185 protein-coding genes, 5 tRNA genes, 3 pseudogenes and 1 riboswitch (1 of these 194 only partly in view) are annotated in these 213406 nt (G+C 71.0%); of the genes and pseudogenes, 120 read left to right on the top strand and 73 right to left on the bottom strand.

Features of this window, described 5'->3' with window-relative positions; translation table 11 throughout:
* The 18 genes from pdhA to ACFYW9_RS13920 form a co-directional block, all read right to left on the bottom strand.
* Nucleotides 1–1086 (bottom strand): pyruvate dehydrogenase (acetyl-transferring) E1 component subunit alpha (gene pdhA / locus ACFYW9_RS14005; RefSeq protein WP_389148941.1); only part of this gene is annotated, 1086 nt, incomplete at its 3' end.
* The gene (locus ACFYW9_RS14000) at nt 1083–2264 is read right to left on the bottom strand and encodes an LLM class flavin-dependent oxidoreductase (RefSeq protein WP_389148938.1); all 1182 of its coding nucleotides are present in this window, start codon (nt 2262–2264) and stop codon (nt 1083–1085) included. The genes pdhA and ACFYW9_RS14000, both read right to left, overlap by 4 nt.
* 82 nt (nt 2265–2346) lie before the next feature.
* On the bottom strand, nt 2347–3258 hold the full coding sequence (locus ACFYW9_RS13995) for an arylamine N-acetyltransferase (RefSeq protein ID WP_389148935.1): 912 nt from the start codon (nt 3256–3258) through the stop codon (nt 2347–2349).
* 5 nt (nt 3259–3263) lie between these two features.
* On the bottom strand, nt 3264–4511 hold the full coding sequence (locus ACFYW9_RS13990; RefSeq protein ID WP_389148932.1) for an FAD-dependent oxidoreductase: 1248 nt from the start codon (nt 4509–4511) through the stop codon (nt 3264–3266).
* A gap of 5 nt (nt 4512–4516) precedes the next feature.
* The gene (locus ACFYW9_RS13985) at nt 4517–5032 is read right to left on the bottom strand and encodes a PaaI family thioesterase (RefSeq protein ID WP_389148929.1); all 516 of its coding nucleotides are present in this window, start codon (nt 5030–5032) and stop codon (nt 4517–4519) included.
* The gene (locus ACFYW9_RS13980) at nt 5029–5790 is read right to left on the bottom strand and encodes a ketosynthase (protein WP_389148926.1); all 762 of its coding nucleotides are present in this window, start codon (nt 5788–5790) and stop codon (nt 5029–5031) included. Before ACFYW9_RS13980 ends, ACFYW9_RS13985 begins: the two co-directional genes overlap by 4 nt.
* Entirely contained in the window at nt 5787–6995 is a 1209-nt protein-coding gene (locus tag ACFYW9_RS13975) for a beta-ketoacyl-[acyl-carrier-protein] synthase family protein (protein ID WP_389148923.1), read from the bottom strand. The genes ACFYW9_RS13980 and ACFYW9_RS13975 overlap by 4 nt, the downstream gene beginning before the upstream one ends.
* Nucleotides 6985–7248, bottom strand: a complete 264-nt coding sequence (locus ACFYW9_RS13970; protein WP_389148920.1) for an acyl carrier protein — start codon at nt 7246–7248, stop codon at nt 6985–6987. Before ACFYW9_RS13970 ends, ACFYW9_RS13975 begins: the two co-directional genes overlap by 11 nt.
* On the bottom strand, nt 7245–7517 hold the full coding sequence (locus tag ACFYW9_RS13965) for an acyl carrier protein (protein ID WP_389148917.1): 273 nt from the start codon (nt 7515–7517) through the stop codon (nt 7245–7247). Before ACFYW9_RS13965 ends, ACFYW9_RS13970 begins: the two co-directional genes overlap by 4 nt.
* 47 nt (nt 7518–7564) lie before the next feature.
* Nucleotides 7565–8407: a 2-amino-3,7-dideoxy-D-threo-hept-6-ulosonate synthase gene (locus ACFYW9_RS13960; RefSeq protein ID WP_389148914.1), complete on the bottom strand. Its 843-nt coding sequence runs from the start codon at nt 8405–8407 to the stop codon at nt 7565–7567.
* Nucleotides 8408–8704: 297 nt separating this feature from the next.
* Nucleotides 8705–9907, bottom strand: coding sequence for an MFS transporter (locus ACFYW9_RS13955; RefSeq protein WP_389148911.1), 1203 nt, complete (start codon nt 9905–9907; stop codon nt 8705–8707).
* A gap of 140 nt (nt 9908–10047) precedes the next feature.
* Nucleotides 10048–10509: a pyridoxamine 5'-phosphate oxidase family protein gene (locus tag ACFYW9_RS13950; RefSeq protein ID WP_389148908.1), complete on the bottom strand. Its 462-nt coding sequence runs from the start codon at nt 10507–10509 to the stop codon at nt 10048–10050.
* Nucleotides 10510–10649: 140 nt separating this feature from the next.
* Nucleotides 10650–11324, bottom strand: coding sequence for a 4'-phosphopantetheinyl transferase family protein (locus ACFYW9_RS13945; protein ID WP_389148905.1), 675 nt, complete (start codon nt 11322–11324; stop codon nt 10650–10652).
* Nucleotides 11317–11943: a response regulator transcription factor gene (locus tag ACFYW9_RS13940; protein WP_389148902.1), complete on the bottom strand. Its 627-nt coding sequence runs from the start codon at nt 11941–11943 to the stop codon at nt 11317–11319. The genes ACFYW9_RS13945 and ACFYW9_RS13940 overlap by 8 nt, the downstream gene beginning before the upstream one ends.
* A gap of 367 nt (nt 11944–12310) precedes the next feature.
* Entirely contained in the window at nt 12311–13150 is an 840-nt protein-coding gene (locus ACFYW9_RS13935; RefSeq protein ID WP_389148899.1) for a hypothetical protein, read from the bottom strand.
* 129 nt (nt 13151–13279) lie between these two features.
* Nucleotides 13280–14686, bottom strand: coding sequence for a class I adenylate-forming enzyme family protein (locus ACFYW9_RS13930; protein ID WP_389148896.1), 1407 nt, complete (start codon nt 14684–14686; stop codon nt 13280–13282).
* 13 nt (nt 14687–14699) lie between these two features.
* Nucleotides 14700–15488 (bottom strand): SDR family NAD(P)-dependent oxidoreductase, encoded by a 789-nt coding sequence (locus ACFYW9_RS13925; protein WP_389148893.1) that lies wholly within the window; start codon nt 15486–15488, stop codon nt 14700–14702.
* On the bottom strand, nt 15489–16535 hold the full coding sequence (locus ACFYW9_RS13920; protein ID WP_389148890.1) for a 3-oxoacyl-ACP synthase III family protein: 1047 nt from the start codon (nt 16533–16535) through the stop codon (nt 15489–15491).
* A 396-nt stretch (nt 16536–16931) separates the two neighbouring features.
* Here ACFYW9_RS13920 and ACFYW9_RS13915 point away from each other — a divergent pair, with 396 nt between their 5' ends.
* Complete coding sequence (locus ACFYW9_RS13915; protein ID WP_389148887.1) at nt 16932–17897, top strand: zinc-binding dehydrogenase; 966 nt, start codon at nt 16932–16934, stop codon at nt 17895–17897.
* A 183-nt stretch (nt 17898–18080) separates the two neighbouring features.
* Here the strand turns inward: ACFYW9_RS13915 and fabG are convergent, their stop codons facing one another.
* The 7 genes from fabG to ACFYW9_RS13880 all read right to left on the bottom strand — a co-directional run bounded on the left by fabG (nt 18081) and on the right by ACFYW9_RS13880 (nt 23220).
* Nucleotides 18081–18785 (bottom strand): 3-oxoacyl-ACP reductase FabG, encoded by a 705-nt coding sequence (fabG, locus tag ACFYW9_RS13910; RefSeq protein WP_389148884.1) that lies wholly within the window; start codon nt 18783–18785, stop codon nt 18081–18083.
* 26 nt (nt 18786–18811) lie between these two features.
* On the bottom strand, nt 18812–19246 hold the full coding sequence (locus tag ACFYW9_RS13905; protein WP_389148881.1) for a MaoC/PaaZ C-terminal domain-containing protein: 435 nt from the start codon (nt 19244–19246) through the stop codon (nt 18812–18814).
* Nucleotides 19243–19728 (bottom strand): MaoC family dehydratase N-terminal domain-containing protein, encoded by a 486-nt coding sequence (locus ACFYW9_RS13900; protein ID WP_389148878.1) that lies wholly within the window; start codon nt 19726–19728, stop codon nt 19243–19245. The genes ACFYW9_RS13905 and ACFYW9_RS13900 overlap by 4 nt, the downstream gene beginning before the upstream one ends.
* A gap of 105 nt (nt 19729–19833) precedes the next feature.
* Nucleotides 19834–20949, bottom strand: a complete 1116-nt coding sequence (locus tag ACFYW9_RS13895) for a 3-dehydroquinate synthase II family protein (protein ID WP_389148876.1) — start codon at nt 20947–20949, stop codon at nt 19834–19836.
* 109 nt (nt 20950–21058) lie between these two features.
* Nucleotides 21059–21442, bottom strand: a complete 384-nt coding sequence (locus tag ACFYW9_RS13890; RefSeq protein WP_389148873.1) for an SRPBCC family protein — start codon at nt 21440–21442, stop codon at nt 21059–21061.
* A gap of 133 nt (nt 21443–21575) precedes the next feature.
* The gene (locus tag ACFYW9_RS13885; protein WP_389148869.1) at nt 21576–22616 is read right to left on the bottom strand and encodes a 3-oxoacyl-ACP synthase III family protein; all 1041 of its coding nucleotides are present in this window, start codon (nt 22614–22616) and stop codon (nt 21576–21578) included.
* A 67-nt stretch (nt 22617–22683) separates the two neighbouring features.
* Nucleotides 22684–23220, bottom strand: a complete 537-nt coding sequence (locus ACFYW9_RS13880; protein WP_389148866.1) for a flavin reductase family protein — start codon at nt 23218–23220, stop codon at nt 22684–22686.
* Nucleotides 23221–23611: 391 nt separating this feature from the next.
* Between ACFYW9_RS13880 and ACFYW9_RS13875 the strand changes: the two genes are divergently transcribed.
* A complete protein-coding gene (locus ACFYW9_RS13875; protein WP_389148863.1) occupies nt 23612–25828 on the top strand; it encodes an MMPL family transporter in 2217 nt (738 codons plus the stop codon).
* A gap of 75 nt (nt 25829–25903) precedes the next feature.
* Here the strand turns inward: ACFYW9_RS13875 and ACFYW9_RS13870 are convergent, their stop codons facing one another.
* From ACFYW9_RS13870 to gcvT, 4 genes are all read right to left on the bottom strand, one after another.
* Nucleotides 25904–27271 (bottom strand): L-serine ammonia-lyase, encoded by a 1368-nt coding sequence (locus tag ACFYW9_RS13870; protein ID WP_389148859.1) that lies wholly within the window; start codon nt 27269–27271, stop codon nt 25904–25906.
* Nucleotides 27272–27433: 162 nt separating this feature from the next.
* On the bottom strand, nt 27434–28693 hold the full coding sequence (gene glyA / locus ACFYW9_RS13865; RefSeq protein ID WP_389148856.1) for a serine hydroxymethyltransferase: 1260 nt from the start codon (nt 28691–28693) through the stop codon (nt 27434–27436).
* Nucleotides 28694–28705: 12 nt separating this feature from the next.
* On the bottom strand, nt 28706–29083 hold the full coding sequence (gcvH, locus tag ACFYW9_RS13860; protein WP_351872218.1) for a glycine cleavage system protein GcvH: 378 nt from the start codon (nt 29081–29083) through the stop codon (nt 28706–28708).
* Between the two features lie 158 nt (nt 29084–29241).
* On the bottom strand, nt 29242–30360 hold the full coding sequence (gene gcvT / locus ACFYW9_RS13855; protein WP_389148853.1) for a glycine cleavage system aminomethyltransferase GcvT: 1119 nt from the start codon (nt 30358–30360) through the stop codon (nt 29242–29244).
* Between the two features lie 145 nt (nt 30361–30505).
* A riboswitch (glycine riboswitch) is annotated at nt 30506–30602 on the bottom strand.
* Nucleotides 30603–30777: 175 nt separating this feature from the next.
* Between gcvT and ACFYW9_RS13850 the strand changes: the two genes are divergently transcribed.
* From ACFYW9_RS13850 to ACFYW9_RS13805, 10 genes are all read left to right on the top strand, one after another.
* The gene (locus tag ACFYW9_RS13850) at nt 30778–31446 is read left to right on the top strand and encodes an AAA family ATPase (protein ID WP_389148850.1); all 669 of its coding nucleotides are present in this window, start codon (nt 30778–30780) and stop codon (nt 31444–31446) included.
* Nucleotides 31447–31509: 63 nt separating this feature from the next.
* Entirely contained in the window at nt 31510–32283 is a 774-nt protein-coding gene (locus ACFYW9_RS13845; RefSeq protein ID WP_351872211.1) for an enhanced serine sensitivity protein SseB, read from the top strand.
* Nucleotides 32284–32510: 227 nt separating this feature from the next.
* Nucleotides 32511–33311 (top strand): enhanced serine sensitivity protein SseB C-terminal domain-containing protein, encoded by an 801-nt coding sequence (locus tag ACFYW9_RS13840; RefSeq protein ID WP_328671538.1) that lies wholly within the window; start codon nt 32511–32513, stop codon nt 33309–33311.
* 475 nt (nt 33312–33786) lie between these two features.
* Nucleotides 33787–34785 carry an ABC transporter permease gene (locus ACFYW9_RS13835; protein WP_351872205.1) on the top strand — a complete coding sequence of 333 codons (999 nt, stop codon included), beginning with the start codon at nt 33787–33789 and terminating at the stop codon, nt 34783–34785.
* Nucleotides 34786–34844: 59 nt separating this feature from the next.
* The gene (locus ACFYW9_RS13830) at nt 34845–36596 is read left to right on the top strand and encodes an ABC transporter substrate-binding protein (RefSeq protein WP_389148845.1); all 1752 of its coding nucleotides are present in this window, start codon (nt 34845–34847) and stop codon (nt 36594–36596) included.
* A 72-nt stretch (nt 36597–36668) separates the two neighbouring features.
* Nucleotides 36669–37676, top strand: a complete 1008-nt coding sequence (locus tag ACFYW9_RS13825) for an ABC transporter permease (protein ID WP_326785395.1) — start codon at nt 36669–36671, stop codon at nt 37674–37676.
* Nucleotides 37673–38770 carry an ABC transporter ATP-binding protein gene (locus ACFYW9_RS13820; RefSeq protein WP_389148841.1) on the top strand — a complete coding sequence of 366 codons (1098 nt, stop codon included), beginning with the start codon at nt 37673–37675 and terminating at the stop codon, nt 38768–38770. The genes ACFYW9_RS13825 and ACFYW9_RS13820 overlap by 4 nt, the downstream gene beginning before the upstream one ends.
* Complete coding sequence (locus tag ACFYW9_RS13815; protein ID WP_389148837.1) at nt 38767–40080, top strand: ABC transporter ATP-binding protein; 1314 nt, start codon at nt 38767–38769, stop codon at nt 40078–40080. Before ACFYW9_RS13820 ends, ACFYW9_RS13815 begins: the two co-directional genes overlap by 4 nt.
* Nucleotides 40081–40186: 106 nt before the next feature.
* Complete coding sequence (locus tag ACFYW9_RS13810; RefSeq protein WP_389148834.1) at nt 40187–41578, top strand: M1 family metallopeptidase; 1392 nt, start codon at nt 40187–40189, stop codon at nt 41576–41578.
* A gap of 80 nt (nt 41579–41658) precedes the next feature.
* Nucleotides 41659–42324: a trimeric intracellular cation channel family protein gene (locus ACFYW9_RS13805; protein WP_351872195.1), complete on the top strand. Its 666-nt coding sequence runs from the start codon at nt 41659–41661 to the stop codon at nt 42322–42324.
* On the opposite strand, the pseudogene ACFYW9_RS13800 reads toward ACFYW9_RS13805, so the two are convergent.
* Nucleotides 42227–43558, bottom strand: a pseudogene (locus tag ACFYW9_RS13800) (alpha/beta hydrolase); the annotation flags it as partial. The gene ACFYW9_RS13805 and the pseudogene ACFYW9_RS13800 sit on opposite strands and share 98 nt — an antisense overlap.
* Before the next feature lie 173 nt (nt 43559–43731).
* Between ACFYW9_RS13800 and ACFYW9_RS13795 the strand changes: the two are divergent.
* A complete protein-coding gene (locus tag ACFYW9_RS13795) occupies nt 43732–44592 on the top strand; it encodes a thioesterase family protein (protein WP_351872192.1) in 861 nt (286 codons plus the stop codon).
* Nucleotides 44593–44829: 237 nt separating this feature from the next.
* On the opposite strand, the gene ACFYW9_RS13790 is transcribed toward ACFYW9_RS13795, so the two are convergent.
* Nucleotides 44830–44973, bottom strand: coding sequence for a hypothetical protein (locus ACFYW9_RS13790; protein ID WP_389148829.1), 144 nt, complete (start codon nt 44971–44973; stop codon nt 44830–44832).
* Between the two features lie 160 nt (nt 44974–45133).
* Here ACFYW9_RS13790 and ACFYW9_RS13785 point away from each other — a divergent pair, with 160 nt between their 5' ends.
* Nucleotides 45134–45499, top strand: coding sequence for a hypothetical protein (locus ACFYW9_RS13785; protein WP_389148826.1), 366 nt, complete (start codon nt 45134–45136; stop codon nt 45497–45499).
* Nucleotides 45500–45654: 155 nt separating this feature from the next.
* Here the strand turns inward: ACFYW9_RS13785 and ACFYW9_RS13780 are convergent, their stop codons facing one another.
* Nucleotides 45655–46281: a TetR family transcriptional regulator gene (locus tag ACFYW9_RS13780; RefSeq protein WP_328447865.1), complete on the bottom strand. Its 627-nt coding sequence runs from the start codon at nt 46279–46281 to the stop codon at nt 45655–45657.
* A 185-nt stretch (nt 46282–46466) separates the two neighbouring features.
* On the opposite strand from ACFYW9_RS13780, the gene ACFYW9_RS13775 reads away from it, so the two are divergent.
* The 3 genes from ACFYW9_RS13775 (at nt 46467) to ACFYW9_RS13765 (ending at nt 48419) form a co-directional block, all read left to right on the top strand.
* Complete coding sequence (locus tag ACFYW9_RS13775) at nt 46467–46634, top strand: hypothetical protein (RefSeq protein WP_326785385.1); 168 nt, start codon at nt 46467–46469, stop codon at nt 46632–46634.
* A gap of 222 nt (nt 46635–46856) precedes the next feature.
* Nucleotides 46857–47069: a DUF4190 domain-containing protein gene (locus ACFYW9_RS13770; protein ID WP_351872280.1), complete on the top strand. Its 213-nt coding sequence runs from the start codon at nt 46857–46859 to the stop codon at nt 47067–47069.
* Between the two features lie 180 nt (nt 47070–47249).
* The gene (locus ACFYW9_RS13765; RefSeq protein WP_389148822.1) at nt 47250–48419 is read left to right on the top strand and encodes a cysteine desulfurase family protein; all 1170 of its coding nucleotides are present in this window, start codon (nt 47250–47252) and stop codon (nt 48417–48419) included.
* 81 nt (nt 48420–48500) lie between these two features.
* Here ACFYW9_RS13765 and ACFYW9_RS13760 read toward each other — a convergent pair whose 3' ends face one another.
* Nucleotides 48501–49205, bottom strand: coding sequence for an N-acetylmuramoyl-L-alanine amidase (locus tag ACFYW9_RS13760; RefSeq protein WP_389148819.1), 705 nt, complete (start codon nt 49203–49205; stop codon nt 48501–48503).
* 60 nt (nt 49206–49265) lie between these two features.
* On the opposite strand from ACFYW9_RS13760, the gene mnmA reads away from it, so the two are divergent.
* Nucleotides 49266–50387, top strand: a complete 1122-nt coding sequence (mnmA, locus tag ACFYW9_RS13755) for a tRNA 2-thiouridine(34) synthase MnmA (RefSeq protein WP_389148816.1) — start codon at nt 49266–49268, stop codon at nt 50385–50387.
* Nucleotides 50388–50504: 117 nt separating this feature from the next.
* Here mnmA and ACFYW9_RS13750 read toward each other — a convergent pair whose 3' ends face one another.
* Together ACFYW9_RS13750 and ACFYW9_RS13745 are read right to left on the bottom strand one after the other, a co-directional pair.
* Nucleotides 50505–51290, bottom strand: coding sequence for an alpha/beta fold hydrolase (locus ACFYW9_RS13750; RefSeq protein WP_389148813.1), 786 nt, complete (start codon nt 51288–51290; stop codon nt 50505–50507).
* A 64-nt stretch (nt 51291–51354) separates the two neighbouring features.
* Nucleotides 51355–51678 (bottom strand): DUF427 domain-containing protein, encoded by a 324-nt coding sequence (locus ACFYW9_RS13745; protein ID WP_389148810.1) that lies wholly within the window; start codon nt 51676–51678, stop codon nt 51355–51357.
* Between the two features lie 50 nt (nt 51679–51728).
* On the opposite strand from ACFYW9_RS13745, the gene ACFYW9_RS13740 reads away from it, so the two are divergent.
* From ACFYW9_RS13740 to ACFYW9_RS13670, 15 genes are all read left to right on the top strand, one after another.
* Nucleotides 51729–52268 (top strand): TIGR00730 family Rossman fold protein, encoded by a 540-nt coding sequence (locus tag ACFYW9_RS13740; RefSeq protein WP_351872168.1) that lies wholly within the window; start codon nt 51729–51731, stop codon nt 52266–52268.
* Nucleotides 52269–52342: 74 nt separating this feature from the next.
* Entirely contained in the window at nt 52343–53032 is a 690-nt protein-coding gene (locus ACFYW9_RS13735) for an SDR family oxidoreductase (RefSeq protein WP_389148806.1), read from the top strand.
* A gap of 30 nt (nt 53033–53062) precedes the next feature.
* Nucleotides 53063–54070: a methionine synthase gene (locus ACFYW9_RS13730; RefSeq protein WP_389148803.1), complete on the top strand. Its 1008-nt coding sequence runs from the start codon at nt 53063–53065 to the stop codon at nt 54068–54070.
* Between the two features lie 15 nt (nt 54071–54085).
* Nucleotides 54086–56281 carry an NAD-dependent DNA ligase LigA gene (ligA, locus tag ACFYW9_RS13725; protein ID WP_389148800.1) on the top strand — a complete coding sequence of 732 codons (2196 nt, stop codon included), beginning with the start codon at nt 54086–54088 and terminating at the stop codon, nt 56279–56281.
* Nucleotides 56282–56541: 260 nt separating this feature from the next.
* Nucleotides 56542–58773 carry a putative bifunctional diguanylate cyclase/phosphodiesterase gene (locus tag ACFYW9_RS13720; protein ID WP_389148796.1) on the top strand — a complete coding sequence of 744 codons (2232 nt, stop codon included), beginning with the start codon at nt 56542–56544 and terminating at the stop codon, nt 58771–58773.
* 294 nt (nt 58774–59067) lie between these two features.
* Nucleotides 59068–59364: an Asp-tRNA(Asn)/Glu-tRNA(Gln) amidotransferase subunit GatC gene (gene gatC / locus ACFYW9_RS13715; protein WP_015036350.1), complete on the top strand. Its 297-nt coding sequence runs from the start codon at nt 59068–59070 to the stop codon at nt 59362–59364.
* A gap of 5 nt (nt 59365–59369) precedes the next feature.
* Nucleotides 59370–60875 carry an Asp-tRNA(Asn)/Glu-tRNA(Gln) amidotransferase subunit GatA gene (gatA, locus tag ACFYW9_RS13710; protein WP_351872153.1) on the top strand — a complete coding sequence of 502 codons (1506 nt, stop codon included), beginning with the start codon at nt 59370–59372 and terminating at the stop codon, nt 60873–60875.
* Between the two features lie 8 nt (nt 60876–60883).
* Nucleotides 60884–61114, top strand: a complete 231-nt coding sequence (locus ACFYW9_RS13705) for a hypothetical protein (RefSeq protein ID WP_389148964.1) — start codon at nt 60884–60886, stop codon at nt 61112–61114.
* Nucleotides 61115–61130: 16 nt separating this feature from the next.
* The gene (gene gatB / locus ACFYW9_RS13700) at nt 61131–62645 is read left to right on the top strand and encodes an Asp-tRNA(Asn)/Glu-tRNA(Gln) amidotransferase subunit GatB (RefSeq protein ID WP_389148792.1); all 1515 of its coding nucleotides are present in this window, start codon (nt 61131–61133) and stop codon (nt 62643–62645) included.
* A 99-nt stretch (nt 62646–62744) separates the two neighbouring features.
* The gene (locus ACFYW9_RS13695) at nt 62745–63413 is read left to right on the top strand and encodes a hypothetical protein (RefSeq protein ID WP_389148789.1); all 669 of its coding nucleotides are present in this window, start codon (nt 62745–62747) and stop codon (nt 63411–63413) included.
* Between the two features lie 183 nt (nt 63414–63596).
* A complete protein-coding gene (locus ACFYW9_RS13690) occupies nt 63597–65912 on the top strand; it encodes an MMPL family transporter (RefSeq protein ID WP_389148786.1) in 2316 nt (771 codons plus the stop codon).
* 4 nt (nt 65913–65916) lie between these two features.
* Nucleotides 65917–66492: a GNAT family protein gene (locus ACFYW9_RS13685; RefSeq protein WP_351872142.1), complete on the top strand. Its 576-nt coding sequence runs from the start codon at nt 65917–65919 to the stop codon at nt 66490–66492.
* 34 nt (nt 66493–66526) lie between these two features.
* Nucleotides 66527–67141, top strand: coding sequence for a hypothetical protein (locus tag ACFYW9_RS13680; protein WP_389148781.1), 615 nt, complete (start codon nt 66527–66529; stop codon nt 67139–67141).
* A 199-nt stretch (nt 67142–67340) separates the two neighbouring features.
* The gene (locus ACFYW9_RS13675; protein WP_328447831.1) at nt 67341–67538 is read left to right on the top strand and encodes a hypothetical protein; all 198 of its coding nucleotides are present in this window, start codon (nt 67341–67343) and stop codon (nt 67536–67538) included.
* A gap of 167 nt (nt 67539–67705) precedes the next feature.
* On the top strand, nt 67706–70792 hold the full coding sequence (locus ACFYW9_RS13670; RefSeq protein WP_389148777.1) for an AAA family ATPase: 3087 nt from the start codon (nt 67706–67708) through the stop codon (nt 70790–70792).
* Between the two features lie 94 nt (nt 70793–70886).
* On the opposite strand, the gene ACFYW9_RS13665 is transcribed toward ACFYW9_RS13670, so the two are convergent.
* The gene (locus ACFYW9_RS13665; RefSeq protein WP_389148774.1) at nt 70887–72059 is read right to left on the bottom strand and encodes a PQQ-dependent sugar dehydrogenase; all 1173 of its coding nucleotides are present in this window, start codon (nt 72057–72059) and stop codon (nt 70887–70889) included.
* Nucleotides 72060–72162: 103 nt separating this feature from the next.
* Nucleotides 72163–73170 (bottom strand): aldo/keto reductase, encoded by a 1008-nt coding sequence (locus ACFYW9_RS13660; protein ID WP_389148771.1) that lies wholly within the window; start codon nt 73168–73170, stop codon nt 72163–72165.
* 73 nt (nt 73171–73243) lie between these two features.
* Between ACFYW9_RS13660 and ACFYW9_RS13655 the strand changes: the two genes are divergently transcribed.
* From ACFYW9_RS13655 to serA, 6 genes are all read left to right on the top strand, one after another.
* Nucleotides 73244–74185, top strand: a complete 942-nt coding sequence (locus tag ACFYW9_RS13655; protein ID WP_389148768.1) for a 2-hydroxyacid dehydrogenase — start codon at nt 73244–73246, stop codon at nt 74183–74185.
* 220 nt (nt 74186–74405) lie between these two features.
* Entirely contained in the window at nt 74406–77795 is a 3390-nt protein-coding gene (locus ACFYW9_RS13650) for an EAL domain-containing protein (protein WP_389148765.1), read from the top strand.
* 227 nt (nt 77796–78022) lie between these two features.
* A complete protein-coding gene (locus tag ACFYW9_RS13645; protein WP_389148762.1) occupies nt 78023–79879 on the top strand; it encodes an acetolactate synthase large subunit in 1857 nt (618 codons plus the stop codon).
* Nucleotides 79880–79899: 20 nt separating this feature from the next.
* Nucleotides 79900–80427, top strand: coding sequence for an acetolactate synthase small subunit (gene ilvN / locus ACFYW9_RS13640; RefSeq protein WP_037622651.1), 528 nt, complete (start codon nt 79900–79902; stop codon nt 80425–80427).
* Between the two features lie 135 nt (nt 80428–80562).
* A complete protein-coding gene (gene ilvC / locus ACFYW9_RS13635) occupies nt 80563–81564 on the top strand; it encodes a ketol-acid reductoisomerase (protein WP_389148758.1) in 1002 nt (333 codons plus the stop codon).
* A gap of 309 nt (nt 81565–81873) precedes the next feature.
* The gene (gene serA, locus ACFYW9_RS13630) at nt 81874–83463 is read left to right on the top strand and encodes a phosphoglycerate dehydrogenase (protein ID WP_389148753.1); all 1590 of its coding nucleotides are present in this window, start codon (nt 81874–81876) and stop codon (nt 83461–83463) included.
* 102 nt (nt 83464–83565) lie between these two features.
* Here serA and ACFYW9_RS13625 read toward each other — a convergent pair whose 3' ends face one another.
* Together ACFYW9_RS13625 and ACFYW9_RS13620 are read right to left on the bottom strand one after the other, a co-directional pair.
* On the bottom strand, nt 83566–86538 hold the full coding sequence (locus ACFYW9_RS13625; RefSeq protein ID WP_389148750.1) for an ATP-binding protein: 2973 nt from the start codon (nt 86536–86538) through the stop codon (nt 83566–83568).
* A 178-nt stretch (nt 86539–86716) separates the two neighbouring features.
* Entirely contained in the window at nt 86717–88321 is a 1605-nt protein-coding gene (locus ACFYW9_RS13620) for an MFS transporter (RefSeq protein WP_389148747.1), read from the bottom strand.
* A 123-nt stretch (nt 88322–88444) separates the two neighbouring features.
* Between ACFYW9_RS13620 and ACFYW9_RS13615 the strand changes: the two genes are divergently transcribed.
* Nucleotides 88445–89020 (top strand): TetR/AcrR family transcriptional regulator, encoded by a 576-nt coding sequence (locus ACFYW9_RS13615; RefSeq protein WP_382790998.1) that lies wholly within the window; start codon nt 88445–88447, stop codon nt 89018–89020.
* A gap of 19 nt (nt 89021–89039) precedes the next feature.
* On the opposite strand, the gene ACFYW9_RS13610 is transcribed toward ACFYW9_RS13615, so the two are convergent.
* Nucleotides 89040–90125 carry an MFS transporter gene (locus tag ACFYW9_RS13610; protein ID WP_389148961.1) on the bottom strand — a complete coding sequence of 362 codons (1086 nt, stop codon included), beginning with the start codon at nt 90123–90125 and terminating at the stop codon, nt 89040–89042.
* A gap of 293 nt (nt 90126–90418) precedes the next feature.
* Here ACFYW9_RS13610 and ACFYW9_RS13605 point away from each other — a divergent pair, with 293 nt between their 5' ends.
* Nucleotides 90419–91840, top strand: coding sequence for a PLP-dependent aminotransferase family protein (locus ACFYW9_RS13605; protein ID WP_389148743.1), 1422 nt, complete (start codon nt 90419–90421; stop codon nt 91838–91840).
* Between the two features lie 9 nt (nt 91841–91849).
* Here the strand turns inward: ACFYW9_RS13605 and ACFYW9_RS13600 are convergent, their stop codons facing one another.
* Nucleotides 91850–93196 carry a PucR family transcriptional regulator gene (locus ACFYW9_RS13600; RefSeq protein ID WP_389148740.1) on the bottom strand — a complete coding sequence of 449 codons (1347 nt, stop codon included), beginning with the start codon at nt 93194–93196 and terminating at the stop codon, nt 91850–91852.
* A gap of 164 nt (nt 93197–93360) precedes the next feature.
* Between ACFYW9_RS13600 and ACFYW9_RS13595 the strand changes: the two genes are divergently transcribed.
* Entirely contained in the window at nt 93361–94287 is a 927-nt protein-coding gene (locus tag ACFYW9_RS13595) for a proline dehydrogenase family protein (RefSeq protein ID WP_351868705.1), read from the top strand.
* A gap of 38 nt (nt 94288–94325) precedes the next feature.
* A complete protein-coding gene (gene pruA, locus ACFYW9_RS13590; protein WP_351868709.1) occupies nt 94326–95957 on the top strand; it encodes an L-glutamate gamma-semialdehyde dehydrogenase in 1632 nt (543 codons plus the stop codon).
* A 115-nt stretch (nt 95958–96072) separates the two neighbouring features.
* Here the strand turns inward: pruA and ACFYW9_RS13585 are convergent, their stop codons facing one another.
* Nucleotides 96073–96279 (bottom strand): DUF5988 family protein, encoded by a 207-nt coding sequence (locus tag ACFYW9_RS13585; protein WP_351868712.1) that lies wholly within the window; start codon nt 96277–96279, stop codon nt 96073–96075.
* Nucleotides 96280–96331: 52 nt separating this feature from the next.
* The gene (locus ACFYW9_RS13580) at nt 96332–97249 is read right to left on the bottom strand and encodes an alpha/beta fold hydrolase (protein ID WP_389148735.1); all 918 of its coding nucleotides are present in this window, start codon (nt 97247–97249) and stop codon (nt 96332–96334) included.
* Between the two features lie 198 nt (nt 97250–97447).
* Here ACFYW9_RS13580 and ACFYW9_RS13575 point away from each other — a divergent pair, with 198 nt between their 5' ends.
* Together ACFYW9_RS13575 and ACFYW9_RS13570 are read left to right on the top strand one after the other, a co-directional pair.
* The gene (locus ACFYW9_RS13575; protein WP_389148732.1) at nt 97448–97990 is read left to right on the top strand and encodes a GNAT family N-acetyltransferase; all 543 of its coding nucleotides are present in this window, start codon (nt 97448–97450) and stop codon (nt 97988–97990) included.
* A 271-nt stretch (nt 97991–98261) separates the two neighbouring features.
* The gene (locus ACFYW9_RS13570) at nt 98262–98393 is read left to right on the top strand and encodes a hypothetical protein (RefSeq protein ID WP_103550476.1); all 132 of its coding nucleotides are present in this window, start codon (nt 98262–98264) and stop codon (nt 98391–98393) included.
* A 112-nt stretch (nt 98394–98505) separates the two neighbouring features.
* Here ACFYW9_RS13570 and ACFYW9_RS13565 read toward each other — a convergent pair whose 3' ends face one another.
* A complete protein-coding gene (locus tag ACFYW9_RS13565) occupies nt 98506–100107 on the bottom strand; it encodes a purple acid phosphatase family protein (protein ID WP_389148729.1) in 1602 nt (533 codons plus the stop codon).
* Between the two features lie 142 nt (nt 100108–100249).
* Here ACFYW9_RS13565 and ACFYW9_RS13560 point away from each other — a divergent pair, with 142 nt between their 5' ends.
* A complete protein-coding gene (locus tag ACFYW9_RS13560) occupies nt 100250–101293 on the top strand; it encodes a 3-isopropylmalate dehydrogenase (RefSeq protein ID WP_351868723.1) in 1044 nt (347 codons plus the stop codon).
* 278 nt (nt 101294–101571) lie between these two features.
* Nucleotides 101572–102660 carry a branched-chain amino acid aminotransferase gene (locus ACFYW9_RS13555; protein WP_389148725.1) on the top strand — a complete coding sequence of 363 codons (1089 nt, stop codon included), beginning with the start codon at nt 101572–101574 and terminating at the stop codon, nt 102658–102660.
* Between the two features lie 142 nt (nt 102661–102802).
* Here the strand turns inward: ACFYW9_RS13555 and ACFYW9_RS13550 are convergent, their stop codons facing one another.
* Complete coding sequence (locus tag ACFYW9_RS13550; protein ID WP_389148722.1) at nt 102803–104233, bottom strand: cytosine permease; 1431 nt, start codon at nt 104231–104233, stop codon at nt 102803–102805.
* Between the two features lie 164 nt (nt 104234–104397).
* Here ACFYW9_RS13550 and ureA point away from each other — a divergent pair, with 164 nt between their 5' ends.
* The 5 genes from ureA to cimA all read left to right on the top strand — a co-directional run bounded on the left by ureA (nt 104398) and on the right by cimA (nt 110409).
* Nucleotides 104398–105102: an urease subunit gamma gene (gene ureA / locus ACFYW9_RS13545; protein ID WP_328671634.1), complete on the top strand. Its 705-nt coding sequence runs from the start codon at nt 104398–104400 to the stop codon at nt 105100–105102.
* On the top strand, nt 105099–106808 hold the full coding sequence (locus ACFYW9_RS13540; protein WP_389148719.1) for an urease subunit alpha: 1710 nt from the start codon (nt 105099–105101) through the stop codon (nt 106806–106808). The genes ureA and ACFYW9_RS13540 overlap by 4 nt, the downstream gene beginning before the upstream one ends.
* 23 nt (nt 106809–106831) lie before the next feature.
* The gene (locus tag ACFYW9_RS13535) at nt 106832–107869 is read left to right on the top strand and encodes an agmatine/peptidylarginine deiminase (protein ID WP_389148716.1); all 1038 of its coding nucleotides are present in this window, start codon (nt 106832–106834) and stop codon (nt 107867–107869) included.
* 15 nt (nt 107870–107884) lie between these two features.
* Nucleotides 107885–108475, top strand: a complete 591-nt coding sequence (locus tag ACFYW9_RS13530; protein ID WP_389148713.1) for a TetR/AcrR family transcriptional regulator — start codon at nt 107885–107887, stop codon at nt 108473–108475.
* A 329-nt stretch (nt 108476–108804) separates the two neighbouring features.
* On the top strand, nt 108805–110409 hold the full coding sequence (gene cimA / locus ACFYW9_RS13525; protein ID WP_389148710.1) for a citramalate synthase: 1605 nt from the start codon (nt 108805–108807) through the stop codon (nt 110407–110409).
* A gap of 97 nt (nt 110410–110506) precedes the next feature.
* Here the strand turns inward: cimA and ACFYW9_RS13520 are convergent, their stop codons facing one another.
* Nucleotides 110507–112369, bottom strand: coding sequence for a ricin-type beta-trefoil lectin domain protein (locus ACFYW9_RS13520; protein ID WP_389148707.1), 1863 nt, complete (start codon nt 112367–112369; stop codon nt 110507–110509).
* 287 nt (nt 112370–112656) lie between these two features.
* Between ACFYW9_RS13520 and ACFYW9_RS13515 the strand changes: the two genes are divergently transcribed.
* Both ACFYW9_RS13515 and ACFYW9_RS13510 read left to right on the top strand, forming a co-directional pair.
* The gene (locus ACFYW9_RS13515; protein WP_389148704.1) at nt 112657–115698 is read left to right on the top strand and encodes a carbohydrate binding domain-containing protein; all 3042 of its coding nucleotides are present in this window, start codon (nt 112657–112659) and stop codon (nt 115696–115698) included.
* Nucleotides 115699–115821: 123 nt separating this feature from the next.
* A complete protein-coding gene (locus tag ACFYW9_RS13510; protein WP_351868751.1) occupies nt 115822–117180 on the top strand; it encodes a hypothetical protein in 1359 nt (452 codons plus the stop codon).
* Nucleotides 117181–117329: 149 nt separating this feature from the next.
* On the opposite strand, the gene ACFYW9_RS13505 is transcribed toward ACFYW9_RS13510, so the two are convergent.
* Nucleotides 117330–117953 carry a YceI family protein gene (locus ACFYW9_RS13505; RefSeq protein WP_351868943.1) on the bottom strand — a complete coding sequence of 208 codons (624 nt, stop codon included), beginning with the start codon at nt 117951–117953 and terminating at the stop codon, nt 117330–117332.
* 291 nt (nt 117954–118244) lie between these two features.
* On the opposite strand from ACFYW9_RS13505, the gene ACFYW9_RS13500 reads away from it, so the two are divergent.
* The 3 genes from ACFYW9_RS13500 to ACFYW9_RS13490 all read left to right on the top strand — a co-directional run bounded on the left by ACFYW9_RS13500 (nt 118245) and on the right by ACFYW9_RS13490 (nt 120853).
* The gene (locus ACFYW9_RS13500) at nt 118245–118742 is read left to right on the top strand and encodes a hypothetical protein (protein ID WP_389148700.1); all 498 of its coding nucleotides are present in this window, start codon (nt 118245–118247) and stop codon (nt 118740–118742) included.
* A gap of 251 nt (nt 118743–118993) precedes the next feature.
* The gene (locus ACFYW9_RS13495; protein ID WP_351868757.1) at nt 118994–120601 is read left to right on the top strand and encodes an acyl-CoA carboxylase subunit beta; all 1608 of its coding nucleotides are present in this window, start codon (nt 118994–118996) and stop codon (nt 120599–120601) included.
* A gap of 57 nt (nt 120602–120658) precedes the next feature.
* Nucleotides 120659–120853, top strand: coding sequence for an acyl-CoA carboxylase subunit epsilon (locus ACFYW9_RS13490; RefSeq protein WP_351868759.1), 195 nt, complete (start codon nt 120659–120661; stop codon nt 120851–120853).
* 315 nt (nt 120854–121168) lie between these two features.
* Here the strand turns inward: ACFYW9_RS13490 and ACFYW9_RS13485 are convergent, their stop codons facing one another.
* From ACFYW9_RS13485 to ACFYW9_RS13450, 8 genes are all read right to left on the bottom strand, one after another.
* Nucleotides 121169–121750: an ATP/GTP-binding protein gene (locus ACFYW9_RS13485; protein ID WP_151472110.1), complete on the bottom strand. Its 582-nt coding sequence runs from the start codon at nt 121748–121750 to the stop codon at nt 121169–121171.
* Nucleotides 121731–122321 (bottom strand): DUF742 domain-containing protein, encoded by a 591-nt coding sequence (locus ACFYW9_RS13480; RefSeq protein ID WP_389148695.1) that lies wholly within the window; start codon nt 122319–122321, stop codon nt 121731–121733. The genes ACFYW9_RS13485 and ACFYW9_RS13480 overlap by 20 nt, the downstream gene beginning before the upstream one ends.
* A 94-nt stretch (nt 122322–122415) precedes the next feature.
* Nucleotides 122416–122829, bottom strand: a complete 414-nt coding sequence (locus ACFYW9_RS13475; RefSeq protein WP_037625176.1) for a roadblock/LC7 domain-containing protein — start codon at nt 122827–122829, stop codon at nt 122416–122418.
* 11 nt (nt 122830–122840) lie between these two features.
* Nucleotides 122841–126083, bottom strand: a complete 3243-nt coding sequence (locus ACFYW9_RS13470; protein ID WP_389148692.1) for a nitrate- and nitrite sensing domain-containing protein — start codon at nt 126081–126083, stop codon at nt 122841–122843.
* Between the two features lie 352 nt (nt 126084–126435).
* Nucleotides 126436–127011, bottom strand: coding sequence for an ATP/GTP-binding protein (locus ACFYW9_RS13465; RefSeq protein ID WP_028802395.1), 576 nt, complete (start codon nt 127009–127011; stop codon nt 126436–126438).
* Complete coding sequence (locus tag ACFYW9_RS13460; RefSeq protein ID WP_037624993.1) at nt 126992–127390, bottom strand: DUF742 domain-containing protein; 399 nt, start codon at nt 127388–127390, stop codon at nt 126992–126994. The genes ACFYW9_RS13465 and ACFYW9_RS13460 overlap by 20 nt, the downstream gene beginning before the upstream one ends.
* Before the next feature lie 111 nt (nt 127391–127501).
* Nucleotides 127502–127915, bottom strand: a complete 414-nt coding sequence (locus ACFYW9_RS13455) for a roadblock/LC7 domain-containing protein (protein ID WP_266765867.1) — start codon at nt 127913–127915, stop codon at nt 127502–127504.
* A 9-nt stretch (nt 127916–127924) separates the two neighbouring features.
* Nucleotides 127925–131590, bottom strand: a complete 3666-nt coding sequence (locus tag ACFYW9_RS13450; RefSeq protein WP_389148688.1) for a nitrate- and nitrite sensing domain-containing protein — start codon at nt 131588–131590, stop codon at nt 127925–127927.
* Between the two features lie 601 nt (nt 131591–132191).
* Here ACFYW9_RS13450 and ACFYW9_RS13445 point away from each other — a divergent pair.
* The 9 genes from ACFYW9_RS13445 to ACFYW9_RS13405 all read left to right on the top strand — a co-directional run bounded on the left by ACFYW9_RS13445 (nt 132192) and on the right by ACFYW9_RS13405 (nt 136410).
* Complete coding sequence (locus ACFYW9_RS13445; protein ID WP_389148685.1) at nt 132192–132383, top strand: hypothetical protein; 192 nt, start codon at nt 132192–132194, stop codon at nt 132381–132383.
* A 233-nt stretch (nt 132384–132616) separates the two neighbouring features.
* On the top strand, nt 132617–133393 hold the full coding sequence (locus tag ACFYW9_RS13440) for a fumarylacetoacetate hydrolase family protein (protein ID WP_329301821.1): 777 nt from the start codon (nt 132617–132619) through the stop codon (nt 133391–133393).
* A complete protein-coding gene (gene gltX / locus ACFYW9_RS13435) occupies nt 133386–134855 on the top strand; it encodes a glutamate--tRNA ligase (RefSeq protein ID WP_389148680.1) in 1470 nt (489 codons plus the stop codon). Before ACFYW9_RS13440 ends, gltX begins: the two co-directional genes overlap by 8 nt.
* Before the next feature lie 207 nt (nt 134856–135062).
* Nucleotides 135063–135800, top strand: coding sequence for an HAD family hydrolase (locus ACFYW9_RS13430; protein ID WP_389148677.1), 738 nt, complete (start codon nt 135063–135065; stop codon nt 135798–135800).
* A gap of 90 nt (nt 135801–135890) precedes the next feature.
* Nucleotides 135891–135962: transfer RNA gene (locus ACFYW9_RS13425), tRNA-Gln, on the top strand.
* A gap of 42 nt (nt 135963–136004) precedes the next feature.
* A tRNA-Glu gene (locus tag ACFYW9_RS13420) sits at nt 136005–136077 on the top strand.
* Between the two features lie 62 nt (nt 136078–136139).
* Nucleotides 136140–136212, top strand: a tRNA-Glu gene (locus ACFYW9_RS13415).
* 24 nt (nt 136213–136236) lie between these two features.
* Nucleotides 136237–136308, top strand: a tRNA-Gln gene (locus ACFYW9_RS13410).
* Nucleotides 136309–136337: 29 nt separating this feature from the next.
* Nucleotides 136338–136410 (top strand) — tRNA-Glu (locus tag ACFYW9_RS13405).
* Nucleotides 136411–136626: 216 nt separating this feature from the next.
* On the opposite strand, the gene ndgR is transcribed toward ACFYW9_RS13405, so the two are convergent.
* Nucleotides 136627–137343: an IclR family transcriptional regulator NdgR gene (gene ndgR, locus ACFYW9_RS13400; RefSeq protein WP_028806673.1), complete on the bottom strand. Its 717-nt coding sequence runs from the start codon at nt 137341–137343 to the stop codon at nt 136627–136629.
* Between the two features lie 191 nt (nt 137344–137534).
* On the opposite strand from ndgR, the gene leuC reads away from it, so the two are divergent.
* The 4 genes from leuC (at nt 137535) to ACFYW9_RS13380 (ending at nt 140838) form a co-directional block, all read left to right on the top strand.
* Nucleotides 137535–138959: a 3-isopropylmalate dehydratase large subunit gene (gene leuC / locus ACFYW9_RS13395; protein ID WP_351868775.1), complete on the top strand. Its 1425-nt coding sequence runs from the start codon at nt 137535–137537 to the stop codon at nt 138957–138959.
* A 5-nt stretch (nt 138960–138964) separates the two neighbouring features.
* Nucleotides 138965–139558 carry a 3-isopropylmalate dehydratase small subunit gene (leuD, locus tag ACFYW9_RS13390; RefSeq protein ID WP_389148672.1) on the top strand — a complete coding sequence of 198 codons (594 nt, stop codon included), beginning with the start codon at nt 138965–138967 and terminating at the stop codon, nt 139556–139558.
* Nucleotides 139559–139833: 275 nt separating this feature from the next.
* Complete coding sequence (locus tag ACFYW9_RS13385) at nt 139834–140064, top strand: hypothetical protein (RefSeq protein ID WP_326785324.1); 231 nt, start codon at nt 139834–139836, stop codon at nt 140062–140064.
* A 138-nt stretch (nt 140065–140202) separates the two neighbouring features.
* On the top strand, nt 140203–140838 hold the full coding sequence (locus ACFYW9_RS13380) for an HU family DNA-binding protein (RefSeq protein WP_351868780.1): 636 nt from the start codon (nt 140203–140205) through the stop codon (nt 140836–140838).
* A gap of 109 nt (nt 140839–140947) precedes the next feature.
* Here the strand turns inward: ACFYW9_RS13380 and ACFYW9_RS13375 are convergent, their stop codons facing one another.
* On the bottom strand, nt 140948–141151 hold the full coding sequence (locus ACFYW9_RS13375; RefSeq protein ID WP_326785322.1) for a hypothetical protein: 204 nt from the start codon (nt 141149–141151) through the stop codon (nt 140948–140950).
* 77 nt (nt 141152–141228) lie between these two features.
* A complete protein-coding gene (gene cofC / locus ACFYW9_RS13370) occupies nt 141229–141867 on the bottom strand; it encodes a 2-phospho-L-lactate guanylyltransferase (protein ID WP_389148667.1) in 639 nt (212 codons plus the stop codon).
* Between the two features lie 143 nt (nt 141868–142010).
* Between cofC and ACFYW9_RS13365 the strand changes: the two genes are divergently transcribed.
* The 3 genes from ACFYW9_RS13365 (at nt 142011) to ACFYW9_RS13355 (ending at nt 145063) form a co-directional block, all read left to right on the top strand.
* The gene (locus ACFYW9_RS13365; protein ID WP_351868786.1) at nt 142011–142781 is read left to right on the top strand and encodes a lysophospholipid acyltransferase family protein; all 771 of its coding nucleotides are present in this window, start codon (nt 142011–142013) and stop codon (nt 142779–142781) included.
* On the top strand, nt 142778–143788 hold the full coding sequence (locus tag ACFYW9_RS13360; protein ID WP_351868788.1) for an NAD(P)H-dependent glycerol-3-phosphate dehydrogenase: 1011 nt from the start codon (nt 142778–142780) through the stop codon (nt 143786–143788). The genes ACFYW9_RS13365 and ACFYW9_RS13360 overlap by 4 nt, the downstream gene beginning before the upstream one ends.
* Nucleotides 143789–143905: 117 nt before the next feature.
* Complete coding sequence (locus tag ACFYW9_RS13355; protein ID WP_328447718.1) at nt 143906–145063, top strand: D-alanine--D-alanine ligase family protein; 1158 nt, start codon at nt 143906–143908, stop codon at nt 145061–145063.
* A 21-nt stretch (nt 145064–145084) separates the two neighbouring features.
* Here ACFYW9_RS13355 and ACFYW9_RS13350 read toward each other — a convergent pair whose 3' ends face one another.
* Nucleotides 145085–145594 carry a DUF3515 domain-containing protein gene (locus ACFYW9_RS13350; RefSeq protein ID WP_351868793.1) on the bottom strand — a complete coding sequence of 170 codons (510 nt, stop codon included), beginning with the start codon at nt 145592–145594 and terminating at the stop codon, nt 145085–145087.
* Nucleotides 145595–145614: 20 nt separating this feature from the next.
* Entirely contained in the window at nt 145615–145848 is a 234-nt protein-coding gene (locus tag ACFYW9_RS13345; protein WP_326785316.1) for an Lrp/AsnC ligand binding domain-containing protein, read from the bottom strand.
* 206 nt (nt 145849–146054) lie between these two features.
* Here ACFYW9_RS13345 and ACFYW9_RS13340 point away from each other — a divergent pair, with 206 nt between their 5' ends.
* Nucleotides 146055–147020 carry a thiamine-phosphate kinase gene (locus tag ACFYW9_RS13340; RefSeq protein WP_326785315.1) on the top strand — a complete coding sequence of 322 codons (966 nt, stop codon included), beginning with the start codon at nt 146055–146057 and terminating at the stop codon, nt 147018–147020.
* A gap of 130 nt (nt 147021–147150) precedes the next feature.
* Here ACFYW9_RS13340 and rpmB read toward each other — a convergent pair whose 3' ends face one another.
* Nucleotides 147151–147336: a 50S ribosomal protein L28 gene (gene rpmB, locus ACFYW9_RS13335; RefSeq protein ID WP_037625034.1), complete on the bottom strand. Its 186-nt coding sequence runs from the start codon at nt 147334–147336 to the stop codon at nt 147151–147153.
* Between the two features lie 264 nt (nt 147337–147600).
* Between rpmB and ACFYW9_RS13330 the strand changes: the two genes are divergently transcribed.
* Nucleotides 147601–149403: a DAK2 domain-containing protein gene (locus ACFYW9_RS13330; RefSeq protein ID WP_389148659.1), complete on the top strand. Its 1803-nt coding sequence runs from the start codon at nt 147601–147603 to the stop codon at nt 149401–149403.
* 19 nt (nt 149404–149422) lie between these two features.
* On the opposite strand, the gene ACFYW9_RS13325 is transcribed toward ACFYW9_RS13330, so the two are convergent.
* Entirely contained in the window at nt 149423–150349 is a 927-nt protein-coding gene (locus ACFYW9_RS13325; protein WP_389148656.1) for a DMT family transporter, read from the bottom strand.
* A gap of 81 nt (nt 150350–150430) precedes the next feature.
* Between ACFYW9_RS13325 and ACFYW9_RS13320 the strand changes: the two genes are divergently transcribed.
* On the top strand, nt 150431–151441 hold the full coding sequence (locus tag ACFYW9_RS13320; protein WP_389148653.1) for a LysR family transcriptional regulator: 1011 nt from the start codon (nt 150431–150433) through the stop codon (nt 151439–151441).
* Here the strand turns inward: ACFYW9_RS13320 and ACFYW9_RS13315 are convergent.
* A complete protein-coding gene (locus ACFYW9_RS13315; RefSeq protein ID WP_389148650.1) occupies nt 151422–154586 on the bottom strand; it encodes a tetratricopeptide repeat protein in 3165 nt (1054 codons plus the stop codon). The genes ACFYW9_RS13320 and ACFYW9_RS13315 overlap by 20 nt on opposite strands.
* Nucleotides 154583–156421 carry an HSP90 family protein gene (locus ACFYW9_RS13310; protein ID WP_389148647.1) on the bottom strand — a complete coding sequence of 613 codons (1839 nt, stop codon included), beginning with the start codon at nt 156419–156421 and terminating at the stop codon, nt 154583–154585. The genes ACFYW9_RS13315 and ACFYW9_RS13310 overlap by 4 nt, the downstream gene beginning before the upstream one ends.
* A 165-nt stretch (nt 156422–156586) precedes the next feature.
* Here ACFYW9_RS13310 and ACFYW9_RS13305 point away from each other — a divergent pair, with 165 nt between their 5' ends.
* From ACFYW9_RS13305 to mutM, 8 genes are all read left to right on the top strand, one after another.
* Nucleotides 156587–159817: a helicase-related protein gene (locus tag ACFYW9_RS13305; RefSeq protein ID WP_389148644.1), complete on the top strand. Its 3231-nt coding sequence runs from the start codon at nt 156587–156589 to the stop codon at nt 159815–159817.
* A 67-nt stretch (nt 159818–159884) separates the two neighbouring features.
* The gene (rsmD, locus tag ACFYW9_RS13300; RefSeq protein WP_351868816.1) at nt 159885–160472 is read left to right on the top strand and encodes a 16S rRNA (guanine(966)-N(2))-methyltransferase RsmD; all 588 of its coding nucleotides are present in this window, start codon (nt 159885–159887) and stop codon (nt 160470–160472) included.
* 26 nt (nt 160473–160498) lie between these two features.
* Nucleotides 160499–160978, top strand: a complete 480-nt coding sequence (coaD, locus tag ACFYW9_RS13295; RefSeq protein ID WP_326790782.1) for a pantetheine-phosphate adenylyltransferase — start codon at nt 160499–160501, stop codon at nt 160976–160978.
* Between the two features lie 99 nt (nt 160979–161077).
* Nucleotides 161078–162172 (top strand): cell division initiation protein, encoded by a 1095-nt coding sequence (locus ACFYW9_RS13290; RefSeq protein ID WP_389148640.1) that lies wholly within the window; start codon nt 161078–161080, stop codon nt 162170–162172.
* 176 nt (nt 162173–162348) lie between these two features.
* Nucleotides 162349–162993, top strand: a complete 645-nt coding sequence (locus tag ACFYW9_RS13285) for a YceD family protein (RefSeq protein ID WP_389148637.1) — start codon at nt 162349–162351, stop codon at nt 162991–162993.
* A gap of 2 nt (nt 162994–162995) precedes the next feature.
* On the top strand, nt 162996–163169 hold the full coding sequence (gene rpmF, locus ACFYW9_RS13280; protein WP_006139588.1) for a 50S ribosomal protein L32: 174 nt from the start codon (nt 162996–162998) through the stop codon (nt 163167–163169).
* Between the two features lie 19 nt (nt 163170–163188).
* Nucleotides 163189–164046, top strand: coding sequence for a ribonuclease III (rnc, locus tag ACFYW9_RS13275; RefSeq protein ID WP_351868824.1), 858 nt, complete (start codon nt 163189–163191; stop codon nt 164044–164046).
* A gap of 295 nt (nt 164047–164341) precedes the next feature.
* Nucleotides 164342–165202 carry a bifunctional DNA-formamidopyrimidine glycosylase/DNA-(apurinic or apyrimidinic site) lyase gene (gene mutM / locus ACFYW9_RS13270; protein WP_351868830.1) on the top strand — a complete coding sequence of 287 codons (861 nt, stop codon included), beginning with the start codon at nt 164342–164344 and terminating at the stop codon, nt 165200–165202.
* 69 nt (nt 165203–165271) lie between these two features.
* Here mutM and ACFYW9_RS13265 read toward each other — a convergent pair whose 3' ends face one another.
* Nucleotides 165272–165730: a winged helix-turn-helix transcriptional regulator gene (locus ACFYW9_RS13265; RefSeq protein WP_389148631.1), complete on the bottom strand. Its 459-nt coding sequence runs from the start codon at nt 165728–165730 to the stop codon at nt 165272–165274.
* A gap of 692 nt (nt 165731–166422) precedes the next feature.
* Between ACFYW9_RS13265 and ACFYW9_RS13260 the strand changes: the two genes are divergently transcribed.
* A complete protein-coding gene (locus tag ACFYW9_RS13260; protein WP_389148628.1) occupies nt 166423–166887 on the top strand; it encodes a calmodulin-binding protein in 465 nt (154 codons plus the stop codon).
* A 368-nt stretch (nt 166888–167255) separates the two neighbouring features.
* Here ACFYW9_RS13260 and ACFYW9_RS13255 read toward each other — a convergent pair whose 3' ends face one another.
* Together ACFYW9_RS13255 and ACFYW9_RS13250 are read right to left on the bottom strand one after the other, a co-directional pair.
* On the bottom strand, nt 167256–167423 hold the full coding sequence (locus tag ACFYW9_RS13255; RefSeq protein ID WP_389148625.1) for a hypothetical protein: 168 nt from the start codon (nt 167421–167423) through the stop codon (nt 167256–167258).
* 39 nt (nt 167424–167462) lie between these two features.
* The gene (locus tag ACFYW9_RS13250) at nt 167463–167855 is read right to left on the bottom strand and encodes a hypothetical protein (RefSeq protein WP_389148622.1); all 393 of its coding nucleotides are present in this window, start codon (nt 167853–167855) and stop codon (nt 167463–167465) included.
* A 563-nt stretch (nt 167856–168418) separates the two neighbouring features.
* On the opposite strand from ACFYW9_RS13250, the gene ACFYW9_RS13245 reads away from it, so the two are divergent.
* Together ACFYW9_RS13245 and ACFYW9_RS13240 are read left to right on the top strand one after the other, a co-directional pair.
* Nucleotides 168419–169678 (top strand): hypothetical protein, encoded by a 1260-nt coding sequence (locus ACFYW9_RS13245; protein ID WP_389148619.1) that lies wholly within the window; start codon nt 168419–168421, stop codon nt 169676–169678.
* A gap of 384 nt (nt 169679–170062) precedes the next feature.
* Nucleotides 170063–170462: pseudogene (locus tag ACFYW9_RS13240) on the top strand (site-specific integrase); the annotation flags it as partial.
* 59 nt (nt 170463–170521) lie between these two features.
* Here the strand turns inward: ACFYW9_RS13240 and ACFYW9_RS13235 are convergent.
* A complete protein-coding gene (locus ACFYW9_RS13235; RefSeq protein ID WP_389148616.1) occupies nt 170522–171514 on the bottom strand; it encodes a CAP domain-containing protein in 993 nt (330 codons plus the stop codon).
* Between the two features lie 153 nt (nt 171515–171667).
* On the opposite strand from ACFYW9_RS13235, the gene ACFYW9_RS13230 reads away from it, so the two are divergent.
* The 3 genes from ACFYW9_RS13230 (at nt 171668) to smc (ending at nt 176346) form a co-directional block, all read left to right on the top strand.
* On the top strand, nt 171668–171949 hold the full coding sequence (locus ACFYW9_RS13230) for an acylphosphatase (RefSeq protein ID WP_389148613.1): 282 nt from the start codon (nt 171668–171670) through the stop codon (nt 171947–171949).
* A gap of 382 nt (nt 171950–172331) precedes the next feature.
* Nucleotides 172332–172535 carry a hypothetical protein gene (locus ACFYW9_RS13225; protein WP_028802434.1) on the top strand — a complete coding sequence of 68 codons (204 nt, stop codon included), beginning with the start codon at nt 172332–172334 and terminating at the stop codon, nt 172533–172535.
* A 208-nt stretch (nt 172536–172743) separates the two neighbouring features.
* On the top strand, nt 172744–176346 hold the full coding sequence (smc, locus tag ACFYW9_RS13220) for a chromosome segregation protein SMC (protein ID WP_389148610.1): 3603 nt from the start codon (nt 172744–172746) through the stop codon (nt 176344–176346).
* A 62-nt stretch (nt 176347–176408) separates the two neighbouring features.
* Here the strand turns inward: smc and ACFYW9_RS13215 are convergent, their stop codons facing one another.
* Nucleotides 176409–176759, bottom strand: coding sequence for a DUF4326 domain-containing protein (locus ACFYW9_RS13215; RefSeq protein WP_389148607.1), 351 nt, complete (start codon nt 176757–176759; stop codon nt 176409–176411).
* 611 nt (nt 176760–177370) lie between these two features.
* Here ACFYW9_RS13215 and ACFYW9_RS13210 point away from each other — a divergent pair.
* Nucleotides 177371–178789 (top strand): sugar porter family MFS transporter, encoded by a 1419-nt coding sequence (locus tag ACFYW9_RS13210; RefSeq protein WP_389148604.1) that lies wholly within the window; start codon nt 177371–177373, stop codon nt 178787–178789.
* A gap of 132 nt (nt 178790–178921) precedes the next feature.
* On the opposite strand, the gene ACFYW9_RS13205 is transcribed toward ACFYW9_RS13210, so the two are convergent.
* A complete protein-coding gene (locus ACFYW9_RS13205) occupies nt 178922–179890 on the bottom strand; it encodes an LLM class flavin-dependent oxidoreductase (RefSeq protein ID WP_389148601.1) in 969 nt (322 codons plus the stop codon).
* A gap of 354 nt (nt 179891–180244) precedes the next feature.
* Between ACFYW9_RS13205 and ftsY the strand changes: the two genes are divergently transcribed.
* Complete coding sequence (gene ftsY / locus ACFYW9_RS13200) at nt 180245–181447, top strand: signal recognition particle-docking protein FtsY (protein ID WP_351868858.1); 1203 nt, start codon at nt 180245–180247, stop codon at nt 181445–181447.
* A 96-nt stretch (nt 181448–181543) separates the two neighbouring features.
* Here the strand turns inward: ftsY and ACFYW9_RS13195 are convergent, their stop codons facing one another.
* Nucleotides 181544–182206, bottom strand: a complete 663-nt coding sequence (locus ACFYW9_RS13195; protein WP_389148597.1) for a bifunctional DNA primase/polymerase — start codon at nt 182204–182206, stop codon at nt 181544–181546.
* A 447-nt stretch (nt 182207–182653) separates the two neighbouring features.
* Between ACFYW9_RS13195 and ACFYW9_RS13190 the strand changes: the two genes are divergently transcribed.
* The 6 genes from ACFYW9_RS13190 to ftsH all read left to right on the top strand — a co-directional run bounded on the left by ACFYW9_RS13190 (nt 182654) and on the right by ftsH (nt 192872).
* Nucleotides 182654–184129 (top strand): hypothetical protein, encoded by a 1476-nt coding sequence (locus ACFYW9_RS13190; protein ID WP_329301858.1) that lies wholly within the window; start codon nt 182654–182656, stop codon nt 184127–184129.
* Between the two features lie 437 nt (nt 184130–184566).
* On the top strand, nt 184567–185904 hold the full coding sequence (locus ACFYW9_RS13185; RefSeq protein ID WP_389148593.1) for an ammonium transporter: 1338 nt from the start codon (nt 184567–184569) through the stop codon (nt 185902–185904).
* Nucleotides 185901–186239, top strand: a complete 339-nt coding sequence (locus ACFYW9_RS13180; protein ID WP_142192909.1) for a P-II family nitrogen regulator — start codon at nt 185901–185903, stop codon at nt 186237–186239. The genes ACFYW9_RS13185 and ACFYW9_RS13180 overlap by 4 nt, the downstream gene beginning before the upstream one ends.
* Before the next feature lie 41 nt (nt 186240–186280).
* Complete coding sequence (locus ACFYW9_RS13175; protein ID WP_389148589.1) at nt 186281–188740, top strand: [protein-PII] uridylyltransferase; 2460 nt, start codon at nt 186281–186283, stop codon at nt 188738–188740.
* 511 nt (nt 188741–189251) lie between these two features.
* Nucleotides 189252–190802 (top strand): signal recognition particle protein, encoded by a 1551-nt coding sequence (ffh, locus tag ACFYW9_RS13170; protein WP_351868873.1) that lies wholly within the window; start codon nt 189252–189254, stop codon nt 190800–190802.
* Nucleotides 190803–190937: 135 nt separating this feature from the next.
* Entirely contained in the window at nt 190938–192872 is a 1935-nt protein-coding gene (ftsH, locus tag ACFYW9_RS13165; RefSeq protein ID WP_389148585.1) for an ATP-dependent zinc metalloprotease FtsH, read from the top strand.
* A 174-nt stretch (nt 192873–193046) separates the two neighbouring features.
* Here ftsH and ACFYW9_RS13160 read toward each other — a convergent pair whose 3' ends face one another.
* Nucleotides 193047–193904, bottom strand: coding sequence for an SAM-dependent methyltransferase (locus ACFYW9_RS13160; protein WP_389148582.1), 858 nt, complete (start codon nt 193902–193904; stop codon nt 193047–193049).
* Between the two features lie 200 nt (nt 193905–194104).
* On the opposite strand from ACFYW9_RS13160, the gene proS reads away from it, so the two are divergent.
* From proS to ACFYW9_RS13070, 18 genes and pseudogenes are all read left to right on the top strand, one after another.
* Entirely contained in the window at nt 194105–195520 is a 1416-nt protein-coding gene (gene proS / locus ACFYW9_RS13155; protein WP_351868879.1) for a proline--tRNA ligase, read from the top strand.
* A 251-nt stretch (nt 195521–195771) separates the two neighbouring features.
* Complete coding sequence (locus ACFYW9_RS13150; RefSeq protein WP_037625093.1) at nt 195772–196368, top strand: hypothetical protein; 597 nt, start codon at nt 195772–195774, stop codon at nt 196366–196368.
* A 516-nt stretch (nt 196369–196884) separates the two neighbouring features.
* Nucleotides 196885–197304 carry a 30S ribosomal protein S16 gene (rpsP, locus tag ACFYW9_RS13145; protein ID WP_326785285.1) on the top strand — a complete coding sequence of 140 codons (420 nt, stop codon included), beginning with the start codon at nt 196885–196887 and terminating at the stop codon, nt 197302–197304.
* Between the two features lie 2 nt (nt 197305–197306).
* On the top strand, nt 197307–197546 hold the full coding sequence (locus ACFYW9_RS13140) for an RNA-binding protein (RefSeq protein ID WP_003973401.1): 240 nt from the start codon (nt 197307–197309) through the stop codon (nt 197544–197546).
* 118 nt (nt 197547–197664) lie between these two features.
* A complete protein-coding gene (gene rimM, locus ACFYW9_RS13135) occupies nt 197665–198252 on the top strand; it encodes a ribosome maturation factor RimM (RefSeq protein ID WP_389148577.1) in 588 nt (195 codons plus the stop codon).
* The gene (gene trmD, locus ACFYW9_RS13130; protein WP_389148573.1) at nt 198252–199073 is read left to right on the top strand and encodes a tRNA (guanosine(37)-N1)-methyltransferase TrmD; all 822 of its coding nucleotides are present in this window, start codon (nt 198252–198254) and stop codon (nt 199071–199073) included. Before rimM ends, trmD begins: the two co-directional genes overlap by 1 nt.
* Nucleotides 199074–199204: 131 nt before the next feature.
* Complete coding sequence (rplS, locus tag ACFYW9_RS13125; RefSeq protein ID WP_326785282.1) at nt 199205–199555, top strand: 50S ribosomal protein L19; 351 nt, start codon at nt 199205–199207, stop codon at nt 199553–199555.
* A gap of 80 nt (nt 199556–199635) precedes the next feature.
* On the top strand, nt 199636–200352 hold the full coding sequence (lepB, locus tag ACFYW9_RS13120; protein ID WP_351868889.1) for a signal peptidase I: 717 nt from the start codon (nt 199636–199638) through the stop codon (nt 200350–200352).
* Nucleotides 200345–201433, top strand: a pseudogene (lepB, locus tag ACFYW9_RS13115) (signal peptidase I); the annotation flags it as partial. The gene lepB (ACFYW9_RS13120) and the pseudogene lepB (ACFYW9_RS13115), both read left to right, overlap by 8 nt.
* Nucleotides 201321–202262, top strand: a complete 942-nt coding sequence (lepB, locus tag ACFYW9_RS13110) for a signal peptidase I (RefSeq protein WP_389148569.1) — start codon at nt 201321–201323, stop codon at nt 202260–202262. The pseudogene lepB (ACFYW9_RS13115) and the gene lepB (ACFYW9_RS13110), both read left to right, overlap by 113 nt.
* A 149-nt stretch (nt 202263–202411) precedes the next feature.
* A complete protein-coding gene (lepB, locus tag ACFYW9_RS13105) occupies nt 202412–203185 on the top strand; it encodes a signal peptidase I (protein WP_389148565.1) in 774 nt (257 codons plus the stop codon).
* Nucleotides 203175–203699: an NUDIX hydrolase gene (locus tag ACFYW9_RS13100; RefSeq protein WP_351868897.1), complete on the top strand. Its 525-nt coding sequence runs from the start codon at nt 203175–203177 to the stop codon at nt 203697–203699. The genes lepB (ACFYW9_RS13105) and ACFYW9_RS13100 overlap by 11 nt, the downstream gene beginning before the upstream one ends.
* 55 nt (nt 203700–203754) lie before the next feature.
* Nucleotides 203755–204063 (top strand): DUF2469 domain-containing protein, encoded by a 309-nt coding sequence (locus ACFYW9_RS13095; protein ID WP_069765426.1) that lies wholly within the window; start codon nt 203755–203757, stop codon nt 204061–204063.
* 204 nt (nt 204064–204267) lie between these two features.
* Nucleotides 204268–204639, top strand: coding sequence for a YraN family protein (locus ACFYW9_RS13090; RefSeq protein ID WP_328447639.1), 372 nt, complete (start codon nt 204268–204270; stop codon nt 204637–204639).
* Nucleotides 204639–206264, top strand: coding sequence for a YifB family Mg chelatase-like AAA ATPase (locus ACFYW9_RS13085; RefSeq protein ID WP_389148559.1), 1626 nt, complete (start codon nt 204639–204641; stop codon nt 206262–206264). The genes ACFYW9_RS13090 and ACFYW9_RS13085 overlap by 1 nt, the downstream gene beginning before the upstream one ends.
* Nucleotides 206261–207406, top strand: coding sequence for a DNA-processing protein DprA (gene dprA, locus ACFYW9_RS13080; protein WP_389148556.1), 1146 nt, complete (start codon nt 206261–206263; stop codon nt 207404–207406). Before ACFYW9_RS13085 ends, dprA begins: the two co-directional genes overlap by 4 nt.
* Before the next feature lie 271 nt (nt 207407–207677).
* Entirely contained in the window at nt 207678–208520 is an 843-nt protein-coding gene (whiG, locus tag ACFYW9_RS13075; protein ID WP_326785273.1) for an RNA polymerase sigma factor WhiG, read from the top strand.
* 156 nt (nt 208521–208676) lie between these two features.
* Nucleotides 208677–209234, top strand: a complete 558-nt coding sequence (locus ACFYW9_RS13070) for a TetR/AcrR family transcriptional regulator (RefSeq protein ID WP_389148956.1) — start codon at nt 208677–208679, stop codon at nt 209232–209234.
* A gap of 317 nt (nt 209235–209551) precedes the next feature.
* Here ACFYW9_RS13070 and ACFYW9_RS13065 read toward each other — a convergent pair whose 3' ends face one another.
* On the bottom strand, nt 209552–210151 hold the full coding sequence (locus tag ACFYW9_RS13065) for a murein hydrolase activator EnvC family protein (RefSeq protein WP_389148552.1): 600 nt from the start codon (nt 210149–210151) through the stop codon (nt 209552–209554).
* A gap of 270 nt (nt 210152–210421) precedes the next feature.
* On the opposite strand from ACFYW9_RS13065, the gene rpsB reads away from it, so the two are divergent.
* From rpsB to frr, 4 genes are all read left to right on the top strand, one after another.
* Nucleotides 210422–211345, top strand: coding sequence for a 30S ribosomal protein S2 (gene rpsB / locus ACFYW9_RS13060; RefSeq protein ID WP_389148549.1), 924 nt, complete (start codon nt 210422–210424; stop codon nt 211343–211345).
* 96 nt (nt 211346–211441) lie between these two features.
* Nucleotides 211442–212278 (top strand): translation elongation factor Ts, encoded by an 837-nt coding sequence (gene tsf, locus ACFYW9_RS13055; RefSeq protein ID WP_351868916.1) that lies wholly within the window; start codon nt 211442–211444, stop codon nt 212276–212278.
* A gap of 182 nt (nt 212279–212460) precedes the next feature.
* Entirely contained in the window at nt 212461–213231 is a 771-nt protein-coding gene (gene pyrH, locus ACFYW9_RS13050) for a UMP kinase (protein WP_351868918.1), read from the top strand.
* A gap of 172 nt (nt 213232–213403) precedes the next feature.
* Nucleotides 213404–213406, top strand: the beginning of a protein-coding gene (gene frr, locus ACFYW9_RS13045; protein WP_037625129.1) for a ribosome recycling factor. The gene runs 555 nt beyond the window's last position; 3 of the gene's 558 nt are visible here — the first part of the coding sequence; it begins with the start codon at nt 213404–213406; its stop codon lies off the right edge, out of view.

Raw genomic sequence — 213406 nt, 5'->3', positions numbered from 1 at the left:
CTCCCCGGCGTCCGTGAACGACGCCTGGTAGGCGGCGAACTGGGCGCGCTCCTCGTCGACGAGCGCGTGCCCGTCCGCGTACACGTTCTCGAAGAGCAGGGCGGGGTCGGGAGAGGGCATGAGACGTACGGCCTCTCGGACGCGGCGTGCGAGGAGTTCGCCCTCCGCCGCCACCGAGTCCAGATATGCCTGGTCGGCCCAGCCCTCGGCGGTGAGGTGCGTGGTGACGCGCAGGATCGGGTCCTTCGCCTCCCACGCCTCGCGCTCCTCGTCGGCCCGGTACTTGGTCGGGTCGTCGGAGGTGGTGTGCGCGCCCATGCGGTAGGTGTACGCCTCGACCAGGGTGGGGCCCTCGCCGTTGCGGGCCCGCTCCAGGGCCCAGCGGGTCACCGCGAGGCTGGCGAGCACGTCGTTGCCGTCCACGCGGACACCCGGGAAGCCGAAGCCCTGTGCGCGCTGGTACGGCGGCACGCGCATCTGGCGCTCGGTCGGCATCGAGATCGCCCACTGGTTGTTCTGGCAGAAGAACACCACCGGAGCGTTGTAGACCGCCCCGAAGTTGAAGGCTTCCAGGACGTCGCCCTGGCTGGAGGCACCGTCACCGAAGTACGCGATCACGGCCGAGTCGGCGCCGTCCTTGGCGACACCCATCGCGTACCCCGTGGCGTGCAGGGCCTGCGAGCCGATGACGAGGGTGTACAGGTGGAAGTTGTTGCTGTTCGGGTCCCAGCCGCCGTTGTTCACACCCCGGAACATGCCGAGCAGGTTGGTCGGGTCGACCCCGCGGCACCAGGCGACGCCGTGCTCGCGGTAACTGGGGAAGACGTGGTCGCCCTCTTGGACGGCCCGGCCCGAACCGATCTGGGCGGCCTCCTGGCCGAGCGAGGAGGGCCACAGGCCCAGCTCGCCCTGGCGCTGCAGGGAGGTGGCCTCCGCGTCGAAGCGGCGGCTCAGGACCATGTCCCGGTACAGGCCGCGCAACTCCTCCGGCGCGAGATCGAGCCGGAAGCGCGGGTGCTCGATCCGCTCGCCCCGAGGGGTGAGCAACTGGACGAACTCCGACTCGTCCGCGACGGTCACCGTCACCCGCCCGTCCGCACGGTTCCGCTGTCCTGGACGGCCTTCTGCTGTGCGGCGAAGGCCGCGCCGAGGAATGCCCGACTGCGCTCGGCCGTCCACCGCTGGGACGCTTCGAGACCGCGCAGCGCACCGGTGAACCGGGGAATCACATAGCGGGCGAGGAGCTCGAAACTGCGCTTCGTCTCTTCGGGGGACGCCCAGTCCTGCACGTTGACCAGGAGCCGGCCGAATCCTCCGGTGACGTCTTGGACCCGCCGGATCGTGGCGATGGCGTCGTCGACCGACCCGATGATCGCGCCCATGTTGTCGACGGTCGACTCCAGCGCCTTGCGGGCGTCGGCGGGGGAGAGCGCGACCGGCAGTCCGAGGGTTTCGGCCCAGTATTCGTTGCGGTGGCGGAGCCACCCGTCGAGGACCTGGCTGAAGGCCTCCTCACGGGTCTCAGCGATGTGCAGCGGCAGGGTGACCCGCCATTCGTGCCGGTCCGGGGTGCGACCGTGCACCTCGGCGGACTCCTCCAGGTGGAGCCACTGCTCCTTCAGGTCGCTCGGTCCGCTGCCGGGCCGGGGCGCGCCGAAGGAGAGCGGAGCGACGCCGTGCTGCCCGGCCAGCCTCATGCTGAACGGGGAGGTCGCGCTGGACAGCGCGACCTGCACGCCGTCCCGCGACCAGGGCCGTAGCTGCAACAGCGCGTCGTTGAGCCGGTACCAGCCGCGGTCCACGGTGAGCGGCTCCTCGGAGCGCAGCAGGTGCAGCACCGTGTCGAGGGCCTCGGCCGTGCGTTGCCGGGTGTCGGCCGGCGCGATGCCGAGCTGGTGCATGTCGGAGGGGAGCGAACCGGCCCCCACGCCCAGGATGAAGCGGCCACGGGTCTGGTGGTCGAGTTGCACGGCACGCGCGGCCACCATGTACGGGTGGTGGTAGGGCAGGCTGATCACGCCGGTGCCCAGCCTGATGTGCCGGGTGCGCTCGGCCGCGGCGGCGATGAACAGCTCCGGGGAGGGGATGACACCCCAGCCGGCCGAGTGGTGCTCACCGATCCAGAATTCCTCGAAGCCGATCTGGTCGAGCCATTCGACCAGATCGAGGTCCCGCCGCATGGTGAGGGTGGGATCCTCTCCGAGCGGGTGCAGCGGGGAGAGGAAAGCCCCGAACCGGAGGGGCTGTGCGGGTTCGGCTGTCATGTCGTTCCTTCCGGGCGTGCTTCGGTACGCGGACGCTTCTGCTGTTCCGCCGCTCGGCAACGGGGCGGTGGCAGGCGGGGGTTCACCAGTCGGAGGCCGCTACGGCCGGTGCGGCCGGTGTCCCGGGGGCCGCGGCCGGTCGGGGTGTGCCGTCGCCGTCCCGGGCGAAGCGCTCGCGCCAGATCCGCCGGGCGCGCGCGGACAGCGGGGCGTGGCCCTCGAAGATCAGGTCGAGGAAGGCCGACGCCTCCTCGGCGTCGCGCAGCCTGCGCACCGACTCCTGGCCCGGCCGGGCGGTGATCAGCAGGTCGTTGATGACGGTGAGCTTGCCCTCGGGCAGCGTCCGCGCGCAGATCAGGGTGTTCATGATCTGCGAGCGGGAGTCCGGTCCCGACAGATGGTCCAGGCACTCCTGGAACTCCGCCACCCGGCGCGGCTCACCGCCGAACTTGTACAGCGGCACCCATCGGCCGTCCGCCCCACGCCGCTCGACCACGTCGCAGTCGCCCTCCACACCCTCGCCGCCCTCGACGCCGGGTGCGGCCGCGATCCGGAAGTCCCAGCCGCGCTGCCCGAACTCGCCGTAGGCGTACGGGACCGGCTCGATGAACGTGTCGTGCGAGAAGCTGACGTCCACCAGCCAGTCCGCCTCCTCCAGGCGGACCTTGAGCAGCATGTGCGCGAAGATCCTGGAGTACTCGTTGTGGTGCGGGCGCCACATGTACGCGCCGAGGAAGGAGACGTCGAAGCCGATCTCGCGCAACACCCGGTGGAAGAGTGTGTGGTTCTCGAAGCAGGCGCCGCCGCGCCGGTCGGTGACGACCTTGGCGTAGAGCAGGTCGTCCTCCAGGACCAGCCTGCTCTCCAGGGCGTCCAGTGATTCGAACGGCACGCTGAGCGCGTGCGCGCGGCAGATGTCGCGCAGAACGTCCAGCGTTGGTGCGAACGGGCCCGCGTAGCCGATGCGCTGGGCATAGGAATCCAGCAGGAACATGGTGACTACCTCCTGTGCTGGCCGTTGTCCTCGGCCAGAAAGGCCGCGGCGTCGGCGATCAGGGGACGGATCGCGGGCTGGCCGAGGGCGAGCACCTCGAACTCGGGGGCCCGCTCCTCCTCCGCGGTCGCGGCGGCGGGTGGCTTCTGTGTGTTGCTCACCTGGAGCGACTGGAAGGCCTCGATGAACGGGCGGCGCAGGGCCTCGTACCGTTCGATACCCGCGGCGGTGTCGCCGCGCAGCGCGCTGTCGACCATCTCGGCCAGGCAGGCGGCATCCTGGAGCGAGGTGTTGAGGCCCTGCCCACCGAAGGCGTGCATGCCGTGCGCGCTGTCGCCGACCAGCACGACGTTGTCCAGGTTCCAGGTCCTGGTGCGTACGAAGTGGTGCTGTACTCGGCGGACCTGGTCCCAGTCCTTGACGTGTTCGGCGATCCAGCCGGCGAGCCGGGGCACGACGCCCGACAGCGTTTCGACGAGGAGTTCGACCGGCCCCTCGGTCACCCGCGCCGCGGTCGCCGAGTCGGTGATCCACACCAGGACGAGGCCTTCCTCGGCGCGGCGGGTCTCCAGCAGATAGCCGTGTGCTCCGAAGTGCGCGCGGGCCACGCCGTCCCAGTCGGGCGGGCTCGGTACGACGACGTCCAGGTACGAGCCGGTGGAGGGCACCACCTCGGCCTGGATTCCGGCCAGTTCACGGATCGTGGAGGAGCGTCCGTCGGCGGCGAGCACGAACCGCGCGTCGATGACCAGCCGTTGCCCGGGGGCGGCGACGGTGAGCGTGCTGCGGGCCCCGTTCCGGCCGCGGGTCAGCGCTTGCGTGTCGGCCTCCCACACCACCGTCACGTTCGGCAGCTCGGCGAGCTCGGCGAGCAGTAGCCGCACCAGGTCGAAGGAGCGGATGGACAGCGCGTGGGGTACGGGGCTGCCGTCGAGCTCGGCGTAGCGGTGGCGCGCGGCGAGGTGACCGCCGAAATAGATCTCGGCGCCCGGGATGATGCCGGCGCCCTCGGTGAGCTGGTCGAGCAGACCGAGTTGGCCGAGCAGATGCAGGGTGACGGGCTGGACGATGTTCACCACGGCCGGGGCGCCCGGTGGGGGACCGCCGGGTGCCGGCTCGGACCGGCGCTCCAGCAGGGTGACCTGCCAGCCCTGCCGGCCCAGGGCCAGGGCGGCGAGCAGGCCCACCGGTCCGGCCCCCACCACGCAGACGTCTGCCGCCGTACGGACGGCGGTGGTCGACTCTTCGGCCATGGGCTCTACACCTTCTTCTCGGGTTCGGGACCGCGGACGCCACGGCGCCGCAGCTGACAGGTGATGCGTCCGGTGGCGATGCGCCGCTCGCGCTTGTCGCGCACGACGACCTCGTAGGTCGCCACCGACGTGCCCACGAACAGGGGGGTGCAGATGCCGGTGACCGAACCGGAGCCGCGTGCGGCCCGGTGGTGTGTCACGGACAGTTCCTGGCCCAGGACCATGCCGCCGGTACCGGCCTCCAGAACGGCGGCCAGCGAGCCGAGCGTCTCGACGAGGGCGGCGCTGGCCCCTCCGTGCAGGAAGCCGTAGTACTGGCGGTTGCGGTCCAGCGGGAGGCTCCCCACGAGCCGCCGCGGGTTCCAGTCCTCGACGACGATGCCGAGACTGGTGGTCAGCAGATCGGGCCGGGTCAGCGTCTCCATGTCGAAGGGCGCCTCGAAGACGGCCTCGCGCTCGGGATGCCCGGCGGGCTGCTCGCCGGGCCGTTCCACGGGAGCGGATTCCACGGGCGCGCTCATGCGGCGACACCCGTCCCCAGGCGGCCGGCGGCGACCAGGCCGCTGAGCCAGCCGTACTCGGGGGCGGCGGCGCCCTCGGGTTCCGTGTCGGCCGAGGCGAGCAGCGGCAGCCGTTCGCCGGCCCTACCGGCTCTGCGCAGCAGTACGACGGCGGCGGCGTCCGAGACGGGCAGCGCGCCCACCGGCTCCTGACTCTCCAGCAGGCGCCGCTGCACCGACGCGGCCCGGTCGTTGGCGGCCGTCTCGACGCCCACGACCAGGACCTGGTCAGCGGCGTCCGATTCGAGCAGTGAGTCGGCGAGCAGCAGGGCTTGGCCGCCCGGGTCGGTCAGGTGGGACAGCGACGTCAACGGCCCGGTGATGCCGTACCTCTTGGTGAGATGGCCGAGGATCGATGTGGTCACCGACTGGAAGAACAGCAGCGGGCTGTGCACCTTCCCGTCGACCATCCGCGCGGTCGCCGTGTCACCTGTGACGGTGTCCCCGTACAGGGTGGCGAGCACCATCGCGGTGCGCGATCCGGCCCGCCCGACCAGGTTGTCCTCGGAGGCCGGGTCGCCGAGGCACTCGACGACGGCCGCGCTCACGATCGGGCTGAACCGGGACAGTACGAAGCCGACGACCTTGGGGAGTTCCTCGGCGGCGCCTCCCGGTACGCCTTCGGCCCGCTCGCCCCACGGCGCCAGACACGCGGCACCGGCGACCGCGCGGGGGCGGACGAAGTCCGCCGAGGCGGGGGTGTGCGTACGTGCGGTCATGCTGCGTCCTCTCCTGCGCGCTCCAGCACCAGCGCGGCGTTCACTCCTCCGAAGGCCGCATTGAGCGACAGGGCGTGGGTGATGTCGGCGGTTCGGGCCACGTTCGGTACGTAGTCCAGGTCGCAGTCCGGATCGGGTTCCTGATAGCCGAGCGTGGGCGGCAGCAGCCCCTCGCGCAGGGCGAGCAGGGTGATGACGGCCTCGACCGCTCCGGTGGCCTCGAGCATGTGGCCGGTACCGCTCTTGGTGGAGCTGACCGGGACGCGGGGGGCGTGCTCGCCGAAGATGCGGTGCAGCGCGGCGGTCTCGGCCACGTCGTTGAGCGGTGTACCGGTGCCGTGGGCGTTGACGTAGCCGATCCGCTCGGGGGTGATGCCGGCCTTGCGGATGGCCGCGTCCGCCGCGGCGGCCATGCCCTCGCCGCGCGGGTGCGGCTGGATGACGTGGTGGGCGTCGGCGGCCATGCCCCAGCCGGCCACCTTCCCGAGGATGTCGGCGCCCCGCTCCCGGGCGTGCCGCACCGACTCCAGGACCAGCACGGCCACGCCGTCGCCCTGCAGCAGCCCCATGCGCCCCTTGGCGAAGGGGCGTACGACCCCTTCCCTGCTCAGTGCCTTGCCGGAGTCGAACTTGGCGAAGACGTCCTCGGTGACGAGGTACGAGCCGCCGGCCACGACCACGTCCGCGCCGCCCCGGTCGATGAGTTCGGCGCCGTGCGCGATGGCGTTGGTCGACGCGACACAGGCGTTCACGAACGCCAGCCGCCGGCTGCCCAGGCCCAGTTCCTCGCCGAGCCGCTCGGCGAGCCGGGAGGGCAGGCTGTCCAGTACCCGCGGGTCGGCCGGGGTCCGGCCGGCGGCGATGTCCTCCCAGAAGCCCCGGTTGCCGGAGTGGTCGCCCGCGGTGCCCAGCAGCACCGGCGCGTCCGCGCCGTTGTGCCGTGCCATCGCGAGCGCCGCCAGCGCGCATGCCCGCAGGACCTCTCCCTGTCCGGGCGTGACGCCCGGCTTCAACGGGAGGCCCGGGATCTCGGGTCCGTCTCCCTCGTACGTCGCCGCGCGGTCCGCGTGGTACGGCGTCGAGTCGAACCGGGTGACCGGGGTGAAGCCGGTGTGGCCCGCGAAGAGACCGTCGCGCAGGGCCTGCGCGCCGAATCCGTACGAGGTGAAGACTCCGTAGCCGGTGATGGCCACTTCAACTGCCATGGGTTACCTCTCCCTGTTCCACCCGGCCGGGAAAGCGCCGGGCCAGCACTGCCTGGGCGCCGGTCAACGAGGTGAATCCGACGAGTTCCTCCTCCTCGGGCTCCCACGGGATGCCGTGCCGTTCCTCCAGCAGGTGCAGCATCCAGACGAGAGTGAGTGAGTCGACGACGAACTCGTCGGGGCCCTCGGGGCCGGGTTCGGGCGTGATCCCGCTGTCGACGAGAAGGCGTTCTATGTCACCGCGCGTGATCAATGCCCGGCTCCCGCCACCGCCGTACGCCGGTCGACCACCACCTGGACCAGCTGACCGAGGGTGCGGACCGTCTCGGGATCCACGTCCTCCTCCGGCAGTTCGACGTCGTACTCGCCCTCCAGCTGCAGCAGCAGCTCGATCATGGCGAGGGATTCGAGTTCGAGGCCCTCGGGGCCGAGCGGGGTGTCCGCGTCGGTGCCTTCGGGGACGGGGAGGTTGATGACGTCGCGGATGACGGCGAGGACGAAGTCCCGGGTCTCTTCCTGCATGGTTCGGCTCCCTTGCGGGTCGTGGGGTCGGCGATTGACGGGGGTGCTCAGATCCGTGCCGGGGCGCTCGCCCGGTGCTGCGCGGGGGCGGGCGAGGGCAGTACGGACGTGGTGGCGAGGCCCGGCCGGTGGCCGTGCACGACGGCGGCGACCTCGCGGACGGCGGCGCCCGGGTCGGCGCTCGCGAAGACGCGGCGGCCCACGGCGAGGCCGCGGCAGCCGGCGTCCAGGGCGGCGGCCGCGTAGTCGCCGAGGCTGCCGCTGTCGGCCGGGCCGCCGGCGACGAGGACCGGGATGGGGCAGCTCTCGGTGACCTCCGCCATGCCTTCGGCTGGTACCGCCCATGTCGTCTTCACCATGGTCGCGCCGAGGTCGGCGGCGATGTTGACGACGTGCGAGAGCAGGGCGGGGACGTGCGGGTCGGTGATGCGGGGGCCGCGCGGGTAGACCATGGCCAGCAGGGGCAGGTTCCACTCCTGGCAGGCACGGGCGACGGTGCCCAGGTCGGCCAGTTGCGCGGCTTCCGTGTCGGCGCCGATGTTCACGTGCACGCTCACCGCGTCGGCGCCCGCCCTGACGGCGTCCGCGACGTCGCCGACGAGGATCTTGGCGTCGCCGTCGGGTGCGTGCGGGGTGCTCGCGCTGAGGTGGACGATCAGCCCGCAGTCGCGCAGCAGCAGGGGATCGACCGCACGGGCACGGCCCTTGTGCACCACGAGCGCGTCGGCGCCGTTCTCCACGACCGTGCTCACGAGCTGGTTGAACCGGGCGGCGGTGGTGATGGGGCCGTCGGCCACGGAGTGGTCCATGGGCACGAACAGGAAGTGGCCGGCGCGATGCCGGGAGAGCCGCGAGAGCCTGACGTCCAGCCCTGTGGTCAACGCAACCATCTTCGATCTACCCCCAAGTGGCGGAAACACTGAGGGAATTCTTTCGGCGCCGCGGCCTGCGCAGAATCCTCGAAAGGACAGCCCCTGCGGGGCGCCGGAACAGGCCATTGGAGGTAGCCGTACAGGCAGTCCACCGCCGTCTTCGCATGCGCACGCCCCCGTCGTCCGCCTTCGGACGCGCACATGCGTCCGGGCCCGCCGCGTGGTCGACGCGACGGGCCCGGGGAGCACCGGGGGATTGTGCTCCGTATGAGTACGGCCGTGAGAGGCCGGTGGTGACGCGTGAAGGGGGGTGGGTCAGGAGGCGGCGCCCTGCGGCTGAGCGTCTTGCGCGGGTGCCGCGCCCGGCGCGGCCTGCGGGGCCTCGCCCTGCTTGATGGCGAGGCTGATGAGCAGAGCGACGGCCACCACGGCGGCGCCGGTCCACGTCAGCGCCGTCGTCGAGGTGCCCGCGAGGACGGCGCCGCCGATCGCGGCACCGACGGCGGTACCCAGGTACAGGGCGGAGTTGAGCAGCGAGACCACGATGCTGGTGTGCTGCGGCACGATGCGCATCAGCTGGTACTGCAGCGGCAGTTGGACGTGGGCCACGGCGAACCCGTAGAAGAGGATGACGACTCCGGCGGCTACGGCGTCGAACGCGCCGTAGGGGAACACGGCGATGATGACCGCCACCGCCGCGAGTGCCGCGCCCAGCATGGACTTGGGCGAGGTGCCCTTGTCGAGGCGGGCACCGGCCAGGGCATTGCCGACGAACGAGGTCACACCGGCGATCAGGAGGTAGACCGGCAGGCTCTTCGTGGGGACACCGGCGCTGTCCTTGAGGATCGAGGGCAGGAAGGTGTAGACGAGGCCCATCTGCGCGACGCCGTACAGGAACATGACGAACATCCGTCCCAGCACGCGGCCGTCGGTCAGGACGGCGAAGCGGTCCTTGAGGCCGGGCGTGGGCGCGGCGCCGACGGACGGGACGAGCGCGGCGATGGTGATGATCGCGACGACGATGACGCCGACCACGACCCACAGGGCCGCGCGCCAGCCGACCTGCGTGCCGACGAGCACGCCCACCGGCACTCCGAGGATCGTCGAGACGGAGAGTCCGCTCATGATGGTGCCGAGCGCGCGGCCCTGCTGAGCCGGCGGCACGAGCTGAACGGCCGTGCCCACGGCGGCCGGTGAGTAGACGCCGCCGACGGCGCCGGCCAGGACGCGGACGAGCACCATCACCCACAGCGAGGGTGCGAGGGCGCTGGCGGCGTTCGCGACCGCGAAGATGGCGAGTGCGTAGAGCGCGAGCTTCTTGCGTCCGACCTTCGCCGTGGCCACGGCGAGCAGGGGCGCGCTGATCGCGAAGGCGAAGGTGAAGCCCGTGACGACTTGAGCGACCGCGGCGAGGGACACGTCGAAGGAGTCGGCCATGCCCGGCAGCAGCCCGGACAGGATGAAGGCGTCGAGTCCGATGGCGAACATGCCGAGGGCGAGTGGTGCGATGCGTTTCATCTCTTCTCCCAAGGGGCGGGCGGGATTCGGGGATTCCGGGATTGACCTGAAAGAGACCGGAATATTGCGAACGAATGTTCGATGGCGAGGGCAGGGTGGGACGCCGGGGAAGGGCGCCGCAGGCGCAACGGCCGACGCGACTAGCGGATCTGCCGCGAGGCGAGGGCCAGGGCGAGCTCGTCGATCGAGGGCGCGCGGACGACGCGCTCGGCGTGCACCGCGATGAGCACCTTGGCCTCGGCCTCCCAGGTCGCGAGGAGTCTCCTGTCGAAGTCCGGTCCCGCGCCCAGCGGACCGCCGTCCCGCACGCGGTGGAACTCCTTGAGGTCGTCGAACGCGTCGGGAAGGCTCCGGATCTCCGCGCTTCCCTCGATCGTCCGCCAGGGGCCGTACCAGCTCTCGGACACCACGCAGACCGCCACCCGCGGATCGCGCTCGATATTCCGCGTCTTGGCGGTCACCTGGCTGGAAGTGACCAGAAAGCAGTCGTCGCCTATCGTCAGGCCCGAGACGGGAGACGCCTGAATTCCGTCGTCACGGCGGCGTGTTATCAGTACGGCGCGTACGGGTCGTACGACCCGTCCTTTCACGTCTCTCGCCATCGGAGAATTCCTTTCGGTCACGCGGGGACATTGAGCGGGACTTGCCTGTTCCGCCGGCCTGGCTGTGATCGGGCATGCCGAAACAGCGCTCCGGGCGTTCGGGGAGAATCACATCTCGGCGTGCGGAGAGCACGCCGTCGTCATCGGTGCGGGGTGTGGCCCCGCCGGTCGCGGGCGACCGCGGCGACGTGCCGCGGGCCCGCCGGGACCTCGTCCAGCCACCAGCACTCCGGCCGGTGCCGGGCGCCGTCGACCCGCAGCCCGGCTGCCGTCCGCCGTACCCCGAAGGAGCGCGGGCCGCCCGCGAGCCCGATTCCCTCGGCCTTGAGCAGTGCCTCCTTCCAGGTCCAGCGGCGCAGCAGCCACCGGGTACGGTCCGGCGCGGCGACCCGGTCCCACTCCTCCAGCTCGGCGGACCCGAGGATGCGCCGGGCCAGTCCGTCGGGCAGGCTCACCGGTCTGACCCACTCGACGTCCACGCCCACCGGGCCCGCCGTACTGACCGCCACCGCGCAGCAGTCGGTGGTGTGCGCCAGGCTGATGTGCAGATGCGGCGCGTCCGGCAGGAACGGCCTGCCGAGCGGGTCGCGGGCGAGCCGCACCTCGCGGGCCGAGCAACCCAGATGGTGTGCCACCGTCGTCCGCAGCAGCGCGCGGGAGCGGATCCACACGCGCCGTGAAGACGGCGGCATCCGGCCGGCCCGGGCCCGCTCGTCCGGGCTGAGGAGTGCCCAGTCGGGTTCCGGGCCGGTGGCACGCCCCGGTGTGTCCAGCCTGCTCAGGTGGACGACCGGGGCGTCGGACGCGTCATCCACCGGCGAGCAGGCCCTGCTTGAGCGCGATCGACACGGCCTGCGTGCGGTTGGGGCAGTTGAGCTTCGCCAGCACGTTGGTGACATGCCGCTTCACGCCGTGCACTGATATGCCGAACCGCCTGGCTATCTGCTTGTTGCTCAGCCCCTCGCCCATCAGGTGCAGGACGTCGTGCTCCCGCGGGGTGAGCCGCACCTGCGCCTGGAAGGCCCGGGCGCCGCCGGTGCGGGCCCGCGCCATCAGCTGGCGCACCATGGTCGCCGGGATGGGCAGGTCACCCCGGTCCAGCCGCTCCAGCGTCTCGCTCATGCATTCCAGCGTGAGATCGGACTGCACGAGGAATCCGTCGGCCGGCAGGGCCGCGATCCGCTCCACCGCGTCCGCGTCGACGCGGTCGAGGAGGACGAGCACCTTCACTCCGAGCCGTTCCGCGTCCTCCGTCAGCCGGAGCAGGACGTCCTCGCCGTCGGCCGCGTCGACGATCACCAGTGAGTACAGGCCGTCGCGCAGGATGTCCGAGGCGGACGTCACGTCGTCGTGCGGCTCGATACGGCGCGGCGGATCGAGCCGCTGGAGCATGTTGCAGATTCCCCAGCGTATGAGCTCGCTGGACAGGGCCACGAGTACACCTTTACCGGCCGAATGCGTACCGACGGCAGTGGATTCCTTGAGCATCACCAAGTCCGACATGCCAACCCCCTGTAGCACTTCATCGAATCGGAGCGAAACGGTGGAGCGCTACACGCGAGAATCCGCGGCTCTTATTCCACGGAGCCACGGATTCTCGTGGTAGGACACCTGGACTTCATCGGCCGGGACCGGGACGCTCCGAAGTCCATACTGGTCGAACGGCGCGGCTGGATCCACTTTTGAGAACGTCAGGATCCTGACTGACAACAACCTGATGCGTCTGGCGCGAAGACGATGTACGCGTCCGGCTCAATTTGTATAAGCGGCAACTGTTCCGCGGTCCGCGAGCACCGGGCGATCAGGCCGATGCGCCGAAGCGGTCCTCCAGAGGCTGTTCCGCGTCGCAGATGGCTTCGTCGCCCAGCGACCGGCCGACCTCGAAACCGGCCTGGAAACGGCTCGCGGCCCCCAGCCCGTCCAGCATGTGGGCGATACGGCGGCGCAGGGTGCGTACGGACATGCCGAGACGCTTGGCGACGAGCTCGTCCTTCGCGCCCGTGCACAGCATCCGGATGATGACGGCGTTGACCTCCTGCGACACGTCCTCCAGGCGTGCTCCGCGCCAGCCGCCCTGCGAGAACGGGCGGGCCCTGAGCCAGTAGTCGGTGAAGACGGACTGCAGGACGCCGACCGTGGCCGGATCGGTCACCACCGAGACACCCTCCCGTCCGGCCGCGGGCACCAGGGCGAGCGAGTCGCTCATGACGAGGAACCAGCCCGGCAGTGTCTCCATGGTCCTGACCAGGCCGCCCTGCTCCTCCACGAGTCCCAGTTCCTCCCGTAGTTCGGGGTCGAAGCGCGTCACGTGCTGACAGAGCATGTGTAACTCCACTCCGCGTTCGAACAGTTCGGCGGCCACGGCGGGCAGGTCCCTGATCACTTCGGGCCGCAGGCCCGCCCCCGACCGCATCTCCAGCCACGGCCCGGAGGCGGTGCCGGCCACCTGGGCGACGAGACCCCGTACCTCCTCGTCGGGCAGGGTCTGTCCGTCGCCGGCCGCCGAACTCGGCCGGGACAGTGCCGTGAGGGACTGCCGCAGCCGGACGATCGCCGCCTCGGCCTGCTGGGCCAGCTCTTCCAGCGCCCCTCTGTCGCCTCCTCCGTGTACCTGGTCGTGGTCTCCCTCTCCCGATCGCATGACGGGTCCCCCCTTGTGTGACGTCCGTCTGAGCGGCGGATCGTTACCAGCAAACTCGACTTGGAGCGTTCAGGGGGATATTTGAAGATCTTTTGCGTGGAAGTAACGATTCCTTCGGCGCTCGCGGCCTCACTGAGCTGTGGATTTCGCCCGCCGGCCCTGCGCCGTGTGGAGTAGCTCACGGTTGCGGACGACCTTGCCGTTCGAGGTGCGCGGCAGCCGGGCGACGTAGTGAAAGGCGCGCGGCAACTTGTACGAGGCGAGCCGCTCACGGCACCAGCCGAGCAGTTCACCGCGCGACAGCGCGCCCTGCGTGACCACATGGGCCTCGATGGAATCGCCGAACACCACCACGGTCTCCTCGATCAGCGGGTGTTCGCTGAGGACCTGCTCCACCTCCGTCAGATCGACCTTGAGGCCGCCCACCGAGACGAGTGAGTCCGCGCGTCCGGTGATCTCCAGCGTCCGGCTCCCGGCGCGGACCGAGCACCGGTCCTTGGTGTCGAGCCAGCCGTCCTCGTAGCGGTCCGCCCGGTCCGCGTACAGATAGGGGCACTCGGGCAACCGGATGCGCAGGGTGCCCTCGCGGACCTCCGTCCGCAGGCCGGGCACCACCTCGCCCACGGCCGGCGGTCCGTAGCGGCCGCCCAGGTCAGTGGCGATGATTCCGGTCTCCGTCATGCCGTACGCCTGGCCGACGGTGATGCCGTAGCCGGTCTTGAACTCGTCGTACACCTTCGCGTCGAGCAGCTCGCCTCCGCTGACCGCCAGCCGCAGCGCGGGGAGTTCGGGGACCTCGGGCACCCGGCTGAGCAGGCTGAAATGAAGCGGTACACCGAAGACCGCCGCGATCTCCCGCTCGGCCAGCATGCGCACCAGCTCCCGGGCCTGCGGCCGGCTGCTGAAGTGCAGCGGCGCGCCGACCCCGAGACCGTGCAGGACACCGCCGACCAGACCGAAGGAGTGCATGATCGAGCTGAGCAGCAGCACCCGTTCACCGGCGCGCGGCATCTCGGGCAGTCGCGCGAAGCGCCCGATCTCCTCGTAGAGCGACGCGTCCGTGCGACCGATCACCTTCGGCAGGCCCGTCGACCCGGAGCTGAACTGCACCAGCGGATGCGCCGACCTGGCGGGCCGCCCCGACCTCAGCCGGAGCGCCTCGACGGGCGTCTCGTCGCGGAACGAGCTGAAGACACCGCCGAGTTCGCCGGACGTGACATGGAACTGCGGCTCGCACAGTTCGACGAGCCGGTGGGTCTCCGTCCTGGTCAGCCGGGGATCGAGCAGCTGCACCTGGGCACCGAGCGACCAGAGGGCGAACACGGTCGACAGCATGGAGAAACTGGGCATCATCTGCACCGCCACCGCGGTGCCCTCGGTGATGCGGCGCGCCTGGAGCGCCGCCCGCTCGTACTCCACGCGTTCCCTCAGCTGCCGCCGGGTGACCACCGTCTCCCCGACGGCCCAGACATCGTCGTCGTCCGACCCGGTGACACGGGATTCGAGCCAGGACCTGAACTGTGTGCTCTCGGCCATTTCCGTCCGTTCCTCAGCTAGTCGCGAGGCGTGAGGCCCCGTCGAGCCGGACCACCTCGCCGTTGATCATGGGGTTCTCCACGATGTGCCGGACCAGGGCCGCGAACTCCCCGGGGCGGCCCAGCCGTCGCGGGTAGGGCGTGCCTCCCACCAACGCGTCACGCACCCGGTCGGGCAGCCCCGCGAACATCGGGGTGTCGAACAGGCCGGGCGCCACCGTCACCACGCGCACCGCGTGCTCGGCCAGGTCGCGGGCGAGCGGCAGGGTCATGCCGGCGACACCCGCCTTGGACGCCGCGTAGGCCGCCTGGCCCCGCTGCCCGTCGTACGCGGCGATGGAGGCGGTGCAGACGACGACACCGCGCTCCTCGGGCTCGCCCACGCCCTCGGCGTCGTCGGTGCCCCGCGGGCGGCGGAGCATCGCCGCCGCGGAGGTGCGGACCAGGTCGAAGGTGCCGATCAGATTCACCTGGACGAGACGCCGGAACTCCGCGAGGGGCAGCGGGCCCTCGCCGCCCACGACACGTCCGGCCCCGGTCGCCCCGGCGCAGTTGACGACGATGTGCGGGCCGCCCCGGCGCTCCGCCGCGGCCACCGCGGCGGCCACGGCGTCCGGATCCGTGATGTCGCCGGCCACGAAGGACGCCCCCTCGCCGAGCTCGGCCAGGGCCTTGCGCCCGCGCTCCGCGTCGCGCCCGGCGACCACCACGTCCGCACCGGCCGCCAGCAGTTCCTCCGCCACGGCCAGACCGAGGCCGGAGGTGCCCCCGGCGACGAGCGCGATCTTTCCCTCGATGTTCATCTACGGCGCCGGTATCAGGAAGTCGTCGTCGCCGGTCCACTTGATGACCGTGCCGCCATGACTCATCCCGGCTCCGAAGGAGGCCAGTACGACGGTGTCTCCCGCCTGTACGCGGCCGGTGTCGACGGCCTCGCGGAGCACCAGCGGCACCCCCGCGCCGGAGGTGTTGCCGAGGCGCTCGACGTTGGTGAGGGTGCGTTCCGACGGCAGCCCGATCTTCTCCATGAGCAGGTGGATCAGGTGGTAGTTGGCCTGATGGAAGATGATCAGGTCGATGTCCTCGACCGTCATCGCGTGGTGTTCGAGCAGTTCGAGAACGAAGTTCGGCATGGTGTCCAGCGCGAAGTTGCGCACCGAACGGCCGTGCATGTGCATGAAGTTGCTGCCGAAGCCGGACAGCTTGTCACCGCCGTCCTTGGACCAGGTGCGCCGCTCCCGCTTGATGAACGCGGTCTCGTACGCGCTCGGGTCGCTGCGCAGCAGGGCGGGCGTCATGCCGGTGCCCGGAGCGCAGGGTTCGAGCAGGTAGCAGGCGGCGGCGTCACCGAAGATCACGCCGACCGTGCGGTCCTCCGGGTCGAGGGTCTTGGTCGTGGTGTCGGCGAGGACCACCGCGATCCTGCGGTACTGGCCCGACAGCAGGTACTTGGCGCCCACGTCGAGGGCGAACGTGCCGCCGGGGCAGCCCCCACTGTTCACGTCGAACCCGGGAACGCCGGTCAGTCCGAGCTTGCGCGCGATGGCTACGGCGGCCGCCGGCAGCATGTGGTCGGGTGTGAACGTGCCGCAGATGACCAGGTCGATCGAGTCGGGCGAGACCCCGGCGCGCTCGCAGGCGTCGAGCAGCGCGGCGGCGCCCAGGTCGGACGTGCGCTCCTCGGGCGCGGACCAGCGCCGGGTACGGACACCGATGTGCTCGCTGATCCAGGCGTCGGTGGTGTCCAGGCGCTCCTCGAGGTCCGCGTTGGTCACCACCTGACTCGGCACGTAACCTCCGATGGCCCGGATGCCCACGCCGTACGGGATCGTGCTGGCAGCCTTCGTCATAGGTCGGGACTCTCCTCCTGGCAGGTGCCGCCGACGCGGCAGCCGGATGGGTGACTTCGCGGCTGGTGGTGACGGCCGCCGAGGGCCGTCGTCGTGGATGACCTCCGTGGACGGCCCTCGTGGACCGCCACCACCAGCAACCAGTGCGGGGCGGACGAGTGGTTCGGTGGTGGGCCCGGATTCGTCCGGCCCGCCGTCGGACGGGTCTCGCCCCGCGGGCCGGATCCCACTCGTCCGATTCCGGCACGGGGTGTGTGCCCTGCCCCGTACTGCCGTGCCAGCCTCGCGTCCGCACCGGCCTGCGGTAAGGCCCGTTGGCGGTGCCCTTTCGTCGCGGCCGAAGGGGGACTCCCGCCGAGCAGTCGGGCGGTCGCCCAGAACGATTAGCCTCGGGCCATGATCGCTGCCTACGCCGCCCGTATCGATCCTCAACATCCCCTGAGTGGGCTGGAGTTGGGAGAGGTTCCGGAACCCTCGGTGCCGCACGGGTGGACGACCGTCCAGTTGCGGGCCGCCACGCTCAACCACCACGATCTGTGGTCGCTGCGGGGCGTGGGCCTCGGCGAGCAGGACCTTCCGCTGATCCTCGGCTGCGACGGCGCCGGGGTGGACGCGGAGGGTGACGACGTCGTCATCCACTCCGTCATCGGCGAGAGCGGCCACGGGGTCGGACCCGACGAGCCGCGCTCGATGCTGTCGGAGAGATACCCCGGCACGTTCGCGGAGCGCATCGCCGTGCCTCGATGGAACCTGCTGCCCAAGCCCGCCGAGCTCAGCTTCGCCGAGGCGGCCTGCCTGCCGGGCGCGTGGCTGACCGCGTACCGGATGCTGTTCACCAACGCGGATCTCAGCCCCGGCGACACCGTCCTCGTGCAGGGCGCCGGCGGCGGAGTGGCCACCGCGGCGGTGGTTCTCGGCTCCGCGGCCGGCTTCCGGGTCTTCGTCACCAGCCGCGACGATGTCAAGCGCAAGCGAGCCGTGGCGCTGGGCGCCGAGGCCGCGTTCGAAGCGGGGGCCCGGCTGCCGCAGCGGGTGGACGCGGTCCTGGAGACCGTGGGCGAGGCCACCTGGTCGCACTCGGTCCGCGCGCTCAAGGACGGTGGCCGGCTCGTCGTCTCCGGCGCCACCAGCGGCCCCAATCCGCCGCTGGGGGAGCTCCAGCACATCTTCTACCGGGAGCTCAGGGTCATCGGCTCGACGCTGGGCAGCAAGAAGGAGCTCGCCGCACTCCTCGACTTCTGCGTGGCCAAGGGCGTGCGGCCCGTGGTCGACTCGGTGTTCCCGATGCACGACATCCGCCGGGCCTTCGAGCGCATGGAGCGGGGCGACCTCTTCGGCAAGATCGTCCTGACGATTCCGTAACCGCGTACAACCGTGCCTGACCGTACGGTGGACGGTGCCGCGTGGCCCGACGGCTCTGCACGGACGACGCAGCCGAACGGACCGGGGCGCGCCGCTCGTTCGCGGCGCGCCCCGGCCCGTTCGGCTGCGTCCATGAGCCGGAAGGTCCGTGAACCGGTACGTCCGTCATGTATCGCCCGTGGATCAGTGGCCCATGCCGAGGCCGCCGTCGACCGGCAGCACCGCCCCGGTGACGTAGCTCGCTCCGTCGGAGGCCAGCCAGGTCACCGCGGACGCCACCTCGTCGACGGCGCCGTGCCGGCCCAGCGGAATCTGGCCGCGGATCTGCTCACGGCGCTCCTCGGGCAGTCGCTCGGCCATGTCGGTGAGCACCAGGCCGGGCGCCACCACGTTCACGGTGATGCCCCGCGAGCCGAGCTCACGCGCCATGGAGCGTGCCATGCCGATCATCCCGGACTTGCTGGCCGCGTAGTTGGCCTGACCGACCGTGCCGGTCATGCCGGCCACCGAGGACATCAGGATCACCCGGCCCCAGCGTCCCTTGAGCATGCTGCGCGCGGCTCGCCGGGAAACCCGGTAGGCGCCGGTCAGGTTGGTGTCCAGCACCGAGGTGAAGCGTTCCTCGGTCATCCGCAGCAGCAACGTGTCCTGGGTGATCCCGGCGTTGGACACCAGGACCTCGACGGGCCCGTGTGCGTCCTCGACCTCCTTGAACGCGGCCTCCACCTGTTGGGTGTCGGTCACATCGCACCGCACACCGAAGACGCCCTCGGGCGGTGCGCTGCCGCGGTGGGTCACCGCCACCTTGTCGCCGTTCTCCAGGAAGGCACGGGCGACCGCCAGCCCGATGCCCCGGTTTCCTCCGGTGACCAGCACGGAACGTGCCATGGTTGAAGTCCTCTCGTACGTGTGATTCAGGTCGTCGGCAGGGCGTCCGCCGCCACCACGGCCTCGCCGCGCACCGTGAGCGTGCCGTCCGCGAGCCGGACGGCCAGTGCGATCCGTGCCAGGAGCTCGCCGTCGGCGCCCCGCTCGACCGCGGTGACGCGTCCGGTGCAGTGCGGCCGCGCGTGCACCGGAGTCGGCGCCGAGAAACGCGCCTTGAGGGAGCGGACGGCACCGAGCGGGACCCAGGAGGTCACCAACCTGCCGAGGAAGGCCATCGAGAGCATGCCGTGGGCCAGCACGTCGTCGAAGCCGGCGGCTCGGGCCGCTTCGGTGTCGATGTGGATCGGGTTGTGGTCGCCGGACGCGCCGGCGAACAGGGCGAGCGTCGCCCGGGTCACCTCGTCCGGGTGCAGACCGGGAAGTTCCCGGCCCACCAGGGACGTCGACGTCGGTGCGGTCATTGCTCACCCGCCGGGTGACGCACCAGGATCACCTGATGCAGATCGGCGACGGCGGTCCCGTCGGGGCGGGTGACCGCCGTGTCGCGGACCACGAACTCCATGGTCCCGGCGCGCCGCCGGTACACGTCGGTGATCACGGGGGAGAAGACCAGCTCGTCGCCGGCGTGTGCCGTCTCGTGGTACCTGAAGGACTGCTCGGTGTGCAGGACCCGGCTCGGGTCCACCTGCGGTCCGTCCGGTCCCCAGGCGTCCGCCTGATGCTCCAGTTCGAGACCGAAGAGAAAGGTGGGCGGCACGGGCAGGTCGTGGTGGCCGGCCTCCCGGGCGCGTTCCGGACTGGTGAACTCGGTGTCCTTCAGCCCGATGACGCTCCCGAAGAACTTCAGCCTGCCCCGCTCCACGGTGACCGTGAAGGGTGTGAGCCGGGCTCCGGGCGACAGCCCCGGGCCGGTTGCGTTCGTCCATGGTGCGGTGTCGGCCATGCGGCACTCCCACTCGGTGAGCGGCCCGCCTCGGAGAGCCGCGTGGGGGAGGCTCTCCGGGGCGGGCCTGGTTCGGGCACGCCGAGGTGCGGCTGTGCCGGCTGCCTACTTCTCGATGCAGAACTCGGCGACAGGCCAGCCCACGTGCCGCTTGTCGGTGGCGATGTAGCCGAGGAGCTGGTCCCCGGCCTTGAGCTCGGTGACGTTGAGCACCGCGGCACCCGGGCCCAGCACGCGGACGTGCCAGTCGTCCTGGACGGTCAGGCTGACCTCGACGCCCTCCGGCGAGAGCGCGCGGATGGTCAGCAGCGGACGCGACTCCAGCTTCACCCGCCCGACCACGATCCGGCGGGTCCTGCCGTCCGCGGTGACACCGAGAATCGTGCTGCCGGCCTTCAGCTCGCTGAGGTAGTTGGTGCGGTTGTCCTCGCCGAGGACGTACGAGTGCAGGGCGCCGGCGTTGACCCGGAAGGGGCGCGTCGGCATGTACGGCAGCGGGTGGGTCTCGCTCACGCCGAGAATGAAGCCCGAGGCGTACGAGCCGATGAGGATGCCCTCGTCCTTGCCGAAGTGGGTGCAGGTGTCGACGCACACCCGGTCGCCGAGGCCGTTGTGCTCGATGGACTGGACGGTGAGCGTGGTCAGATCCAGGTCCGGGGTCTTGGCGCCGAGCAGCTCGACCAGACCGAACACCTCGTTGGAGTCCTTCGCCCCGTACAGCAGGCCGTCGGATCCCTTCTCCAGCACGTCGACGATGATCCCGGCCTCTTCGAGATCGCCGGCCTCGCAGATCAGGCGGCCCGGGGACTTGTCGGCCGCGGCGATGACGATCTCCAGCGGGATCTTGGTGGGGTCGCGGAACCTGACGAGCGTGTTCGGCAGCGCGATGGCCGCGGCGCAGGCCAGCCGCAGGGTCGGGTCGTCGACGACGTCGATGTAGGCGCCCACGGACGTACCGCCGTCCACGGTCAGCTTGAGCTTGTCCAGCTCCTCGACCTTGGAGACGGGGGTCAGGATGATGTCGGCGATGTCCGCGGCCTCGGGCGGAAGCGGCGCGTCGGCGGCCGGCAGCAGGACTTTGAGGACGGTCGGCGGCAGCGCCGCGAGCACCTCCAGTTTGTCGTCGAGGACACCTTCGAGGCGCGCGTGGACGGCGGCGTCGACGACGGCCTCCTGGTGCTCGGCATCCACCGAACGAAGATCTATCCAGGCAAACTTCACGGACTGTCCCTTCCAGGAATGCGGGAATACAGAAATGCAGGAATGCAGGGCCGCAGGGCCGCGGGCATGCGGCAGGGCGGCTGGGCGGGGGGTGCGGAGACGCCGGCGTTCAGAAGAGGGAGGACAGCGCCTTGAGACGGCCCTCGATGACGGCGAGCAGCTGGAGCGCCTCGGCCTCGCCCTCCCCGGCGCCGAACAGCCGGGTGAAGACGAACTCGCTCTCGTCGTCGGACACGGCGATGAGCCGGGTGAAGGCGCGGTGATCACCGTGCTCGGAGCTCACGCGGAAGTCGACGACTCCCGTCGCGCGGTCCGCCGACGAACGCACCTCGACCGGGCCGAACGGCGTGTCCACGCTCCAGTGGTCGCTCTCCTTGCGTGACGCGCGTGCGAAGTCGGTGCACCAGGCGGGCAGTCGCTCCGGATCGGAGACCACCGCGAACACGTCGGCGAACGGCGCCGAGATACTGATGCTTCCTGTCACGCTTCCCATGCAGACTCCCTCGCTGGGTACTTGTGCGGAGTGGTGGAGAAAGGCGGACCGTGAGCCCGCCGGCCGGTGAGGCCAGTGCGCGCGTGGTGCCCGGTCGGTGTGTGCTGTCCGGCCGGCGCGCGGTGGAGCCGGGTCAGGCGAAGTCCTCGGGACCGCACCAACGCGTCACCAGCGCCCCGTAGTTGAGGCCGGCGCCGAAGGCGGCCAGCACCACGCGGTCGTCGGGTGTGACCTTTCCCGCGTCGACGGCGTCGCGCAGGACCAGCGGGACCGAGGCCCCGGAGGTGTTTCCGATGTGCTGGATGTTGGTCAGCGTCTTGTCCCGCGGCTGGCCGAGCGTGTCCATGATCGTGTGCACCATGTGCCGGTTGGCCTGGTGCAGGGCGAAGAAGTCGATGTCGTCGAGGCCGAGGCCCGCGTCGGCGACCGTCTTCTCGATGAGGCCCGGGACGCTGCCGAGCACGAAGTCGCGGATCCCGCGGCCCACCATGACGGTGAAGTTGTCCCCGAATCCGGACTGCCGCCGCTCGCCGGTCTCGGTGAACCGGGGCTCACGCGTCACATAGCCGGTGGACTGGCCGGACGGCTCGCTGCCCAGGCGCGCCGGGCCCAGCCCGCCGGCACCCGAGACCACCGGCTCCAGCAGATAGCAGGCGGCCGCGTCGCCGAAGATGACGGCGACGGTGCGGTCCTGGGGGTCGAAGATCTTCGTACTGACGTCGGCGAGGACCACGGCCACCCGGCGGTAGGCTCCCGAGGCGATGAAGTTGGCGCCGACCTCCAGCGCGTAGACCGAGCCGGGGCAGCCACCGCTGTTCACGTCGAAGCCGGGGGTCCCGCTGATTCCCGCCTTGCCCATGACGGTGACGGCGGTGCTCGGCAGCATCCGGTCGGGGGTGTACGTCCCGCAGATCACCAGGTCCACGGAGGCCGGGGAGACGCCGGCCCGCTCGCACGCGTCCAGCAGCGCGCGGGCTCCGAGGTCCGAGGTCCAGTCGTCGGGGTCCGAGTAGTGCCGGGTTTCCACGCCGATGTTGGCGCGGATCCACTCGTCGGTGGTGTCGAGCGTCCGTTCCAGTTCCTGGTTCGTCACCAAGCGCTCGGGGATGCTGATGCCGATCTCCCTGATCCCGGCGGTGACGCCGGCTCGGGGGCCGGCGACGGCATGTGCCATGTCCTGCACCTTTCCGGCCGCCCTGGGCGGCCTGGAGTCGTTGCCCGGTCGGGGCGGCCTGGTCCGCTCAGCTCTGCGCGTCGGCGTACGTGGCGAGCCGGGTGTAGTCGCCGCGGTGGAACACCAGCGGCTCCCGGTCCGCGTCTCCCAGGTGCAGTGCCTCGACCCGGCCGAGGACGATCACGTGGTCCCCGGCCTCGCCGAACGTCTCCACCGAGCACTCCATCGACACCAGGGCACCCTCGACCAGTACCGAGCCGCGCGGCCCCACGAGATCGCCGAGTCGGTGCTGCGCCTGTACGCCGACCGGACGGTCGCGGGAGGCGAAGAGCGCCGACACCTGGCGCTGATCCGCGGCGAGGAAGCTCAGGGTGAACTCCCGCCGCTGGGCGATCCGCCGGGCCACCCGCCCTTCGGGCCGCAGGCAGACCGACATCAGCAGCGGGGCGAGCGATACGGACGTCACCGAGTTGACGGTCAGGGCCTCGGTGCTTCCGCCCGACCCGGACGCCACCACCGCGACGCCCGTGGGGAAGCGGCCCATGGCGTTCCTGAATTCCCCGCTGTCGACGACGGGCCGCGCCACCGCCCCCTTGTCGAGCATCGAATCCCTCCTTCGGAGCTTGACCGTGTCCACCTGCTGTGGCCTGCCCTGAACACTGCGGTGCGGGCGACGGAACCGGAACGCTCATCGGGAGAGCACCTTTGGGCTCGACCAAAGAGCAGGAGACAGGTGCAGGCGGGGGCGGCAGGATTTCCCCCGAAGGCCCGCCTGCCGGGGCCCGTCACCGTCGCGCGGGCGGTCGCGACCCGGGGTGCGAAGGCTCCGTGGCCGCGGCCGGCGGGCAGCAGAGTACGAAACCGTTTCGTTTCTGGCGAGCGGGCTCCGCTCTCCGGCAGCCCGATTCCCCCTGTCTCCCGGAGCCCTGTTCCTCCACGCCTTGTTCTCGCCCCACCCGCCCGCAGATCCGACCACCCGACCGGGAGTACGCCTCGTGGCCACGTTTCTCTACAGACTCGGCAAGTTCGCCTTACGGAGGCGGCACTTCGTCGCGCTGATCTGGGTGGCGCTCCTCGCGCTCGCCGGGTTCGGCGCCGCGTCCGCGCCGACGGCCGCCTCCAGCTCCTTCTCGGTCCCCGGGACCGAGGCGCAGAAGGCGTTCGACCTCCTCGACCAGCGCTTCCCGGGATCCAGCGCCGACGGCGCCACCGCCCGGATCGTCTTCAAGGCGCCCGACGGCGAGAAGATCACCGACGCCCCGGACAAAGCGGCGGTCACCAGGACCGTCGCCGCTCTCAAGTCCGGCACGGACCAACTGGCCTCGGCCACCGATCCGTTCACGGCCGGGGGCGTGAGCAAGGACGGCACGACCGCGTACTCCTCACTCAAGTACAAGGTCTCGTCGATGGAGCTGACCGACGCGACCCGTGACTCGCTGAAGGGCGTACAGGCCGAACCGGCGCACGGGGGACTCGTCGTGGAGATCGGCGGTGACGCGCTCCAGGCCCCGCCCGAGACCGGTCCGTCCGAGATCATCGGCGTCCTCGTCGCCGCGATCGTTCTCGTCATCACCTTCGGCTCGCTGCTCGCGGCCGGGTTGCCGCTGCTGACCGCGATCATCGGTGTCGGCATCGGTGTCTCGTCCATCACGGCGCTCGCCGACGCACTGGACCTCGGCACCACGACGTCCACCCTCGCGATGATGATCGGCCTCGCCGTCGGCATCGACTACGCGCTGTTCATCGTCTCCCGCTACCGCGCCGAACTGGCCGAGGGACACGAGCGCGAGGAAGCCGCCGGACGGGCCGTGGGCACGGCCGGCTCCGCGGTCGTCTTCGCCGGACTCACCGTGGTCATCGCCCTGGTCGGTCTCTCCGTCGTCAACATCCCGATGCTGACCAAGATGGGCGTCGCCGCCGCCTGCACAGTCGCCGTCGCGGTCCTCATCGCGCTCACCCTCGTCCCCGCGCTGCTCGGCTACGCGGGCAAGCGCGTCCACGGGCGCAAGGCCCGCAAGGCCCTCGAAAGCCATGGGGTGACTGCGGAGAAGCCCAATCGGGGTACGCGCTGGGCGCGGTTCGTCCTGGGCCGCCCGGTGTGGCTGCTGCTCGCCGGCGTGGTGGGCCTCGGTGCGGCCGCGGTGCCGGTGGCCTCGCTGAAGATGGGCATGCCGGACGGTGGCTGGCAGCCGCCCCACACCACGCAGCGCAAGGCGTACGACACGCTCTCCGACGCCTTCGGCCCCGGCTTCAACGGCCCGCTGGTGACCGTCGTGGACGCCAGGAACTCCCGGAACGCCAAGCAGGCCGTCGCCCGGGTCGAGAAGGACATGCGCGCGCTGCACGGTGTCGCGGTGGTGAACCGGGCCGCCTTCAACAAGGCGGGCGACACCGCGACCATCACCGTCATCCCGAAGTCCAAGCCCAGCTCGGCCGAGACCGAGGACCTGGTCCACGCCATCCGCGACGAGAGCGCGGCCATCGAGGCGGACACCGGCGCCGAGGTCCTGGTGACCGGCGCCACGGCGATGAACATCGACGTCTCGCAGAAGCTGAACGACGCGCTGGTCCCCTATCTGGCGCTGGTGGTGGGCCTTGCCTTCCTGCTCCTGATGCTGGTCTTCCGCTCGGTCCTCGTTCCGCTGAAGGCCGCGCTCGGCTTCCTGCTCTCGGTGGTCGCCGCCCTCGGCGCGGTCGTCGCCGTCTACCAGTGGGGCTGGCTCGGCTCGCTCTTCGGGGTGGAACAGACCGGACCGATCATGTCCATGATGCCGATCTTCATGGTGGGTGTGGTGTTCGGCCTGGCGATGGACTACGAGGTCTTCCTCGTGACCCGGATGCGGGAGGCGTACGTCCACGGCGAGCAGCCGTCGGACGCCATCGTCACGGGGTTCCGGCACGGGGCCAGAGTGGTCGTCGCGGCGGCCGTCATCATGATCGCGGTGTTCTCCGGCTTCATCGGCTCCAGCGAGCAGATGGTGAAGATGATCGGCTTCGGTCTCGCCGTCGCCGTCTTCTTCGACGCGTTCGTGGTCCGGATGACGCTCGTCCCGGCGGTACTGACCCTGCTCGGCGACCGGGCGTGGTGGCTCCCGAAGTGGCTCGACCGCGTGCTGCCGAACGTGGATGTCGAGGGTGAGCGTCTGCGCAGGCAGCTCGCCGCCCGGCGGGATCCCGACTACGAGGAGGACCGGGAGCCGGCCCGCGCCTGAGACATCGGCCGACGCCTGAGACGCGGGCCCGCGCCTGAGACGCGGGCCGGCGCCGGGGGGTACCTTCCCGGCCGTCTAGCACTCGATGATGTTGACCGCCAGCCCGCCCCGGGCCGTCTCCTTGTACTTGACGCTCATGTCGGCGCCGGTCTCCTTCATGGTCTTGATGACCTTGTCGAGGGAGACCATGTGGGAGCCGTCGCCGCGCATGGCCATCCTGGCGGCCGTGACGGCCTTCACCGCGGCCATGCCGTTGCGCTCGATGCAGGGGATCTGGACCAGGCCGCCGACCGGGTCGCAGGTCAGGCCGAGGTTGTGCTCCATGCCGATCTCGGCGGCGTTCTCGACCTGCTCGGGGCTGCCGCCCAGCACCTCGGCGAGCGCGCCGGCCGCCATGGAGCAGGCCGAGCCGACCTCGCCCTGGCAGCCGACCTCGGCGCCCGAGATGGAGGCGTTCTCCTTGAAGAGCATGCCGATCGCCCCGGCCGCGAGCAGGAACCGTACGACTCCGTCCTCGTCGGCGCCCGGCACGAAGTTGATGTAGTAGTGCAGCACCGCCGGGATGATGCCCGCCGCGCCGTTGGTGGGGGCGGTGACGACCCGGCCGCCCGCCGCGTTCTCCTCGTTGACCGCCATCGCGTAGAGGGTGATCCACTCCATCGCGTGGGCCAGCGGATCGCCCTCGGCGCGCAGCTGGCGGGCCGAGAGGGCGGCACGGCGGCGGACCCGCAGACCGCCGGGCAGGATGCCCTCGCGGGTGATGCCGCGCGAGACGCAGGCCTGCATGACGCGCCAGATCCCGAGGAGCCCCTCGCGGATCTCCTCCTCGGTGCGCCAGGCCCGCTCGTTCTCCAGCATCAGGGCGGAGATCGACAGACCGGTCTCCTTCGTGAGCCGCAGCAGCTCGTCACCCGTGCGGAACGGGTACTTCAGGACCGTGTCGTCGAGCTTGATGCGGTCCTCGCCGACCGCGTCCTCGTCGACGACGAAGCCGCCGCCCACCGAGTAGTACGTCTTCTCCAGGACGAGCTCGCCCGAGGCGTCGTACGCGAAGATCGTCATGCCGTTGGCGTGGTAGGGCAGGGCCTTGCGGCGGTGCAGGACCAGGTCGTCGTCGAAGGAGAAGTCGATCTCGTGCTCGCCGAGCAGGTTGATCCGGCCCGAGGACCTGATCCGCTCGACCCGCTCGTCGGCGCCCTCCACGTCCACCGTCCGGGGCGAGGCGCCCTCCAGGCCGAGCAGCACCGCCTTGGGGGTGCCGTGGCCGTGGCCGGTCGCGCCCAGGGAGCCGTACAGCTCGGCGCGTATCGAGGTGACCGGGGCCAGCAGGTCCTCGTTGCGCAGCCGCCGGGCGAACATGCGCGCGGCGCGCATCGGGCCCACGGTGTGGGAGCTGGACGGGCCTATGCCGATCGAGAACAGGTCGAAGACCGAGATGGCCACGGGAACTCCTTGCTGGTTTCGCCGGACGCCGTTGTCCGACGGAGGTGGTGCGGGACTGCATGGAACGGGGCACCGCGCTCTGCTTCCAGTGTGCGCGGTGCCCCGGATATCCGTACGAAGGGAAAACGTACGGGGGAAAACATGCGGCGAATAGCCTACGAACTACTTCAGGCCGGGGTACAACGGGTGCTTGTCGGCCAGAGCGGACACACGGGCCTTCAGGGACCCCGTGTCGTAGGACGGCTTCAGCGTCTCGGCGATGATGTCCGCGACCTCGGTGAAGTCCTCGGCCGTGAAGCCGCGGGTGGCGAGGGCGGGCGTGCCGATGCGCAGGCCGGAGGTGACCATCGGCGGGCGCGGGTCGTTCGGGATGGCGTTGCGGTTGACCGTGATGCCGACCTCGTGGAGGCGGTCCTCGGCCTGCTGCCCGTCCAGCTCGGAGTTGCGCAGGTCGACCAGGACCAGGTGCACGTCCGTGCCCCCGGACAGGACGTCCACGCCGACGGCCTTCACGTCGTCCTGGACCAGACGCTCGGCCAGGATGCGCGCGCCGTCCAGCGTGCGCTGCTGGCGCTCCTTGAAGTCGTCCGAGGCGGCGACCTTGAAGGAGACGGCCTTGGCGGCGATCACGTGCTCCAGGGGGCCGCCCTGGAAGCCCGGGAAGACCGAGGAGTTCAGCTTCTTCGCGAACTCCTTCTTCGCCAGGATGATGCCGCCGCGGGGGCCGCCGAGCGTCTTGTGCGTGGTGGAGGTGACCACGTCCGCGAACGGCACCGGGTTCGGGTGCAGACCCGCCGCGACCAGACCCGCGAAGTGGGCCATGTCGACCCACAGGAGGGCGCCGGCCTCGTCCGCGATCCGGCGGAACTCGGCGAAGTCGAGCTGACGCGGGTACGCCGACCAGCCCGCGATGATCACCTTCGGGCGGTGCTCCTTGGCGAGCCGCTCGACCTCGGCCATGTCGACCAGGCCGGCCTCGTCCACGTGGTACGCGACCACGTCGAACTGCTTGCCCGAGAAGTTCAGGCGCATGCCGTGGGTCAGGTGGCCGCCGTGGGCCAGGTCCAGTCCGAGGATGGTGTCGCCGGGCTGGGCCAGCGCGAACAGCGCGGCCTGGTTGGCGGAGGCACCCGAGTGGGGCTGGACGTTGGCGTACTCGGCGCCGAACAGGTCCTTGACCCGGTCGATGGCGATCTGCTCGGCCACGTCGACGTGCTCGCAGCCGCCGTAGTAGCGGCGGCCCGGGTAGCCCTCGGCGTACTTGTTGGTCAGGACCGAGCCCTGGGCCTCCATGACCGCGACCGGAGCGAAGTTCTCCGAGGCGATCATCTCCAGCGTGGACTGCTGGCGGTGCAGCTCGGCGTCGACGGCGGCGGCGACGTCCGGGTCGAGCTCGTGCAGGGGGGTGTTCATCAGCGACATGCGGGTGACTCCTCAGCCGGCCGTGAAGGCGGTGTACTCGTCGGCGGACATCAGGTCCTCGGGCTCGCCGGAGACGCGCACCTTGAACAGCCAGCCGCCCTCGAAGGGCGCGGAGTTCACCAGGGCCGGGTCGTCCACGACGTCCTGGTTGGCCTCGACGACCTCGCCGTCCACCGGGGAGTACAGGTCGCTGACGGACTTGGTCGACTCCAGTTCGCCGCAGGACTCGCCCGCGGTCACCGTGTCACCGACGGCCGGGAGCTGGGCGTAGACGACATCGCCGAGCGCGTTGGCCGCGAACTCGGTGATGCCGACCGTCGCGACGCCGTCCTCGGCGACGGACAGCCACTCGTGCTCCTTGCTGTAACGCAGCTGCTGGGGGTTGCTCATGACCTGAATTCTCCTGTACGCGGTGGAGTGATGATGGAGGGAAGCGCGGGTGACCGGGCGGATGTGCCCAGGGTCACGTCCGGGGCCCGGCGAGGGGCGCCCGTCGGTACCGGCGCCCGACGGGCGTCCGGTTCATGTCCGGCCGGTGCGGACCAGTGTCACTTCTGCCGCTTGTAGAACGGCAGCGCCACGACCTCGTACGGTTCGTGGCTGCCCCGGATGTCCACGCCCACACCGGTCGTGCCCGGCGCGGCGTGCGCGGCGTCGACGTACGCCATGGCGATCGGCTTGCCCAGGGTCGGGGACGGGGCGCCGGAGGTGACCTCGCCGATCACCTCGCCGCCTGCGACGACCGAGAACCCGGCGCGCGGCACGCGGCGGCCCTCGGCGATCAGCCCGACGAGCACGCGCGGCGGCTCGGAGGCGGCACGCTCGGCGGCTTCGGTCAGGGCCGCGCGCCCCACGAAGTCACCGTCCTTCTCGAACTTCACGACCCGGCCGAGGCCCGCGTCGAAGGGGGTCAGCGCGGTGGTCAGCTCGTGCCCGTACAGCGGCATGCCGGCCTCCAGGCGCAGCGTGTCGCGGCAGGACAGGCCGCAGGGCACGAGACCGGCCGGGGTGCCCGCGTCGGTGAGCGCCTGCCACACCTTCTCGGCGTCGGCGGGGGCGACGAACAGCTCGAAGCCGTCCTCGCCGGTGTAGCCGGTGCGGGCGATCAGGGCAGGGACGCCGGCCACCGTGCCCGGCAGGCCCGCGTAGTACTTCAGGCCGTCGAGGTCCGCGTCGGTGACCGCCTTGAGGATGCCGGGGGACTCGGGGCCCTGCACGGCGATCAGCGCGTACGCGTCACGGTCGTCGCGCACCACGGCGTCGAAACCGGCGGCACGCCCGGTCAGCGCGTCCAGCACCACCTGGGCGTTGGAGGCGTTGGCGACGACCATGTATTCGTGCTCGGCCAGCCGGTAGACGATCAGGTCGTCCAGGATGCCGCCGTCCTCCTGGCAGATCATGGTGTAGCGGGCGCGGCCGACGCCGACGGTGGCGATGTTGCCGACCAGCGCGTGGTTCAGGAGGGCCGCGGCCTCGGGGCCGGTGACGGTGATCTCGCCCATGTGGGAGAGGTCGAAGAGACCGGCCTTCGTGCGGACGGCGACGTGCTCGTCACGCTCCGAGCCGTAGCGCAGGGGCATGTCCCAGCCCGCGAAGTCGGTCATGGTCGCGCCGAGCGAACGATGCAGGGCATCGAGCGCGGTGTGACGGGGTGCGTTGCTGCTCATCGGTCTGGCTCCCAAGGCATGACGGCGAGGTCGTTCCTCCCCATCTGTCATCGGAACCTGAGAGGTTCATCACGACCACACGAATCGGTGGTCCTGACTTGCACCTTGGGTGGAGCCGCCGGAGCGGCCCGCTTTTCAGATGTGCCTCGCCCGCGCGGTAACGGTGCCTGAGAGATTCAAGGGAGGGACTTGCTCCTTCGGCGCCCGGGTACACGTACCCAGGACTCTCCCGCGCGGATTCAAGCGGCCGGTATGCAGTTGGCGCGGCCATCATCGCACGCGCTGTCGGATCACGGCAGCCCGCCATCTGTGACGGGGCTGTGGCAGTCCGCGTACGGAAATGGGAAGCGCCGGGCATTACCTTCTCTTTACACTCGACGGGGATGGGACTCCACATCCAAGGGGAGGACGGTCACGGTGAACAGGACCAGGGCGTACGCGACGACCTCGGGTCTCGCGCTGCCCGAGCAGCCCGGCGCACGGGCCCGGGAGGCTCGCGGAGCGCGTCCCGCGGTCGTCGTGCGGGATCTCCGCGACCGGGTCGGGCGCAGTCCGCACGGCCTCCGCTTCGGGGCGCAGGACCTCGTCGTCGTCGCCGGGCTGCCCGGCAGCGGCAAGTCGACGCTGATGCGGCGGGCCGTGCGGGGCGCCCGCGTCGACTCCCAGGACACCCGCGAGCGCTGGGACGGCCGGATGCCCGGCCTGCTGCCGTACGCGGTCTACCGTCCCCTCGTCCGCCTCGCGCACTACGCCGGCCTGCGCCGCGCCCTGCGCGAGGGCGGCGGACTCGTCGTGCACGACTGCGGTACGCAGACCTGGGTGCGCCGCTGGCTCGCCCGCGAGGCCCGGCGCCGTGGCGGCGCGCTGCACCTGCTGCTGCTCGACGTCACACCCGGCACCGCGCTGGACGGCCAGCGCGAGCGGGGCCGGGGCGTCTCGCGCTACGCCTTCGCCCGCCACCGCGGCGCGATCGCCCGGCTGCTGCGCTCCGCCGAGACGGGAGACCTGCCCGAGGGGTGCGGCTCGGCGGTACTGATCGACCGGGACGCGGCGGACGTGCTGCGCAGGATCGACTTCGGCCACTGACCGGTCACGGTGGCCCACTAACCTTTCCAGCCGGAACAGTGGTTCGAAGCGGGCGGTAGACAGATGGACTTTCCGGCACAGGCGCACCCCCATCCGCACGGCGGTTGGCCCGGCAACGAGCTGGAGGAGGTGTTGTCCTCCTCCCTGGGCGTACCCGGGCCCTCGGCGGGCGCTCGCATCGTCGAGGTGCTCGGCCGCAGCTTCGTATGGGTGCCGCTGCCCAATGGCGGCGGCCCGAACAGCGGTCCGCTCGATCTGCCCACGATGGACATCGGGGGCCAGGCCTTCGTCCCCGTCTTCAGCTCCGAGGAGCAGTTCCGCCAGGTCGTCGGCGGTCACATGTCGTACACGATCGCGCCCGCCGTGGAGTTCGCCCGCGGACTTCCCCCGCAGGTCGGCATCGTGGTGAACCCGGACGGCGTGGTCGGCGTGCCGCTGCCGCCCATGGCCGTGGCCGAACTGTGCCGGGCCGGGCGGACCGAACTGGACGGGGCGGCCAGCGGCGGCCGGGTGCGGCTCTTCGAGCCCGACTGGCAGGACGATCCGGTGGACTTCCTCGCCGCGGCCTCGGCGGAGTTCGCCGCGACGGGTGTCGTCCTGAGCGCCCGCCGCTGTCTGGCCAGCGTCGAGGGCGACGAACCGGTCATGTTCATCGGCGTCGAGCTCGCGGCGTGGGAGGGCGACGCCCGTGCCCTGCCGCTGGACGCCCTGGGCCGTGCTCTCGGCCGCGTGCCGGTCGGCATTCCGGTGAACCTGGTCCTTCTCGACGTGACGCAGGACCCGGTCGGCGACTGGATGCGTGCCCAGGTGCGCCCCTTCTACCTGCACGGTCACTGAACGGCACCCGCGCCGGGAGTGCCCGGCCGGACCGCACGCCCGCCGCGCGGGGCCCTCGGCCGCCCCGCGCGGCGGTTCCCGGCTCTCGACTGCTTCCCCCGGCGGAGCACGATCGCCGCATAAGCTGGTTTCATGGCCTGGTCGAGGTGTTGACGCATGTCGGTAACCGGTGCCTCGGGCGTAAGGGATGAGTTCGTCGTGAATTGTTCGCGAAGGGGCGGTTGAAGGTGAGCGCGTCGGGCACGGCCGCGGCCGGGCAGGTCGAGCACATGCTGCGCCAGGTGACTCCCGGGCGTTACGACGCCTACGAGGCGCTCCTTCGCGCGCTCGCGACCCCGTCGTCCGGCCAGGTGTGGATGCTGCTCTGGCACGGCCAGGCCGGCTCCCCGGACGCCCAGTACGGGAACATGCAGGTGGACGGCCTGGGGTACGCGCCCTGCGTCACCTCCGCACAGGAACTCTCGGCCAGTGGCTGGAACCGCAGTTACGAGGTCGTGGACGGGCTGGACGTCGCCCGCACCCTGTACCCCGACCACTTCGGTCTCTGGCTCAACCCGCATGCCCCGGGCGGCGGCCTCGGCATCCCGTGGCTGGATCTGCGCCGGATCGCCACGGGCCTGGAGCGGCAGCCGGCGGGCCCGCTGCGGCTGTCCGAACCGGCCATCGAGATTCCGCAGTTCTACGCCCTGCTCACACAGAACGCCCATCTCACCCCGGCCGTAAGGTCGTTGCGCCGCGCCTGGGTCCAACCCACGCTCGGGGCGCCGTATCTGGCCATCGGCCTCGACGTGTACGACACTTCACCGCCCGCCGTCGACTCGGTGCGGGCGATGATGCAGCAGTCCATCGGCGCCGTCCCGGACGGGCTGCCCGTCTCCACCGTCGCGATGTCGGACGAGTTCGACCCGGTGGCGATGTGGCTGCGTGCCAACGCACGTCCGTTCTACGACCGCGAGGCGCACGCCGCTCCGGCGCAGGCGCCGACAGCGGGCGGTTACGGCTATCCGCCGGCCCGTGGCGGCTACTGAGAGCGTCCCGAATTCCGGACCTGTCGCATGCCTGTGCGAGAACGACTGGCATCATGAGACTGCACACGGTCTTCACGAAGCGTGCGCTCCATGCTGCTGACCTGCGGGGAAGCGGACGCATGTGCCGATTGTCCCGTTTTGGTGGGACTCCCGACTCAAAAGACCCTTATGGGTTCTTTGTTGTCGATTGGCAGTCGTCCGACTCCTGTTACCCACTGTTCGGATAACGGAATCCCCCAACAAGCATCACGGTTGCGCATAGTTTCTCCATGAGGCCTGGCACCTGATCGTGGCGGCACTGAAGACTCGCCCATCAGACACGGGACATCGCTCCTGTGAGCGAGTGCTAGTCGAATCATCAGCCGGGTCATCGGACCGCACCATCTGCGGTCAACCTCCCGGCGAGCAAGTGAACCAAGCCGCAGACAGCGGCAGTCGTAGGCCGGTCACCACCGGCGAGAGGGGTCGGGTCACTGTGACCGCACCGATCGAGACCACCGCGGCGGCATCGGAAGCACAGCCAGAGGCTGCGCTTGCCGGAGCCGGCAAGGGGCAGATCGAGGGCCGTTCCCTGGGACAGATCGCCTGGACGCGCTTCAAGCGTGACAAGGTGGCGGTCGCCGGCGGTGTCATCGTCGTACTGCTCATCCTGCTGGCGATCCTCGCCCGGCCCCTCCAGTCGATGCTGGGGCTGGACCCGAACGCCTTCAACCAGGACCTGATCGACCCGAACACCTCGCTGCCCAAGGGCGGCATGGGTGGCATGAGCGGTGACCACCCGCTCGGTGTGGACCCGAAGTTCGGCCGCGACCTCGCCACCCGCCTCCTGGAGGGCTCCTGGGTGTCGCTGGTCGTCGCCTTCGGCGCCACCATCCTGTCGAACGTGATCGGCGCGATCCTGGGCGTCGTCGCGGGCTTCTACGGCGGACGGGTCGACTCGATCATCAGCCGCCTGATGGACACCTTCCTCGCCTTCCCCCTCCTGCTGTTCGCGATCGCCATCTCGGCGACGCTGCAGGGCGGCGCGTTCGGCCTCGAAGGGCTCCCGCTCCACCTGAGCGTGCTGATCTTCGTGATCGGCTTCTTCAACTGGCCCTACCTGGGCCGGATCGTCCGAGGCCAGACCCTCGCCCTGCGTGAGCGGGAATTCGTGGACGCCTCCCGGGGCATGGGGGCCAAGGGCCCGTACATCCTGTTCCGGGAGCTGCTGCCCAACCTGGTCGGCCCGATCATCGTCTACTCGACGCTGCTCATCCCGACCAACATTCTCTTCGAGGCGTCCCTCAGCTTCCTCGGGGTCGGCATCCAGCCCCCGCAGGCGTCCTGGGGCGGCATGCTCCGTGAAGCGGTGACCTACTACGAGGTCGACCCGCAGTTCATGATCGTGCCCGGCCTCGCCATCTTCGTGACCGTCCTCGCCTTCAACCTGCTGGGCGACGGTCTCCGCGATGCTCTCGACCCGCGCAGCCGCTGATGCCTGACGGACACCGAGAGACCACCAAGTTTCCTACAATGAAGGGGAACCCGCCCATCATGCGAAGGTCAGCGCTGGCCGCAATTGCGGCCATCGGCTCCGCGAGTCTGCTCGTTGCAGGCTGCAGCAAGGCCGATGACAACAAGAACACCGACAACACGAAGTCAGCTGGGGCCAACGCAGCGACCACGGACGTCGTCAACGCCTCCACCCAGAAGGGGGGCACGGTCACGTACGAGTACTCCGACGTGCCGGACTCCTTCGACCCGGGCAACACGTACTACGCGTACATGTACAACCTCTCGCGTCTGTACGCCCGCCCCCTGATGACGTTCCAGCCCGGCGCCGGCGAGAAGGGCAACACCCTTGTCCCGGACCTCGCGGCCAGCGCGGGTGTCCCGAGCGACGGCGGCAAGACCTGGACGTACAAGCTGCGTGCGGGTCTGAAGTACCAGGACGGCACCGCGATCACGTCCAAGGACGTCAAGTACGCGGTCGAGCGCTCCAACTTCGCGCGTGACGTGCTCTCCCTCGGCCCGAACTACTTCCAGCAGTTCCTCGTGGGCGGCGACAAGTACAAGGGTCCCTACAAGGACAAGAGCGCCAAGGGCCTCTCGTCCATCGAGACCCCGGACGACACCACCGTCGTCTTCCACCTGAAGACCGCGTTCCAGGAGTTCGACTACCTGGTCGCCTCGCCGCAGACGGCGCCGGTCCCGCAGGCCAAGGACAACGGCGTCGACTACGTCAAGAACATCGTGTCCTCGGGCTCGTACAAGTTCGAGAGCTACGCCGACGGCAAGCAGGCCGTCCTCGTGCGCAACGAGAACTGGGACCCGAAGACGGACCCGCTGCGCAAGCAGTACCCGAACAAGATCGTCGTGAACCTGAAGGTCGCCGCTGAGACGATCGACAAGGACGTCCTCGCGGGCGACGCGATCGACCTCGGCGGTGCCGGTGTCCAGGCCGCGACCCAGGCGCAGCTCCTGAGCTCGGCCGACAAGAAGGCCAACACGGACAACACCTACGGTGGCCGTCTCGTCTACATGGCGATCAACACCAAGGTGAAGCCGTTCGACAACGTCGCGTGCCGCAAGGCCGTGCAGTTCGCGATCGACAAGGTCTCCGTGCAGACCGCCGAGGGTGGTCCGGTCCGCGGCGACATCGCCTCCACCGTCCTCCCGCCGGACATCCCGGGCTACGCCAAGTCGGACGTCTACGCGTCCGCCGGCAACAAGGGTGACGAGGCCAAGGCCAAGGAGCAGCTCAAGGCCTGCGGCAAGGAGAGCATCAACACCAACATCTCCGCCCGCAGCGACCGCCCGCAGGAGATCGACGCGGCCACCGCGATCATCAACTCGCTGAAGAAGGTCGGCATCAACGCCAGCCTGAAGCAGTACCCGTCGGGCAAGTACTTCACCGACTACGCGGGTGTCCCGAAGTTCACCGAGAAGAACAACATCGGTCTGATCATGATGCAGTGGGGTGCCGACTGGCCCTCCGGCTACGGCTTCCTGCAGCAGATCCTGAACGGCTCCGCGATCGGCGCCTCGGGTAACACCAACCTGTCGCAGTACGACAACAAGGACGTCAACGCCCTCCTCGAGAAGGCGATCGGTACGCAGGACAACGCCGCGCGCAACGCCCTGTACACCGAGATCGACAAGAAGACCATGGACGACGCCGTCCTCGTGCCGCTGACCTACTTCAAGGTTCTGCTGGCCCGACCGCAGTACGCGACCAACCTGGTCTCCACGGCGGCCTTCAGCGGTCAGTACGACTACCTCAACATCGGCACCACGAAGAAGTAGCAGCCCCGGAAGGCAGGTGAAGGCATTGGTGCCCGCGGGCTTAGCGGCCCGCGGGCACCAGCGCCGATCCCCGTGATCTCGTACATCCTCCGTCGGACGGCAGCGGCAGTGATCCTGCTCCTGGTCGTCTCCGCGGTCACCTTCGCCATCTTCTTCCTGCTGCCAAGACTGGCCGGCCAGACCGCCGACCAGCTCGCGCAGCAGTACATCGGGAAGAGCCCGTCGAAGGCCGACATCCTCGCGGTCAAGCACAACCTCGGTCTGGACCAGCCCGTCTACGTCCAGTACTGGCACTTCATCAAGGGGATCGTCAGCGGCGCGACCTATGACCTGGGTCCCACCACGGCGCACTGCGACGCACCGTGCTTCGGGTACTCCTTCAAGACGCACCAGGCTGTCTGGCCGGAGCTCACCTCGCGCCTCCCGGTGACGCTCTCGCTCGCCGTCGGTGCCGCGGTGCTGTGGCTGGTGTCCGGTGTGACGGCCGGTGTGATCTCGGCGCTCAAGCCGCGTTCCATCCTGGACCGCACGTTCATGGGCATCGCGCTCGCCGGTGTCTCGCTGCCCATGTTCTTCACGGGCAACCTGGCGCTGCTGCTCTTCACCATCAACTGGCCGATCTTCGGCCGGACCTACGTCCCGTTCACCGAGAACCCCGCACAGTGGGCCAACACCCTCTTCCCCGCGTGGTGTTCTCTCGCTCTCCTGTACTCCGCCATCTACGCGCGGCTCACCCGCTCGGGCATGCTGGAGACGATGAACGAGGACTTCATCCGCACGGCCCGTGCCAAGGGCCTGCGCGAGGGCAAGGTCGTGGTCCGGCACGGACTGCGCGCCGCCCTCACCCCGATCATCACCGTCTTCGGCATGGACATCGGTCTGCTGCTCGGCGGTGCCGTGATCACCGAATACGTGTTCTCTCTGCACGGCATCGGCCAGTACGCGGTGCAGGGCATCACCGACAACGATCTGCCGAAGATCCTCGGTGTGACCCTTCTCGCCGCGTTCTTCGTCGTCGTGGCAAATCTTCTGGTGGACATGCTCTACGCGGCCGCCGACCCGCGGGTGAGGCTCTCATGACCGAACTGTCCAAGACCGGCGCAGCGCTGGGCGAGCCCGTCTCGTCGCCGTCGAACGCCCCCAAGGCGTTCCTCGATGTGCGTGACCTCAAGGTGCACTTCCCGACCGACGACGGTCTGGTCAAGTCCGTCGACGGGCTCAGCTTCTCGGTGGAGAAGGGCAAGACCCTCTGCGTCGTGGGCGAGTCGGGTTCCGGCAAGTCCGTGACCTCGCTGGCGATCATGGGCCTGCACCGCCTCGGCGCGCGCGGCAAGAACGTCCAGATGTCGGGCGAGATCTGGCTCGGCGGCAAGGAACTGGTCAACGCCGACCCGGACGAGGTGCGCAAGCTCCGCGGCCGCGAGATGGCGATGATCTTCCAGGACCCGCTGTCCGCGATGCACCCGTACTACACGATCGGCAACCAGATCGTGGAGGCGTACCGCAACCACCACAAGGTCGACAAGAAGACCGCCCGCAAGCGGGCGATCGAGATGCTCGACCGCGTGGGCATCCCCGAGCCGGGCAAGCGCGTCGACAGCTACCCGCACGAGTTCTCGGGCGGTATGCGTCAGCGCGCGATGATCGCGATGGCGCTCGTCAACAACCCCGAGCTGCTCATCGCGGACGAGCCGACGACCGCCCTCGACGTCACCGTCCAGGCGCAGATCCTCGACCTCATCCGCGACCTGCAGAAGGAGTTCGGCTCCGCGGTCGTCCTCATCACCCACGACCTGGGTGTGGTGGCCGAGATCGCCGACGACGTCCTCGTGATGTACGGCGGCCGGTGCGTGGAGCGCGGCTCCGTCGAGCGGGTCTTCGAGCAGCCGCAGCACCCCTACACCTGGGGTCTGCTCGGCTCGATGCCGCGTATCGACCGCGACACCTCCGACCGGCTCATCCCGGTCAAGGGCCAGCCGCCGAGCCTCATCAACGTCCCCTCGGGCTGCGCGTTCCACCCGCGCTGCCCGTACGCGGACCTGCCCAAGGGCAATGTCACCCGCACCGTGCGCCCCGAACTGCAGCTTGTTGGCAGCGATCACTACACCGCCTGCCACCTCTCGCAGGAGGACCGCACGCGGATCTGGACCGAAGAGATTGCGCCGAAGCTGTGAGTGAGAACAACAAGACGGACGGCGCCGGCGCGGTGATCCCGCAGCAGGCCGCGGGTCCCGCGCACCGCGCGAAGTCCTCGGACAGCAGTGAGGTCCTCCTCCGGGTCCAGGGGCTCCAGAAGCACTTCCCCATCCGGAAGGGCGTTCTCCAGCGTCAGGTCGGCGCGGTCAAGGCGGTCGACGGCATCGACTTCGAGGTCCGCAAGGGCGAGACGCTCGGCGTCGTCGGCGAGTCCGGCTGCGGCAAGTCGACCATGGGCCGGGTCATCACCCGTCTCCAGGACCCGACCGGCGGCACCATCGAGTTCGAGGGCCAGGACATCACCCGGCTCAGCGCCTCGAAGATGCGTCCGCTGCGCCGTGACATCCAGATGATCTTCCAGGACCCGTACGGGTCGCTGAACCCCCGTCACACCATCGGCTCGATCGTCTCGGCGCCGTTCCGGCTCCAGCACGTGGAGCCCGAGGGCGGTGTGAAGAAGGAGGTCCAGCGGCTCCTGGAGCTGGTGGGTCTGAGCCCCGAGCACTACAACCGCTACCCGCACGAGTTCTCCGGCGGTCAGCGCCAGCGCATCGGCATCGCCCGCGCGCTCGCCCTGAAGCCGAAGCTGGTCGTGGCGGACGAGCCGGTCTCGGCGCTCGACGTGTCGATCCAGGCGCAGGTCGTGAACCTGATGGACGACCTCCAGTCCGAGCTGGGCCTGACGTACGTGATCATCGCTCACGACCTCTCCGTCGTGCGCCATGTCTCGGACCGCATCGCGGTGATGTACCTCGGCAAGATCGTCGAGCTCGCCGACCGCTCCTCGCTGTACGAGGCGCCGATGCACCCGTACACCAAGGCCCTGATGTCGGCCGTGCCGGTGCCGGACCCCAAGCGTCGTGGCGTCAAGAGCGAGCGGATCCTGCTCAAGGGCGACGTGCCCTCGCCGATCGCGCCGCCGAGCGGCTGCCGGTTCCACACCCGGTGCTGGAAGGCCACGCAGGTCTGCAAGACGACCGAGCCCCCGCTCATCGAGCTGAAGCCCGGTCAGCAGGTCGCCTGCCACCACCCGGAGAACGCCGCGGACCAGGCTCCTCAGGACGTCGTCCTGCTCTCGGCCGCCCGCGAGGCCGTCGAGCTGGTGTCCGTCGTGGAATCCGCCGAGGTGTCGGGCGAGGCTCCGGCCGAGCTCGCCGCCACCGCTGAGGAGGCCGCCACCGCTGAGGAGGCCGCCACCGCTGAGGAGGCCGCCACCGCTGAGGAGGCCGGCTCCGCGTCGGACTCCGCGGTCGCGGAAGCCGATCGTCAGGAGTCAACCGGCAAGTAGGCCGTGACGACTTGGCAAAGTCATGAACATGCCTGAACGGGAGAGTGCAGAGTCCTGCGTGTCCGTCTGATCGGAAACGATCGGCACACGTACGAAAGGGACGCTGATGGCACTCTCCCGTTCGGCACGTTCAGGGGCACTCGCGACCGCGATCGCCTCCTTGCTTCTCGTCGCCGCCTCCTCCGCCCCCACCCCCGGCGCGGACGGCATCGGCGACACGTACTTCCCCCGGCTCGGCAACGGCGGCTTCGACGCCCGCCACTACGCCCTCGACGTGGCGTACGACCCCGGCACCGACCGCCTCGACGGCGTGACGACCCTCACCGCCCGCGCCACCCAGAACCTCTCCGCCTTCGACCTGGACCTCCAGAAGCTGGACGTCACGAGGGTCGAGGTGAACGGCAGAGCGGCCCGCTTCACGCGGGAGGGCGACGAGATCCGCGTCACCCCGCGCGGCACGCTGCCCAGGGGCAGGGACTTCACGGTGACCGTCACCTACGGCGGGGTCCCCGAGCCGCTCAACGGCCCGATCGTGTTCGGCTCCGACTACGGGTGGATGAAGACCACGGACGGCGTGTTCGTCGCCTGCGAGCCCAACGCCGCCTCCACCTGGTTCCCCTCCAGCGACCACCCCTCCGACAAGGCGACCTACGACATCCGCATCACGGCCCCCAAGGGCCTGACGGCGGTCTCCAACGGACGCCTGGTCTCGACCCGCGACAAGGGCGCCTCCACGGTCACGCACTGGCGCGAGAGCCGCCCCATGGCCACCTACCTCGCGACGGCGACCATCGGCACGTTCGACGTGAAGACCGGCACCACCCCGGGCGGTACACCGATCTACGTCGCGATCGACCCCGTGCTGGCCAACAGCAACAGCGTCGACGTGTACGCCGTCACCGCCGAGGCCACCGACTACTGGTCGCAGGTGTTCGGCCCGTACCCGTTCGAGGAGACCGGCGCCGTCGTCGACGACATGCCCGAGGCGGGCTTCTCGCTGGAGGTCCAGTCGAAGCCCGTGTACTCGGCGGTGCGCTCGGAGTCGACCATCGTGCACGAGCTGGCCCACCAGTGGTTCGGCGACTCCGTCTCGGTGGCGCACTGGAAGGACATCTGGCTCAACGAGGGCTTCGCGACCTACGCCCAGTGGCTGTGGGCCGAGCACAAGGGCGTCCGCTCGGCGCACGACTCGTTCGTCGCCGGGTACAACCAGCGGCCCGCGGACTCCGCCTTCTGGCAGACCACGGTCGGCGACCCGCAGCGGGACACGATGTTCGCCTCGGCGGTCTACCAGCGGGGCGCGATGACGCTCCAGACGCTGCGCGAACGCATCGGCGACACGGCCTTCTTCAAGCTGCTGCCGGCGTGGACGAAGCTGCACCGGTACGGCAACGCGGACACCGCCGACTTCATCGCCCTGGCCGAGAGGATCTCCGGGCAGCAGCTCGACGATCTCTTCGGGACCTGGCTGTTCACCACAGGCAAGCCGGCCGTCTAGACCTTCCTTCGTAGGGTCGAGCCTGCCCTCCAGCCCTTCCTTCGTAAGGCGCACCCCCCGCGACGGGTGAGAATGTGGGGGTGCTCCAGCAACTGTTCAATCCCTCCGTCCAGCACACGCTCGACCTGATCGGCATCTTCGTCTTCGCGATCTCCGGCGCCCTGCTGGCCGTCCGCAAGAACTTCGACGTCTTCGGGATCGCCGTCCTCGCGGAGATCACCGCGCTGGGCGGAGGGCTGCTGCGCGACGTGATCATCGGTGCCGTGCCCCCGGCGGCCTTCACCGACCTGGGGTACTTCACCACACCGCTCGTCGCCGCCCTGCTCGTGTTCTTCATGCACCCGCACGTGGAACGCATCCAGGTCGGCGTGAACGTGTTCGACGCGGCCGGGCTCGGACTGTTCTGTGTCACCGGCACGGTCAAGGCGTACGACTACGGGCTCGGCCTGACCGCCTCCGCCGCCCTCGGCCTCGCGACCGCCGTGGGCGGCGGTGTGCTGCGTGACGTCCTCGCCAACGAGGTGCCCTCCCTGCTGCGCTGGGACCGTGACCTCTACGCGGTGCCGGCGATGGTCGGCGCCACGATGGTGGTGCTCTGCATCCGCTTCGACGCGCTCACCCCGTTCACCAGTGGTCTCGCCGTTGCCACGGCCTTCGTGCTGCGCCTGTTCGCGATGCGGTTCCACTGGCGGGCTCCGCGCGCGTGGAACCGCCGCTCGACGGTTCGTGAGGAAGAGAGCTCCTGATCCGGTCGGCGCCGACCGCTCCGCCGGCGTCCCCGGGACCGCCCGTCCCGCCCTCCGTCTCCTCCGCCTCTTCCGTCCCCTCCGTCCCCGGAGTCCCTGCCGCGCCGACCCCGCCGGAGCCGAACCGCTCGGTCAGCCAGCGGAAGACCTCCGGGAGCTGCGGCCGCCACAGTCCCATGTCGTGGCCGCCCGCGCTGCGCGGCAGCAGCACCACGTCCACGCTCGTCGGCGGCTTCGCGATCGCCTGGATCGCGGTGCCCGCCTGGTATCCGTCACCCGACTCGCCGGAGAAGTAGAGGGCGGTCCGGGGAGGGGCGGGGGCGGTGCGCAGCAGCAGGAGGGGGTTGTTGCGCCGGCGCAGTTCGAGGGTCCGCCCGGCGAGTGAACTGCGTTCGCCCCGGGGGTCGTTGTAGCCGGACATGCTCACCGCGGCCCGGTAGCGGTCGGGGTGGGCGACGGCCAGCTTGGTGGCGCAGTGCGCCCCGGCCGAGTACCCGGCCGTGGCCCAGCCGTCCGGGGCGGGCTCGGCGCGGAAGTTGTCCATGACCATCCGCGGCACGTCGATGCTGAGCCAGCTCTCCGCGTTCACCGTTCCGGGGATGTTCGCGCAGCCGGTGTCCGCGCGGGCCAGCAGGTTGGTGCGGGGCGCGACCAGGATGAACGGCGCGACCCGGCCGTCGAGCATCATCGGCCGCAGTTGCTCGTGCACCCTCAGGGAGCCGAACCACGCCTTGGCGGAGCCCGGATATCCCGGCAGCAGCTCCACGACGGGGAACGCCCGGTGCCGGTAGGCGGGTTCGTCGTACTGCGGCGGCAGCCAGACGTAGACCTCGGCGTTCACCCCCGAGACCCGTCCCCTCAGGTCGGTGACGCGCACCCCGCCGGCCTGTCGCATGCGCGGGCCGCCGGCCTGCCGGAAGGTCTGCCGCACCGGGGGCAGGTTCTTCAGCGAGATCCCTCCGGTGCCGTCCGCGCCGAGGTCGGCGGCCTGCTGGACGTGGTTGCCGGTGCCGAGGAGGTCGGCCCAGTCGTCGTACAGGTTGTTGGCGTTGTTCACGAGGACGAACACGAGGCTGATCGCCGTCCCCTGGACGAACAGCAGCATCAGGAGCCGGGCCGCGGCGCGCACCGGCGCCGGTCCTGGCACCCGGGACCACAGGACCAGGGGCAGCAGAAGGGCGACGGCGCACAGCACGAAAGAGGTCAGGAGGAATGATGTCCCGGTGAGGCTCATGTCCCATCAGAGGAGAACCCGGACCGATTGGTTACGGATGATTACGGACACTTGACAGGAAATTGCCGAATCCTCACCTGAACGGTCGGATGATGGGGGGAGTGGCGGGGGTGCCCGTGCCTCCGAATGGGTGAAAGCTACCGCTTAGTAATTTCCTGTTGTACCGTTCATGTATGCCAGAAGCAGCTTCGGTACAGGCCGCACGGGCCACGATCGGCGACAGCGAGTTCGACCGGGACACCACCGTCACCCCGCGCGGGGCCGGCGTCTACGACGTCGACCTCTCCGCCGGGTGGACGATCATCAACGCCGTCAACGGCGGCTATCTGCTGGCCGTCCTCGGCCGGGCGCTCGCCGACGCCCTCCCGCACTCCGACCCGTTCACGGTCTCCGCGCACTATCTGACCGCGTCCCAGCCGGGTCCCGCCGTCATCCGCACGGACGTCGTACGCACCGGCCGGACGCTGTCGACCGGACAGGCCTCCCTCTTCCAGTACGACGACGAGGGCCGCGAGATCGAGCGCATCCGCGTGCTCGCCTCGTACGGCGATCTCGACTCCCTGCCCGACGACGTCCGCACGACCGCGCTGCCGCCCGCGATCCCGCCCATGGACCAGTGCTTCGGTCCCCAGGACGCGCCCGCCCCCATCCCCGGCAGCTCGGCGATCACCGACCGGCTGTTCCTCAAGCTCGACCCCGCGACCCTCGGCTGGGCGCTCGGCGCTCCGTCCGGGAAGGGCGAGATGCGGTCGTGGTTCGGACTCGCCGACGGCCGGGACGCGGACCCGCTCTCGCTGCTCCTCGCGGTCGACGCGCTGCCGCCGACGGCCTTCGAGATCGGCCTGTCCGGCTGGGTGCCGACCGTCGAGCTGACCGTGCACGTGCGGTGCCGTCCGGCGCCCGGTCCGCTGCGGGTGTCGATCACCACCCGCAACCTCGCCGGGGGCTTCCTGGAGGAGGACGCGGAGGTCTGGGACAGCGAGGACCGTCTGGTCGCCCAGTCCCGCCAGCTCGCCCGCGCCCGCCTCGCCTGACCCGCCACGGCCGCTTCCGGCCCGGCCCGGACGGCCGGGGCTCCGGACCCCGGACCCGAAGCCGTGAGAGCGCCGCAGGATCGCCTGCGGCGCTCTCACGGCTTCGAAGGCACCCCTGCCCGCCCGGCGCCCCCCCGTGGCCCGGTGCCCGCGCCGTCAGGCGGCCACCGTCAGGTCGCCATCGTCAGGCGGGCGGCAGCAGGGGCCGGCCACCTTCAGCCAGTCACCAGCGGGCGGTCACCGTCGGGCAGCCACCATCAGACGGTCACCAGCGGCCTCGGCTCCAAGGCCGGTGTCCGGTACCTGTTCGTACGCCTTCACGCGACCTCCCTCGCCGAGCTGCCCGAGGACGACGGCGCCGACGGAGACGGCGGCCGCCATCGGCGCGGTGTACGAGGGGGGTTGAGCACCGGCCCCGGGCCCGCGCCGCACAGCAAGGCACAGCTCCGGCACAGCGCGGCCCTACGTGGATCTGGTCCGCTGTCTCCCGCTCGTCCGGCCATCGTCGGCCGACTTACGTGACCTGACCGGGAGTTGCCCCATGAACCGTCGTGCACGACTCGTTCCCTTCGTCGCCTTCCTCGCGCTCTCGCCCCTGCTGGCGGCCTGCGGCTCCGGTGACTCGTCGTCCTCGGACGGCAAGACCTCCGGCGGACAGAACTGCACGCGCCCGTCCGGGATGCCGGGCGGAGCCTCCGGACGCCCCAGCGGTGCGCCCTCGGGCATGCCCTCGCGGTCCGGTGCCCCTTCGGGCGTGCCCACCGGGAACGCCCCCTCCGGGTTCCCCTCGGGCATGCCGAGCGGTGGCCCCGGCGGTGGCGCGGGCGGCGGCCAGGGCGGCTGCGGCGGCGGTCCCGGCGGCGGCCGGATGGGGCAGGGGCAGGGGCAGTCGGCCGCTCAGGGCTGAGACGGGGGAGGCCCCCGCTGCCGTACGGAGGCGGTGTCACGCCGGTACGGCGCGGCCCGCGGAGCCGGGGCCGAGGGCGGGTGACGGTGCGGCGCGTCCGGGGAACGGGCGCGCCGCCGGCCCGTGTCGCTGTCCTGGCCCTGCGCCGGGGCTGATCAGCCGAGCCAGTGGCGGCGGCCGATGCTGATCAGCCGCATCTGACGGCTCGCGGTCCTGGCCACCCGTTCGCGTTCCGCCGGGGAGCCGTCCAGCGCCTCCAGGAACGCCGAGGCCGCCATCAGCATGTGGTCGACGTACAGGCCCGCCAGCATCAGCAGATCGTCGTCGTTCCACCCCGCCGACTCGGGGTGCTCGGCCAGCGCGTCCCTGACCTCCTCGGCGAACCGGGCCAGTTGCTCGCTGATCGCGTCCCGCACCGGCTGGACACCACCGTGCCGTTCGCGCGCGATGAAGCGGACGTGCGCCGGATGCGTCGCGACGTGGTGGGCGATCAGTTCCACGGCGCGCGCGATGCGTTCGTCGCCGTCGCCGGCCGTCGACACGATGTCCTCGATCATCGGGTGCAGGCTGCCGAGCGCCTCCTCGACCAGCGCCGCACCGAGATCCGCCGTCGAGCGGAAATGCCGGTAGAAGGCGGTCGGGGCGACTCCGACGGCGCGGGTGACCTCCCGCAGTCCCAGGCTGCTCAGGCTCTGATCCTCCAGAAGCCCCAACGCGGCGTCCAGCAGCGCCTGTCGGGTTTTCTGCTTCTGCGCCTGGCGGATGCCGAGAGTGTGACTCATGCCATGCAGTTAACAACTGTTCTCCGGAATTTTAAAGCCGTGGAGCGCGCTAGACTCCAGAGTCAGTGAACAACTGTTACTACAACCGTTCACTGAGCTGTCAAGTCCCGGAAACATCGGGCCCTCACCGTTGAGGTCCCGGAGGTTCCAGGACCGGACTTCGAGACTTCTTCGAGAGGCATCTCATGCTGTTCCTCGTCGCCGCACTCCTGCTGCTCGGCGTCGTGATGGGCTCCGTGGCGCACGCGCCGCTGTCCTTCACCCTCGTCGCCGCGGCCGTCATCGGCGTCTGGCTGATCGTCTTCGCGCTGCGCGAGCGCGGGGCCCGCCGGCGTCACCCCTCCGCCAACTGACCGTCGGTCCCGCACCTTTGCCGACCGGCCGTTGGTCCCACACCTTCACCAACTGACCGTTGGGAGCTGACTCACGTCATGGAACTCACCGCGCGCACCACCGGCACGACCCGCTCGCCCCGCACCACCGCGACGCCCCGCACCACCGAAACCGTCCGCACCGAGGGCGCCGCCGAGACCGTCCGCGCCACGCGCCGGACCGGCGTCAAGGACGCCGACGGCATGGCCGTGGCCTCCTTCGTCCTCGGCCTGCTCGGCCTGCTCGTGCTGAACGTCTTCCTGGGCCCCGTCGCCATCGCCCTCGCCTCCGTCGCCCTCTGGCGCGGCACGGCCCGCCGGGGCCGCGCCTTCCTCGGCCTCGGCCTGGGCATCGCCGACCTGGTGGTCCTGGTCGCCTTCATGCAGGTCGACAACACGGTGTCCTGGAGCTTCTGAGGCCGCCGCGACGGCCGGGGCCGAGGTCAGGGCCCACGGCGAGCGGCGCCGGGCCGCCGGGCGAGGGCCCGGGCGCGGCGCCGTGGAGCGCGCCGCCGGGCCGCGCGCGAGCCGGGGCGGGCCGTCATGCCGCCGGGGGCAGGGGAGTAGGGGGAACGGGCCCGTAGAATCGAGCCCACCATGGCTTACCTCGACCACGCCGCGACCACCCCCATGCTTCCCGAGGCAGCAGAGGCTCTGACCGCCCGACTGAGCGTCACGGGCAACGCCTCCTCCCTCCACGCCGCCGGCCGCACCGCGCGGCGGGCCGTCGAGGAGGCCCGTGAAACCCTGGCGGACGCCCTCGGCGCCCGCCCCAGCGAGGTGGTCCTCACCTCCGGCGGCACCGAGGCCGACAACCTCGCGGTGAAGGGCCTGTACTGGTCCCGCAGAGACGCCGATCCGGTCCGTACCCGTGTTCTCGCGAGCCCCGTCGAGCACCATGCCGTCCTCGACGCGGTCCACTGGCTCGGTGAGCACGAGGGCGCCACGGTCGAGTACCTGCCCGTCGACGCCCACGGCCGCGTCCACCCCGACGCCCTGCGCGAGGCCATCGCCCGCGACCCCGCGGACGTCGCCCTCGCCACGGTCATGTGGGCCAACAACGAGATCGGCACCATCATGCCGGTCCGTGAACTCGCGGACGTCGCGGCCGAGTTCGATGTCCCGCTGCACGCCGACGCGGTCCAGGCCTTCGGTCAGGTCCCGGTCGACTTCGCGGCCTCCGGCCTCGCCGCGATGACGGTGTCCGGCCACAAGATCGGCGGTCCCTACGGGATCGGCGCGCTGCTTCTCGGCCGCGAGTACAGCCCCGTGCCCGTGCTGCACGGGGGCGGTCAGGAGCGCCACGTGCGCTCCGGCACCCTCGACGTCCCCGCCACCGTGTCCTTCGCGGTCGCCGGGCGGCTGGCCGTCGAACGGCAGGAGTGGTTCGCCCGCGAGATCGGCGCCCTGCGCGACGACCTGGCCGACGCCGTCGTCAAGGCCGTGCCCGACGCGATCCTCGGCGGTGACCCGGAACCCGGGGGCCGGCTGCCCGCCAACGCGCACTTCACCTTCCCCGGCTGCGAGGGCGACTCGCTGCTCCTCCTGCTCGACGCGCAGGGCATCGAGTGCTCCACCGGCTCGGCGTGCACGGCGGGCGTGGCCCAGCCGAGCCACGTCGTCCTCGCCACCGGCACCGACCCGGACCTCGCCCGGGGCACCCTGCGCTTCTCCCTCGGCCACACCTCCACACGGGCGGACGTCGCGGCGGTGGCGCGGGCCATCGGCCCGGCGGTGGAGCGGGCGCGCATGGCGGGTCTGACCTGACGTCCACCCGGTGAGGCGCCCGGGGATCCTCGACGGGCGGGTTCCTCGGCGGACGGGATTCCTTGTCGGGCTTCTGCCGAGTCAGGCCTCTGCCGACCGGGCCCGCCGTACGAGCCGTATGTACCGGTCCCAGTCCCAGTAGCGCCCGGGATCCGTGTGGTCCGTGCCCGGGACCTCGATGTGTCCGATGATGTGCTCGCGGTCCACGGGAATGCCGTACCGCCCGCATATCCTGGCCGTCAGCCGCGCCGAGGCCTCGTACATCGCGTCCGTGAACGACGAGGGGCGGTCGACGAAACCCTCGTGCTCGATGCCGACGCTGCGTTCGTTGTACGCGCGGTTGCCCGCGTGGAACGCCACGTCCAGCTCGCGGATCATCTGCGTGACACGACCGTCCCCGCGGACGATGTAGTGAGCGGCCGCCTCGTGCTTCGGGTCCTGGAAGGCCCGCACCGCGCTCGCGAAGCTGCCCTGGGTGACATGGATGACCACCCGGTCTATCCCGTAGTCGTCGGGACGGTCGGCCCGCCGCCAGTTCGCCGCCGAAGCCGCCACCCACTGCGCGCCCCGGAAGTCCACCGCCCCCGCGACGCGTGCCTTCTCCACACCCGGAAGCCGCCACCACAGGTGCGACAGCTCCTCGCGGGCGAGCCCGGCCGCGCTCACGGCCGCCGCCAGACCGCCGATGAGCAGCACGCGGCGTCCGACCGGCCGGTCGCCGTCCTTGGCTCCCGCCGCGGCCCCACCGCTCCGTGGCCTTCCCGGCTTCTCCTTTTTCGCCCCCATGCGATCTTCAACGGATACTCGCGGGTTCCGGTTCCCGCGGCCCCGTACTCTGGAGGGGTTATGACTGACACCTCGCAGCGCCCCCTCCGCGTCCTCGCCGCCATGTCGGGCGGAGTGGACTCCGCCGTAGCCGCCGCCCGTGCCGCCGAGGCCGGGCACGACGTGACGGGTGTGCACCTCGCCCTCTCGGCGAACCCGCAATCGTTCAGGACCGGCGCGCGCGGCTGCTGCACCATCGAGGACTCGCGCGACGCCCGCCGGGCCGCCGACGTCATCGGCATCCCGTTCTACGTCTGGGACCTCGCCGAGCGCTTCCGCGAGGACGTCGTCGAGGACTTCATCGCCGAGTACGAGGCCGGCCGCACCCCGAACCCGTGCCTGCGCTGCAACGAGAAGATCAAGTTCGCCGCCCTGCTGGACAAGGCGCTCGCGCTCGGCTTCGACGCGGTCTGCACCGGCCACTACGCGCAGGTGATCGTCCGCGAGGACGGCACGCGCGAGCTGCACCGGGCCTCCGACATGGCCAAGGACCAGTCGTACGTCCTCGGCGTCCTGGACGACCGCCAGCTCGCCCACGCGCTGTTCCCGCTCGGCGACACGGTCACGACCAAGGACGAGATCCGCGCCGAGGCCGAGCGCCGGGGCCTGGCCGTCGCCAAGAAGCCGGACTCGCACGACATCTGCTTCATCGCCGACGGCGACACCCAGGGCTTCCTCGCGGGCCGGCTCGGCAAGGCCGAGGGCGACATCGTCGACGAGACCGGCGCCAGGATCGGTACCCACGAGGGCGCGTACGGCTTCACGATCGGCCAGCGCAAGGGCCTGCGCATCGGTACCCCGGCCGCCGACGGCAAGCCGCGCTACGTCCTGGACATCTCGCCGGTGAACAACACGGTCACGGTCGGCCCGGCCGCCTCCCTGGACGTGTCCGCCCTGACCGCGATCAAGCCCCGCTGGTGCGGCGCCGCCCCGGTCGGTCCCGGCACCTACACCGCCCAGCTGCGCGCCCACGGCGGCGAGACCGAGGTGAGCGCCGGCCTGGTCGACGGCGAGCTGCGGGTCACCTTCACCGAGCCGGTCCGGGGCGTCGCCCCCGGCCAGGCGATCGTCCTGTACGACGGCACCCGCGTGGTGGGCTCGGCGACGATCGCGACGACCACGCGCGCGACGGCGGACGTCTAGACCGACCGGCCCGGCGGTACGTGAGAGCCCTCGTGGCCGACCGGGCCGGACCGGTGAGGGACCCTCGAGCCGACCGGGCCCGGCCGGGCAGGTGAGGGACCTCGACGGCGCCCTCGGCTAACCGGACGTGCCGAAGAACTCCGCCAGCACCGGGGCGAGCGCCTGGGGATCCACCATGTGGGTCTGGCCCTCCAGCGTGCGGTACGACCCGTTCGGCGCGGCCTTCGCGATGGTCCGCGCCGCCTCGCGCATCCACGCGGGGCTCGCGTCGCCCGCGACGGACAGCAGCGGCACGGACAGCGCCGCCAGCCGTTCGCGGGGCACCCTGCCCCCGCCCATCGCGGCGTCGTCGTACGCGAGGGTCGGAGCGAGGGCTTCCATGCCGGGCCAGGCGTGGGACATGCGCACTCCGGCGATCATCTCCGGGGGCGTGCCCACGAGGGCCAGGAACAGTTCGACCGCGTCACCGCGACGGCCCTGGCCGAGCAGTTCGGTCAGCCGCCCGGTGTACTCGGACCGCTGCTTGGCCGCCACCTCGTCCACGGCGAACGGCGTCTCGTAGACGGCGACTTCGCGGACGGGCAGCCCGCTCGCGGCCGCCTCCAGGGCCAGCGCGCCGCCCGACGAGATGCCGTAGAGCGCCGCGCTGTCCCCGAAGGCCTCGATCAGCACCGCGATGTCCTCGATCTCCCGGGCCACCGAGAAGGGCGCCGTGTCGCCGCTGCCGCCACGGCCCCGCCGGTCGTAGGTGACGGCGCCGAAGCGGTCCGAGAGGGCCTCGGCGAGGGGCGCGAGCGTGGCGCCCGTGCACATGGCGCCGCCCACCAGCACGACCGTCGGGCCGTCACCGTGGCGTTCGTACGCGATGGGCGTCCCGTCGCGCGAGATCGTCTTGTTGTCCATGCCTGTAGAGACTGCCGGGCCGGCGCGAACTCATCGCGTCACCACGCCCGCGTCCGCCCGGATCTCAGGACACGTCCGCCTCGTAGAAGCAGAGGTGGTCCTTGATCCCGGCGACGTCGGGCTTGGGATCGGGGTAGGCCCACACGAGATCGGCCGCTCCGGGACGCGACCAGTAGGACGCGGTGCCCTTGAAGGGGCAGTACGTGTGGGTGTCGGAGGGCGTCAGCAGCTCCAGACGGACGTCCTCGGGCGGGATGTAGTAGCGGACCGGACAGCCCGTCTCGCGCAGCACCAGGGGGCGGTCGCTCTCCGCCAGGACCTGGCCGCCGTGCACGACGCGGACATGGCGCGTGCCTTGCTCGATCGTGATCGTGTGTCCTTCAGCCATACCGGGAAAGCGCTCGCGGGCCCCGGATCCTTCCCGCGTACGGTGAAGTCATGAACATCTGTGTCTTCCTCTCCGCCGCCGACCTCGACGACCGCTACACGCGCCCCGCCCGGGAGTTCGCCGAACTCCTCGGCAAGGGCGGCCACACGCTCGTGTGGGGCGGCTCCGACGTCGGGCTGATGAAGGTGGTCGCCGACGGCGTGCAGGAGGCGGGCGGGCGCCTGGTGGGTGTCTCCGTGGACTTCCTGGCCGCCAAGGCCCGTCCGGGCGCCGACGAGATGGTCGTCGCCCGTGACCTGGCCGAGCGCAAGGCGCTGCTGCTGGCGAAGGCCGACGCGGTGGTCGTCATGGTCGGCGGCACCGGCACGCTCGACGAGGCGACCGAGATCCTGGAGCTGAAGAAGCACGGGAAGACCGAGAAGCCCGTGGTCCTGCTCAACACGGCCGGCTTCTACGACGGCCTCAAGGAGCAGTTCCGGCGGATGGACGCCGAGGGCTTCCTGCCGCGCCCCCTCACCGACCTGGTGTTCTTCGCCGAGGAGCCGGTGGGTGCGCTGGCCTACCTGGAGGAGAGCGTCGGCACCCGCTGAGGCGCGGCAGGCGCCCGCCGAGGTGCCGGGCGGGCGGTTCGAGACCGGCGCCCGGTGATGCGAGCATGGCGTCCATGCCTACACATGTGATCACCGGGGCCGGTTCCGGCATCGGCGCGGCCGTCGCCCGCCGTCTGCACGCGCGCGGGGACGAACTCGTGCTCCACGCGCGCGACGCCGGCCGCGCCAAGGAACTGGCCGCCGCGTTCCCCGGGGCGAAGACCCTGGTCGGCGACCTGGCGGACCCCGACAAGCTCTCCTGGGCGTTCTCCCACCAGTCGCTCCCCGGCCAGGTCGACTCGCTGCTGCACGTCGCGGGCGTGGTCGACCTCGGTCCGGTCGGCGAACTGACCCCGAAGTCCTGGCGCCATCAGCTCAACGTCAACCTGATCGCCCCCGCCGAGCTGACCCGCCACTTCCTGCCCCAGCTCCGCCTGGCCCAGGGCCACGTGCTCTTCGTGAACTCCGGCGCCGGTCTGAACGCCCACGCCGACTGGTCCGCCTACGCCGCCTCCAAGCACGGCCTGAAGGCCCTCGCCGACTCCCTGCGCCACGAGGAGCACGCGGCCGGGGTCCGGGTGACCTCCGTGTACCCCGGCCGCACCGCGAGCCCCATGCAGGCCAAGGTCCACCAGCAGGAGGGCAAGGAGTACGACGCCTCGAAGTGGATCGACCCCGAGTCGGTGGCGACGACGGTCCTGATGGCGCTCGACCTGCCCCGGGACGCCGAGGTCAACGATCTGACGGTGCGCCCGGGCGGCTGATCTCCGCGCGGGATTCCGTAGGCTTCCGGGGTGAGCGAAAACAGCGAGTTCAGGTTCGGTCCCGCCACCGGGGTCGGGTCCATGCCGGGCGGGGACGCGCGGGAGGCCGCCAAGACCGTCACCGGTTCCTTCGAGGACTTCCCCTTCCTCGCCGAACTGCCCGCGCGCGGGCCCGGGGCGGACATGATCGGCCGGACCGCGGGGATGCTCGTCGAGCTGTACGCGCGCGTGGAGCCCAGCGGCTGGCGTTTCGGGGACCGGCCGGGCCGGGACACCAAGCGGGCCAGGTCGTGGCTGGGGGAGGACCTCGACGCCCTGGAGGAGTTCACCCAGGGCTACGAGGGCCCCCTCAAGGTGCAGGCCGTCGGTCCCTGGACCCTGGCCGCCTCCCTGGAGCTGAGGAACGGCGAGTCCGCCCTCTCCGACCCCGGCGCCTGCCGCGACCTCGCCGGCTCGCTCACCGAGGGACTGCGCCTCCACCTCGACGACGTCCGCCGGCGGATCCCCGGGGCCGAGGTCGTCCTCCAGCTCGACGAACCCTCCCTCGTCGCCGTGCTCCGCGGTCAGGTGCCGACCGCCAGCGGCTACCGCACCCACCGCGCGGTCGACCGTCAGATCGCCGAGGCCACGCTCCGGGACGTCGTCGGCGCGAACGGGGACGGTCCCGTCGTCGTCCACAGCTGCGCGCCGGACGTCCCCTTCGCCCTGCTGCGCCGGGCGGGCGCGGCGGCGGTCTCGTTCGACTTCGCCCTTCTCACCGAGCGTGACGACGAAGCGATCGGGGAGGCGGTCGAAGGCGGCACCCGTCTGTTCGCCGGTGTCGTCCCCGGCGTGGACGTCCCATTGTCGGACCCTGCCGGTAGCGTCATGGGTGTCAGGACGCTGTGGCGCAGGCTGGGGCTGCGGCCGGGTCTTCTCGCGGAGGCGGTCACGCTCACTCCGTCGTGCGGACTCGCGGGGGCCTCCCCCGACTTCGCGCGCAGGGCGCTGGCCCACTGCGTCCGGGCGGCGAGATCTCTCGCGGACAACCCTGAGTAACGGGAGGACACAACGGTGGCCGGCGACATGCACGCAGAGCCCACATCGGTACCCGCCGAGGCGCGGGAGCGGCACGCCCGGCTCGCCGAGGAGATCGAGGAGCACCGCTTCCGGTACTACGTGAAGGACGCCCCGGTCGTCAGCGACGCGGAGTTCGACACGCTGCTGCGTTCCCTGGAGGCGCTGGAGGAGGAGTACTCCGAGCTGCGGACGCCGGACTCGCCGACCCAGAAGGTCGCGGGGGCGTACGCCACGGAATTCACCTCGGTCCAGCACCGGCAGCGGATGCTGTCGCTCGACAACGCCTTCACCGACCTGGAACTGGCCGCGTGGGCCGAGCGCGTGGCCAAGGACGTGGGCGCCTCCGACCACCACTTCCTGTGCGAGCTGAAGGTCGACGGCCTCGCCGTCAACCTCACGTACGAGCACGGCCGTCTCACGCGCGCGGCGACCCGCGGCGACGGCCGTACGGGCGAGGACATCACGCCCAACGTCCGTACGATCACGGAGATCCCGGACCGTCTGACCGGCGGTCACGTCCCCGACCTCGTCGAGATCCGCGGCGAGGTCTACTTCCCGATGGAGAAGTTCGAGGAGCTCAACGCCCGGCTGGTGGAGGCGGGCGACAAGCCCTTCGCCAACCCCCGCAACGCGGCGGCCGGTTCGCTGCGCCAGAAGGACCCGCGCGTCACCGCGACCCGCCCGCTCCACATGGTCGTCCACGGCATCGGCGCCCTGGAGGGGTTCGAGGGCCTCGGCCGGCTCTCCGAGGCCTACGGCCTGCTGCACTCCTGGGGACTGCCGACCACGCGGTACGCCAAGGTGGTCGACGGCCTCGACGGCGTACGGGAGTTCATCGCGTACTACGGGGAGAACCGACACTCCGTGGAGCACGAGATCGACGGGGTGGTCGTCAAGCTCGACGAGATCCCCCTCCAGGGCCGGCTCGGCTCCACCGCGCGCGCACCACGCTGGGCGATCGCCTGGAAGTACGCGCCCGAGGAGGTCAACACCAAGCTCGTCAACATCCGTGTCGGCGTGGGCCGTACGGGCCGGGTCACGCCGTACGCGCAGGTCGAGCCGGTCACGGTCGCGGGCTCCGAGGTCGAGTTCGCCACCCTGCACAACCAGGACGTGGTGAAGGCCAAGGGCGTGCTCATCGGGGACACGGTGGTGCTGCGCAAGGCCGGTGACGTCATCCCCGAGATCCTCGGACCGGTCGCCGACCTGCGCGACGGCACCGAGCGGGAGTTCGTGATGCCGGCCGAGTGCCCCGAGTGCGGTACGGCGCTGCGGCCCATGAAGGAGGGCGACGTGGACCTGCGCTGCCCGAACGCCCGGTCATGCCCTGCCCAGTTGAGAGAGCGGGTCTCCTATCTCGCCGGACGGGAATGCCTTGACATCGATCATTTCGGCGATGTGGCCGCGGCGGCGCTGACCCGTCCGCTGGCGCCCACGGCCCCGCCGCTCGTCGACGAGGGCGACCTCTTCGACCTCACGATCGAGCGGTTGCTGCCCATCAGGGCGTACGTCCTCGACCAGGCCAGCGGTCTGCCCAAGCGCGACCCGAAGACCGGCGAGGAGAAGATCGCCACGGTCTTCGCCAACCAGCAGGGCGAGCCGAAGAAGAACGCGCTTGCCATGCTGGACAAGATCGCCGAGGCGAAGGGCCGTCCGCTCGCCCGTTTCATCAACGGACTCTCCATCAGACACGTGGGCCCGGTGGCCGCCGAGGCGCTGGCCCGCGAGTTCCACTCCATCGACCGCATCGAGCGGGCCACCGAGGCGGAGCTCGCCGCGGTCGACGGTGTCGGCGGGATCATCGCGACGTCGCTCAAGGAGTGGTTCGCCGAGGACTGGCACCGCGAGATCATCCGCAAGTGGAAGGCGGCCGGCGTCCGGATGGAGGACGAGGGCGCGGGCGAGGACGAGGGACCCCGTCCGCTCGAAGGCCTCACCGTCGTGGTCACGGGCACGCTCGAACACCACACGCGGGACGGGGCGAAGGAGGAACTGCAGAGCCGTGGAGCAAAGGTGACCGGCTCTGTTTCGAAGAAGACATCCTTCGTCGTGGTGGGCGACAATCCCGGCTCGAAGTATGACAAAGCGATGCAGTTGAAGGTTCCGGTGCTGAACGAGGAGGGCTTCGCCGTCCTGTTGGAGCAGGGACCGGACGCGGCGGCGGAGGTCGCGCTTCCGATCGAGGAATAGCGGTTGAAGACCACCCGTTCGGCGCATATCGGTGACATGCGGGTGACCAGGTCGCATTCGGGCAACCGTCGACGACCGCTGCCCGTGGAAGCCTTCCGCGGCCTACTGTTGACGTGTGCGCCCGCCGTGCCCGGCCTCGGCCGGCGCATCCCTCGCTCCTCACGAGCCGGGGGAAGGGTTTTCCACGCGGCCACCGTTGGCGGTTGTCGCCGGCAACGGATCATGTGGCGTGGGCACCGCCGGCAGTGAGAGGGACGGGAATGGAACCGACCGAGAGCGCCGCTCCCGACTCACGGCTGCGCCTGCGCCGGACGACCGGCGCATGGCTGACCGGCCTGCGGTCGGGACGGCCTTCGGAGCGCGCCGCCCGGAGCGGGCTCGGCGCCGCGCCGCTCCCCGTTCCCACCGGTCCCGGCGCTCTCACCGCCGAGCGCGGCACCGGCCTGCCCGGCCAGGACCCCGAACGCCAACTGTCCTGGCCCGCGCTGCCGTCGGCGGTCGTGGCCACGGCCGCGTTCGTCCTGGGCGCCGGCTTCTACCGGGCGTTCAGCGGTCACCACGCCCTCTTCCCCTGCGGCGCCGTCGGCTGGGCGCTGGCCCTGCTCACCGGCGTCATCGTCGGTCACCTGGTCGCCCTCGGCCGTGCGCGCTGGTGGGGCGGCACCGGTTCCGGCGCCGCGCTGACCCTCGCGGTCCTGCTGCTGTACGGCTGGGTCCCGGCCGGCATGGTCAGTCTCACCGTCGTCGTCCTGGTGGGCACGGCCCGCCGCAACCGCTGGCGCCAAGCCGTCATGCACGGCGCCGCCGACATCCTCGGGATCGGTGCCGGAGCCCTGGTCCTCGCGTCGTTCGGGCGGTTCCCGAGCGTCGAGACGCCCTGGGTCCCCGACACCTGGACGTTCTACACCGCTCCCCAGCTCGTCCTGGTCGCCGGCGCCTATCTCGCCGTCACCCGTGTCCTGCTCTGGTACCTGAACACGCCGGTCGGGGGCCTGCCCACCGTCGCCCGTACGGCCCTGGTCAGACACGGGCTCGTCGCTGTGGCGCTGCTCGGCATCGCGCCGCTGATCTGTGTCGTGGCGATGGCCCAGCCCACGCTGCTGCCCCTGTTCTCGATCCCGCTGATCGCCCTCGACTCCACCCTGTGGATAGCCCGCGCGCGGGCCGAGGAACAACTGCGCGACCCGCTGACCGGACTGCCGAACCGTCAGTGGCTGCTGGAACGCACCTGGACGGCCCTGGACGACGCCGAGCGCATCGGCGCACGCTCCGCCCTCATGCTCATCGACCTGGACCGCTTCCGTTCGGTGAACGACACGCTGGGGCACCTCGCCGGTGACCGGCTGCTCCTCCAGATAGCCGACAGGCTGCGGCTCGCACTGCCGCGCGGGGCGGAGGCCGCGCGGCTCGGCGGAGACGAGTTCGCCGTCTTACTGCCGGTCACGGACTCCACCACGTCGGCCACGCGGGTCGCCCGCAATCTCGTCGCCACCCTCGGCTCGCCGCTCGACCTGGACGGGCTCACCCTCGTCCTGGAGGCCAGCGCCGGGCTCGCCGTCTTCCCCGACCACGCGCTCGACGCGGAGGGGCTGCTGCGCCTGGCGGACATCGCGATGTACCAGGCGAAGCGGGACCGCACGGGCGTGGAGGTGTACGAGTCCAAGAGGGACTCCAACACCCCCGACCGGCTGGGCCTGCTGGGCGATCTGCGCCGGGCCCTGGACACCGGCGACGTCGAACTGCACTACCAGCCCAAGGTCCGCTTCGACGGACAGGTGGCCGGTCTCGAGGCCCTGGTGCGCTGGGTGCATCCCGAGCGCGGGAAGGTTCCGCCGGACGAGTTCATCGCCATCGCCGAGTCGTCCGGGCTGATGCCGCACCTCACCGAGTACGTCCTGGAGACGGCCCTCGGACAGGTCGCGCGCTGGCGGGCACAGGGCCTGTACGTGCCGGTCGCGGTGAACGTGTCGCCGCGCGACGTGCACACCCCGGGGTTCGCGGGCGCCGTCGCCGCCCGGCTGGCACGGCACGGAGTGCCCGCGGGAGCGCTCCAACTGGAGATAACGGAGCACGTGCTCCTGGAGGACCCGCAGCGTGCCGCCGACACCCTGGCGGCGCTCACCGGGCACGGCGTGAAGATGTCGCTGGACGACTTCGGCACCGGGTACTCCTCCCTGGTCCATCTGCGCCGGCTGCCGGTCAGTGAGCTGAAGATCGACCGTTCGTTCGTCGCGCGGCTCGCCGTGGACACCGAGGACGCCGAGATCGTGCGGTGCACCGTCGACCTCGCCCATTCGCTGGGGCTCCTCGTCGTGGCGGAGGGCGTCGAGGACGACGAGACGTGGGAGCGGTTGCGGGACCTGGGCTGTGACGCCGTCCAGGGGTGGCTGGTCGCCGCGGCGATGCCTCCGGAGGAGGCCACGGCGTGGCTGCTGGCCCGCGGTTCCCGCGGCTGGCAGCGCCCGCGGGCCGCCCTCCCGGCCGCCGAGTAGCTCCGGCCTCCGGCCGGTTCTCTCCCCCTCACGCACCACCCGTGCCACTCTCCCGGCAGCATCGGCCCCACGTGGTCCCTTCCCACCGCAGGCGGCGTGATGGCCGCCGACGGCGGGAGGCCGAGCGGGAGGGCCGGGCCTGTCGGCGGACGGTGAACGGGTGGTGCGCGGGTGGGAGACGTCCGGCCGGAGGCCGGGGAGTCGGCGTGCCCCGGCAAACCCGGGCGCGGGCATCGGCCCGGGCCCCATAGGATTGGGCCAAACCACACCGCACTCACCCCAGAGGATCGCTGCATGCCTGGCATCACGCGCGAGGAGGTCGCCCACCTCGCACGGCTGGCGCGTCTGGAGCTGAAGGGCGAAGAGCTCGACCACTTCGCAGGCCAGCTCGACGACATCATCGGCGCGGTCGCCCGCGTCAGCGAGGTCGCCGACCAAGACGTACCGCCGACCTCTCATCCGCTGCCGCTGACGAACGTCATGCGCGCGGACGAGGTCCGTCCGTCGCTCACCCCCGAGCAGGCGCTCTCCGGCGCCCCGGCCCAGGAGCAGCAGCGTTTCAAGGTGCCGCAGATCCTGGGGGAGGACTAATCACCATGACGGACACCAACGTCAACATCATCAAGCTCACCGCGGCCGAGATCGCCGGGAAGATCGCGGCCGGCGAACTCACCGCCGTCGAGGTCACCGAGGCGCACCTCGCCCGGATCGAGGCCGTCGACGAGAAGGTGCACGCCTTCCTGCACGTCGACCGTGAGGGCGCCCTCGCCCAGGCGCGTGCCGTGGACGCCAAGCGGGAGGCCGGCGAGAAGCTCGGCCCCCTCGCCGGTGTGCCCCTCGCGCTGAAGGACATCTTCACCACCGAGGGCATCCCGACCACGGTCGGCTCGAAGATCCTCGAGGGCTGGATCCCGCCGTACGACGCGACGCTCACCAAGCGGCTCAAGGCCGCCGACGTCGTCATCCTCGGCAAGACCAACATGGACGAGTTCGCCATGGGGTCCTCGACCGAGAACAGCGCGTACGGCCCGACCGGCAACCCCTGGGACCTCACCCGGATCCCCGGCGGCTCGGGCGGCGGCTCCTCCGCGGCCCTCGCCTCCTACCAGGCGCCCCTCGCCATCGGCACCGACACCGGCGGTTCCATCCGCCAGCCGGCCGCCGTCACCGGCACGGTCGGCGTCAAGCCGACGTACGGCGCGGTCTCCCGCTACGGCATGGTCGCCTTCTCGTCCTCCCTCGACCAGGGCGGCCCCTGCGCCCGTACGGTCCTGGACGCCGCCCTGCTCCACGAGGTCATCGCCGGGCACGACCCGCTCGACTCGACCTCCATCGACGCCCCGGTCCCGCCGGTCGTCGAGGCCGCCCGCAACGGCAGTGTGACGGGCATGCGCGTCGGCGTCGTCAAGCAGTTCCGCGGCGAGGGCTACCAGGCCGGTGTCGTGCAGCGCTTCGACGAGGCCGTCGCCGTGCTCAAGGAGCTCGGCGCCGAGATCGTCGAACTGGACTGCCCGTCCTTCGACCTGGCGCTCTCCGCGTACTACCTGATCGCCCCGTCGGAGTGTTCGAGCAACCTCGCCCGCTTCGACGGCCTGCGCTACGGCGCGCGCGTCGGCGACGACGGCACGCACTCCGCCGAGGACGTCACCGCGCTGACCCGTGAGGCCGGCTTCGGCCCCGAGGTCAAGCGCCGCATCATGCTCGGCACGTACGCGCTCAGCTCCGGCTACTACGACGCGTACTACGGCAGTGCCCAGAAGGTCCGCACGCTCATCACGCGCGACTTCGAGAAGGCGTTCGAGCAGGTCGACGTGATCGTCAGCCCGACCACGCCCACCACCGCCTTCCCGATCGGCGAGCGCGCCGACGACCCGATGGCGATGTACCTCGCGGACCTGTGCACCATTCCGACCAACCTGGCCGGCAACTCCGCCATGTCGCTGCCCTGCGGTCTCGCCCCGGAGGACAACCTCCCGGTCGGGCTGCAGATCATCGCTCCGGCGCTGAAGGACGACCGTCTGTACAAGGTCGGAGCCGCCGTGGAGGCCGCCTTCGTGGAAAGGTGGGGGCACCCGTTGCTTGAGGAGGCTCCGTCGCTGTGAGCAAGGCAATGTCCAAGGCCAAGGGCTTCAAGAAGTCCAAGTCCGGCACGTATCTGTCCATGGCGGGCACGGTGTTCGGCGCCCTCGGCGTCGCGAAGCAGGTCAAGAAGGCCCGCAAGGAACACGACACGCTGCGCCTCATCGACGCGGCCGTGTCCGCCGCCGCCATCGTCACCGGCCTCGCCATCCTCTACCGGGAGCTCAAGCGCCTGGGCGACGACGACGTCCTGCTGGGCTGAGAGGGAAGTTTTCACCGTGACCACCACGATCGACCTGGTGTCGTACGAGGACGCACTCGCTACGTACGACCCCGTCATGGGCCTCGAGGTCCATGTCGAACTCGGCACCAAGACGAAGATGTTCTGCGGCTGTTCGACCGAGCTGGGCGCCGAGCCCAACTCGCAGACCTGCCCGACCTGCCTCGGCATGCCCGGCGCCCTCCCGGTCGTCAACGCGACCGGTGTCGAGTCCGCCATCAAGATCGGCCTCGCGCTGCACTGCGAGATCGCCGAATGGTGCCGCTTCGCCCGGAAGAACTACTTCTATCCGGACATGCCGAAGAACTTCCAGACCTCCCAGTACGACGAGCCGATCGCCTTCAACGGCTATCTGGACGTCCAGCTGGAGGACGGCGAGGTCTTCCGCGTGGAGATCGAGCGCGCCCACATGGAGGAGGACACCGGCAAGTCGCTGCACGTCGGCGGTGCCACCGGCCGTATCCACGGCGCGTCCCACTCGCTGCTCGACTACAACCGGGCGGGCATCCCGCTCATCGAGATCGTCACCAAGCCGATCGAGGGCGCGGGCGAGCGTGCTCCCGAGGTCGCCAAGGCGTACGTCGCCGAGCTGCGCGAGCTCATCAAGGCGCTCGGTGTCTCCGAGGCCCGTATGGAGCAGGGCCAGATGCGCTGCGACGTGAACCTCTCGCTGCGCCCGCACGGCCGCGAGAAGTTCGGCACGCGCTCCGAGACGAAGAACGTCAACTCCCTGCGTTCCGTCGAGCGGGCCGCCCGCTTCGAGATCCAGCGCCACGCCGCGGTGCTGAACTCCGGCGGCACGATCATCCAGGAGACCCGCCACTTCCACGAGGACACCGGGTCCACGACCTCGGGCCGCGTGAAGGAGGAGGCCGAGGACTACCGGTACTTCCCGGAGCCCGACCTCGTCCCCGTCGCCCCGTCCCGTGACTGGGTCGAGGAGCTGCGTGCCGGACTGCCCGAGCAGCCGCTGGCCCGCCGCAACCGGCTGCGCGAGGAGTGGGGCGTGAACGCCCACGACATGCAGTCGATCCTCAACGCCGGTGCCATCGACTCGATCGTCGCGACGATCGAGGCCGGTGCCGACTCCGCCTCCGCCCGCAAGTGGTGGATGGGTGAGCTGGCCCGCAGCGCCAACGAGTCGGGCAAGGCCCTGGAGGACCTGCCGATCACCCCGGCGCAGGTCGCCCGGGTCGCCGAGCTGGTCGCCGCCGGTGATCTGAACGACAAGCTGGCCCGTCAGGTCATCGAAGGCGTCCTCGCCGGCGAGGGCACCCCCGACGAGGTCGTCGACAAGCGCGGCCTGAAGGTCGTCTCGGACGAGGGCGCGCTGACCGCCGCCGTCGACGAGGCCATCGCCGGGAACCCGGGCATCGCCGACAAGATCCGTGGCGGCAAGGTCCAGGCCGTCGGCGCGCTCGTCGGCGCGGTCATGAAGGCCACCCGCGGCCAGGCCGACGCCGCGCGCGTCAAGGAGCTCATCCTGGAGAAGCTGGGCGCCTCCGAGGGCTGAGATCCGGGTTTTCCCACATCCCAGGGGGTGCATCGCAACCGATGCACCCCCTGGGGTCTGTGTCAGCGTGCTCAGGTCAACGCGCTACGCTCGCGCGCCATGAGTGGAAGCACCGACTCCGAGACGCACGACCGCACGACGCAGGGCCAGGAAGAGCGGGACCGGGAAGCACGGGATCAAGAAGCGCAGGGCCGGAAGAAGCAGGGCCAAGCGAAGCAGGACCAAGAAGAGCAGGGTCAAGAGGAGCAGGACCAAGAGGAGCAGGGTCAGGGCCGGCCGGAGCGAGCGGGGCCGGAGCCGGAGGAGTCGGCGCGGGGCGAGCGGGACCGGGGCGAGGCGGACCCCGACGATCCGCGTCCCGGGAGCCAGGGCCCTGACGATCCGGGCTCCGACGATCCGCGCCCGGACGATCCGGGCCCCGGGATCCAGGACTCCGACGGTCCCGACCGCGAGGATCGCCAGGACCGCGGGGGCCCCGAGGACGGCGGCCCGGAGGATCCCGACGACGACGAGGATCCGGACCCGGAGGTGCGCCGGGCGCGCTGGACCGCAGTCGCGACGGGGGTGCTGCTGACCGTCGCCGGACTCGCCGCGTCGGTGATGCGCTCCGCCGGCTCGGGGACCGCGCTCATACCCCTCTCCTATGCCTCGGGGGCCGTCCTGTGCGCCGGCGCGTCGGCGCTCGGGGCCAAGGGCCGCACCCGGCGGGCGCTGTGGCTGATGATCGCCGGCGTGATGGTCATGGCTGTGGGTGACCAGCTCGACTGAGCTGTGGCCGGTGGGGTGACAGGGGCCACACGCATGTGCTGTGACGTCGGACGCAACCCTGTGAGTAAGCCCACGAATGCGACAAAGGATCATTTCAGGCTGTAAGAGTGATGACGCATTAGTCATGTGTTCTTTGCGGGCGGTTCCCGATAAAGATCCACAAATCCCCCAGGGAGCTCGCTCGTGGCAGCCCTTGCACGGTGGTGCGTCCAGCATCGCCTCGTCACCGTACTGCTCTGGCTTCTGGCCTTCGGCGGTGTGACCGCGGCCGCTGCCGTGACGGGCTCCGCGTACTCCAACGACTACGAGGTCCCCGGCACCGAATCGGGCCGCGCGACGCAGCTCCTGAACAGCGGCTTCCCCGGCCTCGGCGGCGACAGTGACACCGTTGTCTGGCACACCGGTTCGGGCACCGTGCGCTCCGCCGACGTCGAACAGTCGATGACCCGCGCCCTGGACAAGATCGAGAAGCTCCCCGGAGTGGCCTCCGTCGACAGCCCGTACACGCACCAGGGATCGGGCCGGATCAGTCAGGACGGCCGGACGGCGTACGCGACCGTCACCTTCGCCGACCGGGCCGAGAACCTCGACAAGGGCGAGGTCGAGGCCGTCGTCGACGCCGCGAAGGCCGCCGAGGCCAAGGGGCTCGACGTCGAGCTGGGCGGCACCGCCATCTCCCTCACCAAGGCGTCCGGCGGGCACATGGCCGAGATCGTCGGCGTGGCCGTGGCCGCCGTGGTCCTCTTCCTCGCGTTCGGCTCGCTCGCCGCCTCCATGCTGCCCATCGCCACCGCCCTGGTCGGCGTCGGCACCGCGTACTTCGGCATCGTGCTCCTCGGACACGCCATGACCGTCGCCGACTTCGCCCCCATGCTCGGCATGCTGGTGGGCCTCGGCGTCGGGATCGACTACGCGCTGTTCATCGTGACCAGACACCGGCGCGGCCTCAAACGCGGACTGCCGGTGGCCGAGGCGGCGCAGAACGCCGTGGCCACCACCGGACGCGCGGTCGTCTTCGCCGGTGCCACCGTCTGCATCGCCCTGCTGGGCATGCTCATCCTGCGGCTCAACTTCCTCAACGGTGTGGCGATCGCCGCCTCCCTGACCGTCGTCCTCACCGTCGCGGCCTCCGTGACGCTGCTGCCCGCGCTGCTGTCCTTCATCGGTCCGCGCGCGCTGAGCCGCCGTGAGCGGCGACGCCTGGAGGAGCACGGGCCCCAGCCGGAGATGGCCACGGGGTTCGCCGCCCGCTGGTCCGCCTTCGTGGAGCGCCACCCCAAGCTGCTCGGTGCCGTGGCCGTCGTCGTGATGGCCGTGCTCGCCCTGCCCACGCTCTCCCTCCACCTGGGCACGTCCGACCAGGGCAACGACCCGAGGACGACGACCACCCGGCAGGCGTACGACCTGATCTCGGAGGGCTTCGGTCCCGGAGTGAACGGGCCCCTGACCCTCGTCACCAAGGTCGGCGGCGCCGAGGACCGGCTCGCCCTGGACAACCTGGACGCCACCCTGCGCACCACCGAAGGCGTCGCCTCGGCGACCCCGGTGACGTACAACGGCACCGGTGACACCGCCTTCCTCACCGTCGTCCCGGCCTCCGCGCCGCAGTCCCAGAAGACCAGCGACCTGGTGGACCGGCTGCGCGCCGACGTCCTGCCGCGCGCCGAGTCGGGCACCTCCCTCGACGTACAGGTCGGCGGTGTCACAGCGAGCTACGACGACTTCGCGGACGTCATCATCGGCAAGCTCCCGCTCTTCGTCGGTGTCGTGATCAGCCTCGGCTGCGTCCTGCTGCTGCTCGCGTTCCGCTCGATCGGCATCCCCCTCAAGGCCGCGGCCATGAACGTCGCCGCCGTCGCCGCCGCCTTCGGAGTCGTCGTCGCGATCTTCCAGTGGGGCTGGGGGAGCGAACTGCTCGGTCTCGGCCGCGCGGGCCCGATCGAGCCGTTCCTGCCCGTGATCATGGTGTCGGTGCTCTTCGGGCTCTCCATGGACTACCAGGTCTTCCTGGTCAGCCGGATGTACGAGGAGTGGCTGGAGACCGGCGACAACCGGCGCGCGGTCCGCGTCGGCCTCGCCGAGACCAGCCGGGTGATCAACTCCGCCGCCGTCATCATGATCTCGGTCTTCCTCGCCTTCGTGCTCAGCGGCGACCGTGTCATCGCGATGTTCGGGATAGCCCTCGCCGCCGCCGTCGCCCTGGACGCCTTCGTCCTGCGCACGCTCCTCGTCCCCGCCCTCATGCACCTGCTCGGCGACGCCAACTGGTGGCTGCCCCGGGGCCTCGACCGGAGACTGCCGCGCATCAGCATCGAGCCGCCCGAGTGCCGCGCCGCGCATGAGAGGCTGGCCGAGGCCACGGACGCCGAAGCGGCCGACGTACTGGGCCGCGGGGCGGCCGGCGCCGGAATCCTGGACGCCGGAATCCTGGACGCGGAGACGACGGACGCCGAGACGAAGGACGCCGGGGGCGCCGACGTGACGACGAAGGAGCGGTGACGGGATGTACGCGATATCCCTGGGCGACGACGGAGCCGTACTGCGGCCCCTGGAGCCCTGGCACGCCGAGGAGTTCCTCGCCCATCTGGACCGCGGGCGCGAGTTCATCGGGCAGTTCATCCCCTTCGGCTCCGGGTCCACGGACGTACCGTCCGCGCGGGCTCAGCTCCAGAGGTACGCCGACATGCGCCGCGCCGACACCGGGTCCCTGCACGGCCTGTGGCTGGACGGGAAGCTCGTGGGCGGTGTGCTCTTCCTGAACTTCGACGCGGACCAGGGCAACTGCGAGGTCGGCTGCTGGCTGGAACCCGCCGCCTCCGGGCGGGGTCTGGTCACCCGCGCGATGCGGATCCTCATCGACTGGGCGGTCGAGGAGCGCGGGATCCACCGCGTGGAGTGGGTCGCCGCGGCGGGCAACGTCCCGAGCCTGAACGTGGCCCGGCGCCTCGGCATGAGCCGGGACGGCGTGTTCCGGGAGAAGCACACCCACCACGGGGTCCGGCACGACCTCGAGGTGTGGTCCCTGCTCGCGCCCGAGTGGCGTGCCGCACGCGCGGACGCCGCCCACAAGGATCATTAAGGAACCTCTCAGACGGCATCCGTACGGTGCCCGCATGGGAACCAAGACAGTTGACGAGGCCGGGGCCGAGACCGGCACCGAGGCACAGCGCGACGAGCGGACCGAGGACGCCACCGAGGCCGGTACGGCCGGGGCGTCCACGGACGAAGCGACCGGGACCCCGGCCGGGGCCGGGGAGCGGGACGAGGACCCGGCCGAGGGGGACGAGGCCGACGAGGACCTCGCCGGCCTCGATGACACCGGCGCGGTCCGGGACGCCGGTGTCGGCCAGGGTGCCGCCGCCGTGGTGTCCGCCGGACTCGGCGTGGTGTCGCTGACCGGCAGCTGGGTCGCCACCGTGGCCGCCGCCCGGGAGACCCTGATCGGCCAGCTCCAGACCTCGTCGTCCGCGAGCGTGGCCACGCAGGTCAAGGAGGTCTACGGCGACGCCTGGGCGACCACCGCGCTGGTCGGCGGCCTCTTCGCGCTGGCCGCGCTGATCGTCGGCGTCGTCGTGCTGGTCCGGCCCGCGTTCGGCGCCCCCGGCAAGCCGCAGGCCGCCTGGATCAAGTCCGTCGCCTGGGCGGGCGTCTCGCTCGGCGTCGTAGGACTGGTGCTGGCGGTCGCCAAGTACTCCGACATCCTCCTCGGACTGCCCTCCACCAGCTGAATCCGGCAGCGCCGGCACCACCGACGAACGACGACTCAGAGGGGCCTTAGGGCCGGCGCGGGAAACCGGCCGCCGCCCTAAGGCCCTTCGCGTTCCCAAGATGCGGAACTCTCCCGATGTGGCGCACCCCCCTGGGAGACGAAGGTTGAGGCATCGCGAACGAGCGAGACCGAAACCGACGCTTCACGAGGGGTACAAGATGTTCGAGTTCGAGCTCCAGCAGATCCGGTCCGAGGAACTGATCCGCAGGGCCCAGACCTACCGGCTCGCCCGGGAGGCCGCGAGCGGCCGCCGGGCCGCCCGCCGCGCCGCCGCTCTCCGGTCCGCACAGGACGGCACCGAGGAACGCGCCCATAGCGGGCGCCCCCGCCGGCACCGGTCGGCCCGCACCGCATGACGGCCGGGGCGCCCGTGGACGGCCGGGCACCGTCCGGCCGTCCAGGGGCTGTGCGGGACGGCGCCCCCGCGGCGGCCGGCCGTCTCCCACCGGGCGGCGGCCGGCCGACGGGCGGGCCGCCGGCCGCCGTCCCGACGACCGGTGCCCCCCTGTCGGACCCCTGTGCCATGCTCGGGCCCGTGGAGACCAGGTCCGTCAGCCCGGTGTTCGTCGGACGCGCCGACGAACTGGAGGTGTTGAACGACGCGCTCGCCCGCGCCGCCGCCGGGGGAGAGCCGCAGGCGTTCCTGCTCGGCGGCGAGGCCGGCGTCGGCAAGACCCGCTTCCTGGAGGAGTTCTCCGCCGCCGCCACCCGCGAGGGCGCCGTCGTCGCCTTGGGCGGCTGCGTCGAGATCGGCGCCGACGGCCTCCCCTTCGCCCCCTTCTCCACCGCCCTGCGCGCCCTGCGCCGCGCCCTGCCCGGCCAACTCGCCGCCGCGGCCGCCGGACAGGAGGAGGAACTCGCCCGCCTCCTGCCCGAGCTCGCGCGGACGACCCGGGGACGGCAGTACGAGGAGGACGGCATGGCCCGCCTCTTCGAGCTCACCGCCCGCCTCCTGGAACGGGTCGCCGCGGACCGCACGGTCGTCGTCGTCCTCGAAGACCTGCACTGGGCCGACGCCTCCACCCGCCATCTGCTCGCCTACCTCTTCCGCACACTGCGCAGCGGCCGTCTCGTCGTGATCGCCACCTACCGCGCCGACGACATCCACCGCCGTCATCCGCTGCGCCCCCTGCTCGCCGAGCTCGACCGTCTCCGCACGGTCCGCCGCATCGACCTGGGCCGCTTCAACCGCGCCGAGGCCGGCCGCCAGATCGCCGGAATCCTCGCCCGCGAACCCGACACCGCCCAGGCCGACGAGATCTTCGCCCGCTCCGACGGCAACGCGTTCTTCGTCGAGGAACTCGCCGTCGCCGGCCGCGAAGGCTGTCCCACCGGACTCACCGACACCCTGCGCGACCTGCTCCTCGTCCGCGTCGAAGGACTGCCCGAGAGCGCCCAGCGGGTCGCCCGGATCGTCGCCGAGGGAGGCAGCGCCGTCGAGTACCCCCTGCTCGCCGCGGTGGCACGGCTCGCCGAGGACGACCTCATCGAGGCCCTGCGCGCCTGCGTCGGCGCCAACATCCTGATCGCCTCGCCCGGCGGCGACGGCTACCGCTTCCGCCACTCCCTGGTCCGCGAGGCCGTCAGCGACGACCTGCTGCCCGGCGAACGCTCCCGCTTCAACCGCCGCTACGCCGAGGCCCTGGAGGCCGACCCGGCGCTCGTACCGGCCGACGAGCGCGTCACCCGGCTGGCCAGCTACTGGTACCACGCCCATGACGCCGCCAAGGCCCTGCCCGCCGTCCTCGACGCCTCGGTCGAAGCCCGCCGCCGGCACGCCCACTCCGAGCAACTGCGGCTCCTGGAGCGGGCGATGGAGCTGTGGGAGACGGTCCCCGGCACCGTACGGGCCGAACTGCGCCCCATGGACTACGTGGAGGCCTACCCCCCTCCCCTGCCCGAGGGACACGGGGAGACCTCCGACGGCCGCGGCTCCGCGGCCGCACCCCTGAGCTACCTGGACCTGATGGCCGAGGCCGCCGTCGCCGGCCGGCTGTGCGGGGAACGCGAACGTGCCCTGAAGACGACCGGACGGGCGCTGCACCTCCTGGAGGACGCGGGCGACCCGCTGCGCGCCGCCTGGTTCTGGATCCAGCGCTCCCGGCTCGTCCAGGCGCAGGTCCGCGGCGACGGCTGGAAGGAACTCGCCACCGCCCAGGACCTGGTGCGCGGTCTGCCGCCCTCCCAGGTGCACGCCGAGGTCCTGTCCATGGTCGCCGCCTGGTGCATGGTGCACCAGCCGGGCCACGGCGCCCTCTCCGCGGCCGAACGCGCCGTGGAGTACGCGCACATGGTGGGCGCCCGGGACACCGAGCTGAACGCCCGGCTCACCCTCGGCGGGCTGATGGTCGACGCGGGGCAGATCGAGGACGGGCTCGCGGAGATGTACCGGGTCAGGGAACGGGCGAACCGCCAGGGCGCCGCGTACGTCGTGGGCCGTCTGCACATCAACCTGCCCTCCCACCTGGAGTCGGTGGGCCGCTCCCGCGAGGCCGTCGCCATCCTGCGCGAAGGCATAGAACTCGCCTGCCGGAACGGACTGTTGGACACCCAGGCCTGGGTCTGGGGCAACCTCTCCGAATCGTTGTACGCGCTCGGCCGCTGGGACGAGGCCGCCGAGGCCGCCCGCAACGCCCTGGCCATCGGACTCGGCGGCAAGGCCTCCGGGGTGGGCGCGTCCCGGCTCGCGCCCGTGGCCCTGGCCCGCGGCGACCTCGCCGAGGCGGGCCGCCGGCTGACCGCCGCCCGCGACCACTTCGGCAGCCACGACCCGATGCCCCAGCACATCCTGCCGCTGCTGTGCACCACCATCGGCGTCGCCGCGGGCGAGGGCCGCTTCCTCGACGCCCGTACCGCCCTGGACGAGGCACTGGCCGAGGGCTTCCCGCCCGGCACCCAGCGCTACGCCTGGCCGCTGCTGCTGGCCGCCGTCACCGCGGAGGACGGGGCCCGCGGCCTGCCCGTCGCCGCCCCCGGCCGCGCCCCGGCCCTGGAACGCATCCGCACGGCCGCGCGGACCCTGGCCACCGGAGCGCCCGTGTGGCTCGCCCACGCCGCATGGGTGAGTGCCGAACTCCGGCGGGCCGACGGCGCGGGCACCCCGGACCAGTGGTCGGAGGTGGTCGAGGCACTCGAACCCCTGGAGCGCCCCTACGACCTCGCCCGGGTCCGCCTCCGCCTCGCCGAGTCCCTGCTGCTCACGGGCGCGGACGACGACGAGCGCGCCCGGGCCGCGGAACTCCTCCGGCTGGCGGGCGCCGCCGCCGGACACCTCGGCGCCCGCCCGCTCGGCGACGCGGTCGCGCTGCTCGCCCGGCGTGCCCGCCTCGCCCTGGAGCACACCGGTGAACGGTCCCGGACCGCTCCCGCCGACCCCGCGGCCGCGTTCGGTCTCACCAGCCGCGAGCGCGATGTCCTGCGTCTGGTCGCGGCCGGGCGCAGCAACCGCCGGATCGCCGAGGAACTCTTCATCTCCCCGAAGACGGCCAGCGTCCATGTCTCGAACATCCTGGCCAAGCTGGACGTGTCGGGACGGGGGGAGGCGGCCGCGCTGGCCCACAGGCTGCGGCTGTTCCCGGCGGACACCCCGGCCGCCCGAGCGGCCGGCTGAGCGCGCGCCCGTGAGGGAAACCGGCCCAGGGCTTGTCAGTCAGGCCGGAGGGCCGGGCCGTGTTCGCCGCGGCCGCCCCCGGCCCGCCGCCGTCCTACTCCACCTCCAGCTCCAGAAGCCGGTCGTCGCCCTTCACGGGGGTGCCGCGGCCGTCGGTCTCGCTCGTGGTCAGCCAGAGCCGGTCGCCGCCCGCGGAGACGACCGTGCGGAGGCGGCCGTACCTGTCCGTGAGAAAGGCCTCGGGTGCCGCGGACGCCTCGGTGCCGTTCAACGGGACGCGCCACAGGCGCTGCCCCTTGAGGGCCGCCATCCACAGGGACCCCTCGGCATAGGCGAGCCCGCTCGGAGAGGCCTCGTCGGTGTGCCACTGGACGATCGGATCGTGGTACCTGGAGTCGTGGCCGATGCCTTCCACCACCGGCCAGCCGTAGTTGTCGCCCGGCTTGATCTGGTTCAGCTCGTCCCAGGTGTCCTGGCCGAACTCCGAGGCCCACAAACGCTGTTTGTCGTCCCAGGCCAGACCCTGGACGTTGCGGTGCCCGTACGAGTACACGACCGAGTCGGGGAACGGATTGCCCGGCGCGGGCTCGCCCTCCGGCGTCATGCGCAGGATCTTCCCGGCGAGCGACTTCCTGTCCTGGGCCAGGCCCCGGTCACCCGTCTCGCCGGCGCCCGCGTACAGCATTCTGTCCGGGCCGAAGGCGATCCGGCCACCGTTGTGGATCATGCCCTTGGGGATGCCCTTGAAGATCGTGTCCGGTGCGCCGAGCTGCTCGCCGGACGGCCTCCGCCCGTCGTACAGCATGCGGACGATGCGGTTGTCGGACGCCGTGGTCAGGTACGCGTAGACCATGTGGTCGGAGGCGTAGTCCGGCGAGAGGGCTATGCCCAGGAGACCGCCCTCGCCGGCCGGGGCCACCCCGGGCACCTCGCCCAGCAGTGTCTTCCTGCCGGTCTTCTCGTCGATCCGGGTGATCGTCCCCTCGTCCCGCGAGGACACCAGCAGACCGCCTCCGGCCAGCGGCGCGAGGCCCCAGGGGGTGTCGAGGTCCTCGGTGACGGTGCGCAGGACCTTCACCGAGCCCTTCGCGGGCGGTGTCGCCTCGGCGGTGGCGCTCTGGGCGGACGACGAGTGCGGGGCCGGGCTCCCGGCGCCCGCGGACGTGCCCGGGCCCGCCGGACCCGGCCGGCCGCCGGAGGAGCACCCTGCCGTCACCAGGAGCGCGGTCGTGGCCAACACGACTGTCACTGCTCGAACTTGCACCATCAATGTCCCTTCGACGCGGCGGTCCCCCTGTTCATACACCGCTCGCGTTCCCCGGGGTCCCGGTCCCGGCCGGGCGATCCGCGCCGGGCTCCGCGATCGCCGGTCAGTCCCAGGATCCCAGCGCCCCCGGCAGCGCCGCCACCTCGGCGAGATCCTCCGCCGTCAGCCGCAGTCCGGCCGCCCCCGCGTTCTCGACGACCCAGCGCTCCCGCTTGGCCCCCGGCACCGGGACGACGTGCGGACCCTGCGCCAGCACCCACGCCAGCGCCACCTGCGCGGGTGTGACGGGACGGGCACCGTCCCCGTGCCGTCGCGCGACGCGTCGCAGACCGACGACGATGGGCTGGTTCGCCGCCATCATCTCGGCGGTGAAACGGGGATGGCGGGCCCGCGGATCGTCGGGCTCGAAGCCCTCGCCGGGGGTCAGCGTGCCGGTCAGGAAGCCGTTGCCGAGCGGCATCGCGGCGAGGAACCCGACGCCGCGCGCCGCACACCACGGCAGCAGCGCGTCCAGCGCCTCCGCCGACCACACCGACAGCTCGGCCTGCACGGTGCTCACCGGGAAGACCTGCTGAACCCGCTCCAGCAGCCGGACCGTTCCGTCGTGCGGCCGCGCCCCCGCCCGGCGGCCGGACCCCGCGCCCACCGCGCACAGCCCGAGCGAGCGGACCTTTCCGGCCGCGACGAGCTCGGCCATCGCGCCCCACGTCTCCTCGACCGGCACTTCCGGGTCCGCGCGGTGCAGCTGGTAGAGATCGATCACGTCCGTCTGGAGCCGGCGCAGCGACGCGTCGCAGGCCCGTTTCACGTAGCCGGGGCGGCCGTTGGCCACGAGGTGCTGATCACCCACCAGCAGACCGACCTTGGTCGACACGAAGGCCTCGGAGCGCCGCTCCTTCAGGACGCGCCCGACGAGCAGCTCATTGGTGAAGGGCCCGTACATGTCGGCCGTGTCGAGCAGCGTCGACCCCCGGTCCAGTGCCGCGTTCACCGCGCGCAGCGACTCCTCACCACGCTGTTGCGACCCTGTGTAAGCCCAGCTCATCGGCATGCATCCGAGTCCGACCGCCCCCACACCGAGCGCCGCCGCCCCGATCGTTCTGCGCTCCACCTGGCCGTGATCCTCCTTCTGCGGGTCCCCAACCTAACCTGTGCGCATGGGCGCCTGGCATAACCTCCCGACCATGACTTCCGATGTCTGGCTCCCCTTTCACGCGGACGAGATCGACGGACTCCCCGAGGGCCCCGACTACCGTTTCTGGGACGGCGGCCAGGAGTTCCCCGCGGATCCCGCCGACTGCGTGTTCTATGTCGTGCCCTACATGAAGCCGCCCGCCGTCTCGCGGCGGCCGATGGCCGAAATGACCTCGCTCCGGGCCGTGCAGACCCTCTCCGCCGGTGTCGACCACGTCCTGCCGAGCCTCGACTCCCTTCCCTCCGGCGTGGTGTTGTGCAACGCCCGCGGGGTGCACGAGGCGAGCACCGCGGAACTCACGCTCGCCCTGATCCTCGCCTCGCTGCGCGGGATCCCCGACTTCGTGCGGGGCCAGGACAAGCGGGAGTGGCGCACGGGCTTCCGTCCCTCGCTGGCCGACAAGTCCGTTCTCATCGTGGGGTACGGGTCGATCGGGTCCGCCATCGAGGACAGGCTCGTGCCGTTCGAGCTCGCGCGGGTCGCGCGCGTCGCACGCTCCGCCCGTGCCACGGCGCGCGGTCCCGTGCGCCCCCTCGCCGAACTGCCCTCCCTGCTCCCCGAGTTCGACGTCGTCGTGCTGGCCACGCCGCTCACGGACAGCACCCGCGGCCTGGTGGACGCCGATTTCCTGTCCCGGATGAAGGACGGCGCGCTCCTGGTGAACGTGGCCCGCGGCCCCGTCGTCGACACGGACGCGCTGCTCGGCGAGCTGAAGAGCGGGCGCGTCACCGCGGCCCTCGACGTCACCGACCCCGAACCGCTGCCCCCGGGCCACCCGTTGTGGCACGCGCCCGGCGTGCTCATCAGCCCCCACGTCGGAGGGCCGACCTCGGCGTTCTGGCCGCGCGCCAAGCGACTGCTCGCGGATCAGCTGACCCGCTTCGTGAACCGGGAGCCGCTGCGCAACGTGGTCCTTACCACCGGCACCTGAGCGACGCCCTGTCCGCTCGCCGTCCCGCCTCGGGCACGCTCCGCAGTTCTCCGGATGCGGGCTGTGCCGACATAGTCCCTGGTCGTTACGCAGCGTAGAGGAACTATGTCCCTGAGTGACGAGACTGGTGTATCGTCCCGACAGGGGCTGCGCCGCGCACCGTTCGGCGCCGGGGACGGACATTGAGACTGCGAGGGGGGCGACGGGCGATGTACGGCCTATGGACCAACGATCCGACGCGGCGGGGCCGCCGCCGACGACGACCCTGGCGCGCGGCCACGCACGGCCGCGGTCACGGCAGCCATCACCACCGCAGGCACCAGAGCCGCCGGAGGCACGGACATCCGGCGCACCGGGACCAGCGGGACCCCGGGGCGCGGACCGGGTGGGCCCGGTGAGCTCCCCAGGAGCGCTGCTGACCCGTCGGACGGTGTTCGACGGCGGGACGGGCCTGTTCTCGCAACTCGTGCTGGCCCTGGTGTGCGCGGCCTACGCCGTCGGTTCCGCGCTCGGCTGGGGCTCCCCGGGTCTGGCGCTGGTCATGGGCGACTTCGGTCTGAGCGCCGCCGCGGGCACCGCGGCGGTCTCCTGCTTCCTCTACGCCCGCAGCCGCCGCAGCCGCTTTCGGCCCGCGTGGCTGCTGTTCGCGCTCTCCTCGGCGATGGCCTCGCTCGGAAACCTGGTCTGGGGGTGGTACGAGGTCGTCCTCGACCGCCCCGTGCCCACCCCGAGCTACGCCGATCTGTTCTTCCTCTGCTTCGCGCCGCCCGCCATCGTGGGACTGCTGGTGCTCGCCAAGCGGCCCGTCACCCGGGCGGGCTGGGTGTGTCTCGCGCTGGACGCCTGGCTGATCGGCGGATCGCTGCTCACCCTGTCCTGGAGCCTGGCGCTCGCCCAGGCCGCCGAGTTCGACGGGCCGAGCGTCGCGCACACCGCGCTGTCGCTCGCGTACCCGCTGCTGGACATCGCGCTGGTCAGCATGGTGCTGGCGCTGCACTTCAGGCGCTCGTCGGTGAACAGGTCGGCGGTGAACACGGCGATCGGGGCGCTCGCCCTGACCGTGATGTGCGACGCGCTGTTCACCTCGCCCCTCCTGCACAACAGCTACCACTCGGGCCAGCTCCTCGACGCGGGCTGGTTCGCCGGCTCGCTGCTCCTCGCGTACGCCCCCTGGGCCGTCACCCGGCACGGGAACGAGGCGGAGGAGCACAGCGCCGAGGAGCACGGCGCCGAGGGGCACGTCACCGAGGAGCACGACAGCGGCGAGCACGGCATCGACGCGTACGGCCCGGACCCGCGCGGCCCGGACCCGCGCGGACCCGACGAGCCGGGATCGCAGGAGCACACGCGCGTGGCGCACGAGGTCATCCCGGGACAGCGCAGGGAAGGCCAGTACGGGCCCCCGGGAAGCCACACGTCGCCCGGACCCCAGGGGGCCCGTCCGCCGTACGGACCGGGAGCCCCGCAGGAGGGGCCCGGATCCCACGAGGGCCAGGGGCAGCACGGGGAGCCGGACCCCTCCCAGGGACCGCGGCAGGGCGGATCCGCGCCCGCGGACTCCCCGGGGCACGGGCCCGGCCGCTCTCCGGCGGCGCGTCCGATCACCGGATCGCTGGCCGCGCTGACGCCCTATCTGGCCGCCGCCGTCTGCACGTTGGGGATCCTCTACAACATCCTGAACGGACGCCGGGTGGACCGCGTGGTGCTCGTCACCGCCGGCCTCGTCGTGCTCGCCCTCGTGGTGCGCCAGGGCATCATGCTGCTCGACAACATCACCCTCACCCAGGAACTGGCCCAGAAGGAGAACCACTTCCGCTCCCTGGTGCAGGGTTCGAGCGACGTCATCATGATCGCCGCGCCGAACGGCATCCTGAGGTACGTCAGTCCGGCCGCCGCCGGGGTCTACGGCCGTGACGCCGAGGAACTCGTCGGCTCCGAACTCGCCTCGCTCATCCACCCCGAGGACCTCGGCTGCGTGGTCCACGAGGTGCGGCGCTTCCTCGCGGCCAGCCACGCCGAGGAACCCACCACCCGGATCGAGTGCAGGTTCCGGTCCGGCGACGGCGGCTGGCTCAACGTGGAGTCCACCGTCAACCGGCACCACGGCGGCCTCATCTTCAACAGCCGTGACGTCACCGAACGCGTGCGGCTCCAGGCGCAGTTGCAGCACAACGCCGAGCACGACCCGCTCACCGACCTGCCCAACCGCGCGCTGTTCACCCGGCGCGTCCAGCAGGCCCTGTCCGGGCGCCGCTCCACCGACCGGGGCACCGCCGTCCTCTTCATCGACCTCGACGGCTTCAAGGCCGTCAACGACACCATCGGGCACCAGGCCGGTGACGAGCTGCTCGTCCAGGCCGCCCGCAGACTCCAGGACTCCGTCCGGCACGGCGACACCGCCGCGCGGCTCGGCGGGGACGAGTTCGCGGCCCTCATCGTCGGTGACGGAGGCCGTGACCGTACCGCCCGTGAGCAGCAGGTACGGGAACTCGCCGACCGTCTGCGGATCAGGCTCTCCCAGCCCTACTGTATCGACGGCAACGATGTCCGGGTCGCCGCGTCCATCGGCGTCGGCTTCGCCGAACCGGGACTGGGAGCGGGCGAGCTGCTGCGCAACGCCGACCTCGCCATGTACCGGGCGAAGGCCGCCGGAAAGGGCCGCGTCGAGCTGTACGCGCCCCAGATGCAGCAGGACGTGGTCCGCAGGGCGGAGCTGGCGACCCGGCTGCGCTCCGCGCTCCAGGACGGCGAGTTCGCCCTGCTGCACCAGCCCGTGGTGTCGCTGGAGAACGGCCGGATCGCGTCGGTCACCGCGCAGGCGCGCTGGCGTTCCTCCCAGGGGGTGCTGTTCACGCCCGCCGAGTTCCTGCGGGTCGCCGAGGACGGCGAGAAGACCGCCGAACTCGGCCGCTGGATGCTCGACGAGGCCGTCGGGCAGGCCGCCGAGCGCACCGCCGCGGGGGCCGCCGTGCCGGTCTCGGTCCGGATGACCGCCCGGCGGCTGGTGGACCGCTCGATGCCGCTGGGTTCCGTGGAGTCCCTGCTGACCCGGCACGGGCTCGCCTCCGGCGGCCTGATCATCGAGCTGTCCGACACCGATCCGAGGGTCCCCCTGGACGAGCTGGAGCGCCGGCTGAACGCGCTCAGACGTCTCGGTGTACGGATCGCCCTGGACGGCTTCGGCAGCGGCTACGCGGCGATCACGGCACTGAGACGGCTCCCCGTGGACGTCCTGCGTCTCGACAGGAGCCTGGTCGAGGGAGTCGTCGAGTCGGCCCGGCTGTACAAGATCACCAGCGGGCTGCTGCGGATCGCCGCCGATCTGGGGCTGCAGTCCGTGGCCGACGGGGTGGATCTTCCGGAGCAGGTCGTCGCGCTGCGCGCGATGGGCTGCACCCACGGGCAGGGCATGGCCTTCTCCGGACCGCTGGACGAGTACCGGCTGCGCAGAGCGCTCTCTTCCGGCCACTATCCGGTGCCGATCGGACCCGCCGAGCCGGTGTTCGCGGGCGGCGGGGGCTCCGGGGTGTATACGAGTGGAGTGCCCGTCGCTCTCGGAGGCGGAACGGCCCTCCGCTCACATAATGAGACTCCCGTCCCACCTACTTGACAGTCGGTGTGTGCCGGGGGGAGGGTCAATGCCATGCGCACCCGAATTCTCGTACTTGGAAAGCGCGTCGGCTGAAGCTAGGTGGTCACCGGAAGGTTCCGGAACACCCAGCGACCGCACCCGGCGCGCTCCCCTCGCTTGCCTCACGGCACGAGGGGTTTTTTGTTGCACAGGCATCAGTCGTACACCGCACAAAAGTCGCAAAAACCCTCAGCATCGAGAAGAGAATGCCGATGACCGAGCAGGCCACCGGGGCCCACCATCCGCAGCCGCGGCCCCGTTCCGGAGGACACCAGTCCGCCCCCGAGCACGTCACGGGTGCGCAGTCCCTCATCCGCTCGCTCGAGGAGGTCGGGGCCGAGACCGTATTCGGTATCCCCGGCGGTGCGATCCTTCCGGCCTACGACCCGCTGATGGACTCCCGCCGGGTGCGGCACGTGCTCGTGCGCCACGAGCAGGGCGCCGGCCACGCGGCCACCGGATACGCGCAGGCCACCGGCAAGGTCGGTGTCTGCATGGCCACCAGCGGCCCCGGCGCGACCAACCTGGTCACCCCGATCGCCGACGCGCACATGGACTCGGTCCCGCTCGTGGCGATCACCGGGCAGGTCGCGTCCAAGGCGATCGGCACGGACGCCTTCCAGGAAGCGGACATCGTCGGCATCACCATGCCGGTCACCAAGCACAACTTCCTGGTCACCAAGGCCGAGGACATCCCGCGGACGATCGCGGAGGCCTTCCACATCGCCTCCACCGGCCGGCCCGGCCCGGTCCTCGTCGACATCGCCAAGGACGCCCTCCAGGCCCGGACCACCTTCCAGTGGCCGCCCACCCAGGACCTGCCCGGCTACCGTCCGGTGACCAAGCCGCACGCCAAGCAGATCCGCGAGGCCGCCAAGCTGCTCAGCCAGGCCAAGCGGCCCGTGCTGTACGTCGGCGGCGGCGTCCTCAAGGCGCACGCCACCACCGAGCTGAAGGTCCTCGCGGAACTCACCGGAGCGCCCGTCACCACCACCCTGATGGCGCTCGGCGCGTTCCCCGACAGCCACCCGCTGCACGTGGGAATGCCGGGCATGCACGGTTCGGTCACCGCCGTCACCGCGCTGCAGAAGGCCGACCTGATCGTCGCCCTCGGAGCCCGCTTCGACGACCGCGTCACCGGCAAGCTGGACAGCTTCGCCCCGTTCGCCAAGATCGTCCACGCCGACATCGACCCGGCCGAGATCGGCAAGAACCGCGCCGCCGACGTGCCGATCGTCGGAGACGCCCGCGAGGTCATCGCCGACCTGGTCCAGGCGGTCCAGAAGGAGCACAGCGAGGGGAACACCGGCGACTACACCGCCTGGTGGAGCGACCTCAACCGCTGGCGCGAGACCTACCCGCTCGGCTACGAGCAGCCCGACAACGGCCAGCTCTCGCCGCAGCAGGTCATCGAGCGCATCGGGCAGCTCGCCCCGGAGGGCACGATCTTCGCGGCCGGCGTCGGCCAGCACCAGATGTGGGCCGCGCACTACATCCAGTACGAGCAGCCCGCCACCTGGCTGAACTCCGGTGGCGCCGGAACGATGGGCTACGCGGTCCCGGCCGCGATGGGCGCCAAGGCGGGACAGCCGGACCGCACGGTCTGGGCGGTCGACGGCGACGGCTGCTTCCAGATGACCAACCAGGAACTCACCACCTGCGCCCTGAACAACATCCCGATCAAGGTCGCCATCATCAACAACGGCGCCCTCGGGATGGTCCGCCAGTGGCAGACCCTCTTCTACAACCAGCGCTACTCCAACACCGTGCTGCACAGCGGCCCGGACGCGGACGGCAAGCAGCCGAGCGCCGGCACCCGCGTCCCCGACTTCGTGAAGCTGTCGGAGGCCATGGGCTGCTACGCCATCCGCTGCGAGTCCCCGGAGGACCTCGACAAGGTGATCGAGGAGGCGAACTCGATCAACGACCGCCCGGTCGTGGTCGACTTCATCGTCCACGAGGACGCGATGGTGTGGCCGATGGTCGCCGCAGGCACCTCCAACGACGAGGTCATGTTCGCCCGGGACGTCCGCCCCGACTTCGGCGACAACGAAGACGACTGAGAGAGAGCCGAGTCAGACCCATGAGCAAGCACACCCTCTCCGTCCTCGTCGAGAACAAGCCCGGTGTCCTCGCCCGGATCACCGCCCTGTTCTCCCGGCGCGGCTTCAACATCGACTCCCTCGCCGTCGGTGTCACCGAGCACCCCGAGATCTCCCGCATCACCATCGTGGTGAACGTGATCGAGGAACTCCCGCTCGAACAGGTCACCAAGCAGCTCAACAAGCTCGTCAACGTCCTGAAGATCGTCGAGCTGGAACCCGGTTCGGCCGTTCAGCGGGAACTCGTTCTGGTGAAGGTGCGCGCCGACAACGAGACGCGCTCCCAGATCGTCGAGATCGTCCAGCTGTTCCGCGCCAAGACCGTCGACGTCTCCCCGGAGGCCGTCACCATCGAGGCCACCGGCGGCGCCGACAAGCTGGAGGCCATGCTCAAGATGCTGGAGCCCTTCGGCATCAAGGAACTCGTCCAGTCCGGCACGATCGCGATCGGACGCGGGGCGCGTTCGATCACCGACCGGTCGCTGCGCGCACTGGACCGCTCGGCCTAGGCCAGGAGAACACCGGTGTACGGGCGGGCCGCTCACCCGGTCCGCCCGTATACCGAGACCAGAGAACCTCACTTCCCCCGCCCGCCGTACGGTGGGACGCAACACCGGAAATACCGGAAAACAAGGAGAACCCCAGTGGCCGAGCTGTTCTACGACGACGACGCCGACCTGTCCATCATCCAGGGCCGCAAGGTCGCGGTCATCGGCTACGGCAGCCAGGGCCACGCCCACGCGCTGTCGCTGCGCGACTCGGGTGTCGACGTCCGCGTCGGTCTGCACGAGGGCTCCAAGTCCAAGGCGAAGGCCGAGGAGCAGGGCCTGCGCGTGGTGACCCCGTCGGAGGCCGCCGCCGAGGCCGACGTCATCATGATCCTGGTGCCGGACCCGATCCAGGCCCAGGTCTACGAGGAGTCCATCAAGGACAACCTCAACGACGGCGACGCGCTGTTCTTCGGCCACGGCCTGAACATCCGCTACGGCTTCATCAAGCCCCCGGCCGGCATCGACGTCTGCATGGTCGCCCCCAAGGGCCCGGGCCACCTCGTGCGCCGCCAGTACGAGGAGGGCCGCGGCGTCCCCTGCATCGCGGCCGTGGAGCAGGACGCGACCGGCAACGCCTTCGCGCTCACCCTCTCGTACGCCAAGGCCATCGGCGGCACCCGCGCCGGCGTCATCAAGACGACCTTCACCGAGGAGACCGAGACCGACCTGTTCGGTGAGCAGGCCGTCCTCTGCGGTGGCACCGCCGCCCTGGTCAAGGCCGGTTTCGAGACGCTGACCGAGGCCGGCTACCAGCCGGAGATCGCGTACTTCGAGTGCCTGCACGAGCTGAAGCTCATCGTCGACCTCATGTACGAGGGCGGCCTGGAGAAGATGCGCTGGTCCGTCTCCGAGACCGCCGAGTGGGGCGACTACATCACCGGCCCGCGCATCATCACGGACGCCACCAAGGCCGAGATGAAGAAGGTCCTCGCCGAGATCCAGGACGGCACGTTCGCCCGTAACTGGATGGACGAGTACCACTCGGGCCTGAAGAAGTACAACGAGTACAAGACCCAGGACGAGAACCACCTCCTGGAGACCACCGGCAAGGAGCTGCGCAAGCTCATGTCGTGGGTCAACGACGACGAGGCGTGAGCCGTACGACGGGGGGCCGGGGCGGCATGCTCCGGCCCCTTCGTCGAACCCCCGGTAACCCCGGTGGGCACGGTGTTGGACATCCCGTCCAGCCACGGACGGGTGATCCTTCCGCGGAGGCGCAGGACGACCTCCGCGGCGCCACTACACTGCTGCACATCAACAACGCGTCAGGCCCACAGCGTCGTGCGTCTTCCACGCGGCTCGAGCGGCCCCCCAGAAGTGCAGGCACACCCCGGGGCCGCTGTAAACCCTCCACCGCCTGCGGCCGTCGGGACGGCCGTCCGCATTGGACTTGTGAGGACTCACGTGAGCTCGAAACCTGTCGTACTCATCGCTGAAGAGCTGTCGCCCGCGACTGTGGACGCCCTGGGCCCGGACTTCGAGATCCGGCATGTGAACGGCGCCGACCGCGCCGAGCTGCTGCCCGCCATCGCCGACGTCGACGCCATCCTGATCCGCTCGGCCACCAAGGTCGACGCCGAGGCCGTCGCCGCCGCCAAGAAGCTGAAGGTCGTCGCACGAGCCGGCGTCGGCCTGGACAACGTCGACGTCTCCGCCGCCACCAAGGCCGGCGTGATGGTGGTCAACGCCCCCACCTCCAACATCGTGACCGCGGCCGAGCTGGCCTGCGGTCTCCTCCTCGCCACCGCGCGGCACATCCCGCAGGCCAACACGGCGCTGAAGAACGGCGAGTGGAAGCGCAGCAAGTACACCGGTGTCGAGCTCGCCGAGAAGACCCTCGGTGTCGTCGGCCTCGGCCGCATCGGCGCGCTCGTCGCCCAGCGCATGTCCGCGTTCGGCATGAAGGTCGTCGCCTACGACCCGTACATCCAGCCCGCGCGGGCCGCGCAGATGGGCGTCAAGATCCTCACCCTCGACGAGCTGCTCGAGGTCTCGGACTTCATCACCGTGCACCTGCCCAAGACCCCCGAGACCCTCGGTCTCATCGGTCACGAGGCGCTGCACAAGGTCAAGCCGACGGTGCGCATCGTGAACGCCGCGCGCGGCGGGATCGTCGACGAGGAGGCGCTGTACGCGGCGCTCAAGGAGGGCCGCGTCGCCGGCGCCGGCCTCGACGTCTACGCGAAGGAGCCCTGCACGGACTCCCCGCTGTTCGAGCTCGACGAGGTCGTCTGCACCCCGCACCTCGGCGCCTCCACGGACGAGGCGCAGGAGAAGGCCGGTATCTCCGTCGCCCGCTCGGTGCGCCTCGCCCTCGCCGGTGAGCTCGTCCCCGACGCGGTCAACGTCCAGGGCGGCGTCATCGCCGAGGACGTCAAGCCCGGTCTCCCGCTCGCCGAGAAGCTCGGCCGCATCTTCACCGCCCTCGCGGGCGAGGTCGCGGCCCGCCTCGACGTCGAGGTGTACGGCGAGATCACCCAGCACGACGTCAAGGTGCTCGAACTCTCCGCGCTCAAGGGCGTGTTCGAGGACGTCGTCGACGAGACCGTGTCGTACGTCAACGCCCCGCTGTTCGCGCAGGAGCGCGGCGTCGAGGTCCGCCTGACCACGAGCTCGGAGTCCCCCGACCACCGCAACGTGGTCACCGTGCGCGGCACGCTCAGCGACGGCCAGGAGATCGCGGTCTCCGGCACGCTGGCCGGCCCGAAGCACCTGCAGAAGATCGTCGCCGTCGGCGAGTACGACGTGGACCTCGCGCTCGCCGACCACATGGTCGTGCTGAGGTACGAGGACCGTCCCGGTGTCGTCGGCACCGTCGGCCGCATCCTCGGCGAGTCCGGCATCAACATCGCCGGCATGCAGGTCGCCCGCGCGGCCGTCGGTGGCGAGGCCCTCGCGGTCCTCACCGTCGACGACACGGTGCCGCAGAGCGTCCTCACCGAGCTCTCCGAGGAGATCGGCGCGACGTCGGCGCGGTCGGTGAACCTCGTCTGAGGCGGATCCGCGACGGCTCGCCGTGCGCGAGCGAGGGCCGGGACACCCGCGGGTGTCCCGGCCCTCGTGCGTCGCGGGACGCCGGGGTCCGCGGCGGCCCGGTCACGCGGAGGGCGTCGTCTCCGGCTCGATCAGGCCCTCGCGATAGGCGATGGCCACGGCCTCGGTGCGGCTCGCGGCACCCAGCTTGGCGAGGATGTTGGAGACGTGGACGCTCGCCGTCTTGCCGCTGATGAACAGCTCCTCGCCGATCTGGCGGTTGGTGCGCCCGTGGCCGAGCAGTCGCAGCACGTCGCTCTCCCGGGCGGTCAGCGCGGCGATGCGCTGCTCGGCGGCCGGTGACCCGTCGAGGTTGCCGCGCCGCACGAGCGTGTCCAGGGCCTCGCGCAGCGGCACCGCGCCGAGCCGCATGGCGGTGTCGCGGGCGGCGCGGGCCTGCTCACCCGCCTCGTCGCGGCGGCCGGCCGCGAGGAGGGCCTCGGCGAGGCGTCGTCTGCTCCTGGCCAGCTCGTACGGATCGCCGTAGCCGAAGGCCGCGACGGCCCGCTCCCAGGCCGCGACGTCCGGGCCCGTGCGGGCGCGCAGCGACTCCGCCTCGGCACGGGCGAACCAGGCCAGGCCCTCGGGTCCCTGCTCGGCGCCCTTCCCGCCGCGGTCCGCCGCGGCTCCGGCCAGCTCCATCAGCTCGGTCGCGGTGTTCGCCCAGCGCTCGCCGCCGGCCACGTCGCCGCAGCGGCGTGCCTCCTCCGCCGCGTCCGCGACCGCCGACAGCGCGAGCGCGGCGAGCCGCACCACGACCGGCGGCGGGCCGGTGCCGGAGACGTCGGTGAGGTCCTCGGCCGCGGTGCGCAGCCGCCGTACGGCTTCCTCGGCGTCGCCGCTCCGGGCCGCCGCGTCGGTCAGGACGATGCTCGCGACGAGCGTCGACATCCAGTCGAAGGGCCGGTCGAGCAGGGCGCGGGCTCCGGCGACGGCCGCCTCGTGCTCACCGCGGGCGAGGGCGACGTACAGGGCTGGGCCCGTCGCGAACCCGGCCGCCGCCGGCAGCAGTTCGGCGTCGTCGGCGGCCGCTCGCGCGCACGCGTCCCAGCGGCCCAGCGTGTAGAGCACCAGCGACTGGAGGTAGAGCAGCTCCAGGGCGTACGGCGAGGGGAGGAGACCGGCGCGGCGGGCCCGGCCCACACCGTCGCCGAGCCAGGTCAGGCACTCCTCCAGGTCACCGGATTCGTAGGCCCCGATCGCCAGGTTGAACAGAGCCCGCATCTCCACCGGGAAGTTCCCGGCGCCGTGGGCCAGTTCACGGGCCCGACGCAGGCGTTCGCGGCCCTTCGGGGTGCGCCGGTTGTCCGCTTCCATACCGACCAGGGAGATCGTCAGGTCGGCCTGGGCGTCGGCCAGGCCGAGCTGTTCGGCGGTGGCGAGCGCCTGCCGGGCGACCCGCCCGGCGTCCTCCTCCCGCCCCACCAGGCGGGCCGCCATGACATGGGTCGCCGCCGCCCACACCCAGGTGTACGAGGGCGGTTCGGCGGGGATCAGGGAGAGCGCCTCGCTGCTGTACGCGAACGCGTCCTTCAGGCTGTCGATCCGCATCAGGTTGCCGGCGAGGGTGTACCGGACCCGGGCGGCGAGCTCGGAGTCGGCGTCGGAGCCGGCCCTGGCGAGCGCGTCACGGGTGAGGTGGACCGCGCGATGCGTCTCCCCGGCGCTGGCGGCGGCTGCCGAGGCGCGCAGCGTGAGGGCGACCGTGCCGCCGTCGGGGCGGGCACCTGCGTCCACCGCGGGCCACAGTTCGAGCGCGGCCTCCAGATGGCGCAGTTCCTCGGCGGGGGCGCCGACGCACTGGGCGTGATCGGCGGCTTCGAGGGAGGCGGTGAGCGCGTCGGCCAGGTCGTGGCTCTCGCGTGAGTGGTGGGCGCGCTCCGCCGCGTTCTTCGCCGAACGGGCGTCTCCCGCGAGGAGTCCGGCGAACTGGCGGTGCAGCCGGACCCGTTCACCGGGGAGCAGGTCCGCGTACACGGCCTCGCGGGTGAGCGCGTGCCGGAACGAGTACGTCGCGTCGTCCCCGGGGACCAGGAGCTGGTGGCCGACGGCCTCGCGCAGCGCCGACTCCAGTTCGTCCTCCGGGAGTTGTACGGCGCCACGCAGCAGTTCGTGCTCGACGCGCCGCCCCGCGACGGCCGCCGTGCGCAGCACCTGCTGGGCGGTGCCGGAGAGTTGCTCGATGCGGATGAGCAGGAGGTCGGCCAGTCCGCTGGGCATGGCGGGGGAGACGGGGGAGTCGTCGCCGGGCAGCGCGGCGAGCAGTTCCTCGGCGTAGAAGGCGTTGCCCTCGGCGCGCTCGACGATGCTTTTGACCGTGGTGTCGGAGACCGGGCCGGTGCGCAGCGCGCGCACGAGCCGGGCCACGTCGGCGTCGCCCATGGGCCGCAGCTCCAGCCGGTCGACGGCCGGCAGCCGGATCAGCTCGGCGAGCAGGGGACGCAACGGGTGACGGCGGTGCAGGTCGTCCGCGCGGTACGAGGCGAAGACCGCGAGACGCCGGGCGGGGCCGCCGGCCCCGGGCCGCTGGAGCACGCCCCGGCTGAGCAGGAAGCGGAGCAGGTCGCGGGAGGACTGGTCTGCCCAGTGGAGGTCCTCGAGGACCAGCAGGAGCGGGGTGATGTCGGCCAGGTCGGCGAGGAGACCCGTGATGGCCTCGAAGAGCCGGAGCCGGCCGCCCGCGTCGGGTGCGCCGCCGGGCCCCGGGCCGGAGCCGGTCAGCCGGTCCACCGCCGGGTGGGCCGCGAACGCCGGAGCGAAGCGGTCGTCCTCGGCCGCCGCGCCCAGGATCTCCGTGAAGGGGAGGTAGGGCAGGCCCACGTCGCCGAGGTCCACACAGTGCCCGGTCAGGACGGTCGTCCCGGAGGCGGCCGCCCGCGCCGCGGCCTCCGTCAGCGTGCGGGTCTTGCCGACGCCGGCGTCTCCGGCCACCAGGACCGCGCGCGGTTCGCCGTCCCTGGCGCGCTCCAGCACGCCGGTGAGCCGGGAGAGTTCGTCACCCCGGCCGATGAACGGCGTACCGAATGTCTGTGTCACACGCCCATCCTGGCACGCCCCGCCGACAACTCCCCGGCGTGGCCGCCCTGATCGCGGAACGTACCGGTGACCGGCCGGGAGGGGCCTTTTTGACGCATGCGGGTGCCGGGCGGACCGGAGTTCTCCGGTCCGCCCGGCGGAGGGGCGTTCAGGTCGTCGTTCGCCCGGTGGGCGGGCCTCAGACGGGAGTCAGGCCGCCGTTCTGCTCCGGAGCCGCCGCCCGGAGCGGCTCGCCGGTCCCGTCGTCGACGGCGTCGCCACTCTCGCGCACCGCCACCTTGCGCAGGCTCGCCGTGGCGAGGACGGCGGCGCCCAGCAGCAGGACCGCGCCCGCCACGGCCGCCGCCTGCATGCCGTGGGTGAACGCCTCCCGTGCGGCGTCGGTCAGCGCCCGCCCGGCGTCGCCCGGCAGCCCGCCGGCCACGGCCAGCGCGCCGCCCAGCGTCTCGTGGGCCGCGGTCGGGACGCCGGCCGGGATGTCGTGGCGGTAGACCGCCGTGCCGATGGAGCCCAGGACCGCCATGCCGAGGGCGCCGCCGAACTCGGCCCCGGTCTCCAGCAGGGAGGCGGCGGCGCCCGTGTTGCCGAGGGGCACGGTGCCGAGGGCCAGGTCCATCATCTGCGACATCACGGTGACGATCCCGGAGGCGAGGACGCCCGCGCCGGCCAGCACGAGCCACAGGGAGTCGGTGCCGGCGAGGGCCAGCAGGCCGTAGCCGCAGGCGGCGACGACGAATCCGCCGGAGACGACGTGGGCGCGGTGGACGCCCTTCTGCACGAGCTGCGCGGCGACCGGCGCGGCCACGCCCACCAGGACGGTGGGAAGCAGGGACCACAGGGCGGCCGCCATGGAACTCTTCCCGAGCACCGACTGGAGGTACTGGGTGGTGAAGAACGCCGAGCCCATCATGCCGAAGGACGAGATCAGGTTGAGGACGACCGCGGGTGCGAAGCCGCGGCCGCGGAACACGGCGGGGGAGATCAGCGGCGACCTCGCGGTGCGCTGGCGGTGGACGAACAGGGCGGCGAAGACCAGGCCGACGAGGACCGAGACGACGTACTCGGTCTTCCAGCCCTCGGACGGGATCTCCTTGACGCCGTAGATCACCGGCAGGACGGCGGCCATCGACAGCGGAACGCTCGGCAGGTCGAAGCGGCCGGGCTCGGGGTTCCTGGACTCGGGCAGCAGGAACGGGCCGAGGACCAGCAGCAGCGCCATCGCGGGCAGGTTGACCAGGAAGACCGAGCCCCACCAGAAGTACTGGACGAGGACTCCGCTCATCACCGAACCGAGGGCGATGCCGCCGGTCATGACGCCGGACCACAGGCCGATCGCCTTCGTGCGCTGTCCGGGGTCGGTGAACATCGTCCGGATGATCGCCATGGTCGACGGCATCAGGGTCGCGCCGCCCACGCCGAGGACCGCGCGGGCCGCGATCAGCATCTCGGCGCTGTTCGCGTAGGCGGCCAGCACCGAGGCGGTGCCGAACGCGGCGGCGCCGAACAGGAGCAGCTTGCGGCGCCCGACGCGGTCGCCGAGGGAGCCCATCGTCATCAGCAGGCCGGCGAGCACGAACGCGTAGATGTCGAAGATCCACAGCTGCTGGGTGCCGCTCGGCTCCAGGTCCGCGCTGATCGAGGGGATCGCGAAGTAGAGGACGGAGACGTCCATCGAGACCAGGAGCAGCGGAAGCATCAGGACACCGAGGGCGGTCCATTCGCGGCGGCCGGCCAGGGCGCCGGGGGCGCCGGAGGCGGGAGTCGTGCTCGTCGGGTTCGTCATGGCAGGGACTGTACGGGCGTCTTAAACGCTTGTCTAGTACGTGCGTTTAAGACGTGCGTATCAAACAGCTGTCCTTGACGGACGTATGGGACGCTTGTCTGAATCGGGGGTAGGGTGACCGGCATGGGACACCGTGAGGATCTGCTCGAAGGCGCCAAGCGCTGCCTGCTGGAGAAGGGCTTCGCGCGCACCACGGCGCGCGACATCGTCAAGGAGTCGGGGACGAACCTGGCGTCCATCGGCTACCACTACGGATCCAAGGACGCGCTCCTCGCGCAGGCCTATGTCGCCCTGGTGGAGGAGATGCCCTTCGACGGCGACGGGGTGACCGGGATCAGCGGTGCGCCCGGCTCGCTGGAGCGGTTCCGCGAGGTCTGGTCGAACATCGTCGGCACCATGCGCGAGCCCGGCTCGCTGTGGCGGCTGAGCATGGAGGTCATGACCATCGAGCTGCCCGAGGTGCGCGACCATCTGGCCCGCGCCCAGCGGGAGGGCGGGCGGGGCCTGGTCGCGATCCTCATGGGCGTGCCCGAGGAGGAGGTGACCGACGAGTCCGCGGACACGCTGGGCCGCTTCTACCTGACCCTCATGACGGGCCTCATCGCGCAGTGGACCTTCGACCCGAAGACCGCCCCCGACGGGGACGCCCTGACCGAGGGGCTGCGCCAGGTGATCGAAGGGGTGCGCGAGGCGGGGTGAACGAGGGCGATCCCCCCGCTCATTCCCGGGGGGCGGGGACGCGCCGGTCCCGGAGCGCCGGGACCAGCGCCAGCAGCATCAGGACGCCCGTGACGGTGAACGCCGCCGGGTACCCCGACGGTCCGGCCAGGACACCGAAGCCGAGCGCGCCGACGCCCATGCCGCCGTCGTAGGCGAGATTCCACAGCGCGCTGACCGTGCCGTAGCCGGAGGCCCGGACCCGTGCGTACATCAGGCTCAGCGTGGCGTTCTGCGCGATGCCGAAGCCGGTTCCGAAGACGGCCACCCCGGTCAGGACGGCGGCCGTGCTCCCGGTGAACGCGGTGATCAGCATGCCACCGGCCGACAGGAGCAGACCCGGCACCACGAGCCCCGCGGGCCCGTGCCGGTCGCCGTACCGGCCCGCCGCCCACCGGGCCGCGGTCGACGCTGCGGGCTGCACGAAGAGGGCCACCGCGACGACCGAGGAGGCGGCGGTGGGCACCGCCACCGGCAGGAAGGTGACGACGATCCCGGTGGCGACAGCCGTGGTCGCGAAGACGGCCGCGGGCCGCGCCAGCTGACCGGTGCGCAGTGCCGCCAGCATCCCCACCGGCTTCTCCGACGCCCGCTCCCGGCCGGGCAGACCCGGCACCGAGGCGACGGCGGCGAGCGCGGCCACCCCGGCGGCGACGGCTACCGGGGCGAAGCCGACGCGCCCGGCCAGCCACATGCCCAGCGGCAGGGCGATCAGGGACGGCACGCCCGAGACCACGCCCACCAGCGCCAGCCCCTCACCCCGCCGCTCGGCCGGGATCAGCGAGGCGGTCAGCGCCCCGCCGGCCACCAGCGTCAGCGCGAAGCCGAGGCCGCGGACCAGGCACACCAGCACGATCCACACCAGCGAGTGCGAGAAGGTCAGCACCAGCGCCGGAGCGCCGAGCAGCGCGAGGCCGGCGGTCAGCGCGGCCCGGTAGCCGTAGCGCGCGACCAGACGGGGTGCGCCCAGTTCGCCGAGCACGGTGGCCAGCATCAGCGCGCCGGTGGCCGGGCCCGCCCCCGAGGCCGTGGCGTAGGCGGGGACGACCGACAGCAGCAGGAAGAAACTCACCGACGCCCCGATCATGCTCACGAAGCGGAGCATCAGGGGCCGGGTGAGCAGCGGAGGCCGCCCGGCGGATCCCTCGGCCGGACGCGCCACACCCGCTGCCGCCCCGCCTGCCGGAACGGCCGCCCCCTCTGCCGCTGCCGCCCCCTCCGCCGCTGCGGACGTCGGGTGGGGTTTCGGGGACGCGGTCGAGGGCGGTGCGGGCGCCGCGACCGGCGTCCGCGTGGTCGGCCGGGAGGTCCGTCGCATCGGGAAAGGCATCATGCGAACGACGCTAGGCTCCGGCCGGACCGCCGGTAAGCTCCAATTCCATGCCTCCGCAGTGGACCGGTTCGTCACCCGCCCTGCTGCTGTCCGTCGACCGCGACAGCGGCGAGCACCTGCGGGTCCAGCTCGAACGGCAGCTTCGCCACGCGATCCGCACGGGCCGCCTCGGCGCCGGGGAACGGCTTCCCTCCTCCCGCGGGCTCGCCCGCGAACTCGGTCTGTCCCGCGGTCTCGTCCAGGACTGCTACGCCCAACTCCAGGCGGAGGGCTATCTGGTGACCCGGGTCGGCTCCGCCACCCGGGTCGCCGCGGGAGCGCACGTGCCGCCCGCGCCCGCGCCCCGGGGCCGGGCCGCCCCACGGCTGATCGCCGATTTCCGGCACGGCGTACCGGACTTGGGGAGCTTCCCGCTCGCCGACTGGCTCTGGGCCACCCGCGAGGCGGCCCGCGCGATGCCGACGTCGGATCTCGACTACGGCGATCCGCGCGGGAGTTCGGCGCTGCGCGAGGTCGTGGCCGGATATCTGCGCCGGGTGCGCGCGGCCGCGGCCGACCCCGAACGGATCGTCGTCTGCTCCGGCTACGCGCAGGGGCTCGGACTCACCTTGCGCGGCCTGGCGCTCGCCGGGGTGCGGGTGGTGGCGTACGAGGATCCGGGCGGCCCCGCCACCGCGTCGGCCGCCGCCGGCGCCGCGGCTCTCACGGCCGTGCCCGTGCCGGTCGACGAGGACGGTGTCGACGTGCGCGCGCTCGACGCGACCGGGGCCCGTGCCGTCATCGTCACCCCGGCCCACCAGTGGCCCACCGGGGTCGTCCTCGCCCCCGAACGCCGGATCGCCCTGATCGAGTGGGCCATGCGCCGGGACGCGTACGTCATCGAGGACGACTACGACGCCGAGTTCCGCTACGACCGGGAGCCCGTCGGCGCGCTCCAGGGCCTGGCCGCCGACCGGGTCGTCTCGATCGGCACCGTCAGCAAGTCGCTCGCCCCGGCGCTGCGCCTCGGCTGGATCCTCTGCCCGCCCGCGCTCGCCGCCTCGCTGGCGGAGGCCAAGCTCCTGAGCGATCGAGGCTCCCCGACCCTCGATCAGCTCGCCCTGGCCAGACTGATCGAGTCCGGGCGCCACGACCGCCATCTGCGCCGGATGCGCACGCTCTACGCGGCCCGGCGCACCGCCCTGGTCGACGCGCTGGCCGCGCACGCGCCCGAGGTCCGGCTCACCGGCCTGGCCGCCGGCTTCCACGCGGTCCTGCACCTGGCGCCGGCCACCGACGAGCGGTCCGTCGTCCTCGCGGCCCGGGAACGTGCCGTCGGCCTGTACGGCATGAGCCCGTGCCGCTCGGACGGGTCGGCGACACCGCCCCGGCTGGTGCTCGGTTTCGGTGACGTGGGGGAGCGGGCGATCGCCGAGGGAATCGCGACCGTCGGCGACCTGCTGACCGGCAAGGCTCGCCGCCAGGCCTGACCGCAGGCTTCAGAGGCGGGCGCCCTTCAGTGCCATGTGCAGCAGCAGTCGGTCCTCGCCGTCGTCCAGGTCCAGGCCGGTGAGCTGCTCCACGCGGGACAGGCGGTAGTACAGCGTCTGGCGGTGGATGCCCAACTCGGCCGCCGTGCGCCCGGCCTGCCCCGCCCGGTCGAGGAACACCTCGGCTGTACGGGCGAGTTCGCGGTGGGCGATGCCCAACAGGGCGCTCACGGCGGGGTCGTGGGCGGCGTCCGGCGGCAGCGCGGTGAGGAGCCGGAAGGGGCCGATCGCCCCCCACTCGGCGACCGGACCGAGCCGCGGCTCGGCCAGCACCGCACGCGCGGCGGCCGCCGCCTCGCGCCAGGCGGCGCCCAGCTCCCCGAGCCCCTCCCGGGCCCCGGCGACCCCGGCGGCCACCGTCCCGTGCGACGCGGGACCGGCGCCGGAGGAGGACCCTGGACCGCCGCCGTGCGTCGCGGCACCCGGACGGCCGGTGGGGGAGCTCGCACCCCGCCCGACCCCGGAGGCGGTGCCCGGGCCCCGGACGCCCGCGGTGGAGGCGGTACCCGCGCCGCGGGCTCCCCCGGCCTCCCGTACGAACCGTCCGGCCGCCGTCAGCGCCGGAGTCAGGACGTCGGGCGAACGCAGCCGGACCAGCAGGGCCAGGCTCTGGCCGGTGGTGCCCCACGGGATGGTGCACAGGGCGGTCGTCCCCGGCACCGTACGGGCGGAAGGGGCGTCGTCCGGGTCGGCCGAGGGCCACGGGGCCACGCACACCACCGTGTGCAGACCGTCGCCGCGCGGGCCGAGCGCCGTGCGCAGTTCGGCCACCGCCATGTCCCGCTGCCAGCCGCGCTCGGCGGTCAGGACGGCCCGCAGCTCCCGGGTGAGATCCGCGCCGGCCTGGGCCTCGTCCGCGAGCAGCGCGCCGATGCGGGAGGTCACCTGCATCGCCCCCGCGAGCTGGGCGTCGGTGGGACCCGGGTCGTCGTCGAGCAGCCAGACATAGCCGAGGACGACGCCCCGATGGCGTACGGGGAGACAGATCCGCCCCCGGTAGACCCCGGCCTCGGGGGTCGGCGGGATACGGACGGGCCCGGTCGCGCGGGTGATGCCGAAGCCCTCGAACCAGGTGCGGACCGCGGTGGTGGAACGCCGGGTGAGGATCGAGCGGGTGCGCACGGGGTCCAGGGCGGACGGGTCGAGGTCGCCCTCGCTGTCGTACGCGCCGAAGGCGATCAGTTCGAAATCGCGGTTCTCCAGCGTCGCCGGGACGCCGAGGAGCGCCGAGATCTCGTCGACCAGCTCTTGGTAGTCGCCTCTGTGTTCACCGCTCACCCCGGTATTCTCGCGCATTTCCGCGAGCCCTTCATACATATGTCTGAGATCCGGGGCAGGGATGCGTGACAGCTGTCGATGGCCCAGGATCGTGGATATCCCTAGGTTTCACGGTGGTTCTCCGTGCCGTACCCGAATCGTCGGGACTCGGCCTCCTGCTGACTTCGTTGTGGAGGTGCCCCGTGCTGGGTCCCGTGATTCTCGCCGCCTCGCGCAGCGACAAGATGCGCCGTCTGATCTCGGCCGCCCCGGTGACCAAGCCGGTCGTCGACCGCTTCATCCCCGGTGAGACCGTCGACCAGGTCGTCCCGATCATCAAGGACCTCACGGGCAAGGGCCTGGAAGTCACGATGGACGTCGTCGGCGAGGACATCACGACCCCCGAGCAGTCGTACGCCGCCCGTGACGCGTACCTGGAGCTCATCGAGCGGCTGAAGCAGCTGGACCTCGGCACCAAGGCCGAGATGTCGGTCAAGCTGTCGATGTTCGGACAGGCCCTGGAGGGCGGCCACGAGCTGGCCCTGGCCAACGTCCGTCCGGTCGTCGAGGCCGCCGCCGCCATCGGCACCACCGTCACGCTGGACGCCGAGGACCACACCACCCTCGACTCGATGTTCGCGATCCACGAGGAGCTGCGGAAGGACTTCCCGCAGACCGGCTGTGTGATCCAGGCCTACCTGTTCCGCACCGAGGCCGACGCCCGCCGCCTCGCCGAGAGCGGCAGCCGCGTCCGTCTGGTGAAGGGCGCCTACAAGGAGCCCGCCGAGGTCGCGTACCAGCAGAAGTCCGAGACCGACAAGGCGTACGTCCGCATCCTGAAGATCCTGATGGAGGGCGAGGGCTACCCGATGATCGGGTCCCACGACCCGCGTCTCATCTCGATCGCCCAGGAGCTGGCGCGGACGGCCGGGCGCAAACTGGACGAGTACGAGTTCCAGATGCTCTACGGCATCCGCAGCGACGAACACCTGCGGCTCGCCGCCGAGGGCCACCGCATGCGCGTCTACACCGCGTACGGCACCGACTGGTACGGCTACTTCATGCGGCGCCTGGCGGAGAAGCCGGCCAACCTGCTCTTCTTCGCCCGCTCGATCCTCACCAAGGGCTGAGACCGAACACCCGCTCGACTCAAGGAGTTACGGAAAACATGGACGCTGTGACCCAGGTCCCCACCCCCGTCAACGAGCCGGTGCACGGCTACGCCCCCGGCTCGCCCGAGCGCACCCGCCTGGAGGTCAAGCTCAAGGAGCTGGCCGAGAACCCGATCGACCTGCCGATGACCATCGGCGGCGAGCGGCGCATGGGCGGCGGTGACCGCTTCGACGTCGTGCAGCCGCACAACCACAAGGCGCGCATCGGCACCTACGCCAACGCCACGCAGCAGGACGCCCAGGACGCCGTGGACGCGGCCCTCGCCGCCGCCCCCGCCTGGCGCGCGATGGCCTTCGACGACCGCGCCGCGATCATCCTGCGCGCCGCCGAGCTGCTGGCCGGTCCCTGGCGCGAGACGCTGGCCGCCTCCACCATGCTCGGCCAGTCGAAGACCGCCCAGCAGGCCGAGATCGACACCCCCTGCGAGCTCGTCGACTTCTGGCGCTTCAACGTCCACTACGCCCGCCAGATCCTCGCCGAGCAGCCGCCGGCGAACTCCCCGGGCGTGTGGAACCGCATGGACCACCGTCCGCTGGAGGGCTTCGTCTACGCGATCACGCCCTTCAACTTCACGGCGATCGCGGGCAACCTGCCCACCGCTCCGGCGCTCATGGGCAACGTCGTCGTGTGGAAGCCGTCCCCGACGCAGACCCACGCCGCCGTGCTGCTGATGCAGCTCCTGGAGGAGGCGGGCCTGCCCAAGGGCGTCATCAACCTCGTCACCGGTGACGGCATCGAGGTCTCCAAGGTCGCCCTGGAGCACCGCGACCTCGCCGGCATCCACTTCACCGGCTCGACCAAGACCTTCCAGTACCTGTGGAAGACGGTCGGCAACAACATCGAGAAGTACCGCTCCTACCCGCGTCTGGTCGGCGAGACCGGCGGCAAGGACTTCGTGGTCGCCCACCCGTCGGCGGACCGCGCGGTCCTCAAGACCGCCCTGACCCGCGGTTCCTTCGAGTACCAGGGCCAGAAGTGCTCGGCGAGCTCCCGCGCCTACGTCCCGGCCTCCATCTGGAACTCCGGTTTCAAGGAGGAGTTCGCGGCCGAGGTCGACCACCTGACCATGGGTGACGTCACCGACCTGTCGAACTTCATCGGCGCGGTCATCGACGAGCGCTCGTTCGCCAAGAACAAGGCGGCCATCGACCGCGCGAAGGCCGACCCGACCTGCACGATCGTCGCGGGCGGCACGTACGACGACTCCGTCGGCTACTTCGTGCGCCCGACCGTCGTCGAGTGCTCGGACCCGGAGAACGAGGTCTTCACGACCGAGTACTTCGGCCCCTTCCTCGCCGTCCACGTCTACGAGGACGACAAGTACGACGAGATGCTGACCCAGATGGAGTCGGCGTCCGACTACGCCCTCACCGGCGCGGTCATCTCCGGCGACCGCGCGGCGGCCGCGTACACGATGGAGAAGCTCCGCTACGCGGCGGGCAACTTCTACATCAACGACAAGTCGACCGGCGCCGTCGTCGGCCAGCAGCCCTTCGGCGGCGGCCGCGCCTCCGGCACCAACGACAAGGCGGGCGCCCCGCAGAACCTGATGCGCTGGACGCTGACCCGCGCCATCAAGGAGACGCTGGTCCCGCCGACCGACTACGGCTACCCGCACATGGGCTGACAGCCGAACGCGGCCGCCGGCCCCCGGGCCGGCCGCCCGTCACCCACTCCGCCCCCGCCCCACGGTCTCCCCCGTCCGTGGAGCGGGGGCGGTTCCAGCTTCCGGCCCCGCGGGGCTATCCGGGCAGCTCCGTCCGCTCCCACCACTCGTACACGGGCAGCCTGCCCTCCGGCGAGTCCGCGTGCCGCGGGGTCGCCCTGAAGTGTTCGTAGCCACCACGCAACGCGATCTTCACGTCCGATCCGGGGTCCGGGGCCGGGACGATCCGTTCGGGCAGGTCGTCCGGGCCGCCCTCGAGCAGTGCTCTGGTCGTGTCGTTCATGCCGTCACCGTTTCCCGTTGCCGGAGCCCGATGTGGCATGCCGCGCCGAGGATCAGTCGTGCGGGTGACGCGCTTCGCGGCCGTCGGCCGTCGCGGCGCGGCCGAGGAAGTCCCGGACGAGGGCCGCGATCTGGGCCGCGTGCGTCTCCAGGGCGAAGTGCCCCGTGGGGAGCAGATGGATCTCGGCGTCCGGGAGGTCGCGGCGGAAGGCGAGCGCTCCCTCCGGGACGAAGATCTCGTCGCCGCCTCCCCAGACGGCCAGGAGCGGGACCCGGCTGGTGCGGAAGTACTCCTGGAACGCCGGGTAGAGCGCGAAGTTGGAGCCGTAGTCCGCGATCAGGTCGAGCTGGATCTCCGGCTGGCCGGGGCGGGCCATCAGGGCGGTGTCGTGCTCGTAGGCGTCGGGGCTGACCAGGGTCGGGTCCGGCACGCCGGTCAGGTACTGCCACCGGATCCCGTCCGGGCCGCTGATCGCCCGGACCGGCGCCTCGGTCCCGGGTGTGCGCTCCGCGATCAGCGCCAGCACCGGCGCCCAGGCGTCCGCGCCCAGACCCTCCTCGTAGGCGTTGCCGTTCTGCGTGATGATCGCGGTCACCCGATCGGGGTGCGCGAGTGCCAGGCGCAGGCCGATCGGGGCGCCGTAGTCCTGGATGTAGAGCGCGTACTCCTTGAGGCCGAGCCGCTCGGTGAACTCCCCGGTGATCTCGGCCAGGCGGTCGAAGGAGTACGGGAAGTCGGCGGCCGCCGGGGCGTCCGAGCGGCCGAAGCCGAGGTGGTCGGGGGCGATCAGGCGGTAGCGGTCGGCGAGCAGCGGCAGCAGGTCCCGGAACATGTGCGAGCTGGACGGGAAGCCGTGCAGCAGGAGCAGGACGGGAGCGTCCGCGGGGCCCGCCTCGCGGTAGGCGATGCGGTGGCCGCCGACGGTGGTGGTGCGGTGGTGGACCGGGCGATGGACCGGGTGGCTGCGCATGATCGGATCCCCTAACCCCTGAAAGTCTTTTTGATGGTGAGAACAGTCCAGCACGCTCGCCCCTAACTGGTCAAGATGTTTTTAAAGGTTAGATCTCCGAGGGTGGCCGCCGTGAAGGGCCGCGCCGGGACGGCCTCCGCCTGCCGACCGGTGGGCCGGAGGGCTGGGATTCCCGTCTCCCGTGTGAATACTGACCGCATGGCCACCCGACTGCGGATCGCCCATACGGCGGATCTCGGCCCCGCCGAACTCCACGCCGCACGCGCCCTGTTGGAGGACGCCTTCGACGGGGACCTCAGGAACGAGGACTGGGACCACGCGCTCGGGGGCCTGCACGTCCTGGTCCACGACGGCCGGGGCCTCGCGGCGCACGGCTCGGTGATCCAGCGGCGCGTCCTGCACCGCGGCCGCTCGCTGCGGGTCGGATACGTGGAGGCGGTCGGTGTACGCGCCGATGTGCGCCGCACGGGGCTCGGCGGACGGGTGATGGCCGAGCTGGAACGGATCATCGAGGGTGCGTACGGACTCGGCGCGCTCTCCGCGAGCGAGGACGGGGCCGCTCTCTACACGGCCCGGGGCTGGCGGCTCTGGCCGGGCCAGGTGTGTGTGCTCGCTCCGGGCGGGGCCGTCCGCCTCCCCGAGGAGGAGGGCGCCACCTTCGTCCGTCCCGGCACCGTGCGGGGCCCCCTCGACCCGGCGTACGCGCTGGTCTTCGACTGGCGCGAGGGTGACGTGCTCTGAGTGAAACCCCAGGTCGCGGCCGTGTGACGTAATCCGCCGTCTCAGATAGTAGGAAGTCCGAGTAATCATGGAGACAGATGCGCGGTCCTCACCTAGCTTGGTAGGAGCCGAACGTCTCGCTCGACCAAGCGAATGGCGGTCGTGAGCCGGAGCCCTTGGCAGGCAACCCCTGCGGCACCGCTCCCCGCCCCTTCCGGCGTCTCGTAAATCCCTCATCGCACTTCCGGCCGCCCGTGTGGGCGTGACGCCGGAGGCAAGGAGTCGATTCATCATGGCCGAGACGACCGTCCGCCGAGTCCGTCACCTCTCGCGCACGAGCAGCGAGTCCGACCGCAAGAACGCCGCCGCCGCGCTCCAGCGCGCCCTCGACCGCAGGGACAACGGCGGAGCGACGGGCCACTGAGGCCCGCCGCCCTCGTATCCGGGAGCCGCGCCCGTGAAAGGTGCGGCGTGGGGCGGTGCCCCGCGCCGCACCTCGCCCCGGCCGCGCCGGACGCCGCACGGTGCCGTGGCCTTCAGCTTCCGCGCCGTACCTCGAAGTGGTCGATGCGCTTGCCGCTCTGGGCCAGCGCCGACACCGTGAGCCGGGGCGAGGGGCCCGCCTGCGCCTCCACCGAGAGGAAGGAGAAGCCGGTGTACCGCACCCTGGACCACTCCACGGTGTCCGCCTTCCGCTGCTTCGACTTCGTCCAGTGGAACGTCTTGACGGACTCGCGGCGCGTGACCTTGCCCTCGTAACTGTCCTCGACCCCGGTGGGGAAGCTGTAGAGGCTCTTGCCCGCGCCGCCCGCCGTCACGTACACGATCCCGTCCCGGGTCGGATCGGTCGAGGCGCCCACCGGAACCTGCCTGCCCACCTTGCCGCCCTTGATGGCGTCGGTGCGCTCGTACACGTGGTTGTGTCCGTTGATCACCAGGTCCACCTGGTGCTTGGCGAACAGCGGCACCCAGGCGTCGCGCACCCCGCCGTCGGAGGCGTGCGTCGACGTCGAGTAGGCGCAGTGGTGGAAGAAGACCACGACGAAGTCGACCTGCTTGCGCAGTTCCCCGAGCCGCTTGTCGAGCCAGGCGGTCTGCCGGCCGTCCGAGTAGCCCTTGTTGGCGGGGATCTCGTACGACACGTCGTTGGCGTCCAGCGCGACGATGCCGACGTTGCCGTACACGAACGAGTAGGCGCCCGGCGCGTTCCGGGGGTCGAAGCCGTTGGAGGGGAGCGCCCAGCGCGCCGACTGGCCGCCGTAGCCGTTCGGCGAGTACCAGGCCTCCATGTCGTGGTTGCCGGTCGTCACCATCCACGGCACGGTTTTCGCGACCGTCTCGGTCTGCTTGAGGAACAGGTCCCAGGCGGCCGGGTCGTAGACGTCCGACTGCTGGCCGAGCCCGATCCCGTCCGCGTAGCAGATGTCGCCCGCGTGCAGATGGAAGGCGGGACCGCGGCCCAGGAGCACCTTGTCGTTGGCCAGCGCGGCGGGAGTGACGCCCTGGTCGCCGAAAGCGGTGAAGACGAACTTCTCGGGGTGCGCGGGCGCCGTGCGGAAGCGGCCGACCGTGGGGTGCCGCTCCTTGCTCGCCGGGTCGAAGCCCTCGTGGCCGACTCCGTAGTAGTACGTCGTCCCGGGGTGCAGTCCGTCGAGCGCCGCGTGCAGGTAGTACTGGTCCAGGGCGGCGCGCTGCCCGGTGAGGCCCGGGGTGTGCAGATGGCGGACCTCGGCCTCGATCCTGCGGCTCAGGCCCCAGGGTGTCGAGCCCACCCGGATGTACGGCTTCCTGACCGCGAACGGCACCTGCCAGGAGATCCGCATCTGGGTCTTCGGGTCCGCGCCGAAGGCGAGGTGGCGGCCGAAGGGCGTGGCGGCGGAGCCGGGGACCTGGCTGGTGGCCGGGTTCGGCGAGGAGCCGGACGCCACCCGGGCGGGGGCCTTGGTGCCCTGGGCGCAGCCGGCCAGCAGCCCGCCGCCCGCGAAGGCGCTCGCCGCGACGAGGGCCCGGCGCCGCGTGAGCCTCGTCCTCAGGTACGCGTACTGCTCCGCCATGCTCATGTCGCGCGCGAGCTCGTACGGGATGCCGACGTCGGGGACGGGGGACTCGGGGGAGGTCCCCGTGGAGGGAGCGGTCATGTCTGGAAAGTTCCCAGCCCGCGCCAACGGCGTTCATACGTACGGGTGAACGTGGGTCGAAGCGTAGACGTGCTGCGACACCTGCCTGTCCGTATGACGGACATCGTGTGTCATTCCATGGGACAAGGAGTACGGTGCCGTCATGTCTCGCAGCATCGATCTCGCAGTGATCCCCGGTGACGGCATCGGCCAGGAAGTCGTGGCCCAGGGGCTCAAAGTCCTCTCCGCCGTCCTCCCGCAGGACGTGAAGCTGGAGACCAGGGAGTTCGACTTCGGCGCCCGGCGCTACCACGCCACCGGTGAGACCCTCACCGACGCCGACCTCGACGCCCTGAAGGGGCACGACGCCATCCTGCTCGGCGCGATCGGCGACCCCTCGGTCCCGTCCGGCGTCCTGGAGCGCGGCTTCCTGCTCAAGCTCCGCTTCGCCTTCGACCACCACGTGAACCTGCGTCCCTCGAAGCTCCTGCCGGGGGTCGAGACCCCGCTGGCCGGTCAGCCCGAGATCGACTTCGTCGTGGTCCGCGAGGGCACCGAGGGCCCGTACACCGGTAACGGCGGCACCATCCGCAAGGGCACCGAGCACGAGGTCGCCACCGAGGTCTCCGTCAACACCGCCTTCGGCGTCGAGCGGGTCGTCCGTGACGCCTTCGCCCGCGCCCAGGCCCGCCCGCGCAAGAAGCTGACGCTGGTCCACAAGAACAACGTGCTGACCTTCGCCGGCCACCTGTGGACGAACATCTTCAACAAGGTGGCCGAGGAGTTCCCCGAGGTCACCACGGACTACATCCACGTGGACGCGGCGACGATCTTCCTCGTCACGCAGCCCGAGCGCTTCGACGTGATCGTCACCGACAACCTCTTCGGCGACATCATCACCGACCTGGCCGCGGCCGTCTCCGGCGGCATCGGCGTCGCCGCCTCCGGCAACATCAACCCCAGCGGCGAGTTCCCCTCGATGTTCGAGCCCGTGCACGGCTCGGCGCCCGACATCGCGGGCCAGGGCAAGGCCGACCCCAGCGCCACCGTGCTGTCCGTCGCCCTGCTGCTGCGCCACCTCGGCTACGAGGCCGAGGCGGCCCGGATCGAGGAGGCCGTCGCGGCCGACCTCGCCGAGCGGGTCGGCAAGCCCGCCCGCAGCACCGAGGAGATCGGCGACGCGCTCGCCCTGCGAGTAGCCGGCTGACCCGGCGCACCACCTACGTTCCGTAGCGAAGCCGCCGGGTCGCATCCGCACCCGGCGGCTTTGCCGTGCCCTCGCCGGGTGCCACCATCAGTCCCCGGGGCATCCCCGGGTCATTCCCAGGGCCGTATTCACGCCGTTTCGTCCATGGTCCTCCGCGCGCGATAATCGAGGGTGGAGCCGCGGAACGAGGGAATGCTCGGACGTCCTAGCAGTGGCCACGGACGGTCCGGGTGTGAGCGCGGCCCGTCACATACAACCGGTGAAGGACAAAACCACTCATGACGCAGCCCACGATCGAGCTCAAGCCCTCCGCCAGTCCGCTCTCCGCCGCCGAGCGCGAGGCGATCCTGGTCAACCCCGGGTTCGGCCGCCACTTCACCGATCACATGGTGACCATCAAGTGGACCGAGGGCCGTGGCTGGCACGACGGCCAGCTCGTCCCGTACGGACCGCTCTCCCTCGACCCGGCGAACATGACCCTGCACTACGCGCAGGAGATCTTCGAGGGCCTCAAGGCCTACCGCCGGCCCGACGGCTCCGTCGCGACCTTCCGCCCCGACAAGAACGCCAAGCGCTTCCAGGCCTCCGCCCGCCGGCTCGGCATGCCCGAGCTGCCCGTGGAGACCTTCATCGAGGCCTGTGACGCGCTGGTCCGCCAGGACCGTGACTGGGTTCCCACGCACGGCGGTGAGGAGTCCCTCTACCTGCGTCCCTTCATGATCGCGACCGAAGTCGGCCTCGGCGTGAAGCCCGCCAACGAGTACCTCTTCCTCGTCATCGCCTCGCCCGCCGGCGCCTACTTCGCGGGCGGCGTGAAGCCGGTGTCGATCTGGCTCTCCGAGGACCGCGTCCGCGCCGTTCCCGGTGGCATGGGCGACGCGAAGACGGGCGGCAACTACGCCGCCTCGCTCCTCGCCCAGAAGGAGGCCGCCGCCAAGGGCTGCGACCAGGTCTGCTACCTCGACGCGGTCGAGCACAAGTGGATCGAGGAACTCGGCGGCATGAACCTGTACTTCGTGTACGGCGACAGGATCGTCACCCCGTCCCTCACCGGCTCCATCCTGGAGGGCGTCACCCGCGACTCCCTGCTGACCGTCGCCCGCGACCTCGGCTACACCGCCGAGGAGGGCCGCGTCTCCATCGACCAGTGGCAGACCGACGCGGAGAACGGCACCCTCACCGAGGTCTTCGCCTGCGGCACCGCCGCCGTCATCACCCCCGTCGGCACGGTCAAGCGCGACGGCACCGAGTGGCGCCAGTCCGGCGGCGAGCCCGGCAAGGTCACCCTCCGCCTCCGTGAGGCCCTGCTCGACATCCAGCGCGGCATCACCGAGGACACCCACGGCTGGATGCACCCCCTGGGCTGATCCGCCCGCACCCCCCGCCGGTTCCCGTCCCCCCGACAGGGGTGCGGGGACCGGCTGTTCGTTCGATGCGTGGCGCCCCGGGTGAGCGCGAGGCCGCCGCCGTCACGGCCGCGCCGCCCGGCTGAGCGACCTGGAGTCGGCTCTAGGCGCGAGCCGGTTCCTGCCGGGATTCGACCGGCTGTGACGTCTCCTTCGTCTCCTTCGCCGTGAGCGCCAGGTAGACGAGACCGCCGACCAGGCCGGACAGGACGAAGCTGCAGTCCACCCCGCCCGTCAGGGACAGCAGCGGGCCCTCGTACGACGGCAGTGACACGGCCAGGAGACCGACGAAGGCGCCCAGGGCCCAGGCCGCCGTGGCCCGGACGTTCCAGCCGGCCCGGTACCAGTAGACGCCGCCGCGGGAGCGGCGGTTGAAGACCTGGAGGGCGTCGGGGTCGTAGACCCCGCGGCAGCGGACGAAGCCGATCAGGGTGATGACCGCCCACGGGGTGCCGATCGCGGTCAGCAGCAGGACGAAGGAGGTCATCGCGGACTGGGCGTCCCAGGCGTAGTGGCCGACGAAGACGCAGAGCATGGCGACGACGGCGACCGCGCAGGTGGCGCGGGCGCGCGAGGCGCGGGGCAGGATCGCGTCGAGGTCGAGGCCCATCGAGTAGAGCATCAGACCGGCGTTGCCCACCGAGCCCGCGGAGGCGGCCAGCAGCAGCGGGACCAGGTACCAGCCGGGGGAGGCGGACACCAGCGGTCCCGCGTAGTCGAGGGCCGCGCGGGCCCCGTACGCCGTGAAGGTGCCGAAGAGCTGGGGGACGAGGAGACCGGCGATCAGGCCCAGCCAGGTGCCGTGCAGGACCGTACGGGAGGAGTGGCGCTCGGGGGAGATGTAGCGGGTGTAGTCGCCCAGCAGCGTGATGAACGCGATCGGGCCCGACAGGCCGGCCGCGACCGCCGCGAGCAGCCAGGTGGGCCAGAACGAGCCGAGCAGATAGCCGCCGGCCTCCGGGAGCGCGGCGGTGGTGAAGTGCGGGGCGTACGCGATCACGCCGACCACCAGCAGGGCCGACATGCCGATCGCGAGGGCGCGGGACATGGCGAGCAGCACGCGGTAGCCGTAGACGGCGCCCGCGACGGTGGCGGCGGCCAGCAGCGTGTACACGACGGCGTACGTCAGGCCGTTCGCCTCCAGGCCGAAGAGGCGGCCGAGGACGCCGACCATCACGTCGCCGCCGATCCACACGGTCAGCGCGGTGTAGCCGAGCGCGAGGAGCAGGCCGACGACCGAGCCGACCAGTCGTCCGCGCACGCCGAACTGCGCGCCGGAGGAGGTGGAGAGGTTGGTGCCGGTCCGCAGGGAGACCAGGGCCAGCGGCGCGGTGAGCGCCGTCCCGACGACCGTGCCTGCGACGATCGAGCTCACGGAGGACCACCAGTCGAGCCCGAACGAGGGCGGCAGCCAGCCGAAGATGATCACCCCGAGGCAGAGGTTGGAACCGAGCAGGATCGATATGAGGTCGCGCGGCCCGCTGGTGCGTTCCTCCTCGGGGATGGTGTCGACTCCGCGCTGTTCGATCGGCATGGCTGGTCTCCTTTGACGGCCGCCTGGCGTGGTGCGGGCAGCATCACGAGTTAGAGCGACGCTCAATGTGGCGCCTCCGATGCTTGTCCGTCAATGTTTCCCTTCCATGAATCCTCCGTTTAGAGTGGCGCTCTAAACGGAGGAAGGCGAGGAGGTGTCGCGGCGTGAGACTGACCCCCACGGAACGTGACCGACTGCTGCTGTTCTCGGCGGCCGAGCTGGCCCGTGCCCGCCGGGCGCGAGGACTGCGGCTCAACGTGCCGGAGGCCACCGCCCTGATCGCGGACACCGTCTGCGAGACCGCCCGCGACGGTGGACGGCTGGCCGAGGCCGTCGAGGCGGCCCGGTCCGTTCTCGGCCCCGACGACGTCCTGCCCGGCGTCGCCGACATCGTGACCGAGGTGCACGTCGAGGCCGTCTTCGAGGACGGCTCGCGCCTCGCGGTGGTCAGCGACCCCATCGGCGGCGGCCTCGGCGAGCGGGCACCCGGCGCCCTGCTGCCGGGCCCGGAGCACGCCGAGCCCGAGGCCGCCGTCCGCCTGTCCGTGACGAACACGGCCCCCGTCCCCGTCTCCGTCACCTCCCACTTCCACTTCTTCGAGGCCAACCCCCGGCTCGACTTCGACCGGCCGGCCGCCTACGGCATGCGGCTGGCCGTGCCCGCCGGCTCGTCCGTCCGCTTCGGCCCGGGGGAGAGCGCCGAGGTGGGGCTGCTGCCCATCGGCGGAGCGCGTGTCGCGATCGGCTTCGCCGGGCTGGTCGACGGACCGCTGGACGCGCCCGGCGCCAGGGAGGAGGCCCTGCGCCGGGCCGCAGCCTGCGGCTACCTCGGCGTACCCGACACCCGTGACCAGGAGGCCGAGCGATGAGCCGCCCAGGAGGCCACCCCGCCGAGGCCCGCCGCCTCACCCCCTACGAGTACGCCGCGACCCACGGCCCCCGCGCCGGTGACCGGGTCCGGCTCGGCGACTCGGGGCTGACCGTCCGCGTCGAGTCCGACGCCCAGCTCCCCGGCGACGAGTTCCTCGCCGGATTCGGCAAGACCGCCCGCGACGGGCTGCACCTCAAGGCCGCCGCCGTCCGGGACACCTGCGACGTCGTCATCAGCAACGTCGTGGTGATCGACGCCGTCCAGGGCATCCGGAAGGTGTCCATCGGCATCCGCGAGGGCCGGATCTGCTCGATCGGCCGGGCCGGCAACCCCGACACCCTCGACGGCGTCGACGTCGTGGTCGGCACCGGTACGTCCATCGTCTCCGGCGAGGGCCTCATCGCCACCGCCGGAGCCGTCGACACGCACGTCCACCTGCTCTCGCCGCGCATCATGGAGGCCTCGCTCGCCTCCGGGGTGACGACGGTCATCGGCCAGGAGTTCGGGCCGGTGTGGGGCGTCGGCGTCAACTCGCCCTGGGCGCTGCGCCATGCCTTCGGCGCCTTCGACGCCTGGCCGGTCAACATCGGCTTCCTGGGCCGGGGTTCGTCCTCCGACAGCGCGCCGCTGATCGAGGCGCTCGCCGAGGGCGGCGCGAGCGGCTTCAAGGTCCACGAGGACATGGGCGCCCACACCCGGGCCCTGGACACGGCCCTGCGGGTCGCCGAGGACCACGACGTCCAAGTCGCCCTGCACAGCGACGGGTTGAACGAGTGCCTGTCGGTCGAGGACACCCTCAGGGTGCTCGAAGGGCGCACCATCCACGCCTTCCACATCGAGGGCTGCGGCGGCGGGCACGTCCCGAACGTGCTGAAGATGGCGGGCGTCGCGAACGTCATCGGGTCCTCCACCAACCCGACCCTGCCCTTCGGCCGGGACGCGGTCGCCGAGCACTACGGGATGATCGTCTCCGTCCACGACCTGAAGACCGACCTGCCCGGCGACGCCGCCATGGCCCGCGACCGCATCCGCGCCGGGACCATGGGCGCCGAGGACGTCCTGCACGACCTGGGCGCCATCGGCATCACCTCCTCCGACGCGCAGGGCATGGGCCGCGCCGGCGAGACCGTGCGCCGCACCTTCGCCATGGCCGGGAAGATGAAGGCCCAGTTCGGCGCCCCCGAGGACCACGACAACGAACGCGTCCTGCGCTACATCGCCAAACTGACCATCAACCCGGCCATCGCGCACGGCCTCGCCCACGAGGTCGGCTCCATCGAGACCGGCAAGCTCGCCGACATCGTGCTGTGGCGCCCCGAGTACTTCGGCGCCAAACCGCAGCTCGTCCTGAAGGCCGGCTTCCCGGCCTACGGAGTGGTCGGCGACCCGAACGCCGCCACCGACACCTGCGAACCCCTCGTCCTCGGACCGCAGTTCGGGGCGCACGGCGCGGCCCCCGCCGAGATCTCGGTGGCGTTCGTCGCCCAGGCCGCGCTCGACCAGGGCAACGACACCATGCCGACCCGCCGCCGCCGTGTGGCGGTCCGCGGCACCCGCGGCATCGGCCCCGCCGACCTGCGCCTCAACTCCCGTACCGGAGCGGTCGACGTGGACGGACGCACCGGCCTGGTCACCCTCGACGGCGAACCGCTGCGCTCCGACCCCGCCGACTCGGTCTCCCTCAACCGCCTGTACTTCCTGTAATCGACAGCCTCTAAGGATCACCCATGTCTGCTGCCGCCGACGGCTTCCGCATGCCCGCCGAGTGGACCCCGCACGAGCGCACCTGGATGGCGTGGCCGGGCCCCAACCCCACCTTCGACAGCCCCGAGGACCTCGCCGCCTCCCGTGCCGCCTGGGCGGAGGTGGCCCGCGCGGTCCGCCGCTTCGAACCCGTCACCGTGGTGTGCGGTCCGGGCCAGTCCGGGCCGGCCGCCGAACTCCTCGGCCCCGGCGTCGACACCGTCGAGCGGGAACTCGACGACGCCTGGATGCGCGACATCGGCCCCACCTTCCTCACCAACGGGCACGGTGAACTGGCCGCCGTGGACTGGACGTTCAACGGCTGGGGCGCTCAGGACTGGGCCCGCTGGGAGCACGACTCCAAGATCGGCGCGCAGGTCGCCGAACTGGCCGGAGCGAAGGCGTACGCCTCCCGGCTGGTCAACGAGGGCGGCGCGATCCACGTCGACGGCGAGGGCACCGTGCTGCTCACCGAGACCGTGCAGCTCGGCCCCGAGCGCAACCCCGGCTGGAGCCGCGAGCAGGTCGAGGCGGAGATCCACGCCCAGCTCGGCACCGAGAAGGCGATCTGGCTGCCGCGCGGCCTGACCGGCGACTACCCCCCGTACGGCTTCGGCACCCTCGGCCACGTCGACATCGTCGCCGCCTTCGCCCGGCCCGGCGTGATCGTCGCCCACTCCCAGCCGGACCCCGCGCACCCCGACCACGAGGTCAGCAAGGAGGTCATAGGGCTGCTCAAGGCCCAGACCGACGCGCGCGGCCGCGCCGTCGAGGTCGTCGAGGTCCCCGCCCCGACCGTCCTGGAGGCCGACGGCCACTGGGCCGACTACTCGTACATCAACCACTACCTCTGCAACGGCGGCGTCGTCCTGTGCGGCTTCGACGACCCGCGCGACGAGACGGCGGCGGACATCTTCCGCCGGCTCTTCCCCGAGCGGACCGTGACCCTGGTGGACGCACGTACGATCTTCGCGGGCGGCGGTGGCATCCACTGCATCACCCAGCAGCAGCCGAAGGTCTGACAACGGGAGTCACGGATGGCCGGTGCGCGGAAGAACGCGCCACCGCGCGAGGAGGTCCTCGCCGCCGCGATGGAGATGATCGCCGAACGCGGTCTGGAGAAACTCACCATGGCGGCGCTCGGCCGTGAGGTCGGCATGAGCAGCGGCCACCTCCTCTACTACTTCCGCTCCAAGGACGAGCTGCTGCTGCGCACCCTGGAGTGGAGCGAGGGCCGCCTCGCCGCCGAGCGCGGCCGGCTGCTCGCCGCGCGCGGCACCGCCCGCGAACGCCTGGACGCCTACGTCGACCTGTACGTCCCCGACGGCCACCGGGACCCGTACTGGACCCTGTGGCTGGAGGTCTGGAACCACTCCCAGAACGCGGACGACGACGCCCGCGAACGGCAGGCCGCCATCGAGGGTGCCTGGCACCGGGACCTCGTCGCGCTGCTCGCCGAGGGCGTCTCGCGCGGAGAGTTCCGCCCCGTCGACGCGGACCGCTTCGGCGCCCGGCTGCGCGCCCTGATGGACGGCTTCTCCATCCATGTGGCGATCGGTCTGCGCGGCACCAGCCGCGATCAGGTCCTGTCCCACGTGAAGGAGTTCCTCGACGCGTCGCTGGGCTGACCGGTCGTACATCCGTACCGGCATGTAGCCCAGTGCTCGCATCCTGAGACACCGTGTGATCACGGAGGCGGTTTGTGCCACACTGCCCCCGTGCTCTCGTTCGCCACGATTATTGGCAGCAGGCGCGCCGGTCCGCAGTGACCGCCACGTACGACCAGGTACGGGCGGACACCGTCGTTCTCGACCCGCGCGCAGACCTCTCGCACCCGCGAGGGGTTTTTCGCATTTCTGGCCCACCTTCAGCCGGGAGCGCAGCGCGCGGGATCATTGGGGGACGGTGGAGCCGGTCATTCCGGTAGACCGAGTTTCAATACAGGAGCCTTGAGACCATGACGGAAACCAGCGAAGTCGACGATTCCTTCCACGTCTTCGACACGACGCTGCGCGACGGCGCGCAGCGCGAGGGCATCAACCTCACCGTGGCGGACAAGCTGGCCATCGCGCGGCACCTGGACGACTTCGGGGTGGGCTTCATCGAGGGCGGCTGGCCCGGCGCCAACCCCCGCGACACCGAGTTCTTCGCCCGCGCCGCCCAGGAGATCGACTTCCGGCACGCCCGGCTCGTCGCCTTCGGTGCCACCCGCAGGGCCGGCGCCAAGGCCTCGGAGGACCCCCAGGTCAAGGCCCTCCTGGCCTCCGGCGCCCCGGTGATCACGCTGGTCGCCAAGTCCCACGACCGGCATGTGGAGCTGGCGCTGCGCACCACGCTGGAGGAGAACCTGGAGATGGTCCGCGACACCGTCTCGCACCTGGTCGCGCAGGGACGGCGGGTGTTCGTGGACTGCGAGCACTTCTTCGACGGCTACCGCGCGAACCCCGCCTACGCGAAGTCCGTGGTGCGGGCCGCGCACGAGGCCGGCGCCGACGTGGTCGTGCTGTGCGACACCAACGGCGGCATGCTCCCCGCCCAGGTCCAGGCGATCGTGCAGACGGTCCTGGCGGACACCGGGGCCCGGCTGGGCATCCACGCCCAGGACGACACCGGCTGCGCGGTCGCCAACACGCTGGCCGCCGTCGACGCGGGCGCCACCCACGTCCAGTGCACCGCCAACGGCTACGGCGAGCGGGTCGGCAACGCCAACCTCTTCCCCGTCGTCGCCGCCCTGGAGCTCAAGTACGGCAAGAAGGTGCTCCCCGAAGGCGCGTTGCGGGAGATGACGCGGATCTCGCACGCCATCGCCGAGGTCGTCAACCTGACCCCCTCCACCCACCAGCCCTACGTGGGGGTGTCGGCGTTCGCGCACAAGGCCGGCCTGCACGCCTCCGCGATCAAGGTCGACCCGGACCTCTACCAGCACATCGACCCCGAGCAGGTCGGCAACACCATGCGGATGCTGGTCTCCGACATGGCCGGCCGCGCCTCCATCGAGCTCAAGGGCAAGGAGCTCGGCATCGACCTCGGCGACGACCGCGAACTCGTCGCCCGCGTCGTGGAACGGGTCAAGGAACGCGAACTCAAGGGCTACACCTACGAGGCCGCCGACGCCTCCTTCGAACTCCTGCTGCGCGCCGAGGCCGAGGGCAGGGCGCGCACCTACTTCGAGGTCGAGTCCTGGCGGGCCATCGTCGAGGACCGCCCCGACGGCAGCCACGCCAACGAGGCCACGGTCAAGCTCTTCGCCAAGGGCGAGCGCATCGTCGCCACCGCCGAGGGCAACGGCCCGGTCAACGCCCTGGACCGCGCCCTGCGCGTCGCCCTGGAGACGCTCTACCCGCAGCTCGCCAAGCTGGAGCTGGTCGACTACAAGGTCCGCATCCTGGAGGGCAAGCACGGCACGCAGTCCACGACCCGCGTCCTGATCTCCACGTCCGACGGCGCGGGGGAGTGGTCCACGGTCGGTGTGGCGGAGAACGTCATCGCCGCGTCCTGGCAGGCACTGGAGGACGCGTACACCTACGGCCTGCTGCGGGCCGGGGTGGAACCCGCGGCCTGACCCGCCGGACCGCCGGAGGGCGCGGTTCCCGCACCCTCCGGCGCTTACGGCGCTCACGGCGCTCACGGCGTTTTCGCCGGTCCGGCGTACGTGACGGCTAGCGCAGCTGCCATTTCTGGTTCGCGGCCCCCGTGCACGACCAGATCTGCGCCCGTGCCCCGTTCGCCGACGAGTTGCCGGTCACGTCGAGGCATTTGTTCGCCGCGGGGTTGACCACGTCACCCGTCGAAGAGTTGTACGACCACTGCTGGGCGCCGGAGCCGTTGCAGTCGTAGAGCTGGACCTTGGCGCCGTCGGACGTCGACCCCGACGTGACGTCGAGGCACTTCCCGAGCGAGCGCACCGATCCGTCGGTCCCCACGGTCCAGGACTGCGCGGCGGTTCCGTTGCAGTCGTAGAGCTGCACCGCGGTGCCGTTGGCGCTCGACGCGCCCGCCACGTCGAGGCACTTGCCGGCCAGTCCGACGAACGCGCCCGACTGTCCGCCCCCGCCCGACGGGGTGCCGGACCAGGTGAAGGTCGCCGATGTCTTGCCCGGCAGTGAGTAAGTGGCGTGCTGGGAACCCCAGTTGACGGTCACCGTCTTCGCGCTCGACGCGTCGTTGTAGGCGATCAGCGCCTTGCCGCCGTCCGGGTTGCGCCAGGCGACGTTCGGGACGGCCGAGGACGCCGTGGAGGCGATCCGCTGCGCCCCCGGCCGGACGAACTTCGTCAGGTGGCCCATCGTGTAGTACTCGACCGTGTAGTCGACCGTCCCGCTCGCGCCGTCCCCGTTGTGCACGGTGATCAGTCCGGTGCAGGTGCCGCAACCCCCGTTGTGCGGGCCCTTGTTCTGGTCCACGGCGAGCGACCACTTGGTCACCGACTTCGCCCAGTTGCGGGTGTAGTCGACGATGTTGAGCATGTCCTCGCGCTGCTGGTTGGCGATCCAGGTGCCGCCGGAGTGCTCGGTCCCGAAGGCGTCGAGCCCCGGGTACTGGTTGTGCACGCCCGTCTGCCTGGCGATGTCGCCGCCGTACCCGTGCCAGGCGATCCCGCCGAAGTTCGGGTGCGAGCGGACCGCCGCGTCGTCGACGGTCTGGGCGGCGTAGGAGTCGTACACGTCCCAGTTCCAGTCGTGCGCGAGCACCTTGGTGGACAGGCCGGCCGCCTGGAGCTTGGGCAGGAGCTCGCTCTTGGTGAAGTAGGCCAGTCCCGAGGCGTTCCAGCTCATCGAGGGATACCCCGAGCAGCAGGTCGGCTCGTTCTGGGCGGTGACGTACGAGACGGGGACGCCCTGGTCCCGGTACGCCTGGAGGTACTTCACGAAGTACGAGGCGTAGGCGCCGTAGTTCTCCGCCTTCAGCCAGCCGCCGTTCAGCGACCCGCTGTCCTTCATCCAGGCCGGTGCCGTCCACGGCGAGGCCATGACCGTCAGGGAGGGGTTGAGCTGGAGTGCCTGCCTGGTCAGCGGCACCACGTCGGCCAGGTCGTGCGCGATGGAGAACCGCGCCAGGTTCGGGTCGCTCTGCCCGGCCGGCACGTCGTCGTAGCTGTAGCCGTAGCGCGCGAGGTCCGAGGCGCCCATCGGGTTGCGCAGGAAGGACAGCCCGATCCCGTCCGTGGGGGAGAAGAGCTTGCGCATCGTCGCGTCACGGGTGCTCTGCGACAGGGCGCCGCTGCTGTTCATCAGCCAGGCCGCGGTGTCCGTGAAGGACGCCCCGCCGCCGGTGAAGGTCTGGTACCGCGTGTTCTCGTCGACGGTGATGTTCTCGCCGCTGCCGCCGCTGCCCGACTGGAAGGCGAACGGCGCCTGGGCCTGGAGCCCGCGGACGACATGACGTCCGCCGTCGTCGTCCGTCGTCGTCAGGTACGCGGTGACCTGTTCGCCCGCGGCGTGCGCGGGCGCGGCCGCCGTGAATCCCGCGGTGGCGAGCAGCCCGGCGACGATCAGCCGGGCCGCCCGAGTGGATCTCCTCATGGAGCGCCGCCCTTCTGGAGGTGGGGGGAGGCGTGCGAGGCGTGAGTAAATGACGGCTGCGGAGCCGCGTCAAGGGGTTGCGCGTTCAGACTTTGAAGGAACAACTGCTCTGATCCGGACGGGACTTGAGTCTGTACCGGTTCCGGTGTGAAGTCTTGACGGGTTGCCGGGGCGCCAGTTAACTCACGCCCTGATCTAAGTCGTAAGAAGAGTGAGGGAACAGAGCAAGCACGTCATCGTCAGGAAGCAACGTCGTCAGAACGACGTGAGAGTCGAGGGGACCCCCATTGACCGGGCTCGATCGGAATTCCGTACGAAGAACCGCTCTGCTGGCCGGTGCCGCGCTGATCGCCGGACTGCTTCCGCTCGCTACGGCGGGAACGGCGGCGGCCGATGATCCCGCGCCCGTCCCGGTCGACCGCTTCGAGGGCGAGGTGCCCTTCGCGAACCAGCCCGCCGAGGGCATCTTCACCTGGGGCGGCGACAGCGACGACCCGCCGAAGCTGGCCCTGACCGCGCGGTCCGACGCGCCCGAGGGCGCCAAGGTCCTCACCGGGGACTACGACATCAGCGGCTACGGCGGCTTCACCCATGACTTCGCGGCCGACCAGCCGGCCCACGACTGGTCCGCGCACAAGGGCATCCGCTTCTGGTGGGACGGCCGGAACACCGCCAAGAAGATCTCCTTCGAGATCAAGGACGGCGGCGCCAACGGCGAGGCCTCGGAGCTGTGGACGACCTCCTTCACCGATGACTTCAGTGGCTGGAAACAGATCGAGATCCCCTTCGCCGACTTCGTCTACCGCACGGACTACCAGCCCGTCGGCGGTATCGACCAGGTCCTCGGCCTGACCGGGATGTGGGGCTACGCCCTCACGCTCCCGGTCGGCGTCCAGGGGCAGTTCGCCATGGACGACGTCGAGCTGTACGGCAGGGCCGACCAGTCCCTGCGCGCCTCCGTCAGCACCGACTCGGCGGTCTACCCGGTCAAGGAGGGCGGCACGGCGCGGGTGAAGGTCTCCGTCGCCACCACCGGCTCCGCCCCGATCGACGAGCCCGTGACCGTCGCGTACGAGAGCGCGGGCGGCGGCGCCGAGCCGGGCAGGGACTACGCCCCCGTGAAGGGGGAGATCACCTTCCCGGCGGGCACGACGTCCGGCACGAGCCGCACCGTCACCGTCCGGACCCTGCGCGACAAGTCCGCCGAAGCGGCCGAGACGATCCCCCTCAAGCTCACGGTGACCGGGGCCAAGGCCCCCGCCGAGACCCCGCAGGTCGTCGTCGACGCCCACGGGCTGCCGTACCTGAACCCGAAACTGTCCGTGAAGAAGCGGGTCGCCGACCTGGTCTCCCGGATGTCCCTGGCGGAGAAGACCGGCCAGATGACCCAGGCCGAGCGCGGCGCGATCGGCACGGGCGGTGACATCGCCGCCTACGACCTCGGGTCGCTGCTCTCCGGCGGCGGCTCCACGCCGACCCCCAACACCGCCGCGGCCTGGGCGGCGATGATCGACGGCTACCAGCTGCGGGCGCAGGCCACACGGTTCCAGATCCCGCTGATCTACGGCGTGGACGCGGTGCACGGCCACAACAACCTCGCCGGCGCGACGGTCATGCCCCACAACATCGGTCTCGGCGCCACCCGTGACCCCGCCCTGGCGGAGCGGACGGGCGCGGTGACCGCCGCCGAGGTCCGCGCCACCGGCATCCCCTGGGACTTCGCCCCCTGCCTGTGCGTGACCCGCGACGAACGCTGGGGCCGCTCCTACGAGGCCTTCGGCGAGGACCCGGCGCTCGTGAAGTCCATGGAGACGGTCGTCCAGGGCCTCCAGGGCGCCCGCGACGGCAGCGACCTCAAGGACGACGACAAGGTCCTCGCCACCGCCAAGCACTTCGTCGGCGACGGCGGCACCGGGTACGGCACGTCCACGACGGGCTCGTACACGCTCGACCAGGGCGTCACCAAGGTCACCCGGCAGGAGCTGGAGGCCGTGCACCTGGCGCCCTTCAAGACGGCGGTCGACCGCGGTGTCGGCTCGGTCATGCCGTCCTACTCCTCGCTGGACATCGTCGGTGACGGCCAGGGACCGGTGAAGATGCACGCCCGCGCCGACATGATCAACGGCGTGCTCAAGGGCCGGATGGGCTTCGACGGCTTCGTCATCAGCGACTGGAACGCCATCGACCAGCTCCCCGGCGACTACGCCTCGCACGTCCGCACCTCGGTCAACGCGGGCGTGGACATGATGATGGTCCCCTACTCGTACAAGGACTTCCGTACGACGCTCACGGACGAGGTGAGCGCGGGCCGCGTCAGCGGGCGGCGGATCGACGACGCCGTGTCGCGCATCCTCACCCAGAAGTTCGAGCTGGGCCTCTTCGAGAAGCCGTACGCGGACACGAGCGGTGCGTCGGGGATCGGCTCGGCCGCGCACCGGGCCGTGGCACGGCAGGCGGCGGCCGAGTCCCAGGTCCTGCTGAAGAACGCGGACGGCGTCCTGCCGCTGAAGAAGTCCCAGAAGGTGTACGTCGCCGGTTCGAACGCCGACGACCTCGGCAACCAGACCGGCGGCTGGACCCTCACCTGGCAGGGCTCGTCCGGCAACAACACCAAGGGCACCACGATCCTCCAGGGCATGCGGAACGCCGGCGGTGACGTCACCTACTCCAAGGACGCCTCGGCCCCGACCGGTGGCTACGACGTCGGTGTGGTCGTCGTCGGCGAGACCCCGTACGCGGAGGGCGTCGGCGATGTCGGCAACGGCAACGACCTGGAGCTGACCGCTGCCGACAAGGCGGCCGTCGACAAGGTGTGCGCGGCGATGAAGTGCGCGGTGCTGATCGTCTCGGGCCGCCCGCAGCTCATCGGCGACCGGCTCGGCGCCGTCGACGCCCTGGTGGCCTCCTGGCTGCCGGGCACCGAGGGCGACGGGGTCGCGGACGTCGTCTACGGAAAGCGCGCCTTCACCGGGCAGCTCCCGGTCACCTGGCCGAAGTCGGAGTCCCAGCTCCCGATCAACGTCGGTGACACCTCCTACGATCCGCAGTTCCCGTACGGATGGGGTCTCACCACGCTGGCGAAGGCACCGGCGGGTGGCGCGGCCACACTGCGGGCGCTGGCCCTGGTGGCCTCGGCGGCGGAGCGGCACGGCGCCGACGGAACGGCCCGGGCGGCCGTGACGAAGGCCCGTCTGCTCGTCCAGCAGAAGATCGGCTCGTCGGTCACCGCGGCGAACGCGGCACCCTTCGCGGACGCGGACCACCTCCTGCTGACCGGCCACTACGGAGAGGCGGTGGCGAAGCTGGCCCAGGCGTACCGAGCGGGATAGAGGGAGAACGTGGAGGGCCGGCCGGGGCTGGACACATCAGCCCCGGCCGGCTCGCGTTCCGGTGGCGGCAGGACGCCACTCTCCCGATGTCCGGTTTTGCTCTGGTTCGGGTAACTTCAAGGCATGAGGGCCGCACACACCCGAGGACTTCCAGGCCTGCTGGTCGCACTGATACTCGCGGCCCTGGCGCTGGTGTGGTTCCCGGCGCCCCCGGCCCATGCCGCGACGGACGTCTCCACGGTCGCGGCGGCCCTGCGGAAGGGCCCTGTCTATGTGGACCCGGCCGCCTCCGGGCAGCTCTCCGCGTCGGAGGCCGACGCCCTCGCCGCCAAGATCAAGAAGGCCGACAAGCCGCTCTTCGTCGCCGTGCTTCCCGCGGACTTCCCCACCGAGAACCTCTTCCGGAACCTGCGCACCGACACCGGCGTCACGGGCCTCTACGCGATCAGGCTCGGCGACCGCTTCGACGCCCGCGCCGACTCCGCGGTGATGTCCCGCTCTGCTGTACAGAACCTCGTCACCAGCGTCCAGGGCGTGAAGGACGCGAACACCCAGCTCGACGAGTTCACCGACCGGGCGCTCGCCGACATCCACGGCGCGGCCCCCGCGAGCTGGGGCGGTGGCACGAACGACGGGGGCGTCTCGACGGGAGCGCTGATCGCGGTCGGCGCGGTGGCCGTCGTCGGCGGCGCGGGCGCCTACACGGTCGTGCGCCGCAACCGGCGCCGCAAGGAGGAGGAACAGCGCGCCGCGCTCGACAGGCTCCGCGTGGTCGTGGACGAGGACATCACCGCCTTCGGCGAGGAACTCGACCGCCTCGACTTCCACCCCGCGGAGGCCGGCGCGGACGACGTGATGCGCGCGGACTACGAACGCGCGCTGGACGCCTACGAACAGGCGAAGTCGTTCATGGCCGAGGCCCGGCGCCCCGAGGACGTACGCGCCGTCACCCAGTCCCTGGAGGAGGGCCGCTTCTCCCTCGCCGTGCTCGCGGCGCGCCGCGAGGGCCGCCCGGTCCCCGAGCGCCGCGCGCCCTGCTTCTTCGACCCCCGGCACGGCCCCTCCGTCGCCGACGCGGCCTGGACGCCCGACGGGGGCGCGCCCCGCGAGGTCCCGGTCTGCAAGGCGGACTGGATGCGTCTCACCGGCGGCGAACAGCCGGCGGTGCGTGAGGTCGAGACGGAGTACGGCCGCCGCCCGTACTGGGACGCGGGCCCGGCGTACGGACCCTGGGCGGGCGGCTACTTCGGCGGCGGCCTGCTGCCGGGCCTGCTGGTGGGGACCGTGCTCGGCAGCATGATGGCGAGTCCCGGGTACGGGGCCGCGTACGGCACCGGGTACGGCGACTTCGGGGGCGGCTACGACGGAGGCGATGTCTCCGGTGCCGACTTCGACCCCGGTGACTTCGGCGGCGGCTTCGGTGACGGCGGGGGAGGCGGCGACTTCGGCGGGGGCGGCGGTGACTTCGGCGGCGGCTTCTGAGGGGTGACGCACTCCGGTGAGGGGTGACGTGCTCCGTCCGGCCGCGCACGGGCCGGCGGCGGTCCGCGCACACGGCGACGCCGAGCGCCCCTGTCGGGGAGCTCGGCGTCGGAGAAGGCGCTCGGCGGCGCGGGGCCGAAGCCCGGGACTCAGCCGGCGTTCTTGATCGCCGAGATGTCGAAGTTCAGCTTGATCTTGTCGGAGACGAGGACGCCACCGGTCTCCAGGGCCGCGTTCCAGGTGAGGCCCCACTCGGAGCGGAGGAGCTCGGCCTTGCCCTCGAAGCCCACGCGCTCGTTGCCGAACGGGTCCGTGGCGGCGCCGTTGAACTCCAGGTCGATGCTGATCTGCTTGGTGGTGCCGAGGATCTCCAGATCGCCGGTGATCCGGTAGTCGTCACCGCCGAGGGCCTCCGCCTTGACGGAGCGGAAGGTCATCGCCGGGAACTCGTCGGTCTTGAAGAAGTCGGCGCTCTTGAGGTGACCGTCGCGGTCGGCGGACCCGGTGTCGATGCTGTCCATCGTGATGTCGAGGGAGGCCGTGGACCGCGACGGGTCGGTGCCGTCCAGGTGCAGCGTGCCCTCGAACTCGTTGAACGTGCCCTTGACGTTGGTCACCATCGCGTGCCGGGCGACGAAGCCGATGCTCGAGTGGGCCGGGTCGATGGTGTAGTCGCCGGTCAGCGCGGCCAGGTCCGGGTTCACGGCACCGGCCGTCGCGGTGGCCGTCGAGGTGGCGGCGGTGTCGGTGGTCTTGCGGCCGAAGATGCCCATGAGGTGCTCCTTGGGAGGACGGGCCGCGGTTCCGGGGAGAGCCACGGCGTGAATCTGTTGAATGTTCAACGAGGTCAACGTGGGCAACCGTAGACCTATTCCGTTCAACTTTCAACAGCATCCGGAGCGTGCGCGTGTCGTCACGGTGGGTCGCTCTTGTCCGACCTCTGGCGGACGCGCGTAGAACTCGGGCACCATCTGCGTGCACCCCCTGCACAGCCGCCCCACAGGAAACGCGGCCGGACGTCCGTGCGGCCGCCCCACGGTCCTCAGCAGGAAAGGTCTCCCCAGATGAAGCTCAGGTCCACGCTGACCGCCCTGGCCCTCGTCGTGGCCCCCGGTGTCGCCGTCGTCGGCACCGCCGGCGACGCCTTCGCCGTCAGCAAGATCAGTCACGCCACCGCGACCTCGATGTTCCGTCAGACCGGCATCACCTGGTCCTCCTCCGGTGGCTGCTCCGACCGCAACAACTCCACCTGCACGTCGTTCGAGCAGCTCAACCTCGCCACCGCGCAGGGCGCCCAGACCCTCAAGGGGTCCAGCGGCTGCGCGCTCAACATCACCGGCGGCACCGAGACCGGCCACGCGAGCGGAACCTACTCGCACTGGAACGGCTACAAGCTCGACTACGGCAAGAACACCTGCGTCACCGGCTACATCAAGAACACCTTCAGCTACATAGGCCTGCGCGGCGACGGCGCTCCGCAGTACAAGTCCGGTGCCGGCAACATCTACGCCGACGAGGGCAACCACTGGGACGTCCTCTACTACAACTGCGGCGGCTGCTGAGCCGTCGCCCCCGGGGTGCGCGGACCGCCGAACGGGGGTCCGCGTCACCCCGGTGATGGCATGTGCCACTCATGGATGTGAGATGGCAGTCGGCCGAACAGTTTGTGAGACATCCACAAACCCGAGCCCCTCCTGGCAGTCGGATCGCCTGCATCTGATGGTGGTTCTGTTCAGGGGCGCCAGGAAAACGGTCCGGAGACTGTGCAGAGTCGACGGGCCTGTTTCCTTGGTGGACTTCGTATGGTCGCTACATGACCGTTTTGGACGAGGCCGACACCGCGAGCTCCACGATCCCCGCAGACGAACCGACGGACGCGCGTGGCCGTGTGGCCGAACTGCACGCCATCCGTGCGGAGGCGCTGCGGGGTCCCAGCGAGAAGGCGACCGAGGCGCAGCACGCCAAGGGCAAGCTGACCGCCCGGGAGCGCATCGAGCTGCTGCTGGACGCGGGCTCGTTCCAGGAGGTCGAGCAGCTGCGCCGGCACCGGGCGACCGGGTTCGGCCTGGAGGCCAAGAAGCCGTACACCGACGGTGTCATCACCGGCTGGGGCACGGTCGAGGGCCGCACGGTCTTCGTGTACGCCCATGACTTCCGCATCTTCGGCGGCGCCCTCGGCGAGGCCCACGCCACGAAGATCCACAAGATCATGGACATGGCCATCGCGGCCGGAGCGCCGCTGGTGTCCCTGAACGACGGCGCCGGCGCCCGTATCCAGGAGGGCGTCTCGGCCCTCGCCGGCTACGGCGGCATCTTCCAGCGCAACACCAAGGCTTCCGGGGTCATCCCGCAGATCTCCGTGATGCTCGGCCCGTGCGCCGGCGGCGCGGCCTACTCGCCCGCGCTCACGGACTTCGTCTTCATGGTCCGCGAGACCTCGCAGATGTTCATCACCGGCCCGGACGTGGTCAAGGCGGTGACGGGCGAGGAGATCACCCAGAACGGCCTCGGCGGCGCCGACGTCCACGCGGAGACCTCCGGCGTCTGCCACTTCGCGTACGACGACGAGGAGACCTGCATCGCCGAGGTGCGCTACCTCCTGTCGATGCTCCCGCAGAACAACCGCGAGAACCCGCCGCGCGCGGAGTCCGCCGACCCGGCCGACCGTCGCAGCGAGGTGCTGCTGGACCTGGTCCCGGCCGACGGCAACCGCCCGTACGACATGACCAAGGTCATCGAGGAGCTCGTCGACGACGGCGACTACCTGGAGATCCACGAGCGCTGGGCCCGCAACATCATCTGCGCGCTGGCCCGCCTCGACGGCATGGTCGTCGGCATCGTCGCCAACCAGCCGCAGAGCCTGGCGGGTGTCCTCGACATCGAGGCCTCCGAAAAAGCTGCGCGCTTTGTCCAGATGTGTGACGCTTTCAATATCCCGATCATCACGCTGCTGGACGTGCCCGGGTTCCTCCCGGGTGTCGACCAGGAGCACGGCGGGATCATCCGGCACGGCGCGAAGCTGCTCTACGCGTACTGCAACGCGACGGTGCCGCGGATCTCCCTCATCCTGCGCAAGGCGTACGGAGGTGCCTACATCGTCATGGACAGCCAGTCCATCGGGGCCGACCTCACCTACGCCTGGCCGACGAACGAGATCGCCGTGATGGGCGCCGAGGGCGCCGCCAACGTCATCTTCCGCCGTCAGATCGCCGACGCCGCCGATCCCGAGGCCATGCGGGTCCGCATGGTCAAGGAGTACAAGGCCGAGCTGATGCACCCGTACTACGCGGCGGAGCGCGGTCTGGTGGACGACGTCATCGACCCCGCCGAGACCCGCGAGGTCCTGGTCAAGTCGCTCGCGATGCTGCACACCAAGCACGCGGACCTGCCCTCCCGCAAGCACGGCAACCCCCCGCAGTAACCCGGCGGATCCTCCGCGGTACCCCCGTGGAAACCTCTCTCATGGAGACTGAAACCTATGAGCACCCCTGACATCCGCGTCGAGAAGGGCCATGCCGAGCCCGAGGAGGTCGCCGCCATCACGGCGATCCTCCTGGCCCGTGCCGCCTCCGCTCCCACTGATGCCGCTCCTTCCCACCGCCCCCACCGCAAGGCGGGCTGGCGCCGACTGGAGCGGGAGCCCGGTTTCCGGGCGCCGCACAGCTGGCACTGAGGGTCTGACGCCGACAGCCCCGTCCTCCGATGGAGGGCGGGGCTGTGGTGTGTCCGGGTGTCCGTGTGTCCGGGAGTCCGAGGACGCCCTCCAGGGCCGACAGGGGGCTCTGTGACGCGCGTTCGGGTGCCCCGGGCCGTACCGCCGCCCAACGGGGCTGTACGGGGCAGGAGTTCGGCCGCGCCCCTCGCCCGCGTGTGCGGGGTCGTACGCCCGGGCCGCGGACGCTCTCGGGCCGGGTGGCCGGCGGACGAGCAACGGCCCCCGCTTCTCCGGCCGGAGAAGCGGGGGCCGTTGCCGTACGAGCGGGGGCCGCTAGCGCAGGCGCGCCATGAGGGCGTGCTCGACCAGCGTGATCAGCGCCGACTTGGCGTCCGCGCGGTGGCGGGCGTCCGTCGTGATGATCGGGGCGTCCGGGCCGATCTGGAGAGCTTCGCGGACTTCCTCGGGCTGGTACGGCTGGTTGCCGTCGAAGCCGTTGAGGGCGATGACGAACGGCAGGCCGCTGTTCTCGAAGTAGTCGACCGCGGGGAAGCAGTCGGCCAGACGCCGGGTGTCCACCAGGACGATCGCGCCGATGGCGCCGCGGACCAGGTCGTCCCACATGAACCAGAAGCGGTCCTGACCGGGCGTACCGAAGAGGTACAGGATCAGGTCCTGGTCGAGGGTGATACGGCCGAAGTCCATGGCGACGGTCGTCGTCTTCTTGTCGCCGGTGTGCGTGAGGTCGTCGATGCCCGCCGAGGCGGACGTCATGACGGCCTCGGTGCGCAGCGGGTTGATCTCCGAGACGGCGCCGACGAACGTGGTCTTGCCCACGCCGAAGCCGCCCGCCACCACGATCTTCGCGGACGTGGTGGAGCGGGAAGGCCCTCCGCTAGAGCTTGCGAAGTCCACTGAGCACCCTTTCGAGCAAAGTCACGTCTGGCTGGCCGCCGGCGTTTTCGTCGCCGCCGGGCTGATGGATGGCGACCAGGCCCGCTTCCGCCAAGTCGGCGACGAGGATCCTGGCTACACCGAGAGGGATGGTCAGCAGGGCCGAGATCTCGGCCACCGACTTGATCTCCCGGCAGAGGTTGCAGATCCGCTGATGCTCGGGCAACTGGCCCTGCATCTGGTGCGGCTGCGCGGTCGTGTGCACCAGCGCCTCGATGGCGAGCTGGTAGCGGGGCCTGGTGCGGCCACCCGTCATGGCGTACGGACGCACCAGGGGGTTGCTGGACGACCCGGCGGGCGACGCCTCCGGGGAGCGCCGTTGCGGCTGCACGGGCTGGATGCGCGGCGCCGGCGGCTGGTCGTAGGGGGACGGCCCGGGGCCCTGGGGACCCTGGGGCGGGTACTGCCGTCGCTGGCCGGGTGCGGAGGGAAAGTTGTACGGGTTCTGTGAACCGTCGCCCTGGCCGCCCTGCCCCTGGCCGGGGCCGTACGACCAGTTGCCCGAAGACGAACCGCCTGGGGGTGTTACCACTCTCTCTCCTCCTCCGACCGTGCCGGGCACCCAACGCTGGGACCGCGTCCCGAAACCTTACGGCCCCGGGACGCCAATTCGCACCGTCTGTCTATTAGTTGAGAAGGCTGCCCTGGAGCTCCGCACGAAGGTCCGGAGTGAGGACCGTGCCCGCACGGTCCACCAGAAGCGCCATCTCGTACCCAATGAGACCGATGTCCGCCTCAGGGTGTGCAAGTACTGCGAGTGAAGAACCATCCGAAATGGACATCAGGAAGAGGAATCCTCGCTCCATCTCCACAACGGTCTGGTTCACATGGCCGCCCTCGAAGATACGGGACGCGCCCGCGGTCAAAGAGGTCAGGCCGGACGCGACGGCCGCCAGCTGGTCGGCGCGGTCACGGGGAAAGCCTTCGGACATAGCCAGAAGGAGTCCGTCGGCGGAGACCACCACTGTGTGCGACACACCGGGGGTGTTGTCCACGAAGTTGGTGATCAACCAGTTCAGGTTCTGTGCCGCCTGGCTCATCGGGCTCACTACTAACGCTCCTGGTTGTAGGTGCTGTCAGAACCGAAGCCCTGACCGTTCGTGTCAGTACCTGCACTGCGTCCCCGCTCCACGCCGCGGCGCAGGTTGCTCAGCCTGCCCCGGACGTCCTCAGGAGCGCGGGAGACCTGGGGGCCTCCCTGGGGGGTCGATTCCGCGGTTCCCTCGACCAGGTTGGCCTTGGGCACCCGCCGCGGCAGACCGGACGAGGTGACCCCGCCCGCCTTGGGCTTCTTCAGCTGCTCGGCGCGCTGCCACCGATCGTCGTTCGACGACCGCCAGTCGTCACCCGTGTTCCCGGAGGACATGGGCGCCGCCTGCTCCCTCGCCGGCTCCGCGGGGCGCCGGGCGTTGCCGGCGGGGGCGGGTCCGCGACGGGGGAGTCCCGAGTTGGTCATCGTGTGGGGAGCCGAAGAGGCCGGACCCGGACGACCAAAGCCTACGCTGTTCTGCTCGCCCGCGTCAGCGACCTGCGGAGATTCCGTTTGCGGAGCGTAGTCGGGCCGGTACCCGCCCTGGTACCCACCCTGGTGCGCGTCCTGCTGCGGCCAGTCGTCCTGGTAGGACGGCTCACCGAAGCCCGGCACCGTCTCCGGGGCGGAGCCGCCCATTCCGGCGTGGTCCTGCCGGCCCGGCTCCGTGTAGGAGGGCTCAGGGTAGCCGCCGTTGGACGGGAAGTACGCCTCGTCGTACGCGGCCTGCTGCGGTTCCTCGTACGACGTCTGCTGGTCGTACGTGGTCTGCTGCTCCTCGTGGACACCCTGGACACCCTGGGTGCCGTCGTACGCCTGGGCGCCGTCGAAGGACGCCTGCCCGTTGTCGTACGCGGAGGCGGGCTGCGCGTCGAAGCCGTCGGCGTAGGCCTGGGGGGCCTCGATGGCCTCCGGACCCTGCGCCTGGGCCTCCAGGGCCGCACGGCGCTCCTCGCGCATCAGGGAGCGGCCCACGGGGTCCAGATCGCGGATGTCGTCCGGGACCTCGTAGCGACTGTCGTCGAAGCCGAGGTCCGCGGCGGTCAGCACGGGCTGCTGCTGCGGGACACCGAAGTTCTCGCCCGGGAACGACTGCTGCTGCTGTTCGGGGATGATCTGCGACACGGTGAACTCGTCGGCCATCGGCTGGTTCTCGCCACCGCCACCGTGGGTGATGGCGTCGGGGAGCATGACCAGGGACGTGGTGCCGGCCTGCTCGCCCGAGGGGCGGAGCTGGACGCGGATGCCGTGGCGGTCGGACAGACGGCCGACCACGAAGAGGCCCATGCGCTGCGAGATCGCGGCGTCCACGGTCGGCGGGTTGGCCAGCTTGTGGTTGATGTCCGCGAAGTCCTCGGCGGTGAGGCCGATGCCCTTGTCGTGGATCTCGACCATGACGCGGCCGTCGGGAAGACGGGTCGCGGTGACACGGACCTTGGTCTGCGGGGAGGAGAACGTGGTCGCGTTCTCCAGGAGCTCGGCGAGCAGGTGCACGAGGTCGGTCACGGCGCGGCCGTGGATCTCGGCCTCCGGGACGCCGGAGAGCTCGATGCGCTCGTACTGCTCCACCTCGGAGGAGGCGGCGCGCAGGACGTCGACCAGCGGGACCGGCTGGTCCCAGCGGCGTCCGGGCTCCTCGCCGGCGAGGACCAGGAGGTTCTCGCCGTTGCGGCGCATACGGGTCGCGAGGTGGTCCAGGCGGAAGAGGTTCTCCAGCTGGTCCGGGTCGGCCTCGTTGTTCTCCAGGTCGGTGATCAGGGTCAGCTGGCCCTCGATCAGCGACTGGTTGCGGCGCGAGAGGTTCGTGAAGATCGCGTTGATGTTGCCTCGCAGGAGGGCCTGCTCGGCGGCCAGTCGTACGGCCTCGCGGTGGACCTGGTCGAAGGCGCGGGCGACCTCGCCGATCTCGTCCGTGGTGGTGATCGGGATCGGCTGCACGCGGGTGTCGACCCGGCCGGGGTCGGTGCGCGAGAGCTGGTCGACCAGCATCGGCAGACGCTGCTCGGCGACATTGAAGGCGGCGCTGCGGAGCTGGCGCATCGCGCGGCTCATCTGGCGGGCCACCATGCCGGCCAGGATGAACGCGGCGAGCAGGGCGATCACGACGGCGGCACCGGTGATGAACGCGTCGGTCCTCGCCGTGTCGGAGATGTCGCCGGCCTCGGCCACGGCCTTGTCGGAGAGGTCCGACTCGATCTGGCGGTAGGCGTTGTACTTGGCGGTGTTGACCGCCATCCAGTTCTGGGCGGTGACGCCACCCGCGGCGAGCGCGGCGCGGTCGCTCTCCAGCGGGGACTTGAGCCCCGCGAGTTCCTTGACCATCTCGGTGTCGCCCGAGGGCGGCGGCACGTAGTTCGGGTCGGCGGCCGCGGCCTCACGTGCCTTCGCGGTCAGCTCCGACCTGATCTTCGCCGAAGCCGATTCGAGCGTGGCCGCGTCTTCCTCGGTGCCACCACCCTTGTACTCCTCGATGGCGATGCCCTCGAGGTAGGCGTACGAGGAGAGGGCGACGCGCTGGCTGGCGAGGCTGCTGACGCCGGGACCCGGCTTGATCAGCATGTGCATGCCGATGGACCGCTCCAGCGACAGCGCGGCCTTGGACAGCGAGATCGCGTAGACCGTACGGCCGTAGCTGGTGATGTTGCCGGTGCCCAGACCGAGCTCGTTGGCGAACTCCATCAGCGGGTGCTGGATCTGGAGGTAGCCCTCTTCGGTCTTCACACCGGGAAGCTTGGTGGTGTACGCGGCGGCCCGCAGCTTCTCGAGACTGGGCTCGACGCTGCGGAAGACCGCGAGGCGCCGCTCCAGGCCCGGAGTCTTGGGCATGTCCTTGGCGGCCTCTTCGAAGGCGTCGGAGGCCAGGTCGGTGTCCCGGCGGACCTTGACGACGGTGGCGTCCTTGGCTCCCTTGCCGGACAGCAGGGGGTAGGCGCTGAGGTCACGCTCGACGAACAGCTTGTCGCCGTAGTTCAGTGCCGCCTGCACCAGGCGCGCCGTCTTCTCGGCGTCCTGCGCTTCCTGCCAGGTGTCGATCGAGCCCTTCACCTGGAAGCCGCCCATGACGAGGCCGACCACCACGGGTATGAGCAGGATCGCGTTCAGCCTGGTCGGCACACGCCAGTTGCGCGGGGAGAATCGGCTCCCGCTCGGCGCGGGCGCCGGCGTGGGCTCCGGGCCGGCGACTTGTGCGGGCGCCGCTCCGCGCGCCGGCGGGGTGAAGTTGCCCCGTGCCGACGGCTCGGGACCGTTCATGCTTCGCCTCACTCGACCAACAACCTCTCGGCGTCGGCACCTACTGTGTGCCGCCGTATCTACCAGCGCCCTTGACTACTGGGCAGTTCAGCGCATTCCAGCACGTCAAGCAGCGCCCTTCCAAACACTCGGAACGGATGATTCCGAGTGGCGCTGACCACAGACAAAAACGGTCATAAAGAGCGAGCCCCGTCAAAAGACGGGGCCTTCATGAACGCAGGGGCACCGGGCGACCGCTATGCGTGTCGGAGCCGGCGGAATTCTCTGTCGAAACGTTATGAACACTGAGGCCGGCCGTGTCAAATGACACAGCCGGCTCCAACGCGTCTACGACAACTTCCATACAGGGTCGTCTACTTGGCTGCTACCGCAGCCGTGCCATGAGAGCGTGCTCGACCAGGGTGATCAGAGCGCTCTTCGCATCCGCACGGTGTCGCGCGTCCGTCGTGATGATCGGAGCGTCCGGGCCGATCTGAAGAGCCTCGCGCACTTCCTCCGGGTTGTACGGCTGGTGACCGTCGAAGCCGTTGAGGGCGATGACGAACGGCAGGCCGCTGTTCTCGAAGTAGTCGACCGCGGGGAAGCAGTCGGCCAGACGCCGGGTGTCCACCAGGACCACGGCGCCGATGGCGCCGCGGACCAGGTCGTCCCACATGAACCAGAAGCGGTCCTGGCCCGGCGTACCGAAGAGGTACAGGATCAGGTCCTGGTCGAGGGTGATACGGCCGAAGTCCATGGCCACCGTGGTGGTGGTCTTGTCCCCGGTGTGGGTGAGGTCGTCGATGCCCGCCGAAGCGGAGGTCATGACGGCCTCGGTACGCAGGGGGTTGATCTCGGAGACGGCACCCACGAACGTGGTCTTGCCGACACCGAAGCCACCCGCTACGACGATCTTCGCGGAGGTGGTCGCCCGGCCTCCGTCAGAGCTTGCGAAGTCCACTGAGCACCCTTTCGAGCAGTGTCACGTCCGGCGCGCCGCCGTTGTTCTCATCGCCGCCAGGCTGGTGAATGGCGACAAGTCCGGCCTCGGCGAGGTCCGCGACAAGGATCCTGGCCACGCCGAGCGGCATGGACAGGAGGGCCGACACCTCGGCCACCGACTTCACTTCCCGGCACAGATGGCAGATGCGCTGGTGTTCGGGCAGCAGTCCCATCAGCTGGGCCGGATCGGCCGTGGTGCTGATCAGAGCTTCTATGGCCAGTTGGTACCGCGGCCTGGTCCGGCCGCCGGTCATCGCGTACGGACGTACCAGCGGCTGGTCGCCTTCATCCCCGTACGACTCGGCGTACGGATCATGAGAGGCGGGGGGCGGGGTCATGAATCCTCCGGGCGGGACAGCAAGTCGGTCAGTCGTGCCGTCTGTTGGGGCCGGTGGGGGGATTGTGGCGGCCGGACGGTGATTTCGTGCGGTGTCTGGATCCGGCGGCGGTCAGTGAAGCAGACTGCCTTGTAGTTCGGCACGCAGGTCCGGCGTGAGGACGGCGCCCGCACGGTCGACGAGCAGTGCCATCTCGTAGCCGACGAGGCCGATGTCGCATTCCGGGTGGGAGAGGACCGCGAGGGACGATCCGTCCGAAACCGACATGAGGAAGAGGAAACCGCGCTCCATCTCCACGACCGTCTGGGCCACCGCACCGCCTTCGAAGATCCGGGAAGCCCCGGCGGTCAGCGAAGTGAGTCCGGAGGCGACGGCCGCCAGTTGGTCCGCGCGGTCGCGGGGGAAGCCTTCGGACATCGCCAGAAGGAGTCCGTCGGCGGACACGACGACGGTGTGGGACACCCCGGGGGTGTTGTCCACGAAGTTGGTGATCAACCAGTTGAGGTTCTGTGCCGCCTGGCTCATCGGGCTCAACTAACGCTCCTGCTGGTGAGTGGGGCTGGGGAAGCTGCCGGTCTGGCCGTTGGGAGCGGCCTGTCGACCTTGCTGAATGCCCCTACGGAGATTGGTCAGCCGGCCGCGTACGTCATCAGGCGCACGCGAGACCTGCGGACCGCTTTGGTGCTGTTGCTGCTGTGCCGTGCCCGCGACGAGGTTGGCTCGCGGGACGCGGCGCGGCAGGCCTGAGGTGGTGACCCCGCCTGCCGACGGCTTACGGGAACGCTCCGCCTGCTTGACGAGGTCGTCGTTCGGAGAGCTGCGCCACGTCGTGGTGGTGGCCGGTGCGGCGGTCGGTGCGGCGGCCGGCCGCTGCGGAGCCGGGGGAGTCTGCGGCTGCTGTGGGGCGGCCTGCGGGTATCCCTGGGAACCGTTGTTCTGGTGGGCGGTGCCGTTGGCCGGCGCGCCGTCCGAGCCGTTCGCCTGACCGTGGAACCAGTTGGTCTCCAGCGTGTCGTACAGCGGGGTACGGCCGTCACCGGGGTTCGAGGCCGGGGGAAGCGCCTCGGGGGCCTGCTGACGGGCGGGGGCCTGTGGGGTGGCCGGCCGCTCGTACTGTCCGGTGGACGAACCCTGCCCGTAGCCGTTCGCCGCGTACTGCCCGGTGGACGCGGGGTCCTGGGAAGGCGCGTAGCCCGGCTGGGCGAACTGGCCCGTGGACGACGGCGACTGGGAGGCGCCGTAGCCCTGGGCGGGGAACTGTCCCGTGGTGGCCGGGTTCTGGCCGACGGGGGACTGGTTGCCGGAGGCGTAACCGTACTGGCCGTTGTTCTGCGGCGCGCTCGCGCCGGGGCGCGGGGCGTCGAAGTCGGGACGGGCGAACTCCGAGGTGGAGGCGGGGCCCCGGTCCTCGACCCGCGGCATGCGGGACGTGGCGTCGGGGTCCTCGTGACCACGCGGGGTGTCGGGGGACGTACGCGGAACCGGCGGCTGCGCGTTGTCGTCGCTCCAGCTCGGCGTGCGGGAGCCGGCGTTGCCGCCGGGCAGCTCGGCGCGCGCGGCGCCACCGCGTCCCGGAAGCTGCGGCCGGCGACGGCCGCTCTTGCCGTTGGACGGTGCCTTCGCGGGCGCGGCCGGAGCCGCGTTGCTGTCGCCGAAGGCGTTCTGGCCCGTGCTGCCGTTTCCGTTGCCGAAGCCCTGCTGCTGCGAGCCGTTCTGGGCGGGGAAGCCCTGCTGCGGGCTCTGCCCGAAGGCGTTCGCACCGGCGGGAGCCTGCCTGCCCTGCTGGCCGCCGGCCTGGCCCTGCTGGCCACGCGCACCGCCGGAGCCACCCGGGCGACCGCCCTGGTTGCTGCCGGGCAGCGCGGCCCGCGGACCCTGGCCCGCGCCGACCTGTCCGCGCTGCGGCGGGGCCCCGAGGGGACCGCCGGGGGCGGAGGGGGATCCGGTACCGAGCGAGGGACCGCCCGAGCGACGGGCCGAGGCCGCACCGGCCGAGGCCTGCGCCGCGGCGGGGCCGCCGCCGGAGGCACCCTGGCCCGGCTTGTTCGGCATGGGCTTCTTGCCGCCCTGGGCGACGTCCACGGGCAGCATGACCAGCGCGGTCGTACCACCGGAGTCGGACGGACGAAGCTGGATGCGGATGCCGTGACGCTGCGACAGACGACCGACCACGAACAGACCCATGCGTCGGGAGACGGAGACGTCCACCGTGGGCGGAGCGGCGAGCCGCTCGTTGATCGCGGCCAGGTCCTCGGGGGACAGACCGATACCGGTGTCGTGGATCTCGATCAGCACGCGGCCGTCGGGCAGGGCGTGACCGGTGACCTTGACCTTGGTCTGCGGGGAGGAGAACGACGTGGCGTTCTCCAGCAGCTCGGCGAGCAGGTGGACGAGGTCGTTGACGACCCGGCCGGCGACCTCGGTGCCCGGCACCGAGGCGAGTTCGATGCGCTCGTACTGCTCCACCTCGGAGGCGGCGGCGCGGAGGACGTCGACCAGCGGGACCGGACGGGTCCAGCGGCGACCGGGCTCTTCACCGGCGAGAACGAGAAGGTTTTCACCGTTACGGCGCATGCGGGTCGCGAGGTGGTCGAGCTTGAACAGCGAGGAGAGCTGGTCGGGGTCGGCCTCGCGGGACTCCAGCTCGGATATGAGCGAGAGCTGGCGCTGGATAAGACCCTGGGAACGGCGCGAGAGGTTGGTGAACATCGCGTTGACGTTGCCTCGCAGAAGGGCCTGCTCGGCGGCGAGGCGGACAGCCTCGCGGTGCACGTCGTCGAAGGCCGCGGCCACCTGGCCGATCTCGTCCCGGGAGTGCACACCGACCGACTCCACGGAGGTGTCGACGTCCTGCGGGTCCGACTCCGAGAGCTGCTTGACGAGCTCGGGCAGGCGGTCCGAGGCGACCCGGGTGGCGGTGTCCTGGAGGCGGCGCAGCGAGCGGATCATGGACCGGGCCACGACGAAGGCGCCGACGAGCGAGACACCGAGGACGAGCAGGATCAGTACACCGGAGATGATCGCTTCACTCTGGGACTCGTTGCGCAGCTCACGGGCCTTCTGCTCCATCTCGCTGAGCAGCGTGGTCTCGATCTTCGACATCTGGTCGATCTTGGCCGAGTCGTCGTCGAGCCAGTCCTTGTAGGACCGCTTGTTCTGCGACTTGAGGCCCTCGGAGTTGCTCAGCACACGCTTGGCGTACTGGTCGGCCGACTTGATCGTCGGGTTGTCACCCTCGATCGGCAGGAGCAGTTCCGTGTTGCCCTCGCCGTAGATGTTCTTGAAGCTGCTGGTCTCGGACTCCTGGCTCTGCTGCGCGGACAGCGCGTACTGCTGGTCGTTCTTGGAGAGCGTTCCGAAGACCTTCGGCTGCGTGGGAAGCGCGGCGGCGATGATGGCCCGCTGGACGGAGGCGTACTCCTTGGCGGAGGAGAACGCGGCCAGCGCGCGGGTGCGCTGGATCATCTCCGGGTTGCTGGTCGCCTCGGCCATGTCCTGCGAGAGCGCGAGGAGCTCGGTGACCAGGCGGTGGTAGGCGTCCACCGTCTGGGTCGAGTTCTGCGGGTCGTTGTAGGCGTCGCTGCGGATCTTGTTGAGGTTGTACAGCTCGCCCACGACACCGACGAGGCTGTCGTGCACGCCGGCGAGCTGGCCCTCGGCCGTCGCGTCGTCGACCTGCTGCGTGCCTTGGAGGAAGTGCTTCCTCGCCACGTCGGTCTTGTCGCGCGCCGACTTGACCTCGTAGTCGTTGGCCAGGGCGCCGTGTGCCAGCGGACCGGCCGTCTCGTCGCGCTCCTGCTGGAGCGCGGCGGCGAGCTCGGTGGCCTGCTTGGTCATCTCGGTCAGCAGCCGCATGTTGTCGAGCTGCTGGATGTTGTCCATCGACTCGTTGATGCGGAGCGCACCCAGCGAGGTCGCGGCGACCACGGGGAGCGCGAGCAGCGAGACGAGTCGCGTCGAGATGCGCCAGTTCCGCAGGGCTACACGCGAGCCGTAGCTCGGGGTACCCGTCGACGTGGCGTCGGTCGTGGTGGCGGGAGCCTTGGGCTTCGCGCCGGCGCGAGCGGAGTGTTCACCGCTGCCGCCGACCTCTGCCGGTCCCGGGTTCTGGGCGTGCTGGGGCGAGGAACCGCGGTCGGTCCCGCCGCGCGGCTCCGGCTCCGCCGAAGCGCTGCCATCCCTCTTGAAACGTCCCTGCACTAGCGTCGCAACCTCTGGACCAGGCGCCCCTCCGCTGGAACGGCGGGGCGGTGTCGGCGTTGTACACGGACGCAGATGCGCCCTGTGTCTGTGGTCTGAATGACCGGCGCAGGTTCCCCCTTCCCGCCGCCACTCGGCGCTGAGTAGCGCCCCTGCGCGCCGGATTCGTGAATCCGCGGCGGTCCGAGGAATTCCAGCACAGTGCAGGATCTCCAACAAGGGCCATGTACCAGGCTGTGACCTCCGTGACAGCATGTGAGTGACAGGTCACGAGGCGTGTAAGGGGTTCTCGTACATACCGGGCATAGGCCTACGAGCCGTGGGCGTCACGGCCGTGTCCCAGTCGCGATGATCAGGAGCGGAATGAATGGTTCAGTAGAGTAATGTCCGTTTGGTCGGCCCGTGTTGGGGGTCTCGATTGACCGGTTTGCCCCTTGGTGAGTGAGCAAACTCACACAGCGATCATGGCCTCTTCACGGCATCGCCAGGGAATTGAATGTTTAGCCTGACGCTTTACAGGGATGGCGAATCCGACAACCCGCGTCCATGTGGGGCTCTTTGACCCCGACCGGCGCCCAGGACGACAAGGTCGAGCAAAACGGTGAAGACGACGATGATGTTCCGCAACATTGCCAATCCGCGGCGCACGACGCTGGCGCACCTCGAGGACGCCGATGCCCTGCGCACGCCGGAGCGGCCGGAGCACTCGGTCGAGCTCCCCCTCCAGACGGCCAACCCCCGTCGCACCGTCCTGATGGACCCCCCGGTCACGGTCGCCGCCGCCGCGGAGTGAACGCGGTGACCGGCGAAGGGCCGCGCGGCGCGCGGCCCGGCCGGTCACGGACACCCCTCCACGAGGGCACCCCCACCCCCACCCCTGGCCCGGACCGGCGCGCCGCCGCCCGCCACCCCGGAGCACGCCCCGCCGCTCACCGTTCCGGCGGATATACGCGAAGCCCGCAGCCCTTGCCGCGTTAGCCTGGAGCGTCAGACTCCAGCCAGCTCAGTGAGGGGCGCCAGGATCCCGTGCGCATCGCCAGATTCTCCATCGACGGCAACGTCGCTTTCGGCGCGGTCGAGGGCGACAAGCCGGACGAGCTCGTCCTCGACATCATCAAGGGCATCCCGTTCGCGGACTTCGAGCTCTCCGGTACGAAGGTCCCGCTGAACAAGGTACGGCTGCTGCCGCCGGTGCTCCCGAACAAGGTCGTGGCCTTCGGCCGCAACTACGCGGAGCACGCCAAGGAGCTCGGCAACGAGGTGCCCGACGCCCCGTTCGCCTTCTTCAAGCCGTCGACCTCGGTGACCGGTCCGGGCGACCCGATCCAGTACCCCTCCTTCTCCAGCGAGCTGCACCACGAGGCCGAGCTCGCCGTCGTCATCGGCCGCATGTGCCGCGAGGTCCCGCGCGAGCGGGTCAAGGACGTCATCCTCGGTTACACCTGCGCCAACGACGTCACCGCCCGCGACGTGCAGAGGCGCGAGAAGCAGTGGGCCCGCGCCAAGGGCTTCGACAGCTCCTGCCCGCTCGGCCCCTGGGTGGAGACGGACCTCGACCCCGCCGACCTGACCATCCAGTGCACGGTCAACGGGCAGCAGCGGCAGCTCGGCCGCACCAGCGAGATGATCCACTCCATCGAGGACCTCATCGTCAACATCACCGAGGCCATGACGCTGCTCCCCGGCGACGTGATCCTCACCGGCACCCCGGCTGGGGTCGGCCCCCTGAACGTCGGCGACGAGGTCGCCGTCACCATCGAAGGCATCGGCACTCTCACCAACAAGGTGATCAAGCGTGGCTAACGTCCGTGTACGTTTCTGTCCCTCCCCGACCGGCAACCCCCACGTCGGGCTGGTCCGCACCGCCCTGTTCAACTGGGCGTTCGCCCGGCACAACGAAGGCACCCTGGTCTTCCGCATCGAGGACACCGACGCGGCCCGCGACTCCGAGGAGTCGTACGACCAGCTCCTCGACTCGATGCGCTGGCTGGGCTTCGACTGGGACGAGGGCCCCGAGATCGGCGGCCCGCACGCGCCGTACCGCCAGTCGCAGCGCATGGACATCTACGCGGACGTCGCCGCCAAGCTGCTGGACGCGGGCCACGCGTACCGCTGCTACTGCTCGACCGAGGAGCTGGACACCCGCCGCGACGCCGCCCGCGCCGCCGGCAAGCCCTCCGGCTACGACGGCCACTGCCGCGACCTGAGTGCCGAGCGGAAGGCCGCCTACGAGGCCGAGGGCCGCACGCCCATCGTCCGCTTCCGGATGCCCGACGAGGCGATCACCTTCGAGGACCTGGTCCGCGGTGAGATCACGTACCTCCCGGAGAACGTCCCGGACTACGGCATCGTCCGCGCCAACGGCGCCCCGCTGTACACGCTCGTCAACCCCGTCGACGACGCCCTGATGGAGATCACCCACGTCCTGCGCGGCGAGGACCTGCTCTCCTCCACCCCCCGGCAGATCGCCCTCTACAAGGCGCTGACCGAGCTGGGCATCGCCAAGGAGACCCCGGCCTTCGGCCACCTCCCGTACGTGATGGGCGAGGGCAACAAGAAGCTCTCCAAGCGCGACCCGGAGTCCTCGCTCAACCTCTACCGCGAGCGCGGCTTCCTCCCCGAGGGCCTGCTGAACTACCTCTCCCTGCTCGGCTGGTCGCTCGCCGCCGACCGCGACATCTTCTCGATCGACGAGATGGTCGCCGCGTTCGACGTCACGGACGTGAACCCGAACCCGGCCCGCTTCGACCTGAAGAAGTGCGAGGCGATCAACGCCGACCACATCCGCATGCTCGACGTGAAGGACTTCACCGAGCGCTGCGCCCCCTGGCTGCGCGCCCCCTTCGCGCCCTGGGCGCCGGAGGACTTCGACGAGGCGCAGTGGCAGGCGATCGCCCCGCACGCCCAGTCGCGGATGAAGGTCCTCTCCGAGATCACGGACAACGTCGACTTCCTGTTCCTGCCGGAGCCGGCCGTCGACGAGGCGTCCTGGACGAAGGCGATGAAGGAGGGCAGCGACGCCCTGCTCCGCACGGCCCGCGAGAAGCTGGAGGCGGCCGACTGGACCTCCCCGGAGTCCCTGAAGGAGGCCGTCCTGGCCGCCGGTGAGGAGCACGGCCTCAAGCTCGGCAAGGCCCAGGCCCCGGTCCGCGTCGCCGTCACCGGCCGCACGGTCGGCCTGCCGCTCTTCGAGTCCCTGGAGATCCTGGGCAAGGAGAAGACGCTGGCGCGCGTCGACGCCGCGCTGGAGCGGCTCGCGGCCTAGCCCGCAGAGCTCGCAGACGTACGCGGCAGGGGCGGTGTCCGGTTCGGGCACCGCCCCTGCCGCATGTGCCCGGCCGGTCACCCCCGGTTCACCGTTCCCGCCAACTCCCTCCTGCCGTGGCGCAGTCGTATGTCCGCTGCGCCCCTGACCGGCACGACCGCCACCGTCCGAGGGACAGCCGCCCGCCCCCGGGGATACCGTCGGCGCATGAGCATCGACGCCGTGGTCTGGGACATCGACGACACGCTCTTCGACTACACGGCCGCCGACCGGGCGGGCATGCGGGACCATCTCGCCGCCGAGGGCCTGCTCGACGGCGGGACGACCGCGGAGCAGGCCCTCGGGCGCTGGCGGGAGATCACCGACGCCCAGTGGGCGAGGTACGCGGCCGGCGAGACGGACTGGCAGGGCCAGCGGCGGGACCGTGTCCGGGTGTTCCTGGGGGAGTCGCTGAGCGACACCGAGGCCGACGCGTGGTTCGACCGGTACGTCACGCACTACGAGGGCGCCTGGGCGCTCTTCCCGGACGTCCTGCCCGTCCTGGACGAGCTCGTGGCCAGCCACCGGCACGCGGTGCTGTCCAACTCCAGCCTCCTCGTGCAGGACCGCAAGCTGCGCGTCCTCGGTGTGCACGACCGCTTCGAGGCCATCCTGTGCGCCGCCGAACTCGGCGTCTCCAAACCCGCGGCGGCCGCCTTCCACGCGGCCTGCGACGCCCTGGGGCTGCCGCCGCACCGCGTCGCCTACGTCGGGGACCATCCGGAGATCGACGGACGCGGCGCCGCCGACGCCGGTCTGCTCTCGGTCTGGATCGACCGGGGCGGTGCCCACGCCGCCGCCGGCGCCGCCGGACGGACGGGTCCGCACCGCATCGGATCGCTGGCCGAGTTGCCCGCGATCCTCGACACGGATACCCGTTTTGGAGCGTGGTCCACCTTCGGGTAATGTTCTTTCTGCGCCGCCGGGAGCGGGCCGAAAGGCCGGAGCCCGGAGGCGCTCGCTAAAACAAGATCCCCACGCGGGGTTGAGTTTCAGTGGCCTATGGTGTAATTGGCAGCACGACGGTTTCTGGTTCCGTTAGTCTTGGTTCGAGTCCAGGTAGGCCAGCTCGCAGAGCTCATCTGCACCGCGGAGATCCAGATCCGCAACGCCCCCGTTGTGTAGCGGCCTAGCACGCTGCCCTCTCACGGCAGTAGCGCCGGTTCGAATCCGGTCGGGGGTACAGATCCTTCCCAGGGAGGCAGTCCGGGTCGCACCCGCTGTCCCTCATGCAGGATCGCTAGGGCCCCCGTTGTGTAGCGGCCTAGCACGCTGCCCTCTCACGGCAGTAGCGCCGGTTCGAATCCGGTCGGGGGTACTGACCAATTGGTCTAAACCACCATGGGCTATGGTGTAATTGGCAACACTACGGTTTCTGGTACCGTCATTCTAGGTTCGAGTCCTGGTAGCCCAGCTCCGAATCTGCGGAAACGCAGGATTCAGGCCCCCGTTGTGTAGCGGCCTAGCACGCCGCCCTCTCAAGGCGGTAGCGCCGGTTCGAATCCGGTCGGGGGTACACGGTCCGCAAGGGTCTCCACTTCGGTGGGGGCCCTTTCGGCGTTCCGAGATCAACTCGGACCGCGGTGCCGTGAGTTGGATCACCCCGGAAACGAGGCGCGGGGTGTACGGGCTCGGTGAGCCCGTACACCCCGCGTACGGGACGGTGCGCATCGGGAAGGGCCTGCCGCGGCGTTGAGGCCGGCCCTCCCGTCGCGAGGGAGTGGAGCGAAGGTCAGCCCGTGCGGCGCAGGGCTTCGGAGAGCCGTCCCGCGGCGTCGATGACGGCCTGGGCGTGCATGCGGCCCGGGTGGCGGGTCAGGCGCTCGATCGGCCCGGAGACCGAGACGGCGGCCACGACACGGTTCGAGGGGCCGCGGACCGGCGCGGACACGGACGCCACGCCCGGCTCGCGTTCACCGATCGACTGGGCCCAGCCGCGGCGCCGTACTCCCGACAGCGCGGTGGCGGTGAAGCGGGCGCCCTGCAGACCCCGGTGCAGCCGCTCCGGCTCCTCCCAGGCCATCAGGATCTGGGCGGAGGAACCGGCCTTCATGGTGAGGGTGGAGCCGACCGGGACCGTGTCCCGCAGGCCGGACAGCCGCTCGGCCGCGGCGACGCAGATGCGCATGTCGCCCTGGCGGCGGTAGAGCTGCGCGCTCTCGCCCGTGATGTCCCTCAGGTGCGTGAGCACCGGGCCCGCCGTCGCGAGGAGGCGGTCCTCTCCGGCGGCCGCGGCCAGTTCGGCGAGCCGGGGGCCGAGTATGAAGCGGCCCTGCATGTCGCGCGCCACCATGCGGTGGTGTTCAAGTGCCACGGCGAGGCGATGTGCCGTGGGTCGTGCCAGTCCGGTCGCCGCGACCAAGCCTGCGAGGGTGGCCGGACCGGACTCCAGAGCGCTCAGGACAAGGGCTGCCTTGTCCAGAACGCCGACGCCGCTACTGTTGTCCATGAAACGATACTCGCGTCTCACTCTGTGAAACGCAAGTTCAATTTCCGGTGGAACGCGCCACCCTTGTAGACACAGCGGCCCGCGGACCAACGGGCCCGGCGGACGACGTCCGGTACGAGGGGTACGAACGTCCACCGCCCCGGAAATCTCTAGTTGGGCCGGCGCCACACAAGCCGGTCGGAGGGAAAGCGATGGGTAGGACACTCGCGGAGAAGGTCTGGGACGACCACGTCGTCCGGCGCGCCGAGGGCGAGCCCGACCTCCTCTTCATCGATCTGCACCTGCTGCACGAGGTGACCAGCCCGCAAGCCTTCGACGGCCTGCGCCAGGCGGGCCGTCCGGTGCGGCGCCTCGACCTCACCATCGCGACCGAGGATCACAACACCCCGACCCTCGACATCGACAAGCCCATCGCGGACCCGGTCTCCCGGGTCCAGCTGGAGACGCTGCGCAAGAACGCCGCCGAGTTCGGCGTGCGGCTGCACTCGCTGGGCGACGTCGAGCAGGGCGTGGTGCACGTGGTGGGACCGCAGCTGGGTCTGACCCAGCCGGGCACCACGGTGGTCTGCGGTGACTCGCACACCTCCACGCACGGGGCCTTCGGCGCCCTGGCGTTCGGCATCGGCACCTCCCAGGTGGAGCACGTGCTGGCCACCCAGACGCTCCCGCTGGCCCGCCCGAAGACCATGGCCATCACGATCGACGGCGAACTGCCCGACGGCGTCACCGCGAAGGACCTGATCCTGGCGATCATCGCCAAGATCGGCACCGGCGGCGGCCAGGGCTACATCCTGGAATACCGCGGCTCCGCCATCGAGAAGCTCTCGATGGAGGCCCGGATGACCATCTGCAACATGTCGATCGAGGCCGGCGCCCGCGCGGGCATGATCGCCCCCGACGAGACGACCTTCGCGTACCTCAAGGGCCGCGCCCACGCCCCCGAGGGCGAGGAGTGGGACGCCGCTGTCGCGTACTGGAAGACCCTGAAGTCCGACGACGGCGCCGAATTCGACGCGGAGGTCGTCATCGACGCCGCCTCCCTGTCGCCGTTCGTCACCTGGGGCACCAACCCCGGCCAGGGCGCGCCGCTTTCGGCGAACGTCCCCGACCCGGCTTCGTACGAAGACGCTTCGGAGCGCCACGCCGCCGAAAAGGCCCTGGAATACATGGGGTTGACCGCCGGACAGCCGCTGCGCGACATCGAGGTCGACACCGTCTTCGTAGGTTCGTGCACCAACGGCCGTATCGAGGACCTGCGCGCGGCCGCCGCGGTCGTCGAGGGCCGCAAAGTCGCCGACGGCGTACGGATGCTGGTCGTCCCCGGTTCCGCGCGGGTCGGTCTCCAGGCCGTCTCCGAGGGCCTGGACGTGGTCTTCAAGGAGGCCGGCGCCGAATGGCGGCACGCGGGCTGCTCGATGTGCCTGGGCATGAACCCCGACCAGCTGGCCCCCGGTGAGCGCTCCGCGTCCACCTCCAACCGCAACTTCGAGGGCAGGCAGGGCAAGGGCGGCCGTACGCACCTGGTCTCGCCGCAGGTCGCCGCGGCCTCGGCGGTCCTCGGCCACCTGGCCTCCCCGGCCGACCTGTCCGACGCCCCCGTGCCCGCTGGAGTCTGAGAGTCATGGAAGCATTCACCAAGCACACCGGCCGGGCCGTCCCGCTGCGCCGCAGCAACGTCGACACCGACCAGATCATCCCCGCCCACTGGCTCAAGAAGGTGACCAGGGACGGCTTCGAGGACGGCCTCTTCGAAGCCTGGCGCAAGGACGCCTCCTTCATCCTCAACCAGCCCGAGCGCCAGGGCGCCACGGTTCTGGTCGCGGGTCCCGACTTCGGTACGGGCTCCTCCCGCGAGCACGCCGTCTGGGCGCTCCAGAACTACGGCTTCAAGACCGTCATCTCGTCCCGGTTCGCCGACATCTTCCGCGGCAACTCGCTCAAGAACGGCCTGCTCACGGTGGTTCTGGACCAGAAGATCGTGGACGCGCTCCAGGAGCTGTCGGAGAAGGACCCGGGGGCCGAGATCACGGTCGACCTCGAGGCCCGTGAGGTGCGCGCCGAGGGCGTCACCGCCGCCTTCGAGCTCGACGAGAACGCCCGCTGGCGGCTGCTGAACGGGCTGGACGACATCTCCATCACCCTCCAGAACGAGGGCGACATCGCGGCGTACGAGGCCAAGCGGCCCTCGCACAAGCCGAAGACGCTCCAGGTCTGACACCCGGCCCCGGCCTCGGCCGGGCCCGGCTGATTTCAGCCACGCGGCATCACTCTGTACCCCCAATCGTGGACGGTTGGGGGTACAGCTGTTTCCGCTCCCGGAGGGCTCCCGCGCACCCTCACGAGGGAGGTCAACTCCCTTAGTTACAAGGCGGGTTGCCTGGGTAGGCGGCTACGTGGGCGACTTCCGGCCAAGGGGGTCAGAAGGCCTCCGGTGGGCGGCAGTTACCCCCTGCGCAGGCGACAACTCGCCCCAGATGGCACAATCTGTGCATGGAACGTGACAGCCAACTCGAGCTCTACACGGCGGTCGCGGCCCAACTCAAGGAAGCGCACACAAGAGTGCGCGCACTGCAAGTCCCGGAGGGCGTACGGATGGCGCTGACCCGGAAGCTGCTGGTCATTACGGCCGCGGCCAAGCACGATCTCGCCGACGCGACAAGGCGGCTGGAGCGGTTCACCACCGACCTCGACGAGGGCCGATTCCTCGAAGGGGATCACTGACGAACTGTGCTACGCCCCGAGTTCGTTGCGGCACAAGGGTGATTAGCCCGTTTCGTGTTTGATTTGCGGTATATATCTGCCTAACGTGCGAAAAAGCTTGAACGCATTCGTTCGGGCAATGTCTCCGAAGGGGAAGACGTGAACAAGGCGCAGCTCGTAGAAGCGATTGCCGACAAGGTCGGCGGGCGTCAGCAGGCCGCCGACGCGGTCGACGCGGTACTGGACGCCATCGTCCGTGCGGTTGTCGGCGGAGACCGGGTCTCGGTCACGGGCTTCGGTTCCTTCGAGAAGGTCGACCGTCCCGCCCGTTACGCCCGCAACCCTCAGACGGGTGAGCGTGTTCGGGTCAAGAAGACCTCCGTGCCGCGCTTCCGTGCCGGCCAGGGCTTCAAGGACCTGGTGAGCGGCTCGAAGAAGCTCCCGAAGAACGACGTCGCGGTCAAGAAGGCCCCGAAGGGCAGCCTCTCCGGCGGCGCTTCCGCGACGGTGAAGAAGGCCGCGGCCAAGAAGGCCACCACCGCCAGGAAGGCCGCGGCGAAGAAGACGGTCGCGAAGAAGACGGTCGCGAAGAAGACCACGGCCGCCGTGAAGAAGACCGCGGCGAAGAAGACCACGGCCAAGACGGCCGCCGCCAAGAAGACGACGGCGAAGACGACCGCGGCCAAGAAGACCGCCGCCAAGAAGGCTCCGGCGAAGAAGGCCACGGCCAAGAAGGCCCCCGCGAAGAAGTCGACGGCTCGCAAGACCACCGCCAAGAAGGCCACCGCCCGCTAGAAGCAGGGCCGAGGGGCACCTCACGCGCCGGGCCGGGCTCCCACCGGGAGCCCGGCCCGCGGCACGTCCGGAACGTCTGCGTCAGAACGTCTGCGTCAGAACGTCTGCGTCAGAACGTCTGCAGTGTGATCAGGGTGATCCTGAGCTCCGCGCCCTCGCCCTCGGTCTCGATCCGCACACGCTGTCCCGGCCGCAGCAGCCGCAGTCCGCCGGCGTCGAACGCGGGACCGTCGAAGGGCACGGGGGTGCCGTCGTCGAGCAGCACCTGTCCGCTGCGGGTCTCGGGGTCGTACGTGTACGAGGTCGCCTGCATGGGGGCAGCCTACTGATCCCGCCCCGCGCGGGACGCGAGCGGTCCCGCCGAACCCGGGCCCGGCCGCCCGTCGCCGCCTACTGTCCGGGAATCAGCAGCCGTGCCGCCGCGGCCGCCGTGCGCGGGCCGACGCCGAGTGTCAGCGCCGCCCGCAGATCCTCCCGGGTGTCCACGTCCTGGCGTACGGAATCCACCGCGTCGAGATGGAGTTCCGCGGCCCCCGAGGCGCGATGGCGGGCCCGGGAATCACCGCCGAAAGCGGGGAGCAATTCCCGGCCCGGGGAAGCGGCCAGGAGCGTCGTGCCGATTGCAGCAGCATCGGCCAGAAAAGCGCGGGGGAATTCGCCCGCGGCGGCCAGTACCCGGGCCAATTCACAAGGCCGCAGGGCGGGCAGATCGGCGTTCAGGGCCGCGACGGCGCATTCGGGATCCCGGGCCCGTACGGCCTCGGCCCCGTGCGCCAGCGCCGCGTTGAGACCCCCGCCCGGCTCGTCCGCGACGATGTGCGCGCCGAGCGCGGCCAGCTCCCTCCCGGCCAGGGCGTCGCCCGTGACGACCGCCACACCTCGGACGGCGGCGCAGGCCAGCGCCGCCGCCACGGTGTCCTGCGCGAACGCGAGGGCGAGCCCTGGGCGCAGTACGTCGGAAGCGGTGTCCGCCAGCCTGCTCTTGGCCCGCGCCAGGGGTTTGAGGGGTACGACCAAGGTCCACCGCACGAGCGCTCCACCCTCTCCAGTCACGCCTTATTGTGACCTGGCCACCCTGGCGGTCCGGGTGTCGGGGCGTACGGTGTTCTCGACAGACAGGCGGCCTGGGGCGACACTTGTGCGGCCCCCAGGCTCTAGAGGAAGGTGTCCGCGTGCCCCGCCGCAGAATCGGCTTCTGGTACCGCTTTGCAGCGGTTCTCGTCAAACCGCCGCTCGTGGTTCTGATCAAGCGGGACTGGCGTGGGATGGAGAACATTCCGGCCGAGGGCGGATTTATCACCGCGGTGAACCACAATTCCCATGTGGACCCGTTCGCGTATGCGCACTACCAGTACAACACCGGGCGTGTTCCGCGCTTCCTGGCGAAGGCCGGGCTTTTCAAGAAGGGATTCGTCGGCGCCGCGATGCGCGGCACCGGACAGATTCCCGTCTACCGCGAGAGCACCGACGCCCTGAGTGCCTTCCGGGCCGCGATCGACGCCGTGGAACGCGGTGAGTGCGTGGCGTTCTACCCCGAGGGCACGCTCACCCGTGACCCCGACGGCTGGCCGATGACCGGCAAGACCGGTGCGGCGAGGGTCGCCCTGCAGACCAGGTGCCCGGTGATCCCGGTCGCGCAGTGGGGCGCCAACGAACTGCTGCCCCCGTACGCCAAGAAGCCCGACATCCTCCCGCGCAAGACCCACCGCGTGCTCGCGGGCCCGCCGGTGGACCTCTCGCGCTACTACGACCGGGAGATGAACCCGGACCTCCTGAAGGAGGTCACCGAGGTCATCATGGCGGCCGTCACCGCGCAGCTGGAGCTGATCCGCGGCGAGAAGGCGCCCGAGAACGTGTACGACCCGCGCGAGGTGCGCATCGCGCAGCGCCGTAGGACCGCGGCCAAGTCGAAGGCACAGCAGGAAGAGGGGCAGGGCACGTGAGCAAGCCGGTCAGGGCGGCCGTCTTCGGGACCGGATCGTGGGGTACGGCTTTCGGCATGGTGCTCGCCGACGCGGGGTGCGACGTCACCCTGTGGGCGCGCCGTCCCGGACTCGCCGACGCGGTCAACTCCACGCGCATGAACCCGGACTACCTCCCGGGCATCGAACTCCCGGAGAACCTGCGGGCCACCGCCGACCCGGCGGAGGCCGCGCGCGGAGCCGACTTCACCGTCCTCGCCGTGCCCTCCCAGACACTGCGCGGCAACCTCGCGGACTGGGTGCCGCTGCTCGCCCCCGACACCGTGCTCGTCTCGCTCATGAAGGGCGTCGAACTCGGCACCGTGAAGCGGATGAGCGAGGTCATCGAGGAGGTCGCCAAGGTCTCCGCGGACCGTGTCGCCGTCGTCACGGGACCCAACCTCGCCAAGGAGGTCGCCCAGCGGATGCCGGCGGCGGGCGTCGTCGCCTGCCGCGACGAGGCGGTGGCCCGGCGCATCCAGACCGCCTGCCACACGCCGTACTTCCGCCCGTACACGAACACCGACGTGGTGGGCTGTGAACTCGGCGGAGCCGTCAAGAACGTGATCGGTCTCGCCGTCGGCATCGCCGACGGCATGGGTCTGGGCGACAACGCCAAGGGCTCGCTGATCACCCGCGGTCTGGCCGAGACCACCCGCCTCGGCCTCGTGATGGGCGCGGACCCGATGACGTTCTCCGGCCTCGCGGGCCTCGGCGACCTCGCCGCGACCTGCTCCTCGCCGCTGTCCCGCAACCACACCTTCGGCATCAACCTCGGCCGGGGCATGACCCTCCAGGAGACCATCGCGGTCACCCGGCAGACCGCCGAGGGGGTCAAGTCCTGCGAGTCGGTACTGGATCTGGCACGCCGGCACGGCGTCGACATGCCGATCACGGAGACCGTCGTCAGCATCGTCCACGAGGGCAAGGCGCCGGTGGTCGCCCTCAAGGAGCTGATGGGGCGCAGCGCCAAGCCCGAACGCCGCTGAACCGGCTCCGCCGAACCACCAGGTGGGCGACGCTCCGCAACGGTGGGTACGACGCTGAGCAACGGCCGCCGTGGGGCGCTGACTCACCGCCGTACCACCGGGTACTCTCAACCCGATATGAGCACCGAGAACCTCCCCCAGAGCCCTGAGCAGCCGACGCGCAAGCCGCGCGTGGCCGTCGTCTTCGGCGGCCGAAGCTCCGAACACGGGATCTCCGTGGTCACCGCCGGCGCCGTCCTCAGCGCGATCGACCGTACGAAGTACGACGTACTGCCGATCGGCATCACCCAGGACGGCCGCTGGGCGCTCACCGCGGACGAGCCGGAACGCATGGCGATCGTCGACCGCAAGCAGCCCAGCGTCGAGCAGCTCGCCGAGTCCGGCGAGGGCGGCGTGGTGCTCCCCGTCGACCCGGCCAACCGCGAAGTCGTCTACAACGAGCCGGGGTCGGTCCCCAAGGCGCTCGGCGAGGTCGACGTCGTCTTCCCGATGCTGCACGGCCCGTACGGCGAGGACGGCACCCTCCAGGGCCTGCTGGAACTGTCCGGGGTCCCCTACGTCGGCTCGGGCGTCCTCGCCTCGGCCGTCGGCCAGGACAAGGACTACATGAAGCGGGTGTTCACCTCGTTCGGCCTGAAGGTGGGCCCGTACGTGGTGATCCGGCCGCGCGAGTGGCAGCAGGACGAGGCCGCCGCCCGCAAGAAGATCGTCGACTTCGCGGGCGAGCACGGCTGGCCGCTCTTCGTGAAGCCCGCGCGCGCGGGTTCGTCGTTCGGCATCACGAAGGTCGACGACCTCTCGGGCCTCGACGAGGCGATCGAGGAGGCCCAGCGGCACGACCCGAAGATCATCGTGGAGGCGCTGCTGCGCGGCCGCGAGATCGAGTGCGGAGTCCTGGAGTTCGAGGACGGCCCGCGCGCGTCGGTCCCCGCGGAGATCCCGCCCGTGCAGTCGCACGCGTTCTACGACTTCGAGGCCAAGTACATCGACGCCGCCGACGGGATCGTGCCGGCGCCGCTCACCGAGGAGCAGACCGCGGAGGTCCGCCGGCTGGCCGTCGAGGCCTTCGACGCGGCGTCCTGCGAGGGCCTGGTCCGCGCGGACTTCTTCCTCACCGAGGACGGCGAGTTCGTGATCAACGAGATCAACACGATGCCCGGCTTCACGCCGATCTCCATGTACCCGCGGATGTGGCGGGAGACGGGCGTCGGCTACGCGGAGCTCGTCGACCGCCTGATCCAGGCGGCGCTGCGGCGGTCCACCGGACTGCGCTGAGCACGTCGCGGGACCAGCACGTCAGTCGGCGATCCCCTTGGGGATCGCCTTCTTGACGGAGGCGGCCAGGTCGACGAGCACGCCGGAGGCATCGGCCCCTTCGGGCACGGTGACCTGGACGTACGCCAGACGCGACGCGGTGGTGAGACGGGCCGTCCCGTCGTCCTGCGTCTCCATCAGCCAGTCGACGCCGTTCACTCCGCCGCCCACCGCCTTCGGGTCGTCGCCCGCCGCCACCTTCGGATCGATCATCTTCGGCGGCCGCTCGACACCGCAGCGCAGTATGATCGCCGGGCTTCCCCAGCCCGCGGTCAGCGCGGACCGGGGCTCCGGGTCCTCCCGGCGCCGGCCGTCCACGGTCCGCGGCAGCGCCTTGTCCAGGTTCTGGCACAGCTCGGTGACCTTCGTGTCCGGGCTCGGAACCGCGACGGACGCGCTGTCGTCTGCTGAGGAGCAGCCCGCGATCGCGATCAGTGCCGCGAGAACGGGCAGCCCGGGGGAAGCGGTGTGCCGGTGACGGAAGAAGTTCACCGGCCAAGGGTAGACGGGGGCTACAGGTGCACGACCGGACAGGTCAGGGTGCGGGTGATGCCGTCCACCTGCTGGACCTTGGCCACCACCATGCGGCCGAGCGCGTCGACGGTGTCGGCCTGGGCGCGCACGATCACGTCGTACGGTCCGGTCACGTCCTCGGCCTGGATCACCCCCGGGATCTTGGCGATCGTCTCGGCGACGGTCGACGCTTTGCCGACCTCCGTCTGGATCAGGATGTACGCCTGTACCACGGAACCTCCAGGGCGGCCACGAGGATCATGTGGGGAAAAGGAACGCCACGGTATCGCGTTGCCGCTCGCCGCGGGGAGACCCGCGGTCACTGGGGCTCGCGCGCCGGGGTGGAGGGACTGCGCAAGTTGACGGTCAACTCGACCGTACCGAGTACTCAGACGGCTCGCGACCGGGCACGAGCAGCGACAGAGGGAGCACGACGATCATGAAGGGCACCGTGGGCGAGTTGGGGGAGTTCGGGCTCATCCGAGAGCTCACCTCGCGTCTCACCACCACCCCGGCGGTCCGGGTCGGCCCCGGCGACGACGCCGCGGTGGTGGCAGCGCCGGACCGCAGGGTCGTGGCGAGCACCGACATCCTCCTCGAAGGACGTCACTTCCGCCGGGACTGGTCCACGGCGTACGACGTCGGCCGCAAGGCCGCCGCGCAGAACCTCGCGGACATCGCCGCGATGGGCGCCGTGCCGACCGCGCTGCTGCTCGGCCTGGTCGTGCCCGCCGAGCTCCCGGCCACCTGGCCCTCGGAGCTGATGGACGGGCTGCGCGACGAGTGCCAGGTCGCGGGCGCCGCCGTGGTCGGCGGTGATGTCGTACGGGGGGAGACCATCACCGTCGCGATCACCGCGCTCGGCGATCTGCGCAACCACGAGCCGGTCACCCGGGGCGGCGCGCAGCCCGGTGACGTCGTCGCCGTGACGGGCTGGCTGGGCTGGTCCGCGGCCGGGTTCGCGGTGCTCTCCCGGGGCTTCCGCTCGCCGCGCGCCTTCGTCGAGGCCCACCGCCGCCCCGAACCGCCGTACCACGCGGGTCCGGCCGCCGCCGGGCTCGGCGCGACCTCGATGACGGACGTCAGCGACGGTCTGATCGCCGACCTCGGGCACATCGCCGAGGCGAGCAAGGTCCGTATCGACATCCGCTCCGGGGACATCGACATCCCCTCGCAGATGAACGACATCGGTCAGGCCGTGGGGGTCGACCCCATCCAGTGGGTGCTCACCGGCGGCGAGGACCACGCGATCGTCGCCACCTTCCCGCCGGACGTGAAGCTGCCCGCGCGCTGGAAGGTGATCGGCGAGGTCCTCAACCCGTCGGCGCTGCCCCGGGTGACCGTGGACGGCGCTCCCTGGACGAGCAAGGGCGGCTGGGACCACTTCGGGGGCATCGAGTCCTGAGCCCCCGGCGCCCGGGGTGCATCCCCGGGCGCTCGGGCGGCCGACGGAACGCGAGCAGCAAAAAACCCGCCCACCTGAGGTGGACGGGTTCAGTGCAAGCGAACCAGCAGTGGCCGCGCGCTAGCGGTTGTCAGCGCGTAACCTTGCCGGCCTTGATGCACGAGGTGCAAGCGTTCACGCGCTTCGGCGTCCCGCCCACCACGGTACGAACGCGCTGGATGTTCGGGTTCCAGCGGCGCGGTGTACGGCGGTGCGAGTGCGAGATGTTGTTGCCGAAGCCCGGCCCCTTGCCGCAGACATCGCAGTTGGCAGCCACGGGTCACTCCAAAGACTTCAGATGCATTTACGGTTGATCCCGGCATGCCGAGGATCAAGATCTAGGATCTGAGGGGCGGTGCCAGGGGGATGGCCCGATCGGATCGGGCAACTGGAGCAGCATACAACGACTGCGTCCGGAGAACGAAACTACCATGACCTGCCGGTTGCCACCCCGCCCTCCTCGGGCCCGGGGCCCTCTACCGGCAGTAACCCGTTCTGGGTCTACGCTGCCTCCCACGTCCAGCAGCTCAAGGAGGCGCAGGTGCCGCAGGTGCCGCAGACATTCGATGCTGTCGCGGTGCGCACCTGGTGCGGCCTCGCGCTTCAGGCCCTGGGCCGTGCGCGCGAGGAGATCGACGCGATCAATGTCTACCCGGTCGCCGACGGGGACACCGGGACGAACCTGTACCTGACGGTGGAGTCGGCCGCGGCGGCCGTCGAGGCGGTGTTCGCGGGGCACGAGGCGGCCGCGACGGCCGAAGGAGCCGGGGCCGCCGGTGGGAGCGACGTCTCCCTCGCCGACGCCATCAGGGCCATGGCGCACGGCGCCCTGATCGGGGCCCGGGGCAACTCCGGAACCATCCTCGCCCAGTTGCTGCGGGGAATGGCCCAGGTGCTCGCCGCCGAGGGCGAGGCCGCTCACACCGACGGCCGGGGCCTGTGCCTCGCGCTGCGCAACGCCGCCGATTCAGCCCGGGGGGCCGTCGCGCACCCCGTCGAGGGCACGGTCCTCACCGTCGCCTCGGCCGCCGCCGAAGCGGCCTGCGGCGCCGAGGGGGACTGCGGCACGGTCGCGCTCGCGGCCCACGAGGGAGCGGGCACCGCGCTCACGGCGACCACCGGGCAGCTCGCCGTACTGCGGCACGCCGGGGTGGTCGACGCGGGCGGGCGAGGACTGGTGGCGGTCCTCGCGGCGCTGGTCGAGACGTTCACGGGGGAGGCGCCGAGACCGTTCGTCTCCGCCGCGCCGCACGAGCCGGTGGAGGGGGCCGTTCCCGGCACCAGGGGCGTGCCCGGTCCGGCCGGCATCCCGGCCCCCGCCGCCGACGCCGGAGCCGGCGGCTCCCGGGCCGCCGGGCCGGACGGCCACGGCGCCGACGCGACGGCAGCCTGCGGGGACGCGGCCGCGGAGACCGGCCACCCCGCCTTCGAGGTGATCTACCTCCTGGAAGCGGAGGACTCCGCCGTGGAGCGGCTGCGGGACCGTCTCGACGGCCTCGGCGACTCCCTCGTCGTGGTCGGCGGCGACGGCCTGTGGAACGTCCACGTGCACGTGGACGACGCGGGCGCGGCCGTCGAGGCGGGCGTCGAGGCGGGGCGTCCGCACCGCATCCGGATCACCCACTTCGGGCTCGGTGACGCGCACACCGGAGCCGGGACGGGGCGCCCGCCCCGGGAGCGGGCGCAGCGGGCCGTCGTGGCCGTCGTGCCCGGCGAGGGCCTGGCCGGGCTCTACACGGAGGCCGGGGCGACCACCGTGCTCGCCCGGCCGGGGGAGCCGCCCGCCAGCGGGGAGCTGGTGGAGGCCGTACGACGGGCCCACGCGCGCGAGGTGGTGCTGCTGCCCAACGACGCCGACCTGCGGCACACCGCGGCGGCCGCCGCCGAACAGGCCCGTGCCGAGGGCGTCCGGGTCGCGCTGATCCCGACCCGCTCCGCGGTGCAGGGCATCGCCGCGCTGGCCGTGCACGAACCCGAGCGCCGCTTCGACGAGGACGTCGTCGCCATGACCTCGGCGGCCGGCGCCACCCGCTACGCCGAGGTCGCCGTCGCCGAGCGGCAGTCCTGGACCATGGCCGGCATCTGCCAGGCCGGAGACGTCCTCGGCCTCATCGACGGCGACGTCGCCGTCATCGGCACCGACGTCACCGCCACGGCCGAGACCGTCCTCGACCGCATGCTCGCGGCGGGCGGCGAGATGGTCACCCTCGTCCTGGGCGACGAGGCCCCCGAGACCATCGCCGCGCGCCTGGAGTCCCGGGTGCGGGAGTCGTACCTCGCGGTGGACACCGTGGTGTACCGGGGCGGACGCCAGGGCGCGTTGCTGCTGATCGGGGTCGAGTAGCGGGCCCGGGTGCCGGCGGTCAGGCCCCCGCGGGCACCTCGGACCGCCGGGGGACCTCCGGGGCCCCGGCCATCCGGTGGACGCGTTCGACGGCCTGCCCCCAGTAGGTCCCGGCGACCATGACCACGGCGCCGAGAGCGGTGAGGGCCGTCAGACGTTCGCCGCCCAGGGCGAGGCCGACCGCGACGGCCCAGACCGGCTCGGTGCCCAGCAGCAGACTGACCCGGCTCGCGGAGCTGCGCTGCACCGCCCAGGTCTGGGCGAGGAAGGCGAACAGGCCGCAGAACAGGGCGAGATAGAGAAGCCGTGCCCAGCCCCCGGCATCGACCCCGCCGAGCGCCGTCAGGCTGCCCGCGACGGGCACCGTGAACAGGACGGCGCCGACGACCGTCTGGACGGCCGTGACGTGCAACGGCCGTACCGGGTGACGGGCGGTGAGCCGCCCCACCAGGGCCACATGGGCCGCGCGGACCAGGGCGGCGGCGAGGATCAGCAGGTCACCGCCGCGAGGGGAGTGGAAGCCGCTGCCCGACACCAGGAGCCCGACGGCCAACAGGCACAGGCCGGTGGCGGCGAAGTAGCGGGGCGGCAGCCGCCCCGCGCCGGACGTACGGTCCAGCAGCGGGGTGAGGACGATGGTGAGGCTGATGATCAGGCCCGCGTTGGCCGCGCTGGTGTGCGCGACCCCGTACGTCTCCAGGATCAGGACCGCCGCCTGGGTGACCCCCAGCAAGGCCCCGACGCGCAGCTCGTCGCGCGTGCAGCGCCGGGTCCGGCGCCGGGCGGCGACCAGGGCGACGCAGGCGACGGCGGAGATGCCGTACCGGGCGAACAGGACGAGCAGGACGGGGAGCGCCGACGTGGCGGACTTGGCGGCCAGATAACTGGAACCCCAGACGACGGCGACAAGGAGAAGCACCGCGTCGGTGCTGCGGACTCGGGACACGCCCCACACGCTCCCGTACACCGACCCTGAAGCCCAGACCGAAGTTCTTCAGGGTCTTTTAAGCATCACTACAATGAGCGGGTGAACGAGCGGCAGTTGCGGATCCTGCGTGAACTGGGCGAACTGGGAAGTGTCACCGCCGTGGCGGAGGCGCTGCTGATGACCCCCTCGGCGGTCTCGCAGCACCTGCGCCTGCTGCAGCGCTCGATCCCGGTCCCGCTCACCGAACGCGACGGACGGCGGCTGGTGCTGACGGACGCCGGGCGGGTGCTGGCCGGTGCGGCGATCGAGGTGGAGAGCGCCCTCGCCCGGGCACGGCACTGCGTGGACGAGTTCGTCGAGGAGCCGGCCGGAGACGTGTCGGTGGCCGCCTTCCACAGCGCGGCCGCCACGTTCTTCCCGGTCCTGCTGCGCGACCGGGCCGAGACGGCCCCGCGGCTCTCGCTCGCCGACCAGGACGTGGCGCAGGACCACTTCCCCCGGCTGACCCGGGACTACGACCTCGTGCTCGCCCACCATCTCGCGCACACACCGCCCTGGCCGCGCACCGTCACCGCGACCACGCTGCTGAGCGAACCCCTCGACGTCGCCCTGCCCGCCGACCACCCGCTGGCCCGCGAGGCGAGCCTGACCCCGGACGATGTCGCGGGTCTGCCCTGGATCACCGTGCACGACGGCTTCCCGCTGATGGCCACCGTCGACGCCATCGCGACCGCCGCGAACCGGCGGCTCGACATCGTCCACCGCATCAACGAGTTCGCGGTGGTCGCGGAGACCGTCGCCGCGGGAGGCGGCCTCGCCCTGATGCCCCGCTGGACCACACGCCCGCATCCCGCCCTGGTCCTCAGACCGCTGACCGGGGTCCACGCCGTACGCCGCATCGACGTGCTCCACCGTCCCGAGAGCGCGGCCCGCAAGGCCGTACGGACGGTCCTCGGCGAACTGCGCCGCGCGGCCGAGACGATCCGCGCCGGCGACGACCCGGATCCCGGGCCCGCCCGTCAGCCGCGGGGCCGGGGCCCGGCCGCTCCCGCCCGCCCTGCCGGCGACGACGGGAACGGCCGGACAGCTCCTAGCCGGCCTTCCTCGTGAGCTCGCGCATCTTCTCGGCCTCGGCCCGCCGGGCCCCGGCGGTCTCCGCGTCCAGCCGGTCGCACACGGCGAGGACCGTGCGCGCGCGGGCCGAGGCGGCCTCGTGCCGCCCCAGGTCGGCCTCCAGCCAGCCGGCCGCCAGTTCGGCGCCCGTCCGGGCACCGAGCAGGGGGTCGCCGAGGGAGGCGAACACGGTGATCGCCCTGGCCATGTGCCCGAGTGCCTCCTCGAACACCTCCCGCACGACGGCCTCCTCCGCGTCGTCCGGCACCGAGCGCGCCACCAGGTCACCGAACTGACGGTGGGTGTGCCCGAGTTCGGCGACGAGACGGAGCCCCGCCTCCGCGTCCTCGCTTTCGCTTTCGCTTTCGCTTTCGACACCGACACCGACACCGACACCGGCGCCGCGGTCCGTCCTCGCCGCCCCGGCCTCGGACGGGCCGTCCGCTCCGTCCGGCTGTCCGGCTCCCGGCGAGTCCGGGGCGGCCGGCCGGCCCTTCGCCGCCGACGCGCACTCCTGGATCGCCTCCGCCATCAGCTTCCGCGCCTCGCCGAGCACGCCGTCCCGCCAGGCCGCGGCCCACGCGCGGGCCCGGAGCGTGCGGACGAGCCCGCCGACGTCGCCCAGCTCGCGCCACAGGTCGCACGCACGGGCGTACGCCTGATCGGCCCGCGCGGTCATCCCGGCGTGCGTGAGGGCCTCGGCCGCGAGGTTCGCGAGCATCGCGTGGTCGCGCTGCTCGGGCCAGTGCCGGGCGATGTCGGCGGCACGCAACCAGTGTTCGGCGGCCTTGCGGTGTTCGCCGAGCTCGGTGAGGCAGTCGCCGAGCCACCAGCGCGTCTGCACGATCGCGCCCTCGCCGTGCATCTCGGCGGTCAGATCCGGCAGCGCCGACTCCAGGATCTCGGCGGCCTCCGACCACCGCCCGAGCCGCAGCAGGAAACCACCGAGGTGGTGGCGCGCCCAGGCCCCGAACGTGGCGGCCCCGCCCGCCTCGTCGGCCCAGTGCGCGGCCTCCAGGGCATGCTCCGAGGCGGGGCCGAGCTGTCCGGTGGCCGCGAGTGTCTCGGCGAGCCGGAGGTGAAGCTGGGCATGGCCCATCGGCTCCAGGTGGGAGCCCCCGTGATCCAGCGCGTCGCGCGTCGCCCGTTCCGCCGCCTCCAGGTCGCCGAGATGCGTCGCGATCCCGGCGAGCCGGGAGTCGTACTCGACGGCGAACCACGGCAGCCCCGCCGCCACGAACCCGTCGACGGCGCGCCGGAGGAGTCCGGCGGCCGCTTCGGCGTCGTCGGCGCGGGCCGCGAGCTCCCCGAGCATCGCGTACGCCTCGGCGGCCCGCGAGGCGAGGCCCGCGTCGTCCCCGGCGTGCGCCTCCGCGAGGGCCAGCAGCTCCCGCGCGGCCTCCTCGGCGGCGACCATGACATCGGCCTCGGAGCCGGAGCCGGAGCCGGAGCCGGAGCCGGAGCCGGTGTCGGTGTCGGTGTCGGTGTCGGTGTCGGGGAGCGGCTGCCCGCTCACCGCGCCGGTCTCCAGTTCGTCCACCCGGTGCATCAGCGTCCGGGCCCGGCTCACCAGCACGGACGCCGTCTGCGAGACCCCCGTCCCACCCCCCGCGAACAGGGCGAGCGCCTGCGCGCGCAGCTCCGTGACGACCTCCAGGGCCTGCGCGGACCCGCCCGACAGCGCCTGGACGTACGCGGCGCGGGAACGGGCCGCCAGCGCCTCACCCGGGTCGCCCGCCTCGGCGTACAGCCCGGCGGCCCGGTGGAAGAGAGCGGCGCCCTGCGGCCCGCGTCCCATCGCCGCGTGATCGGCGATCTCCGCGCGGTCGCGGACCGCCAGCTCCTGGCCCTCGGCGGCGCGCGAGACCGCCGCCCACGCCTCGACCGCGTCCGGGTCCCGCAGCGCCGAGAGCCGCCGGGCCTCGGCGAGCAGCGCGTCCAGGCCCGGCTCGGCGGCCTCGGCCCCGGCCCCGGCTTCCGGAGGCGCGGGCACCGGCGCCGGCGGCCTGGACCCGGAGCGGGCCGGGGCCGCGGAGCGAACGCCCAGCGGCAGTCGGCCGACGAGCACCGGCTGGTCCATGCGCGCGCGGGCCCGCTCACCGACGTACGACGTGCCGTTGCGCTCGTCGAACCGCGCGGCCAGCGCGAGCGCCTCCCCGCGCGCGTGCACGGCGAGTTCCGCCGCCGTCCACTCCCGCCCCGCGGGCCCGGGAACCGACTGCCCGCCGAGCCCGAGCACGGTCAGCCTGTCCATGGCGAGCGCCACGACCGACATGAAGTCCAGCCGGCTGCGCGGATCCCCGGAGTCCGTGAAATAGGCCGGGCGCTCCGCGAGCAGCTCCAGGGCGCGCGCCTCGTTGCCGGTCAGGGCGCAGAACTCCACGTGGTCCGCGTACGCGCCCCGCAGGCTCTCCATGGCCCGCACCAGCCGGAAACCCCGCAGATGATGGGAGCGCGCCTCCTCGGTCCGCCCCAGGCGCAGCAGCGGCAGCAGGGAGGACGCGAGCACGGTGTGCGGCTCGTGGGCGCAGGTGTACTCGCCCCGGAGCACCGGAGCCCACAGCTCCAGCGCCTCCTCGTCCGCGCCGCGCACCGCGCGCCACCACCCCTGGCCGTGCAGCTCGCACGCGTGGCAGTCGGCCATCGCGTCGCGGTCCGCCGCCAGCCAGGCGGTGTACGCCCGCTCGGCGCGCTCCAGGTCGCCCAGATGGGCGGCGACGCTGAACTCGGCGCCGCGCACGGCCCGTTCGGAGTGACCGGCGAGGCGGTAGCGCCGCTCCATCTCGCCGAGCCACTTCTCTATGGAGGCGAGCGGGACGTGCGGCTGGTCGAGCATGCCCGCCGACACCCACTTGAAGACCCAGTGCAGGGAGTGGATCTCGAACTCGTCGAAGTCCTCGGGGTGTTCGTCCCACATGCGCAGCAGGCGCGCGAAGGGCACGAACATCTTGCCCTTCTCGGAGCTGTAGTTGTAGACCTTCAGCTGGTGGACGAGCGCCTCGACGACGGCGAGCGGGATGTTCAGCCGCTCGGCCTCCACGAGCAGTTGCTCCGCGCGCGCGTTGCGCCCGGGACCCTCCGGCTGCTCGTAGTTGTCCGCCATCGCCCGGCGCAGCGTGTCGAAGTCCATGGCCGGGGTCATCGGCGGTCGTCCTTCCCGGGGTCGGTGTGGGTGGCCCATTCCAGGAGGCCGATGAAGGCGCGGTTCAGGAGCGCCGAGTCCGCGGGCCGCAGCGGGCGCTGGGCCATCAGCAGGGCCTGTCCGTACAGGGACTCCGTGGCCGTTCCGACGAGGTCCGGATCACCGAGCGAACTGATCCTGCGGATCAGCGGGTTGAGATGGTTGAGGACCAGACGCGCGCGCGGTGCGCTGCCGCGCAGCGAGCCGAGGATGCCCGCCCACAGGTCGTCGGCCTGCTCCTCGGCCTCCGCCCGGGCCTGTTCGTGACGGGCCGCCCGGTCGTCCAGATGCAGGGCGGGCACCGACAGCGGGTGGAAGGCGCGCAGCACGACGTCGCAGTTCAGCGGGTCGAGCCGGGCCCGCGCGGCGGCGAGGAAGCCGGCCAGCGCCAGCTCCTCGGCCGGGTCGACCGCGTCCAGGTGGGCCGTGACGGTGTCCGCGTCCAGCTCCGAGACGGTCGTACCCGGACGGACGGCGGGCAGGGCCTCGATCAGCTCGCTGTCGTACGTGTAGCCGCCGTTGACGACCCCGACCCCCTGCGCGGAGGCGATCGGCGCGACCTGCCGGTACTCCTCCACGGTCCGCGTGAAGTGCACCACCGGGTGCCGCTGCGCGAACTCCTCCAGGGACAGCGGTCCGTCGGTCGTCTCGAAGGGCAGCCACGGCAGCATCGTGCGCAGCATCTCCGCGTCGTGCCGAGCCAGCGACTTCACGCCCAGGTGGTGCACGGACAGGAACGCGGCCAGCCGTTCCGGGTCACCCGCCGCGAGTCCGGTCAGCCAGGACCGGATGCGCTCGCCGAGCGCCTCCCGTACGGCGGCCAGGGTCTCGTCCTCGTACAGCGACTCGCGGGACGCGGTGGGCCGCAGGCTGTCCGTGTCGAGGACGCAGCGCACGAAGAACGCCCAGTCCGGCAGAAGCTGTTCGGCCCGCTCGGTGAGCAGCATGCCCTTCAGGTGCACGCGGTGGCTCGTGCGCTGGGCGGGACTGACCGCCGTCGGCAGTACATAGGCCACACCCCGGATCCCGGCGAGCGGCACGTCCAGGTCGATCGAGTCCAGCGGAGTGAACCCGAACAGCTCCCGGCAGTGCCGGGCCAGGGCGACCCGCCGGGCGGAGGGGCTCGGGTGGGGCCGGTCCCAGGGCGCGGGCAGGTCCGCGATCGCCTCGTCGCCGACCCGTACGTCGTACGGCAGCAGCGCCCCGAAGTCGCGCGCCAGCGACCGGACCCGCTCCGGGCTCAGCCACTCGCCGGCCCCGGCCCGCGCCACCAGGTGCACGGTGGTGCCCGGCTCGGCGCGCGCCTCCTGCGGCAGGGTCCGCACGGTGTACGAGCCGTCGTCGGTCGCCGTCCACTCGACGGGCGCCGCCTCGGGCGTCCGGGCGCTGCGGCTGACCACCCGGATCCGCTCGGCGACGACGAAACACGCCAGCAACCCGATGCCGAACTGGCCGAGGAAGTCCGAACGCGCCGACTCCAGGCCGTCGTTCCGCTTGGAACTGCGGCCGATGGTCGCCAGCAGACTGTGCACGTCGGACTCGGTGAGCCCGACACCGGAGTCCTCCACCCGCAGGGTCCCGCCTTCGGCGTACAGCCGCACCGTGGTCGGGGCGTCCGGATCCTCGGCGCGCCGCGCGGTGATCGCGTCGACGGCGTTCTGCAGCAGCTCGCGCAGATAGACCTTGGGGCTGGAGTAGAGGTGATGGGAGAGGAGATCGACCAGACCGCGCAGGTCGACCTGGAACGTATGAGGTGACGGGGAGGCCTGTGACGGCTGTGAGGTCTGGGAGTCCATCGTCGCTGCGCCGGTCGGTGGGGGGACGGGCCACGGCGCGGGTCGGGCGGTCCCGGGGGCGGTGACCGCGAAGAGGGCCGGAGCGCGTCATCCTAGGCCCGGAACGAGCCGTCTGACCAGCGGATTTCCAGGACGTATACGGCAATGTCAGTGCCGTGGTGTGCAATGGATCTCGTGCCCGTGCTCGAAGAACCACTGAAGAAGGCGCTCGGTCCCGCCACCGCGAAGGTGATGGCCGAGCACCTCGGCCTGCACACCGTCGGCGACCTGCTGCACCACTACCCCCGCAGATACGAGGAGCGCGGGCAGCTCACCCACCTCGCCGACCTGCCGATGGACGAGCACGTGACGGTCGTGGCCCAGGTCGCCGACGCGCGCCTGCACACCTTCGCCTCCTCCAAGGCGCCCCGCGGCAAGGGCCAGCGCCTCGAAGTCACCATCACGGACGGCAGCGGCCGCCTCCAGCTGGTCTTCTTCGGGCACGGCGTGCACAAGCCCCACAAGGACCTGCTGCCCGGCACCCGCGCGATGTTCTCCGGCAAGGTCTCCGTCTTCAACCGCCGCCTCCAGCTCGCCCACCCGGCCTACGAACTGCTGCGCGGCGAGGGCGACGAGGCCGCGGAGAGCGTCGACAGCTGGGCGGGCGCCCTCATCCCGATCTACCCGGCGACCGCCAAGCTGGAGTCCTGGAAGATCGCCAAGTCCGTGCAGACGGTGCTGCCGAGCGCACAGGAGGCGGTCGATCCCCTCCCGGACCCGCTGCGCGACGGCCGCGGCCTGGTCACCCTCCCCGAGGCCCTCCTCAAGATCCACCGCCCGCACACCAAGGCGGACATCCACGACGCCCGAGCCCGCCTGAAGTGGGACGAGGCCTTCGTCCTCCAGGTCGCCCTGGCCCGCCGCCGCCACGCCGACGCCCAGCTCCCCGCCGTAGCCCGCGTCCCCGCGCCGGACGGCCTGCTGACCGCCTTCGACGCCAAGCTCCCCTTCACCCTCACCGAGGGCCAGCGGAAGGTCTCCAAGGAGATCTTCGACGGCCTCGCCACCGAACACCCGATGCACCGGCTGCTCCAGGGGGAGGTGGGTTCCGGAAAGGCTCAGCCCCTCGACTCGACGGTGCTGACACCCACGGGTTTCCGTCGGATGGGGGACCTGCGGGAGGGCGACGAAGTGGTCGTACCCGATGGCGAGATCGCTGTGATCGACGGGGTCTTTCCTCAGGGAGAGCGTGACGTCTGGCGCTTGGTCCTCTCCGACGGAAGTTCCGTGGAGTGCGACGACGAGCACCTCTGGATCGTCGGAACGAGCTGCGCGTGGCATCGCGGCCAGGTGCCCAAGACGATGACCACCAGGGAGATCCGTCTCGACACGTTCAAGGCGAACGGATCGTCGAAGTGGTACATCCCTCCCGCAGCTCCGGTCGACCTCGGATCGGACGTCGAGTTGCCGCTCGATCCCTACCTCTTCGGGCTGCTGTTGGGTGACGGTTCATTCCGGCATAATCTTCGTCTTTCAACGATCGACGAAGAGATCCGCGACGCCGCGGCGAGTGCTGTTGCATCGGACTGCCGGCTGGTTCCGGTGTCGGGATCACGCTGCGACTACACGATCCAGTTGAAGCAGCGCTCCGGCGGTGTCCGGAACCCAGTCATCCAGGCGCTGCGGAACCTCGACCTTTGGGGCAAGACGTCCCACGGCAAGTTCATCCCGCAGGAGTTCAAGAACACGTCCGTCAAGAACCGTCTCGCTCTCCTCCAGGGGCTGCTGGACACGGACGGCACGGTGCACAAGGACGGAATGAGTATCTCCCTTTGCTCCGCCTCGCTCAGGCTCGCGGAGGACGTCGCGTGGCTCGTGCGTTCCCTGGGCGGACGGGCTCGGGTGCTGCCCACGAAGGCCGCCTTCAACGTCTCGGTGGCGCTCCCTGTCGAATACGCACCCTTCAGGCTGTCCCGTAAGGCCGATCGGGTCTGCCCTCGCCCGAAATACAACACATTCCGACGAGGCATTCGGGCTGTGGAGTACGTGGGCCGCAAACCGGTCCAGTGCATCAGCGTTGCTCACCCGAGTCATGCCTACGTCACCGACAACTTCACTGTCACCCACAACACCATGGTGGCCCTGCGCGCCATGCTCGCCGTCGTCGACGCGGGCGGGCAGGCCGCGATGCTCGCGCCCACCGAGGTGCTCGCCCAGCAGCACCACCGGTCGGTCACCGAGATGATGGGCGAGCTGGCCGAGGGCGGGATGCTCGGCGGGGCCGAGCACTCCACGAAGGTCGTGCTGCTCACCGGCTCCATGGGGGCGGCGGGCCGGCGGCAGGCGCTGCTCGACCTGGTCACCGGCGAGGCCGGGATCGTGATCGGCACCCACGCGCTGATCGAGGACAAGGTGCAGTTCCACGATCTGGGCCTGGTCGTGGTCGACGAACAGCACCGCTTCGGTGTCGAGCAGCGCGACGCCCTGCGCGGCAAGGGCAAACAGCCCCCGCACCTCCTGGTGATGACCGCCACGCCCATCCCGCGCACGGTCGCGATGACGGTCTTCGGCGACCTGGAGACCTCCGTGCTCGACCAGCTCCCCGCCGGACGGTCCCCGATCGCCAGCCATGTCGTCCCGGCCGCGGACAAACCGCACTTCCTCACGCGCGCGTGGGAGCGCGTGCGCGAAGAGGTGGAGAACGGCCATCAGGCGTACGTCGTCTGCCCCCGCATCGGTGACGAGGACGACGACCCGAAGAAGGGCGGCAAGAAGAAGTCCCCCGAAGACGAGGCCGAGAAGCGCCCGCCGCTGGCCGTCCTGGACGTCGCCGACCAGCTCGCCAAGGGTCCCCTGCAGGGCCTGAGGGTCGAGGTCCTGCACGGCAGGATGCACCCCGACGACAAGGACGCCGTGATGCGCCGCTTCGCCGCGGGCGAGACGCACGTCCTGGTCGCCACGACCGTGATCGAGGTCGGGGTGAACGTCCCGAACGCCACCGCCATGGTGATCATGGACGCGGACCGCTTCGGCGTCTCCCAGCTCCACCAGCTGCGCGGCCGGGTCGGCCGCGGCTCGGCGGCGGGGCTGTGCCTGCTGGTCTCCGAGATGCCGGAGGCGAGCCCGGCCCGCCAGCGGCTGAACGCGGTGGCCTCGACCCTGGACGGCTTCGAGCTCTCCCGCATCGACCTCGAACAGCGCCGCGAGGGCGACGTCCTCGGCCAGGCACAGTCCGGTGTCCGCTCCTCGCTGCGCATGCTCGCCGTCATCGAGGACGAGGAGATCATCGCGGAGGCCCGCGAGGAGGCCACCGCGGTCGTCGCCGCGGACCCGGACCTCACGGGCCTGCCCGGTCTGCGCGTCGCCCTGGACGCCCTGCTGGACGAGGAACGGGAGCGGTACCTGGACAAGGGCTGAGCGGCGGCGAGGGGCCGGCGGCTGAGAGACTGGGAGGAACCGACCACCCCCAGCGCAAAGGACCCTCATGACCCGCGTGATCGCCGGCCGGGCCGGCGGACGCCGTCTGGCCGTCCCGCCGGGCACCGGCACCCGCCCCACCTCCGACCGCGCGCGCGAGGGCCTCTTCTCCACCTGGCAGTCCCTGCTCGGCGGCCCGCTGGAGGGCGAGCGCGTGCTCGACCTGTACGCCGGCTCGGGCGCCGTCGGCCTGGAGGCGCTCAGCCGCGGTGCCGGCCACACCCTGCTCGTGGAGGCGGACGCCCGCGCGGCCAAGGTCATCCGCGACAACGTGAAGACGCTGGGCCTGCCCGGCGCCGAGGTCAGAGCGGGCAAAGCGGAGCAGATCGTCAAGGCGGCGGCGCCCGAGGCACCGTACGACCTGGTCTTCCTGGACCCTCCGTACGTCGTCCCGGACGGCGATCTTCGGGAGATTCTGCTCACACTCCGCACCGGGGGCTGGCTCGCGGAGGATGCGCTCGTCACCGTGGAGCGCAGCACCAGAGGCGGTGAATTCGGCTGGCCGGACGGTTTCGAGGCCGTCAGGGCCCGTCGATACGGCGAGGGAACGTTTTGGTACGGTCGCGCCGCCTCTACGTGCGAAGACGCACGATGACCGGACCGGAGAGCGAGGGACCACTGTTGCGCCGCGCCGTCTGTCCGGGGTCATTCGACCCCATCACCAACGGACACCTCGACATCATCGCCCGCGCCTCCGCGCTCTACGACGTCGTGCACGTCGTGGTGATGATCAATCAGTCGAAGAAGGGCCTGTTCACGGTCGACGAGCGGATCGAGCTGATCCGCGAGGTCACGGCCGAGTTCGGCAACGTCCAGGTCGAGGCCTACCACGGCCTCCTCGTCGACTACTGCAAGCAGCGGGACATCCCGGCCATCGTCAAGGGCCTGCGCGCGGTCAGCGACTTCGACTACGAACTCCAGATGGCCCAGATGAACATCGGCCTCTCGGGTGTCGAGACCCTGTTCATCCCGACCAGCCCCACCTACAGCTTCCTCTCCTCGTCGCTGGTGAAGGAAGTCGCGAACTGGGGCGGTGACATCTCCCACCTGGTGCCGCCGGTGGTCCTGGAGGCGCTCAAGGGGCGGCTCGGCCAGGACTGAGCGACTGACAGTCCGTCACCCGGTGTCGGACGGCAAGGGAGTGGTCGTACAGTCGTCCCGTCCGTCTCCATCACAGCTGTAGAGAGTGGCGAGCACACGGTGGACGTGCAGAAGAAGCTCGATGAGATCGTCCAGACGGTCGGCAGTGCCCGTTCCATGCCCATGTCGGCATCGTGCGTGGTCAACCGCGCCGAGCTGCTCTCGTTGCTGGAAGAGGTGCGCCAGGCGCTGCCCGGCTCCCTCGCCCAGGCGCAGGAGCTGATCGGCGGACGCGAGGAGATGGTCGAGCGGGCCCGTCAGGAGGCCGAGCGGATCATCGAGACCGCGCACGCCGAGCGCGGCTCGCTCATCTCCGACACCGAGGTCGCCCGCCGCTCGCAGAACGAGGCGGACCGCATCCTGAACGAGTCCCGCAGGGAGGCCGAGGAGATCCGCGCGGAGGCCGACGACTACGTCGACTCCCAGCTCGCCAACTTCGAGGTCGTCCTCACCAAGACCCTCGGCTCCGTCGGCCGCGGCCGCGAGAAGCTCCTCGGCACCGGTCCGGGCCTCGACGAGCAGGGCTACGAGGACGAGGACGCCCCCGAGCGCAGCTACGACCCGGAGACCCTGCGCCGCAACGCCGACGAATACGTCGACGCCAAGCTCGGTGCCTTCGAGGCCGTCCTCGCCAAGACCCTGGAGGCCGTCGGCCGCGGCCGGGAGAAGCTCCAGGGCCGGATCGCCAGCGACGACCTCGGCGAACTCGGCTCCTTCGGGGACGACGGGACGCCGGGGGCGCACACCAGCGACGCCGACTACCTCGCCGGCCTCGCGGAGCTCTCCGACGGTCCCGAACAGGGCGCCCGGGCATCGGAGCCGGCCGCCCGGACCCCGGAGCCGGCAGCCCAGCCGTCCTACGGGCAGCAGGACGGGTACGGCTACCAGCAGCAGGCCGACCCGTACGGCTACCAGCAGCAGTACGCCCAGCAGCAGGACGCCTACGGCTACCAGCAGGCCGACCCGTACGCCGCCTACCAGCAGCAGGGCTACGACCAGCAGGGCTACGACCAGAACCAGCAGGTCTACGCCCAGCAGCAGGCCCAGGCCATGGACCAGCAGAACCACGCCCTCGACGAGGCCAGCCTCTTCGACACCAGCATGATCAGCGCGGACCAGCTCAGGGCGTACGAGCAGGGGCGCGGCGGCCACTGACCGTCCGGTCAGCAGGGGCGCGCGCGGCCGCCCGGCCGGGGGCGGGCGTGCACCGGATTGGGCCGAGAGCGAAAGGTCCAGTATCCTGGCTCTTCGGTCGCGTGTACGTCCGCGATCAACGCTGCCCGCGGTACACCGGGGGTGGCATCCCCTGAGATCGAGAACCGAAAGCAGTCATGGCTCTGAACGCCCGCCTCGACCACCGCAATCCTCTCGTGTTCGACACACACGAGCTGGGGCGGCGTCCTGGCGCGCTCCAGCGCCTGACCCGCACGATCGACGCTCCCAGGGATCTCGGGATCCAGGGTGTCATCGGAGTGCCGGAAGGCGCCCCGGTGGAGCTCGAACTCCGTCTCGAGTCGGTCATGGAAGGGGTGCTTGTCACAGGCACCGCCCGTGCATCGGCCGAGGGGGAGTGCGTAAGGTGTCTTGAGCCGCTTGAGCAGGTGCTCGAAGCGGATTTCCAGGAGATGTTCTCGTACCCTGACGCCGACGACCGGGGCCGCCCCAAGGCGGAGCCGGCCGACGACGCCGAGGAAGACGAGGACACGCTCCCTCTCGAGGACGGATTGTTCGACCTCGAACCCGTGCTGCGTGATGCGGTGGTGCTCGCACTGCCGATGCAGCCGGTGTGCCAGGACGACTGCCCGGGTCTGTGCTCCGAATGCGGAGTCCGGCTCGCGGACGACCCGGACCACCACCATGACGCCGTCGACATCCGTTGGGCGGCACTGCAGGGACTCGCCGGTTCACTCGAAGATGGCGAGAAGGACGAGATGAGCGGCGCCGAAGCGGGCGTCGACGAGAAGCAGGAGAAGTAGCCGTGGCTGTTCCGAAGCGGAAGATGTCGCGCAGCAACACGCGCCACCGCCGGTCGCAGTGGAAGGCTGCGGTCCCCACCCTGGTTGCGTGCGAGCGCTGCCACGAGCCCAAGCTGCAGCACATCGCGTGCCCGGCCTGTGGCACCTACAACAAGCGCCAGGTCCTCGAGGTCTGAGCGGCTGGTGAGAGGTCTGATGTCTGACGCCAAGGCGGATTCAACCGCCAAGAAAAAGGCGGACAACACAGCCTCGTCCCACACGCTTCTGGAAGGGCGGCTCGGCTACAAGCTCGAGTCCGCCCTTCTGGTGCGTGCGCTGACCCACCGTTCCTACGCGTACGAGAACGGCGGTCTGCCGACCAACGAGCGTCTGGAGTTCCTCGGGGACTCCGTACTCGGCCTTGTGGTCACGGACACGCTGTACCGCACCCACCCCGACCTGCCCGAGGGCCAACTGGCCAAACTGCGGGCCGCGGTGGTCAATTCTCGTGCACTTGCGGAGGTGGGCCGCGGCCTCGAACTCGGCTCCTTCATCCGGCTCGGCCGGGGCGAGGAAGGCACGGGAGGCCGGGACAAGGCGTCCATCCTCGCCGACACCCTTGAAGCGGTGATCGGCGCTGTCTATCTCGACCAGGGTCTGGAGGCCGCGGGCGAACTCGTCCACCGGCTCTTCGACCCGCTGATCGAGAAGTCCTCGAATCTCGGTGCCGGCCTGGACTGGAAGACCAGCCTCCAGGAGCTCACCGCGACCGAGGGGCTCGGGGTTCCCGAGTACCTGGTCACGGAGACCGGCCCGGACCACGAGAAGGTCTTCACTGCTGCCGCCCGCGTCGGAGGCGTCTCGTACGGCACCGGCACCGGCCGCAGCAAGAAGGAGGCGGAGCAGCAGGCCGCGGAATCCGCGTGGCGTGCCATCCACTCCGCCGCGGACGAACGCGCGAAGTCGGCCCAGGCCGCCGAACAGGTGGCTCGTGCCGCCCAGCAGGCGGCTCAGGACATCGAGGAGACCGCCGACACCTCCTCGACGCCCACCACCGACACGGCCACGGCCTGAATCCTTCACCCCCCGCACGGACCGCGGTGTTCGCGGCCCGTGCGAGGGACCCGCACCAACGGACCCCGCCCCGGCGCACTCGCGCCGCGGCGGGGTCCGCGCGTTGCCGGGCCCGGCGTTGCCGTGCCACGCGTCCCGCGTTGCCGCGCCCGGCGTTCCGCCTCCCCCCCTTCCGGGACGGACCGCCTTCCGGGACGGACCCCCTTTCGGGACGGACCGCCCGCCGACGCCCGCCGCCGGGCGCGATGTACCCTTCCGGCATCACCGGCCAAGCCCGCCCCTCAGGAGGAGTCCCGTGCCCGAGCTGCCCGAAGTCGAAGTCGTGCGGCGGGGGTTGGAGCGCTGGGTCACCGGGCGGGTCGTGCGATCCGTGGACGTCCGGCATCCGCGGGCGGTGCGGCGGCATCTGGCGGGCCCCGACGGCTTCGCGAAGGCGCTCGCCGGGCACCGGGTGGGCGAGGCGATGCGCCGCGGCAAGTACCTGTGGCTGCCCCTCGACGACTCGCCGTACTCCGTGCTCGCGCACCTGGGCATGAGCGGTCAGCTCCTCGTGCAGCCGGAGGACGCCGCCGAGGAGAAGCATCTGCGCATCCGCGTCCGCTTCGACGACGACCGCGGCACCGAGCTGCGCTTCGTCGACCAGCGCACCTTCGGCGGGCTGTCCCTGCACGAGAACACCGCGGACGGCCTCCCCGACGTCATCGCGCACATCGCCCGCGACCCGCTCGACCCCCTCTTCGACGACGCCGCGTTCCACACCGCGCTGCGGGCCCGCCGTACGACCCTCAAGCGCGCCCTGCTCGACCAGTCGCTGATCAGCGGTGTCGGGAACATCTACGCGGACGAGGCGCTGTGGCGCTCCAAGCTGCACTACGAACGCCCGGCCGGAACCATGACCCGGCCGCGCACCGCCGAACTCCTCGGCCACGTCCGCGACGTCATGAACGACGCCCTCGCCGCCGGGGGGACGAGCTTCGACAGCCTGTACGTCAACGTGAACGGCGAGTCGGGCTACTTCGACCGCTCGCTCGACGCGTACGGGCGCGAGGGCGAACCCTGCCGCCGCTGCGGGACCCCGATGCGCCGGCGGGCCTGGATGAACCGCTCCAGCTACTTCTGCCCGCGCTGCCAGCGCGCACCGCGCCCGGCGGTCTGACGATCTGACGGTACGGGCGTCCGGTCCGACGGTCCGAGGCGCCGCCCCGGATCCACGCGCCCCTACGCCCTACGCCTCTTTCCGGGCCTCGTTCTGGGCCGCGCGGGTCTCGTCGTAGCGCCCACGGGCTTCCAGGACGTCGTCCATGCGCCCTTCGACGAAGCCGATGAGGGCCAGCAGGCGCTCGGCGACCTCGCGGCCCAGCGGTGTGAGGGTGTAGTCGACGCGCGGCGGGTTCGTGGGCCACGCGTCACGGTGCACCAGACCGTCGCGCTCCAGCGCGTGCAGGGTCTGCGAGAGCATCTTCTCGCTGACGCCGTCGACCCGGCGGCGCAGCTCGTTGAACCGGAAGGTGCCCTCGTACAGCGCCCCCAGCGTGAGCGAGCCCCAGCGGCCGGTGACGTGTTCCAGCGTGCCCCGGGACGGACAGTCGCGGGCGAACACGTCGTACGCGAGGTCCTTGCCGCCGGCGCACACGGCGCCCTCGCCGCTCCCGGCGCGCTCCGTGATCCGCGCGGACGATTCCATACGACCAGCATACTCAGCCACAGCGCCACCCGGCAGGTTGCACTAACTCCTGGTCAGTGTCTCGAGTCCGCACGTCGATTGCCCATGGGGCTGTCGCCGGACCGGAATCGCTTCAACGACCGCGGATGGCGGCCGGCGCCTCGGGTCGCGGGGGAGAGCGTCAAGGCTGTCAGCGAGTACCTGGGGCACCATGACCCCGGCTTCACGCTGCGGACGTACCCGCACCTGATGCCATCGGCCGGGACTCGGACTCAGGTCGCCGGATGACCCGGAAACACGACATGGCCGACCCCCCCGAGCGGGTCGGCCATGTGATCCGCGGCTGTCTCCGTAGCCGAAGAAGTGAGGGGCCGGGTCTCCGACCTGCACCCCTGCAACCGATCAACGCTGCGACCTGCGGCTTAGTCGTCGACGGTTGTCGGCGTTGGTCGCCGTTGAGCACCCTCGGACGGCCCGGAGACGGCCCGAGGGGGCGCCGTGTGCTGCACTCAACGCGAACTTGCCGGTGCCGCACGGCCAAGGTGTGCCGAGGACGGTGGCGATGCCCCCAAGCAGCAGCGGCAGCATGAGGCCATTGGCATATGCGGCGAAGTCGAGCGCGTCCTCAGCGTGATTACTCAATGCTACTGATTCAATCCGATTGGTGACTAGTCGTGACGTGCACGACGTCCGTAACCAAGGAGAGAACCCTCATGCGACGCATGCTCACCAAGGCGGCCGGCCTGGCCGCCGTCGGCGTGCTGGCCTTCGCCACGGCGCAGCCCACTCAGGCCAACACCCTCAGCAGGCAGCCCGGCCACGCCGCCGCCGAGAGCTCCGCGTACTTCGTGATGACCGACGTCACGCGGGAGGAATTCGTCATCAAGCTGACCAAGCCCGGGGACATCGAGCACGCCCGGGAACTCGTCAGCGGGCAGACCACCGACCGTCCCCACGTGCTCACGCGGATCGTCAAGCGGCAGGCCTCCTACAACCCGCGCTGGAGCTACCACAACAACCCCGACTACACGGAATTCTTCGACCAGGCCATCGAAGTCTGTGACGCGGTCATCCCGTACGTCGAAGACCACATCGACGAAGCCGGCGGCGCCTTCCTGCCCGGCCAGTACTGGTGCGACTGGACCTCGCGCCTCATCAGGGAAATCCCCGCCCCGTAGCTGACCGGCAAGGCCGACCGGAACCGTACCCTCACGACGCCCCGACCCACACAGGGCCACTCGGGCCGACCGTTCGCGGTCGGCCCGCGCACATGCGCCCGATGGTCCCCCTGGCCATGCTTCCCCAGGGTCGGCCGCACTCCACAAGAACGGCCGGAGCCGCTGACTGCTACCGACGGACAGTCTTGAAATCTGCCGGCTTCGCCTTCCCGGGTTCGAATCCTGGCGCCGCCACCCGAATGGGAATCAACTCCTGACCAGCAAGTCTGGTCAGGGGCCGTTCTCGTTCCCGGCTCACGTCAGTGTCCGCCGCTCCCCGCTGTTTTTCGACCGAACGGGCACGAGAGGGGCACGTCGACTGGCGTCCTCTAGGCGTAGGCGGCCAGCAGCGCGGCAAGTAGCCCAGCCCCCACAGCTGTGAAGACCCGTGGCTTCCTCCAGCCCGGTCCCGAAGCCTGGCGGTTCAGCTCCCACATGAGCACCAGGCCGGCACCAAGGCCCAGCGCGTCGCGCAGCAGGAAAATGGTGGTGTTCACTGGGCGCCTCCAGGAGCCTTCGAACGGCAGACGCTCATTTCAGTAAACCGAGATCGTGCAGTCCTTGGACGGGATGCCGGCGAGTTCACACGCGGCCGCGTCTTCCTGGCTCGCGGACGGGTGTTGCTGGAGATACGCCGCCGTCGCGCGCGTCCCGGCGTCGAAGCAGGTCGGATTCTGTCTCACGATCATGCCGAGGATCTTCAGCCGTGCCGTGGCGATCTCGTACTGTCTGCTGGTGTCTGCCCCTTGCGCGATCCGCTGCTGCTGCTTCCGGAACTGGCCGGCCCGCGCCTCGAATTCCTGGTTCGCCTGCGCGCACGTGGTCGACTGCTCGGACGCGTCGTCGTGCTGCGTCGCTCCGACGGCGTAGCCGCCCAGGGCGACGGTGATTGCTCCTGCGCTGACCAGTGCGATCATCGAACGCTTCATGGCCGGGGATCGTATACGCCCAGGTGAGGCCGCTCGTCACCGGTGCCGACCGGCCCATCGACGTGGTTATCGTTCTCGACTCGGGCCCGCGCTCGCGCGGGCACTTGATGGGGTAGAGAAATCTGTGACGCCGGTCTGCTTGAAGGGCCGTGCTCCGCCTTGTCGCTTGTCGGCTCGCAGGTCGGAGCCTGTGTCAGCCTCTCCCTCGGTATGGCCTTGTCCGGCGCGACAAGCGACAAGCGCGCCAGCGGGGTGCGCCACGAGAAGAGCAAGAAGGAGCGGCTTACGGCCGCTGAGACTGAGTGCTTCATCTGGCGGGTGAGGACGTCAGTTGGCGGGCCACAGTGGCTCAGCCGGTGGGCACCGGTCCGTCTCCGGCGACCTCGCGTCGGCAATCGGTGCTGGCATCGGGGCGGGGCTCACGGCTTCCGGCAGGTGTGATCCCGAGACGGAGGAGGCACCGGACGTACAACCGTTGGAGATCGGCAAGGGTCTAGCGATCGAAGGACCGTTCCCCCGGAAGACACCGTCCGTTTACCCGCGTCCCAGCAGAGGATCTCTCCATGCCGATACCCCCGCACAACCGTCGCGCCCCCCGAGCCGCTGTCGCCGCCCTCGGCGCCGCCGGCCTGATCGTGCTGGCCGCGGCTCCCGCCGCCTTCGGCGATGGAGCCGTATCCGACCTGGTCGTCGGAGGCATCGAGCCGATCCACGGGTTGAAACCGGGGGACACCTTCGACCTGCCGGTCACCGTGGCGAACAAGGGCACCGGGGCCGCCGAGAAGGTGTGGGTCTCCTACTCCGTCACCCGGGGGCTCGACTTCGTGGACGTTCCCTCCAATTGCCGTGTACAGCACATTAGGACCTACGACGAGATGACCGAGAACTGGGCCGCGACGTGCGCGTTCGACCAGGCGGTGGAGCCGGGCGTCGTCTACACGCCCGAGAAGCCTCTCCGTGTCAAGGTACTGGACCGCGCGTACATAGACAGGCTGCGTGTGCGTGTCGAGGACGGCGGCGCCCCGATGGACGACGAGAACGGAGATCCGTCGGTGGCGGGGACCGCGCCGGCGGTGAAACTGGTCGAGCGACCGGCCGGGGGCGAGGGTTCCGCGAGACGTGTCCGTGTGCCGGTCACCTCGGTCAACACGGCCGACTACCAGGTGACGGGTGCCGCGTTGAGGGGGCGGGCCGGTGACACGGTGACGATGAAGGTGAAGTTCGCCAACGCCGGGCCCGCCTGGCTTCTGGAAGAGGAAGTGGAGCGGGGCGTCCAGATCATGATCACGCCTCCCGCCGGAACCTCGGTCGTCAAGCGCGACTACTACTGCCACGCCGAGGGCGGGAAGTACCGCTGCCCAGCGCACCTCGGTATGAACATGGCCGAGGACGCCCAAATGGTCTACACCTTCAAGCTGAAGATCGACAAGCGGATCGCGGGCGCCAAGGGCTCGATCGCGCTGACCACCGAACCACGGCCGTTCGACCACAACAAGGCCAACGACAAGGCCGACATCACGCTGGACGTCACGGGCGGGGGGTCGACCGGCTCGACGGGCGGCTCGACCAGCGGCTCCAACGGTTCGACGGGCGGCTCGGCAGATGGCACGGGCGGCTCGACCGGCGGCTCGGCAGATGGCACGGGCGGCTCGACCGGCGGGTCGTCGTCGACCGGTGACGACGGAACGACGTCGAACGGCGGCAACCTGGCAGAGACCGGCTCCTCGACACTGCCGATCACGGGCGCGGCTGCCGCGGCAGTGGTCACGGGGGCGGGCACGCTCCTCATCGCGCGCCGCCGCCGGGCCCGGAACCTGAGCTGACAACCGTCCGACGCGAGCGGTGGTACCCGTCCCGGGCCTCTGGTCCGGGGCTTCCGCGCTGCTTTGATCGGTGGCGCCTCAGGCGGTTCCCGGTTCCGAGCCGACTTGTTCGAGTCCGGACGCATCTCCGCCACGTCGTGCTGCTCGACGAGACCGGACTGATCGAGGTATCCGGCGACCGTCGACGACCAGGCCTGCGAGAGACTCCTCGTCGATCGCCATCGTCGGTTCGGGTGCAAGCCGGGGGGACTTCATGGTGAAGCATGGCCGGGCCGTGGATCTGTCGGACGGCTAAACCCTTCGCCAGCCGGGCGGGCCGGCCGATCCCGGAGATCGATCTGCCCTTCGTCGACGGGCTCGGCCTCAGTGCCTTCGCGCAGGTTGGGAGTGGTGCACGTCGTGCGGCAGGTCAAGTTGCTGCGGCTGCATCGCCCGGTGTTCGCCCCGCCGAAGGGCGGCAAGGAACGCGACGTGCCCTGCCGGAGTCTGTCGCCTTCGCGCTGGCCAAGCACCTCAAGCGGTACCCGGCCGTCAGGATCACGCTGTCTTGGAAGACCCCGGACGGTCCGCCCGTCACGGCATCGCCGATCTTCACCGGACCCATGGGGTTGTCGATGACCGGAACCGCTTCAACGACCGCGAATGGCGGCCGGCGCTGCGGGCCGCGGGGGAGAGCGTCAAGGCGGTCAGCGAGTACCTGGGGCGTCGTGACCCCGGCTTCACGCTGCGGACGTACCCGCACCTGATGCCGTCGGCCGGGACTCGGACCCGGGCCGCCGGGTGACCCGGAAACACGACATGGCCGACCCCCCGAGCGGGTCGGCCATGTGATCCGCGGCTGTCTCAGTAGCCGAAGTCCTGCGTCCACCAAGGGCCGCCCTCGGCGAAGTGGACTCCGACGCCGAGGGTCTTGAAGTCGCAGTTCAGTATGTTGGCCTTGTGGCCGGGGCTGTTCATCCAGGCCTCCATGACGGCTGCCGCGTCGGCCTGGCCGCGGGCTATGTTCTCGCCGCCGAGGCTGGCTATCCCGGCCGTCGCCGCACGGTCCCACGGGCTGAGCCCGCTCGGGTCCGTGTGGTCGAAGAAGTCACGCGCCGCCATGTCCTCGCTGAAGGTCTGGGCCAGGTCCGTCAGGGCGCTGTTCGCGGCGACCGGGCTGCAACCGACCTTGGCGCGCTCGTCGTTGACGAGCTTGAGCACCTCGGCCTCGGCGGCGGTCTGAGCGGACACGTCCACCGGGGTCTTGGCGACCGGGGCCTTCGTCTCCTTCTTGGAGGGCTTCGAAGCTTCGGGAGCCTTGGGCTCCTTCGTCTCCTTCTCCTTGGAGGACCCGTTGCCCTGCTCCTTCGGCGGCTCCGTCGCGGTCGGAGCGGCCGACGGCGGCGTGGAGGTCGAGGGGGCGACGGTCGAGGGGGTCGTCGTGCGACCGGAGCCGCGGCTGGTCGACGTGCCCTCACGGGCGTCCGCGCTGCCCGAGGTGCCGCCCTGCGGGGCGTCCACGTTGGAGGGCGAGCTCGCGGCCTGGATGCTGTCGGAGTTGTTGCTGCCACCGCCGAGCGCGTAGTTGTCGGCGCCGGGCACGACACCGGCCGCGACGGCCACGGTGCCGAGGGCCACGGCCGCCGAGACGCCGAGCAGTCCGGTCTTGACCGGGCTCGGACCCTTCCGCTTGCGGTGCGAGCGGGCCGCGGCGGCGGACGGGAGATCGGCGACGGCCGCGTAGCCGTACAGGTTCTCCGGCCCGTAGCTTTCCGTGTGGGTCCCGCTCGTATCTGTGACTCCGGTGGCGCGCCCTGTGGCGGCGCGGCCGGCGTCGGAGCGTCGGTGGCGTCCCATCTCTTGGGCCTTCCTCGATCTCGAGTCAGCGATCCTCATCTAAACCTCACCCGAAAGAGTGAGTTTCTAATGAGACTCATTGGGTCGGGACGGTACCCCATGGCGCGAGGGGAGGATGTGCTCCAGGAGACATTGTCCGGTTAGCGTGCAGCCATGAACGAGGTTTCACGGCTGGTCGTCTGGGTCCGCGGACGGGTCCAAGGTGTGGGTTTCCGCTGGTTTACGCGGGCCAGGGCGCTGGAGATCGGGGGGCTGAGTGGTTTTGCTCTCAATCTCGACGACGGACGCGTCCAGGTGGTCGCGGAGGGCCCCCGAGCCGGCTGCCAGAGTCTGCTCGACTGGCTCCAGGGAGACGACACGCCCGGCCAGGTGGACGGAGTGACTGAGATCTGGGACACGCCCCGCGGGATCTACGACAGCTTCGCCATCCGCTGACGATGATGCCCGAGAAGGCCCCCGGAAGGTGGCGTGGAGTATGCCAACGGCACCCGTCAGTAGTGGAAACGGCCTGGTGGTTGCCAAGAACGGCTCGAAGTGGCAGGCTCCCGAGATAACGATGATCCCGACGCCCTGAGGGCCCCGCCGGAGTCGCAGCGCCGCCGTTTCACAAGCCGCGCGACAGTGGGTTGCCCGCCGATACGGGGTGTGATCGTGTTGACCGTCAAACTTTTTGGTGAGACGCTGAAAGCCCCGCGCACCTTAGCTGTTTGGCATGTGGAACGGCAGCAGGACATCAGCAGTGTCAAGCATCGCGGGTGCGATTCCCTCACGACCCACACCGCTTCGGTCGGTCACTCAGTGTGGAGGACCATCCATCATGGCAAAGGCGCTTCTCGGTTACGTCGGCGGTTCCGACCCGCGACTCATTGCCGAGATGCGACGGCTCCAGCAGCGCGTCCAGGACCTCGAATCCGAGCTCGTACGGATCCAGGCCGAGAACGACGCGCTCGCGGCTGCCGCTTCTCACGACTCGCTTCTCGAGAGCATCGACGTACCCCAGGCGGAGCCTGCGCTCACCTGACCACTGCACCGCACCATGACAGCAGTGGTTGGGCAGCCCGAATCAACCGCTAAGTTGTCGGATTTGCAAGGGACGCCGTCCGGCGTCCCTTCTTTCTTTCCCCCCGGGCACCCCTCCCCCTCTTCAACGTCTGGTGTGCCCTGCGCGTTCATGGGCGAAACCGCGCGTTCATGGAGTGAGACCGGCCCGAAAGGTAGAGTCCAGCGGCGTGCACCTCAAGGCCCTGACCCTGCGGGGGTTCAAGTCGTTCGCCTCGGCGACCACGCTGCGGTTCGAGCCGGGCATCACCTGTGTCGTGGGCCCCAACGGCTCGGGCAAGTCCAACGTCGTGGACGCGCTCAGCTGGGTCATGGGCGAGCAGGGGGCCAAGTCGCTGCGCGGCGGCAAGATGGAGGACGTCATCTTCGCCGGCACCACCGGGCGTCCGCCGCTCGGCCGTGCCGAGGTCTCCCTCACCATCGACAACTCCGACGGGGCGCTGCCCATCGAGTACGCCGAGGTCACCATCACGCGGATCATGTTCCGCAACGGCGGCAGCGAGTACCAGATCAACGGCGACACCTGCCGACTGCTCGACATCCAGGAGCTGTTGTCCGACTCCGGCATCGGCCGTGAGATGCACGTCATCGTCGGACAGGGCCAGCTCGACTCCGTCCTGCACGCCGACCCGATGGGCCGCCGCGCCTTCATCGAGGAGGCGGCGGGCGTCCTCAAGCACCGCAAGCGCAAGGAGAAGGCGCTGCGGAAACTGGACGCGATGAAGGCGAACCTCGCCCGCGTCCAGGACCTGACCGACGAACTGCGGCGCCAGCTCAAGCCGCTCGGCCGGCAGGCCGCCGTGGCCCGCCGCGCCGCCGTCATCCAGGCCGACCTGCGCGACGCCCGGCTGCGGCTCCTCGCCGACGACCTCGTACGTCTGCGCGGGGCGCTCCAGTCCGAGATCGCCGACGAGGCCGCGCTCAAGGAGCGCAAGGAATCCGCCGAGGCCGAGCTGAAGCAGGCACTCCAGCGGGAGGCCCTGCTGGAGGACGAGGTACGGCAGCTGACGCCGCGTCTCCAGCGCGCCCAGCAGACCTGGTACGAACTCTCCCAGCTCGCGGAGCGGGTGCGCGGCACGGTCTCGCTGGCGGACGCGCGGGTGAAGAGCGCCACCTCGGTGCCCGCGGAGGAACGGCGCGGACGCGACCCCGAGGACATGGAGCGCGAGGCCGCCCGCGTCCGCGAGCAGGAGGCCGAACTCGAAGCGGCCCTGGAGGCGGCCGAGCGCGCCCTGGAGGACACCGTCGCGCACCGCGCCGAACTGGAACGCGAACTCACCGTCGAGGAGCGCCGGCTCAAGGACGTGGCCCGCGCCATCGCCGACCGCCGCGAGGGCCTCGCCCGCCTGGGCGGCCAGGTCAACGCCGCCCGTTCGCGCGCCGCTTCCGCGCAGGCCGAGATCGACCGGCTCGCCGCCTCCCGCGACGAGGCCCAGGAGCGCGCGGTCACGGCCCAGGAGGAGTACGAGCAGCTGAAGGCCGAGGTCGACGGTCTCGACGCGGGCGACGCCGACCTCGCCGAGCAGCACGAGGCGGCCAGGCGGGCCCTGTCCGACGCGGAGGCCGCGCTGACCGCCGCCCGCGAGGCCGCCACCGCCGCCGAACGGGGGCGGGCCGCCACCCGGGCCCGCCGTGACGCCCTCGCCCTCGGCCTGCGGCGCAAGGACGGCACGGGAGCGCTGCTCGGCGCCACGGACCGGCTCACCGGGGTCCTCGGTCCCGCCGCCGGACTGCTCTCGGTCACCTCCGGCTTCGAGGTCGCGCTCGCCGCCGCGTTCGGCGCGGCCGCCGACGCCGTCGCGGTCGCCACCCCCGCCTCGGCCGCCGAGGCCATCCGCCTGCTGCGCAAACAGGACGCGGGCCGCGCGGCCCTGCTGCTCGCCGGAACACCCGAGGAACCCGCCGCCGAGGCCCACGTCGGCGCCGGACCGGCGGACGGCGCCTCCAGGGACGTACCCCTTGACCACGACGCGCCGCCGTACGCCGCCGATCTCGTCCGGGGCCCCGCCGAACTGATGCCCGCCGTACGACGCCTGCTGCGCGGGATCGTCGTCGTCGGCACCCTGGAGGAGGCCGAGGACCTGGTCCAAGCGCGGCCCGGACTCACCACGGTGACCGCCGAGGGCGACCTGCTTTCGGCGCACTTCGCGCACGGCGGGTCCGCCGGAGCGCCCAGTCTGCTCGAAGTGCAGGCCTCCGTGGACGAGGCGGCGGCCGAACTGGAGGAACTGGCCGTCCGCTGCGAGGAGTTGGCCGAGGCGCAGCGGCTGGCCACCGAACAGCGCAAGGAACGGGCCGCGCTCGTCGAGGAGCTGGGGGAGCGGCGGCGGGCCGCCGAGCGGGAGAAGTCGTCCGTCGCGCAGCAGCTCGGCCGGCTGGCCGGGCAGGCGCGGGGCGCCGCGGGCGAGGCCGAGCGGAGCACCGCGGCGGCCGCCCGGGCGCAGGAAGCGCTCGACCGGGCCGTGACCGAGGCCGAGGAACTGGCCGAACGGCTCGCCGTGGCCGAGGAGATGCCCGTCGAGGAGGAACCCGACACCTCGGTACGGGACCGGCTCGCCGCGGACGGCGCCAACGCGCGGCAGACGGAGATGGAGGCCCGGCTCCAGGTGCGCACGCACGAGGAGCGGGTCAAGGGCCTCGCGGGACGGGCCGACTCGCTGGACCGCGCCGCCCGCGCCGAACGCGAGGCACGCGCGCGTGCGGAGCAGCGCCGGGCGCGGCTGCGTCACGAGGCGGCCGTCGCCGCGGCCGTCGCCTCCGGCGCACGGCAACTGCTCGCGCACGTCGAGATCTCGCTCGCCCGTGCCGAGGAGGAGCGCACCGCGGCCGACAGCGCGAAGGCCCGCCGTGAGCAGGAGCTCGTGACCGCGCGGGGCCGGGGCCGCGATCTCAAGGCGGAGCTCGACAAGCTCACCGACTCGGTGCACCGGGGCGAGGTGCTCGGCGCCGAGAAGCGGATGCGCATCGAGCAGCTGGAGGCGAAGGCGCTGGACGAACTCGGCGTCGAGCCGGCGGGACTCGTCGCGGACTACGGCCCCGACCAGCTCGTACCGCCGTCGCTGCCCGCCGAGGGCGAGGAACTGCCCGAGGACCCCGAGCACCCGCGCAACCAGCCCCGGCGGTTCCACCGCGCCGAGCAGGAGAAGCGGCTCAGGTCGGCCGAGCGGGCGTACCAGCAGCTCGGCAAGGTCAATCCGCTGGCCCTGGAGGAGTTCGCCGCGCTGGAGGAGCGCCACAAGTTCCTCAGCGAGCAGCTGGAGGACCTCAAGAAGACGCGCGCCGACCTTCTCCAGGTGATCAAGGAGGTCGACGAGCGCGTCGAGCAGGTCTTCACCGAGGCGTACCGGGACACCGCCCGGGAGTTCGAGGGCGTCTTCGGCCGGCTGTTCCCGGGCGGCGACGGGCGGCTCATCCTGACCGACCCCGACAACATGCTCACCACGGGTGTCGACGTGGAGGCCAGGCCGCCGGGCAAGAAGGTCAAGCGGCTCAGCCTGCTCTCCGGCGGCGAACGGTCGCTGACCGCTGTCGCGCTGCTCGTGTCGATCTTCAAGGCGCGCCCCAGCCCGTTCTACGTGATGGACGAGGTCGAGGCCGCGCTGGACGACACCAACCTCCAGCGGCTGATCAGGATCATGCAGGAGCTGCAGGAGGCCTCCCAGCTCATCGTGATCACGCACCAGAAGCGCACGATGGAGGTCGCCGACGCGCTGTACGGCGTCTCCATGCAGGGCGACGGCGTCTCGAAGGTCATCAGCCAGCGCCTGCGCTGATCGCCGGGCACGTCATCGGCTAGCGCCCGCGCTGATCGCCGGGCAGGTCGCCGGGCCGCCGCCTACGGCTGGTCGTCCGGTTCCGGCGGATCCTCGCCCAAGCCCACGCCCTCGTCGGCGAGTTCGGCGAGCACCTCGGCGTGGCAGCGCTCGGGAACGCACCAGCAGCCGAGGCGGTGGCCGCGCAGGGCGGGGAGCCGGGCCAGCAGCTCCGGGCGTGCCAGCAGGTAGGCGCGGTACATCTCGACGACCTCCTCCCGGGTGCCGTCGTGGCCCGGGCGGAACGGGCTCGCCAGCGGGGAGCCGGCCAGATGCCAGCCGCCCCGGTGCACGGCGCGCCCCACGTACACCACGTCGGCGTACGCGGGATCGTCGCGGTGGCCCTTGAGGTTGACGACCGTGGTCTGCGGCATGCCCGGATCCTCGTCGCTCCGGGGGCCGCGGGCAACGTGAACACGGCCGGTGCCGGGACGGGCGTCCGGAGTCGCTCCGCGGACCGCGACCCGTGCCTCGCGCCCCGCGGGCGGCTCCCGGAGGGCGGGCTCCCCGCGTGCCGCTGGGCCGCCGGCCCACCGTGTTCCGCGGGCCCCGCCCACCGCATGCCGCGCGTCACACCTCGGACGCCGTTCGTGACCGGCGCCCCGGAGCAGCCTTCCGTCCAGCGCCCGAGCCGGTGGCTCCGGCGCGCCCGATCAGCCGAACGGGTCGGCCGCGGGCAAGCCGACACGCCGTGGAATTCGCCGACTTCACCCGGCGGGGCGCGGGTTCGGCCGGGTGGGCTTCGTGGGCTTCGTTGGGCCATTCAGGCACTTGATGTTCAAGTCTTGAACACAACTGCGCCACGTCGGCGGGGGATATTCACAAGTACCCAAGTTTGACTTCGAAAGTTGAAGGCATATTCTCTCCGACGTTGCTTTTACCTTCAGGTGGTGGCCCGCGTGAACCTGTGCGCCACTGGTAACCACCAGCGAAGGCTTTCGCCCCCCACCCCCGGCAGCGAGGCCGGTGGCCCGAGGAGTCTTACGTGACCAGCGGATCGCAGGCACCTATGTCAGAAGCCAGGTCGGCTCATCCCGAGCATCTCGGGCATGTCATCTTCATCGCGGCGGCGGCCGCGATGGGCGGCTTCCTGTTCGGCTACGACAGTGCCGTGATCAACGGCGCGGTCGAGGCCATCCGGGACCGTTACGACATCGGCTCCGCGACCCTGGCCCAGGTCATCGCCATCGCGCTGATCGGCTGTGCCATCGGCGCAGCGTCCGCCGGCCGCATGGCCGACCGCATCGGACGCATCCGTTGCATGCAGATCTCCTCGGTCCTCTTCACCGTCAGCGCGGTCGGCTCGGCGCTGCCCTTCGCGCTGTGGGACCTCGCCTTCTGGCGCATCGTCGGCGGATTCGCCATCGGCATGGCCTCCGTCATCGGCCCCGCCTACATCGCCGAGGTCTCCCCGGCCGCGTACCGCGGACGGCTCGGCTCGTTCCAGCAGGCCGCGATCGTCGTCGGCATCGCCATCTCGCAGCTCGTCAACTACGCCATCCTGAACGCCGCCGACGGCGACCAGCGCGGTCAGCTCTTCGGCATCGAGGCCTGGCAGGTCATGCTCGGCGTCATGGTCATCCCGGCCGTCCTCTACGGTCTGCTCTCCTTCGCCATCCCCGAGTCGCCGCGCTTCCTGCTCGAAGTGGGCCGCAGGGACCGTGCCCGTGAGGTGCTCAAGGAGGTCGAGGGCGACAAGATCGACCTGGACGCCCGCGTCGCCGAGATCGAGCACGCCATGAAGCGCGAGCACAAGTCGACCTTCAAGGACCTGCTCGGCGGCGGCTTCCTCTTCCTGCCGATCGTCTGGGTCGGCATCGGCCTTTCGGTCTTCCAGCAGTTCGTCGGCATCAACATCGCGTTCTACTACTCCGCGACGCTGTGGCAGTCGGTCGGCGTCGACCCGACGGACTCGTTCTTCTACTCGTTCACCACGTCGATCATCAACATCATCGGCACCGTGATCGCCATGATCTTCGTGGACCGTGTCGGCCGTAAGCCGCTCGCCCTCATCGGCTCGGTGGGTATGGCCATCGGTCTCGGCCTGGAGGCCTGGGCCTTCTCCTTCGACCTCGTCGACGGCAAGCTGCCGGCCGCCCAGGGCTGGGTCGCCCTGATCGCCGCCCACGTCTTCGTCCTCTTCTTCGCCCTCTCCTGGGGTGTCGTGGTCTGGGTCTTCCTCGGCGAGATGTTCCCGAACCACATCCGCGCCGCCGCGCTCGGTGTCGCCGCCTCCGCGCAGTGGATCGCCAACTGGGCCATCACCGCGAGCTTCCCGTCGCTGGCCGACTGGAACCTCTCCGGCACCTATGTGATCTACACGTGCTTCGCCGTCCTCTCCATCCCCTTCGTGCTCAAGTTCGTCAAGGAGACGAAGGGCAAGACCCTGGAGGAGATGGGCTGACCGCCCGCGTCACCGGCGGCTCCCCACGGCCGCCGGTGATTCCCCGGAACTCGGGGAGAAGGGCCAAGTCCCCGCTGCCCCTCTCCTCGTACTCGTGAAAGAGGGCGTGCCGCCCCGGCTCGGACCGTCAGGTCACGCGAGCCGGGGCAGCACGCTTTCGCAGAAGAGACGCAGGCTGCGCCAGCCCTCGTCCACGGGCATCCCGCCGGACAGCGGGTGCAGGACGAGGTTGTCGAGGCCCTGCTCCACGCACTGGTCGGGCGTGAGGACGCGGTAGACGCCCTCGGCGCGCAGCTCCCCGACCGTCGTGGCCGCCGACTTCACCGCCGAGCGGATCTCGCCGGACTGCCAGGAGGCGTACGTCCGTGCCTCGTGCAGGAAGTGGCGGCCGTACTCGGCCCAGGCCCGGTCCGGGTCCTCGGCGATGTGCAGCAGCGGCGTCTCGGCGCCGGGCATCATGGTCCAGCCCTCGGTGCCGTACTCGATGAGCCGCTCCTTGTAATAGGCCTCCAGCTCGGGCAGGTGCGCGCTCGGGAAGAACGGCAGCCCGAGCCGGGCGGCACGCCGGGCCGCGGCCCTGGAGGAGCCGCCCACCAGCAGAAGGGGGTGCGGGTCCGAGAACGGGCGCGGGGTGACCCGTACCGTGCGGCCCCGGTAGGTGAACTCCTCGCCGGTCCACGCCTTCAGCAGCGTCTCCAGAAGCTCGTCCTGGAGTTTGCCGCGCCGCTTCCAGTCCACGTCGAACTGCGCGTACTCCTCGGGCCGGTAGCCGATGCCGGCCACGGTCACCAGGCGGCCGCCGCTGAGCAGGTCCAGTACGGCGATGTCCTCGGCGAGACGCAGCGGGTCGTGCAGCGGGCCGATGACCGCCGAGACGGTGACCGCGATCTGCCGGGTGGCACCGAAGACCGCGCCCGCGAACGCGAAGGGCGAGGGCAGCCAGTTGTTGGCGGCGCCGTGGTGTTCCTCGGTCTGCACGGTGGTGATCCCGCGGTCGTCGGCGTACGTGGCCATCTCGACGGCGGCACGGTAGCGGGCGCTGAGCGAGGCGGGGGTGGCGTCGGGTTCGACGAGGTTGAAGCGCACGACCGTCACGGGCATGGGGAGTCCCCCTTCGTGTGTGGAGGGGGACGGTAGCTGACTGGGCGTCAGGTTGCCAGAGCGCGGAACCGGTGGGGTCTGTCCATGGGAGGTGACGTTGCGGTAAGGGTGTGTCACGGCCCACGGCATGGGCCGTGACAGACCCTGGGTACGCTGCGCGCACCCGTGCGCACCTCGTGAAACCAGAGCAGTCGGCTTGCCGCCGCCCGCTGATACTGGGGGCGTTGTGACTCCGCCCTGAAGGCTTCCCGCCGACGCGCGGCCGAGCGGCGGACCAGCCCGGCCCGCGGGGGCACGCGGCCCCCGCACGGACAACGCCTGGGCGGAGGATAGGTCACGCATACTGGGTTTGTTATGGAAACCATCATCCTTGCTGTAGTCATCGCCGTGGTGGTGATCGGCGCGCTCGGTGGGCTCATCGTCGGCAGTCGCAAGCGGAAGCAGCTGCCCCCGCCGCCCCCCGCCGCCCCCGACATCACCGCCCCTCCGGCCGAACCGCACGTCGGCGACGAAGCCGAGACGCCGCGCGAAGAACCGCGCCGCACGATAGAGGAGGTGGATCTCTCCGACGGCCCGGCCGCCCCGTCGGTCGTCGTCGAGGAACCTCCGGCCGCCCCCCAGATCGAGATCCCGGAGCCGACCGCCGGGCGCCTGGTGCGCCTGCGCACCCGGCTCTCCCGCTCGCAGAACGCGCTCGGCAAGGGACTGCTCACGCTGCTCTCGCGCGAGCACCTCGACGACGACACCTGGGAGGAGATCGAGGACACGCTGCTCGTCGCCGACGTCGGTGTGCAGCCCACCCAGGAACTGGTCGACCGGCTGCGCGAGCGCGTGAAGGTGCTCGGCACGCGGACGCCGGACGAGCTGCGCGGCCTGCTGCGCGAGGAGCTGATCCAGCTGCTCGTCCCGGAGTTCGACCGCGTGGTCAAGACCGACTCGAACCTCGACACCCCGGGCATCGTGATGGTCGTCGGCGTCAACGGCACCGGCAAGACCACCACCACCGGCAAGCTCGCACGGGTGCTCGTCGCCGACGGCAAGAGCGTCGTGCTGGGCGCGGCCGACACCTTCCGTGCCGCCGCCGCCGACCAGCTCCAGACCTGGGGCGAACGCGTGGGCGCTCGTACCGTCCGCGGCCCCGAGGGCGGCGACCCCGCCTCGATCGCGTTCGACGCGGTCAAGGAGGGCATCGAGGAGGGCGCGGACGTCGTCCTCATCGACACGGCGGGCCGGCTCCACACCAAGACCGGCCTCATGGACGAGCTCGGCAAGGTCAAGCGCGTCGTGGAGAAGCACGCGCCGCTCGACGAGGTGCTGCTCGTGCTCGACGCGACCACCGGGCAGAACGGTCTGGTGCAGGCGCGGGTGTTCGCCGAGGTCGTCGAGATCACCGGCATCGTGCTGACCAAGCTCGACGGCACCGCGAAGGGCGGCATCGTCATCGCGGTGCAGCGCGAGCTGGGCGTCCCGGTCAAGCTGGTGGGGCTCGGCGAGGGCGCGGACGACCTGGCGCCGTTCGAGCCGGAGGCGTTCGTTGACGCCCTCATCGGCGAGTGACCACCCGCGTGAACGCGTAGGTGACCGAAGAAGCGCCCGCCCCCGCGGTACTGCCGGGGGACGGGCGCTTCGTCCTGTACGGACCGCTCCGGCGCGTCAGGCCCGCGAACGGTGTGCCACGTAGGCGAGCGTGCCCAGCAGCAGCCCGGCCGGAGGCGGCTTCGTGGCGGAGTCGAGAACGGGGGAGCGCAGCCAGCGGACCGGGCCGAGCCCCGCCCGGTCGGAGGGCGGGGCGGTGATGAACGTGCCCGGGCCCAGGCCGTGCAGGTCGAGGGAGGCGTCGTCCCAGCCCATGCGGTAGAGCAGCTCGGGAAGTTCGGCGGCGGAACCGGGGGAGACGAAGAAGTGGGCGCGGCCGTCCGCGGTGGCCGTCACGGGGCCGAGCGGCAGACCCATGCGCTCCAGCCGGACGAGCGCGCGGCGCCCCGCCGGCTCGGCCATCTCGATCACGTCGAAGGCCCGGCCGACCGGCAGCATCACCGCGGCGCCCGGGAAGCCGGACCAGACGCCGGTCGCCTCGTCCAGCGTCGTGCCCGCCGGGATCGTCGGGGCGAAGGCCAGGGGGTGCGCACCCGGCGCCGAGCAGTCGGCCCGGCCGCACGAGCACGCCCCCGCGGCGGCTCGGGCACCCGGGACCACGTCCCATCCCCACAGTCCGGTGAACGCGGCTACGGCGGTGCCCTCCGACGAGCGGCCGCGGCGACGTGCACCGGTCCGGATGTCGCGCATCGCCCGACTACTGCCGATCGTGAAGCCCATGCCCCCTCCAACGGGTCCGGTGCGCCCGTGGTTACGTGACGGAACCGGATTGTCACCCTCTGTTCCTGCCTGCCCGTTATCGCGCGATCCAGACAGCGCCTTGTCGCGCGTGGGGTGGTGCGTTCGGCTCCGTGCGCCCTGGAGTGCGCTTCTTCGCCCACCCTTGGTCGTTCTGTGTCAAGTGAATCGCGAGCGGAGCGAATGGAGTTCATTCGAAGGGGTGGCGAATGGTGGCGTTTCACGGATCGCCATGGCTGGACGCGTGATCGTAGGATTACTTTGAGTGCACGAGCCCTGGGGTTTTGTTTACTCGTGAGTATGCCAAGGGCAAGCCGGGTTCCCGTTCGAAGGGTGAGAACTACCGGACACGCGGCCGTGTTTATGGGCATTCTGATAGGGCTTGGCGCAGAGCGGCGACAAGTGATCTCGGGGAGTGGGGGCGTTCCAGTGGGCGGCAACGGCGGAGGCGGGACGAACGCTGACAAGCGCCCCAACGAGCTGCTCGGCTCGTGGTTCGTGCGCAGTGGCTGGTCCAAGGGCGAGCTGGCGCGCCAGGTGAACCGCAGAGCGCGCCAGCTGGGGGCCAACCACATTTCCACGGACACCTCGCGGGTGCGCCGCTGGCTGGACGGGGAGAACCCGCGCGAGCCGATCCCGCGCATCCTGTCGGAGCTGTTCTCCGAGCGGTTCGGCTGTGTCGTCGCCGTGGAGGACCTCGGTCTGCGCGCGCCCCACCAGGCACCCTCCGTGTCCGGCATCGACCTCCCGTGGACCGGCCCCCAGACCGTCGCGCTGATCAGCGAGTACTCGCGCAGCGACCTGATGCTGGCGCGGCGCGGCTTCCTCGGCAGCTCGCTGGGGCTATCCGCCGGCCCGGCCCTCATCGAGCCCATGCAGCGCTGGCTCGTCCCCACACCACCCGCGTCCTACGAGGCGGCCGAACCGCCGGCCTCGACGCGCCGCGGCGGCAGGCTCTCCCAACCGGAGCTGGATCTCCTGGAGTCCACCACCGTGATGTTCCGTCAGTGGGACGCGCAATGCGGCGGGGGACTGCGCCGCAAGGCCGTCGTCGGCCAGTTGCACGAGGTGACGGACCTCCTCCAGGAGCCGCAGCCCGCCGCCACCGAGAAGCGCCTGTTCAAGGTCGCCGCCGAACTGGCCGAGCTGGCGGGCTGGATGAGCTACGACGTGGGTCTCCAGCCCACCGCGCAGAAGTACTTCGTGCTCGCCCTGCACGCCTCGAAGGAGGCGGGTGACAAGCCGCTCGGCTCCTACATCCTCTCCAGCATGAGCCGGCAGATGATCCACCTCGGGCGGCCCGAGGACGCCCTGGAGCTGATCCATCTCGCCCAGTACGGCAGCCGTGACTGCGCGAGCCCCCGTACCCAGTCGATGCTGTATGCGATGGAGGCCCGGGCCTACGCCAACATGGGCCAGCCCGGGAAGTGCAAGCGGGCCGTCCGCATGGCCGAGGACACCTTCGCCGACGTGCACGAGTGGGACGACCCGGACCCCGACTGGATCCGCTTCTTCTCCCAGGCCGAGCTGTACGGCGAGAACTCGCACTCCTACCGCGATCTCGCCTACGTCGCCGGGCGCAGCCCCACGTACGCCTCCATGGCCGAGCCCCTGATGCAGGAGGCGGTCGACCGCTTCGGCAAGGACTCCGAGCACCAGAGGTCGTACGCGCTCAACCTCATCGGCATGGCCACCGTGCACCTGCTCCAGCGTGAACCCGAGCAGAGTGCCGTCCTGGCCAAGGAAGCCCTGAGGATCGGCAGGAAAGTGCGCTCCGAACGCGTCAACACTCGTATCCGAAAGACGGTCGACACCGCGGTCCGCGAGTTCGGCGACCTCGCCGAGGTCATCGACCTCACCGACCAGCTGGCCGTCGACCTGCCCGAGACCGCCGAAGCGGTCTGACGCCCGGCCGCCGAAGCGGCCCCGCTCAGTACCCCGGCCGCGGCCGGCCGTCCCGAACTGCCCGACTCGGCTCCCCCGTGCCAGGTCATCGGACGGCCGGGCGCGGCCGGTTCCGCTGTATGCGGCCCCGGCCGGCGCCGCTCGCGCGGACGCGGCCCGTCATCGCGGGGATGCCCCGCACGGTGGTCATGTCCCCGGGCGCCGGGGGCGCCGCGAGCATCCTGCCGGAGATTGCGTCACGATAACGATCGCTTCGACCACAATCAGGCAGTTCATGAACGTGTAACACACAGAGTGCCTTCGTCACTGGTGCGAAACATCGAGGGGCGTCCACGGAAACCGCGCTGCGTCAATCTCATGGCGCATAACCGGCCCACCCCTCACGACCCACTCAGGCTTCGCCCGCACGGGGCCGTACCAACGACGAGGAGACGCCGATGGCACCAGCCATCACCCTTGCCGCAGAGGCACCCAAGCTTTCTGCCGCCAACACAGGGTTCATGCTCATCTGTTCCGCCCTGGTGCTCATCATGACGCCGGGCCTCGCCTTCTTCTACGGAGGCATGGTCCGCGTCAAGAGCACCCTCAACATGCTGATGATGAGTTTCATCAGCATGGGGATCGTCACCATCCTGTGGGTGCTGTACGGCTTCTCCCTCGCCTTCGGCACGGACAAGGGATCGTTCATCGGCTGGACCTCCGACTGGGTCGGCCTCAGCAACATCGGCCTGACGGAACTGTGGGACGGGTACACCATCCCGGTCTTCGTCTTCATGGTCTTCCAGCTGATGTTCGCGATCATCACGCCCGCGCTGATAAGCGGTGCCCTCGCGGACCGCGTGAAGTTCACGGCGTGGTCGCTGTTCATCACGCTGTGGGCCACGCTCGTCTACTTCCCCGTCGCCCACTGGGTCTGGGGCGCGGGCGGCTGGGCCTTCGAGCTCGGTGTGATCGACTTCGCCGGCGGTACGGCGGTCCACATCAACGCGGGCGCCGCGGCGCTCGGCGTGATCCTGGTCATCGGCAAGCGCGTCGGCTTCAAGAAGGACCCGATGCGCCCGCACAGCCTCCCGCTGGTGATGCTCGGCTCCGGTCTGCTGTGGTTCGGCTGGTTCGGATTCAACGCCGGCTCGTGGCTGGGCAACGACGACGGCGTCGGCGCGCTGATGTTCGTCAACACGCAGATCGCCACCGCGGCCGCCATGCTGGCCTGGCTCCTCTACGAGAAGATCCGGCACGGCGCGTTCACCACCCTGGGCGCCGCCTCCGGCGCGGTCGCCGGTCTGGTCGCCATCACCCCGTCCGGCGGCGCCGTCTCCCCGCTCGGCGCCATCGCGGTCGGCGCCATCGCCGGTGTCCTGTGCGCCATGGCCGTGGGCCTGAAGTACAAGTTCGGCTACGACGACTCCCTCGACGTCGTCGGTGTCCACCTCGTCGGCGGTGTCATCGGCTCCCTGCTGATCGGCTTCTTCGCCAGCGGCAAGGGCCAGTCGACCGTCGAGGGCCTCTTCTACGGCGGCGGTCTGACCCAGTTCTGGAAGCAGTGCGCCGGCGTGTTCGCCGTCCTCGGCTACTCCCTGGTCGTCTCCGCGATCCTCGCCTTCCTCATCGACAAGACCATGGGCATGCGGGTCACCGAGGACGAGGAGATCGCCGGCATCGACCAGGCCGAGCACGCCGAGACCGCATACGACTTCAGCGGCGCCGGTGGTGGCGCCGCCCGGACCGCCGTGCCCGCCCCGGCCGACACGGACGCCAAGAAGGTGGACGCATGAAGCTCATCACCGCCGTCGTGAAGCCCCACCGGCTCGACGAGATCAAAGAGGCACTCCAGGCCTTCGGGGTCCACGGACTGACGGTCACCGAGGCGAGCGGCTACGGTCGGCAGCGGGGACACACCGAGGTGTACCGCGGCGCCGAGTACACGGTCGACCTCGTCCCCAAGATCCGCATAGAGGTGCTGGTCGAGGACGACGACGCCGAACAGCTCATCGATGTCGTCGTGAAGGCGGCCCGTACAGGCAAGATCGGTGACGGCAAGGTGTGGTCCGTCCCGGTCGACACGGCGGTCCGGGTCCGGACCGGCGAGCGCGGCCCGGACGCACTCTGACCGGATCGGCCCGCACGAAGAAGAAAGACAGGAGTCGCTGGGTGACGAGTACGGACACGCGAGTGGAAGCAGAGGACTCGGGACCCAGCGGCTACGCGGCGGCCCGGCTGCGCCTCCTCCAAGAGGGGGCGCGGTCCGGGCCGCCGCGCCGTACCGCCCTCGCCGACCTGACGGACGACTGGCTGACCGGCCTGTTCACCGCCGGATCCCAGGGCCTGCGCGGGGTCTCCCTCGTCGCCGTCGGCGGTTACGGCCGCGGCGAACTCTCCCCCCGCAGCGATCTCGACCTGCTCCTCCTGCACGACGGCGCCGACTCCGCCGCCGTCGCCGCCCTCGCCGACCGCCTCTGGTACCCCGTATGGGACCTGGGCCTCGATCTCGACCACTCGGTCCGCACCCCCGTCGAGGCCCGCAAGACCGCCGCCGACGACCTCAAGGCCCAGCTCGGCCTCCTCGACGCCCGTCACATCGCGGGCGACCTCGGCCTCACCGCCGGACTGCGCACGGCCGTCCTCGCCGACTGGCGCAACCAGGCGCCGAAGCGGCTGCCCCAGCTCCAGGAACTGTGCGCGGAGCGCGCCGAACGCCAGGGCGAACTCCAGTACCTCCTCGAACCCGACCTGAAGGAGGCCCGCGGCGGACTGCGCGACGCCATCGCGCTGCGCGCCGTCGCCGCGTCCTGGCTCGCGGACGCCCCCCGCGAAGGACTCGCGGACGCCCGTCGCCGGCTCCTGGACGTCCGCGACGCCCTGCACCTCGCCACCGGCCGCGCCACCGACCGCCTCGCGCTCCAGGAACAGGACCAGGTCGCCGCCGAACTCGGCCTGCTGGACGCCGACACCCTGCTGCGCCAGGTGTACGAGGCGGCGCGCGTCGTGTCGTACGCCAGCGACGTCACCTGGCGCGAAGTGGGACGCGTCCTGCGCTCGCGCGCCGTACGCCCGCGGCTGCGCGCCATGCTGGGCGGCGGCAAGCCCGTCGCCGAACGGTCCCCGCTCGCCGAGGGAGTCGTCGAACAGGACGGCGAGGTGGGGCTCGCCCGCACCGCCCGGCCCGAGCGCGACCCCGTGCTCCCGCTGCGCGCCGCAGCCGCCGCCGCGCAGGCGGACCTCCCGATCTCCCTGCACGCCGTACGGCGGATGGCCGCCGCCGTACGTCCCCTCCCCACGCCCTGGCCCGCCGAGGCACGCGAACAGCTCGTCACCCTCCTCGGCTCGGGCCGCCCGACCGTCGAGGTCTGGGAGGCGCTGGAAGCCGAAGGGCTGATCACCCGGCTGCTGCCCGACTGGGAGCGGGTGCGCTGCCGGCCCCAGCGCAACGCCGTCCACATCTGGACCGTCGACCGCCACCTCATCGAGACGGCCGTCCGCGCCTCCGAACTGACCCGCCGCGTCGGCCGCCCCGACCTCCTCCTCGTCGCCGCCCTGCTCCACGACATCGGCAAGGGCTGGCCCGGCGACCACTCCGTGGCCGGCGAGATCATCGCCCGTGACGTGGCCGCCCGCATCGGCTTCGACCGCGTGGACGTCGCGGTGCTCGCCACCCTCGTACGCCATCACCTGCTGCTCGTCGACACCGCGACCCGGCGCGACCTGGAGGACCCGGCCACCGTCCGCTCGGTCGCCGAGGCCGTCGGATCACAGGGCACCCTGGAACTGCTGCACGCGCTCACCGAGGCGGACGCGCTGGCCACCGGGCCCGCCGCCTGGTCCACCTGGCGCGGCTCCCTCGTCGCCGACCTGGTCAAACGGGTCTCGGCCGTGCTCGCGGGGGACGCTCCCGAGGAACCCGAGGCCCCCGCGCCCACCGCCGAGATGGAACGTCTCGCGATCGAGGCGTACCGCACGGGCGGGCCCGTCCTGGCCCTGCGCGCGCAGACGGAACCCGTCGACACCGACGCCGAGCCCGCCACCGTCCCGGACGACCCGGAACCGCTCGGTGTGGAACTCCTCATCGCCGTCCCCGACCAGCCGGGCGTGCTCCCCTCGGTGGCCGGCGTCCTCGCCATGCACCGGCTGACCGTCCGCACCGCCGAACTGCGCGCCCTGGACCTGCCCGACGGCGTCGACGGCTCGGTGCTGCTGCTCAACTGGCGCGTCGCCGCCGAGTACGGCTCCCTGCCGCAGGCCGCCCGGCTGCGCGCCGACCTCGTACGCGCCCTCGACGGCTCCCTCGACATCACCGCCCGCCTCGCCGAGCGCGACGCCGCCTACCCGCGCCGCCGGGGCGTGGTCGCGCCCCCTCCGCGGGTCACCGTCGCGCCGGCGGCGTCCCGCCTGGCCACGGTCATCGAGGTCCGCGCCCACGACGCGCCGGGCCTGCTGCACCGCATCGGGCGGGCCCTGGAGACGGCGCGGGTACGGGTACGGAGCATGCACGTCTCCACGCTCGGCGCGAACGCCGTCGACGCCTTCTACGTGACGGGCACGAAGGGGGAACCCCTGCCGGGGGAGGAGGCCGCCTCGGTGGCGCGGGCCGTGGAGGAGGCGCTGCGGGGCTGACCTCGCGCCTGCCGGCCCGGCGGCCGTTCCGGGGCCGCACCGGTTTCGCGCCCGTGGACGTTCCGGGACCGCGGGCGTTCGGCGCCCGCAACGGTTCCGGGCCCGTGGTCGTCCCGGGCTACGGTCGTTCCGGGCTGTGGTCGTTGCGGGCCCGCAACGGTTCCGGGCCCGTGGTCGTCCCGCGTGCGCCCCCGCTCTTCCGGCCTCCGTACTTGCTCCGCCCCGCACTCGTTCTGCCCCCGCACTCGTTCTGCCCCCGCACTCGTTATGACCCCGTGCGCGTTCCGTCCCCGCGTTCGTTCCGGGCGGTGAGCGGACATGTGATCTCCGTGACCCGGGGAGCCGTCCGGTCGCCGAAAGCCGGTCCGGCAGGGCCGCGGACCGCCGCCCCCGCCGCCGCGGGCCTCGTCCCCGGTCGCCGAATGCGGTGCGCGGGGACGAATCGCTTGCGGGGACAGATACCCTGGAGGGCAGCCCGAAACCGACCCCGACTCCGAGGACCGAAGCCACCGTGTTCGATACCCTCTCCGACCGCCTCAGCGCGACGTTCAAAAACCTCCGCGGCAAGGGGCGCCTCAGTGAGGCGGACATCGACGCCACGGCCCGCGAGATCCGCATCGCGCTCCTCGAAGCCGATGTCGCCCTCCCGGTCGTCCGCACCTTCATCAAGAACGTCAAGGAGCGGGCCCTCGGCAGCGAGGTCTCCAGGGCGCTGAACCCCGCCCAGCAGGTTCTGAAGATCGTGAACGACGAGCTCGTCACGATCCTCGGCGGTGAGACCCGCCGCCTCCGGTTCGCCAAGAACCCGCCCACCGTGATCATGCTCGCGGGCCTCCAGGGCGCGGGCAAGACCACGCTCGCCGGAAAGCTCGGCAAGTGGCTCAAGGACCAGGGCCACTCCCCGATCCTCGTCGCCGCCGACCTCCAGCGCCCGAACGCGGTGAACCAGCTCAGCGTCGTCGCCGAGCGCGCGGGCGTCGCCGTCTACGCCCCCGAGCCGGGCAACGGCGTCGGCGACCCGGTCAAGGTCGCCAAGGACTCCATCGAGTTCGCGAAGGCCAAGGTCCACGACATCGTGATCGTGGACACCGCCGGCCGCCTCGGTATCGACCAGGAGCTGATGCAGCAGGCCGCGGACATCCGCGACGCCGTCAGCCCCGACGAGATCCTCTTCGTCGTCGACGCGATGATCGGCCAGGACGCGGTCAACACCGCCGAGTCCTTCCGCGACGGCGTCGGCTTCGACGGCGTGGTGCTCTCCAAGCTCGACGGTGACGCCCGCGGTGGTGCCGCCCTGTCGATCCGGCAGATCACCGGCAAGCCGATCATGTTCGCCTCGAACGGCGAGAAGCTCGACGACTTCGACGCCTTCCACCCTGACCGGATGGCTTCCCGCATCCTCGACATGGGTGACCTCCTCACCCTGATCGAGCAGGCGGAGAAGACGTTCAGCCAGGAAGAGGCCGAGAAGATGGCCTCCAAGCTGGCGTCCAAGAAGGGCCAGGACTTCACCCTGGACGACTTCCTGGCCCAGATGGAGCAGGTCCGGAAGATGGGCAGCATCAGCAAGCTGCTCGGCATGCTCCCGGGCATGGGCCAGATCAAGGACCAGATCAACAACCTGGACGAGCGGGACGTCGACCGCGTCGGCGCGATCATCAAGTCGATGACCCCGGGCGAGCGCCAGGACCCGACGATCATCAACGGCTCGCGCCGCGCCCGTATCGCCAAGGGTTCCGGCGTCGAGGTCAGCGCGGTCAAGGGCCTGGTCGAGCGCTTCTTCGAGGCCCGCAAGATGATGTCCCGCATGGCCCAGGGCGGCGGGATGCCGGGCATGCCCGGGATGCCGGGCATGGGCGGCGGCCCCGGCCGCGCCAAGAAGAAGCCGAAGCAGGCCAAGGGCAAGCAGCGCTCCGGCAACCCGATGAAGCGCAAGCAGCAGGAGGAAGAGGAGGCGGCCCGGCGCGAGGCGGGCGCCCAGGGCGGCAACGCCTTCGGCCTGCCGCAGCAGGGCGCCCAGGACTTCGAGCTGCCGGACGAGTTCAAGAAGTTCATGGACTGACGCTCGCGCACCGACCTTCCGCCCCGTGCGGGAGCGCCGACGTGACGCCCGCTGGGGGCGCCCCTCACCGCGAGGGGCGCCCCCAGCGGCATGACCGCAGGTGCCGGTGTCCGCCATCTGTCGTAACGTCCACTTATGAGCAATCCTGTGCCGCCGCGCAAGGCACCGGACCAGCCGTGGCGTACCGAGGGCACACCACCTGAGCCGACACCGCCGCCGGGCGGCCGGCGGAAGCTGCCGGGCGGCTGGTGGAGCCTGGCCCTGGCCGCGCTCATCGTGTTCCTGATCGCCAACCTGGTGCTGTCCTTCTACAACAAGGGCAACGAGCCGACGATCTCGTACACGGAGTTCAGCCGGCAGGTCGACGACGGCAACGTCACCAAGATCTACGCCAAGGGCGACGCGATCCAGGGACAGCTCAAGGACTCGCAGGAGAAGCCCGACGGCGACGGGAAATACACCAAGTTCAAGACCCAGCGCCCGGTCTTCGCGGACGACAAGCTCTGGGACAACCTCCAGAAGCACGACGTCACGGTGACCGCCTCGCCGGTGGTCCAGGAGCGCAGCTTCCTGTTCAACCTGCTGATCTCGCTCGCCCCGATGTTCCTGCTCGTCGTCCTGTGGATCTTCATCGCCCGGCGGATGGGCTCCGGCATGGGCGGCGCGGGCGGCATGCTCGGCCGCAAGGCGCCCCCGAAACCGGTCGAACTCGTGCCCGGCGGCAAACGCACCACGTTCGCGGACGTGGCCGGCATCGACGAGGTGGCCGGCGAGGTCGACGACGTCGTGGACTTCCTCAAGAACCCCGACGCGTACCGCAGGATGGGCGCGAAGATGCCGCGCGGCGTGCTGCTGGCGGGCCCGCCCGGAACGGGAAAGACCCTGCTCGCGCGGGCCGTCGCGGGCGAGGCGGGAGTCCCGTTCTTCTCCGCCTCCGCCTCCGAGTTCATCGAGATGATCGTGGGCGTCGGCGCCTCGCGCGTGCGCGAACTGTTCGCCGAGGCACGCAAGGTGGCCCCGTCCATCATCTTCATCGACGAGATCGACACCATCGGACGGTCACGGTCGGGCGGCTCCGCCATGGGCGGCCACGACGAGCGCGAGCAGACGCTGAACCAGATCCTCACCGAGATGGACGGCTTCTCCGGCTCGGAGGGCGTCATCGTCATCGCCGCCACCAACCGCGCCGACATCCTGGACCCGGCGCTCACCCGCCCAGGCCGCTTCGACCGGGTCGTCAACGTCTCGCCCCCCGACCGCGGCGGCCGCGAGGCGATCCTGGAGATCCACACCCGCGACATCCCGCTCGCCCCCGGCGTGGACCTGACCCAGGTGGCCCGGACGACCCCGGGCATGACCGGCGCCGACCTCGCCAACCTCGCCAACGAGGCGGCCCTCCTCGCCGTCAAGCGCAAGCAGTCCGAGGTGACCCAGGGCGACCTCTCCGAAGCGCTCGAAAAGGTCCAGCTCGGCGCCGAACGCTCCCTGGTCATGCCCTACGAGGAACGCCGCCGCACCGCGTACCACGAGAGCGGCCACGCCCTCCTCGGGATGCTGCGGCCCGGCGCCGACCCCGTCCGCAAGATCACCATCGTTCCGCGCGGCCGCGCGCTCGGCGTCACCCTCTCCACGCCGGACGCGGACCGGTACGCGTACACCGAGGAATACCTGCGCGGCCGGATCATCGGCGCCCTCGGCGGCATGGCCGCCGAGCACGTCGTCTACGACGTCATCACCACGGGCTCGGAGAACGACCTGGAACAGGTCACGAACCTCGCCCGCGGCATGGTGGCCCGCTGGGGCATGAGCGAACGCGTCGGCCGGCTGTCCGCCCTGCCGGGCGACTCCCAGCAGGCCTACGGCCTCGCGGCGGCCCCGGGCACCCTCGACTCGATCGACCACGAGATGCGCCGCATCGTCGACGAGTGCTACGAGGAGGCCTGCCAGAAGCTCCGCGAGCACCGCGGACAGCTCGACGCCCTGGCCGAGGCGCTCCTCGCGAACGAGACGCTGGAGGAGGCCGAGGCGTACCGGATCGCCGGAGTGCCCCGGACGGCCAAGGAGGTCTGAACCCGGCGCCCGGCAGCACGCCCGGGACCTCGCGCCCAAGCCACCACACCCCCGCAGGCGGGATACGGCGTGAGGGGACGTGCCGGTACATCGATGCCCGTCGCCACCGACGGTCACTCCTCATCCAACGGCGACGGGCTGATGCACCGGTACGGCCCCGACCCCTGACCGGCCTCAGGCCGTACGGGCGATCAGATACCGGAACACGTTCGGCATCCAGACCGTCCCGTCCCGCCGCAGATGAGGATGCAGCGCCTCGGCCACCTCCTTGTCGACCTGCGCCTGGTCGGTGGCGGCGACCGCGGCGTCGAAGAGCCCCGTCGAGAGCAGCCCGCGCACGGCGCTGTCCACGTCGGCGTAACCGAACGGGCAGGACACCCGCCCCGAGCCGTCCGGCCGCAGCCCGGCCCGCTGGGCGACGTCCTCCAGGTCGTCCCGGCGAGCGGCGCGCCAGCTCGCCGCGCCGCGCAGGGGATCGGCCAGTTTGGTGGCCACCCGCAGCACGGCCGAGGTGCTGCACCGCTCCGGCGGCCCCCACCCGACCAGCACCACGGGCGTGCCCCGGCCGGCGAGCGGTGCCGCCTCCGCGAGCAGCGAACCGAGCCCCTCGGAGTCGCCGGCCACGCACCCGATCGGTTCGAACGCGGTCACCAGGTCGTACGCCGGCGCTCCCTGCGCCACCGTGTCCCGGGGCGCCCCGGACACGATCCGGATCCCGGCGTGCGGGCCCGTGTCCCGGTCCCGCGGCAGCAGACGTTCCCGTGCGAGGGCCAGCCGTTCGGGCGACGAGGAGTCGACACCCGTGACCGCGGCGCCGCGGGAGGCCGCCATCAGCAGGGCGAGCCCCGACCCGCAGCCGAGCCCGAGCAGCCGTGTCCCGCCGCCCACTTCGAGCCGCTCGTAGACGGCCTCGTAGAGCGGCACCAGCATCCGCTCCTGGATCTCGGCCCAGTCACGCGCGCGTGCACCCCGGTCCGCGCGGGACGAGGGGCCCGCATGAGGAAGGTGCTGCCGCACGAGCGTAGGTGTCATCGAAAGTGCCCCAATCCGCCGAGAGTTGCCGCCGGGCCCCCTTTCCTCCGCCCCCGCGCACGAGGCCCGCACTCCCCCCGTATGTCAGGTAACTCCGCCCTCGACGTGCCGTCCAGGGGTCGCGGGGGCCCGTTTGTGCCCAGGCCGCGAAAGGCGCAAGAATTCACATACCGGCAACGTGGGCCCGTAGCATCGCCCCCATGGCAAAGGCACCCGTTCTCACACCCCGGGCGGACGACTTCCCGCGCTGGTACCAGGACTTGATCAACAAGGCCGAGCTCGCCGACAACGGACCGGTGCGCGGCACCATGGTCATCCGGCCCTACGGGTACGGGCTGTGGGAGCGGATGCAGCAGGAGATGGACGCCCGCATCAAGGAGGCGGGGGCCCAGAACGCGTACTTCCCGCTGTTCATCCCGCAGTCGTACCTGACCCGGGAGGCCGAACACGTCGAGGGCTTCGCGCCCGAGCTCGCGGTCGTCACGCACGGCGGCGGCAAGGAGCTGGAGGAGCCGGTCGTCGTCCGCCCCACCTCCGAGACGATCGTCAACGAGTACTTCTCCAAGTGGGTGCAGAGCTACCGCGATCTGCCGCTGCTGATCAACCAGTGGGCCAACGTGGTCCGTTGGGAGATGCGCCCGCGGGTGTTCCTGCGAACGACCGAATTTCTCTGGCAGGAGGGCCACACCGCGCACGCCACCTACGAGGACGCCCGGGACTACGCCGCGCACATCCACAAGGAGGTGTACGCCGACTTCATGGTGAACGTCCTCGGCATCGATGTCGTCCTCGGCCGGAAGACGGCGGGCGAGCGGTTCGCCGGGGCGGTCAACACCCTCACGCTCGAAGGCATGATGGGCGACGGCAAGGCGCTCCAGATGGGCACCAGTCACGAGCTGGGGCAGAACTTCGCGAAGGCGTTCGACACCCGGTACCTGTCCCGGGACGGGAAGCAGGAGCTCGTCTGGCAGACCTCCTGGGGGTCCTCGACCCGCATGGTGGGTGGCCTGATCATGTCGCACGGCGATGACAGTGGGTTGCGGGTGCCGCCCCGGCTCGCCCCGGTACAGGTCGTCGTCCTCGCGATCAAGGGGGACGAGGCGGTTCTGGCCAAGGTCCGCGAGATCGGCGACCGGCTGAAGGCCGCGGGTGTACGGGTCCAGGTCGACGACCGTACGGACACCCCCTTCGGGCGCCGCGCCGTCGACTGGGAGCTCAAGGGTGTCCCCGTACGCGTCGAGGTCGGCCCCCGTGACCTGGAGAGCGGTACGGCGATGCTCGCCCGCCGCATCCCCGGAGGCAAGGAGCCGGTGGCCCTCGACGCGCTGGCCGCCCTGCTCCCCGGCGTCCTGGAGGAGGACCAGGCGCTGCTCCTGAGGCAGTCCCGCGAGCGCCGCGAGTCCCGTACGACAGACGTGTCGAGCATCGGCGCGGCCGTGGAGGCCGCCGTGGCCGGCGGCTGGGCGCGCATTCCCTGGGCCGACCTCGGCGAAGAGGGCGAGGCCAGGCTCGCCGAGCACGCGGTGACCGTACGGTGTCTGGTCGCCGAGGACGGGTCGGTGCCCGGCACCGACGACGCACCCGGTAACGTCGCCGTCGTCGCCCGCGCCTACTGAGCGGGCCCGCAGGGCGGCCGAAACACCACTTGCGCATCCGCCGGCCTCAGGTGCCCCGGCGTGCGGATCCCGTCTAAGCGCCGGGGCGTACGTGTGACTACGTACCGGCTTGATACGAGCTGTGACGCTTCTCCGCAGATCAGCGCACCCGCCCTCGTCGGGACGCATCAGTGGCAACTGACGGGTACGTGCAAATTATTTGGGATGCCCCGTAATAGGAACACGGAGGCACTCCCGCTCGTTGTCATTACGTGAGCACGACACCACCTGTTCTCGCCGCAGAGCTGGCAGGGGCGTGGGCCGACATTCAGCGGCACCACCCCGAACTGCCCGATCTTGCCGCGCCAGAGTCCCTGATCGGGGAGTCGTCGTCCGCCTGCGGACACGAACTCTCCTTCGAGCGACTGCTTCACGAAGCAGTCCACGGCATCGCCGCCGCGCGTGGAGTCCGCGACACCTCGCGCGCCGGCCGGTATCACAACCGCAGATTCCTCGCGATCGCCGAGGAGCTGGGCCTCGACCACCCCGAGGAGCCGCATCCCAGCAGTGGCTTCTCCCTGGTCACGCTCAACCCCGAGGCGAAGCGCCGCTACCGCCCGACCATCGAGCGGCTCCAGCGCGCGCTGAAGGCCCACACGGCCGCCACGTCCGCGGACACCGCCCGCTCGTTCCGCGGTCCGGCCGCCCGCCACGGCTCCTCCGGAGGAGGTGTCCGCGTCAAGGCCGTCTGCGACTGCGGGCGCAACGTGCGCGTGGTCCCGTCGGTCCTCGCGCAGGCGCCGATCGTGTGCGGAGGGTGCGGTAAACCCTTCCGGATTCCGGAGGTGGTCGGGGCGGCCGCGGGCTGAGGAGCGCGCTCCACCGGCGTCTCGTGGATGCCGGACGAGTCCGCGCGGCCCGTGAGCAGTCGTGCCTCCCCCACTGCCCTGGAGCACGTGGGGGGATTCAGGAGGCACGAGTGCGCGCGGGCGGCCTCTCTCCGGTCTCCCCGGCGGCCGGTCCACCGTCGCCCCCGCCTGACGGGCACCCGGAACACCGGGTGCCCGCTCAGGCACGGCCCCGCTCAGGCACGGCCCCGCTCAGGCACGGCCCCGCTCAGGCACGGCCCCGCTCAGGCACGGCCGCGCTCGGCCATGGGCCCGCTCGGCCCGGTCTCGCCGAAGCGCGGGCCCGCCCGGGCGTGGCCTCGCACACCCTCGGTCCGGGCGGACCGCAGGGTGTGGCAGAATGGTCAGCTGTACTCGACAGCCGCATAGGACCCCTCTCTCCTCCGGCTGACGCGTCCATCGGGCACTCGGGTACCGCAACCCCACGCGGCCATCTCTGCGTGCCCAACCCCGTCAAGACCAGGAGACACCACTTCCGTGGCAGTCAAGATCAAGCTGAAGCGTCTGGGCAAGATCCGTTCGCCTCACTACCGCATCGTCGTCGCCGACTCCCGTACCCGCCGTGACGGCCGGGCCATCGAGGAGATCGGTCTGTACCACCCGGTGCAGAACCCTTCGCGCATCGAGGTCGACTCGGACCGCGCGCAGTACTGGCTGGGTGTCGGCGCGCAGCCGACCGAGCCCGTGCTCGCCATCCTGAAGCTGACCGGTGACTGGCAGAAGTTCAAGGGCCTGCCGGCCCCGGCTCCGCTGCTCGTCGCCGAGCCGAAGGCCGCGCGCCCGCTGTTCGACGCCCTCGGTGGCGAGGACACGGGCAAGGGTGAGGCCATCACCCAGAAGAAGAAGGCTGAGAAGAAGGACGAGGCCCCGGCCGAGTCCGAGTCGACCGAGGCCTGAGCATGCTCGAGGAGGCTCTCGAGCACCTCGTGAAGGGCATCGTCGACAACCCCGACGACGTGCAGGTCGCCTCGCGCAACCTGCGCCGCGGGCGCGTACTCGAGGTCCGGGTCCACCCGGACGACCTCGGCAAGGTGATCGGCCGCAACGGCCGCACCGCACGCGCTCTGCGCACCGTCGTGGGCGCCATCGGCGGCCGCGGTGTCCGCGTCGACCTCGTCGACGTGGACCACGTCCGCTGACGTAGCAGGCAGCACCGGCTCGGGCCGGGGAGGGCTTACGAGCCGTCCTCGGCCCGCAGTCGTCTGCGCACCCGTATCCGAAGCATTGCCGTCGGTACACGACAGGAGATCAAGCACAGTGCAGCTGGTAGTCGCTCGCGTCGGCCGCGCCCACGGCATCAAGGGCGAGGTCACCGTGGAGGTCCGCACCGACGAGCCCGAGCTGCGGCTCGGACCCGGTGCCGTCCTGCTCACCGATCCGGCCTCCGCCGGACCGCTGACCATCGAGACGGGCCGCGTCCACAGCGGCCGTCTCCTGCTGCGCTTCGCCGGCGTACGCGACCGGAACGGCGCCGAGGCGCTGCGCAACACCCTGCTGATCGCCGAGGTCGACCCGGACGTGATGCCGGAGGACCCGGACGAGTACTACGACCACCAGCTCATGGACCTGGACGTGGTCACCACGGACGGCACCGAGGTCGGCCGGATCACCGAGATCTCGCACCTGCCCTCGCAGGACCTGTTCGTGGTCGAGCGGGAGGACGGCACCGAGGTGCTGATCCCGTTCGTCGAGGAGATCGTCGTCGAGATCGACCTGGAGGAGCAGCGGGCCGTCATCGACCCGCCGCCCGGCCTGATCGACGACCGCGCGGAGGTCGTGTCCACCCGGGACGAGGAGAACGGCTCCGCCGCGGCCGGCGAGGACGTCACGGGGGCCGGCGCCTGATGCGGCTCGACGTCGTCACGATCTTCCCCGAGTACCTGGAGCCCCTGGACGTCTCGCTCGTCGGCAAGGCCCGCGCGCGTGGCCAGCTGAACGTGCACGTGCACGACCTCCGGGACTGGACGTACGACCGGCACAACACGGTCGACGACACGCCCTACGGCGGCGGCCCCGGCATGGTCATGAAGACCGAGCCCTGGGGCGACGCGCTGGATTCCGCTCTGGCGGACGGGTACGAGACGGGCTCCCACGGGCCCGCCCTCGTGGTCCCCACTCCCAGCGGGCGCCCGTTCACCCAGGAACTCGCCGTGGAGCTCTCCGAACGCCCCTGGCTGGTGTTCACGCCCGCGCGCTACGAGGGCATCGACCGCCGTGTCATCGACGAGTACGCGACCAGGATGCCCGTCTACGAGGTGTCCATCGGCGACTACGTGCTCGCCGGCGGCGAGGCGGCCGTCCTCGTCGTCACCGAGGCCGTGGCCCGGCTGCTGCCGGGCGTCCTCGGCAACGCCGAGTCCCACCGGGACGACTCCTTCGCCCCCGGCGCCATGGCCAACCTCCTGGAGGGCCCGGTGTACACCAAGCCCCCGCGGTGGCGCGGCCGTGAGATCCCCGACGTGCTGGTCAGCGGTCACCACGGGAAGATCGCCCGCTGGCGCCGCGACGAGGCCCTGCGCCGTACGGCGGCGAACCGGCCCGACCTCATCGAGCGCTGCGAAGCCTCCGCCTTCGACAAGAAGGACCGCGAGATGCTCTCGATCATGGGCTGGCGACCGGCTCCCGACGGCCGATTTTGGCGCAGGCCGGACGCCGTGGAAGAATAAGCCGCTGCTCTCCGTCGTCCGGCGTGCGCCCCTGCCACAGGGGGATACGACGCCCGTCCCGACGAGACAGCATCATCTTCGAACCTCTCTCCCGTTGATGACCTGTGGCATCAGCGAAGAAAGCAGACAAAATGTCTCACCTGCTCGACTCCGTCGACGGCGCCTCGCTGCGCACCGACATCCCGGCCTTCCGCCCGGGTGACACCGTCAACGTCCACGTCCGCGTCATCGAGGGCAACCGCTCCCGTGTGCAGCAGTTCAAGGGCGTGGTCATCCGCCGCCAGGGCGCCGGTGTCCGTGAGACCTTCTCGGTCCGCAAGGTCTCGTTCTCCGTCGGCGTCGAGCGCACCTTCCCGGTGCACACCCCGATCGTCGAGAAGATCGAGGTCGTCACGCGCGGTGACGTGCGTCGCGCCAAGCTGTACTACCTCCGTGAGCTGCGCGGCAAGGCCGCGAAGATCAAGGAGAAGCGCGACCGCTGAGCCCGTGCCGCCGCGGTGATACGTCGGCGACCGAGCCGGTAAGAAGGTGTCTCAGGGAGGCCGGATAGCATCTGGCCCCGATGGACACCGAAGCACAGCCCGTGGAGCGCGACCGCTCCTCCCGCCCTTCCGCTTCCGAGGAGACCTCGGACACAGCGGGGCCGGAGGAGCGGTCGCGTTCTGCGTTCTCCGACAAGATCGCCGAATGGCTTCCCGGAGGCCGGATCACCCTGACCGTGCTGGTCTGTCTGGTGTTTCTGCTGCTCGTCAGCCGCTTCGTGATGCAGCCGTTCGAGATTCCCAGCGGCTCCATGGAGTCCGGATTGAGGATCGGGGACCGCGTTCTCGTAAACAAGTTGGCGTACCGTTTCGGTTCCGAGCCGCAGCGGGGCGATGTCGTCGTCTTCGACGGCACCGGTTATTTCGGGAACGCGGACTACGTCAAACGCGTCGTCGGAGTAGGGGGAGACCACGTGGTCTGCTGCGACAAGGAGGGGAGACTCGAAGTGAACGGCCGAGCGGTCGACGAGTCGACATTTCTCTATCGGGGTGACAGCCCGTCCGAGGTGCCCTTCGACATCGTCGTGCCCGAGCGGTCCCTGTTCGTCCTGGGCGATCACCGCAGCCGCTCCCGCGACTCCCGTGATCATCTGGGCTCGCCCGGCGGCGGCATGGTCCCCGTCGGCGATGTCATCGGCAGGGCCGACTGGATCGCCTGGCCCATGGGCCACGGGACCCGTCTGACGCGTCCCGACGCCTACGCGGGTGTGCCGGCCGCCGGGGGTGCGCATGGGTAACCGCGGACGGGCGCGCGGGGTCTCCGCCAGCGCCGCCGACAATCTGCTCCCCACCGGATCCCGGCGCGCCGCCGGAGGCGCCGCCAGGCCCAGCCGGGTCGAGCGCCGCAAGCTCGCGCGCAAGATCAAGAGGCGCAGGCGCCGCTCGGCGGTCAGGGAGATACCCCTCCTCGTCGGCGTCGCCGTCCTGATAGCGCTGGTCCTCAAGACGTTCCTCGTCCAGGCCTTCGTGATCCCGTCGGGCTCCATGGAGAACACGATCCAGATCGGCGACCGCGTCCTGGTGGACAAGTTCACCCCCTGGTTCGGCTCGGAACCCAAGCGCGGTGACGTCGTCGTCTTCAAGGACCCCGGAGGCTGGCTCACCGCCGAGGAGTCCCAGAAGAAGAACGACCCCGTGGTCGTCAAGCAGTTCAAGGAAGGGCTGACCTTCATCGGTCTGCTGCCCTCCGACAACGAGAAGGACCTGATCAAGCGGGTCGTCGGACTCGGCGGGGACACCGTCAAGTGCTGCGACGTGCAGGGCCGGGTGACCGTGAACGGCACCCCTCTGACCGAGCCGTACGTCTTCGCCGGAGACAAGCCGTCGGACTTCTCCTTCGAGGTGAAGGTGCCCGCGGGCCGTCTGTTCGTGCTGGGCGACCACCGGGGCAACTCGGCGGACTCCCGTTACCACCGCACCGACAAGTTCTCCGGCACGGTCTCCGAGGACTCGGTCGTGGGCCGGGCGATGGTCATCGGCTGGCCCATCGGTCACTGGACCCGCCTGCAGGAGCCGAACACGTTCTCGACGGTGGTCGACGCGCCTGGAGGGTCGGCTTCCGCTCCAGCTCTGTCGCATAGGGTGGCCTCTGCGGATCCAGACGGATTGATCCCGCTCCCGAGCCCTGCGGAACTCCCGCTCGTTATGGGAGTGGTGGGCCTGCGCCGAATACGGCGCGGGCGGCGGCACGGAGTGAGGAGTGGATGTGGGGGATGTGGCGGTCGGCGCGCGTTCTGGGCACGAAGGTCCCGAAGGGCAGCCGGAGCGGCCCGAGGATGCGGCTGCACCGGCCGTAGAACCCGGTTCGGGTTCCGGGAGCGGCTCCGAGGACGGTGACTCCCCGGCCGGGCGTCCCGAACGGGACCCCAAGTCCACCAAACAGCGCTCCTTCTGGAAGGAGCTGCCGATCCTGATCGGCATCGCTCTGGTCCTTGCGCTGATCATCAAGACGTTCCTGGTGCAGGCGTTCTCGATCCCGTCGGACTCGATGCAGAACACCCTCCAGCAGGGTGACCGCGTCCTGGTCGACAAGCTGACCCCGTGGTTCGGCTCCGAGCCGGAGCGCGGCGAGGTCGTCGTCTTCCACGACCCGGACAACTGGCTGGCGGGCGAGCCCACGGCCGACCCGAACGCCCTGCAGACGGTCCTCAGCTGGATCGGCCTGATGCCGTCCGCCGAGGAGAAGGACCTGATCAAGCGGGTCATCGGCGTCGCCGGTGACACGGTCGAGTGCAAGAACACCGGCCCGCTGAAGGTCAACGGCAAGGCACTGAACGAGTCGTCGTACGTGTACGCGGGGAACACCCCGTGCAGCCAGGACGAGGACGGCGGTCAGTTCAAGGTCAAGGTCCCCAAGGGCATGATCTGGGTGATGGGCGACCACCGCCAGAACTCGCGGGACTCGCGCTACAACCAGGCGGACAAGCACCACGGCATGGTGCCGGTGAACGACGTCGTCGGCCGCGCCATCGTCAAGGCCTGGCCCATCAACCGCTGGGGCACCCTCCCGGTGCCGGACACCTTCGACCAGCCCGGCCTGAGCGACCAGGCGGCCGCGGCGGTCACCTCGCCGGGGTCGATGGCCCTGCTGGGCGCCGTGCCGCTCGTGCTCGTACGACGCAGGCGCAAGGCGTCCAAGGACGACTGAACCGCCGCACGGCCTTCGGGGCCGGCCTCTCCGGACAGGTCCGGAGAGGCCGGCCCCGCTCGCTTCCCCGCACGGATCCGGTCCGCTCCGGCGATCGTGATCCAGCGGGGGCTGACCCCGGACCGTACCCCCGGGTAAGGTGCGGGCCCATGGGTGGCGAGAGCGCAACACGTACGGCCCCGCGCAGCGGCGGCACCGGCAAGGCCCCGGTGGGCAGCAAGACCGGACAGCGGTTGTCCGGGCTGGCTGTCGCGCTCGGTCTGGTGCTGTTCCTCGGCGGATTCGCCTGGGCGGCGTTGGTCTACCGGCCGTACACCGTTCCCACGAGTTCGATGGCACCGACGATCAAGATCGGCGACCGGGTCCTGGCGCAGCGCGTCGACGGCAGCGAGGTCCGCCGCGGTGACGTCGTCGTCTTCGAGGACAAGACCTGGGTCACGGGCTCGTCCGTGGTCAAGCGCGTGGTCGCCGTCGGCGGCGACACCGTCGCCTGCTGCACCGACGGCAAGCTGACCGTCAACGGCAAGAAGATCGACGAACCGTATCTGCCCGAGGGGAGCCTCGCCGAGCTCACGGGCTTCCCGACCGTGAAGGTCCCCGAGGGACGGCTGTTCCTGCTGGGCGACGAGCGGCGCGGCTCCCTGGACTCCACCGCGCACCTCACGGACGCGGCCGGTGGCACCGTGGCGCGCGGCGCCGTGAAGGCCCGGGTCGAAGCCGTCGCCTGGCCGATGAACGGCATGATCGCCCGCCCCGACGGCTTCAAGGAACTCGGTGCTCTGTCCCGGCCAGGACCGCTCCCCACGATGATCGCCCTGGTGATCGCGGGCGCCGTCCTCGTACTGGGCGGCGCGGCGTACGGGCCGGTCGCCAAGCTGGCTGGCCGTTCCCGCGCGCGCACGGAGTCCGCCGGTGCCCGCTGAGGCGGCGGGCACGGACGAGGAGTCCGGCCGGGACGGGCTGCGCAAGGTCGCCCGGGTCGTGCTGCTCGACCCGCGGGACCGCGTCCTGCTGCTGCACGGCCACGAGCCGGACGATCCCTCCGACGACTGGTGGTTCACGCCCGGCGGCGGCGTGGAGGGCGACGAGACCCGGGAGCAGGCGGCCCTGCGGGAACTCGTGGAGGAGACCGGGATCACCGAGGTCGAACTGGGCCCCGTGCTGTGGCGGCGGACCTGCTCGTTCCCGTTCGCGGGCAGGCGCTGGGACCAGGACGAGTGGTACTTCCTGGCCCGTACGACCCAGACCGCCACGGCGGCCACGGGCCTGACGGAGCTGGAGCGGCGCAGCGTCGCCGGATCGCGTTGGTGGACGTGCCGGGAACTGACCGAAGCACATGAGACGGTGTATCCGACCAAACTCGCCGAGCTCCTGCGCAGGGTGCTCGACGAGGGGCCCCCGGCCACGCCCGAGGTCCTCGACACGGAAATCGTCTAGGGGCTCTCGGGGCTGGCGCACAATAGGGGAACGCACGGCTGAAGGGGAACATGCCATGAGCGCCGAGGACCTCGAGAAGTACGAGACCGAGATGGAGCTGAAGCTCTATCGGGAGTACCGCGATGTCGTCGGTCTGTTCAAATATGTGATCGAGACCGAGCGGCGCTTCTATCTCACCAACGACTACGAGATGCAGGTGCACTCGGTCCAGGGTGAGGTGTTTTTCGAGGTATCCATGGCGGATGCCTGGGTGTGGGACATGTATCGGCCCGCCCGCTTCGTGAAACAGGTGCGCGTCCTCACTTTCAAGGACGTGAACATCGAGGAGCTGAACAAGAACGATCTGGAGCTGCCGGGCGGCTGAGATCCGGGTGACGGAGACGCGGGTGGCTGAGGTCCGGCGGCCGAGGTCGGGCCGGCCGGACCCGGACCCGCCCGCCAAGGGTGAGCGGCGATCACGGTGGTGACTCGTACGGGTGACGGGGTTCTCCACAGTCGCCCGCTCGTCCACCAAGATCCAACAGCTGGGTGACAAGGCCTCAGTGTCGGTGCCGGAGGTGGTGCCGACATGAAGACACCCGAGGCACGTAACGCACTGGGCGCCTACGGCGAGGAACTGGCCGCACGGCGGCTGACCGGGGCCGGGATGACGGTCCTGGCACGCAACTGGCGCTGCGGCAGGACCGGCGAGATCGACATCGTGGCCCGGGACGGCGACGCGCTGGTCGTCTGCGAGGTCAAGACCCGCGGGGCGGGCGCGTTCCAGCATCCGATGGAGGCCGTCACACCGGCCAAGGCCCGCCGGCTGCGCGGCCTGGCCGAACGCTGGCTCCAGGAACACGGTGGAGCCCCGCCGGGCGGCGTCCGCATCGACCTGGTCGGCGTCCTGATCCCCGAACGCGGCGCGCCCGTGGTCGAGCACGCGCGGGGGGTGGCCTGATGGGATTCGCGCGTACGTGTTCGGTCGCCCTGGTGGGCGTGGAGGGCGTCGTCGTCGAGGTCCAGGCCGACCTGGAGCCGGGCATCGCCGCCTTCACACTGGTCGGGCTTCCCGACAAGAGTCTGACCGAGAGCCGGGACCGGGTCAGGGCGGCGGTGGTCAACTCCGGCGCGTCCTGGCCGCAGAAGAAACTGACGGTGGGGCTGAGCCCGGCCTCGGTGCCCAAGGGCGGTTCCGGCTTCGACCTCGCCGTGGCCTCGGCGGTGCTGGGCGCCTCCGAGCGGATCGACCCCCGCGTGCTCGCCGACATCGTGATGATCGGGGAACTGGGCCTCGACGGCCGGGTGCGGCCGGTCCGCGGCATCCTCCCTGCCGTCCTCGCCGCGGCGGAAGCCGGGTACGTACAGGTGGTGGTGCCGGAGTGCGCGGCGGCCGAGGCCTCACTCGTGCCGGGAGTCTCGGTGCTCGGGGTCCGCAGCCTGCGCCAGCTGATCGCGGTACTGGCGGACGAACCGGTGCCCGAGGAGGAGCCGGACGAGCGGGGCCGCCCGGACCCGCTGTCGGCCGGCCTGCGCCTGCCCGGCACGGGCGAGGCCACCGGCCTGTGCGGCATCGCCGTGCCGGAACACGACCAGGGCCACGACCTCGGCGACGTCGTCGGCCAGCTCTCGGCACGCACCGCGATGGAGGTGGCGGCGGCCGGCGGCCACCATGTCTTCCTCCAGGGGCCGCCCGGCGCGGGCAAGACGATGCTGGCCGAGCGGATGCCGCTGATCATGCCGCGCCTCACCCGGCAGGAATCCCTGGAGGTGACGGCGATCCACTCCGTCGCGGGCCTGCTGCCGCCCGGCAAACCGATGGTGGACGTCGCGCCGTACTGCGCACCCCATCATTCCGCGACCATGCAGTCGCTCGTCGGCGGCGGCAAGGGGCTCGCACGGCCCGGAGCGGTGTCCCTGTCACATCGTGGCGTGCTCTTCCTGGACGAGGCACCGGAGTTCAGCGGCTTCGCGCTGGACGCCCTGCGGCAGCCGCTGGAAGCGGGACACGTGGTGATCGCGCGCAGCGCCGGTGTCGTGAGGTTCCCCGCGAAGTTCCTGATGGTGCTGGCCGCCAACCCCTGCCCCTGCGGCCGCTTCAGCACGACGAACGACTTCTGCGAGTGTCCGCCCTCCGTCATCCGCCGCTATCAGGCGAGGCTCTCCGGGCCGCTGCTCGACCGGGTCGATCTGCGCGTGGACGTCGAACCGGTCACCCGGGCCGAACTCACCGCGCGCGGGGCACGGGGCGAGTCGACGAAGACGGTCGCGGACCGGGTCCTCGCCGGCCGTGAACGGGCCGCCGAGCGCCTGAAGGGGACTCCCTGGCACACCAACAGCGAGGTGCCGGGACGCGAGCTGCGCGGACGCTGGCAGGCGCGGGCGGGAGCGATGAACGAGGCCGAGCGGGGCCTGGAGCGCGGGCTGCTGACGGCCCGTGGCCTGGACCGGGTGCTCCGGGTCGCCTGGACGGTCGCGGACCTTTCCGGACACGACCGGCCCGACGCCGGGGACGTCGCCCTGGCCCTCCAACTGCGCACCGGCATCCCGCGCGGTGTGCCGATGGCGATCGGCTCGCCGGCATGACAGCCGTCGAACGCGAGGCCCGCGTCACGCTGTCCCGGGTCGTCGAACCGGGTGACGAGGTCTGCGGCCGCTGGATCAGGGAGGTCGGGGCCCCGGAAGCGGTCCGGTGGCTGTACGGGGACCTGGGCCAGCCGCGGGGGATGACCGACAGAAGGTGGGCCGGGCTGCGGGCCAGGGCCGCGCGGGCCGCCCCGGAGCGCGACCTCGCCCTCGCCCGGGACGCCGGGGTGAGGTTCGTCTGTCCCGGTGAATCCGAATGGCCCGCGCAGCTCGACGACCTGGGGGACGCCCGGCCCGTCGGACTGTGGGTGCGCGGGCCGGCCGGTCTGCGGTTGTGGGCCCTGAGATCGGTGGCCGTCGTCGGCGCCCGTGCCTGTACGGAGTACGGCGCGCACATGGCCGCCACCCTCGGCGCCGGTCTCGCGGAGCGGGGCTGGGTGGTGGTGTCCGGCGGCGCCTACGGCATCGACGGCGCCGCGCACCGCGGCGCCCTCGGGGCGGGCGGGGCCACGGTCGCGGTGCTCGCCTGCGGCGTCGACCGGCCCTATCCGCGCGGACACACCCAGCTGATCACCAGAATCGCGGAACAGGGTCTCGTCGTGGGGGAGCTGCCGCCGGGCGAGCATCCGACGCAGAGCAGGTTCATCCTTCGCAACCGGGTCATCGCGGCGCTCACCCGGGGCACCGTGGTCGTCGAGGCGGCGTACCGCAGCGGAGCGCTCGTCACCGCCCGCGCCGCACAGCGGCTGGGCCGGTTCACGATGGGCGTGCCGGGACCCGTCACCAGCGCGCTGTCGGCCGGGGTGCACGAAATGCTGCGCGGGGAAGCCGTCCTGGTGTCCGACGCCGCGGAAGTCGCCGAACTGGTGGGCGACATGGGGGAGCTGGCTCCGGACCGGCGTGGTCCCGTGCTGCCGCGCGACCTGTTGCCCCCGGACGCGGTGCGTGTCCTGGCCGCTCTGCCGGCGCGGGATCCGGCCGGGAGCGAGGAGATCGCCCGGCGGGCGGCGACCAGTACGGACGACGCGGTCGGGAGACTGTACGAACTCCGAGCACTTGGATTCGTCGAACGACACGGCGACGGCTGGAAGTTGACACGCCAGGCGACGGCCTCCGGCGGAGGCGATCGGGAGGGATGCTGACCGAGCGTGTTCGGCCGTCCGAGGGAATGCCGACACGCCTGGGAATCCTCACAGTTGGCGGTCCCTGACGGTCACGCAGGGCGACCGCCGTGACTCCGGGAGACGTCCCGGGGAAAGGTTTCGCGTGCGGGTGACAGCCCGCCCTTCGCGCACTGCGACGGCCCAGTCACGCTACGCTCACAAGAATCCGAAGCAGGCACGCGATCTCGGCACGACGCCGACAGGACACCCAGGTCATCCCAGTTCACGGCAGAACGGCACTAGGCGACGAATGCCCCAGCACACCTCCGGGTCCGACCGGACGGCGATCCCGCCAGCCGCCCGCGACGGCGGCAGCGTGCGCCCGCCCGCGCCCTCGACACTCGACGAGCTGTGGCGGTCGTACAAGTCGACCGGTGACGAGCGGCTGCGGGAACAGCTGATCCTGCACTACTCACCGCTGGTGAAGTACGTCGCGGGCCGGGTCAGCGTGGGTCTGCCGGCCAATGTCGAGCAGGCCGACTTCGTCTCGTCGGGGGTGTTCGGACTGATCGACGCGATCGAGAAGTTCGACATCGAACGGGAGATCAAGTTCGAGACGTACGCGATCACCCGCATTCGCGGGGCGATGATCGACGAACTGCGTGCGCTGGACTGGATCCCGCGGTCGGTGCGTCAGAAGGCGCGCAACGTGGAGCGCGCCTACGCGACGCTGGAGGCGCGGCTGCGGCGCACCCCCTCCGAGGGTGAGGTCGCCGCCGAGATGGGCATCGGTGTGGAGGAACTCCACGCGGTGTTCAGCCAGTTGTCGCTGGCCAACGTGGTCGCTCTGGAGGAGCTGCTGCATGCCGGCGGCGAGGGCGGCGACCGGCTGAGCCTGATGGACACCCTGGAGGACACCGCCGCCGACAACCCGGTCGAGGTGGCCGAGGACCGGGAGCTGCGGAGGCTGCTGGCACGGGCGATCAACACGTTGCCCGACCGGGAGAAGACCGTGGTCACGCTGTACTACTACGAAGGGCTCACGCTCGCGGAGATCGGCAATGTGCTCGGGGTGACCGAGAGCCGGGTGAGCCAGATCCACACCAAGTCGGTGCTTCAGCTGCGCGCCAAGCTGGCCAGTTTCGGACGCTGAGCCGGGCCGTGCCGTGATGCCGGGCGGTGCCGCCGGGCCGTTCCGGCGGCGGGCCCGTAGTGGCGGACGCCATCGGGGCGGGCTCGGCGGAGTGGTTCCCGTCGGCGGCACCGCGTCCGTACAGTGGTTGACGTGCCAAGGATTCGAGCGGCCTCCGTGGCCGAGCACCGGTCGATGCAGCGAGCCGCCCTGCTGGACGCTGCGCGGTCCCTGTTGTCCGAGGGCGGGACGGAGGCGCTGACCTTCCCCGTGCTCGCCGAGCGCACGGGGCTCGCGCGTTCCTCCGTGTACGAGTACTTCCGGTCCAGGGCGGCCGTCGTCGAGGAACTGTGCGAGGTCGACTTCCCCGTCTGGGCGGCCGAGGTCTCCGCCGCGATGGCCGCGGCGGACGGCCCCGAGGCCACGGTCGAGGCCTATGTGCGCCGGCAGCTGGCCCTGGTGGGGGACCGGCGGCACCGCGCCGTGGTCGCCATCTCCGCCAGCGAACTCGACGCGGGTGCCCGGGAGAAGATCAGGGCCGCGCACGGCGGGCTGGTCACGATGATCGGTGAGGCGCTCACGGAGATGGGGCACGCCGAGCCGCGGCTGGCCGCGATGCTCCTCCAGGGCGTGGTGGACGCCGCGGTGCGCCGTATCGAGCTGGGCGCCGCCGAGGACCCCTCCGCGATCACGGAGGCGGCCGTGACGATGGCCCTCCGGGGCGTCCGCGGCTGAACCCCGCCGTTCCCGGGGATCAGGGCTGAGCCACGCCGTCCTCCGGGATCAGGGATGAGCCCCTGCCGTCTCCCCCCAGGGCCAGGGCTGAGCCCCCGCCGCCCCCCGGGACCGCGGGTGAACCCCGCTGTCCCCCGCGGGACCAGGGCTGAGCCCGCCGCCCCCGACCCCGGGGCTGCCCCCGCTGTCCCGGGCCCGGGGCTGAGCCCCGCTGTTACGGGCCTGGGGCTGAGCCCCGCTGTTACGGGCCCGGGGTGTTTCGCTCGCTGAACCGCCTCCCCGCCACCTCGCACCCTGTCCGGTCGGTGTCTGGCCGGTCAGGGGCGGGTGCCGGGGGCGTCGAGCGGCAGCAGACGGGACGGGCCCGTGCCCAGGAGCCACGGGGGGAGCAGCGACAGCGGGTTCAGATAGGCCGTGCCTCTGAGCAGGCCCCAGTGCAGACAGGGTGTCGGCCCGCAGTGCGTGTCCGGCGTTTCCAGGGTGCCGAGGACCTGGCCCGCGAGGACCTCGGCACCCTTGCGCACCGAGGCCCGCACCGGTCCGTACGTCGTCCGCAGCGGCGGTGCCCCCGTGCCCGACAGCTCCACCGAGACGGCCCCGCGGCCCGCGACCCGGCCCGCGAAGGACACCCGGCCGGACGCGACGGCCCGTACCTCGGCGCCGGGCCCGGCCGCCAGGTCGACCCCGCGATGCCCCCGCGAGTAGGCCGTCTCCGGCGGTTCCCAGCCCCGTACGACGAACGGACGGACACCCACCGGCCAGGCGCGGGCGAGCGCCGGCACCGAGGGGTCGGCAGTCGGCGGGGAGGCCGGGACCCTCGGCCCGGGACCGGTCCCGTGAGCCGGCGCCGACGCACCCAGGACGGTCATCGCCAGGCACGGCAGGAGCCACGCACGCACACATCGGTTCACTCGCATGCGGGAACCGTCCCGCACCGAGCGGATCATGGCCGGGATCTGTGGAGTACCGGCCGGTTGTGGACAGCGGCGTCACCTGCCCCCTCTCGGGTCCCGTACACTTCTGATGGCGATTCGGGTCACCGAGTCGACTTCGCACGCCCCGGCACCTGGTCGTCACAGATCGGTGTCAGCGCCTCTCGGTCCTTTGTGGCAAGGCGCATCGCGGGCGTCAGGCGCGTGTGCCGTCCGGCATGTGCGGTACAACCGAGAACACCTAGGAGAACGGCCATGGCCGTCGTCACGATGCGGGAGCTGCTGGAAAGCGGCGTCCACTTCGGTCACCAGACCCGTCGCTGGAACCCGAAGATGAAGCGCTTCATCTTCACCGAGCGCAACGGCATCTACATCATCGACCTGCTCCAGTCGCTGTCGTACATCGACCGCGCCTACGAGTTCGTCAAGGAGACCGTCGCCCACGGCGGCACGGTCATGTTCGTCGGCACGAAGAAGCAGGCGCAGGAGGCCATCGCGGAGCAGGCCACCCGCGTCGGCATGCCCTACGTCAACCAGCGCTGGCTGGGCGGCATGCTCACCAACTTCTCCACCGTCTACAAGCGTCTGCAGCGCCTCAAGGAGCTCGAGCAGATCGACTTCGAGGACGTCGCGGCCTCGGGTCTCACCAAGAAGGAGCTTCTCGTGCTCTCGCGCGAGAAGGCCAAGCTGGAGAAGACCCTCGGTGGTATCCGCGAGATGCAGAAGGTGCCCAGCGCCGTCTGGATCGTGGACACCAAGAAGGAGCACATCGCGGTCGGCGAGGCCCGGAAGCTCAACATCCCGGTCGTCGCCATCCTCGACACCAACTGTGACCCGGACGAGGTCGACTACAAGATCCCGGGCAACGACGACGCGATCCGCTCCGTCACCCTGCTCACCCGCGTGATCGCCGACGCCGTCGCCGAGGGCCTCATCTCCCGCTCCGGCGCCGGCAAGGCCGCGGGCGACAAGGCCGCGGGCGAGCCGCTCGCCGCGTGGGAGCGCGACCTGCTCGAGGGCGAGAAGAAGGCCGACGACGCCGAGGTCCAGACCTCCGCCGAGACGGAGAAGGTCGCCGACGCCGAGCAGGCCGAGGTTCCGGCCGCCGAGGCCGAGGCCGAGGCTGCTGCCGAGGCGCCCGCCGCCGAGGCCCCCGCCGCGGACGCCGAGCAGGCCTGACCCCTCACCCCTTCGGGTTTGTGAACGGCGGGGGCCCACAAAGCCCCCGCCGTTCGTCCCGTAGATCTTCAGACTTCGAGAGAGACTCCAGGAATCATGGCGAACTACACCGCCGCTGACGTCAAGAAGCTCCGTGAGCTCACCGGCGCCGGCATGATGGACTGCAAGAAGGCGCTGGACGAGGCCGACGGCAACGTCGACAAGGCCGTCGAGGCGCTGCGGATCAAGGGCCAGAAGGGCGTCGCCAAGCGCGAGGGCCGCTCCGCCGAGAACGGCGCCGTGGTCTCCATCATCGCTGACGACAACACCTCCGGTGTCCTGGTCGAGCTGAAGTGCGAGACGGACTTCGTCGCCAAGGGTGAGAAGTTCCAGGCTGTCGCCAACGAGATCGCCCAGCACGTCGTCAAGACGTCGCCGGCCGACATCGAGGCGCTCCTCGGCTCCGAGATCGAGCCGGGCAAGACGGTTCAGGCGTTCGTCGACGAGGCCAACGCCAACCTGGGCGAGAAGATCGTCCTGGACCGCTTCGCCCAGTTCTCCGGCGCGTTCGTGGCTTCGTACATGCACCGCACCATGCCCGACCTGCCCCCGCAGATCGGTGTTCTGGTCGAGCTGGACAAGGCCGACTCCGACCTCGCCAAGGGCATCGCGCAGCACATCGCCGCCTTCGCGCCGAAGTACCTCTCCAAGGAGGACGTTCCGGCCGAGGTCGTCGAGACCGAGCGTCGCGTCGCCGAGGAGACCACCCGCGCCGAGGGCAAGCCCGAGGCCGCCCTCCCGAAGATCGTCGAGGGTCGCGTCAACGGCTTCTTCAAGGAGGCCACGCTCCTCGGCCAGCCGTACGCGCTCGACAACAAGAAGTCCGTCCAGAAGGTTCTGGACGAGGCCGGTGTCACCCTGAAGCGCTTCTCGCGCATCAAGGTCGGCATCTGAGTCCGTACAGCGATCGACGCGCGACCCCGATAGGGTCGACAGCAGTCGTCCGCGTACGTCGGCACTCACACGTGTGTGTCGGACGACAGCAGATCTGACGAGGAGGCCATTGCCGAGCATGGGATGCGAACACACCCCACCGGCAATGGCCTTCTTCGTATGTGCACCATGAGGAGATCTCCATGACCACCACCCAGGCCGGCAACGGCGAGAAGAGCGACGACGGCAAAGGCGCGGGCCGCTTCCTGCTGAAGCTTTCCGGCGAGGCGTTCGCCGGTGGCGGAGGACTGGGCGTCGACCCCGACGTGGTGCACAAGATCGCCCGCGAGATCGCGGCCGTCGTGCGCGGCGGTGCCCAGATCGCCGTCGTCATCGGCGGCGGCAACTTCTTCCGCGGGGCCGAACTCCAGCAGCGCGGCATGGACCGGGCGCGCTCCGACTACATGGGCATGCTCGGCACGGTCATGAACTGCCTCGCCCTCCAGGACTTCCTGGAGAAGGAAGGCATCGACAGCCGCGTCCAGACCGCCATCACCATGGGCCAGGTCGCGGAGCCGTACATCCCGCTGCGCGGCGTGCGGCACCTGCAGAAGGGCCGCGTGGTCATCTTCGGCGCCGGTATGGGCATGCCGTACTTCTCCACCGACACCACCGCCGCCCAGCGCGCCCTGGAGATCGACGCCGAGGCGCTCCTCATGGGCAAGAACGGCGTGGACGGGGTCTACGACTCCGACCCGAAGACCAACCCCGAGGCGGTCAAGTTCGACGCGCTCAGCTACGGCGAGGTCATCACCCGGGACCTCAAGGTCGCCGACATGACCGCCATCACGCTGTGCCGGGACAACAAGCTGCCGATCCTGGTCTTCGAACTCCTGGCGGAGGGCAATATCGCGCGGGCCGTCAAGGGTGAGAAGATCGGCACACTCGTGGGCGACCAGAGCGGCCGAGCCTGACGGGGAACGCGCCGGACCGGATACGCCTTCCGGTCCGGGACGGACCCCGACCGGGGGATGGACAATGTCCTGCCGGTCCGGAACCGTGCAGGAACAAGACGCGACGCAGCCGGCCGCCGGACTCCGACGAGGAAAAGCTGCCGGGCCTACTCAAGACACGCAGGAGCAAGTGGTG

Origin of the sequence: Streptomyces sp. NPDC002698, from assembly GCF_042888945.1 — a bacterium.
In the GTDB taxonomy this organism is placed as follows: Bacteria; Actinomycetota; Actinomycetes; order Streptomycetales; family Streptomycetaceae; genus Streptomyces.
This window is presented reverse-complemented; position numbering and strand designations above follow the sequence as displayed.

What these genes read in the sequence shown, in the direction of transcription:
- ACFYW9_RS14000 (WP_389148938.1), bottom strand. Translation starts at nt 2,264, where the DNA reads ATGACAGCCGAACCCGCACAGCCCCTCCGGTTCGGGGCTTTCCTCTCC.
- ACFYW9_RS13995 (WP_389148935.1), bottom strand. Translation starts at nt 3,258, where the DNA reads ATGTTCCTGCTGGATTCCTATGCCCAGCGCATCGGCTACGCGGGCCCG.
- ACFYW9_RS13990 (WP_389148932.1), bottom strand. Translation starts at nt 4,511, where the DNA reads ATGGCCGAAGAGTCGACCACCGCCGTCCGTACGGCGGCAGACGTCTGC.
- ACFYW9_RS13985 (WP_389148929.1), bottom strand. Translation starts at nt 5,032, where the DNA reads ATGAGCGCGCCCGTGGAATCCGCTCCCGTGGAACGGCCCGGCGAGCAG.
- ACFYW9_RS13980 (WP_389148926.1), bottom strand. Translation starts at nt 5,790, where the DNA reads ATGACCGCACGTACGCACACCCCCGCCTCGGCGGACTTCGTCCGCCCC.
- ACFYW9_RS13975 (WP_389148923.1), bottom strand. Translation starts at nt 6,995, where the DNA reads ATGGCAGTTGAAGTGGCCATCACCGGCTACGGAGTCTTCACCTCGTAC.
- ACFYW9_RS13965 (WP_389148917.1), bottom strand. Translation starts at nt 7,517, where the DNA reads ATGCAGGAAGAGACCCGGGACTTCGTCCTCGCCGTCATCCGCGACGTC.
- ACFYW9_RS13960 (WP_389148914.1), bottom strand. Translation starts at nt 8,407, where the DNA reads ATGGTTGCGTTGACCACAGGGCTGGACGTCAGGCTCTCGCGGCTCTCC.
- ACFYW9_RS13955 (WP_389148911.1), bottom strand. Translation starts at nt 9,907, where the DNA reads ATGAAACGCATCGCACCACTCGCCCTCGGCATGTTCGCCATCGGACTC.
- ACFYW9_RS13950 (WP_389148908.1), bottom strand. Translation starts at nt 10,509, where the DNA reads ATGGCGAGAGACGTGAAAGGACGGGTCGTACGACCCGTACGCGCCGTA.
- ACFYW9_RS13935 (WP_389148899.1), bottom strand. Translation starts at nt 13,150, where the DNA reads ATGCGATCGGGAGAGGGAGACCACGACCAGGTACACGGAGGAGGCGAC.
- ACFYW9_RS13930 (WP_389148896.1), bottom strand. Translation starts at nt 14,686, where the DNA reads ATGGCCGAGAGCACACAGTTCAGGTCCTGGCTCGAATCCCGTGTCACC.
- ACFYW9_RS13925 (WP_389148893.1), bottom strand. Translation starts at nt 15,488, where the DNA reads ATGAACATCGAGGGAAAGATCGCGCTCGTCGCCGGGGGCACCTCCGGC.
- ACFYW9_RS13920 (WP_389148890.1), bottom strand. Translation starts at nt 16,535, where the DNA reads ATGACGAAGGCTGCCAGCACGATCCCGTACGGCGTGGGCATCCGGGCC.
- ACFYW9_RS13915 (WP_389148887.1), top strand. Translation starts at nt 16,932, where the DNA reads ATGATCGCTGCCTACGCCGCCCGTATCGATCCTCAACATCCCCTGAGT.
- fabG (WP_389148884.1), bottom strand. Translation starts at nt 18,785, where the DNA reads ATGGCACGTTCCGTGCTGGTCACCGGAGGAAACCGGGGCATCGGGCTG.
- ACFYW9_RS13905 (WP_389148881.1), bottom strand. Translation starts at nt 19,246, where the DNA reads ATGACCGCACCGACGTCGACGTCCCTGGTGGGCCGGGAACTTCCCGGT.
- ACFYW9_RS13900 (WP_389148878.1), bottom strand. Translation starts at nt 19,728, where the DNA reads ATGGCCGACACCGCACCATGGACGAACGCAACCGGCCCGGGGCTGTCG.
- ACFYW9_RS13890 (WP_389148873.1), bottom strand. Translation starts at nt 21,442, where the DNA reads ATGGGAAGCGTGACAGGAAGCATCAGTATCTCGGCGCCGTTCGCCGAC.
- ACFYW9_RS13885 (WP_389148869.1), bottom strand. Translation starts at nt 22,616, where the DNA reads ATGGCACATGCCGTCGCCGGCCCCCGAGCCGGCGTCACCGCCGGGATC.
- ACFYW9_RS13880 (WP_389148866.1), bottom strand. Translation starts at nt 23,220, where the DNA reads ATGCTCGACAAGGGGGCGGTGGCGCGGCCCGTCGTCGACAGCGGGGAA.
- glyA (WP_389148856.1), bottom strand. Translation starts at nt 28,693, where the DNA reads ATGTCGCTGATGAACACCCCCCTGCACGAGCTCGACCCGGACGTCGCC.
- gcvH (WP_351872218.1), bottom strand. Translation starts at nt 29,083, where the DNA reads ATGAGCAACCCCCAGCAGCTGCGTTACAGCAAGGAGCACGAGTGGCTG.
- gcvT (WP_389148853.1), bottom strand. Translation starts at nt 30,360, where the DNA reads ATGAGCAGCAACGCACCCCGTCACACCGCGCTCGATGCCCTGCATCGT.
- ACFYW9_RS13845 (WP_351872211.1), top strand. Translation starts at nt 31,510, where the DNA reads ATGGACTTTCCGGCACAGGCGCACCCCCATCCGCACGGCGGTTGGCCC.
- ACFYW9_RS13830 (WP_389148845.1), top strand. Translation starts at nt 34,845, where the DNA reads ATGCGAAGGTCAGCGCTGGCCGCAATTGCGGCCATCGGCTCCGCGAGT.
- ACFYW9_RS13820 (WP_389148841.1), top strand. Translation starts at nt 37,673, where the DNA reads ATGACCGAACTGTCCAAGACCGGCGCAGCGCTGGGCGAGCCCGTCTCG.
- ACFYW9_RS13810 (WP_389148834.1), top strand. Translation starts at nt 40,187, where the DNA reads ATGGCACTCTCCCGTTCGGCACGTTCAGGGGCACTCGCGACCGCGATC.
- ACFYW9_RS13795 (WP_351872192.1), top strand. Translation starts at nt 43,732, where the DNA reads ATGCCAGAAGCAGCTTCGGTACAGGCCGCACGGGCCACGATCGGCGAC.
- ACFYW9_RS13790 (WP_389148829.1), bottom strand. Translation starts at nt 44,973, where the DNA reads ATGGCGGCCGCCGTCTCCGTCGGCGCCGTCGTCCTCGGGCAGCTCGGC.
- ACFYW9_RS13785 (WP_389148826.1), top strand. Translation starts at nt 45,134, where the DNA reads ATGAACCGTCGTGCACGACTCGTTCCCTTCGTCGCCTTCCTCGCGCTC.
- ACFYW9_RS13780 (WP_328447865.1), bottom strand. Translation starts at nt 46,281, where the DNA reads ATGAGTCACACTCTCGGCATCCGCCAGGCGCAGAAGCAGAAAACCCGA.
- ACFYW9_RS13775 (WP_326785385.1), top strand. Translation starts at nt 46,467, where the DNA reads ATGCTGTTCCTCGTCGCCGCACTCCTGCTGCTCGGCGTCGTGATGGGC.
- ACFYW9_RS13770 (WP_351872280.1), top strand. Translation starts at nt 46,857, where the DNA reads ATGGCCGTGGCCTCCTTCGTCCTCGGCCTGCTCGGCCTGCTCGTGCTG.
- ACFYW9_RS13765 (WP_389148822.1), top strand. Translation starts at nt 47,250, where the DNA reads ATGGCTTACCTCGACCACGCCGCGACCACCCCCATGCTTCCCGAGGCA.
- ACFYW9_RS13760 (WP_389148819.1), bottom strand. Translation starts at nt 49,205, where the DNA reads ATGGGGGCGAAAAAGGAGAAGCCGGGAAGGCCACGGAGCGGTGGGGCC.
- mnmA (WP_389148816.1), top strand. Translation starts at nt 49,266, where the DNA reads ATGACTGACACCTCGCAGCGCCCCCTCCGCGTCCTCGCCGCCATGTCG.
- ACFYW9_RS13750 (WP_389148813.1), bottom strand. Translation starts at nt 51,290, where the DNA reads ATGGACAACAAGACGATCTCGCGCGACGGGACGCCCATCGCGTACGAA.
- ACFYW9_RS13745 (WP_389148810.1), bottom strand. Translation starts at nt 51,678, where the DNA reads ATGGCTGAAGGACACACGATCACGATCGAGCAAGGCACGCGCCATGTC.
- ACFYW9_RS13740 (WP_351872168.1), top strand. Translation starts at nt 51,729, where the DNA reads ATGAACATCTGTGTCTTCCTCTCCGCCGCCGACCTCGACGACCGCTAC.
- ACFYW9_RS13735 (WP_389148806.1), top strand. Translation starts at nt 52,343, where the DNA reads ATGCCTACACATGTGATCACCGGGGCCGGTTCCGGCATCGGCGCGGCC.
- ACFYW9_RS13720 (WP_389148796.1), top strand. Translation starts at nt 56,542, where the DNA reads ATGGAACCGACCGAGAGCGCCGCTCCCGACTCACGGCTGCGCCTGCGC.
- gatC (WP_015036350.1), top strand. Translation starts at nt 59,068, where the DNA reads ATGCCTGGCATCACGCGCGAGGAGGTCGCCCACCTCGCACGGCTGGCG.
- gatA (WP_351872153.1), top strand. Translation starts at nt 59,370, where the DNA reads ATGACGGACACCAACGTCAACATCATCAAGCTCACCGCGGCCGAGATC.
- ACFYW9_RS13705 (WP_389148964.1), top strand. Translation starts at nt 60,884, where the DNA reads ATGTCCAAGGCCAAGGGCTTCAAGAAGTCCAAGTCCGGCACGTATCTG.
- ACFYW9_RS13695 (WP_389148789.1), top strand. Translation starts at nt 62,745, where the DNA reads ATGAGTGGAAGCACCGACTCCGAGACGCACGACCGCACGACGCAGGGC.
- ACFYW9_RS13685 (WP_351872142.1), top strand. Translation starts at nt 65,917, where the DNA reads ATGTACGCGATATCCCTGGGCGACGACGGAGCCGTACTGCGGCCCCTG.
- ACFYW9_RS13680 (WP_389148781.1), top strand. Translation starts at nt 66,527, where the DNA reads ATGGGAACCAAGACAGTTGACGAGGCCGGGGCCGAGACCGGCACCGAG.
- ACFYW9_RS13675 (WP_328447831.1), top strand. Translation starts at nt 67,341, where the DNA reads ATGTTCGAGTTCGAGCTCCAGCAGATCCGGTCCGAGGAACTGATCCGC.
- ACFYW9_RS13670 (WP_389148777.1), top strand. Translation starts at nt 67,706, where the DNA reads ATGCTCGGGCCCGTGGAGACCAGGTCCGTCAGCCCGGTGTTCGTCGGA.
- ACFYW9_RS13665 (WP_389148774.1), bottom strand. Translation starts at nt 72,059, where the DNA reads ATGGTGCAAGTTCGAGCAGTGACAGTCGTGTTGGCCACGACCGCGCTC.
- ACFYW9_RS13655 (WP_389148768.1), top strand. Translation starts at nt 73,244, where the DNA reads ATGACTTCCGATGTCTGGCTCCCCTTTCACGCGGACGAGATCGACGGA.
- ACFYW9_RS13650 (WP_389148765.1), top strand. Translation starts at nt 74,406, where the DNA reads ATGGACCAACGATCCGACGCGGCGGGGCCGCCGCCGACGACGACCCTG.
- ACFYW9_RS13645 (WP_389148762.1), top strand. Translation starts at nt 78,023, where the DNA reads ATGCCGATGACCGAGCAGGCCACCGGGGCCCACCATCCGCAGCCGCGG.
- ilvN (WP_037622651.1), top strand. Translation starts at nt 79,900, where the DNA reads ATGAGCAAGCACACCCTCTCCGTCCTCGTCGAGAACAAGCCCGGTGTC.
- ACFYW9_RS13620 (WP_389148747.1), bottom strand. Translation starts at nt 88,321, where the DNA reads ATGACGAACCCGACGAGCACGACTCCCGCCTCCGGCGCCCCCGGCGCC.
- ACFYW9_RS13615 (WP_382790998.1), top strand. Translation starts at nt 88,445, where the DNA reads ATGGGACACCGTGAGGATCTGCTCGAAGGCGCCAAGCGCTGCCTGCTG.
- ACFYW9_RS13610 (WP_389148961.1), bottom strand. Translation starts at nt 90,125, where the DNA reads ATGATCGGGGCGTCGGTGAGTTTCTTCCTGCTGCTGTCGGTCGTCCCC.
- ACFYW9_RS13605 (WP_389148743.1), top strand. Translation starts at nt 90,419, where the DNA reads ATGCCTCCGCAGTGGACCGGTTCGTCACCCGCCCTGCTGCTGTCCGTC.
- ACFYW9_RS13600 (WP_389148740.1), bottom strand. Translation starts at nt 93,196, where the DNA reads ATGCGCGAGAATACCGGGGTGAGCGGTGAACACAGAGGCGACTACCAA.
- pruA (WP_351868709.1), top strand. Translation starts at nt 94,326, where the DNA reads ATGGACGCTGTGACCCAGGTCCCCACCCCCGTCAACGAGCCGGTGCAC.
- ACFYW9_RS13585 (WP_351868712.1), bottom strand. Translation starts at nt 96,279, where the DNA reads ATGAACGACACGACCAGAGCACTGCTCGAGGGCGGCCCGGACGACCTG.
- ACFYW9_RS13580 (WP_389148735.1), bottom strand. Translation starts at nt 97,249, where the DNA reads ATGCGCAGCCACCCGGTCCATCGCCCGGTCCACCACCGCACCACCACC.
- ACFYW9_RS13575 (WP_389148732.1), top strand. Translation starts at nt 97,448, where the DNA reads ATGGCCACCCGACTGCGGATCGCCCATACGGCGGATCTCGGCCCCGCC.
- ACFYW9_RS13570 (WP_103550476.1), top strand. Translation starts at nt 98,262, where the DNA reads ATGGCCGAGACGACCGTCCGCCGAGTCCGTCACCTCTCGCGCACGAGC.
- ACFYW9_RS13565 (WP_389148729.1), bottom strand. Translation starts at nt 100,107, where the DNA reads ATGACCGCTCCCTCCACGGGGACCTCCCCCGAGTCCCCCGTCCCCGAC.
- ACFYW9_RS13560 (WP_351868723.1), top strand. Translation starts at nt 100,250, where the DNA reads ATGTCTCGCAGCATCGATCTCGCAGTGATCCCCGGTGACGGCATCGGC.
- ACFYW9_RS13555 (WP_389148725.1), top strand. Translation starts at nt 101,572, where the DNA reads ATGACGCAGCCCACGATCGAGCTCAAGCCCTCCGCCAGTCCGCTCTCC.
- ACFYW9_RS13550 (WP_389148722.1), bottom strand. Translation starts at nt 104,233, where the DNA reads ATGCCGATCGAACAGCGCGGAGTCGACACCATCCCCGAGGAGGAACGC.
- ACFYW9_RS13540 (WP_389148719.1), top strand. Translation starts at nt 105,099, where the DNA reads ATGAGCCGCCCAGGAGGCCACCCCGCCGAGGCCCGCCGCCTCACCCCC.
- ACFYW9_RS13535 (WP_389148716.1), top strand. Translation starts at nt 106,832, where the DNA reads ATGTCTGCTGCCGCCGACGGCTTCCGCATGCCCGCCGAGTGGACCCCG.
- ACFYW9_RS13530 (WP_389148713.1), top strand. Translation starts at nt 107,885, where the DNA reads ATGGCCGGTGCGCGGAAGAACGCGCCACCGCGCGAGGAGGTCCTCGCC.
- cimA (WP_389148710.1), top strand. Translation starts at nt 108,805, where the DNA reads ATGACGGAAACCAGCGAAGTCGACGATTCCTTCCACGTCTTCGACACG.
- ACFYW9_RS13520 (WP_389148707.1), bottom strand. Translation starts at nt 112,369, where the DNA reads ATGAGGAGATCCACTCGGGCGGCCCGGCTGATCGTCGCCGGGCTGCTC.
- ACFYW9_RS13510 (WP_351868751.1), top strand. Translation starts at nt 115,822, where the DNA reads ATGAGGGCCGCACACACCCGAGGACTTCCAGGCCTGCTGGTCGCACTG.
- ACFYW9_RS13505 (WP_351868943.1), bottom strand. Translation starts at nt 117,953, where the DNA reads ATGGGCATCTTCGGCCGCAAGACCACCGACACCGCCGCCACCTCGACG.
- ACFYW9_RS13500 (WP_389148700.1), top strand. Translation starts at nt 118,245, where the DNA reads ATGAAGCTCAGGTCCACGCTGACCGCCCTGGCCCTCGTCGTGGCCCCC.
- ACFYW9_RS13495 (WP_351868757.1), top strand. Translation starts at nt 118,994, where the DNA reads ATGACCGTTTTGGACGAGGCCGACACCGCGAGCTCCACGATCCCCGCA.
- ACFYW9_RS13490 (WP_351868759.1), top strand. Translation starts at nt 120,659, where the DNA reads ATGAGCACCCCTGACATCCGCGTCGAGAAGGGCCATGCCGAGCCCGAG.
- ACFYW9_RS13475 (WP_037625176.1), bottom strand. Translation starts at nt 122,829, where the DNA reads ATGAGCCAGGCGGCACAGAACCTGAACTGGTTGATCACCAACTTCGTG.
- ACFYW9_RS13460 (WP_037624993.1), bottom strand. Translation starts at nt 127,390, where the DNA reads ATGACCCCGCCCCCCGCCTCTCATGATCCGTACGCCGAGTCGTACGGG.
- ACFYW9_RS13455 (WP_266765867.1), bottom strand. Translation starts at nt 127,915, where the DNA reads ATGAGCCAGGCGGCACAGAACCTCAACTGGTTGATCACCAACTTCGTG.
- ACFYW9_RS13430 (WP_389148677.1), top strand. Translation starts at nt 135,063, where the DNA reads ATGAGCATCGACGCCGTGGTCTGGGACATCGACGACACGCTCTTCGAC.
- ndgR (WP_028806673.1), bottom strand. Translation starts at nt 137,343, where the DNA reads ATGGACAACAGTAGCGGCGTCGGCGTTCTGGACAAGGCAGCCCTTGTC.
- leuC (WP_351868775.1), top strand. Translation starts at nt 137,535, where the DNA reads ATGGGTAGGACACTCGCGGAGAAGGTCTGGGACGACCACGTCGTCCGG.
- leuD (WP_389148672.1), top strand. Translation starts at nt 138,965, where the DNA reads ATGGAAGCATTCACCAAGCACACCGGCCGGGCCGTCCCGCTGCGCCGC.
- ACFYW9_RS13385 (WP_326785324.1), top strand. Translation starts at nt 139,834, where the DNA reads ATGGAACGTGACAGCCAACTCGAGCTCTACACGGCGGTCGCGGCCCAA.
- ACFYW9_RS13375 (WP_326785322.1), bottom strand. Translation starts at nt 141,151, where the DNA reads ATGCAGGCGACCTCGTACACGTACGACCCCGAGACCCGCAGCGGACAG.
- ACFYW9_RS13355 (WP_328447718.1), top strand. Translation starts at nt 143,906, where the DNA reads ATGAGCACCGAGAACCTCCCCCAGAGCCCTGAGCAGCCGACGCGCAAG.
- ACFYW9_RS13340 (WP_326785315.1), top strand. Translation starts at nt 146,055, where the DNA reads ATGAAGGGCACCGTGGGCGAGTTGGGGGAGTTCGGGCTCATCCGAGAG.
- ACFYW9_RS13315 (WP_389148650.1), bottom strand. Translation starts at nt 154,586, where the DNA reads ATGACCCCGGCCATGGACTTCGACACGCTGCGCCGGGCGATGGCGGAC.
- ACFYW9_RS13310 (WP_389148647.1), bottom strand. Translation starts at nt 156,421, where the DNA reads ATGGACTCCCAGACCTCACAGCCGTCACAGGCCTCCCCGTCACCTCAT.
- ACFYW9_RS13305 (WP_389148644.1), top strand. Translation starts at nt 156,587, where the DNA reads ATGGATCTCGTGCCCGTGCTCGAAGAACCACTGAAGAAGGCGCTCGGT.
- rsmD (WP_351868816.1), top strand. Translation starts at nt 159,885, where the DNA reads ATGACCCGCGTGATCGCCGGCCGGGCCGGCGGACGCCGTCTGGCCGTC.
- ACFYW9_RS13285 (WP_389148637.1), top strand. Translation starts at nt 162,349, where the DNA reads ATGGCTCTGAACGCCCGCCTCGACCACCGCAATCCTCTCGTGTTCGAC.
- rnc (WP_351868824.1), top strand. Translation starts at nt 163,189, where the DNA reads ATGTCTGACGCCAAGGCGGATTCAACCGCCAAGAAAAAGGCGGACAAC.
- ACFYW9_RS13265 (WP_389148631.1), bottom strand. Translation starts at nt 165,730, where the DNA reads ATGGAATCGTCCGCGCGGATCACGGAGCGCGCCGGGAGCGGCGAGGGC.
- ACFYW9_RS13260 (WP_389148628.1), top strand. Translation starts at nt 166,423, where the DNA reads ATGCGACGCATGCTCACCAAGGCGGCCGGCCTGGCCGCCGTCGGCGTG.
- ACFYW9_RS13250 (WP_389148622.1), bottom strand. Translation starts at nt 167,855, where the DNA reads ATGAAGCGTTCGATGATCGCACTGGTCAGCGCAGGAGCAATCACCGTC.
- ACFYW9_RS13245 (WP_389148619.1), top strand. Translation starts at nt 168,419, where the DNA reads ATGCCGATACCCCCGCACAACCGTCGCGCCCCCCGAGCCGCTGTCGCC.
- ACFYW9_RS13235 (WP_389148616.1), bottom strand. Translation starts at nt 171,514, where the DNA reads ATGGGACGCCACCGACGCTCCGACGCCGGCCGCGCCGCCACAGGGCGC.
- ACFYW9_RS13230 (WP_389148613.1), top strand. Translation starts at nt 171,668, where the DNA reads ATGAACGAGGTTTCACGGCTGGTCGTCTGGGTCCGCGGACGGGTCCAA.
- ACFYW9_RS13225 (WP_028802434.1), top strand. Translation starts at nt 172,332, where the DNA reads ATGGCAAAGGCGCTTCTCGGTTACGTCGGCGGTTCCGACCCGCGACTC.
- ACFYW9_RS13215 (WP_389148607.1), bottom strand. Translation starts at nt 176,759, where the DNA reads ATGCCGCAGACCACGGTCGTCAACCTCAAGGGCCACCGCGACGATCCC.
- ACFYW9_RS13205 (WP_389148601.1), bottom strand. Translation starts at nt 179,890, where the DNA reads ATGCCCGTGACGGTCGTGCGCTTCAACCTCGTCGAACCCGACGCCACC.
- ftsY (WP_351868858.1), top strand. Translation starts at nt 180,245, where the DNA reads ATGGAAACCATCATCCTTGCTGTAGTCATCGCCGTGGTGGTGATCGGC.
- ACFYW9_RS13195 (WP_389148597.1), bottom strand. Translation starts at nt 182,206, where the DNA reads ATGGGCTTCACGATCGGCAGTAGTCGGGCGATGCGCGACATCCGGACC.
- ACFYW9_RS13185 (WP_389148593.1), top strand. Translation starts at nt 184,567, where the DNA reads ATGGCACCAGCCATCACCCTTGCCGCAGAGGCACCCAAGCTTTCTGCC.
- ACFYW9_RS13180 (WP_142192909.1), top strand. Translation starts at nt 185,901, where the DNA reads ATGAAGCTCATCACCGCCGTCGTGAAGCCCCACCGGCTCGACGAGATC.
- ftsH (WP_389148585.1), top strand. Translation starts at nt 190,938, where the DNA reads ATGAGCAATCCTGTGCCGCCGCGCAAGGCACCGGACCAGCCGTGGCGT.
- ACFYW9_RS13160 (WP_389148582.1), bottom strand. Translation starts at nt 193,904, where the DNA reads ATGACACCTACGCTCGTGCGGCAGCACCTTCCTCATGCGGGCCCCTCG.
- proS (WP_351868879.1), top strand. Translation starts at nt 194,105, where the DNA reads ATGGCAAAGGCACCCGTTCTCACACCCCGGGCGGACGACTTCCCGCGC.
- ACFYW9_RS13140 (WP_003973401.1), top strand. Translation starts at nt 197,307, where the DNA reads ATGCTCGAGGAGGCTCTCGAGCACCTCGTGAAGGGCATCGTCGACAAC.
- trmD (WP_389148573.1), top strand. Translation starts at nt 198,252, where the DNA reads ATGCGGCTCGACGTCGTCACGATCTTCCCCGAGTACCTGGAGCCCCTG.
- rplS (WP_326785282.1), top strand. Translation starts at nt 199,205, where the DNA reads ATGTCTCACCTGCTCGACTCCGTCGACGGCGCCTCGCTGCGCACCGAC.
- lepB (WP_351868889.1), top strand. Translation starts at nt 199,636, where the DNA reads ATGGACACCGAAGCACAGCCCGTGGAGCGCGACCGCTCCTCCCGCCCT.
- lepB (WP_389148565.1), top strand. Translation starts at nt 202,412, where the DNA reads ATGGGTGGCGAGAGCGCAACACGTACGGCCCCGCGCAGCGGCGGCACC.
- ACFYW9_RS13095 (WP_069765426.1), top strand. Translation starts at nt 203,755, where the DNA reads ATGAGCGCCGAGGACCTCGAGAAGTACGAGACCGAGATGGAGCTGAAG.
- ACFYW9_RS13090 (WP_328447639.1), top strand. Translation starts at nt 204,268, where the DNA reads ATGAAGACACCCGAGGCACGTAACGCACTGGGCGCCTACGGCGAGGAA.
- ACFYW9_RS13085 (WP_389148559.1), top strand. Translation starts at nt 204,639, where the DNA reads ATGGGATTCGCGCGTACGTGTTCGGTCGCCCTGGTGGGCGTGGAGGGC.
- dprA (WP_389148556.1), top strand. Translation starts at nt 206,261, where the DNA reads ATGACAGCCGTCGAACGCGAGGCCCGCGTCACGCTGTCCCGGGTCGTC.
- whiG (WP_326785273.1), top strand. Translation starts at nt 207,678, where the DNA reads ATGCCCCAGCACACCTCCGGGTCCGACCGGACGGCGATCCCGCCAGCC.
- ACFYW9_RS13065 (WP_389148552.1), bottom strand. Translation starts at nt 210,151, where the DNA reads ATGCGAGTGAACCGATGTGTGCGTGCGTGGCTCCTGCCGTGCCTGGCG.
- rpsB (WP_389148549.1), top strand. Translation starts at nt 210,422, where the DNA reads ATGGCCGTCGTCACGATGCGGGAGCTGCTGGAAAGCGGCGTCCACTTC.
- tsf (WP_351868916.1), top strand. Translation starts at nt 211,442, where the DNA reads ATGGCGAACTACACCGCCGCTGACGTCAAGAAGCTCCGTGAGCTCACC.
- pyrH (WP_351868918.1), top strand. Translation starts at nt 212,461, where the DNA reads ATGACCACCACCCAGGCCGGCAACGGCGAGAAGAGCGACGACGGCAAA.